Source organism: Arthrobacter sp. MYb229 (genome assembly GCF_002975405.1).
In the GTDB taxonomy this organism is placed as follows: domain Bacteria; phylum Actinomycetota; class Actinomycetes; order Actinomycetales; family Micrococcaceae; genus Glutamicibacter.
Map to the genome: position 1 here is coordinate 972,754 of NZ_PCPS01000001.1, position 230,686 is coordinate 1,203,439.

Genomic DNA, 230,686 nt, shown 5'->3' on the forward strand with positions numbered 1-230,686 from the left:
GCGGCTACGTGCTGCGCCGGCTGATCCGCCGCGCGGTGCGCGCCATGCGCCTGATGGGCGTGGACTCCGAGGTGCTCCCCGAGCTGCTGCCGGTCTCGCGTGACGCGATGAAGGGCGTCTACCCGATCGTCGAAGAGGACTTCGCCCGCATCGGGCGCATCGCCTACGCCGAGGAGCGCGCCTTCCGCCGCACCATCGCCTCGGGCACCACCCGGCTGGACGACGCGCTGAAGCAGGCCAAAACCGCGGGCCGCGAGCTGACCGGCGACGACGCCTTCGCGCTGCACGACACCTTCGGCTTCCCGATCGACCTGACCCTGGAGATCGCCGCCGAGGCGGGCCTGGCGGTGGACGAAAAGCGCTTCCGCGAACTGATGACCGAACAGCGCACCCGGGCGCAGAAGGACGCGAAGTCCAAGAAGGCCGGGCATGCGGACCTGTCGGTGTTCACCAAGCTCGCCGAGGCGGGCAAGGTGGAGTTCACCGGCTACGACACGCTGGTGGGCGAATCGAAGATCCGCGGCATCGTCGCCGACGGCCAGGTGGTGAACTTCGCCGAACAGGGCCAGGAAATCGAGCTGGTGCTCGACGAGACCCCGTTCTACGCCGAGGCCGGCGGCCAGGCCGGCGACATCGGCCTGATCACCGGCGACGGCTTCGTGCTCGAGGTCACCGACGTGCAGGCCCCAATCAAGGGGCTGAACGTGCACAAGGTGATCGTGCGCGAAGGCGAACTTCCCGCCGAGGCGCTGGTGCGCACCCAGGTTGACGCGGCGCGCCGCCACTCCGGGGAGCAGGCCCACTCGGCCACGCACCTGGTGCACGCGGCCCTGCGCGAGCTGCTCGGGGACACCGCCACCCAGGCCGGTTCCTTCAACAAGGCCGGATACCTGCGTTTTGACTTCTCCTGGGCCGAGGCGCTTTCCGCACAGGCCCGCACCGAGGTCGAAGAGGTGGTGAACCTGGCGATCGCCTCGAACCACCAGGTGATCACCAGCGAGATGGCCATGGCCGAGGCGCAGAAGCTGGGCGCGATGAGCCTCTTCGGCGAAAAGTACGGCAACGCCGTGCGCGTGGTGGAGATGAACGGGGCCTGGTCGCGCGAGCTGTGCGGTGGCACCCACGTGCCGTCCACCTCCCGCATCGGGCAGCTGACCCTGCTCTCCGAGGCTTCGGTGGGTTCGGGCAACCGCCGCGTCGAAGCGCTGGTGGGCATGGAGGCGTTCCGCCACGGGGCCGCCGAGCGTGCGCTGGTTTCCGAGCTCTCGGGCCTGTTCCGCGTGCCGTCCAACCAGGTTTCCGAGCGCGTGAACGACACGGTGGCGAAGCTGAAGGCCGCCGAGAAGCAGATCGCGGAGCTCAAGAGCGCCGCGATGCTCGCCCAGTCGGCCAGCCTGCTGGAGCAGGTGCAGACCATCGGCAACACCCGGCTGCTGGCGCACAACGCCGGGCAGATCGATTCGGCCGACGCGCTGCGCACCATGGCCCTTGACCTGCGCGGCAAGCTCGGCGCGCAGGCCGCGGTGATCGTGCTGATCGGCGTGTCGAACTCCCGTCCGCTGGTGCTCGCAGTGACCAACGACGAGGCGCGCGCCAACGGCTTCAAGGCCGGCGCGCTGGTGCGCACCGCAACCGGGGTGCTCGGCGGTGGTGGCGGCGGCAAGGACGATATGGCCCAGGGCGGCGGCGCGGACGTATCGAAGATCGACGACGCGCTGGCCGCAATCCGGGCGGCCCTTGCCAATGGCTAAGCTAGCGTTCGGCGTCGACGTGGGCCTGGCCCGCGTCGGCGTCGCCGTCTCCGATCCGTCGGGAATCCTCGCCACCCCGGTGATGACCCTGCGCCGCGATGTGAAGAAGAACTCCGATCGCCGCCTGCTCTTGCGCATGATCGTTGACCGTGAGGTCTCCGAGGTGTTCATCGGGGAACCGAAATCCCTGGCCGGGAATTCCACGGAATCCACGAAAATGGCTCGTGACTACGCGATAGCCTTGGCCGAGGAGGCAAATGCGGCTAGCATCGAGGTTGAGATTTTCTTGGTTGACGAGCGTTTGAGCACGGTCAGCGCGCACCGCTCGTTGCACGCCTCGGGGCGCCGCATGCAAGACCATCGTCAGGTCGTTGACCAGGCGGCCGCCATTGAAATCCTGCAACAGGTGCTTGAAATGCGACGTAATGGTGTGCGCGTTCAAGCCAGCCGCATCGTGCTGAAGTAACAGCGCGCCGCGAGAATCCACAGGGAGAATTGATGCGAGAAGAAGCCCGCCGCGAACGGCAGCGTGAAACCTTTTCCGAGCTTTACGCGCGTTTTGCAGCCGGCGAGCCGAAAGGCCTCGCAACACCAACTACCCCGGAACTGACCGGTGAGCAGCTCTACGGCGGTGCAGATTCGGCCGCGGCCGAGCTGCACCGCGAGCCGGAACCGGCCGCGGCAGACGCCGAGGCGCAGCCGGCGCCCGAGTCCTTGCTCGGCACGGTGCCCGCCAGCGGCGCGGCGAAGGCGCGCAAGAAGCGCAGCAAACGCCGCCGCAACATGGTGATGCTCGCAACCTTCTTGATCTTCGCCGTCGTGGTCGCCGGGTCCTTCTATTTCATCCGTTCGCTGGTCAAGCAGTTCAACCCGGATGACTACCCGGGCCCGGGCGGCCAAGCGGTCGAATTCACCGTGGAGGACGGCTGGGGTCCGGCGCTGATCTCGCGCAAGCTCGAGGAACTCGACGTGGTGGCCAGCGACAAGCTGTTCATGGACGCGCTGGAGGACTCGAAGGCGGACAATGTGGTCATTCACCCCGGAACCTATCCGCTGAAGCTGCAGATGCCCGCCGCGGACGCGACCGAGGTGCTGGTCGATAATCGTCCGGACAAGGTCTTCTACATCGGGTTGAAGGCGAATCTGCGGCTGCAGGCCTCGCTGGCCGAAATCGCCAAGGGCTCCGGGCTCGACGAGAAGAAATTGGGCGAGCTGGCGAACCAGCCCGAGAAGTTCGGGCTGCCCGAGTCGGTGAAGAACCTCGAAGGCTGGCTGCACCCGGGCGAATACCGTTTTGCCCTGGATACCAGCGCCGAGAAGGTGCTCACCGAATTGGTGGATTCGACCAAGACCGCCTTGCAAGATGCCGGAGTCAATGACCTGGGCGAAGGCTACCGGGCGTTGAAGGTCGCCTCGATTCTGCAGGCCGAAGCCACCCCGAAGGACTATGCCACGGTGGCCGGAGCCATCGAAAACCGGTTGAACCCGAACAACGTGGAGACCCATGGCCTGCTGCAGACCGACTCCACGGTGATCTACGGGCTTGACCGGTACTCCTTGCAGTTCACCGCGACCGAGAAAAGGGACGCAGGCAACCAGTACAACACCTATGTGCACACCGGGCTGCCGCCGACCCCGATCGGTTCCCCGGCAACCTCCGCGATCGATGCGGCGGTCAACCCGGCGGATAACGGCTTCTACTACTGGGTGACGGTCAATACGCAGAGCGGCGAGACGAAATTCGCCTCGAACTATGCCGAGCACCAAGTGAACCAGAACGAATTCCGCGCCTGGTGCGCGGCGAATGCGGAGGTCTGCAAGTAATGCGCGCCGCCGTCTTGGGCCAACCCATCAAGCATTCCAAATCCCCGGTGCTGCATCGGGCGGCCTATGAGCTGCTCGGCGCCGACATCGACTATCGGGCCATCGAGCTGGACCCGTCCCAGGCCCCGGAGCAGGCGGCCAAAATGCGTGCCGGCGGGTGGGCCGGATGTTCGGTGACCATGCCTTTGAAGGATGTCTTCGTTCCGCTGATGGATGAGGTTTCACCGCGCGTGGCGCGCCTGGGCGCGCTGAACACCATCGTGGTGCGCCCCGACGGCGCCCTCTTTGGGCAGAATACCGACGTGGACGGGATCGTGCTGGCGCTGGCCGATGCGCGGCTGCGCCAAGCATCGAGGGCCACCGTGCTGGGCGCCGGCAATACGGCCTTGGCGGCCATCGAAGCGGCCGCGGAACTTGGCGTCGAGGAACTCAAGCTGGTGGTGCGCGACGCCACCCGTGCGCAGCGGGCCACCGCACTGGCCGGCCAGCTGGGCCTGCGCGTGCAGCTGGTGCAGGTGCAGGATCTGGGTGCCGGCGGCATCGCCGCGGACCACCTGGTGATCAGCACGCTGCCGCCGCGCGCCGCCGACAGCTGGGTGCCGCATCTGGGCCGCGGCCAGGGGCTGCTGCTGGATGTCGCCTATGACCCGTGGCCGAGCAAACTGGCCGAGTCCTGGGCCGGCACGGTGATCTCCGGGCTTCATATGCTGGTGCACCAGGCGGTGGAGCAGGCCCGTTATTTCAGCGCCGCAGACTTCGACACGCACACCCGCGAAAACGTCACAAATGCGATGTATCGCTCACTGGGGCTTCATCGACGCGGTTAATGAGGCCATGTCATGGCAAAATAGAATCCATGTTGCGTTGGTTGACGGCGGGCGAATCACACGGCCCGGCACTAGTTGGAATTCTTGAAGGCCTACCCGCCGGAGTCTCGGTGGACAGCGAAGCGGTGCGCGATGCACTGGCTCGGCGGCGCCTGGGCTACGGCCGAGGCGCGCGCATGAAGTTTGAAAAGGACCAGGTCACCTTCCTCGGTGGCGTGCGCCACGGAAAGACCCAGGGCGGACCGGTAGCCATCGAAATCGGGAACACCGAATGGCCCAAATGGGAACGCGTGATGAACTCGGACCCGGTTGACCTGGACGAACTGGCCTCGATGGCGCGCAACGCGCCGCTGACCCGCCCGCGTCCGGGGCACGCGGACTTCACCGGCATGCAGAAGTACGGTTTCGACGATGCCCGTCCGGTGCTCGAGCGCGCCAGCGCCCGCGAAACCGCGGCCCGGGTGGCCCTCGGCTCGGTAGCCCAGGCCTTTCTGGCCGATCTGGGCATCGAACTCGTCTCGCATACCACCGCCATCGGCGCCGTCGCGGCGCCCCTCGACGCACCGCTGCCCACCCTGGGGGACGTTGCGGCGTTGGACGCGGATCCACTGCGCTGCTTCCACGGGGAAACCTCGGCCGCCATGGTCGCCGAGGTCGATGACGCGCACAAGGCGGGGGAGACCCTGGGCGGCGTCGTGGAGGTGCTGGCCTACAACCTGCCTCCGGGCATCGGCTCCTACGTGCATTGGGACCGCCGGCTGGACTCCCGGCTGGCCGGCGCGCTGATGGGCATTCAGGCCATCAAGGGTGTTGAGGTCGGCGACGGCTTCCTCACCGCTGCCCGACGCGGTTCGGCCGCCCACGACGCGATCGTGCCGGCCACCGCGGGCGGAATCAAGCGCGAAACCAATCGAGCCGGCGGCATCGAGGGCGGCATGAGCATCGGCGAGGTGCTGCGCGTGCGTGCGGCGATGAAACCGATCGCCACCGTGCCGCGCGCCCTGGCCACCATCGACACGGCCACCGGCGAGGAAACCACCGCCCACCACCAGCGTTCGGATGTGTGCGCGGTGCCCGCCGCCGGCGTTGTCGCCGAGGCGATGGTCGCGCTGGTCCTGGCCCAGTCGCTGCTGGAGAAGTTCGGCGGAGACTCGGTCACCGAAACCAAGCGCAATATCCAAAGCTACCTGGCCAGCATTCCCGCCAATCTAGGGTCGACCGGAGTCTAACCGGCAGATGATTTACCTCATTGGGCCGATGGCCAGCGGCAAGTCAACTGTGGGCAAGGCGCTGGCCAAGGCGCTGGGCACCGATTTCGCCGATTCCGACGCGCACATCGTCGCCGCCCATGGTTCGATTCCGCAGATCTTTGCCGAACACGACGAAGCCTACTTCCGTGATCTGGAGGTCGCCGCGCTGGCCGAACTGCGGGCCGGGGTGATCGCCACCGGCGGCGGGGCCGTGCTGCGCGAAGAGAACCAGGCGGTGCTGCGCGGCGGGACCGTGATCTACTTGGCGATGACCCTCGCCACGGCCAAGCGCCGCCTGGCCGGGGATACAAACCGCCCGCTGCTGGCCGGTGACCAAAGCCTCACCACCTGGACCAGGCTCTACGAAGCCCGCCACGATATTTATGAAACCCTTGCTGATCTGACCTTACAGGTAGACAATCTGAGCGTTGCGCAGCTTGTCGAAGCCATCGAGAGCCATGTGATTCACAGCACGAGATAGCGAATCCCGGTACGCTCCCGCGTAGGCTTTACAGATCAGCACCATCAGGAGGATCTTCTCGGATGCCACTAGCACCCACCACACTTCAAGTCACCGGAACCACCCCCGCGGAGTCTTACCCGGTTCTGGTCGGCAACGGACTATTGGGACACCTGCCCGAACTGCTGGGCTCGGCGGTTAAGAAGGTCCTGGTGATCCACCCGCGGGCCTTGCGCGCCACCGGAGACGTGGTCCGCGACGATCTGGAAAAGGCCGGTTTCACCTCGCTGACCGCGGAAATCCCGGATGCCGAAGAGGGCAAGCACATTCAGGTTGCCGGGTTCTGCTGGGAAGTCCTGGGCAAGAACGACTTCACCCGCACCGACGCCGTGGTTGCCGTGGGCGGCGGAGCCGTCACCGACGTGGCAGGCTTCGTGGCGGCCACCTGGCTGCGCGGGGTCAAGGTCATCCACATTCCCACCTCGCTTCTGGGCATGGTCGACGCGGCCGTGGGCGGCAAGACCGGCATCAACACCGCCGAGGGCAAGAACCTGGTCGGTGCCTTCCACCCACCGGCCGGCGTGCTCGCGGATCTCGACGCTTTGGCAACGCTGCCGAAGAACGAATTGGTCACCGGGCTGGCCGAAGCGGTCAAGTGCGGGTTCATCGCCGACGAGCGCATTCTGGAACTGATCGAAGAGGATCCAGAAGACGCCATTCGCCCCGACAGCGCACGGCTGCGCGAAATCATCGAACGCACCATCGCGGTGAAGGTCGAGGTGGTCTCCAAGGACCTGAAGGAATCGGGTCCGCGCGAATTCTTGAACTACGGCCACACCCTGGGCCACGCGATCGAGCTTTCCGAGCGCTATGCGATGCGCCACGGGGCCGCGGTCTCCATCGGGCTGTGCTTTGCCGCGGAACTAGGCCGTTCGGTGGGCTACACCTCCGATGCGGTGACCGATCGGCACTTCAGCATCCTGAAGTCCCTGGGCTTGCCCACCAGCTACCGCAACGACAAGTGGATGGCCTTGCTGGACGGCATGAAGCGCGACAAGAAAACCCGTGGCGACCAGCTGCGCTTCGTGGTACTCGAAGCCATCGGCAAGCCGCGTATCTACGAGGTGCCGGATAACTCGCTGTTATTCGCCGCCTACCAAGAAATCGGAGAGTAAGCATGAGCGAATTCACCGCATACGCCATCGACGTCGCATCGGTGAACCACGACGGCGTGGGCACCTCCATCGACGGAGTATTGATCGACCCGAGCAACCTGCGGCCATTCATCACCGATGAACAAGCCGCGGACCGTTCGATGCGCTCTGGCACCCCGACCGACCAGGTGGTGATCCACATGGCCCGCGGGGAACTGGCCCAGGCCGGCAACCTGATCGCCGAGTCGCGGTTAAGCGACCCGACCAACGCGCACCTGCGCGTGCTGGATACCGAATTGACCCGCCTGCAAGGTGATTTCGATCGCGCGATCAATCGCCTGCGCAAGCTGGTGGACGAATTCTCCGGCACCTACTACGAGCCGCTGATGCAGCACCACCTGGCGATGTCCTTCTTCGAAAAGGGCGACTACAAGGCCGCGGCTACCCGCTTCCGTGCGGCCCTGGAGCAGCGCCAGCAGATGGGTTCGGCCGAGCACCTGGTCAACGCGTCGGCCGCATGCCTGGCGCTTGCCGAGGAACGCGCGCGAAATTAGCTCTCACCGCGGTTTGCTATAGTAATAAATGGATTTTTGATAATGCCAGTGCACGCTGGCGAAAATAGAGGATTTGAGGACCCGTGGCGGATACAACTGACATCAAGAATGGTCAGGTCATTAAGATCGATGGCCAACTGTGGACCATCATCGACTTCCAGCACGTCAAGCCGGGCAAGGGCGGCGCATTCGTGCGCACCAAGATGCGCAATGTGCTCTCGGGCAAGGTTCTGGACAAGACCTACAATGCTGGCACCAAGATCGAGCTGGCCAACGTTGACCGCCGCGACTACCAGTACCTCTACCAGGACGGCGAAGACTACGTCTTCATGAACCTGGAAGACTACGACCAGATCACCGTTCCCGGCCAGACCGTGGGCGACTCGGCCGGATTCCTGTTGGAAAATCAGGAACTGACCATTGCCATGTATGACGGCAGCCCACTGTACCTGGAGCTTCCGGCCTCGGTCATCCTGGAAATCACCTACACGGAACCGGGCCTTCAGGGCGACCGCTCCTCGGCAGGCACCAAGTCGGCAACCCTGGAAACCGGCAAGGAAATCCAGGTTCCGCTGTTCGTCGATCAGAACACCAAGGTGAAGGTTGATACCCGCACCGGCGATTACCTGGGACGTGTCTCCTAGTGAGGGCCCGCGCCAAGGCGCGTCGTCGTGCACTTGAGTTTCTTTTCGAAGCCGAGGCCCGCGACGTCGATGCGCTCAGCGTAGCCATCGCGCGCCGCGAAAATTCTGACATCGTGCTCAACGAGTATTCGTTGACGATCCTCGAGGGCGTCACCGCCCACCTGGACCGCATCGACGAGGTGCTCGAAAGCTATGTCAAGGGCTGGACCATCGAGCGGATGCCCGCCGTGGACCGCATGGCGCTGCGCATCGGGGTGTGGGAGCTGCTGTACAACGACGAGGTTCCGGACGCGGTTGCCGTGGCCGAAGCCGTCGTGAATGTGCGCGAGCTGTCCACCGACGAGTCGCCCGAGTTCGTCAACGGCGTGCTCGGACGCATTCAAAGCGTCAAGGACACCCTGGTCGACTAATCCTCGATTCTCCTGAACTACCGCAAGCCGGAACCTGCTGGGTTCCGGCTTGCGGTATTTAACCCGCAGGGTCCCGGCCCCGCGCGTTGCCCCGGAGGCAGCACCCGCCCAAGCCTAGGCGATTCTGCGCCGCGAGCGGTTGCCACGTGAAAAACTCAACATTATTTCATCGACGTTTCCGACGACCCGCTGTGGCGAAGCCAACATTCCAGGCCCCTCGAACCTCGGGCGCTGCGGTACTTTCCCGCCAATAGCGGGGCTGGCCGCGCGAGCCCGCATGACGCCGTGAGAGAGATCACCGCCCATTCAGTGTCATGCATAGCTTTCCGCTAGGGAATGGCGGCCGGATCGTGATAATTTGAACTAGCAATATTCCTTTAAATCCCGTCCCGTGAGGCGGAGAAGGGAGAGGTGCACAGGATGAATGAAAATTCACAGCCCGATGTGGCTCGCACGGTATTGACCGGCGAGGATATCGAACGTGTACTGACCCGTGTGGCCTTCGAGATTATCGAAGCCAACAAGGGCACCGAAGATCTGGTGCTATTAGGCATTCCAAGCCGCGGATATCCGCTGGCCCAACGCCTCGCACGGCGCATCGCCGCTTCCGCGCCGACCCAGCTTGACCCCGCGTCGCTGGTCGGACAGCTGGACATCACCATGTACCGCGACGACCTGCGGCACACCACCACCCGCACCCCGGCGCCAACCCGCCTGCCGGCAGGCGGCATCGACGGCAAGGTCGTCGTGCTGGTGGACGACGTGCTCTACTCCGGACGCACCATCCGCGCAGCCCTGGATGCACTCTCCGATTGGGGACGCCCGCGCATCGTGCGGCTGGCGGTCCTGGTGGACCGCGGGCACCGCGAACTTCCCATCCGCGCGGACCACGTGGGCAAGAACCTGCCCACGGCAAAAAGCGAAAAGGTGCGCGTGCACCTGGCCGAAGTCGATTCAAGCAACGAAGTAGTCATCGAGGCCAGCGCATGAAGCACCTGCTCTCCACCGCGGATCTAAGCCGCGCCGAAGCCATTGCCATCCTCGATATCGCCGAGGAAATGCGCGAAACCGGCACCCGTGAGGTCAAGAAGCTTCCGGCCTTGCGCGGACGCACCGTGGTGAACCTGTTCTTCGAGGACTCCACCCGCACGCGCATCTCCTTCGAGGCCGCCGCCAAGCGGCTGAGCGCGGACGTGATCAACTTCTCCGCCAAGGGCTCGAGCGTGTCCAAGGGCGAATCGCTGAAGGACACCGCCCAGACGCTGCTGGCCATCGGCGCCGACGCGGTAGTCATCCGCCACCCGGACTCCGGGGCGCCGGCCCGGCTGGCGGCCACCGACTGGATCGGGCTGCCGATCGTGAACGCCGGAGACGGCACCCACGAGCACCCCACCCAGGCGCTGCTCGACGCCTTCACCCTGCGCCGCCAGCTGGCCCTGCGCGAGGGAGTCAGCCCGGCCGGCCGCGGACTGGACGGATTGAAGGTCGCGATCGTGGGAGACGTCCTGCATAGCCGCGTGGCCCGTTCGAACCTCTGGCTGCTGAACACCCTGGGCGCCTCGGTGACCATGGTCGCCCCGCCGACCCTGCTGCCGGTGGGCGCGAGCGCCTGGCCGTGCACCATCAGCTACAACCTCGACGAGGTCATCGCCTCCGGGGTGGACGCGGTGATGATGCTGCGCGTGCAGGGCGAACGCATGCGAGACGCCTTCTTCCCGAACCCGCGCGAATACTCGCGCTACTGGGGACTGGACGACACCCGGCTGAAGGCCCTGGAAGCCAACGGGGACGAAACCCTCATCCTGCACCCGGGCCCGATGAACCGCGGCCTGGAAATTTCTTCGGCTGCCGCCGACTCGCCGCGTTCGATGGTCCTGGAACAGGTCACCAACGGCGTCGCGGTGCGCATGGCAAGCCTGTATATGCTCCTCTCCGGCGACCTGATCTAAGGAACTGATTATGACGTATTTGATTCGACAGGCCTCCGTGCTCGGTGGCGAACGCGCCGACGTGCTGATCAGTGACGGCAAGATCGCCGAGATCGGCACCATCCCCGCGGCCGAGGGCGCCACGGTGATCGACGCCGCCGGCATGGTGCTGCTGCCGGGCCTCGTGGACCCGCACACCCACCTGCGCGAACCGGGCCGCGAAGACGCCGAAACGGTGGAGACCGGGTCGAAGGCCGCCGCCAAGGGCGGCTACACCGCGGTGCACGCGATGGCCAATTCCACCCCGGTGGCCGATACCGCCGGCGTCGTGGAGCAGGTCTACGAACTGGGCCGCAAGGCCGGCTGGGTGGACGTCCGCCCGGTGGGTGCGGTCACCGTGGGCCTCGGCGGCGCGCAGCTGAGCGAAATCGGCGCGATGGCCGACTCGCGCGCCAAGGTACGCATGTTCTCCGATGACGGCATCTGCGTCTCGGACCCGCTGCTGATGCGCCGCGCGCTGGAATATGTGAAGGCCTTCGACGGGGTGATCGCCCAGCACGCCCAGGAGCCACGGCTCACCGAGGGTGCGCAGATGAACGAGGGAGAGGTCTCCGCGGTGCTCGGCATGGCCGGCTGGCCGGCGGTGGCCGAAGAGTCGATTATCGCCCGCGACGTGCTGCTGGCCGAGCATGTCGGCGCGCGCCTGCACGTGTGCCACGTCTCCACCGCCGGCTCGGTGGAGATCATCCGCTGGGCCAAGGCCCGCGGCATCCAGGTCACCGCCGAGGTCACCCCGCACCACCTGTTGCTGACCGATGAGTTGGTCAAGACCTTCGACCCGGTGTTCAAGGTCAACCCGCCGCTGCGCCGCGAAGAGGACGTGCTGGCGCTGCGCGCCGGCGTCGCCGACGGCACCATCGACGTGATCGGCACCGACCACGCACCGCACCCCTCCGAGGCCAAGGACTGCGAATGGGGAGCGGCCGCGATGGGCATGACGGGGCTGGAGACCGCCCTGTCGATCGTGCAGCACACGCTGGTGGAGACCGGCCTGCTTTCCTGGGCCGACGTCGCCCGGATCACCTCGCAGACCCCGGCGAAGATCGGCAGCCTGAGCGATCAGGGCCGGCCTATCGCCGTGGGGGAGCCGGCCAACCTGACCCTGGTCGATCCGGCAGCGCGCTGGATCGTCGACCCTTATGCAATGGCCACCAAGGGGCGCAACTCGCCGTTCGCCGGCATGGAGCTGCCCGGGGCCGTGCATGCCACCTTCTACCACGGCCACGCCACGGTGCTCGATGGCGCGCTGGCCAGCCCGCGGGTAGCCAATGACTAGCGGCGAACTCACCTCGGCGCTGGTCACCCTCGGGATCGTCGTACTGTTCTGTGCGCTGATCCTGATCGGCTGGCGCAATATGAAACGCCGGCAGTCCGGCATCCCGGCGCCCTACGCCGGGTTCGCGGACCGGCGCGAGCACAGCTTCGAGGGCATGTACGTGGCCACCACCCGGTTCGAGGACTGGCTTGACCGGATCGCCGTGCACCAGCTCGGGGTCCGCGCCAACGCCAGCCTGGAGCTCGGCGAGGCCGGCATCCACCTGATGCGCCCGGGCACCAGCGATGTGCACATTCCCTGGACCGCCTACGTGAAGGTGACCCGCTCCTCGGGCATGGTCGGAAAGTTCGTCGAAAAAGACGGGCTGATCGTGATCACCTGGGTGAAGGATGATTTCACCTTCGACACCGGATTCCGTCCTCGCTACCACGAGGACACCGCCAAGATTTATCAGTTGCTGGCGTCGCACCAAGCCGACGCGGCCGAGCAGGAGACAAACTAAGTGAATTCCCTGAGCAACCTACCAGCAGTGTTGGTACTCGAAGATGGCCGCATCTTCCGTGGACGCAGCTACGGCGCCGTGGGCACGACCCTCGGCGAAGCAGTGTTCACCACCGGAATGACCGGGTACCAGGAAACCCTGACCGACCCGTCCTACGCGCACCAGATCGTCGTCCAGACCTTCCCGCACGTGGGCAACACCGGCGTGAACAGCGAAGACCCGGAGTCCAAGCGCATGTGGCCCTCGGGCTATGTGGTCCGCGACGCGGCCCGCCGTCCGAGCAACTGGCGCAGCGAGCGCACCCTGGACGAGGACCTGGTCGGCTACGGCATCGTGGGCATCCGCAACGTGGACACCCGGGCGCTGACCCGCCACCTGCGCGACGCGGGCGCCATGAAGTCCGGCATCTTCTCCGGCGAGGAGGCCAACCGCTCCGACGCGGAGCTCGTCGCGCTGGTCAAGGCGCAGCCGGCAATGGCCGGGCGGAACATCTCCGCGGAGGTCTCCGTGGACAAGGCCTACACCGTGGAACCTGCCGAGCACGGCTTCACCGGCGAACCGCTGCACACCGTCGCCGCCGTGGACCTGGGCATGAAGTCGATGACCCCGCGCCGCCTGGCCGAGCGCGGACTGCGCGTGCACGTGCTGCCGCACGATGCGACCTTGGAGGATATCAAGGCCACCGGCGCCACCGGCGTGTTCTTCTCCAACGGCCCCGGCGACCCGGCCACCGCCACCAAGCAGGTGGAATTGGTCCGCTCCGTGCTGGACGTCGGCATGCCGTACTTCGGCATCTGCTTCGGCAACCAGATCCTGGGCCGCGCGCTGGGCTTCGACACCTACAAGCTGCGCTTCGGGCACCGCGGGATCAACCAGCCGGTGATGGACAAAGCCACCGGGCGGGTGGAGATCACCAGCCAGAACCACGGCTTCGCCGTCGACGCGCCGTTGGAGGGAGCCGTCACCGCACCGGTGGCCCGCTTCGGCCAGGTGGAGGTCTCGCACTTCTCGCTGAACGACCGCGTGGTCGAGGGCCTGTCCTGCCTGGACATCCCGGCGTTCTCCGTGCAGTACCACCCGGAGGCAGCATCCGGCCCCCACGATGCCGCCTACCTATTCGACCGTTTCGTTTCCGCGATGAATTCCGCCGCAGATAAGGACAGCAAGTAATGCCTAAGCGCACCGATCTCAACTCAGTACTCGTCATCGGTTCGGGTCCGATCGTCATCGGCCAGGCGGCCGAATTCGACTACTCCGGCACCCAGGCCCTGCGCGTGCTCAAGGAGGAGGGCCTGCGGGTCATCCTGGTCAACTCCAACCCGGCCACCATCATGACCGACCCGGAATTCGCCGACGCCACCTACGTGGAGCCGATCACCCCGGAGGTCGTGGAGAAGATCATCGCCAAGGAACGCCCGGACGCGATCCTTCCCACCCTGGGCGGCCAGACCGCGCTGAACACCGCCATCGCGCTGGACAAGTCCGGCGCCCTGGAAAAGTACAACGTCGAGCTGATCGGCGCGAATATCGAAGCCATCGAGCTGGGCGAGGACCGCGAGAAGTTCAAGGGCGTTGTCGAGCGCTGCGGCGCCGAGTCCGCCAAGTCGGTCATCGTGCACACCCTGGAGGAGGCCTTCGCCGCCGTCGAGATCCTGAACTACCCGGTGGTGGTGCGTCCTTCGTTCACCATGGGCGGGCTGGGCTCGGGCATGGCCTACAACGCCGAGGACCTGCGCCGCATCGCCGGCGCCGGGCTGCAGTACTCGCCGACCACCGAGGTGCTCCTGGAGGAGTCCATCCTGGGCTGGAAGGAATACGAGCTGGAGATGATGCGCGACAAGAACGACAACGTCGTGGTCGTCTGCTCCATCGAGAACTTCGATCCGGTCGGCGTGCACACCGGCGACTCGATCACCGTCGCACCGGCGATGACGCTGACCGACCGCGAATACCAGAACCTGCGCGACATCTCCATCGCGGTCATCCGCGAGGTGGGCGTGGACACCGGCGGCTGCAACATCCAGTTCGCCATCGAGCCGGACACCGGCCGCGTGGTGGTCATCGAGATGAACCCGCGCGTCTCGCGTTCCTCCGCGCTGGCCTCCAAGGCCACCGGCTTCGCGATCGCCAAGATCGCCACCAAGCTGGCCGTGGGCTACACCCTGGATGAGATCCCGAACGACATCACGAAGAAGACCCCTGCCTCCTTCGAGCCGGCCCTGGACTACGTGGTCGTCAAGGTCCCGCGCTTCGCCTTCGAGAAGTTCCCGGCCGCCGACAAGACGCTGACCACCACGATGAAGTCCGTCGGCGAGGCGATGGCCCTGGGCCGCAACTTCACCGAGGCGCTGCAGAAGGCCCTGCGCTCGCTGGAGCAGAAGGGCTCCGAGCTGTCCTTCGAGCCGATCCCGGAAGCGGAGCACGAGGCCGTGCTGGCCTCGATCGTCAAGGGCTCGACCGAGCGCCTGTCGCTGGTCCAGCGCCTGCTGTTCTCCGGGGTATCCATCGAGAAGCTGTTCGAAACCACCGCCATCGATCCGTGGTACCTGGATCAGCTGGCGCTGATCAACGAGACCGCGCAGCTGATCGCCGCGAACAAGGACCTGTCCGAGGAGCTGCTGCGCGAGGCCAAGCGCCACGGCTTCTCCGACGCGCAGATCGCGGCCTTGACCGGCAAGTCCGAGGCGGTCATCCGCGGGATCCGCCACGCGCTGGGCGTGCGCCCGGTCTACAAGACCGTGGACACCTGCGCGGCCGAGTTCGAGGCGTTCACCCCGTACATGTACTCGACCTATGACGAGGAAACCGAGGTGCTCGAGCATCAGAAGCCTTCGGTGATCATCCTCGGCTCCGGGCCGAACCGCATCGGCCAGGGCATCGAATTCGACTACTCCTGCGTGCACGCGGTGATGGCATTGCGCGCCGCCGGGCACGACACCGTGATGATCAACTGCAACCCGGAAACCGTGTCCACCGACTACGACATCTCCGACCGCCTGTACTTCGAGCCGCTGACCCTGGAAGATGTGCTGGAAATCATCCACGCCGAGGAGCAGTCCGGCGGGGTGCTCGGCGTCTTCGTGCAGCTGGGCGGGCAGACCCCGCTGAAGCTCGCCGCCGAGCTGAAGGCCGCCGGCGTGCCGATCCTGGGCACCTCCCCGGAGGCCATCGACCTGGCCGAGCACCGCGGCGCCTTCCAGCAGGTGCTGGACAACGCCGGGCTGATCGCCCCGAAGAACGGCACCGCGGTGTCATTCTCCGATGCGAAGACCATCGCGGACTCCATCGGCTACCCGGTGCTGGTGCGCCCGAGCTACGTGCTCGGCGGACGCGGCATGGAAATCGTGTATGACGAGGCGCATCTGGAGCGCTACATCGCCAACGCCACCGAGATCACCGTGGACCACCCGGTGCTGGTGGACCGCTTCCTGGAAGACGCCATCGAGATCGACGTGGACGCCCTGTTCGACGGCACCGACCTGTACATCGGCGGCATCATGGAGCACATCGAAGAGGCCGGCATCCACTCCGGCGACTCTTCGTGCACCCTGCCTCCGATCACCTTGGGCCCGGATGTGCGCGACCGCGTGGCGGCAGCCACCCGGGCCATCGCCGAGGGCGTGGGCGTGCGCGGGCTGATCAACATCCAGTTCGCGCTGGCAAGCGACATCCTCTACGTGATCGAGGCGAACCCGCGTGCCTCGCGCACCGTGCCGTTCACCTCGAAGGCCACCGGCGTGCAGCTGGCCAAGGTCGCCGCCCTGATCGGCGTCGGGCACAGCATCGCCGAACTGCGCGGCACCTCGCTGCCGGCCACCGGCGACGGCACCCACCTGCCGGATTCGGCACCGATCGCGGTGAAGGAAGCGGTGCTTCCGTTCGCTCGCTTCCGCACCCCGGAGGGCAAGGTCGTCGACTCGCTGCTGGGCCCTGAGATGCGCTCCACCGGCGAGGTGATGGGCATCGACAAGTACTTCGACACCGCCTTCGCCAAGTCCCAGGCGGCGGCGAACAACCCGCTGCCAACCGGCGGCAAGGTCTTCGTCTCGGTCGCCAACCGCGACAAGCGCTCCATCGTGATCCCGGTCAAGCACCTGGCCGACATCGGGTTCGAGATCCTGTCCACCGGCGGCACCGCCGAGGTGCTGCGCCGCAACGGCATCCCGACCCAGGTGGTGGGCAAGGTCCACGAGGGCGGCGAGTCGATCGTGGACTTGATCAACGCCGGCCAGATCGGCCTGATCCTGAACACCCCGACGGGCTCCGAGGCCCGCGGGGACGGCTACGAGATCCGTGCCGCCGCCGTGTCTGTGGGCACCCCGATCATCACCACCGTGGCCGAATTCGGCGCCTGCGTGCAGGCCATCGACGCGCTGCGCGAATACGAGTGGGACGTCACCAGCCTGCAGGAGCACGACAAGAACCTGCGCGGGGCCCGCAATGCCTAACTTCGGAACCCGCCTTCGGGCGGCGATGGAGGCCTCGGGGCCCCTGTGTGTGGGCATCGACCCGCACCCGGGGCTGCTTCAGGCGTGGGGGCTGGAAAACAGCGCCGCCGGAGTGCGATCTTTCTCACTGACCGTGGTGGAAGCCATGGTCGGGGTGGCCGCAATTCTCAAGCCGCAGGTCGCTTTGTATGAGCGATTTGGCTCGGCCGGATTCGCCGCCCTGGAAGAAACTCTGCGCGCAGCAAAATCCGCGGGAATTTTAACCCTCGCGGATGCCAAGCGTGGCGACATCGGATCGACCATGGCGGCCTATGCGACCGCGTGGCTGGACGATGCCTCGCCACTGGCCAGCGACGCGGTGACGCTGAGCCCATACCTGGGCTACGAGTCCCTGCGCCCGGCCATAGACCTGGCCGCGCAGACCGGTCGTGGAGTGTTCGTCTTGGGGCTGACTTCGAACCCGGAGGGGCCCTCAGTGCAGCATGTAGGCGGGGGAAAGTCGGTTGCAAAATCGATTATTGACCAAGTCAGTGCCGAAAATGCGGGTGCTGAAGATATGGGCCACGTGGGCCTGGTGGTCGGCGCAACGATTGGCGATGCCCCCAAGAAATTGGGCATCGACCTGAGCCTGACCAAGGCTCCCTTGCTCACCCCGGGCCTCGGTGCCCAGGGGGCTACGGCACAGGATATCGCCACCGCTTTCGCCGGCAGCTACCGCCAGGTGCTGGGCACGAGCAGCCGCGACATCCTCCAGGCGGGGCCTAGTGTAAACGCATTGCGTGCAAAAGCATCGCAAGTACGCGATGAATTATTGGCCGCAGGCTAAATAACTAGCAGAATCGCGTTGTGGCTATTACAGTTTCTGGTAGCCACAACGCGATTACTCTTGCAATAACCGCGTTTGATCGCTATGTTCACAACATAGCCATAGTCCACTACACATTAAGGATGGCTGAACGATGGTACTGCGAGAACTCTCAGACGAAGACCGCATCCGGGCTCGCGCCAAGGCATTGGCCGCCCGCACCCGCCGTGCGGAAATTAAAGCCCAGTTCAGTGCCGGCAAAATCTCCATCACGGAGGTACTAGACTTGGTATACGAAGATGAGGCTGTGGGACGCATGCGTGTCATGGACCTCTTGGAGTCGGTGCCGGGTGTCGGTGAAGTGCGCGCAGCGAACCTGCTGGAGCGTCTTGGCATTTCCCCTTCGCGTCGCTTGCGCGGATTGGGACGCAAACAGCGCACGGCAATCACCGAACACTTCAAACAATCTCCGCCAAAAACGAAAGTGTAGTCAATGACCGCTGCGTCGGTAACCGTTCTAGCCGGCCCTACGGCCGTAGGCAAGGGCACCGTCTCTACCTACATCCGTGACAATTATCCTGATGTCTGGCTCTCGGTGTCGGCAACGACACGAGAGCCTCGGCCGGGGGAACAAGACGGAGTCCACTACTTCTTTGTGGGCCCAGAAAAGTTCCATCAGCTGGTGGACAACGACGACATGCTGGAATGGGCGGTGGTGCACGGGCGCAATAGCTACGGCACCATTCGCTCTACGGTTAATGACGCGGTGGCCAACGGCAAGAAAGTACTGCTGGAAATAGATTTGCAGGGCGCGAGGCAGGTTAAAGAGACGCTGCCCGACGCGAAGTTCGTCTTTTTGGCCCCGCCATCCTGGGACGAATTGGTGCGCCGGCTGATCGGGCGCGGTACCGAAACCGCCGATGAGCAGCAGCGCCGGCTAGAAACCGCTAAACTGGAACTTGCGGCCGAATCAGAATTCGATGTAACCATCGTCAATGATGATGTTCCACGTGCCGCCGAAGAGCTTGTTGCCCTCATGGGGCTGAAGAATGACTAAAGGGAGTCCTGTGTCCAATCTAGAGGGAATCATTAACCCATCGATCGACTCGTTGCTTGAGACCAACGACTCGAAGTACGCGCTGGTGCTGAATTCGGCCAAGCGCGCACGCCAGATCAACGCCTACTACGCGCAGCTGAACGAAGGCCTGTTCGAGTATGTTGGTCCATTGGTTGAGACCAAGTTGAATGAAAAGCCATTGACCATCGCACTTCGCGAACTGGACAATCAGCTGCTCAAGGTCTCGCGGGCCGAGGTCACCGAAGACTAATAGCAAAGATGGCGTCCCGAGCGGACGCCATCTTTTTCTTTAACCACCAGGTTATAAATCACCAAGGATGAACTGCGTGAAGCGTATCGTTTTGGGCGTCTCGGCCGGGATCGCCGCCTATAAGTCAGTGTTGTTGCTTCGCCTGCTGCGCGAGGCCGGACATCATGTGGACGTAATTCCCACCGAGAATGTGGCCAACTTCGTAGGCTACGCCACCTGGGAGGCCCTTTCCGGCAACCCGGTGACCTCCAAGGTCTTCGACGCCGTCGAATCGGTTAACCACGTGCGCCTAGGCCAGCAGGCAGATCTGGTGCTCGTCGTCCCGGCTACCGCGGACATCATGGCCAAGGCCGCGGCCGGGATCGCCGATGATCTGTTGACCGGCACGCTGCTTGCCACCCGCGCCCCGGTGGTAATGGCCCCGGCCATGCATACCGAAATGTGGCAGCACCCGGCCACACGCGCAAATGTCGACACGCTGCGCGGCCGCGGGGTGACGGTTGTCGAACCGGCCAGCGGGCGCCTGACCGGCAAGGACACCGGCCCCGGAAGGCTTCCGGAGCCCGAAGAGATCTTCGCCGAGATCGCACCCTTGCTGAGCACCCCGATGCTTGCCGGACAGCGCGTCCTGATTACCGCCGGGGGCACGCGCGAGCCGCTGGACCCGGTGCGCTTCCTGGGCAACCGCTCCTCGGGCCGCCAAGGCGTGGCACTGGCGCAGGCCGCCCGTGACGCCGGCGCGCAGGTGACACTGCTCGCGACGCATCTTGAGGTCCCGGCCCCGCACGGGGTCCGCCTGGTCCACGCTTCCAGCGCACTGGAACTTCGTGCGGCCGTTTTTGCCGAAGCGCCGGGAAACGACGTGCTGATCATGAACGCGGCCGTCGCCGACTTCCGCCCGGCCTCCATCGAGAATTCGAAGATCAAGAAACGCGACGAGCACTCCGCCCCGGTGATCACCCTGGTGCGCAATCCGGACATCCTCGCCGAGGTGGTCCAGGCGCGTTCCGCGGACGCCACGCTGCCCGGGCTGATCGTTGGCTTCGCCGCCGAGACGGGCGATGAGCACGGCAGCGTGCTGGACTACGGCCGTTCCAAGCTCGAACGCAAGGGCTGCGAAATGCTGGTGGTCAACGAGGTCGGCGCGCAGCTGACCTTCGGGGAAGACACCAATAGCGTTCAGGTGCTTTTCGCCTCGAAGGCGCCCAGCGTGCAGGCTAAGGGAAGCAAGCTTGACGTGGCACGGGTCGTCATAGAGCAGATCGCCGACGCAATAATCGGACATTCACGCGTCACAAAGTGAGCCGCGCCATATAGCGCTTGGTCACGTAACGTCGCAACTAAAAACAATCGGTCGGTCAGACCAGATAGAGTAAAAAGGTGACTTCAACTAGCCCCGAACTTCGTCTTTTCACCTCGGAATCCGTCACCGAGGGACACCCAGACAAGATTTGCGACCAGATCTCGGATGCAATCCTCGACGCCATGCTGGCGCAGGATCCGAACTCCAAGGTTGCTGTCGAAACGCTGACCACCACCGGACTGGTGCATGTGGCCGGCGAGGTAACCACCAACGGTTATGTCGAGATCCCCGAGATCGTGCGCAGCACCATTCTGGATATCGGATATGACTCCTCGGCCAACGGCTTCGACGGCGCCCGCTGCGGCGTGTCGGTCTCCATCGGCCAGCAGTCCCAGGAAATCCACGACGGCGTGTTCAACTCGCTGGAATCCCGTGAGGGAACCGCCGAAGGCCCGCGCGACCTGCAGGGCGCCGGCGACCAGGGCCTGATGTTCGGCTACGCCTCGGATGAAACCGACTCGCTGATGCCAACCCCGATCTTCCTCGCCCACCGCCTCTCCGAGCGGTTGACCCAGGTGCGCAAGAACGGACGCATGCCGTTGCTGCGCCCGGACGGCAAGACCCAGGTGACCATCGGCTACGACGGGGATACCCCGGTCTCGGTGGATACCGTGGTGGTTTCCAGCCAGCACGCCGCCGAGTACGAGCTGGAGACCCTGAAAGCCGATCTCGCCGAAGAGGTGGTTGCGCCGATTCTGGAGCGCGCCAATCTGGATACCTCGAATGTGAAAATCATTCTGAACCCTTCGGGCCCGTTCGTCATCGGCGGTCCGGTGGGCGACGCCGGGTTGACCGGCCGCAAGATCATCGTGGACACCTACGGCGGTTTCGCTCGCCACGGCGGCGGCGCGTTCTCCGGCAAGGACCCCTCGAAGGTCGACCGTTCGGCGGCCTACGCGATGCGCTGGGTAGCCAAGAACGTCGTCGCAGCGGGCCTGGCCCGCCGCGCCGAGGTGCAGGTGGCCTACGCGATCGGCGTGGCACGTCCGGTGGGGCTCTACGTGGAGACCTTCGGCAGCGAAACCGTTGACCCGGCCAAGATCACCCACGCCATCAACGAGATCTTCGACCTGCGCCCGCTGGGCATTATCGAAGACCTGGACCTGTTGCGTCCGATCTACCGCAAGACCGCCGCGCACGGCCACTTCGGCCGCGACGACAACGATTTCACTTGGGAGCGTCTGGACCGCGTGGACGCGTTGCGCAACTGGTTCAACGCCTAGGAACCATGTGCAGCAGGATGCCCTGATCTCAGCACCCGAGCCGGCCCGCATCAAACGGGTTGCTCGGGTGCTGATTGATTCTTCGGTCCCGCACCTGGACCGGCTCTTCGACTACGAGATCCCGCCCTCGATGGTCCAATGCGCGATGGTGGGTGCTCGCGTCAAGGTGCCCTTCGGCCCGCAGCAGCTGCCCGGATTCATCACCGAAATCCTCGAAGACCATCCCTCGCCTATCAAGCTGAAGGCGCTGGCGAAACTGGTCAGCGACCAGGTCGTATTGCACCGTGCGGTCTTCGAGGTCGCCGAGCTGGTGGCCAACCGCTATGCCGGCACCGTGTGGGATGTGGTGCGCCTAGCGGTGCCGCCGCGCGCGGCGAAGGTGGAAAAAGAAGAGCTGCTCGACCAGCTGCCCACCCTGCCCGAATCACCGAATCAGCTGGAGCACTACGAGCAGGGCGCCCAAGCGCTGCAAGCCTGGGCCAACGGGGACACGCTGCGGGCGGTGGCCACCTGGGTGCCGAACTTCTTTGGCTCCTGGCCAGGATTCCTGCTTGATGCCTGCCGCCCGGTGCTGGCGCGCAAGGAACGGGTCCTGCTCTTGGTGCCCGACGCCAGCGACCTGGAACGCCTAGCCGAGCATCTGGACGAGCACTATGGCAAGGACTGCTATGCGCGTCTGCAGGCCGATGACGGGCCCACTCCGCGCTACCGGAATTTCTTGCGCGCCATCGGCGGCCACGTGCACATCGTGATCGGCACGCGTTCGGCTGCCCAATGCCATGTGCCCGATCTTGGGCTGATCGTGTTGTGGCAGGACTCGGACCAATCCCATCGCGAGCAACGCGCGCCCTACCAGCATGCGCGCGAGGTGGCACTGCTGCGCAGCACGCATGGCAACTGCTCGTTGCTGATCGCGTCGCCGTCACGTTCGGTGGAGGCCCAACGCCTGGTCGCCACCGGCTGGGCCATCGAGTTGAAGATGCCGCGCGAGATTTTGCGCGCACACACCGCCCGCGTGGTGGCGACCACCAACGATTTTGAACTGGAACGAGATCCGGTGCTGGCCCGGGCGCGGATCCCGTCCCTTGCCTGGCGTGAGGCCACCAAGGCCCTGGAAAGCGGACCGGTGCTGGTCCAGGTGGCCCGCACCGGGTTCATGCCCGCCTTGGCCTGCCAGGACTGCCGCACGCTCGCGCGCTGCCCGCAATGCCAAGGTCCGCTGCAACTGGGCGGCTCCGGTCATCATGTGGCCTGCAAATGGTGCGGAGAGCAGTATCGCGAGTACCGGTGCGCAGAGTGCAATTCACCGCGCATCCGAGCCGCCAGCATCGGCGCCGACCGCACCGCCGACGAGTTGGGTCTCGCCTTCCCGAAGGTGCCGGTGATTTCCTCCACCGGCGCGAAGCCGGTGCGCCGGCTGAGCGACAAGCCGGCGCTTGTCGTCGCCACACCGGGGGTCGAACCCTTCGTGGAAGCCGGATACCGCGCGGTGCTCCTCTTGGACGCCGACAAGATGATGGCCCATGACTCCTTGCGCAACACCGAAGAGGTGCTCAGCCGGTGGTTCACCGCAGCCTCCCTGGCCAGCAGCTCCGGGGTCGTGGTGCTCACCGGGACGCCGAGCCCGGCCGGGGCCGCGCTGGTCCGGTACGACCCGGCGAGCTTTGCCGAGCGGGAGCTGGGGGAGCGGCGTGAACTTGGCCTGCCCCCAGCGGTGCGCAGCGCCGTGATCTCCGGCCCCGGGGCCGAACGGTTGATCGCCGCGCTGGACCCGGCAATGCGCGAACGGCTTCAGATCCATGGGCCGACCATTATCGACGGGCCACCGATCGAACACCGCTATGTGGTCTTCTACTCCTACGCCGAGGGCGCGGCAGTGACCTCGACCCTGCGCGCCCTGCGCGCGCGGATGTCCGCGGCCAAGGACCCGGTGGTCAATATCGCGGTGGATCCCGACGAGGTGCTCTGATCGACGCCTAGGCGTCGATCCGGGCCAGGAACTTGGTGATCGCCGCGGCGGTCTCGGGTGCTTTTTCGTAGTGGATCAGGTGCCCGACGTCTTCGAGCATCACCAGTTCGGCTTGGGTGAAGCTCGTCCGCAAGGCTTCCTGGGTTTGCGCAGTGCCCAGCTCATCGAGCATGCCGCCAACCAGCAACGCCGGGATGCCGATGGCCCGGGCGTACCCGCCCACCGTGCAGCTGATCGATGCCTGGTAGGACTGGGCCAGGGTGTCGCGCGAATGGAAGCCGCCGAAGTAGGCGCGGTGCTGCTCGCGCACGTACGCGCGCATCGCCGGATCCTTGCTTTTGGTCATGACCAGGCTCATCGCATCGGAGAAGAGCCTCGAGCGGAGCACCGCCTCGCCTAGGGGCGCAGGGAGTTTGGCGCACAGCGTGTAGTAGCAGCCGGTGAGCTTGGCGATGAAGGCTTGGGAGGATTCGAGGGCCAACTCGGAGATGGGATTGAGCAGCAGCAAGGCGGAAAAGTTGCGCTGCGTGGCGAGTTTGGCAGCGACCAGCGAGCCGAAGGAATGCCCGAGCAAGATGCTGTGCGCAGGCAGCCGAAGTTCGTCGGCCAGGTCGTTGAGCGCCAGGGCATAGCCGTCGACGTCGTGGGCCAGCTGCATCGAGGTGGATTCGCCGAACCCCGGCAGATCCGGCACGATGATCGTATATTGCGGCAGCTGCTCGATGATCCGGGTCAGTCCGTGATGATCCCCGCGGAATCCATGGATCGCAAAGATGACCCCGGCGCTGCTTGCGGTGCTGGCCGGATAGCTGAAGACCCTGGTTCTCGAGCCGTGCAGGGCGTGGGTGGTAACCAATTCGGTGCGTGGGCTCATAATTTCAAGCCTACCCGTCCAAGAGGGCCATGGCGGTGCCCTCGTCTATGACCAGTTCGGTGATCAGCCCGCCATTGAGTGCGCCGCGAACGGCGTTGATCTTGCCTCGGCCGGCCACCACGCAGAAGCGCCGTGGCACCTGGCGCAGCGCGGCGAGGGTGGGGCCGGTAGCGCGGGCATTGATCTCGATTTCCGCGTCATTTCCATGCTTGTCGAAGAACACGGTGGCGACGTCACCCACCACGCCCTTCTCTCGCAGTTGCTTTGTTTCGGCTTCGCTCAGGTAGCCGCCGCGGTACACCTGGGAGGCGAGTTTTGAGTCGGCCGCGCCGAGCGAGAAGACTGCCAGATTCATTTCCTCCTGAATATTCAGCACGCGTCGCACGGAAGTTTCCTGCCACATCGCCTCCCGCGTGCTGGCCTTGTCGAAGAAGGCCGGGACCGGGAACTGTTCGGTGCGCGCGGTGAAGGCCTGGCCGAAGCGGGTGAGGATTTCGCTTGCATAGCGCACCCCGCTGGACACCGGGTTGGCGGCCCCATTCAATTGGACGACCACCGAATCATGGGTGGGGTGGCTGTTCAACGCGGCGGAAACCGCTTGCATGGTTTGCCCCCAGGCCACACCAACGGTCATCGATGAGGAGACCATGGTGCCCAGCAGGTAGGCCGCGTGCGCCGAAACGCGTTGGAGGAGTTCGGTATCATCCATCGAACCGTCGGTAGGCACCAAATGCACGCTGATCCCGTATTGCTCGGTAAGCTGATTGCCGAGCAGCGCGGACATATTTGCGGAAGGGTTGATCTTCACCGACACCATGCCGGTGCGTTTGGCGTGGGCGAGCAGGCGGGAGACCGTGGAGCGCGAAACCCCGAGCTCACGGGCGATCACCTCCATTTTGATGTCCTGCAGGTAATACAGCTGGGCCGCACGCAGCGCATCCTTCGCCTTGGGGCTGGCTTGCACGGATGTGCCAGGATTTGGCAGTTTGTACGGACCGGAGCTGGGGGATATCTGCATCAATGGGACCATTTCTGCACGTTTGTGCATTTCGTTTGACCGTTTCGTTCCATGGTGACCAGACTAACTGTTGACACGTACCAATCGTCAATAAAGGGGCATGTAATCGTGAATCGGGACCAGCTAGAGCAACTACGTGCACGGCCAAAGGCGCGCGTGCTCGTTGTCGGCGGCGGCATTAATGGCGTAGCAACTTTCCGCTACCTGGCGATGCAGGGAATCGATGTGGCGCTCGTGGAACGCGGGGACTACTGCCAGGGCGCCTCGGGCGCCAGCTCGCATATGATCCACGGTGGCATCCGCTACCTGGAAAACGGAGAGTTCCGTCTGGTCCACGAATCGGTGCAGGAACGCAACTCCCTCCTGGAAATCGCACCGCACTATGTGAAACCGCTGCAGACCACGATCCCGATCTTCTCCACCTTCTCCGGCATGCTCAGCGCTCCGATGCGCTTCTTGAGCCACAAGTCGGGAAAGCCTACCGAACGAGGTGCGGCGCTCATCAAGGCCGGCCTGATCATGTATGACGTCTTCGCCGGCATCGGCGGACGCAATACCCCATGGCACAACTTCAAGGGAGCCAAGGCCGCCCGCAAGGATCTGCCCGCTTTGCGCGACGATGTGAAGTACACCGCCACCTACTTCGATGCCTCGGTGCACAACCCCGAGCGGCTCACCCTGGACGTCTTGCGCGACGGCCTGAAGGCCAGCGACCAAGCGCGCGCCTCGAACTACGTGGAGCTTGCCGGAGTTGAATCGGGAACCGCGAAATTGCGCGATGTGCTCACCGGCGCGGAATTCGATTTCGACGCCGAGGTCATCATCAATGCCACCGGCGCTTGGGTCGACCTGACCAACGCGGAGCTTGGCAAGGAAACCAAGTGGACCGGTGGCACCAAGGGCTCGCACATCGTGCTGGACCACCCGGAACTGCTTGCCGCCACCGGCGGGCGTGAGATCTTCTTCGAAAACGAAGACGGCCGCATCGTGCTGATCTACCCGATGCTCGGCCGCGTCCTGGTGGGCACCACCGACTTGGAACACGATATGCGTGATCCTGCGGTGTGCACCGAGGAGGAAGTGGACTACTTCTTCGACCTGATCCAGCAGGTCTTCCCGCGGATCGCCGTGGCTAAGGAAGATATCGTCTACAAATTCTCCGGCGTGCGTCCGCTGCCAAATCACGACGATACCGCTCCTGGCTTCGTCTCGCGCGATTACCAGGTGAAGGAAACCCGCCTGACCGATAGCACGACGATGCTCTCGCTGATCGGCGGCAAGTGGACCACCTTCCGCGCGCTGGCCGAGAACCTCGGGGGCAAGGCGCTGGATTTCCTGGGCGAAAGCGCGAAAGTCAGCACCGAAGGTGTGGCCATCGGCGGCGGCAAGAACTTCCCGAAGAACGACGGCGAGCTTGCCGCCTGGTATGCCGCCCGCGAGCAACGTGCACCGCATTCACGCCTGCGCGTGTTGCTTGAGCGCTACGGCACCGGGGCAGACAACGTGCTGGAGCAGCTCGGTCAGCACGAGCAGCTCCTGGAGCACAGCAGTGAACTGTCCGTGGAAGAACTTGCCTACCTGGTTGAGCATGAGCAGGTGGGCCGCCTGATTGACGTGTTCATCCGGCGCACCAACCTCGCCTTCCGCGGGTTAGTCACCAAAAATTTGGTCATCGAGGTCGCCTCGCACCTCGTGACACCAATGGGCTGGGATCAGTCCCAGACCGAAGCCGAGATCGACCATTCGCTCTCGGTACTTGCAGATAGCCATGGGGTCATCCTCGCGTAACCTGCACCGGCCGGCGGCAGGTTGCCGTCGGCCTACGAAATCACTAAGAGGTCAACGTTGTCCACTCACGTGTTTCTTGCCGAACTAGCCGGCACATTCATTCTCCTACTCATGGGCGGCGGTGTCTGCGCCAACGTCGCGTTGAAAGGCACCCTCGGTAGCGCCGCCGGATGGCTTGCCATCAGCTTCGGCTGGGGCCTAGGCGTCTACTGCGGTGTCTGGATCGCCGGTATTTCAGGTGCTCACCTGAACCCTGCGGTGACCCTGGGCTTGATGATCAACCCAGATATCACCGAATACGCACCGGGCGTCGCAATCACCTTCGCCAACACCATGCTCTACTTCCTGGCGCAGCTCGTTGGTGCCTTCCTTGGCGCCGTTGGCGTCTGGCTGGCCTACAAAAAGCACCTCGATGACAAGCAGAACGCCGGCAATCAGCTTGGCGTCTTCGCCACCGGTCCGGCGATCCGCTCCTATGGCTGGAACGTCGTCACCGAGGTATTCGGCACGTTTGTGCTCGTCTTCGTCATCGCCGGTCTGGGAAAGACCCCGCACCAGCTCGGCCCGCTAGCGGTCGCACTGCTCGTGGTGGCCATCGGCCTGTCCCTCGGTGGAGCTACCGGCTACGCCATCAACCCAACCCGAGACCTCGGTCCGCGACTGGCACACGCTATCCTTCCTATCAAGGGCAAGGGATCTTCCGACTGGGCCTACTCCTGGGTGCCCATCACCGGTCCGGTCATCGGTGGTCTACTCGGCGGCGTCGCTGCCGGCCTGCTGTTCTAGAAAGAGAGATGTGAATCATGAGTGAAAAATATGTCATCGCCATTGACCAGGGAACGACCAGTTCCCGAGCCATCGTCTTCGATCATGCAGGCGAGGTTGTCTCGGTAGGCCAGCTGGAGCACGAACAGATTTTCCCGGCCGCAGGTTGGGTTGAGCACGACGCAGCGGAAATCTGGAACAACACCCGCGAGGTCATCGGCCAGGCCCTGTCCAAGCAAAACCTGACCCGCCACGACATCGAAGTTGTCGGCATCACCAACCAGCGCGAAACCGCTGTGGTCTGGGACAAGAACACCGGCAAGCCGGTGTACAACGCGATTGTCTGGCAAGACACCCGCACCCAGGACATCGTCGACGAGTTGGCCAAGGATGGGGGAATCGACCGCTACAAGGACCGCGTCGGCTTGCCACTGGCCACGTATTTCTCCGGAACCAAGATCAAGTGGATCCTGGACAACGTCGAAGGCGCGCGGGAGCGTGCCGAAGCCGGCGACCTGCTCTTCGGCACCACCGATTCGTGGGTGCTGTGGAACCTGACCGGCGGCGTGGACGGCGGCGTGCACGTCACCGACGTGACTAACGCTTCGCGCACCCTGTTCATGGATCTGAAGACCCTGACCTGGGATGAGCAGATTTTGGCGGACTTCGGTGTGCCAGCTTCGATGATGCCCGAGATCCGCTCCTCTTCCGAGGTTTATGGCACCGTGGCAGGCAATCAGCTGCTGCGCGAAGTACCCGTGGCCGGCATCCTGGGCGACCAGCAGGCAGCTACCTTCGGCCAGGCCGCCTTCACCGCCGGTACTGCGAAGAACACCTACGGCACCGGTTGCTTCTTGATCTTCAACACCGGCACCGAGATCGTGCATTCCTCCAACGGCTTGCTCACCACCATGGCCTATAAGCTGGGCGATGCCGCACCGGTCTATGCTTTGGAAGGCTCGATTGCCGTGGCCGGTTCGCTGGTGCAGTGGTTGCGTGACAATATCGGCATGATCGCCACGGCTCCGGAGATTGAAGAGCTGGCGGCCAAGGTGGAGGACAACGGCGGGGTCTACATCGTCCCGGCGTTCTCCGGCCTGTTCGCCCCGTACTGGCGTGCCGAGGCTCGAGGCGCCATTGTGGGTCTGACCCGCTTCGCGAATAAGAACCATATTGCCCGCGCGGCGCTGGAGGCCACCGCCTTCCAGACCCGCGAGGTGCTTGATGCGGTCAACGCCGATGCCGAGGTGCCTCTGACCGAACTGAAGGTCGACGGTGGCATGGTTGCCAACGAGAGCCTGATGCAGTTCCAGGCGGACATCCTAGGTGTTCCGGTGGTCCGTCCAAAGGTTACCGAAACCACCGCATTGGGCGCCGCATATGCCGCAGGCCTGGCCGTGGGCTTCTGGAAGGGCCTGGGCGAACTGGAAACCAACTGGTCCGAGGACAAGCGTTGGGAACCGGCCATGGGTGAAGAAGAGCGCGAGCGCAGCCTGCGCCTTTGGAAGAAGGCAGTGACTCGCACCTTCGATTGGGTGGATGAGGACACGAAGGCCTAACTCGGCCGCGCCGCCCTCGACCTTGTCGATGGGCCGATAGCAGCGGACCCCGAATCAACTGATGATCGTTGATTCGGGGTCCGCTGTCGTTAACCCTCGGCGCCGGGACATCACTCGTCGTTCTCCGGTGGCTCCGGACCGGCTACATCGGGGTCGGGCGCATCACCGAGCTGCAGCGCGTCCCAATAGGTGTTGCGCCGCGGTTTCTGCTCCGGGTCCAGATGCGCAGGCAGGATGACGTGCGGCAAGCCGTCGACGTCCACGATCTTAAGCTGCCCGAGATGGCGGCTATGGTGGCTATCGGGGCAGACCGCCGCCCCGGATTTAACACTTGTGGTGCCACCCTCGGCCCAGGGCAGCTTATAGTGATCGATCTCCACGTGATCGGGAGCCGTGGTGCAGCCGGGCACAATGCATCCGCGATCTCGCGCCAGCACACCCATCCGCACGTAGCCCTCGTGGTAGCGTCTGGATCTTCCCATGTCCAGGGGTTGGCTGTTGCCGCCGAGCACCACGGGGATCACGTTGGCATTGGCGAGAGCCCGTCTGAGCTCGCCGGGAGGGAGCCGAACGCCGTTGGAAGTAGTCCCATAAGCGCGGTCCAGATTCTGCAGATCGCTGAGCCACATGTAGACAATGAATCGCGGGATGACCGCCTTGGCCTTGCCGCCTGCGGGGGTGGCGAGAATCGCCATGAGCGCGTTGAGCCGGCGCAGTGCGACGCTGACCTCCTCGCGGTCGGCGGCAACTTCTGCGTTGGCCGGGATGTTCTTCCCGGGCGTTGCTTCAGCATCGTCCGCTGGCAGCTCGGGTTTGGCTCCGGAGGGTTCTTCCGCTGCGCGGGCCCAGGCGGGCATGGGGTTTTCGGTGCGCAACCATGTTGGTGCTCCGGCTGTTGGCTCCTCGGCGGTGCCGGACCGGTCGATAGATTCGGCGGATTCCGCCGCCCGGGCAGCCGTTGGCTCGGTGGCGGGCTGATCGGCTGCTTCGGTGCTGCCATCGGGCTGCACGGGGGTCCGGGCTGCCTGGCCGGCCTTGGTGCGCGGGGCGCTGGCCTGCACGGCGATCGAACGGATCAGCTGGGCCTGCGTGGCTAGGGTGCGAAGAGTGAATTCGTGCACGCCTTGGACCACCGGGCCGATGAACAGCCCGAGCTTCGGTGGGAGCTTGTCGCCTTTGAGCTGCTTGTAGAGACTGATCCGGGAGCTGATGTCTTTGCGTGCTTCATCTGGCCCCAGGCTCCGCAGTGACTCGGCGGCATGCTCCTCCAGGAAGCGGCCGTCGGTGCCGCGCGCCTTCAGCTCGGTGGGCACGCCGTCGAAGGTGGTGTCGGTGGCTTCGAGCTTCTCCAGGCGACGTGCGGTGGCTGCGATGCTGCGGCGGTCGGCGCCGCCCTTGGCATAGACCTCGGCCAGCTGGGCGAAGCGCGGCTCGCAGATCGTGCCCTGCGGCGTACGGCGGCCGATGAGCAGGTGGGCATCGTCGATACGGCGTTGGGCCTCGAAGTAGTTCAGTCCGAGCCAGGCAGCGAGCAGATCGCCGGTGCTCTGATAGCAGGTGCGTCCGGCGGCTAGTTCGGGCTGCGCCTCGAAGCTGCAGGTGCCGTCGCGCAGCCCGTCGTAGGTTTCCAGACTGAGCGCGTGCGCGCCGCTGGCCTCTGCATCCAGTGCGGTGGTGAGCTGGGCGAGGTGGACCTGTTGGGAGAACTTCTCGACCAGATCCGCATGGGCCAGGACCAGGCGCGGGTCGCGGGTCTGGTGGACCAGCTGGCCGATGGCGGTGAACAAGGCCAGACAGAGGATCCCCAGGCGCACGAGCATGGCACCGGTGAGGTGCGCCCCGAGCTGAAGCGGGGCCCTGCACAGGGTGTGCAGCGCTGAGATGAGTGCTGGCGTGTTCATGCCTCCATGATTGCGCCAGATCGGCCCTGCGCCGCGGCTTCGTCCGCGGGTTGTGGATAGCCTGGCGGAATATTTCTTGCGCCGGCCTTGGGCGCGATGGAAAACCCCGGCATTTCGAATCCAGCGGGGAGCGCCTGGGCCGGAGGCATGCGGGAAGTTGAGCTGGCCGGCGGGAATGCAAGCGGGAGTGTGGTCCGCGTGGGGCGCACGGTTCGCAAACCTGCGGGGCCTTCGGCGGACTCGGTCCTCCGGTATTTACGGCATCTGCAGGGACACGGAATTGCGCTGCCCGAACATTTGGGTTTCGACGAGCGCGGGCGTCAAGTCCTCGAATTCGTCCCGGGTCCACTCGCGATGAAGCAGCCAAAGCCCGGCCCGGAGCAGTTGGCCCGCATCGGTGGCATGGTCCGGGCCATTCACGATGCGAGCGGTGACTTCGCGCCCCGGCGCGGCGAGGTCTTCGACAGCCCGATCGCGGCTCCGGGAGCCGATCTGGTGTGCCACAACGATCTGGCCCCGTGGAATCTGGTGATGGGGGAGCGCTGGGTGCTCATCGACCGGGATGCTGGCGCGCCGAGTACCAGATTGGGGGACTTGGCCTATGCCGCGCAGGCTTTTCGCGCAATGACCCGGCGGATCTCAGCGCGTTCCTCGACGGCTACCAGGCCGCTGCCCGCCATGATCGAACGGGTTGGCGCCATGCACGGGCTGCTGGAATCGTCGAATATCCGCGGCATCGAACCGTGGGGATCCATGTATGCCGACGGGCATGGGGATCATTGGGCTGCGGTGCGCGCATATTTGCAACGCCACCGGCTGGCCCTCTCCGCGGCGCTCGAGCGGCACTACGCCTAGCGCGGCACGGCTCGACGCGGTGCCGGCCGGCGGCCGGGGAAGCGGTCATGGGGCATGCCGTTTTTGCCGTGGCGCAGCTGGCGCTTCATCGATGCACCTCTGCGGCGGGAACTGCGATAGAATCGCTGTATGCATTTTCAGCGCGACCTAGTCTAAGAGCGGCCTGCGGCCGTACCCCCGAGTGGATATTTGGGGGCTTTTGTTGTGTCTGGAGACAATACCAAGTTTTTCCGTCAGGAAATTTTTCCGCAAGTTTGTGAGACGAGCTCAGTGACATCATCGACGAACGAGACCAGAACCTACGACTTCAAGGACCTCGAGTCCAAGTGGCTACCGGTTTGGGATGAACTAGAAGTGTTCAAGCCCGCCGACGATGGCACCCGTGAACGTCGCTACGTGCTGGATATGTTCCCCTACCCCTCCGGAGACCTGCACATGGGCCACGCGGAGGCCTTTGCCATGGGCGATGTTGTCGCACGCTACTGGCGCCTGCGTGGCTTTGACGTCATGCACCCGATCGGCTGGGACTCCTTCGGCCTGCCGGCGGAGAACGCCGCGATCAAGCGCAATGCGCACCCGGCCGAGTGGACCTACAAGAACATCGACACCCAGGCCGAGAGCTTCAAGCGCTACGCCATCTCCGCGGACTGGGACCGCCGGCTGCACACCTCGGATCCGGAGTACTACCGCTGGACCCAGTGGCTGTTCAACAAGTTCTACGAAAAGGGCTTGGCCTACCGCAAGGACCACCCGGTCAACTGGTGCCCGAAGGACCAGACCGTGCTGGCCAACGAGCAGGTAGTCAACGGCGCCTGCGAACGCTGCGGCACCGCCGTGACCAAGAAGTCGCTGAACCAGTGGTACTTCAAGATCACCGAGTACGCCGACCGCCTGCTCGAGGACATGGATGCGCTCAAGGGCCACTGGCCAGAGCGCGTGCTGCTGATGCAGAAGAACTGGATCGGCCGTTCCGAAGGCGCCCAGGTCACCTTCCAGATCGAAGCCCACGAGCAACTGGCCGGGGTGCAGATCCCGGTCTTCACCACCCGCCCGGACACCCTCTACGGGGCGACCTTCATGGTGGTCGCCGCGGATGCCGCGCTGGCCAACGAGCTGGTCACCGAGCAGCACCGCGAAGCGCTGGAAGCCTACCAGGAGCAGGTCAAGACGCTTTCGGAGATCGAACGCCAGTCCAGCGAGCGCGAGAAGACCGGGGTGTTCACCGGCCGCTACGCGATCAACCCGCTCTCGGGCGAGAAGCTGCCGGTCTGGGCCGCGGACTACGTGCTGGCCGACTACGGCACCGGCGCGATCATGGCCGTGCCCGCACACGACCAGCGCGACCTGGACTTCGCCCGCACCTTCGACCTGCCGGTGCGCGTGGTCGTGGAGACCGGCGAAGAGGACCCGGCCGTGTCGGGAACCGCCACCGCCGGCGAGGGCAAGCTGGTCAACTCCGGCGAGCTGACCGGGCTGGACAAGACCGAGGCGGTCGCCAAGGCGATCGAGATCGTGGAAGCCGCCGGCACCGGCGAACACACGATCAACTACCGGCTGCGCGACTGGCTGCTGAGCCGCCAGCGCTTCTGGGGCACCCCGATCCCGATCATCCACTGCGCCGAATGCGGCGAGGTCCCGGTCCCCGATGACCAGCTGCCGGTGCGCCTGCCGGATAACCTGCGCGGCGAACAGCTGGCACCGAAGGGCACCAGCCCACTGGCCGCCGTCGCGGAATGGGTCAACGTGCCCTGCCCGAAGTGCGGGGCGGACGCCAAGCGCGACACCGACACCATGGACACCTTCGTGGACTCCTCCTGGTACTTCCTGCGCTTCGTCTCCCCGAACTACACCGAGGGCCCCTTCGACCCGCAGGCGGTCCGCGACTGGATGCCGGTAGGCCAGTATGTGGGCGGGGTCGAGCATGCGATCCTGCACCTGCTGTACTCGCGCTTCTTCACCAAAGTCATCCACGACCTGGGCCTGATCGACGCGACCGAGCCGTTCAGCGCGCTGCTGAACCAGGGCCAGGTGCTCAACGGCGGCAAGGCCATGAGCAAGTCCCTGGGCAACGGCGTGGACCTCGGCGAGCAGCTGGACAAGTTCGGCGTCGACGCGGTGCGGCTGACCATGATCTTCGCCTCCCCTCCGGAGGACGACGTGGACTGGGCGGACGTGTCCCCAAGCGGTTCGCAGAAGTTCCTGGCCCGCGCCTGGCGCATCGCCCAGGACGTCACCAGCGCACAGGACGTGGACTACACCACCGGCGAGAAGGCGCTGCGCCAGATCACCCACCGCACCGTGCACGAGGCAGCCCAGCTGCTGGATTCGGGCAAGTTCAACGTGGTGATCGCCAAGACCATGGAATTGGTCAACGCGGCGCGCAAGACCATCGATTCGGGAGCCGGCGCCGCCGACCCGGCCGTCCGCGAGGCGGCCACCGTCACCGCCCAGCTGCTGAGCATGTTCGCCCCCTACACCGCCGAGGACATGTGGGCCGAGCTCGGCTACGCCCCGAGCGTCGTGAACAGCGCCTGGCCGGAGGTCGATCAGTCGCTGCTGGTCGACGATACGGTCACCGCCGTGGTCCAGATCAAGGGCAAGGTCCGCGCACGCCTGGACGTTCCGATCGACATTTCCGAGGATGACCTGCGCGAGCAGGCCTTGGCCCATGAGACGGTGATTCGCATGCTCGACGGCAAGGAGCCGTTGAAGGTCATCGTCCGTGCGCCGAAGCTCGTGAATGTGGTTCCGGCACCGTAAGCTCAAGGCATGAACGAACGCACCAAGGGCCCACGCGCGGGCTGGCTGCCTAAATGGCTGGCCCCGCGTGGGCTTGCGCGTACCCGAATCGGCGTGGTCACCGACTCCGCCGCCTGCCTGCCAGCACAATTGCTGGACAGCGAAGACTTCGCCTGCCTGGGAATCCCGATCATCGTGGACAACCACGTGCACGGCGAAGATCTGAACGCCCTGATGATGGGCCTGGCCATGGGAAAATCCGTCAAGACCTCGCGTCCGGCGCCCGGAGAATTCGCCCGGGCCTACCGGGAGCTGGCCGCCGCCGGTTGCGAGTCGATCATCTCCATTCACCTCTCCGGGCAGCTTTCCGGGACGGTGGAGGCAGCGCGCCTAGCCGCCGCCGACATCAAAATCCCGGTGCAGGTCATCGATTCGCGCACCGTCGCGATGCCCCAGGGCTTTGCGGTCACCGACGTGCTGGCCGCGCGCGATGCCGGAGCCCCGCTGGAAATGCTCGAGCAGATCGCCCGCGGCGCGGCGCGGAATTCCGTCTACTTCGCCGTGCCGAGCCTGGAGCAGCTGCGCCGCGGGGGACGGATCAGCACCATCTCTTCGGTGCTGGGCAACCTGCTGAACGTCAAACCGATCCTGAGCATCGAAGCGGGTGTGATCCAGCCCATCGAAAAGCCGCGCTCCTTCGCCCGGGCCCAGGCGCGGCTGGTGGCGCTTGGCGCCCAGGCTGCTACCGCGGCCCAGGGGCCGGTACGCATCGGCGTCATGCACTTCGGCGCGGCCGAACTTGCCACCGAGATCGCCAACGAGCTCGCTCCGCTCAGCGCGCAGCAGGTGCTGATCGAATCCCTGCCGGCGGTGCTCGCGGCGCATACCGGCATCGGGGTGCTCGCCGTGGCCGTGGGGCCGCTGAATCCACAATCCGAGCCGGAGGACACCCTCCCTTCGTAGTAGTGGCGCAAACTATCGGCCATGGGGCGCCACGACTTCTTCAGTAAATTTGCGCCACGGCCGACCAGGTTGCGCTTCGCCGTGTCGCGGGTCGCTGCCCTCGTGCTGGTCCTCGTGGTCCTGGCCTGGGTGGCCTTTTCGATCATCTTCTCGCCGCCGCCGGCGGCCGAAGAGCTGGATTCCATTCCGCTGGTGGCCGACCCCGAACACCCGGCCGCCACCGAACCGCTGGCTACGCTCACCGTGCATGTGGTCGGGGCCGTGAAAAAGCCCGGCGTCTACGAGCTTCCCGATGGTTCGCGGATCACCGATGCGATCGAAGCAGCCGGCGGGATGAGCAAAAAAGCCCGCCCGGAGCTATTGAATTTGGCGGCCAAACTCGCCGACGGGCAGCAGATCATCCTGCCCGGAACTAGTGATGCCTCGGCAACTCCGGGCGCCCCGCAAGCCCAAGGGCCAAACGCGAAGATCTCGCTGAACCAGGCCGATGCGCAGACCCTGCAGACCCTGCCGGGCATCGGCCCGGCACTAGCCAAACGCATTATCGACTTCCGGGACAAAAATGGCCCGTTCACCAGCGTCGCGGAACTCGACGCTGTCTCTGGAATAGGCCCGGTGCTCTTGGGGGAGCTCTCGGAATTGGTGATCCCATGAAGACGGACTTCCGCGGGCTTTGGATCTTGGCCGGGGCCTGGGTGACCGCATACCTGCAACCGCCGCTGCTGGTCACCATCATCGTGCTGCTGCTCTTCCTCGTGGGCTTCGCGCTGCTGCTGCGCCGGCGCCACGATGCTCCCTCCTCGGCTCCCTGGTTCAGCGGACCGCTGCTGCTGCTCCTGGCCTCGATCAGCATCAGCTTCGCCGCCCTGGGGCAGAACGACTGCCGGCTGCCCGAGGGAGCAGAACAGCAGCGGCGGGTCATCGTGGCCTTTAACGATCCGCCGCGCCTCGGCGAAGACGGAACGAACAAGGGCATTGCGCAGATCGGAGAATATTGGCACCAGGAGCAGTGGGTTGCTTGCCCCATTCCGATATATCTGAGCCTGCCCTACCCGCTGGAAACCGGCGCGGATAGTTTCGAAACAATTCTGGACCTGCAATCCACCGGGGCAAAAGGTGCATTCCACTGGTGGGCTCGGGCACAGAGCGAACCGGTGGTGAAGACCTGGCAGGAACCGACACCGGCAGATCACTTGAAAACCAGATTCGCGTCGAGCCTGAAAGAACTACCCGACGAGGCCCGCGGGCTCCTTCCGGGCATGCTCTACGGGGACCGCTCGGGGCAGGGCGAAGAACTCTCCGCGGCAATGAAAGACAGCGGGCTGAGCCACCTCACCGCCGTCAGCGGGTCAAACGTGGCGTTGCTCGGTGCCATGGTGCTGGTGATCCTCAGGCTTTGCGCCGTGCCCAGGGTGCTGGCCGCGCTGCTGGGCATCGGCTTCCTGGCCTTATTCATCTGGTTCGTGGGCCCTGACCCGAGTGTGCTCCGCGCCGGATTAATGGGAATCATCGCAACAATCTCGCTCATGCTGGGCCGCGGGCGCGGGTCCTTGGGCATCTTGAGCCTGTCGGGGACCATTTTGCTGCTGATCGATCCGTCGCTAGCAGTGGAACCGGCCTTCGCCTTATCCGTACTGGCCACCTTGGGCATCATCGTACTGACACCGGCCCTCACCGACATCCTTTCACGCCTCTTCCCGTCGTGGTTTGCGCAATTGACGGCAATTTGCTGCGCCGCGCAATTCACCTGTCTGCCGGTGATCATCGCCTTGAACTCAAATTTCAGCCTGTACTCGCTGCCGGCCAACCTCTTGGTCGCACCATTGCTGCCCCTGATCACCAGCATGGGGGTGATCAGCCTGCTGTGCTGTACTCCATTGCCGGCGGTCACCGACATCTTGTTATGGGTGCCTGGCCTTCCGGCGGGATGGATTGGAAAGCTCGCGCTCTGGGTAGTCGAGCTGCCCGGTGCCGCACGTTCATGGCCTCCTGGGATTGCCGGCATCTCGCTCGCAGTGGGATTCTCGGTGGTGTTCGCCGTCCTGCTGCTGAGCACCTATGAAAGCGAGCACGCGAGTATTCATCGGCTGGCCGGCGCCGGATTGGCGGTGCTCGTGGTGCTCCTCGTGTCGCTGGTGCTCCCGGCGACCCTGTTCTACCGTCCGGCGATCCCGGTGACCTGGAATATCGCGATGTGCGATGTCGGCCAGGGTGACGCGTTCGTGATTCGTAGTGGTCCCGCTGAGGGGTGGCTCTTGGACGCCGGACCCACGGATGGGGGCGTGGCTGGCTGCCTGGATCAGCTGGGGATCAAAAAGTTATCCAAGGTCTTCATCACGCATGAACACGCCGATCATCTTGGCGGGATCGCCGACGTGGAAGCGGCCGGAATTCAAATCGATCAGCGTCTGGTTTCCACCGGCTTCGACCCTAGCCGCTGGTCCGAGACCGCAGTGCTCAAACCGGGGGATAGCGGTGGCACGGACGCCGTGCACTACCGGGTGATCGGGCCAAATGAAATCCGTGCGCGCTATGCCGAACCCAATGACACATCCTTGGTGATCGTTTTCGACTTTCTTGTCCACGGTCAGGTGCTGAGTTTCTTTACCGCCGGGGACCTGGAGGAAGCAGCGATGCATCAGCTGCTGGCCGAACTGCCGCAACCTCCGGTCCAGGTGCTCAAGGCCTCGCATCACGGCGCGCGAAATGGCGGCACGGAAATCATTGAAAAATTGCGGCCGCAGGTCCTTTTGATATCTGCGGGTGAAGACAATTCCTATGGTCATCCGCACCAAGAAATTCTCGACGCGGCGCAGCGAACCGGAGCGCGCGTGATCAGATCCGACCTCGAGGGTACGGTTCTGCTCACATTCGAACCGGACAAGGTGCTCGCCACAGCGATCGGGCCTGCAGTTCGGTAGGATCGAGTTAACGCACGACGCATGAAGGAGCTCGATGGCACGCGCGCAAGCATCTCCGGGAATTTCTTGGCGGGATTTAACACCCCAACCCTTGATTCTGCTGACCGGATCCGAACAATATCTGGCTTCGCGCGCCTTCGAGCTGTTGCGCAGCCAAGCTGCTACGCGCGAGGACATCCAGCATACTCGGCTCAACGCGGCCAGCTACGAGCCAGGCGAACTGTTGCTGGCCACGAGCTCCTCGTTGTTTTCCAGCGCGAACCTCGTCGAGGTACACGACCTGGCATCAATGAACGAGTACTTCCTCAAAGATGCCTTGAATTATCTGAAGGATCAGGCACCGGAGAATGTGCTGATCATGCACCACTCCGGGGGTACCCGCGGCAAGAAATTACTGGATGCCATAAAGGCCGCCGGCGCGTTGCTCGTCAATTGCCAGCCGATTAAACGCGACGCCGAGAAAATCGACTTTGTGCAGGCCGAATTCAAGTCAGCCAAGCGCCGGATCACCAATGATGCGGTGAAGTCACTAGTCGCCGCGGTTGGCAATTCCTTGGCAGAGCTTGGATCCAGCTGTCACCAGCTGATTCAGGACACCACCGGAACCATCGATCAAGAGGTGGTCGATCGGTACTATGGTGGCCGTATCGAAGCGACGGCCTTCAAAGTGGCGGACGCCGCCTTGGCCGGAAATGCGCAATTGGCCTTGACCACGTTGCGCCACTCCCTGGATACCGGAACAGATCCAATTCCCATCGTCGCGACCTTGGCGATGAAGATCCGTCAGTTGGCGAAGGTGCTCGGAGTCAACGAGCCGGCGGCGTCCTTGGCCTCCGAGCTGGGCATGGCGCCGTGGCAGGTTCAGGCAGCGCAGCAGCAAGCACGCGGTTGGAAACGCGCTGATGTCGCGCAATGCATTGAGAACATCGCCCAAACAGATCGCATGGTCAAAGGCGGCGGGCGGTCACCAGGCTATGCCTTGGAACGTGCGATCTTATTTATTGCTTCCAAAGCACCGCAGCGATAGCTCGGCTTGCCTGGCACCTAGCTTTCGTTCCGCTTGGGATCGGTGGAACGGGCCAGTTCTTCGTAGAGCGTCCAAAAATCCACCATGGCGCGCGGCTTGCCGGCGAGCAGATCTTCCAGATACCGCAGATGAGTATGCCAACCGATCAGGTAGTCGGCGGCCTTATCCGCTAACCCCCGGTGTTCGAGGTGCAACCCGGTGCTGGATTCTCGCCCGGTAAGTTCGATCCGCAACTCCGAGGGCTCTTCGTCGGGGAACTTCCAGGACATGGCCAAGAGCTTGAGCGGATCAATTCCTCGCACCTGTGAGGTGCAGGGGTAATTCGGTGCGTGTTCGACCGTGACTACTTCACCGGAGCGAAAGGTCCCAGAGACCAGCGTCCCGAGCCACCCCGACAACGGCGCGGACTCGGTCAGCGCGTGCCACACCTGGTCTGCCGTGGCTGGCATTTCCCAATGGTGCAGGACACGTCCTGCGAAAATATTTACTGATCTACCGACTAATGGCATAGCTGAACACTAGCGCAGTGCCGCAGGGCAGAGAAGCGGTGCTTAAAGCACAAGATCCCCGAAACCCAAGGGCTTCGAGGATCTTGCTGAAGTTTAGCGTTGCTTAGAGGGCGTTAACCTTCTTGGCAATGGCCGACTTACGGTTAGCAGCATTCTTCTTGTGAAGAACACCCTTGCTAACAGCCTTGTCGAGCTTCTTGCCAGCCAGACGCAATGCGTCAGTTGCCTTATCCTTGTCACCGGCGGCAATTGCGTCGTTGACGTTACGGACCACGGTCTTAACTTCCGAGCGGACTGCTACGTTACGCAGACGAGCCTTTTCGTTGGTAAGATTACGCTTCTTCTGGGACTTGATGTTTGCCACTTTAATAAACTCTCTCGTTTATTGCGAAATACGGTCGGTAGAGGGTTCATCCTTCGGGCCATCGACTGAGCGGTGTGGGGCACCTATGGCGACCCAAAGGGGGCGTGTCACCCAACCTGCGTGACACACAAGAATTAACTCTAGCAGAACGCCGCGGCAACGACCAACGCCTAGCGGCCGTTATTTAGGGCGTTCACCACATTGCCGAAACGCTGCTCGTCGAGAATGGCCCCTTCGCGACGTACTGCACTTTGCGACAGGCGGATGATTCGGTCGAGCTTGACCTCGCTGGGACGGCGCTCGCGGTCCCAGGCGCCGGTTCCGATGTCCATGTAGTCCGGATTGCTGTGACCGCCATTGTTCTTGTCTTTGCTCGTCAGCATCAGGCCAAGCAACCAGCTGTCATCGCGGCCGATAATCAGCACCGGGCGGTCCTTTCCCTGGCTGTGGTCTTCCTCGTAGGGAACCCAGCCCCAAACCACTTCGCCGGGATCGGCCTCGCCGTCGAGGCTCGGGTTGTATTCATAGTGGACGGTGCCGCGGAAATCGCCCGGGTAGGCCGATTCGCGGAGGTTATTCCCGCCATTGCTGCTGCCATGCCGCTGCTGAGCCCGGCTCGGAGCATTGCTCGGCCGGCGGGTAGTGGGGGAGGTGTTTGACCCATTGGCGCGAGTGGAGTTGAAAACCTTAACTGCACGCACAACGAGGGAAAGAATCTTCTGCACATTCAAAGCCATGATCGACAAACTATCAGGGCGCGCGGTACCAAATAGGTAGTGACGCGTAAATCATGACAGAATGGAGCCTAATTCCGCGTCTATTCTTAGTTTGCAAATGAGGTCTGTTTAGGTGTCTCCATTGGCCCGCACCGCCCAGGTGCCAGCCGCGACCGATCCGTCGCTCATCCGTAACTTCTGCATCATTGCCCATATCGACCACGGTAAATCCACCTTGGCCGACCGCATGCTGCAATCCACCGGCGTGGTCTCCGCACGCGACATGAAGGCCCAGTACCTGGACCGCATGGATATCGAACGTGAACGCGGTATCACCATCAAGTCCCAGGCTGTCCGTATGCCTTGGGAAGTCGATGGCGTGACCTACGCGCTGAACATGATCGACACGCCTGGCCACGTCGACTTCACCTATGAGGTTTCCCGTTCCCTGGCGGCCTGTGAAGGCGCGGTCCTGCTCGTTGACGCAGCACAGGGCATCGAAGCACAGACCCTGGCGAACCTCTACCTGGCCATCGAGAGCGATCTGAACATCATTCCGGTGCTCAACAAGATCGATCTGCCAAACGCGCAGCCGGAGAAGTATGCCGAAGAGCTGGCAAACCTCATCGGTTGCGATCCCGATGACGTCTTGAAGGTTTCAGGTAAGACCGGCCAAGGCGTTGAGGCTCTCCTGGATGAGGTCATCAAGCAGCTTCCGCCGCCCGTTGGCGTGGCCGATGCTCCTGCACGGGCCATGATCTTCGACTCCGTCTATGACACCTACCGCGGTGTGGTCACCTACGTTCGTGTCGTCGACGGCATGTTGCGTCCGCGCGAACGCGTCCAGATGATGTCCACCGGCAGCACGCACGAACTGCTCGAAATTGGCGTCTCCGCCCCCAACCCGGTTCCAAGTAAGGGACTGGGCGTGGGTGAGGTCGGCTACCTGATCACCGGTGTGAAGGATGTACGCCAGTCCAAGGTCGGAGACACTGTCACCAATAGCCTGAAGCCTGCCGCTGAGTCCCTCGGCGGATACGAAGATCCGAAGCCGATGGTGTTCTCGGGACTTTACCCGATGGACGGTACTGATTACCCGGCGCTGCGCGATGCTTTGGATAAGCTTCAGCTCAACGACGCCGCCCTGGTGTACGAGCCAGAGACTTCCGTCGCTTTGGGCTTCGGGTTCCGCGTTGGCTTCTTGGGGCTCTTGCACCTGGAAATCACCCGTGAGCGTTTGGAGGCCGAGTTCAACCTCGACCTGATTTCTACCGCTCCGAACGTGGTCTATGAGGTCATGGGCGAAGACAAGCAGTTGACCACCGTGACCAACCCCTCGGAGTTCCCCGAAGGCAAGATCCTCGAGGTTCACGAACCACTGGTCTCGGCAACTATTCTCGCTCCATCCGAATTCATCGGCTCGGTCATGGAATTGTGCCAGGGACGTCGCGGCACCTTGCGCGGTATGGATTACCTCAGCGAAGAACGCGTAGAAATGCGCTACACGCTGCCGCTGGCCGAGATCGTTTTCGATTTCTTCGACCATCTGAAGTCACGTACGCGTGGTTACGCATCCTTGGACTGGAAGGCCGACGGAAGTCAGGTTGCAGACCTGGTCAAGGTCGATATTCTACTGCAGGGTGAGCAGGTGGACGCGTTTAGCGCGATCACCCACCGCGACAAGGCGTACTCATACGGCGTGATGATGACCGGCAAGCTGCGTGAACTGATTCCACGCCAGCAGTTCGAGGTGCCGATTCAGGCTGCCATCGGTTCGCGCATCATCGCCCGCGAGTCCATTCGCGCCATCCGCAAGGATGTGCTGGCCAAGTGCTATGGCGGCGATATCAGCCGCAAGCGCAAGCTGCTGGAAAAGCAGAAGGCCGGTAAGAAGCGAATGAAGATGGTCGGCCGCGTGGAGGTTCCCCAGGAAGCCTTCATCGCCGCGTTGTCCACCGGCGAAGAGAAAAAGAAGTAAATGCCCTCAGTTTTGCCTGATGGCGATCCGGCTCCGGCCGATGGTCTGCTCCCCGCATTGTGTTCACACAATGCGCAGGAGCGGACCATGTCCTTTTATGTACATATTCCGTTCTGCACGGTGCGCTGCGGATACTGCGACTTCAACACCTACACCGCAAAGGAACTTGGTTCCGGGGCGAGCCAAGCCAGCTATGCGGCCACCGTCAGCCAGGAAATCAGCTTCGCTCGGCAAGTGATGGACAAATCTGGCTTGCCGCATCGTGAAATCGAGACCGTGTTCTTCGGTGGCGGCACCCCGACCCTACTGCCAGCCAGCGACCTGGTGTCGGTTTTGGCACGCATCAACAGCGAATTCGGGCTGAAGCCCGGCGCCGAGGTCACTACCGAGGCGAACCCGGATTCGGTGACCCGTGAAAGCCTGCAAGAGCTCAAGGACGGCGGGTTCACCCGCGTGTCCTTTGGCATGCAGTCGGCGGTGCCACATGTGCTGGCGGTGCTGGAGCGAACCCACGATCCCAAGGGCGTGCCGCAGGTGGTCCGCTGGGCTCGCGAAGTGGGTCTCCAGGTGAGCGTCGATCTGATCTATGGGACTCCGGGGGAGTCCTTGGAGGATTGGCGCACCAGCGTGGAAGCGGCTTTGAGCTATGAACCGGATCACATTTCGGCCTACGCGCTGATTATTGAAGAGGGCACCAAGCTTGCGGCGCAGATTCGCCGCGGACAGGTACCGAACATCGACGATGACGATCATGCCGAAAAGTATCAGCTGGCCGATGAAATGTTCGCGGCCGCGGGCTTCCGCTGGTATGAAGTTAGCAACTGGGCCAAGGGCGAAGGGCATGCTTGCCGGCATAACGTTGCCTACTGGCAAGGCGGAGACTGGTGGGGCGCCGGACCGGGTGCCCATTCGCATGTTGGTGGCCTGCGCTGGTGGAATGTGAAGCATCCTTCGGCCTACCAGCAGCGGATCGACGGCGGGATTTCCCCGGGCCACGGCCGCGAGTTCCCCGATGCCGAGGCAGTCAAACTGGAGCGCACGATGCTGCTGACCCGGTTGGGCAGCGGCATGCCGATCGCCGAATTGGATGAGCATGGCCGTCGGGCAGTTGCCGGACTCATTGCCGACGAGCTGATCGAACCGCAGTCGGCCTTTGCCGGAACTATCGTGTTAACGCAACGAGGTCGGCTCCTGGCCGACCTTGTAGTGCGGGAACTGTTGGACTTCTAAAGTTTCAGCAAGGATTGTTACTTCATTAGCCGCAGGTTGAATGCGTAGCGGTATGGGCGTCCCCTGTTAGCCTGGATGGCTGCACGGGCGCCCATCAGCGTCATATAGACCCAAAGCGCCACGGTGGCTACCGCGAACGCCCAGCCAAACCCGGGAACCAGGGTGAGCACGTTCAGCACGATGGCCAAAATGGTCAGCGGAAACGTGAAGTTGAAGGCTTCTTTCGACTCCTGCGAGGTAAAAGGTCCACGGTCGCGGTACACGGCGAAGATGATGGCCGCGGGAATGCATCCCAGTACCGCGCCGAAATGCGACATCATGGCCCATTGGCGATCCTCGGAAGGAGTCAAGGGCAAAGCCGAGACCTTGGAACCTTCGAAACGTGAATTTTCCGGCGGTACGGTCTTGCGTGCAGTCACGTGGCGCTTCCTTGTTTAGCAGTGGGTGGTCGATCTGATTCTATCGAGGATCTAGCGACGCAGAGTACAACCCGCCCTAAAAATCCAACTATTAGTCAATCGTTAGGAAACCGTAATCTTCGCTGGTTAGAAAATCGATGAGCTCCTCGACCTTACCCAGCAGCTGCGGTTCAAGCTGTGCGTAGTGGTCAACTCGGGAAAGGATGCGCTGCCAACCCAGCCCGATGTCCTCGGCAGTTGAATGCGGCCAGCCGAACGCGCGTAATATTCCGGTTTTCCAATCCGTTCCACGGGGGATCACCGGCCACTTCTCAATATTAAGTGCTGCCGGTTTCACCGCCTGCCACACGTCGACATACGGATGACCAAGAATCAGGACATGATTCGCCGCACCGGGAACCGCCATCGCTTCCTTCACGATACGTTCTTCCTTGGTGCCCGCAATCAGGTGGTCAACCAAGATCCCCAGACGCCGTTCGGGCGAGGGATTGAAAGCGCGAATGGCGCCGGCAAGATCGTCGACGCCATGCAGAGGCTCAACGACGATGCCTTCCACGCGCAGGTCATGGCCCCAGACTTTCTCCACTAGTTCGGCATCGTGCTTGCCTTCGACCCAGATCCGGCTGGCGCGTGCCTCGCGGGCCTTCAAACCGGTGACCGCCCGGGAACCGGAAGCTGAAACCATGGTCTTTGGCGCCAATGCCTTGGCTTGTGGCTCAACGATCTCCACCGGCTCGCCTTCGAGCAGGAAGCCGAAGCCCGCTTGGAAAGAGCGGGTCTTGCCCCGCCGGTCTTCCAAAACGATCACCCGCATTCCTCCGGACTTCTCGGTACGCACCACTTCGCCGACCCAACCGCTGTCCACGTCTTCGAGTAAAAGCCCCATTGAAACCGGAACTTGACGCAGTTTTTTCGGTGCAGGTGCACTGAGGTCGTGGGCTCCCCAGGAGTAATTGGTCACGTACTGCCTTTCGCTGTGATCGAATACGCTCGAAATCCAATGCTAGCAACCGATGTAGGTATTAGACTTGGCACTTGATAGGTTAGAGTGCCAAATCCTTGCCGGAGTTCATAGGAGGTGTTGACGTGAGCGAGTTTCGACGTCTGGACGTTTTACGCGCCATTGTGGAGGACTACGTCCAGTCGCATGAACCGGTAGGTTCAAAGGCTTTGCTTGATCGGCATAACCTAGGAGTTTCTGCTGCCACGATTCGCAATGATATGGCCTTGCTGGAAGAAGAGGGGCTCATCGCTGCCCCGCACACCTCCTCGGGAAGAATACCCACGGAAAAAGGCTATCGCCGATTCGTTGACCAGATCGGCGAGCTTAAGCCGTTGTCTCGGGCGGAGCGCGAGGCCATCAACAAAATCTTGGATAATTCCCAGGATTTAGATGAAGTCTTGCATAGCACCGTGCGCTTGCTGGCACGTTTGACGAATCAGGTGGCGTTGATCCAGGTGCCGCACTATGACACCGCATCGCTGCGCAATCTGGACCTAGTCGGACTTGGCTCATCCCAGGTATTGATGGTCATGATTGCCTCCAATGGCACCGTCGACCAGCGGATGATCGGCACTTCCAGGGCGTATAGCGACGACGAACTGCAGGGTATGAAGCAAGGCGTGCTCAAGGCCTTTGGCGGTCGGCAGTTGGCAGATCTCGTAGGTTCGCTGACCACCGAATCAATTCCGCTCCAGCTTCTGGAAGATACGCTGTTCATGACGGTGCTCGGTTCCTTGCAGGAGATGGCACGTGCGGCTAACACCCAGCGCATCGTGATGGCGGGGACCGCGAACCTTGCCCGTTCGGTGGGAGATTTCCCGCTGACGCTCACCCCGGTGCTCGAAGCGCTTGAAGAGCAGGTGGTGCTGCTGAAGCTGTTCTCCGAGTTGGAAGCGGACTCTCGGGGCGTGGCGGTAGCCATTGGCACCGAGCACCATTACGGGCAGCTTTCCGACGCAACGGTCATCGCGACAACCTATGGCTCGGACACCAGGAACAAGCTTGGAGTGCTCGGTCCGACGCGGATGAATTATCCAACCTCCATGTCTTCGGTCCGGGCGGTTGCCCGTTACCTGTCAAAGATTTTGACGAACTAGTTTCGTCAGCAACAACGTTTTATATTTTTACGAAAGGACACGGCGAATATCGTGAGCTCGCATTACGAGACGCTGGGTGTTGCCCAGGACGCGACCCCGCAGGAAATCAAGAGCGCCTACCGCAAGCTGGCGCGCAAGCTGCACCCCGATGTCAACCCAGGCGAGGGGGCAGCCGAGCAGTTCAAGCTCGTCACACGAGCCTACGAAGTCCTTTCCGACGAAAAGAAGCGCGCCAACTTCGACGCCACCGGCGACCTGAACGGCAACGGCCAGCAGGGATTCGGCGGCGGAGGCCAGAACTTCGGTGGCTTCGGCGACATCTTCGAACAGTTCTTCGGCGGCGGGCAAGCCCAAGGGCCGGCCTCGCGCACGCAGGCCGGCCGCGACGCGCTGATCACCATCACCATCGATTTGGTCGACGCTGTCAAGGGCACCGTATACCCGCTCGAGATGGAAACGGCCGTCACCTGCAAGGTCTGTGAAGGCTCTTGCTGCCGGCCCGGCACCAGCCCGGTTACCTGCGAAACCTGCCGCGGTGCGGGCCAGATCCAGCGTCCGGTGCGTTCCTTCCTCGGCCAGATGATGACCGTGGAAACTTGCCCGGCCTGCCGTGGCTTTGGCACGACCATTCCGGATCCATGCAATGAATGCAATGGCGAGGGACGCGTGCGCGAGCACGTCTCGAAGTCGCTGAACATTCCGGCCGGTGTCGATGCCGGCACTCGTATCCAGCTGCGCGGACAGGGCGAAGCCGGTCCCGGCGGTGGCCCGAACGGAAACCTCTTCGTCGAAATCGACGTACGCCGCCACAAGGTCTTCGAACGCGCGCAGACCGACTTGCACGCGAAGATGGCCATCCCAATGACCGGCGCCGCCCTCGGTTGCGAGCTGAAGCTGGAAACCTTCGATGGTGAACAGCAGATCACCGTGGAATCGGGCGCCCAGGACGGGGACACCATCACTCTGCCAGGGCTGGGTGTGCCGCGCCTGCGCGGTGGCAAGCGTGGCGACATCGTGGTGCACCTGCAGGTGGAGACTCCGACGAAGCTGGACGCCGCACAGCGTGAGCTGCTCGAGCAGCTGGCGGCATTGCGTGGCGAAGAGATGACCGCCGGCCGCGTCGAACAGTCCGGTGGAATGTTCTCGCGACTGCGTGACAAGTTGAACCAACGCTGAGCATGAGCAATCACAGCTTCGTGATCGACGCTCAGCAAGCAGCTGAGGCCATGGTGGGGGACAGCTTGGAGCTCACCGGGCCCGAGGCCCACCATGCGGTTGCGGTCAAGCGTGTGGCGCCCGGCGAGGAGCTGGACTTGCTCGACGGCACCGGGCTCCGGTTGCGAGTCAAGGTCAGTGCCGCGGCCAAGGACCTGCTCAGCGTGACCGTGGTGGAACGCATCGAAGAAGCGCCGCCGGTCCACCCGGTCGGCCTGGTGCAGGCGCTGGCCAAGGGCGACCGGGATCTACAGGCCGTGGAATCGGCGGTGGAACTGGGAATTTTCACGGTCCGCCCCTGGCAGGCCGATCGATCGATTGTGCGTTGGAATGGGCCGAAGGCCGAAAAGGCCTTAGCTAAATGGCGTTCGCAGGTGCGTTCGGCACAGAAGCAGTCACGCCGCGCCTTCGAACCAAAGGTCTTGGACCCGCTCGGGTCCAAGGCTCTGGCCGGACAGATCGCGCAGCTTGCTGCCCAGGGCGAGCTGGTTCTGATCCTGCATGAATCAGCTAAATGCTCGGTGGCCGAGGAAACCCGGTCGTGGCTCGATTCGGCCCCGGCACATGCGGGGGTGACGTTGGTAGTGGGCCCCGAAGGCGGGATCAGCGACGCGGAGCTCGATCAGTTTGTCGGCGCTGGTGCCAAGGCCGCGCTCTTAGGCGAGCACGTGCTACGCGCTTCGACGGCCGGGCCGGCAGCCCTCGTTCTGGTTCGGCATCTGCTCGGAGAACTGTAGCCGCCGAAAGGTTCAGCAATTAAGAAGTTCCGCAGGCCGACGGCCTGCGGAACTTTTTAATTGGTAGCGAATATTCGCAGCCTATTTAATGGTGAACTCGCTGGATACCGAGGCGATCTTTTCTTCGGATCCGGATTCCCTGCCCCAGAAGGTGAGTTTGTAGGCGCCTACGCTCAGCTGCTTGGTGAAATCAAAGGAGCCATCGGGATTGACCTTATCTTCCGGGATTGGCTCCTCGGCGGTGAGCACGGTGAGCTTTCCCGACTTGTCCTTGCTCTCCAAGCTGTAATAGATGCCGTCGCTGAACTTCGAGGCGCGAGCATTGAACTGGATCTGACCGGCCTTGCGGGTCGACCCGTATTGCGGGTCGATAATCCAAATCGGGGCCATGAATGAGGCATCGCGGTCGTAGGAGTCCGCCAGTCGCAAGTCGCCGAAGACCGTGGCGTTGGCCCGGCCGTCAACCAGAATTCTCACTTTCGGTGGCAGCGAGCCAACGAGGAGGCCTGCATTGGACGCGGCGGCGGTGGCGGTGAACACCAGCTGCTGAATTGTGCGTTCGGAAAGGCCACGATCAAGCTTTGCACCGAAGACCTTCTCCGGTAGGTCCAGGGTGATCACATTGTCCTGGTTCATGGACACGCCAACTTCACCCGAAGGCTTCAGATGCGTGTACCACTCGGCATTGGCCGGCTTTTCGTTGAGCAGGTAGGAGATTGAATCGCCGATCGGCTCGCCAGTGGCGTTTTTTGTGGCGTACTCGCGGTAGAGGAAAACCCCGAGGTCCATATTTTCAAGCCAGTAGATCGGGAGCCTGTCGATCGGGGAATGGTGCTCCACCGAATCGTTGGCAGGAGGCAGTCCCACGGTACCCGCGGCAGTACTGATCGGCATTTCGTGGGATTCTTCGCGCGAGGCAAGACCGCAGCCAGCTGCTACGACGAGAGTTAAACAGACTCCGGTGACGGTTACCCGCTTGGAGATCAACCTCGTAATTCTTCCTTGCACTACTTACCAATCCGTTGATTATTCACTTGACACCTTGCTGTAAACCAGCTCTGGCGCTCAAATAGTTTGGCACATGATGGCGCCCGGGATCGCCAAAAAGGAGTCTAACGAAGGATTCGTAACCAAATCTATACCTTTACCACCACAGATGCTTTAGAATCACTTCAGATTTTTGTGCTCTAGCTACCTGCGAAATTATCCCCTAAGCGTGCTGAACTAGATAGACTGTAGGGGACAAGAACAATAATCATTGCCAAGCTCAGCAAAGGGGCACTAAGCACTGCATGCAGGTTGAACAGAACAAGATGCCGGTCGAATCCGGCCCCGCGTCATTGACGATCACCTTCGACACTCCCGAACTCATGGTTGCCACGCTGGGTCCAAGCGATGAATTGTTGCGCATTCTGACCGGCGCCTACCCGCTGGTGCAGTTTCGCCCCAATGGCGCTTCCTTGACCCTGGTTGGCGAGCCCGTGCAGGTGCGCAAGGCTCAGCGTGTGACCGAAGAGGCCCGTGCACTTGCCGGCCGCGGCTCCCGGATGAGCGCAGACACCATTGAGCAGATCATCAAGATGCTCTCCGCCGGTGGCGCCGACGCGCCCACCGACGTCCTCGGGCTGAAGATTCTCTCCGGACGGGGACGCGCGATCCGGCCGAAAACGCTGAATCAGAAAAGCTATGTCGACGCCATCGAAGACAACACGGTGACCTTCGGCGTGGGTCCTGCCGGTACCGGCAAAACTTTCCTGGCCATGGCTATGGCCGTGGCAGCCTTGCAGGCGAAAGAAGTCAGCCGCATCATCTTGACTCGTCCCGCCGTAGAAGCCGGGGAGAAACTGGGCTTTTTGCCCGGAAGCCTCACGGAGAAAATCGATCCCTATCTGCGTCCGCTCTATGATGCGCTGCACGACATGATCGACCCGGAGACCATTCCACGGTTGCTGGAGGCAGGCACCATCGAGGTCGCTCCCTTGGCGTACATGCGCGGGCGCACCTTGAACGATGCCTTCGTGATTCTCGACGAAGCGCAGAACACCACCAGCGAACAAATGAAAATGTTCCTCACTCGTTTGGGCTTCGGCTCCAAGATGGTCATCACCGGCGATGTCACTCAGGTGGATCTGCCCGGTAACTCGGTCTCCGGGCTTCGCATGGTGATCGACGTGTTGGCGGGTATCGACGACATCGCCCTGTGCCGGCTGGATGCCGGCGACGTGGTGCGCCACCGCCTCATTGCAGATATCGTCACGGCGTACGATCGCTGGGACACCCAACAGCGCAAAGCACAATCCCGGGGACGGCACAAGTCATGAGCGTCGAAGTAAATAACGAAACAGACTACGAAGTGGATCTGCAGGACGTGCAGAAACTCGCTGACTCGATCACCCAGGCGATGTTCATTCACCCGGAAACGGAAGTTTCCGTCGTCTTCATCGACGAAGAGGCCATGAGCGAATTGCATGTGGAGTGGATGGACCTGGAAGGTCCCACCGATGTGATGAGCTTCCCGATGGACGAGTTGCGTCCGGGGTCGGAGAAGGCCCCGTCGGAAAGCGGCATCCTCGGGGATATCGTGATCTGCCCCACCGTCGCCGAGGCCCAGGCCAAGGCCGGTGGGCACCCGGTCCACGATGAGATCTTGCTGCTCACCACCCACGGCATGCTGCATTTGATGGGCTTCGACCACGATGAGCCTGCCGAAAAGGCCGAAATGTTCGGTCTGCAGCGCCGTCTGCTCGAGAGCTACACCGGGCGCCCGGCGCCGAAGGAAACGGTGGAATAGCCGGTGGGCATAGTCCTATTAGTCGTGGCGTTGGCCTTCATGGCCAGTGCCGCAATTCTCACCGCCGCCGATTCCGCCTTTTACGCCTTGTCCCGCAATGCGGCCGAACGGTTGCGGATCGAGTCGAATTCCAAAGCGATAAGCCATATCCTGGACGACAGCGAATCGCACGCCCAGGCGATCCGCTTCTGGCGTATCTGGTTCGAGACGGCCTCCGCGGTGGCCGTCGCGCTGCTGGTGGCCCGTTGGATTGATAATATCTGGATGGTCGGCTTGGTGGCGACTATGGTTATGGCGGCCCTCGGATTCGTCCTGGTCAGTGTCTCCCCGCGGCGCTATGGCCGCTCCAATGCGCGCAATGTCGTGCGCGCAACCGCACCGATGGTCCGGCTCTTGCGGGTGCTGCTCGGCCCGATCACCAACTGGCTGGCGAGCATCGGCACCGCGATGAGCCCGGGGCCCGGAAACGATGAAGACGGCTACCTCGGCAAGGAGCGCCTGCGCGACATAGTGGACCGTGCCAGCGAGGGAGAGGACCTGGACGAAGAGTCCGCGGAATTGATCTCCTCGGTGATGGATCTGGAGGAAACCAACGTCCGTGCGGTCATGGTGCCGCGCACAGACATGGTGGTGCTCACCGGCGAACATACGATCAACGGCGCGCTGGAACTGTTCATGGCTTCAGGCTATTCGAGGATCCCGCTGATCGGCGAAGACACCGATGACATCCAGGGCATCATCTACCTCAAGGATGTGATCTCCGAGATCCACGGCCTGCAGCAGGCCGAGCGCCTCGAGGACCTCTCCCGTCCGGTGCGTTTCGTCCCCGAGTCGAAAAACGCTGCAGAACTCCTGCAGGAACTGCAGCAAGAGGCAATTCACCTGGCGGTGGTCATCGACGAGTACGGTGGCACCGCGGGCCTGATCACCCTGGAGGACCTGCTCGAGGAGATCGTCGGCGAGATCGACGACGAGTATGACCGCTCGCGCACCGAGCTGATCGAAAACCCCGATGGCTCGCTCTTCGCAATGGCCTCGGTATCCATCGATGACGTCGCAGATCATTTTGATGTGTTCATCGATGATGAAGATGTAGACACCGTCGGTGGCCTGCTCTCCAAGGCGTTGGAATCCGTGCCCGTGCTCGGATCCACCGCCGATGTCTACGGTCTGCGCCTGACCGTGGTGGCCCTGGCCGGCCGCCGCAACCGCATCGGCAAAATCCATGTAGAGCGTCTGGAAACGGACGCATCCGATCATAAAGAGAACGACGAGGAATCCTCAGATGAGCGATAAAGACAAATTGCTGGCCACCAGCGGCTGGCCCGAGAACTACCGTTCGGGTTTCACCTCCTTCGTGGGGCGCCCGAATGCTGGCAAATCCACGCTGACCAACGCGCTGGTGGGCCAGAAGGTGGCCATCACCTCGGCCAAGCCGCAGACCACCCGGCACACCATCCGCGGGATCGTGCACCGTGATGACGCGCAGCTGATCCTGGTCGACACCCCGGGCCTGCACCGCCCGCGCACCCTCTTGGGGCAGCGGTTGAACGACCTCGTCGCGCAGACCCTTTCCGAGGTCGATGCCATCGGTTTCTGCTTGCCGGCCAATGAGAAGATCGGCCCCGGCGACCGTTTCATCGCCTCCCAGCTGGCCCAGCTGCAGCGCAAGCCGATCGTCGCCCTGGTGACCAAGGCCGATCTGGTCGACCGCGAACAGCTCGCCGCGCAATTGATGTCCGTCGCTGAACTGGGTGTGGAGAGCTTCGGCGAAGACGGCTTCGCAGCGATCATTCCGGTGTCCGCGGTGAAGGAATTCCAGGTCGAAGAGGTTGCCAACGTACTGGTCCAGCACCTGCCCAAGGGACCGCCGCTCTACCCGGATGGCGAACTTACCGACGAGCCCGAGCTGAAGATGGTCGCCGAACTGATCCGTGAGGCCGCCTTGGAAGGCGTGCACGATGAGCTGCCGCACTCCCTGGCCGTGGTCGTCGAGGAGATGATCCCACGCGAGGGACGCAGCGAAGGCAACCAGCTGGTGGACATCCACGTCTCGCTCTTCGTGGAGCGCTCGAGCCAGAAAGCCATCATCATCGGCAAGGGCGGCTCACGCCTGCGCGAGGTGGGGTCCAACGCCCGTCAGGGCATCGAGAAGCTGCTGGGCACCAAGGTCTTCTTGGACCTGCACGTGAAGGTTGCCAAGGACTGGCAGCGCGACCCGAAGCAGCTCGGCCGCTTGGGCTTCTAAGCCCGGCCCGGTAGATTACCCCACCCCCGGATTGCCTTTCCTCGAGAGGCGGTCCGGGGGTTTGCATTTAACCGTGTTGGCTTTTAGCCGGCTTAGGAGCCTGCTCTAGACGATTCGGCTCGCCAAGGAACCGGTTAACCCCACGCCGTGGCCCGAGCTCATCTAAAAGTTGAATAGTCGCGCGGCATAGTTGACCTAGGATTTCCTTGGGTTTAACGACGTCATCGGAAGGGTCGGGAGAGCTGAGCCCCCGTCTTCTACCGTCCTCAACGAGCAGCAATGTCTTAGCGGCCGGGAACCAAATTAGTAGTGAGTCTGCAAACGATGCGCAGTTTCCGCCTGGTGGATCCTCCACCTAGCATTTACGAGGTGTAGATTTGGGATTCTTATTCCGGGCAGCTCGTTAACGTAGCGGGCAGCGAGGCCCATACCGCTCACAATTACCTGGGGCCTGGCAATTACGCTGGGCGCCGGCCGCCACGTTGCTTCGTTTTGAAGAATTCATGCTGACACCCACAAATGGCACTGCCTTGGCGACGTGGTTAGCGGATACCTCGAAACGGGTGCCTACGTACTACATGGGACTCTCAGGATCCGCCACAAGTTGGTGGTCCAGATTGAGCGTATCTGACAACTAATCCAATATTCGCTTCCTCCGTCCATACAAATTTACGCAATGCTTCGATTTTGACCCTGCGCCATGAAGGAACGGAATACCAACACCAGATGAAGAGCTGATTATCGGAGGGAGCCCGTATATTCTTTGTCAAGAGTTGGTGTCACCGCTAACTGAATACAGACCCCTGAACGACTTTCGAAAATTGACCCCACCGGGGCCATTCAACAGTCATTCTGAGGGAGCGATTACTGTGGAACAGTGGGCAGAGATCCGTCGGCTGCATCGCGCTGAAGGCGTGCCAATGAAGGAGATCTCGCGTCGTCTTGTCATCGCACGAAACACCATCCGTACAGCGCTGGTGTCAGCAGAACCGCCAAAGTACCAGCGCACGGGTCGATCGTCGATTCCTACGAACCGGAAATCCGTAAGCTGTTGTGTGAATACCCGCGCATGCCAGCAACGGTCATCGCAGAACGTATCGGGTGGCAGAACTCAATCTCCACGCTGAATAACCTAAACGCTCAGAACCGGCCGGAATCCACCAGCGTGGACCCAGTAGATCGCCTGGTGCACGATCTGGGACAAGCAGCGCACATGGATCTGTGGTTCCCCGAGCCACGGATCTCCGTTGGATACGGCCAAGCTCTGATGCTGCCGGTGCTGGTGCTGACCTTATCGTATTCGAGGGTGTTCAAAGCGCTGATGATTCCCACCCGGCAAGGACCGGATCTGACCGCAGGGACGTGGCAGCTATTCAACGATGTTGGCGCGATGCCCGAGACCATGATCTGGGATCGTGAATCGGCGATCGGTGGCAAGGGCAAAGTCACCGAACTAGCTGCAGCTTTCACAGGTACTTTGGCCACCAGGATCGTTTTGACGCCGCCGAGGGATCGAAGAATTCAAAGGGCAGACTGAACGCAATAACCAGTATCTGGAAACCTCGTTCCTGCCCGGGCGTAAGTTCACCTCGCCAGCGGATTTCAATGAACCACCGACGCAGCGGCTGCCCCGGGCAAACACACGCACGGTCCGTTCCATCCAGGGCCGGCCAATAGACAGGCCGTGTCAAGTCCCGGGTTTTGTTGAGGGCAATCGGGTAAAAATCTAAGCGGCTAAAGCCGTGTCGCGCACGCCAGCGTAATAAGCGTCCTCCACCTCGGACGGAGACCGGTAATCGAGCATGCTGTGCACCCGGTCCGTGTTGAACCAATGCACCCATTCAGCGGTGGCCCGCTCAACGTCATGATGCCCCTCCCACGGGCCATCCAAATGGATCAGCTCGGCCTTATAGAGGCTGTTCAGCGCCTCGGCCATTGCGTTATCGTAACTATCACCCTTGGACCCGACCGACGCGACCGCACCGGCCTGCTCCAAGGTTTCCGCGTACCGGATCGCCCGATACTGCACCCCGCGATCTGAGTGGTGCTTGAGATCCCTCAGGTCAGAGCCTTGTTGACCGCGGCGATGCAGTCCCATGCGCAACGCGTCCAGCGCCAGGTCGGTATACATGCGCGTCGAGGCCTGCCACCCGACGATCATCCGGGAGAACACGTCCAGCACGAACGCGACGTAGACCCACCCGGACGCGGTTTTCACGTAGGTTAGATCCGCGACCCAGAGCCTATCGGGGGCTGGTACGGTGAAGTCGCGATTCACCAGGTCCAGCGGCCGCCCGGTTTCCGGTGCTGGTTTCGTAGTGCGGGGATATTTTCCGCGCACCACTCCTCTCACCCCGAGCTGCCGGCAGAGCCGTTCGATCGTGCATCTGGCCACGGCGGGCTCTCCTCGGAGGGCCCGGTGCTTGTTCAGGTGCGCGTGGATTTTCCGGATGCCGTAGACCCTCCGGCGAGGGTGGGTGTGAATGGCCATGATCTGTTCCTTCAGGACCGCGTCGGTCAGGCTGCGGGCCGACGGGGCACGGTTGAGGTGGGCGTAGTAGGTCTGTGGGGCGATCTTGGCACCGAACCCTTCACTCAGGGTTCGGCAGATCGGTTCGATACCCCACCGATGCTTATGTTCGTCGATAAACCGGACGATCAGCGCTGTGGGCGGTCGAACTCCGCGGCGAAAAAAGCCGCCGCGGACTTCAGGATCTCGTTGGAGCGGCGTAGTTCCCGATTTTCCTTCTCCAGCTGCCGGATCCGTGCCGAGGAGTCTTCCGGTTCGACCGGGAGTTCTTGTTCTTCGGCTTTCTTCACCCAGGAACGCAGGGCCTCTTTATGCACGTTCGTTTGCTCGGCGACCCGTGCGATCGCGCCAGCGCGGGTCTCGGGGTCCTTGCGGGCTTCAACGCAGAGCCGGGTCGCCCGTTCGCGGAGTTCTTGAGGGTATTTCGAGTTCGCCATGATGTTCTTAGGGTAATCCTTTCGGGATATCTGGCTTATCCTCTATCAAACACGGGACGCTTCACCGCCGGTGGATTTGCAGGCGATGACCCAGTTGCCGCCGATTCCACCGGCAACCGGCTTCACTCATCGGGTGCAGATCAGCAGGGATTACTACGTGCGTTTGGACCGCAACGATTATTCCGTGCATCCATCGATGATTTGGGGGTCATGTTGACTTCACGCTCACGTTGGACCGTGTGCTCGGTGTCTGCGACCAACGAATCGTCGCTGATCATCCACGCTGCTGGGCTAAGCATCAAGTCACTACCGATCCAGAGCCTGTTCAGGTTGCCGCAACTTTGCGTTCCGTGTTCAACAAGATCCGGCGCACGGCCTTTACTGGTGGGTTACAGGATCCTGTGGTGGCCTCGCGGGAACTATCTGAATACAACAAGATCTTCGGCCTTGATGGCCAAGACTTTATAGGAGATAAGCAATGAGTTCTTTGGAAGCGACGATCGAGCACTTGGCCAGGGCAATGAAGATGCCGACGGTGCGTCAGACCTGGCAGCAACTAGCGAACCAAGCCAGGGATGAGGGCTGGTCGCAAGAAGAATACATTGCTGCTGTTTTGCAACGGCAAGTTGCTGACCGGGAGGCCAGCAGAACAACGTTGCGTATTGCCGGCGCTCATTTTCCTTCGATGAAAACGATTGAGGACTTCAACTGCGAATTCCAGCCCTCGCTCAGGCGGGACGTGTTGGCCAATTTGGCCACGACAACATTCATCCCCAAGGCGGAGAATGTGATCCTCTTAGGTCCGCCGGACGTAGGGAAAACTCATTTGGGGATTGCCTTGGGGGTCAAGGCCTGCCAGCAGGGGTATCCGACGTTGTTTGATACCGCGGCCGGTTGGATGCAGCGACTGACATCAGCTCATCAGTCAGAGAATCTGATCAGCGAGTTGCGTAGGCTCAAGCGCTATAAGTTGCTGAACATCGATGAGGTTGGGTATTTGCCGTTTGGGCGGTGGGGCGAGTTGTGCGGTGATGATGTAGTTGCTTCGGCCATGCTTGACCGGTTGGTTTATCATGCCGAGGTTTTGACTTTGGCCGGTGATTCGTACCGGGTGAAGAATCGTCAGGACCTGCTGAAAAACGTTGATCAGGTTTAGGAATTTGGGTTTGGAGGGGTCAATTTTCGTTTGTCGGTAGGGGAGAATTTTCAGCTAGTGTTGACAGTTGGACGACGAGAGTCTCCGCTGGTTTTGCGACTGCCATACCCGCTACGGGAACTTTAGCCAGCAGCCCCATGTTTCTTCCGACTCATGATTCAGAGGTCGCTGTCAGATAGTCGTTGAGGGTACCAAAAGTCCACGTATCGCACATAGCCGTGAAATTGGTCGTCCTCGAAGTGACGAGATCACACACCGGTTACGTGGAATTCTGGTAACGAAAGTGACTAGCTGACAGCTCACCATCTGAGTTTCTTGAACGTCAGCAGTCGGTCGCAGATCTTAAAGGCTTGCTCAAGTACATCGTTGAAACTTTCGTGTTCTAGGCCTAGTTTAAGGGCGAGCTTGTCGATGTTAGTCGGATTCCTAAGCTCGTGACTCCAACTGTTCATTTCCCGGGGAATAGAAATCGTTGTGGCTCGCGCCGGTCGTGCGACGTTATGAGCGGCAGCTTCGATTGTGCGACAGATTGATACTTGACGGCTTCTGGCGCATGGCCCCCAAATTCGGTTTAAGGTGCTTCCTGCGATTACGCTGATGCGATCGAGCACTACGCTCGCCCAGTTTGCCATGCCATGATGATTGTCGCGGCGCTCTCATGAGAATTATCAGGGTGGAGTTGACTGTCGATAAAGACTGGACAGTTGTATCATCGCCATGCTGGGCTCGCGGAGGCAAAAGCACCACTGCACTCGAGTTTCGAAAGTTGACGGCCAGCGGGTCACTAGAAGCGGAGCGGGAGTTCAGACAGATCTATACCCACCAAGCTTCATGATGCCGAGCCGACTCGGCTAGTAACTGGGAATGGCAGGGATTGGTTGTATCTACCATTGTTTACTTGTCTTCCGGCAGTTACGGCACGTATTACGAATTCGCTCCAGATTCTTGGTCACGGGGTTTCCTTCATCAAGCCGCTTCACGCGTGCATACCTAGTTGCGATTCGAAATCAGCCCGGCAAGAACTTTCGAAAAGTAGCTTGGCAGTCTTGCGACTATTTCTGTGACTTCGTCCGCGTGAGTGAACATTGACTCAAGGAAATCCTCGCCTTCGAATCCGGATAATCTTAATTGATCTCGAAGTAAAAGGGCTACCGCCCTATCTGCGAATCCACTCTCATACGCAGATATCGAGAGTGTATCTGGAACACCGTATTTTAATGCTTTCAAGAAGGTGCCTAGAGGAGTACTTTCTCCTCCTTCGTCAGCTCCGAGGAACTGGCCGACAGCTGCAACGATCAGAGAGGCATCGAATGCAAGTGTTGAGTTCAATAATTTGAATAAGTCGGATTCACCAAGTTTTCGCCTTTTGGAGCCGAATGGTTTGGTGAAGTTATGCTCCAAGGCAAGGTCAAATATCTGCTTGTAACTTGAGCCGTTTAGCCACGCGCTTGTGAGAGCGAAAACCGCGCCGGACGGTTCGATAGACAAAGCCATTTTGTTCTCAAAAGTCTGTTCCAGTATTGGCCATAGGACTGAAAGTAACATCTCATTGGTCGTAGCTTCGAGTAGTTCATTCCGATTATTCTGCACCCATCTGAATACGAGAATCGCCCTCTCAGCGCTCAGAAGTGTACGGCCAAATTCAACCTGTCGTTCCGGTTCGGGAACGAATGTACTAATAGAATCGGATAGCCGACTGAACAATTGGCGGAGCGCGATCCGTTCTTGGTCAGAAGCAATTGCGAAAGCAAATGTCTGTTCACACAATTCCACAGCCTCGGTGCTGAACTCATCCAAAGACAAGGCATCGCGATTTGCCATCAGGAAGCTCTCGACGGCTTCTAACAGGTCACGCCTGCGCTTGATATCACTAACAAGGCTAGCGTCGCCGTTCGCCCGATCGAGTTGTGAGTCCTCGCCTATAAATAGCAATTCCGTGATCTCCAATGGAGACAACTCTGCAAACGTGCTGGCCGAACTAAACGGCAATATGGCACTCAGAATCGAGCTAGTCGTTTCTTCCGAATTATCTAGGTCCAGAAGCACCGTAGATTGCTCGTACCTCCATGCGTCTTGACGATTCCTACGACGGTCAAATGTTCTGGGATCGGCAAAAATAACTAAGCCCTCTGTGTGCATGCCAGCCCGCCCTGCACGTCCGAGCAGGTTCTGGAAGTCGCGTACGCTAATGTTGTATCGGCCCTGCTGTGTGCCAGCGACGATGAGGTAGCGTATGGGAAGATTCACACCCTGGGCAAGGGTAGACGTGCAGATCACAAAACGAATGAGTTCGTTCTGCATTGCATGCTCGATAGTGAGCCTGAGCCCGTTAGGTGTATTTCCGTGGTGAACGAAAATTCCAAGTTGAGCGGCGCGCGACTGTAGGCTGTCTACTCCGAAGTGCAATTGAACCAGCTCATTGAGGCCTGCCAGTTCTTTTGGATTAGCCTCCGCAGACGGACGGGGGAGCGAAACGTCTCGGTCAAATACGTCGACAGCGCGAGCGAGTATCTTGTTTGCAGTCGCTTTGGTTCCAGCGAAAACAGCCACGGCCCCTTCGGGCGCTAAACGAAGCCCAAGGTACAGAGACACATCGGTAGCGACTGTGGCGTTACTTTGGTCAGGGAATACACGGTCGACTCGCTCGAGATGACGCCGCGCAAGCGTTTGACTTTCGATAGAGCGAGGGACAAAATAGTCAGGCTGAATATCGTAGTTCGAGGTCTCAAAAAATTGGAGTTGGCCACGCCGCTCCATCCAAGTTGCAAAGGCTACGGCACGAGCGGTTGGAGACAGTCCGCTCCCATCGACAACGGTTCCATCATCGCCGAGTAACCACGATCTTAGGCTTTCTGCATTTCTGATCACGGCGGATATTGCCACTACTTGTGAACTTATTGGCAATCCAGCTCGCAGCTCAGTAACAAGTAACTCGTATGTCACACCCCTTGTGCCAGAATCGAATTGATGTGCTTCGTCGTAGACAAGGAGATCAATATGCCCAACAAGTTCTTGTTCCTGTCGTAGCACGAATTGAAGTTTTTCGGGAGTAAGCACAAGAATCCCAGGGGGCGAATCTACCCTCAAATCGACTCCGAACAGTTTGGAAAATTCTGAGGAAAAGTCGTGCTGGAGCGCATCGGACAATTCGTTAACCTGCACGTCATCATCGGCAAACGCGAGGTTAAGAGAAGTAGCGATCTCGTGGCTTAAAGCTCTGAAAGGTGCGACAACAACTGCGAGATTTACCCGTTCAGACAAGAACCCAGAACGGAGGATCATCTCAATCGAGCGAGTCTTTCCTGCACTTGTTGGCATCTGTACGATCCCCGAGGTACCTGCGAATAGTCCGGATCTACCGATTTCCATTTGCGCCGGCCAAAGTTCTTTCGGGAAGTTCGGATTCCGGATTGGGGTCCGCCACCGCTCTAGAGCCACTCCGCTGTACTTAGGCAGCATAACCCAAGATGATGATTGAAACTTGAGACGGAGAATCGCGACTATTAGGTCCGCGAACAGGAGATCCCGCGCAGATGGACTCGCGTAGGCCAATGCGCGGAGACGCATTGCTGCAGCCATCGCATCGGCAGCATCGGTCCCTTCAAGAAAATGCATTGCGACTAAACTAGCAATATCGGAAGCTAGACGCAGGTGAGCCCCTTCTACGATTGTAGGCAGCTCGTAATTATTATGTAGGATCCAGATTAAGAGACTTTCAGCCGACGATTCGGCAGCACCAGATATAAGTTTGTCAGCCATAACTCGACTGCTCCCCGGACGCCCCGACAAGTAATACGCTGAGGATGCGAGCAGTGTAGTGTCGCTATCTAAATCCGGGGAAAGATTTGAACTCAAGAGTGCATCGAAATAGCTAGCCGCAAAATCTAGTTCTTCATGCTCACTTGGCGAGATCGAGTCACCGTCGTTCAGCTGAGCAGCGGTATCCCCGAGAGTCGCAATTGCCAACAGCAAAAGTGACTCCGGTTCGTCATTTGCGCGGAGTCGCAATTTTTGATGTTCTGCAGGCAACCCAAGTTCGAGCATCTTCCCCTTGGCTCGTGTCACCCCATAAAGTCGGAGACTGTCCGCTTCAGGCTTCATCGGCGGCCCTCAAATATAAACCATGGGCTAATTTCATGAGTTGATTGCCATGAATGACTAGCAATTGAAGGTCCTTTTGATGGGGGTGATTATTCGAAGTCGAGGCGTGAAGCATGCTCGAGTCGTAGTTTGTGTCATTGACGACTGCGCCGGCTCCAAATCGGAGGTCGAAGGGATGATCTACCTTGTTCTGGAATCTGGCAACGCTGGCCACCCCGATCGTATTCTGACGAGCCCTCAAAAGTCGCTTCGCTTTGTTTAACGTATAGCCGAGTCTCGCGTAATCGGTACCTGAATCGTCAATAGCGTCTTGTAGTCGATTTCCGCTCCCTGCCGCAGACAAACGAGCCTTTACTTCGAATGCAAGTAATGAATCGCTCGCTTGGGCTTTTGTTGCATCAAGCTGCCAGAAGCCCACCACGTCTACTCCCTTTACCGATTCGTTGGGATTCGCCTTGTCTGCGTATTTCCACCTAGGGACCCAAAAACCCAGGATGTGCTCGACATAATCTGAAATAACTAGCTCTGCGAAGTCACCAGCGCGAATCGCAGGACCCGCACCGCTTTTTTCTGCCGGAAATACAAAATTCAAGAGATAATCCCGCCGGGAGAGGCCCGTACCATCCCGGAGTTCGTCAATCTCCTCGTCAAGGCAGTATGCCTGTCGGAAAGCCGACGCCCAATCACTGAGTACTGATGGGTCATCTGGCACCTTCAACGCACAGACTTCGATGGGTTCACCACTCGAACTGGCAAGCGCCGGAAGCTGCACAAGGTGTTCGGAAAGGTAGTCGGGCTTCTGCGAAAAAAAAGATGAGAGGGCGTTAGATCTACTTGATCGGACAGATTCGCTCACTTTCGAGGCCCGTCCATTACTGGTCGTTTAGTCAATTCACCAGATAACTTCCGGATCACGTTACCCCTAGTAACTTCAAAGAAAAATTTTTGCGACATTCTCATACTCTAAACCTTTCTACGGTTGGGCCTCTGAACCGCCGTAATAGCCACGTTGCTGATAGTCTCTTTCATCAACAAAATGCCACTCCGCGTCAGACTTCATCGTCAGGTTTGCAGCTCGTTCTTGGCGCATATCTGTATGTTTGTCCTCGCGCCGAAGTTTAGGCGCGAGTTGAAGATTCCTATAGACAGTGATAGTTGCGCGCGATTGGTTAGAGTGAATACAGAATGGCGTGCGGCGCACCGATACTGGGTTTTAGAGTGCGATTTTTGACGCGGCTGCGGAACGAGGATATTAGCCATATTGTCTTCTTTATAGAGGCTGGCCCATGCTGCTGACAGATCATTGCGCTACGACTAAGCGTGTTTAAGGTGGTTCAATACAGGAAAATCGGCAGCCAGTCACGGTTGTGCGCGTGCACCAGCGCGAGGAACAGTACGAAGTCGAAGATCAAATGCACCGAGACGACGTAGGTCAGCGACTTGGTCAGCTTGAAGGTATAGCCCTGCAGCAGGGCGAAGGGGAACGTGAGAAGCGGACCCCAAGCCTGGTAGCCGATCTCCCAGAGGAAGGAAGAGAAGATCACCGCCTGCAGGATATTGGCGAGCCAGTCAGGGAAGTGGCGTCGCAGCAGCGTGAAGGTGGTGCAGATGAAGAACAGCTCATCCCAGATGCCCACGGCGTTCACTCCGAGGAAGAGCCGCCAGAAGATGGTGGGATCCGAGGCGTCCGGCCAGTTCTGGAAGACCCCCGTGCTGATCAGGTACACCGGCAGAATGAGGAAGCCCAGCGCTACCACGCCGAGCAGATACAGTTTGGCGGCCAACGGCCATTTACGTCCGGTGTTCACCGGAAATTTGATGATCTCCTCGCGGTAGGCAAACCGTGAGACCAGCCAGGGCACCAGCACGGCCATGCCGAGCGCACCACCCATCTGGAGCATGTGCCCGATGCTCAAATCGGCATTGAGCGGAACGAAGCTGATGAGCGCCAGCCCCGCCGCGATCAGTCCCAGGTGGCGGGCGAGCTGGCGATCGATAAATGCTGCCGTGAGCACGCTGAGCACGAGCGTAGTGTAGCCCGCCGGGTCATTGGCTACGGCGAAGAGCAGCACGCCGGAGAGCGAGAGCAGTACCGCCGGCAGCAATTTCCAGCTGAGCGCGGTGCGGGGCGGATCATCTAGGGTGAGCTTCACACCACCAGCATGCCACCTCCGCCCGCGGCGCAAAAGGGTTCAGTGCAGCAGCGTGCCGAGCGAGGCGACGAAGCCGCCGAGCAGAAAAGCGCCGACGCCGATGGCCAGCGGCCGGTTGTCCATGCCCGCGCCTCCGCCCAGTGCCTGGTGGGTTACCGCGTGCCCCTTGCCGCGGCGCAGCTGGGCCCGGTTCACCGGCCAGGCGATGAAGAAGGCGACGGTCAGGGCGAGGGCCATGGCAACCCAGAAAACGGGGTTGAGGACCCCGGAGTCCATGGCTCCGGGAATGAGCAGCATGACGAGGTTATCCACGATCTCCATCGTCACGATGGACAGGGTATCGGCGGCGAGGACCAGGCCCAGGGCGGCGGACAGGGCGATGCCGCCGCGCACCAGCGGGATGGCCGACAGTGCGTAGCCGAAGAGGAAGGCCAACGAGATGGACAGCGCCACCGTCGGCAGGTTTGCCCATCCGGCCGCGGTGCCCACCAGCAGCCCGATGATTTCCCCGATGGCGCAACCGGTCAGGCAGTGCAGCGTTGCGCCCACCGCCATCGACGACATGTCATGCCCGGCGCCGTGCCCGCCGTGCCCACCGTTCGTATCGTGTTCCATGGATCTCCTTCCGGGTGCTTTCAGGAATCGGCTAGCCTTCCGCGGTTGTTCAGCATCATACCGCCTGCGCCGTGGCCGGCTACGTGCCCACGCTATGTGGCGATGCGCTTGAGGATCTGCTTGGCCACCAGCCGGTCTGCTCCGGGCAGATGGGTTGCCCGAACGATCCAACGGCGCACCAGCAGCTGCAGCTTGTTCTTCGGCAGGAAAGTATTCGCCGCACGCCGCCCCGAGGCCTGCGCGGTGGCGATGACCGGACGCATGGCCCGTTCATAGCCGGCCAGCGCGTTCGGCAGCTGCGCCGGCTCGGTGACTGCGGCCAAGGCCTCGCCGAGGGCTGCGGCGCCGGCAATGGCCATGGAGCCGCCCTGACCGGCAAGCAGCGATACCGCGGCCGCCGCATCTCCGAGCAGCACCACCGGACCGCGGTGCCAGCCGGACATGACCACCTGGGCTACGGCATCGTCGTAGGGATGCTCCGGGCATAGCCGAAGCAGCCGATCCACCCGTCCATCAACTCCGGCGAAGGCCTTGCGCAGCCGCTGCCGGGGATCGCTGGGCGTCGCGTCTTCCGGTTGGCGATACACCAGGAAGGCGGCAACCTCGGTGGAACGCAGCCCGTAGATCCCGGCGGTGCGGTTGACAGTATCGCTGAGCACCAAACGGTTCTTGAACTCCCGATTCAGCTCTGGCTCTTCAACAATGAAGGCCGCCGCCCGCATCCCCAAGGGCCGCAGGTAGTCTTCTTCGGGCCCGAAGACCGCGTCCCGGACCTTGGAATGGATCCCGTCGGCGCCCACCAAGAGCTCCGCGATTTCCCGATGCTCTTGGCCCGCTAGCTGCACCTGTACCCGAGCATCCGCCGTTTCGATCCGCTCAACCCGGGCGCCGTAGCGGATGCCAACTCGGCCCGGGGCAACATCCTGCAAGGCCTTGCGCGCCGCACCTTCCATATCCGGGCGCAAGAGCGTAAGCACTCGCCCGCCTGCCAGGTCCGAGAACTTCTGGTAATCCAGGCTTGCGGTGCGCCGGCCCTTCGCGTCAACGTATTCGGCGGCCTGCACCCGGTAGGCAACCTCTGCCAGATAGGGGTAGAGCCCGATGCGTTCGGCGGCGCGCAGGCCGGGGCCGAAGAAGTCCATCATGTAGCCATCTGGGCGCGGCTCGGCGGAGCGTTCAAGCACCAGCACCTGCCAGCCGGCCAACCCGAGCTGGCGCGCCGCCACAAGCCCGGCAATTCCCGCTCCGATGATGATCGCCTTCATCCGTAGCCCTTCCCTCAGCTCCACCGCCCGGGCCCGCGTGCAACCGGGCCTGAAATCCCATTGTTCGCACGTTTGCCCCGAGCTGTCCATGGCCATCGAGCCGATCCCGAAGATCGCTTCCACCGGCCGATGTCCACTATTTGACACAATTGAGTAGCAAATCCCGTCGCAGTTCAATGCGGTGTTATGCTCAAAAAGTGCATTTCGAGCTTCTACTTCTAATCTGCCGCTGCGAGGATCCAAGAGACCGTTAGTGGTCTATTCGGCCGACCTTCTCGCCGCGGAGTAGCTCTTGTCTGGCCCCACACAACTAAGCACCAACATTGTCTAGGGGATACACCGAAATGCAGAACATGCAAAAATCTTCGAACATGCCAATCCACAAGTATGTTCCCTTCCAGGACCAGATCGAAGTCAACCTGCCCGATCGCACCTGGCCAGATAAGTACATCACCACCGCCCCGCGCTGGTGCGCGGTCGACCTGCGTGATGGCAACCAGGCACTGATCGACCCGATGAGCCCCGAGCGCAAGCACAAGATGTTCGACCTGCTGGTCGAAATGGGCTTCAAGGAAATCGAGGTGGGCTTCCCTTCCGCCTCGCAGACCGACTTCGACTTCGTCCGCCAGCTCATCGAGCGCGGCATCCCCGATGACGTCACCATCCAGGTGCTCACGCAGTCCCGCGAGCACCTGATCGAGCGCACCTATGAGGCGCTGGAAGGCGCCAAGCAGGCCATCGTCCACCTGTACAACTCCACCTCGGTGCTGCAGCGCGAAGTCGTCTTCCGCCAGGACGAGGACGGCATCGTGGACATCGCGGTGCAGGGCGCGCGGATGTGCAAGAAGTACGAAGAACAGCTGACCGGCACCAAGATCACCTACGAGTACTCGCCAGAGTCCTACACCGGCACCGAGCTGGCCTTCGCCAAGCGCATTTCCGAGGCCGTGGCCGAGATGCTGGAGGCGACTCCGGAAAACAAGATGATCTTGAACCTGCCTGCCACCGTCGAAATGGCCACCCCCAACGTCTATGCGGACTCCATCGAGTGGATGCACCGCAACCTGGCAAACCGCGATTCGATCATCCTCTCGCTGCACCCGCACAACGACCGCGGCACCGGTGTCGCGGCCGCCGAGCTGGGCTACCTGGCCGGCGCGGACCGCATCGAAGGCTGCCTGTTCGGCAATGGCGAACGCACCGGCAACGTCGACCTGGTGACCTTGGGCATGAACATGTTCGGCCAGGGCATCGACCCGCAGATCGACTTCTCGGACATGGACCACATCCGCCGCACCGTCGAGTACTGCAACCAGCTGCCAGTGGCAGAACGCAGCCCGTACGGCGGCGACCTGGTCTTCACCGCCTTCTCCGGATCGCACCAGGACGCGATCAAGAAGGGCCTGGAAGCCATGGAGGTCAAGGCCTCGGCTGCCGGCAAGGAACTGAACGATATGGTTTGGGCGGTTCCGTACCTGCCGATCGATCCGAAGGACATCGGCCGCTCCTACGAAGCGGTGATCCGCGTGAATTCGCAGTCCGGCAAGGGCGGAGTGGCCTACCTGCTGAAGAACGACTACAACTTGGATCTGCCACGCCGTGCGCAGATCGAGTTCTCCGGGGTTATCCAGAAGAAGACCGAAACCGAAGGCGGCGAGGTTTCCTCGTCCACCATCTGGAACGTCTTCCAGGATGAGTACCTGCCGGTCAGCGAGGACTCCGGGCTGAATGCCTGGGGCTACTACGAGATCGCCTCGGCGACCGCGGCCTCCGCCGAAGACGGCAGCTTCCAGCTGGACGTCAAGCTGATCGTCGACGGCGTGGCCCACGAGCGCAGCGCCCAGGGCAACGGTCCGCTGTCGGCCTTGGTGAAGCTGCTCAACGATGAAGGAGTGGACCTGCGCGTGCTGGACTACAGCGAACACGCCATGAGCGAAGGCGGCAACGCCCGCGCCGCGGCATTCGTCGAATGCGCCGTGGGAGATCGCATCCTCTGGGGGATCGGTTTGGACACCAACACCAACATCGCCGCGCTGAAGGCGGTCATTTCGGCAGTCAACCGGGCAATCCGCGACGCCGCCTAACCGCTGGAAGATGCTGAACGCCACGGGGCACAACTTCGGTTGCGCCCCGTGGCGTTTTTAGTCTTGCGCGGTTGAGGTGGGAGAATTGGGGATGTGTCACGTTCCGGATTCGCCTCGCGCAGCTACCGCACCCGCGGTCTGGTGTTGCGCACCCATAAACTTGGCGAAGCGGACCGCATCATTACGCTGATCACCCCCACGGGCTTGGTCCGCGCCGTCGCCAAAGGCGTACGGCGCACCTCTTCGCGCCTCGGCGCCACGCTCGAGCCGTTTATGGAGGTTGATGCGCTGATCGTGATGGGACGAAATCTCGACGTCGTCTCCCAGGCACAGCTGCGCACCCCCTACGGCCAGCAGCTGGTCACCGACTATGCGAGCTACACGGTAGCCACCGCCATGGTTGAAATTGCCGAGAAGCTGCTTGAAGCAGATGCCGATTCGACCAATAAGCAGTATCTGTTATTGCATGGTGCGATCGCGTTGCTCTCCAAGCATCGGGTTGATGCCGGAGCCGTGCTGGATTCCTATATTCTTCGCGCTCTGTCCATTGCCGGCTGGGCCCCCTCGTTCACCGATTGCGTGCGCTGCGGTGCAGCGGGGCCGCATGAGGCACTGAATGTGCACCTGGGCGGGGTGGTTTGCCCCGCCTGCCGGCCAGCGGGATCGCTCGCCCCGCATCCGATCACCATCGGGTACCTGCAAGCCCTGCTGACCGGCGACTGGGACACGGTCGCCCAGGGGGGACCTCGAGCGAAAAAGCAGGCAGCGGACATCGTTGCCAGTTACCTGCAATGGCACCTGGAACGTGCCGTGAAGTCATTAAGACACGTGGAGAGAACATGAGCAAGCTTCGCCCCATCACCGGCCGTCCAGGTCCGGTCACGCCATACCCGCACCCGGATAACCCGGTGATGCCCAGCATTCCGGCGGCGCTGATCCCCGAGCATATCGCGATCGTCATGGACGGCAACGGGCGCTGGGCGAACCAGCGCGGCCTGCCGCGTACCGAAGGGCACCGGGCCGGGGAGGCCGCGTTGCTCGATGTCATGGCCGGCGCCGTGCAGCTGGGCATCAAGCACGTCTCCGTCTACGCGTTCTCCACGGAAAACTGGAAACGCAGCCCGGAAGAGGTGCGCTTCCTCATGGGGTTCTCCCGCGATGTGCTGCGCCGCCAGCGCGATACCTTGAATTCTTGGGGTGTGCGGATCCGCTGGTCCGGACGTGAACCGCGCCTGTGGAAGTCTGTGGTCAACGAGCTTCGTGCGGCCGAGGAGCTAACCGAAGCTAATCTCGGTTGCCAGCTGACCATGTGCGTGAACTACGGCGGCCGCGCCGAAATTGGCGACGCGCTGTCCGCGATTGCCAAGGACGTCGCAGCCGGGAAGCTGAAGGCCTCGGCGGTGGGGGAGAAAACTCTCGGCAAATACCTCTACGCCCCAGAGCTTCCGGACGTTGATCTTTTCCTGCGTACCAGCGGCGAGCAGCGCACCAGCAACTTCCTGTTGTGGCAGTCGGCCTACGCGGAAATGGTCTTCCTCGATCAGCTTTGGCCAGATGTGGACCGCAGGACGTTATTCACCGCCGTCGAGCAATTTGCGCAACGCGATCGACGTTACGGCGGGGCAGTGGATAAGCCGAAGAATTAGCGCGGCCGGTCGAGGAGCCGAAGCCACAGCGCCAGATCCCGGTAGGCGGCGGCCCTGGCAGGTTCTGCTGAGGTGAAGACGTCATGCATGGCCCCGTGGATTTGCGCGAGCGTCACGAAACTTCCCAACTTCAAGGCACGCAATCGGATCTGGTGTATGTCAATCACCGAGTCGGTGCTCTGCATTGCCGGCGAATAGCTGGTGCTGAAATGCGAAGCGTCAGAACTGATCACAAAAATAGGTTGCGTCAGGTTCAGTCCCTTGGCGACGGTGGCGTGTCCGTCGAGAATGGTTTTCATCCAAGCGGTAGTCGGCTGGAATGCCAGCCGCGGCCGCCATAGCCGATGGATGTCCCATTCCCCGACGCCTTGATCGCTCAAAGAATTCCAATAGTGGTCAAATTCCGGCAGTGCCAATTTACGCCGGCCATTGGTGCGGCCGATCGCTTCGAGAATTCCATGCATCGGAACGCGCAAAAATGCGGTGCCTTGAAATTCGAGCCACGGCGCATTGAGCACCAGGGCCTGGATGCGCGGGCCGGTGCGTGCCACCCACAGGCTAAGGATCAGTCCGCCTTGCGAGTGCCCCTGCCCGATGATCGGCAGGTCGGGATGGGCCGTGCCGAGCAGGTCCATGGCGGCTTCTAGTTCCTGGTCATATACCGCGAGGTCATCGACGTAGCCTGGAATTTCGTGTTCTGCCCGAAGACTGCGCCCGTAGCGCCGCAGATCCAAAGCGTAGAAATGGTATCCACGCTGATGCCAGAATTCGGCAAGTTCGCGGTTGAAGAAGTAGTCGCTCCACCCGTGGACGCTGAGCACCACCCCGTTGAACTTTCTCAGTAGGCGGTTGCGCCAACCGGCGGGCTTGTAGCGCACGAGCGTGCCCACTGCCGGCCCCTCGGAATCGGTACCGAAGTCCAAGGTCGTATATTCGAAGCCTTCGCCTAGCGGATCTGCCACCCATTGCCCTGGGTTGGTCGTGGTGGTGAAGTCCGGCCACTGCCCGCTAGGTAAATTCGATGAGACCTTCATATGTTGAAGCATACCGACCGCAAGTTGTCGGAATCGGGAACTTCACGAGAAACTAGTAACCATGCGCATTTATCCCCTGGTCTTCAAGCATGTTTTCACCAAGATGGATCCTGAAAAGGCCCATTACTTCGCCTTTGACGCCATCAAGCTCATGCAACGTGTGGGATTGACCAAGGCAGCCCGAAAGTTTTTTGCCCCCGATCCGAAACTCCAGCGAACCGTGATGGGGATAGATTTTCCATCACCATTCGGCCTGGCAGCCGGGTTTGATAAGGGGGCCACCGGTATTTTGGCGTTGAGCGACATCGGTTTCGGCCATGTCGAAATCGGTACCGTGACCGGTCAGGCGCAGCCGGGCAACCCCTTGCCACGGCTTTTCCGTCTTGTTGATGACCGTGCGGTGATCAACCGCATGGGCTTCAACAATGAAGGAGCCGAGGTCGTCGCCGCCCGCGTCGCCACCGCACGCCAGCGGCTCAAGTCCGACTATGCCGGCACCCGCCCGGTCATCGGAGTGAACATTGGCAAGACCAAGTTGGTCGAACTAGACGATGCGGTGGGCGATTACCTGCAGTCCACGCGTCAGCTGGCCAACCATGCGGATTATTTGGTGGTCAATGTTTCCAGCCCGAACACTCCGGGCCTGCGCCTGTTGCAAAGCGTTGAGTCGCTGCGACCGCTGCTCAGCGAAGTCGGGCAGTTGGCCGATCAGGTCTCCGGCCGCCACATCCCGCTATTGGTGAAGATCGCACCGGATTTGAGCGATGAAGATCTCGCCGATGTCGCGACGTTGGCTACCGAGCTAGGCCTGGATGGGATTATCGCCACCAATACGACGATTGGACGCGAAGACTTGTCCAGCGATGCCGCCAAGGTCGAAGAAATCGGCGCCGGCGGCTTGTCCGGTGCTCCGTTGAAAGAACGCTCGCTGGAAGTGCTTCGCCAGCTACGTGAATTGGTCCCCTCGAAGATGGCCATCATTTCCGTCGGCGGCGTGGAGAACGTCGCCGACGTCGAGACACGGCTCGCTGCGGGCGCCGATCTCGTTCAGGGGTACACCGCGTTCCTCTATGAGGGTCCGTTCTGGGCACGCGCCATCAACAAGGAACTAGCTAGCCGCCGGTAATCTGCTGTCGAAGGATCGGTCTGAAGCTCCCGAAATACCGTTTCGGGAGCTTCGCTGTCTCTGGGTGCCATTTCCCGCGTGAAAAACCGCCCAACGCTGGGGGAGAAGCTGGCCAGCCCAATGCGGCCGTGCTCATCGGCACCATCTGTTACCAAATCCAAACCTTGTGGATACTCGCAAAGAGCTGGTAAACCCGTTTACAAGGGCAAATGTGATGCAGCAGTGGCGGCACAGGCTTTTGAGTTTTATAACCTTGTAAAGCGATTCACAAGGTTTCTACGTTGTGAATGGCCTCGCTTTATGCGGGGCTGAACGACATAAAAGAAGGGCGGATTCCATAAGGAATCCGCCCTAGAAGATTTGGACAATGAAACTAGTCGATGTCGGCGCCGCGCTTAATCTGCGGCTTCGGCAGGCGCAGCTTGCGGAACTGCATGCCGCGCATCGCCGCGTACATGCGGATTCCACGATCCATGGAGCCGAATTTAGCGACCAAGCGGCGCTTGAGCAGCACCGTAGTGACGATCAATTCGATGATCACCAGGGCGATGACAACCCACAGGGCACCCTGCACGTACATCTGTACCGAGAGGTTCTGATTGAACGTCAACGACAAGATCAGGAATGCGAAGATTACGAACATCATGAATTCGCTGAACATCCAGCGCGAGTCGATGAAGTTACGGGCATAGCGCTTCTGCGGACCCTTGTCGCGAGGCATCAGGTAGCGTTCGTCACCGGTCTCATTGGCGATGCGCAAGCGGTTCTGGGCTTCGATGCGTCGTTGACGATCGGCTTCCTTGGCTGCCTTGCGATCGGTAGGCACTAGTGGGCGCTGGCGGCTGGCTTGCTGCGCGCTGCGCTTAGGGGTCGGGCCAGTCTTGCGGCCGTCAGTTGATTCGGGAGCCAGTGCAGTCGGCTCCTCATTTGCGGGGGATTGAGAGTCATCTTTTTTACGTCCAAACACGCCCCTATCCTACCGGGTTGTTTGCGGCACAGTGACATTAGCAACCTAGGTCATTGCTAGGCTGAAGTCATGACAAATAATTCTTCAGTCGTCGCCTCGAACCATGGCGTCGATGTCACTGCCCTGAAAAGTCATATCGAGAAGAACTTTGAGAAGATCCTCAAAGAGCTCGGTTCGCTGGTAGCCATCCCTGGCGTCGCTTGGGAATCCTTCGATCCGGCCAATCTGGAAGAAAGCGCTCAGGCCGTGGCCGCGCTGGCGCGTGACGCTGGCATGGAGAGCGTTGAGATTCTGCGCGAGCCAGCCGAGGATGGCGTCATGGGCGCACCGGCGGTGGTGGCTCGCCGCATGGCCCAGCCTGGCAAGCCAACCGTCCTGCTCTACGCGCATCACGATGTCCAGCCTCCTGGCAACGAAGAAGACTGGAACACTCCGGCCTTTGAAGCCACGAAGGTGGGGGAGCGGCTCTATGGCCGCGGTGCCGCGGACGATAAAGCGGGCATCATGGTGCACATTGCTTCCCTGTGCGCGGTGCTGGATTCCGTGGCGGATTTTGGTGTCGGCGTCACCTACTTCTTCGAGGGTGAAGAAGAGGCTGGTTCGCCATCCTTCAGGAACTTCCTGGAGGCGCATCAGGACAAGCTCGCGGCCGACGTTATCGTAGTGGCCGACTCCTCTAACTGGGCCGTGGGAACTCCCGCCCTGACCAGCTCGCTGCGCGGCATGGCGGCCGCGGAAATCACCGTGCGCTCGCTGGGGCACGCAGTTCACTCGGGCATGTTTGGCGGCCCGGTGCTCGACGCACCGGTTCTTGCAGCGAAACTCATTGCGTCATTCCATGATGAAAATGGTTCGGTTGCCGTGCCCGGTTTGGTGGCGAACGATATCGCCGAGGTTGACTTCGATGAGTCCGAGTTCCGCCGCGACAGCTCGGTGCTTGAATCCGTTCAACTGGCAGGCACGGGCAAGATCACGGACCGCTTGTGGAATAAACCAGCGCTCAGTGTCATTGGAATGGATATGCCCAGTGTTGATCGCTCGTCCAATACCCTGATCCCGCAAACGCGCTTCAAGGTATCGATGCGTTTGGCTCCAGGACAGGAACCAAGCCAGGCCTTGGCCTCGCTGGAAGCTCATGTGAACTCCGTGGACCTGCGTGGTGCCGAGGTGCAGTTTGTGGCTACCGAAGCAGGTAGCGCCTATCAGGCGGATCTTGAAGCTTCGGCTAATGGCACCGCACGCTGGGCCCTGGAGCAGTCGTGGGGAGTTGAGCCGGTCAGCATGGGCCTGGGTGGATCGATTCCGTTCATTGCAGATCTGCTCGACGTATTCCCGCAGGCCCAGATCCTGGTGACCGGCGTGGAAGACCCCGACTCGCGGGCGCACTCGGCTAATGAGTCGCTTCACATTGGGGACTTCCAGAAGGCGATTGTCGCAGAAGCCCTGCTGTTGGCGCGGATTAATTCCGAAGGCCTGTGAACCGCGTCATACAAGGAGAAGTTCTGAGAGCATTTTCAGCGACCGCGACGTAGTATTGAATCAAGAAAAGGCGCCATATAACCTGAAGATATTCGGGCCGACGGTGTCACACCAAGCAGTATGGGAGGAAAATCATGACTGCAGCAGTTGACCAGACCAAGGGTGACTCAACCGAGCTACCAACCCACGAGGTAGAAATTTCCGACGTGGCTGCGCAGAAGGTGCGTTCACTTCTGGAGCAGGAAGGCCGTGACGACCTTCGTTTGCGTATCGCCGTTCAGCCTGGCGGCTGCTCGGGCCTGATTTACCAGCTCTACTTTGACGAGCGCATGCTCGAAGGTGACGCACTGCGTGACTTCGACGGCGTAGAGGTCATCGTCGACAAGATGAGCGTGCCGTATCTCTCCGGCGCTTCGATCGATTTCGAAGACACAATTTCAAAGCAGGGCTTCACCATTGATAACCCTGCAGCCTCCGGCTCCTGCGCCTGTGGAGATTCCTTCCACTAGGCCTTAGGGAACTAACGCCGCCGTTCAAACGTTGAAGAAATTTCTCGTTAGAACGGCGGCGTTTTTCGGTATTCTGGGGTCGAAGAGGGTAAGCTCTACATTAAGTAGTAAAACTATGTTTCCCTTCGTGAGCCACCTCACCGTGCAACTCGTTTAGCCGCGAGGTGACTTATGAAGACCACATTCTGCACCAACAAAGAGGAAGGGCCGTCTGTGAGTTCGCAACACCGAACCGGCAGTCTCGGATCCGCCAAGGCAAAAGTTATTGCCTTGGTTGGCGCCGGCGCATTGCTGCTGACGGGATGTACAGCGGAGGCTAAACGCGGTTGGCTCCCAAATGTGGAGCGCGATACCACGAACCACACTGGAGCAATCCAGGATCTATGGGTTCACTCTTGGATCGCCGTGATCATTATCGGAATTCTGACCTGGGGTCTGATGCTTTGGTGCGTCGTGGCTTACCGTCGCCGTAAGACCGATACTGGTTACCCACGTCAGCTGAGCTACAACCTGCCATTGGAGATCTTCTACACGGCCATTCCTTTGGTCCTTGTTTTGGTCTTCTTTAGCTTCAATAACACTGTTGAGAAGTCAATCAACGCACCTGTGGATTCCGAGGTCGTCGTAGACGTCCGCGCGAAGCAGTGGTCGTGGGACTTCAACTACAGCTACCAGGGCCAGGAGAAGTACTTCGCTGGCGAACAGGCTCACCTGAACAAGGACGGCTCGGCTGGCGTGAAGGAATCACTGCCTACCTTGTACCTGCCTGCAGGTAAGTCGGTAACGCTCGAGCTTAACAGCCGCGATGTTATCCACTCGTTCTGGGTTCCAGCATTCCTTCAGAAGCTGGACATGATTCCAGGCAAGACCAACTACATCTACCTGACCCCACAGGTTGAGGGTAACTTCGATGGCAAGTGCGCCGAGCTTTGCGGCGAGTACCACTCGGAGATGCTCTTCAACGTTGCGGTCGTTAGCGACGCAGAGTTCAAGGCTGAACTTGCCAAGCTGGAAGATGGCCACATTGGTGAGGAATACGACCGTCAGCCTAACAAGGTCAACTCCATCGTTGTGGAGCACGGTCACGCAGAGGAAGGAGAGTAATCGCTATGACTACGTTTGAGTATGCTACCGACGACGTCAAGTCGATTGCCCCATCCGTCGTGCCGAAGTCAAAGGGTCGACTCTTTGTCGACTACATTACTTCGACCGACCACAAGAAGATCGGGTACATGTACCTGATCACCTCGTTCATCATGTTCTGCATCGGTGGCGTCATGGCGCTGCTGATTCGTGCGGAACTGTTCGAGCCAGGTATGCAGATCCTGCAGACCAAGGAACAGTACAACCAGCTGTTCACCATGCACGGCACCGTCATGCTTCTGATGTTCGCAACCCCGCTCTTCGCAGGTTTTGCCAACGTGATGATGCCACTGCAGATCGGTTCCCCGGATGTGGCCTTCCCACGTCTGAACGCATTGGCCTTCTGGTTCTTCTCCTTGGGCTCGACTATCGCCCTGGCTGGCTACCTCACCCCTCAGGGTGCCGCTAGCTTCGGTTGGTTCGCTTACGCACCATTGTCGAACACCACCTTCTCGCCAGGCATCGGTGGAGACCTTTGGGTCTTCGGCCTTGCACTGTCGGGCTTCGGTACCATCCTTGGCGCCGTCAACTTCATCACCACCATCATCTGCTTGCGTGCTCCTGGCATGACCATGTGGCGCATGTCGATCTTCGCGTGGAATACCTTGATCACCTCGATCTTGGTCCTGATGGCCTTCCCACCGCTGGCAGCTGCGCTGTTCGCCTTGGGTGCAGATCGCCGCTTCGGGGCACATATCTTCGACCCGGATAATGGTGGAGCCGTTCTCTGGCAGCACCTGTTCTGGTTCTTCGGTCACCCAGAGGTTTACATTATTGCGTTGCCGTTCTTCGGTATCGTTTCGGAGATCTTCCCGGTCTTCAGCCGCAAGCCGATCTTCGGCTACAAGGGCCTGGTTTTCGCGACCATCTCCATTGCAGCTCTTTCGGTCTCCGTTTGGGCTCACCACATGTACGTGACCGGTTCCGTGATGCTGCCGTTCTTCGGCTTCATGACGATGCTGATCGCGGTGCCGACCGGCGTGAAGTTCTTCAACTGGATCGGCACCCTGTGGCGAGGTTCGATTACCTTCGAAACTCCAATGCTGTGGAGCATCGGCTTCCTGATCACCTTCTTGTTCGGTGGACTGACCGGTATCATCCTTTCCGCTCCATCGCTGGACTTCCACGTTTCGGATACCTACTTCGTGGTGGCACACTTCCACTACGTGGTCTTCGGCACCGTGGTGTTCGCAATGTTCGCCGGCTTCTACTTCTGGTGGCCAAAGTGGACCGGCAAGATGCTCAACGAGCGCCTTGGCAAGATCCACTTCTGGCTGCTGTTCATCGGCTTCCACGGCACCTTCCTGATCCAGCACTGGCTGGGCGTTATGGGTATGCCACGTCGTTACGCTGACTACATGCCAGAAGATGGCTTCACCGCCATGAACCAGGTTTCGACCGTGTTCGCCTTCATCCTGGGCATGTCGATGATTCCGTTCTTCTGGAATGTGTGGGTCACTCACCGCAATGGCAAGAAGGTTGAAGTTGACGATCCATGGGGCTTCGGCGCATCGCTGGAGTGGGCAACCTCTTGCCCTCCACCACGTCACAACTTCCACTCGATCCCACGAATCCGCTCCGAGCGCCCTGCGCTGGATCTGCACCACCCAGAACTGAGTGGTCGTTCCACTCCTACTGCTGGTGCCGCAAAGATCTTCGGACCGGCTGACCAGAAGGACCTGTAAAGATGAAAGTTGAATCCTGGCTTTTCCTGGGTGGAATCTTCTTCTTCACCCCAGTGGCAATTGTCTATGGCTACATGACCAACTGGAACGAATGGGTAGGCCTGCTGGCTCTGCTCATGCTCACCGGTTTGTCGGCCATGGTCGGCGGTTACCTGTTCTTCACCGCCAAGCGTGTTGGTGCTCGTCCAGAGGACCGCATTGATGGCGAAATCCACGAGAACGCCGGAGACCTCGGTCTGTTCTCGCCATGGAGCTGGTGGCCACTGGTACTTGCCGGTGCCGCAGCAATTGGCTTCCTCGGCTTGGCCGTTGGATGGTGGGTCTTCTACATTGGAGCAGGCCTATCGGTAGTCGCACTTGTTGGCTGGGTTTACGAATACAGCCGCGGCGATCACGCCCACTAAGTAGTTCTCTTAACGGGGTGACAAGTTTTTACTTGTCACCCCGTTAGTATTTTAAGCAGCACCGCCTTGTCAAAGGAGATCCTCGTGCGTTACTCGCCGACGCCAGCCGTTACCGCCACACTCGATGCACAGAGCAAGACGAGCAAGTATCGCCAGATCCGTGACATTCTGAAGACGCATGCCCGGGAGGCCTGCAAGCCAGGTTATAAGCTTCCACCCGAGCGTGAGCTGGCCGCTCACTTTGGCGTGGCGCGAAAGACCATCCGCCAGGCAATTGATGCCTTGGTCGATGAGCAGGTACTCAAACGCGTGGTCGGCATCGGCACCTTCGTGGTCCCGGAAAAAATGGATCTCCGCGTACGGCTGCACTCGTACTCCGAAGATATGATGCGCCGCGGCATGGTGCCCGACGCACGCGTGCTGGAGTTCGACGAACTCAAGGCCTCGGCCTACCTCAGCGCGCAGCTCATGGTTGACGAGGGCACGGCGGTGATCCGCTTCAAGCGTCTGCTGCTTGCGGACGGCACCCCCATGAGCCTGGATGAGAACTACATGCCCGCGGACCTGGTGCCAGGCTTCACCGACGGACCGCCGCCATCCAAGCTCTATCAGGCGCTCCACGAGCGCTACGGGATCTTGCTGGAGTGGGGCGAAGACCAGGTTGAAAGCACCGCCGCAAGCAGCGCGCAAGCGCTACTGCTCGGTGTTGAACCTGGCTTCCCACTTCTGCAGATCACCCGATATGCCTACATTGGCGAGCGGCTTGCCGACTATTCGGTCTCGCTGTATCGCTCAGACCGGTACAAGCTCTTTGTGCCGCTGCAACGGCTCGGAACGCGCACACCTCGCTATACGGAGAATTTCTAGGCTTAGAATCGCGTACAGCGGCTCTGGCGAGTGTTCCACCATTGCCTAATTGCTTCCGACCGCCCTCAGCGCCGTAGCTCTCCTGCGCTGACTACCGAATCAAAAATCATGCATTCGCTCCTGCTTTATTGTTCTGCGAGATTGGGGTCTGAGGAAGATCGGTACGGAAATTCACGCTAAAGAGTCTGAGGCCTGTTGAATGGGTTCCATGGCGGTCGATTTTCTAAGTGATGAGCAGGCAGCAGGGTTCGGCGGATTCCCCGACGAGGTATCGGCGGAGGACCTGGAACGTTTCTGTTGGTTGGACGATGCAGACCTGTCGGTAGTTGGTCGCCGTCGGGGAATGCACAATCGCCTGGGATTTGCTGTCCAACTGATCACGGTGCGGGTGGCAGGACGGTTCCTGACGGATCCATTGGCTGTTCCGTGGCCGGTGGTGGAATTCCTGGCCGGGCAGTTGGATATTGCGGATGCTTCCGTGCTCAAGCTGTATGCGCAGCGGGGACAGACCGGGTATGAGCATGCCGCGGAAATTTCCATCGTGTACGGGTATGCGGATTTCTCCGATTCGGCCAGCCACGCGGAGCTGAGGCTGTTCCTGGAGGCCCGGGCCTGGACGTCGTCGGAGGGACCGGTGCGTCTGTTTGAACGGACGGTGCTCTGGCTGCGTGAACGCAAGGTCCTTCTCCCCGGCGTCTCTACGTTGACACGACTGGTTATAGAGGTCCGTGCCGGAGCAAATGACCGCCTCCATTCCATGCTGGTTGACGCGGCCGGCCCCGCCTTGATCCTGGAATTGGAAGGCCTGCTTCGCGTTGGGGAGGGATCACGGCTGACCGCGTGGGAAAGATTGCGGACCGGGCCCTCGAGGGTATCGGTGCCAGAGTTGTTGCGGCAGTTGGAGCGGCTGGGTCGCTTGCGGGCACTGGGTGCCGGGTCCATCGATGTGGAGATGATCCCCGAGGGTCGGATGAATGCCCTAGCCCGCTACGGGTTGGCGGGCAAGACCTCATCGCTTCGAGAACTATCAGACCAGCGGCGGGGTGCGACACTGCTCTGTGCCGTGCGCGCCTTGACGTCAGAAGTTGCCGATGATTTGTGTGATGCCTTGGACGCCATTGTCACCGAACGCGTTCTTCGCAAGGCAGCCAGGGAATCCAGTGCCGCCCGGTTGAAATCCCTGCCACGCTTGTCCAAGGCCTCACTGCAATTGGCGAAGGCCGCGAAAACACTGGTCGAGGTGTTGGACAACACGGAGTATTCCGGCGCAGAGGCCGCCTCGGTGCTGGCCGATCAGGTTTCCTTGCCCGAGATACGCGCCGCGCTGGAGGTGGTGAACGAAGTGGTGAATCCCGACGGAACCGGGGCGGACACTGCAACCGAGATGATGCGCCGGTTCGCCACCGTGCGCTCGTTCCTGCCGGCGTTGGCCGCGGCGGCACCCTTCGGGGCCACCGCGGGCGGGACGCCAACGTTGGCGGCGCTGACGGCGCTGCCGGAAGTTCTGGACGGCCGCAAAAAGGACCCGGCCGAGGTTGATCTGTCCGTGCTCTCGCCGGCTTGGCAGCGTCTTGTCACGGTTGCGGAGGAGATCGACCGCAAGGCCTATACGGTGGCGGTGATGGAGGCCGTCCATAAGGCGCTGCGGCGTAGGGACATTTTCGTGGTGGGTGGGCGTCGCTGGGGAGATCCCCGGGCGCGGTTGCTCACCGATCCGGCGTGGCAGAAAACCAAGACTGAGACCTTGAGGGCGCTCCAGCTGCCGGAAGAGCCAGCGGACCACCTGGCCGATGTTCGCCACCGCCTTGATGCCCGTTATCTTGCGGCGGCCGAGCAACTGGCCGACAATCCCGCGATACGCATTGATGATTCCGGCAAAGTCCACCTCTCACCTTTGGAGGCCAAGACGATACCGGAGTCACTGACGCAGTTGCGGAGGTTGGTCTCCGGGATGCTGCCGCGGGTGGACCTGCCCGATGTGCTGCTGGAAGTGCATTCCTGGACGGGGTTCCTCTCGGAATTCAGCCACGTCTCGGAGGCCTCCGCAAGGATGGGCCAGCTCAGCGTTTCGGTCGCCGCCATCCTGGTTGCCGAGGCATGCAACGTCGGCCTGACACCGGTGGTCAAGGAAGGCCACCCCGCACTGACTCGGGGACGCCTGACGCACGTAGATCAAAACTATGTACGCGCCGATACGCTTCGCGCGGCCAACGCCCGTCTAATCCAGGCCCAGTCCGGTCTGGGACTCGCGCAACGCTGGGGCACAGGCTTGTTGGCGTCAGTCGACGGAATGCGGTTCGTGGTGCCGGTGGCCACCGTCAATTCCGGGGCAAATCCCCGGTACTTTGGCCACGGTCGTGGATTGACTTGGCTGAACTATCTCAACGACCAGGTCTCCGGGCTGGGTGCCGTCGTGGTCCCGGGAACGGTCCGCGATTCCCTGCATATTTTGGATGGGCTGCTCGATCTTGATGGCGGCCAACGCCCCGAAATGGTCGCCACCGATACGGCCTCCTACTCGGACCAGGTTTTCGGGCTCTTCACCCTGCTCGGATACCGGTTCTCACCCCGCCTGGCAGGGTTACCGGACCAACGGTTCTGGCGCGTCGACGCCACGGCGGACTATGGGAAGCTGAACGCGGTGGCCGGCCGCAACCGAATCAACATGGAGCTCATTACGGCGAACTGGCCGGACATGCTTCGCCTTGCCGGGTCCTTGACCGCCGGGACGGTGCGCGCCTCGGAAATCCTGCGGGTCACCCAGGGCGGTGGGACACCAACTCTGCTCGGAAAGGCGTTGGCGGAGTACGGCAGAATAGCCAAGACCGAGCATCTGCTGGACTTCATCGATGCCGACGAGGGTTATCGTCGGCAAATCCACACCCAGTTGACTGTGCAGGAATCCAGACATGCGCTGGCCAGACTCGTCTTTCATGGCAGGAGAGGCCAGATACGCCAGTCCTACCGGGAGGGCCAGGAAGACCAACTTGGCTCACTCGGTCTGGTGCTGAACGCGGTCATCTTGTGGAACACCCGCTACCTGGACGCCGCGCTCACCGAACTCCGCGACCGCGGCGTCCCCGTTGCCGACGAGGACGTACAACGACTGTCGCCGCTGGTCTCGGAACACATCAACATGCTGGGTCGCTACTCTTTCGCCGCGGACTCCACCGGCACGCAACTTCGACCTTTCAGGAACCCCGACGAGGACCGGGAAGCCTGAACGAAGCAATACAGCGCTGACATCTACCGGCCCGCGAGGGGAACCCTCTACGGGACACCTCCCGAACGCACGGATAAGATTCGGTGCAACATGTTCACAGAGCTGAAAGCCAGGCATTACAGTGGTTGCGAAATCAGACAACACGAACGCGTCAACTAATCGCCGTCATGCGCCCCACTTAAGCGAACGAGTAGCTAAAACGGATCAACGACTTACAGGCTCTCGCAGAGTGGTGGCAGTGAACCGCGCATGCGATTGCTGAACCAGAAGTACAACGATGCATAGACCAATGAGCAGCAACGATTCACGCAGCACAATCGCTAACGGAAACAATACCGGCGTATTGAGACTGAAAAGCACGTCACCAAGGTTTGGTCCTGTCGCAACAAGAATTAGCCCACTAGCAAGGCAAAAATTCCGAACTCGCAACCCGCCACGGCCCCAGAGCACCATTAGCCCTGGCAACAGATACACCCAATGGTGCATCCAACTTACGGGAGACACCATGCACGCGGTCAGGCCAATGACGATCGCCGCTTGGATATTGCCACCCCGACGAAAAACCCTCGCCGCAGCATAAAGACCAAGTGCGGCAGCGATCAGAGTCAGCGCTACCGCTGGAATGGCAGTCCAATCCCCTAATGCCGCAAAAGCTCCTTGGATGGAGTTGTTTCCCGATGTGGAGAATAGCCCATCGAGGGAGACCCGATCAGATAAATTCCAGAGCACTCTAGTAGCAAAATCAATGCTCATGGATGGATAAGCGAATGCCGCAACAACTGTCACAGCAAGAGCAGCCATGGAGCTGGTCAAGGCAGCCCGTTTCTGCCCAGTAATGACGAAGTAAACAATGAAAAGAGCTGGCGTAAGTTTCACGGCCGCTGCGATTCCCACAAGTACCCCTCTGGGAATGAACCGCAGAATTCGATTTTCAGAATTACGCCCTATGTCAATCAGCACCAGGGCCATAAGGAATACATTGATTTGGCCGAAGATGATGTGGCTGGCCATAACGATACTGCAAGACGCAATGAATCCGACTATGCCGACAACTGCAGGCTGGTTACGATGCTTCAACGGCAGCAAGCTGCGCAGAACGAGCCCCATCGTCAGCGCTGAAGCGATAGACCAAAGGAAGTAGGCAGTTTTAGCTGTAAGGATGTTCAAGGGAAGGAAGGCTAAAGCAGCAAAGGGAGTGTAGGTAAACGGCAATCCCTCGGTCGGCATGTCGGTTCCATGGATGTTGCCGGCGTAGATGTTCTCACCCGCTGCCGCCAGTCCCGCCCCATAGTGGTAGACATAGAAATCGACGGGGTTGACCTGACTTACGAGTCCAGCCAGGAAGCAGACGCTGATAAGCGCAGAAAAGAAGAGCGCGACTATGCTCATCCAGCGTGATTGGCAGGCCCAAGCTCGTCGGATGATTCCATTCCGGATCTTGCTCGCGGTCGGAACTTGGGGTTTAACCTGCAGCACATCATCAGGATTGCAATCGAGCTTAGAACAAAGTACTGCCAGCGTGGATAACTTGATGCCCGTAGCATCACCGATGCACAATTTGTGCAGATCCTCGACCGGTACGCCGGTACGTTGAGCGGCCTGGTCGAGACTGATGTTACGCAGTCGGAGCGTGTTCTCCAGGACGCTGATGGTTTGCGTTCCGGTAATCTTCGCTTCACGCATTAATGCTTGCACCGGTGTTTCTCCTTAGCTCCGGTAAACGGTGAGGAGGTCACCGACATCGCATTCAAGGACATGGCAGATGGCTCTCAAAGTCGTGAAACGGATGGCTTTGGCATGCCCGTTTTTGAGTAAGGACAGATTGACGATGCTGACTTCCACTCTTTTGCTGAGCTCTGTCAATGTCATTTCTGCATTTATAAGCAGTTCGTCCAAGTGGCAAACGATCAGTGCTTCTTCGGCCTGCTTGCGAGTCTTGGCCACTAGACGAGTCCTTTTGCATCGCGGTTCAGCGCATCGCCACTCCGAAATACAGCGGCTAACAATAAGGCGATCAATCCCACGTACACAGGCATCAGATTGAAGCTTGAGCTGGCGTAATACACGAGATCACCAACGCCTAAGGGGCTGATTCCCGAATCAATTCCGGACAGCTGTGAAACCGTGGCCTTCTTTGCTGCTCCTTCAAGAAATGGCCCCAGTGCTCCGGCTACTATTGCTGTGAATCCCGAGATCGCTACTGGCCACGCGAACCCGCCGGCGAAAGGTGTTCCTCTGATCAGTCGGTAACACAGGAACACGACGGTAACCGTGGCGAATAGAACGGCTGCCGCAGTAAGCGTTGCCGAAGAGATAAAGAGGGTTTGTATTGATGAGTCGATGGTGGTTACCTGCACGCGGAGCGTTTCGACTTGAAGCGAGACTACATTTGAGTCGAGGCTTCCTGCATCAATGTGCTGGAAAGAAGGGACGGAGAAATTCAGCTTGCCGGCTTGGATTTGGAAAATCCGTAGCCATGCCTGGTATCCGACGTAGCAACCGATAGCCAGGGTCAGCATCGCGACGATAGCAAGTGATCCTAAAGTTACGCCACGTCGAGTTCCAGTGAGAAGTTTGTGCATCATCTACCGCCTTTACGATATTCGTTATTAACGTTTATCGTAATGCATGATTGTTGTCGCGTCTATCGGCCCAGGATTCACTACGCCCTTCGGTGCCACCTTCAGGGGGTTACTCGGTTTGGCTGTTGCGGTTCAGGAGGAGGGTGTGAATGGCATCCAGTCAAGGTTTCTTCGCGGCACTTCGGGGAACGCTGCGGGCCCGCACGGGATACTCCCGTGATGCTGCCCGCCGGATTTGAAGCTAGGGGCCACCAGTGCTTGTAGCGCTGGAATCTCTTTCTCGGACACCCATCGATGGATTCGAAAATGTTCCGCAAGCCGAACCTTCACCGGGACGCACTCACTTCTCCCGAATCTTGCCTGTTTCTAGGCTTTAAAAGTTGCGCGACTGAGGCCTTGAAGTTGATATTTCGCGCGTTGAGCACTTAATCAAAACCATAACTCGATTGGTTATCTGTTAACCTTGAATTTTTGCCGGACCATCTATGCGACCCATGACTCGGGTGCATCAAGGAGTTTTTTCGTGAGTACCTCGAACGGTTCATCTTCTATCCCGACTGGGGCGCAGGGAGCCGGCGTCGTTTCTGTAGCTCGCGCCGGATCTTGGATCTGGTTGTTGCTCATTGGTGTGGCTGTGTTCGCCGTAGTGATGGTTGTAGTTGTCAAGGATCCGGTCACGACCTGGACTATGGGGCCAACGGCTGTTTTCTCATTGTTTGCAGGATGGTGCTTCAGCCGTGGAAAAGTCGTCGTAGACGATTCAGGAGTACGAGTTTACGGCGGCGGAGTCGTCAAGATGCTCGGCGTGAAGGCTGAAGACGTCACCTCGGCAGAAGCGAAAGACATCAGCCCCGCAGAATACGGTGGCTGGGGCCTACGCGTGTCCGGGGCCGGAACGGCATTCATCCTCAAGGAAGGTCCGGGTCTGGTGGTGGAGCGGAAGCACGGTGCGCCTCGTATCTACTCGGTAGCGACCGAAACAGATGGACAGCAAATGGCTAAGACGCTGAATCAGATTGCAGCAAAAAACGCGGGCTAGTTCACCGCGTCGGGGGGTTCTGGGCAGAACAAAAGGGAACCCCTGAACCAGCAAAAGCACTGTCAGTCCATGCGATCGTTCAATGGACAGACAGTGCTTTTGCTGTCTTAAGTGCCCAGATTCTTGTTATCCACTGCTCCGAATTTCCTGGAGATGAAAAGTGTCCCGCAAGCCGGTCCTCCACCGGACACGCCAACCGCTGACCTGCTGCTTTGCTAATGGTGACCTATGAAGTGTCCGTATAGGGTGTACGGTGAACTGTCCGGTGAAGGATCCCTATGTGACACACTGATCTACATGTCTAAGATCATGGTCGGTTACGCACGCGTGTCCACGGAGGAGCAAGACCTCACCGCCCAGCGTGATGCCCTGGCATCCCTCGGCGTTGAACCCGAACGCGTCTATGTTGATCATGGCTTTACCGGCAGGAACAAGAATCGCGCAGGACTTCACGAAGCCCTCGCCGCCTGCCGGGCCGGAGATACCTTCGTCGTTACCAAACTCGACCGCCTGGCCCGGTCCGTCCGAGACGCCCACGAGATAGCCGACGACCTCGCCAGACGCGAAATTAGACTCAGCATCGGTGGTTCCGTCCACGACCCCACCGACCCAATGGGCAAACTGCTGTTCAACGTCCTGGCGATGATCGCTGAGTTCGAAGCCGACCTCATCAGCATGCGCACCCGCGAAGGAATGAAGGTTGCCAAGGCCAACGGCCGACTCCGGGGAAAACAGCCAAAACTCACCGTGAAACAAGAAACACACCTCCTCGAACTGCACGATGCCGGCAAACACACCATGACCGAAATGGCAGAACTATTCTCCATCAGCCGATCCACCATCTACCGGGCCGTTGAACGCGACCAACGCAAGAAAACCGGCACAATCACTCCGTGACCTCTTCCTGCCACCACCGAAAGATGACGTGCGGCTCTCATCCGTTGCCCCACACTGCGAAAGCTTTGCGTCGGGCATTTCGCTTTTTCGCGAGCCCTATCCACGCCAGGATCGACACCGGGATGTCGTTAGCGTGAATTTCCGTACCGATCTTCCTCAGACCCCGACTTCAGGGAAAAAGAGTCTGAGGTCGTGCTCTATAAGCTGTCCCTCTACATTTATCCCGCGATGGTCTCGGCAATGCTGGTCAGACCGCTTGTGCAGGCAACCGTGGGCTCGGTGTACCGGGTTCCTTATTACTCAAAAAAGCTGATGGCGATCGGCTTTGCCTTCGGCGTGATCTCGCCTATGGGACATTTGGTGGAGCTATCGAACCGGCAGCTGGACTGGCTCACTGATTTGATTGTCTATCCGGCGATGCTGTTCGTGTTGGCAGGTGTGACATTGGGTTGGATCTCCACCACGCTGCACCGCCATAAAGTCCCCTTCTCCCCTCGTTTACACCACCAAAAGGTCTCCTAAACTCACCAGAACGCCGATGAGAGTTCCCGCCATGACTTGTGTGGGAGTGTGATGGCCGCTGCGGATTCTCGCCCATCCCACCAGAGCGATAATCACTACCGCGATCTGCGCTCCTGCAGGCAAGGCCAGCAGACAGTGCAGGGCTGCGAAGGTGGCCAGCGCCGCGTGGATGGAAAGCTTCCAAGCGAGGTTCACGATCCCGACGATGACCAATCCGGCAAGCATGAAAAGCACTTCGGCAATGATCTGGCCTGGCGCCGAAACCGCCAGCAGCACGGCGATTCCGCCAAGGATTGATATCAGGGTGATCAGCAGGATCGGCCAACGTTGCTGGCGTTGGGTGACGTGCACGTCGGTGACCTGTCCGCGCAGTCTCATCCAGATCAGCGCCGCCCAGGGAATCAGTCCGACGAAGAGCGTGGCCACCAAGGTTGGTGGCCACGCGACGTGGGCATGTCTTAGAGGAGTGCTCAGGAGTACGAGAGTGACTAGTGCAGGCGGTGAAGCAATGTTGCTGATGAATCTGGCGTATTTTTCCACCGCTTGAGCCTAGCAATCTGATCCCTCGGAACGATAATCTCATACGGGAGAGGGCTAGGAGCCCCCTGTGCCACTTTCACTACTGCTTCTCGCACTTCCTCGCAACGTTCCAATCACCTGATATACGCCAAGGCAGAAAGCCAGTGCCAGCACAAGATGAAGGGAAGACTCATTACTGGCCTTTAGCAACCACCCTTCCCATCCCTCAAGTTCTCCAGTAGCTATGCTTTGCATCGGGTTGCCTCGTTCAATAAACGCATAGCTGTACACGACAAGGGCCACGCTTGTGGAAAAGAAACCTATGGTCAAGGCAAGCTGATTGCTCGTCGGCAGACGCCGAGGCGCGTACCAAACAGCATAAGCCGCAAGCAGCCCAACCCCCATTACAGCAACTATCTGTAAGTACGGAACACTTGGATCTTGCACACCTACAAGTTCATTATTTAGGTTTAGAACCGCCCCTCCGCGCAACCCTATTGCTTGAGCGGTCAACACCCCAAGAGTGAGGACATAAATCAACGCTATCGCCACACCTGAAACAACAAATTTCACAGTCTTGGCGTAATTTTTAATCAACATCAGATCACTCCCTTTATTCCTAGGCGTCCTGATCTCATTTCACCCAGCAATCAAGCTTCGCGTCTCCACCGATTCCATGAAATGACCAGTAGCACTCACTTGACGCGTTTTCTTTCGCAACATGAACGATGTTGTTTATCAGCCCTGCCTCGGAAGTATTGGCGCTAACTACACGATAGCCAGGATGGGAGTAGTAAGTCTTGATCGTGTGCGTTCCGATGCCTAGCTGAACCGTGGAACTCCCGCCATACACCACTGCCCTGGGACCAGAATGCCTTCGAACGTTTTCTGGTGTACTAATGTTCTTTGCGTATTGGAAAGAAGCCGCATGGGCGGAAGTTACAGAAATCGACACTGCCACAAAGGCCATGATGGCGACTACAATTATGGCCAACCACCGCTTAGCTGACAATTCGATCGGCATCATTTGCCCTCACTGCTAGGACCATACTCGAGTGGAGTGAACTGGAAACTCTCACCGGATGAACGTTCGATTGTCTCGCCGGACAATTTGTCACTTGCTGCTGTATCGACAACAAGCAGGTCACTTTCTAGTTTTTTGGTCGCCTGACTAGACAACTTCACATCGCGATAGGCTCCGGTCTCGGCAATTTGCTCAGGACTAATATCCGATGGGAGTAAGTACGCTTCAATGATGTCCTCGGGAACTTCATACGATTGCCCAGTTGCCATGCCTATGCCTGATCTATGGAACCTCGGAAAATCCGCGCATGAAGAGGATGTTGACCAGCTGGTGTGGATCACAAGACACACATTGGATGGTTCGTCCTGCGCTACCCAATAGCTCGCTTTATCGTCTTCACCGAGGAACCGTGTCGAATCAGGATTCAAACCTCCTAACTCATCCAACACATCAAGGGGCAAACCTCTGTCTAATTCAGCCTGCGGCTCCGCCAACGCTGGGACTAGATCTTGGACCGCCATGTACGACTGGTCCGCTGCTGACACTGGCGCTGCTACTGCGACAAGGGCTAGAGCCATGACTCCCAACGCAGAAAATGCTTCTATCCTTCGCATTGCTCTCTCCTAACTTAGTACTTCACTTTGCAAGTTATCCTCAGTTGCCCAATATCTCCGGGCCTGTGAGGGAAATTCCAGAAGCACCTCTGATGCACGTCATATGCTCTTGTGAAGATCTGATTGATGGATGCTGCGGTGGTAAAACTTATTAGCTCATATGGAGCAGGTCGGTAGGTTTCTTGCGACACAGAAGCTGATGCTCCGTCCGCGCTAAAAGGCTGCAAGTTCACTACGGCACCGTTTATTGATGCTCTATACCCACTGCTTCGAGTTTGTAATTTCGATATCAGGGTGTCGTTTGCGTATGTGTATTGAGCCGCCTGAGCGGATCCAGTGGCAATTGCTACCAGAACCGTGGCGACTAATGCCGTTAGAACTGCAGCCACTAGTGCTGTTCTAACTCTTTTTGGGAGTGCCCAATGCATCCTTGACCACCATGGATAATTTGTCGTTTTGGGAATACCCTTTCCTTTTTCTGAAGATTCCCTGGCAGTCACGCTAGCATCTACAACATTTAAATCAAGGGTTGTATATAAAAACGAGATGCTGTACATGGTTTGAGAAATTATTAGACCACCCATAGGAAACCAAAGCCACGATCTCCAACCTTGGCGTCATCAGTAGTAAAATAGTCCTGGATACTGACCCTTCTATGCTTTCTGTCAATCCTTAGGCAGGGATTTTCACACTTTTTTCTTTAAGGAATGCCACGGGATTTATAATTTTCTTGCCGAGCCACACCTCAAAGTGGAGGTGATACCCGGTGGAGTTGCCATTGGTTCCGACTTTGCCAATGCGCTCCCCTGCTTCCATTTCGTCTCCGACGTTGGCGAGCACACCATTTTCGAACATATGCACGTAGAGTGTGCTGACCCGTTGCCCACCGATTTGTCCGTGGTCGATCTGAATCTGGCATGGGGATCGGCCAACCACCAGGTTGGAGCAGCTAGCCCGGATAACCTGGCCATCGGCTGCAGCATAGATCGGCGTGTCTTTCGGTGAGCTGAAGTCTTCACCTGCGTGCGGCCATTGACCCCGATTTTCACCATAGTTGTATTGGATTCTTGAAATGTTCTCCACGGGGAAGACCCATCCGGAATCGCTGGTGGGCCCATCATAGGGGTCGCCCGAGTCTGGTTTTCTGGTGTCGCCTCCGTCCTTGCATTGCGCGTAGGATTCGTCGTCTTCAGAGACTTCCACGGTGGCACCTTGCAGCGCGGCGTAGAGCAGTTCCGCGTCGGCACGCTGGCGCGCATAATTATCAGGCAGTCCCGACACTTGGACTTTTTCCGCGGCCAGCTCGTAAGGCAGCGATTCCCAGTCGGGCACCTTCTTCAGACGGCTGAAAAACGTGCCGGCTGCATAGGAAGGGTCCATGATCTGCTCAACGGTGCCCCATCCTGCACTCGGCCGTTGCTGCATGAGACTTAGCGCATCCCACGCGTGCCCGACTCCTTCATGAGGAAGATCCAGGGACTTCACCACAGTTTGACGTGCCTGTGCCCATTCGGGTTTCGTCATGATGCGGGAGCCTTCCTGGTACTCCCAGGACCCGTCGTTGGCGAGTATTTTCAGGGAGCTTTCTTGGATGGCGGTCATCAGGCCAATGATCGCGCCTTGCTGTTTGACTCCCGCTGTTTTTGCTTCGTTGATGATGATCGCAGCGTTGGTCAGTTGCTGTTTGTTGTAGGATCCAACGTCGGTGGTGGGCAGGTTTTTGACGTTGACTTCTTTCGGCACAGCCCCCTCTGGTGAACAGTCAGTTTCAATGTCGGCCTCGCTGCGGGGGCTGTCACCGAGGATAATAATTCCGCCAAAGACCAGCCCGAAGATCAGCACAGTAATCAAGCCCAAGACACCGAGGATTCCAGGGCGCTTCACGAAGGATCGCTCGTAATTTTCTCGACAATCCACTGTCCGTCTGCGCGGCTGAGCAGAAATTTCAACGAGTCAGCGTTTGTCTGCACGCTCACGGTGGCGATGGCCGGCGAGGAACCTTGAACCGGTTCTTGAACCTTCGCCACTTTCGTTGCCGTGATGTTGATGTTAGAGGTCTGTTGGAAAGTCTTCCGCGCGTTCTCTGAGAGGTAAGGCGCCAGTCCTTTGAACCACACGGCCTGCGAGAGATCCGGGCGGATTCTGACGGTCACGCGTGGGAGGAAAAAGCCGATCAGCGGACCGACGCAGAGAGCAATCACGACGGTGCCAACGCCAACCATGCCGCCCATGAACCACCCTGCAACCGCAACAGTGATTTCGATAGCCGTTCTGACCTTCCAGACCGGCTGACCCGAAATGCGCATCAAGCCCGTCATCAGTCCGTCTCGAGGGCCGGATCCAAACTGCGCGCCAAGATAGAGGGCGTCGAAGAAACTGTAGAGGATGATGCCGGTCGCGAAGTAGACGATCTGCATGGTGAGATTATCCGGAACGGGAAGTACGAGACCCATTGCGTCGGCAGCGAATCCAACGATGAAGACGTTCAGGAAAGTTCCCAGCCCCGGAAGCTCCTTGATTGGTATCCAAGCAAGCAACACCAGTACCGCAATGATATTGGTTGCCCACCCGAACGAGATGCTGAACGTATTTGCTACTCCTTCAGCTAAGACATTCCAGCTTGCTGCGCCTAGTCCGGACTGCACAAGGAGCATTACTGAAGCGCCATAGCCGGCCAGCCCCAAGAGCAGTTGCGGAATTCTGCGCAGCTTCCTGCCAGCTGAGAACTGCTGAAATGCATTCATCCGTACAAGGGTGGCAGGATTGTCACTTGCACTTTTCTTCTTCACAAAAACTACTTTCGATTAAAAACACTGCTCTAGCGGGGCTGAGAATTGAACCACCGTGGTTTGTCGGCTGAATCAGTGTGAGCGAGGAGCGTTGCAGTCCAAATCGCGGAGATCTGATCATTCCGAACTCACTACACCGACTGACTAACCATCGCTGACCTGATGTTATGCCCAAGTGGTTCGCATGACAAAACGTTAGGCCATACGTGGATAGACAGGTTTCAGGGTTCAGAGGGTCTGTGCGGCCCTCTCGCCGCCGAGTATCCGCGCATACCAGCACGTGCTCGCAGGCGGCGCTCCGGAGCGCCTCACAGGCCACTAAGCGGGTTGGCTGCCTCGTATGCGCGTGGTTCCAGTACTGCGGGCCTGGGGAAGCGGTCCAATGCTTGGGCGAGACGCTTCACGACAGCCGATGTGCTCAATGATCAGTTGGGAACGCCGCCACGTTCAACTGAATGCCCGGAGATGGTGGAGCTGCCCGCGAGGAAAGCCGGTTGCGGGGGAGCAGAGCGCAGCAATGCGCTGTTAAACCTAGAAGAGGGACACACCAACTGGTGTGCCCCTCTTCTTGTGACTAATGCGAGTCGAGCTTACTTCTCGATCGAGTCTTGCTTTTCACCCTCAACCTCATGGTGGCCGTGGGCTGCGTGTGCAGCTTCAAGCTCCGCTGGGGTAACTGGGGCAACACGATCTTCGAAGAAGAACTTCGAGATCGCCGCACGGCGCTTCTCCGAACCGGAGACGTGCCCTGCTGCATCCGGCTGTGCCGGAATGTACTTGTTGTCGTTGAAGTTGGTGAGGAGGTAACGCTTGTACACGTCGACTTCCTCGTGCTTCTCCGAGAAGCCACCCTCAGGGGACATCTGGATAATGCCAGCTTCACGACCGTGCAGTACGATCTCACGATCCTTGCGCTGCAGCGACAAGCAGATACGACGCGTCAACCAGAAGGCGAAGATTGGGCCCAGGAAGAACAGCGTACGCAACCAGTAGGTGACGTCATTCAGCGATATGTGGAAGTGAGTTGCGATCAAGTCAGACGAGGCAGCTGCCCACATCACGCAGTAGAAGACCACGCCAGCGGCACCCACCGCGGTACGGAATGGAGCGTTGCGCGGGCGGTCCAACAGGTGGTGCTCGCGGTTGTCCTTGGTGATCCAACGTTCGATCCATGGCCAGGCGAACATCACTGCGAACAGTGCGCCGGCAGGAACCAATGCAGGAAGCAGAACACTCAAGATCAAAGTGTTGTCGCCCCAAGGGAATGGAATAACCCATTCCAAGCTGAAGTTACCGAGGTAACCAGGCATCAAACGCAAGGCGCCATCGACGAAGCCGATGTACCAGTCGGGCTGGGTACCAGCAGAAACCGGCGATGGGTCATACGGACCGTAGTTCCAGACCGGGTTGATCTGGAAGAGCGCCGAAATGAATGCCACGATACCGAAGACGATGAAGAAGAAGCCACCGGCCTTCGCTGCGTATACCGGACCAACTGGGAAGCCAACAACGTTGTCGTTGGTGCGGCCTGGGCCAGGATACTGGGTGTGCTTGTGGGTCACAACCATGAACAGGTGGATCACCAGGAGCAAGATGATCACCGCAGGCACGATCATGATGTGCAGCGAGTACAAGCGGGGAATGACGTGCAAGCCCGGGAACTCTCCACCGAAGAAGAACATCGACAGGTAGGTACCAACGATAGGCAGTGCCTTCATCACACCATCGATAATGCGCAGACCGTTGCCGGAAAGCAGATCATCTGGGAGGGAGTAGCCGGTGAAACCAGCTGCAAGACCCATGATCAGCAGCACGCCGCCGACAACCCAGTTCAATTCACGTGGGCGACGGAAGGCGCCGGTGAAGAATACGCGCAGCATGTGCACGGACAGGGAAGCTACGAAGAGCAGTGCGGACCAGTGGTGAACCTGGCGCATGAACAAGCCGCCGCGAACATCAAAGGAGATGTCCAGGGTGGAAGCCATGGCGGTCGACATTCCAATGCCCTTCAGCGGCACGTACGAACCGTTGTAGGTCACGTGCGTCATCGAAGGATCGAAGAAGAAGGTTAGGAACGTGCCGGAGAGCAGCAACAGTACGAAGGTGTACAGCGCCACTTCACCAAACATGAAGGACCAGTGGTCAGGGAAGATCTTGCGACCGAATTCCTTGACCATGCCCGAAGCGCCAACGCGGGAATCGACGAAGTTCGCGATCCGTCCGGTAGCGGTCGAGGGGGTGTATTCATTAGGCGATGCCATGATTAACCACGCTCCCAGTAGCTTGGGCCTACAGGTTCGTGGAAATCGCTCTGGGCTACCAGGTAGCCGTCAGCGTCCACGGTAATAGGCAACTGCGGAAGTGCGTGTCCAGCCGGACCGAAGACTACCTTGCACTCGTTGGCAAGGTCGAAGGTCGACTGGTGGCAGGGGCACAGCAGGTGATGGGTGTGCTGCTCGTACAATGCGATCGGGCAACCCACGTGGGTGCAGATCTTCGAGTAGGCAACAATGCCATCTACATGCCAGTCTTCGCGGCCCTCGGAGATGTTCATCTCCTGCGGGTCCATGCGCATGAGCAGCACAACGGCCTTGGCCTTTTCGTTGAGCATGTTCTCTGCTTCTTCCAGACCCTCAGGGATCACGTGGAAAGCGGAGCCAAGCTGCACGTCCGAGGCCTTGATCGGGGTACCCGATGGATCGCGAGTCAGACGAACGCCGGTGTCCCACAGAGTGTGACGCATGGAATCGATCATCTCGTGCGCGGTCTTACCGGTACGGTCCAGGTCGCGGAACATGAAGATTGCGGGGATCGGAGCCAAGGCAATGGCACCGATCAAGGTGTTGCGGATCAGCGGACGGCGCTTGATACCACTCTCATCGATGACCGTGTCGATGATATCGACTGCATCCTGGCGATCTGCTTCGGAGCTGATCTCGTGACGTGATTCAACGAGTTCGTGGTCCGGCATCAGAGTCTTGGCCCAGTGAACAATACCTACACCGATACCGAGCATCGCGAATGCGGTGCCCAGGCCCAGTGCAGCGTTCTGCACACGCAGTTCAGCGAAGGTCATTTCACCCAGGTGGCCCAGGACGAAGTAAGCCACGAAGAAGAACAGCGTGCCAATGATGGAGATGGTAAATAGCAGCGCAACTTGGCGCTCGTGTCGCTTGGCTGCGCGCGGATCGCGATCTGCGAGACGCGGACGATGTGGGGGGAGTCCTGGATCGGCAAACCGGTCCTGAGCTACATCGTCAGCCTTAGCAACGGTGCCCGATTCTTCGGGACTGCCGTGACTATGGTCGCCCATGTTTCTCTCTCATCCTTCTGTTAGGAATATATGTACGTAGTGATGTTTGCGGTTTTCACCGCGAAAGCCTTAGGAAGGACGCGAGGTCAACCAAATGGTGAAGGCGATAATGATGCCCAAACCGGCGGTCCATACGAAGAGGCCTTCAGCCACTGGACCCAGGGATCCAAGCGCAGCGCCACCGGCAGAGCCATTAGCTTCGATGGTCTTCAGGAAGGTGACAACGTCACGCTTCTCGTCCGGGGTGATGTTCGAGTCGTTGAACACTGGCATGTTCTGCGGACCGGTAGCCATCGCTTCGTAAATGTGCTTCTCTGAGACGCCGGCCAGCGTCGGTGCGAACTTGCCGCGGGTCAACGCGCCACCTGCGGCAGCAGCGTTGTGGCACATTGCGCAGTTCACGCGGAATACGGTGCCACCGTGGGCTGCGTCGCCCTTGGTGGTGTCCAAATATTCTTCGTCCGGAATAGCTGGACCTGCGCCTAGGCTCGCAACATAGGCCGACATCTGCGAGATCTGGTCTTCGTCAAACTGAACTGGCTTAACCTGGGCCTGCGGGCCCTGCATCTGCATTGGCATACGGCCGGTGCCTACCTGGAAGTCAACCGCTGCGGCGCCGACGCCGATCAGCGAGGGGCCTTCCTCGGAGCCTTCGGCGTTCATGCCGTGGCAGGTGGCGCAGTTGGCTACGAAAAGCTTCTGGCCTTCCTCTACATCGGCTGCCGATGCAGAAGTGGTTTCCGCTGCCTTCGCTTCGCTTACGCTACCGGCTGCAGTGTAAAGACTGCCGGTGACCAGCAATCCGAACAACAGCAGGGCCACAGCGGCGAGCGGGTGGCGGCGCTTTTTCGAAAGAGCCTTCACTTGCTGGTTCCTCACTTAGTTTCTTGGTGTGGTGTTGCCATACTTCTGTGGAGGCAACTGATGGATATTAGTTGCCTACTGCAAGAAGTAGATGATCGCAAAGAGCGCGATCCACACAACGTCAACGAAGTGCCAGTAGTAAGACACAACGATGGCGCCGGTCGCTTCAAAGTGACCAAACTTCTTAGCTAGCATTCCTCGACCAATAATTAGCAAGAATGCTATTAGGCCACCGAGCACGTGAATGCCGTGGAAGCCAGTGGTGATGTAGAACGAGGAAGCGTACGAGTTCGAGTTCAGTGCTACGCCTTCGCTTACCAGCACGGCGTATTCGTAAGCCTGAACAGAGACGAAGATCGCGCCGAGAATGAAGGTAAGGATGAACCATTCGATCATTCCCCATTCCTTGAACTTGAAAAGTCCACCGGAACGGCGAGGCTTGAATTCTTCGGCTTTGAACACGCCAATCTGGCACGAGAACGAGCTGGACACCAGAATCAAGGTGTTAATCAGCGCGAACGGTACGTTCAGCTTTGCGGTTTCGGTCGCCCAAAGCTCGGGCGCGGCAGCCCGGAGGCTGAAGTACATGGCGAAGAGGGCGGCGAAGAACATGAGCTCGCTGGAGAGCCACACCATCGTTCCCACCGACACCATGTTTGGGCGGTTCGGCGCATGTGGCGCCGTCGTATTTGGGGCATGAGTCGCAGTTGTCACACTGTCATTATGTCTCTAAACAGGCCTCAGATACCAATGCAAACCATGGTTGAATGAGGTTTTCTACGACACACTTAGAGAACAACCGCGGAAACACGCGGAAGTAGCCGACAAACTCTTTCTACAATTCGTAGAGCTTGATCCGGCGCGCCGCACGAAACAATCGTTTATGAAACATAAACGTGCCCTAATTAGGGGTATTTTCGGCGATAAGTTCGCTGTCTTGCGGCACATCACGCAACGACACGAAGTAGCAGCGGGGGAGCAGCATCGATAGGCTTACGTACGTGTCAACGAGCCTTGCAAACGAAAAGTTCCCAACGTGGCCAGATCTTTTGGCTTCCCTGATTAGCGGAGAGAACCTAAGCCGCGAACAAGCGGCCTGGGCGATGAACGAAATCATGACCGGAGAAGCTAGCGACGTCCAGATCGCCGGCTTCCTTGTTGCGCTCCGCGCCAAGGGCGAGACCGTGGCGGAATTGACCGGTCTGGTCGACTCCATGGTGGCCAACGCGCGCGAGCTGACCATCGATGCACAAACGCTAGACATTGTTGGCACCGGTGGCGATCGCCAGAACACGGTGAACATCTCGACCATGTCTACCTTGGTGTGCGCCGGCGCCGGGGTGAAGATCGTAAAGCACGGAAATCGCGCTTCCTCTTCCTCTTCGGGTTCTGCCGATGTGCTCGAGGCGCTCGACGTGCATCTCGATGTACCGATCGAACGCCTGGTCGACGTTTATGACGAGGTGGGCATCGCATTCTGCTTTGCCAATATTTTCCACCCTTCGATGCGCCATGTTGCCGGTGCGCGTCGCGGGCTGCGGGTGCCTACCGCCTTCAACTTCATGGGACCGCTAACTAACCCGGCGCTTCCCAGCGCTTCGGCCATTGGCTGCTCGGACTTGCGCATGGCACCGATCATGGCAGGGGTTCTCGCTAGCCGAGGGTCGCGCGGATTGGTCTTCCGCGGCGATGATGGCCTGGATGAGCTCACCACCACCGCGCCCAATATGGTGTGGGAGGTGCGCGAGGGCAAGGTGGAAGAGTTCGCTTTTGACGCACAAGACCTGGGCATTGCGCGCGCGACGCTGGATGACCTGCGCGGGGCAGATGCCGCCTTTAATGCGGGAGTGGTCCGCGATATCGTCTCCGGTGCAACCGGTCCGGTGCGAGATGCCGTGGTGCTGAACTCCGCCGCGGGCATGGTCGCCTTTGCGCAGGATGCCCAGGGAAGTTTTCAGGACCGGATGCGCGCGGCAATGCTCCGCGCGGAGCATTCGCTCGATTCGGGCGCCGCCGCGAAGGCCTTGAATACCTGGTCGGCAACAACTTCCAAGATCGTCGGAAAGTAGAACGATCGTACAAGAAAGGGAGCTTGTCTCGGATGCCTGGCAATCCGAGACAAGCTCCCTTTCTTGTGGGAACAGACTCTTAGTCGTCTAGACCCAGCGAGAAGGCCGCCTCTAGATCGTGTGCCGAGTAGGCACGGAAGGCAATGTGCGTCTGCGTCTGGCGGATGCCAGGAATCTTCGACAGTCGATTGGCAATTACCTCGGCCAAGTCCTCGTGCTTGTGGACGCGTGCCACGGCGATGAGATCCCAGTCGCCGGCGACGGAATACACCTCGCTAATTCCTTCGATTTCCGAGATCTGCTTCGCCGACTCAGGAATACTGTCGGTTGCCGTCTGAATCATGACGAATGCGGTAACCATGAAAACCTCTCAACGTTAGAATTTTCCCCGCTTTTGGGGTTTTGCTTCATGAAATAACTCTAGTGCACTGCGCAGAGGAGTCCCATGTGTGAGTCAAGCCTATGCGTGGCATTAAACAATCTTTAACTTTTGTAAAAAATAATACAAGGTATTAGGATTGTAGGTATGATCGTATTAACTATCGACCAGCGTCGATCGCGTCAAGGCGAGGACAAGGTTGAAGCGCTAATAGAGCAGGCCAACTCCACGGTCTCGCACATTAGGCCGTTCCAGCGTACGGCGGGCGATGAAGTCCAAGCCGTCTTCGATGACGCAATGGAAGCAATCCATCTCGCCGTTATGATGGCCGCTTCGGGGGATTGGAGCGTTGGCCTTGGCTTTGGCCAAGTAGAACTCCCGCTGCCCAAAGAAACTCGTGCCGGCAGGGGACCGGCGTTCGTATTCGCCAGAGATGCGGTGGAACGAGCCAAGAACACGAACGCACACGTGGCTGTCGAAGGACCCACGGAAGAAGCGACTCGACTGGAAGCAGAACTCCAGCTCACCGCTTGCATCATTTCCAAACGGCGGGCGACGGCTTGGGAAGCCGGAACGTTAGCCGATCAGGGGCTGACCCAACAACAAATTGCCGCGCGCCTGGGCATCACCCAGCAGGCCGTCTCATCTAGGCTTTCAGCAGCACTATGGTTCGAAGCGAATCGCATGATGGAGGAAGCCACCAAATCTTTGTCCAAGCAACTGCGACAGATAGGGGAGTGACCATGCTCTGGGTTGCCTGGTCCGTACTTGTATTGGCCGTAGTGATCGCCGTGGCCGCCAGCTTCCTCGGCGGGGCACAGGGCGCTAAGGCGAAGTTCCGCAATGTACTCACGGTCATTGCCGCAATGGCTGCCGTAGTGACGTTAATCCTGGGACTTGCCGCCCGCCCGGACGAAGGCCCAGCCGCCGTTCCCGAAGTACTGATCATCGCGGTCAGCGTGCTTTTTGCCGTAAGCTTCGGCGGACCGCTCACCGAATTGATTTTCCAGTTGGCCTCGCGCCAGGACCAGGTGGAAGAAAGCCCAAAGACCGATGCCTCGCCACTGCGTGGCGGCTTGTGGATCGGACTGCTGGAGCGCTCTGCGGTAGTTGCGACGCTCTGGGCACATTGGCCGGAAGGCATCGCGGTCGTACTTGCGGTTAAGGGCCTTGGCCGTTTCTCCGAACTGAAAAACCATCAGGCAGCCGAGCAGTTCATCTTGGGAACGTTTTCAAGTTGCCTAGTCGCCGCCGCCGGCTATGGCCTAGGCATACTACTTCTTCACTGAGCGAAGAGCCACGAGCTTGCAGACGAGACGTCGCCCCATCAAGAAGAGTCCAAGCGCCAAAACCGTCACGATGATAAACGGCAGGGCAGCTGTCGAATTCATCGCCACCCGCAAGGCAAGTCCAAGAGCCACGGTGCCTAGCCAGACGAGAACACCGGTTGGCCATAGTCGGTTGATGGTCACCCACGGCCGGGAAATCAGCGTCATGATCAGGTAGGCGATCAGGAATGGTAGGGCCGTCATCAATATTCCACTGATTGACAGCGCGTGCTCATGTTCGCGTCGCCCCAGAAGCGCAAAGAGAACAATGAGCACAAGATCGATGCCGGCCCACAACGGCCATTTGCGAATATTTTCAGACATGATTCCATCTTAGGCAATGGCCTGAACGGATTGTGTTCCGATCAGCATCGAGCCCCGTCGCCTTCGCCACAAAAGCGCTGCGCTGCTGGCGGGCTCCGCAGATCGTTAGACTGAGAGGCATGAGAAGCTGGCCTGGTGAAGTTTGGATGGAACGGCACCAGATTGTTCTCTATTTAGCTGCGATACTCGGCGGCTGCCTGCTCGGACTGTGGTTGCCCGCGGGCAAACCCGTTCTGGAAATCACGATCAATCCACTGATTGGGCTCTTGCTTTATGCCACGTTCTTGGCCTTGCCGCTAGGAAAACTCGGCTCTGCGTTCAAAGACCTGAAGTTTCTCGGTGCGCTGGTACTCGTGAATTTCCTCTTGGTTCCCCTCGTCGTCTTTGGCCTATCGCGCTTCGTGCAAAACGATCAGGCACTCCTGGTTGGCGTCCTGCTGGTGCTGTTGGCTCCCTGCGTGGACTATGTCATTGTGTTCACGAACATTGCCGGGGGAGCAGGCCATCGGCTGCTGGCCGCAACACCGTTGCTGATGATATTGCAGATGCTTCTGATACCAGCGTTTATCTTCTTGGTAATGGGCCCAAAAGCAGTGGAACTGTTCGCGCCAGGAAAGTTTCTGGGCGCCTTTCTGGGGCTCATCGTTCTCCCTCTGGTTGCGGCTACGCTGACCAGGTTTTTAGCCCAACGATCACCCCAAGCCGGTACCCTTATCTCGGCCGCCCAGTGGTTAATGGTGCCTCTCATGATGGCGACTCTTGCCGCGGTCGTAGGATCGCAGATCGCCCTCGTGGCGACGGAGCTGCAGCAAGTGCTACGTGTCCTGCCGATATTTGTGGCTTTCGCGATCATCATGGCTGCCGCCGGAACGCTTGTCGCCAAATTATCGAATTCCGATGTTGCTGCGGGTCGCGCATTGGTCTTCAGCGGAATCACCCGAAACTCGTTAGTCGTTTTGCCCTTGGCTCTGGCCTTGCCGGCAAAATACGAACTGGCACCCACGGTTGTGGTCACCCAGACGCTGGTAGAACTGCTGTGCATGTTGATACTCATACGTTTGGTTCCGAAAATTCTCCGGCAGACAAATCCTGTCCGGAACTAGGTGAGCACTCGGCTCCACGCCAGCCGAATTTGGCTCAACGCGCAAACCCGTCGACGATCTGCTCCAGCACCTGCACGCCGACGCCGAGGCCGTCTTCGGCTCGAATTGCCGCGCCTAGCCCGGCGGCGCGGATCGCGTAGGAGTCCGTGCGGACAAGGTCGCCGAGACGATCGTTCAGGCCGGTAACCAAGTTCCTGGCCGGTAGCGGAGCCGGCCCGACCCCCAGCGCGTGCAATCGCGCGCCCCAGAACGGCTGGTCTCCAAGGAACGGGACAACTAGTGTCGGCCGCCCCGACCGCAGCCCGGCCGCTGTCGAGCCGGCACCGCCGTGGTGCACTACCGCCGAGACGCGCGGGAAGAGCCATTGGTGGGCAGCGCCCTCCATGACGAGGACATCGTCCGTCCCGGACTCGCCCGCGGTGATCCCGCCCCACCCGGTCGCAACGATCCCGCGCAAACCGTTAATCCGCAGCGCGGCCAAAATCGCCTGCCGGCGTTCGTTTGCCCCCTTGCCAAAGCCCATGGAACCGAACCCGACATACACCGGAGGGGATCCATTCGCGAGAAAGTCCACCAGCTGTGCCGGTGGCTCCCAATTGGAGTCATCACCTTGATCCAGGAACCAGTATCCAGTGACGTGGGCCGAGGATGGGTAGTCGCGGGGGATTGGCAGCACGTGTTTGCTGTATGGGTACAGGACGTGGACCGGGCTCCCGTCGGGATTCTTGAGCGGGTCCGCGAGGCGTGCAACGCGGCCCAGACCGACCTCGCGCCGGAAATCATTGATCATGGCGCCGTAGAGGATCCCAGTCATCCGCCTGAATTCAAAAGTCGCACGGTTACCCCACGCCCCGAAGGAGGCGCCGCCGAGGAAAGGCACCGGATGCGCACGCGTCGGGGTGAAAAACGGGAGCGGGAGGGAAAGCACGCCGGGCACACCCAGCGCCTGCGCGATGTGCTGCCCGGCCAAGCACTTGGGGTGGTACACCACGATGTCCGGGCGCAAGGACTGCGCGGCAGCCCAGCATTCCGAGTTCAGCTCGCGCATCGCGGAGGTCATGATTCCCAGGGTCTTCAGCGCGTCGCGCGGACCGCGCAGCTCGGGCAAGACCTCGCGCAGCAGACGCAGCATCTCGGAACCGCAGGGGTAGTGCGTGACGCTTCCGGCTCCGCCCTGCGGTACCAGATCCGCGAACCGCTCGGGGACTGCAAAGGTGACGTCGTGCCCGGAACGTGCCAGCTCACCGGCCAGGGCGGCATAGGGCTGGATGTCGCCGCGAGTACCGAACGACATGATCAAGACGCGCATGGCTAGTTCCTTCCCGACGGGACCACCTGGCGAGCAGGCTTCCCGGCACACCGCCAATGCTACTCCTGCCGGAATTCCAGGGACCGCCGTAGAATCCGGAGAAACAGCGCGTGACCAACCGGCCCTGGTAATGCGTAGCTGAACAGGGACTTGCTGGCGGCAGCGATTCGCTGCGGAAGGCAGATCATTGGTGAGGGAACTGAAGACGATGCGGTTGTTTGTGAAGCTCCGCGCTCGGTGGCGGCGCCTCGCGATCGAGGGGTGCCGCGCCCCACATTTCGTTTACCGATCGGTGCCGGGCTGTTGAATCGCTGCCATGTCGGCGGTTTCTGCAAGTAAGAAGGCCGGGACCGGAGGCTAGTAGCCCGCGCCCCGTTCAGCAGGGAAGCACGTCTGGACTTGGGACGGGCGTTCGCCGTGGGCAACAAGCAGAAAGCGCTATTCCTCTCAGCCTGCCTTCTTCTGTGTCGTTGCGAACTCTTGTCCGGCCTTGGTGCCGCCATCGACCAGAATATCGATCCCGGTCAGGTAGCCAGGTGCTTCACTGGCGCAGAACGCGATAACAGCCGCGACTTCCTCGGGCTTGCCGAATCGCTTGATTGCTGCCGACTTGATGAGGTCGCCGGCCCCGTGGTTCTCCTCCAGACGCCCCATTGCGGTGTCGAAGCTCCCCGGGGAGACCGAAACGACCCGTGCTCCCAACTCGCCGAACCGCGCCGCAACGAAACGGCTGTACCAGTGGACGAAGTTCTTGCTGATCGCGTAGGCCAGACCAGCTTTCAGCTTTGGGCCGACGAGCCTCGCTCGCTTAACGATCGCTTGCTCAAAGGCGTCGGGCTGTTGCTCGGCGCGTCGGAAAGCACGCGACGGAATCAGCAGCTTGGGAATGCTATGCCCGGCGGTTGATGCCACATTGACCAGTGCGTCGCCGGTGGCCGCCCTGGAGAGAAACGCCTGCGCAATGTTGACTGTGCCAGTTGCATTTATGCGGGCGATGCGTTCAGCCGTACCCATTTGCGGACTGATGCCAGCGGCGTGGACCACCGCGCGAACGTGGCTTCCCTCAGAGACCGCGCACTGAAAAAGGTGCTCGACGGACGCTTTCTCGGCAATATCGCACACTATGCCCGTTGCATCGATTCCGGCCATATCCAGCTCGCGCACTGCATCATCGAGGCGCGTCTGGTCGAGGTCTGCCAGTACGATTCGGTGGTCGCGCCCCATGAGTCTTGCCGTTGCTATTCCCATGCCGCCGGTCCCACCAGTGATGATTACTGTCGGTAGTTCAATTGACATGGCGGTCCTCTTCATTTGGGAAGGCAGGGGATTGTGCCCTAGTTGGTAGACAGCTGGAAATTCGGGTTGAGTACAGAGCTGCAATATCGCTGGTTCCTAGCCGTAGCCATCGTTTGACTGATGGCTGCGGATGTCCCGGGTGCCGGGCCAGCGGATCAGCTGTGTTGCTGCGTTCCACGTCGAGGTCTGGCTGATCAGGATTCTAGCGTAATCTTCTTGGATCGTCGCGGGCCGGTTCCATGCCTAATAGTCTAAGCACCACTAGGACTAATTCCGTCTGGAAGGTTCTGAGTCATCTGAACCGAGGCGGGGGAGCGCGGAGCCGATCCCGGACATCGACCCGATTGACCCGCGTTTGGTAGAACGCTTCCAAGTGTTCGGGACTAGTGGTTGTCGCGGGTGTAGCAAAACAACCTCGCACCAAAATGCATTGGGCAGCCGGGCCGACACATCCATGGTCTATTGCAGGGTGCTAGCCGCGTCCGCCCGGAGGGCCAAGGACCAGCATGGTCGAGAAAATCCCGACTACCGCAAGCAACAGGATCGCTCCGGTCAGCACCGGACGGCCCACCATCCAACGCATGGCTGCATCGGTCCATTTTCTGTCATCAGGATGGTCGCTCGCAGTTGTGCGCCATGCGCCAACGAGCTTTCCCTTGTTCTCCAGCCACTTATCAAAGGGGATAGTGAGGTAAGGAATGATCGAGGTAGCCGCGGCGCCGATAATGAGACGTTTGCTCCAGCGCTGGTTCATGCCTACGAGAACCGACATGACCACGTAGGACAGGAAGACAAACCCATGGATAAAACCGGCAATGGATACGGGCCAATCGCCGACCTTTACCCCGTATTTTAGGATCATTGCGATGATGAGCATAGTCCAGGTGACGGCTTCGGCTCTGGCAACGGTGCGATAGAGGGCGCTTGGAGACATGGGCTGATTTCAGTCCTTGAGTGGTGGGGGAGAACAACTTCGAGATTATCTCTGCCTATAGACTATCGGCTCAGACTACGTGTGTTTAATTCGCGCATTCCGTTCAATCTGACAGCGCGTGAGCTGGCGCATTTTGCTTCCGCAGAAATGAGTTCCGCCATCTGTATGCCTTGCTTCTAAAAACAGTTGCCAACAGTCGCTATTTGGCAATCGATTCCCGCATCCGTGAAACCGATATCCTTGCCGTCCGGAGAGAATTATCCGCCCATATTGAACTGGATCTGCCTCAACTAAAATGAGACAGAAATTTGAATGCCCCCAACTGCAATTAGCCGGGGCAAATGCCATGAGCAAGACCGCCATGGGGAGTGCCAGATTTCCGTTACTTTACATAATGTAGATTATCGGCTCTATAGGCAAGGGTTGAGTAGGGGCGATTACTAGCTGCTTGGCGCAGGATTGATTCGGGCAATGCACCGCCGTGACTCGGCGTCGCCTAGATGGCCGGCTCGTCTTCATTGCTGATGCGAAGTCGGTATTCGGCGAAGTCCAATGTCTGCCCGATGAATTTCTTGAGTCGCTCGTCTTGCATCGAGTAGATGACGTGCCGACCGGATTTGCGCGTCTGCAGCACTCCGGTGGTCCGAAGCCTCGCAAGCAGCTGGCCAGCAACAGTTGGGCTGACTCCAACGAATTGCGAAAGCTCCGATAAGGAATGCTCTGCCTTGGTCAGCGCCCAAAGCATTTGCAGCCTGGCTGGATCCGACAAGGTCTTGAGGATCGTCATGGACATGTCGAGCAGATCATTGGATATGATGTCCTCGCGTGTTGGCAACCCAGCGTATTCACTGGTCATGATCCTCACTCCTCGACTAGGCGCTTGGCCGGAGTTTGTGATGCCAACGACTCGCCGCACAAAGAGGCCTCGGTGCAACCATTATGGTCACGAGAACGAATAAAGCGATAGCCAAGTCATGACTTTATGATTGCCTTGATCATAGGCGCGTCGAATGAGCGAGCCACTCCCCTAATAATACTTGAAGCTTAAATTACTGTAAATAGCTTGCTGACATGGTGCATTGCATACATTGCCGAATTTCTGTCAAGGTCACCTTACCTGCTTGGTCCCTCGTGCTCGCTGACATCGGCGTGAAGAAAATTGGCAGTCGCTAGAGCTAATGGGAAGATTTAGTCATGCCTTCACTTCTGCCTGCTAGATTGCTGCGCACCCGTCGAGTCGCGCAACGTAGGCGGCGTGTAATTTCGGCTCTGCAACGCCAGAGCTTCAGCCTCGATCAGCGTCAGCGAGATCTCGTCCAACTGCTGAGTCAAAAGTTTGCAAACCCGTCGGCTCAAGCCACACGTGGCGTCTACGTTTATGGTCCGCCGGGACGTGGCAAGTCGATGCTGCTAGACGCTTTCTGCGCGGATCTGGATCAGACCGTCACCGCGCGCTACCACTTCCATGAGTTCTTCCGGGCGATCAACAAGCCAGGCGAGCATGCCGAGAAGCAGAGCCTTGGCTCGGTTTTTGCGCAGGGGTTGGAGCGTGAACTGACCGGCATCAAAATATTGCTGTTCGATGAGTTCCATTGCGTTGAACCAGGTGATGCCATGTTCATGGCCAAACTCGTCAGCTACTGCCAAGAACATGAAATTTTCCTGGTTACGACCTCGAATTACGAGCCAGAGAAGCTTCTGGATGACGAGTACTTCCACCATCTCGCGGAGCCCACCATTGAGCTAATTCGTTCAACTTTTGATGTCTTCGAGCTGGATGCAGCCGTGGATTACCGCACGCTAGCGGCACCGGCTGGAATGCGTCGCGAAGGCTACCGCGCTGGCACGCTCAACCCGGGGTACTCCCCTATTGACGAATCAGATTTTGATGTGCACATTGAGGTTGGCTACGACAAAATCGGCCCCGCTAGATACCGCGGAGCAACCATTGAAATTTCTTTTGACCAGCTCTGCCGCACCCGCCGGAATACCGCGGACTACCTCGCCCTCGCCTCCCGATTCAGCTGCTGGCACATCACCTCGGTACCCTCAAGCCAGGCCATGCCAATGGACGAGGAACGGCGTTTCGCCAACCTCATAGACGTGTTCTATGACCGGGACCTGGAGGTGCACCTTTACACCCAAGATCGATTAGAACATCTGGGACACAGGCTGCACGACACAGAACGCGCCCGGCTCGAGTCGCGTTTGGCGCAATTGCAATATTCAGAAGAAGCGACTGATCGGATCACCCAGTGAATGACCGCAAAGTTCTAGATGCCAAAGACCTCACCGATCTGGTGGTGGGGATCTTGGCAGAGTCCAAGGATCAAGTAGTCCCGATAGTCCAGCTGGGGCACCCGGTACTGCGCCAACAAGCTCAGCACTACGCGGGTCAGCTGCCCGCAGAGCTTCTCAACGAACTGCTGGCGGTCATGCGAGCGACCATGTACGCCGCTCCCGGGGTTGGGCTCGCAGCGCCGCAGATCGGCATCCCCTTGCAGATTGCGGTGCTCGAAGACTTGTACCCGATCGACGAGGAATCTGCTGCGCTACGCGAACGCACTCCCTTGGAATATCTGGAAATCTTCAATCCCAGCTATCGTGCAGCCGGTAAGCGCGAGGCGGTCTTCTATGAGGGCTGCCTGTCTTTCGAAGGATTCCAAGCTGTAGTTCATCGCCCCGCAGAGATCATCTCTAGTTACAGTGACCGCGAGGGATCAATGGTCACCCGTGAATTCTCTGGTTGGCAAGCACGAATTGTGCAACATGAAACGGATCACCTAGCGGGCACCGTCTACATCGACAAGGCGCTCACGCGTTCACTGATCGGCGAAACCGAACTGTACCGCTACCCAGGACTTGATCTGGGCCAGGCCCGAGAAGAGCTGAAATTCTAATGTCGAATAGCACCACGGTCCTGTGCCCGGTCTGCGATCAGTCCCTGGTCCTATCCACCGAGCCGCGACGCAGCCTGAACTGCCCGGACGGACACCGTTTTGATGCGGCTAGGCAAGGGTATTTCAACTTCTTAACTGGCCGCGGGACAAACTTCATCGAAGATACTGGGCCAATGGTCAACGCCCGCGAGAACTTCCAGAACCAAGGGCACTACGCGCCCTTGGCGAAGGAGCTCAGTGCTTCCATTGCCGGACACCATCCAGAGAACAAGCTTGACGTGCTCGACGCCGGCGCCGGAACTGGCTACTACCTGGGCGAAATGATCGCTTCGGCATCCGCAGCCGAGGTTGACGCGCTGGCCTTGGACATTTCACGCTATGCCATGCGGAGGGCGGCGAAACTGCCACATACGCTGGCCATGGTGTGGGATGTCTGGCGTCGCCTACCGTCGGCAGATCAATCGCGGGACGTGGTCCTGAACTGCTTTGCCCCACATAATCCAGCAGAGTTTCAGCGCGTCCTACGCAAACGCGGTGTCTGCTTGGTGGTCACCGCGGCGCAGGACCATCTGCAAGAGATCCGTGAGTCATTGGGAATGCTTGGGATCGCAGAAAACAAAGAGGCATCATTAATCGAAAAGTTCGGTGCCGCGGGATTGCGGCACCAGCAGTCGACAAACTTGAGCTATGCGATGGACCTGCAGACCAGCGACCTGTTCAACTTGGCCTTCATGGGACCGGCAGGACATCACCTCTCCCCCGAGGATTTACGCGCTAAGACCGAATCCCTCGGAGCGCAAAGAGTCAACGCATCCTTTGGAGTACATATATTCGTCCGCGAAGGCTAGAAAATACCCCAAAATGACTACCGCTTTTCTTGTCTCATTACGGCAGAATGGAGCAAAGGCCACTCGCAATTGGCCCTTGCTCTTTTGAACAAAGGTGGATGCCATGACAACGGCAGAATGGATTATCAGCAATGCCTGGGTCATTTGGCTCGCGCTATTCCTGCTGTTGGCCATAATTGAAATGATCTCGCTGGATCTTTACTTCGTCATGCTTGGCGTAGGCGCGTTGGGCGGTGTCGCCGTAGCGCTTTTCGACGGACCTATCTGGTTGCAAGTAGTCGTTTTCTGTTTAATGTCGCTGTTGATGATCTTCTTGGTCAGGCCGGTTGCCATTAAGCACCTGAAGAAATCGCCCGAAGGCTTCCGAACGAATATTGAGCGCTTGATCGGACAGGATGCGCTGATTCTGGAACCTACATCGCGTCTGTCCGGATCTGCAAAAATTGCCGGTGAAATCTGGACCGCCCGAGCCGAAGCGAATGCGGCGACCATGTCGCCAGGTTCCTACGCGGTAGTCAGCCGCATCCAGGGCGCCACCGCGTACCTCAACCCCGCGCCGAAAGACGAAGCCTAGCTTCGCCACGGTTTAACCCCTCCATTACTACGCACTAGGAAAGAGAGTACACACCATGCAAAATGGATTTGGCACGACAATTGTACTTGTCGTCCTGGCGATCTTCGTGATCGTTGTTCTGTTGCGCAGTGTTCGTATCGTGCCGCAAGCACGCGCTGGCATTGTGGAACGTCTCGGCAAATACAATCGAACCCTCAACCCGGGGCTGACGCTACTGATCCCATTCGTGGATCGACTGCTGCCAATGCTTGATCTGCGTGAGCAGGTTGTTTCCTTCCCACCGCAGCCGGTGATTACCGAAGACAACCTCGTGGTCTCGATCGATACCGTGATCTACTACCAGATCACCGAACCACGCGCCGCCACCTACGAAATCGCTAATTACATTCAGGCGGTAGAGCAGCTCACCACCACCACGCTTCGTAACGTCGTCGGTGGCTTGAACCTGGAAGAGGCTTTGACCAGCCGCGACCAGATCAACGGCCAGCTGCGTGGTGTCTTGGACGAAGCTACCGGCAAATGGGGCATTCGTGTCTCTCGCGTCGAGCTGAAGGCCATCGATCCACCCATCTCGATCCAGGATTCGATGGAGAAGCAGATGCGCGCGGATCGAGATCGCCGTGCGGCGATCCTGACCGCCGAAGGCGTCAAGCAGTCCTCGATCCTGACCGCCGAAGGCCAGCGCCAGTCTTCGATCCTGAAGGCCGAAGGTGATGCCCAGGCATCGATCTTGCGCGCAGATGGCGAATCCCAAGCCATTCAGAAGGTCTTCGATGCAATTCACGCCGGTAAGCCGGATTCCGAATTGCTCGCGTACCAGTACCTGCAGACCTTGCCGAAACTGGCCGAGGGTACGAGCAACACGCTCTGGGTTATCCCTAGCGAGCTGACCGAGGCCTTGAAGGGTATTGGCGGCGCGTTCAGCAACAGCCAGAACCCGGGCGAAGGACCGGTAGAGCCGCCAAAAAACAACTCGGGAATCTAATTTCAGAGCATGTAGGGTGAAATATCATCAGTTCGATGGCGGGGTGCGCATGACGTACCCCGCCATCGACGCGTATAATGGATGTTTTGGTGTCGCGAATATTCCCTGGGAATTATTTAGTGAGACCAATCGTTGGTACGTGTAGCGAATTCTTTAAAACACCGCGGAGGGAAATCATGAGCGATCGCAGCCTACGAGGCATGCGCCTGGGTGCACAGAGCATGGAATCTGAGGCAGGTGTGGAGCCGGCTGCCCGTCAGCGTGTGGAGTACCGTACCGAAGAGGGCGAAGGTATTTTCATCGTCTTCGCAGCCGAAGCCGAAATTCCTGCCACTTGGCTCACCAAGAGCGGCAAAGAGGCAAAGCTGGTCCACGGCGAGGCCAACGCCCCTGAAGCAGCGAACGAAAAGCCGGTACGTACCCACTGGGACATGCTGCTAGAGCGTCGCAGCACGGAAGAACTTGAGAAGATCTTGGGCGACCGCCTGACCCACCTGCGCGTTTCGCGAGGCGAATCAGCGTAGTTTTCGAAGCTTCTGCAGAAAAGGGAGGCGGTTTCCAACTCATCGAGTTGGAAACCGCCTCCCTTTTTCTATGCTCTTGGCGCTACTTCTTGGAAGTCAGTTTCTTCCAACGCGCGCCTAGTCCCCAACGGGTCACGTTCCACATTGCTTCGAACACGATGTTTCCGCTCATCTTCGAATCGCCAAGTTCACGTTCCACGAAAGTTACCGGAACCTCGACGATCTTCTTGCGCAGCATCGCCACACGGAAGGTCATGTCGACCTGGAATCCGTAGCCGCGGGACTCTACTGCGTCGAAATCGATCGCTTCGAGGGTGGTGCGCTTGAAGGCGCGGTATCCGGCGGTAATGTCGCGCAGCGGCAGGCCGAGCATGGTGCGAGCGTAGAAGCTGCCACCGCGGGAGATCAGCTTGCGGTGCAGCGGCCAGTTGACGACCTCGCCGCCCTTGACCCAGCGTGAGCCGATGACGAGGTCGGCGCCGGCGGCGCTGGCCTCCAGCAGGCGTGGAAGCTGCTCAGGCATGTGCGAGCCATCGGCGTCCATTTCCACCAGCACGTCGTAGTCGCGTTCCAGCGCCCAGCGGAAGCCAGCGATGTAGGCCGCGCCCAGGCCTTCCTTGCCGGTCCGGTGAAGTACGTGGACCGATGAGTCCTCGGCCGCGAACTTATCGGCAAGTTCACCGGTGCCGTCCGGGGAGTTATCGTCCACGATCAAAACATCCGAATCCGGAACGGCCTGTCGAAGACGCCCCACCGTCAGTGGGAGCGACTCCAATTCGTTATAAGTCGGAATGATCGTAATGACGCGCACGCGGCGGCACCTTTCTAGATATACAACAGAAGTTCCAACCTGCGGACAGGGCGGAGAGTAAAGCCAAATTCAAAGTATAGTCACCCGGAAACCCGCAGCACTATTAGACACAGCAATCCCCGGTGACTTCGGCCCAATCTCACATGCGCGAAGCGTGCGAAATGTTATCTAAGGTCACCGGGGATCGCTATCGTACTGCGTCGTTTCGAACGCAATGCAGTGCATTACGATGAGGCGCTGTCCCCCAGCCTAGTCGTTCCCCTACCCCGGCTGTCAACCATATGGTGACTACAATCTTCACTAAATCTATACTTGTCAAAGGCTAGATTTGTGATATTGAAGAACTTGCGGCAGTGGGGATTATGCTCAGGGCTAATTCCGCTAATCCAACCGGTCGAAGATCGTTACACCGGCACGCACGGTTCGCAAGCACAGCGGAATCTCTTCATCAACCACCGGAAGCATCGGCGTTCCCGCACGAGCATCGGTACTCCAGGAACTAATTCGCTCATCCGGGGTCTGAATCGCCAATTCGGACGCGCTCCACACAGCGAACGTGGCCGGAGCGCCGATGACCAGCTGCCCGGCAAACGGGTTCAGCTCGCCCATCGCACGATAGGTCGAGCGGGTTTGGCCCATGAATCCGGCGCGAGCCGAAATACTTGCCTCCGGGTTGCTCATGGACATGGCCGCGCGCACCACGGCCCAGCCACCGACCTCGGTGACCGGGGCGTCCGAGCCAAGCACCAGCGGAACGCCGCTGGAGAGCATGGCAGAAAGATTATTCATCGTTGCCGAGCGCTCGCCCAGGCGTTGCTCGTACATGCCCTCAGGGCCGCCCCAGAGCGCGTCGAAGCCCGGCTGCATGGAGACGGTGATCGAGTAGGAAAGCAAGCGTGCACGAGTTGGCTCATCTACCATTTCCACATGTTCCAAGCGGTGCCGCGCCGACTGCAGCTTGGCGATGCCGATCCGCTGCGCCGCAGCATCAAAGCCCTCGAGCAGCAAGTCCAGGGCCGCATCGCCGATCACGTGGAAAGCCGCCTGGATCCCCTGCTCCGAGCAGGCAATCAGGTGTCCGGAGATCTGCTCGACGCTCAGATAGGCCTGGCCGCGGTGGCCGGGCTGATCGCTGTAGTCTTCACGCAAGAAGGCAGAGCGGCTGCCGAGGGAGCCGTCCACGCTCAGGTCTCCACCGAGGCCAAGCACCCGGCCCTGCGGGAAGGAACGCATCAGTTCATCGGCCTGTTCGGCGCTGTCCACCAGCTCGCCCCAGTATGCGTAGACCTGCGGCAAAGCCGAGAGGTCCGCGGCCAGCAGCTGGTCCAGCGCCGCACGGCCCTCGAGCTGCGGGGCGGCCATCTCCACGACCGTGGCAAAGCCACGCGAGGCGTAGTGTTCCAAGGCCAGCTGCTGGAATTGTTCCACCGCTGGGCCTTGGGTCAGCAACGCCCGGCGTACCTCGTCGTGCTCGGCGCCGCGGACAAGGCCGGAGTCGATGGAGCCCAGACCTAGCCGGTCCAGCAGCTCCCGGTTCACCAGGGCGCTGTGCACGTCGCGCCTGGACAGGTAATATGGCCGGCCAGCGGCGGCCGAGGTCAGATCGGTTTCGTTCGGAAGCGAAGGGTCGGACCACGCAGTTTCATCCCAGCCCTGGCCGACCACCACATCTTCAGCGGTTTTGGCGCGCTGCGCCAGCAGGCCCAGCAGTGCCGTGGCCGAGCCGGCGCCGGTCAGGTCCGCTCCCCCGAGGCTGCGGCCGAGGGCCGCCAAATGGGCATGGGACTCCACAAACGCCGGGGTCACCAAGGCGCCTTGAAGATCTATCACCCGATCGGCCTTCGCAGCATAACGGTCGGCGGCCTCTTCACCGCCCAGCCAGGCGACGGTATCCCCGTCGATGACCAGAGCCGTTGCGAAAGGATCGGCCGCGGAATAGATGGATCCATTGCGGTACAAGGTTAGTGCCACGAGTTATTTTCCTTTGCTCTCAAACCGGCTGCGATTAATCAAGGACGTTCGAATAGGCGATGACCCCACGCTTGACCAGGTCAACTGCCTGACGCGCGGACCTGACCAGCTCCACCGGCAGGTCGGTGTTCTTGGCGAACTGGTCCAAGGTGTCGATCACCTGCTTGGCCCAGCGCACAAAGTCGCCCGGGGCCATATCTCCCCCGCGCAGTGCGCTATTGAGCGAAGCGCCGCGCGACCACTTGTACATGGGCCAGATCAGTCCGGCCTCGGGCGGTGCGGTGGGGTTCAACCCCAGTGCCTCCTCGGCGTCCGACAGCGTGCCCCAGATATTGATCGTCTGGGTCCAGATATCGCCGACCCGGTCGGTGGGCATCTTCGGATCGGGCCTGTCGTAGTCACGGCGCCCCTGGTAGACCAGCGCCGCAACCACCGCGCAGAGCTCTTCGGGGTGCAGCCCGTTGAGCTTGCCGGTTTCCAGGACTTGGCTGGTCAACAGGTCGCGTTCGCCATAGATGCGACGCAGCCGACGGCCCGAGGCGGTAATTTCGTAGTCTTCGCCGTCATTGCTGGGAATCAGGTAGTCGAACCGCTCGAGGACCTTGCAGACCTTGTCGAACTCGGTGGCGATCGTATTGGTGCGCCCGCGGATCGCGCGACGTGCCTTGTCCGTGTCCTTCTTCAGCTTCCAGTACCTATCGGCCCAGCGCATATGCGCATCCCGGTCGGAGCAGGCATGGCAGGGGTGGTCCTTCATGGCCAGGCGCAGCTTGTCGCTCTCGCGCTCGAAGGAGTCCGCTCCGTCGAAATTGAAGCTCTGGGCGTCCTGACGCGGAGGGCGTTCATCGGCGATCGCATTGCGCAAGGCGGTGGCCAGATCCCGGCGTTCCTTCGGGCTCTTTCCGGTGAACCCCTTGGGGATCCGGATGCGGGAGATGATCTCTATCGGACCGTTGAGGTCATCGACGGAGAGCCGGCGCAGTTGGCCTTCTTCGGTCAGTACCGTGTGGCGCGGGTTGTACAGCGACTCGTCCAGGGCGACGATGACCGCCCGCCCGAATCGTCGTCCGCCGGGCAGATCGACGACATCGCCGCGGATCACCGACTGCAGGGAATTTTCTGCGGCCGAGCGGCGGAGGTTCTTGCGGTTCTTGGCCGCCCGCTTCTCGGCTTCGGAAAGGTCGCGTTGGAGTTTCAGATATTCGCGGAAGTCCCCCAGATGGCATTCCATGGACTTCTCGTAGCCGGCCAACGACTCCTCACGCGAACGCACCTGCCGCGCCATGCCGACCACCGAACGGTCCGCCTGATACTGCGCGAAAGACGACTCCAGGATCTGGCGGGTCTGTTCGCGTCCGAACTGCGCCAGCAGGTTGGTGGACATGTTGTAGGTCGGACGGAAGGAGGAATTCAGCGGGTAGGTACGCCGGGAGGCCAACCCGGCCAAGGCTTCCGGTTCGATATCCGGATTCCACAGCACGATCGAGTGGCCCTCGACATCGATGCCGCGGCGACCTGCGCGCCCGGTGAGCTGGGTGTACTCCCCCGAGGAGATCTGCACATGGGACTCACCGTTGAATTTCACCAGCTTTTCCAGTACCACCGAACGGGCCGGCATATTAACGCCCAAGGCCAACGTTTCGGTCGCGAAGACCACCTTGATCAGATTTCGGGCGAAAAGGTCCTCCACAATCTCTTTGAAGATCGGCAGAAGGCCTGCATGGTGCGAGGCGATCCCGCGCAGCAGTCCGTCGCGCCAGGACCAGAATTCGAGCACATCGAGGTCCTCACCGGGGATCCGGTAGGCGACCTCATCCAGCACCTCGGCGATCTGCGCGGCTTCCTCGTTCCTAGTGAGCCGCAGATCTGCCGCAACGCACTGCTGCAGGGCCATATCGCAGCCCTTGCGGGAGAAGATGAAGAAGATCGCCGGCAGCAGTTCGGCCTTATCCAACCGGGAGATCACGTCGCGGCGGCTGACCCGGCGGCTCTGGCCCGGTCCTTGGGCACGGCCGCGTTGCGGACCGCGTCCGCCACGCTGGGGGCGTCCGGCCGGACGGTTGCTGCGAACCAGCTTGCGCAATTCGGGGTTGACGCTGATCTTGGCATCCTCGTCCGCCGCCCGGTCAAAGGCGACGTCTTCGGCAAAGAGATCCACAAGCTCAGGGCCGACCATCACGTGCTGAAAGAGCGGGACCGGGCGATGCTCGGAGACGATGATGTCGGTCTGCCCGCGCACGGTATCCAGCCAACCACCGAATTCCTCGGCGTTGGATACGGTCGCCGACAAGGAAATTGTCTGCACGTTCGAGGGCAGGTGGATGATGACTTCTTCCCACACCGCGCCACGGAACTTATCGGCGAGATAATGGACCTCATCCATGATCACGTAGCCCAGCCCATCCAGCGTGCGGGAGTCCGCATAGAGCATATTGCGCAGCACTTCGGTGGTCATGACCACCACCTGGGCTTCGCTGTTGATCGAGGTGTCACCGGTGAGCAGCCCGACCTGCTCCGGCCCGTAGCGTTTGACCAGTTCGGAATACTTCTGGTTGCTCAACGCCTTGATCGGGGTGGTGTAGAAAGCCTTGCGGTGCTCGTGAATCGCCTGATAGATAGCGAATTCACCGACTACCGTCTTGCCCGCACCGGTGGGCGCGGCCACCAGCACGCTATGGCCGTTGGCCACCGACTGGCAGGCTTGGGACTGGAATTCATCGAGGTTGAAGGACACGCTGGCACGGAAGTCGGGCAAATAGGTGCCGCTTTCGACCTGTCGTTCCTTGGAATTCGCGTATCGCTCCGCGGGTGAAGTCACTATCGGCCGTTCACTTTCTGGAACGGGATAGCCGTTCCGAAACACTTAGCTATTGGTGCTAGACCTCGGTACTTGGTTCATCGATCGATGAGGCGGTCCCGTCCGCCATATTCTCGTTTGCCGCATCTTGTGCCGCCTGCTTCTTGGCCCGCTTCTTGTCGTTCAGGAAGCAGAACAGCGTGGCCGCTGCGAAGGTCAGGAAGAGCGGTCCAGCTAGCGCGAACATGGTGATCGCGTCGCCGCCTGGTGCCGCCATGGCTGCCACGAGGGCGATGAGGAAGACGGTAATCCGCCAGTTCTTGAGAATGACCTTTGAATGCAGCACTCCGACCATGTTCAAACCCACCATCAAGACCGGTACCAGCATGGCCAGGCCGAAGGCGAGCAACAGGCGGAAGATAAATGGCAGGTAGGTATCGATGGTGAACAGAGTTTCGGAATTCTCCGGAGCCAGCCCGATAAAGAACTGCAATGCAAAAGGAAGCACGAAGTAGGCCATGGCCACGCCACCGAGGAACAAGGGTGCGGCTGCGGCGGCGAAGGAATAGCCCAGGCGGCGTTCCTTCTTTTTCAATCCGGGCACGATAAAGGCCCAGATCTGGTAGATCCAGACCGGGGAGGAAGCGACTATGCCAACGAAGATCGCGACCTTCAGCAGAATGTCGAAAGGAGACATTACCGCGGTGAAGTTCACCGATCCCCCGGCTGCCTTCACCGGTTCGATGAGCAGCGCGAGGAGTTCGTCGTAGAGGAAGAACCCTGCCACGGTACCGATCGCCAGGGCGATCAACGACTTGAAGAGCCGATTGCGCGCTTCGATCAGGTGGTCTTTGAGGGACATCCGCCCCTCGGCGTCTTTGGACCGCGTCTTTTTCTTGGACCGCGGTGCCTTATCTTTGCTATTTACCACTGAAAAGGTCTACGAGTTGTTCTTTTCGTCGGGATTCGGTTCATTCACGGTCCCGTCAACGGTTTCCGGCTTGTCATCGTCTTTCATCTGACGAACCTCAGACTTGAAAATACGCAGTGACTGACCCATTGAGCGCGCCAAACCCGGAAGCTTCGGCGCACCGAAGAGCAGCAATGCCAAAACGATAATGATGACCAAATGCCATCCCTGTAAACCACCAAACATGTTGGTTCCCTTCTCTCAAACTTAAGTCTACGTCAGAACAGATTCAGATCGCGCATGTTTTGCGCCTGTCCTCGATCACTGCGACGAGCCACGCGCTTAACACGTCGCGCCTCGATTCGTTCGGCTTTGCCCTTCAGCCTCTTCTTGGAGATCTTCTCTGGATCGCCATGAGTTGCATCGGTTCCGTGGGGGTACCGCCGCCCCACCGGCGCGTAGTCAACTACGCTGCCGGGCTTGGCGAATTCGCCGCTAATATGGTCAGCCGCGTCCGAGGCGCTGCCGAGCACGGCCATGCCGCGGCGGAACAAACGGAAGCCGGCAAACACCGCCAGGAGCAGCGTTGCAAGGACTAGGACGGTCCATAGGAGAACCCAAAACCACCAAGGAAGCATCTATCAATCCTCATACATTCTGATAGCGTCGTCCAACCACTTAGTCACGCGTTCGCGTGTAGCGTCAGGGGCGACTACAGCAATCTTACCGCCGTTGCGGGCCACCCAAGGGGCCGCAACGAGATGGTCCGATAGCTGCACTTTCGCGAGATGACCCGAGTCAACCTTGGATTGAGACCATGCTACCGGGTTGAACGCCTCGATCACCGGCAGAACGTCCTGATGCACGAAAAATTCAACTACTAGATCATCGCTGTTTGCCGAATAGCTGAAATCCAGCTTCTCGACATCCCGATGGCGCTCGGTGAGTTCAAAGCGCTCCCCGGTGAGCGTGACTTCGAGCACGCGGTCAACCCGGAAGGTGAGGATTGCCTCGCGGGTACGGCACCACGCACGCAGGTACTGGACCGGACCGTCTTCGATGATCCGCAAGGGTTCAATGACGCGCAACTGGTGGGTTTGCGAATTCGCCGAATAGTAGTCGATTTCCACGACCTCGGCGTTGCGCAGCGCCTGGATCAGCTGGCCCGGAATGTCATGCTCGCGGACCTGGGTCAAGGCAAAGCCCAACGCCCCATTCCACCCCTCGAAGCGTGCCACCGCGGCATTGATCTTCTCCAACGCGGTCTGCAGCACGTCGCGGTGTTCAAATTCCGGGATGCTGCCCAGGGCGTTCAAACCGCCCAGCACCGCCACGGCTTCCAGCGGGGCAAGCTTTTGCGGTTCGGCAAGCAGGGCCGCGTTGGAGATGGTGACTACGTCCGAATCCAGATCGCCATCGTTCACGTTGATCAGTTCATCGTGCTGGCCATTTGGCACACCGCACATCATGATCATCGCCAGCTCGTCGCGGACCTTCGCCTGCGTCAACGAGTAGCGTTCGCTCAACTCGCCGATGGTCGCCGAGCCCTGGGCGACCACGAACTGGATCATGTCGATATTCCGCATCACCTGCTGGGCGGTTGAGCTTCGTCCCATGGCGCGGTGCGGCGTGAACTTTGCGCTCTGCACCGCCGGGCGCGTGGGAATATCGGCCTGCGCCGCACGGGCCTGGCGGAGAATAGCGGCCACCTGGGAAACCAGTGGTGCTGGTTCCAGAACCCTGATGGACGCCCCGAAGCTGGCTAGCTCGGCCGCAAAGGAATGCCGGTCGGCGTATCCGATATTGAGCGTCGCGGAGCTGCGCGTCCCGTTGATCGCACGGGCCCGCAGCGGAGTGGCCCGCTCGTCGAGCAGTTCGATGACCGCAAGATGCCCGGGGTTGCGCAGGTCAAAATCCTGGAGCACCCGAGTCATCGAAAAATCTTCTGGGCGTGCCCGGTAATCCCCGCTGGAGGCACCGTCGCGGCGTACCTGGGTGGCAAAGTTTCCCTGCACGCGGTTGAGCCTGAAAACGCGCTGCGCGGCGCGCGAGTGGTCCCAGCCGGTGAAGTACCAGTTGCCGAATCGTTGGCCGATCCCCCACATATCCACGACGCGCTTGGTCGTGTTTCCCTGGGCGTCCTGGTAGTCGAACTTCAGCGTTTTCCTGTTGAAAACCGCCAGCGCGCAGCTCTTGAAATTTGGGTCGTCCATGGACAGCCGCGGGAGCATCGCCGCGGCATAAGGGGCGATGCTCAGCTCGGTGCTCTGCTTGCCGGTGATGCGCGCGGCGGCGCTGAGCGCGAGAGCTTGGAGTTTCGAATCCTTCCAGAGGCTCGCCGCGAGGGCGATCATCCCGGTTTCGGCGACGGTGAAGTCCACTGCGGGCAAGAACCAGTCGCTGGTATCGATCCGGTAGTACGCCGTCCCGTCGACGCTTTCGGAGATCAGCCGCAGCCCGAACTCGTTGCGGATCTCGTCCTTCAACCGTTCGATGGCCTTTTCACGGGCCTCCGGGTTGCCACCGGGGTTCAGATAGTCTCCGATGCGTTCGGCATTGAACTTCCGTTCGGTAGTCGCCAACGCGTAGATGAGACTTGTCAGGCGTTCCGCCTTGCTGGGTCCGTCACTCTGCTTTGTGCTCACGTGCCTACCCTAACGAACTTCCACGCCGATCTAAGACTTTGAAGACGAGGAAAGCCCCAAGAATTGCGAAAATGTACGCAACTCTTGGGGCTTTCTTCAATGAATTATTTGGTTCCCATCAGGTCAACCACGAAGATCAAGGCTTCGTTCGGCGCGATGGCACCCGGTGCGCCGCGTTCGCCGTAGGCCAACTCGGAAGGGATCTCCAGACGGCGGCGACCGCCGACCTTCATGCCCAACAGGCCCTGGTCCCAACCCTGGATGACCATGCCGACGCCCACTGGGAAGTCGAGGGTCGAACCACGGTTCCAGGACGCGTCGAACTCTTCGCCCGTGGACCAGGAAACGCCTACATAGTGCGCCTGGACGGTGGTGCCCGGGGTGACCTCGGCGCCGTCGCCCTCGATCAGGTCGGTGATGACCAGCTCGGTGGGCGCGTCGGTACCTGGAAAGTCGATTTCAGGCTTGGTGCGGTCGTAATTACGTTCTCCAAAGGACATGTTTACGGCCTTTCTGTTACTTGCTTTCGGTTACCTTGTCTAATTCTACGTAGAACACCAGCGGTCCGGTTGGACGTCCGGAGGAAACGTCGTCACCGTAGGCCATATTCGACGGGATGGTCAGCAAGACCTTGCTGCCTTCCTTCAGGCCCTTCAGGCCTTCGAGCCAGCCCTCGATCACGCCGCCGGACATCTTCATGTCAAAGCCCTTGTCGTCGCCGAAGTTTCCGTCGAACTTCTTGCCGTCTTCCCAACGCACGCCATGGTAGTGGACGTTGGCGCTGGCGGTTTCGGTGGCTTCCGGACCGGTGCCCTCTTCGAGGACATCCACTACGAGGCCCTCGGGTGCCTCGGTGTCCTTAGGGATGGTGATGATCGGGTCGCCCTTGCCGGTCTTTACGGTTGGCAGTTTCCCGTCGTCCTTCAGCTTCTTGACCTCGTCCTGGGTCAGCGGCTTGCTGGCACCGACGGAGTCGGCGATCTTGATGACGATCAGGCGTTCGGCGCGAGCGCCCTCGGCAGGCTCGGCGATGCTGCCGTCGGGCTGCTGCACTCCGTCGATGGCCGCGTAGGCGATCCAGTCCCCGACCTGCGAGGTCAGCAGGGTCTCATAGAGTTCAGGCATCTGCTCTTTAAGCGTGGCGTCCACCGGCATCTGCGTGGTGGCGCCAGTGAAGTTTTCGTTGGTCAGCTGCCCATCGATGGTCTTGTAGAGGCCCGACTGGATGTCGATGGTGTCGCCATCTTTGATATCGGGACCATCACCCTCGACGACGGTGACTGCCTCTTCCTTCTCGGTAAGCAGCGGAGCCTTGAAATTGACCTCGGGCGCGGTCTGCTCGTCTGCGGCTGGCTTCACCTCGACCTTGCTCACGGAGCTGGAGCCCGAACCACAGGAGACGAGGGCCAAGACGGACGCGGTTGCACATACTGCCAAAACTTTTCGCACGAATCTTCTTTCCGATAAGAATTATTTGTTCTGCTGACGCATCTTGCCGAAGCAAGGGCGCGCGACGATCTGCATCTAGCTTAGGGGTATTTACTGTGAAAATACTTGTTTTCAGCTGGTCATACGGGGCGGCGCATCACTTCAATGAGCTCATCAACCGACGAATTAGAGGTGGCAAAGGGATCCTTGCACAACACGACCCCGCCCTCGCCTTCCTCATACTTCATATGGACCCAGTCGGTTGAGTAGCGCCGGCCGGTGGCGCGCGCGGCGCGAATGAATTTGCTGCGCAGAGCCGCACGGGTGGTGGCCGGCGGGTTCTCCACCGCGTCGTGGATCATCGCCGGATCAAGCACCGAACTGGCCAGTCCGCGGCGGCGCAACAGATGGAAGAGCCCGCGGTTCGGGTCGATGTCGTGATAGGTCAGGTTCAGCTGCGCGATCCGAGGCGAATCCAGTGCCAAGTCGTTCTTCTTCGCATATCCGGTGATCAGCTTGTGCTTGATCGCCCAGTCGATATCCTGGTCGATCGGCGAGAAGTCCTGGCTTTCGATGGCGACGAGCACCCGCTCCCACAATTCGAGAACCCGTTCGACCTGGTCGTGGTGTGCCCCATGGCGGGCCACAAACGCCTTGACCAGTTCCAGGATCTTCCACTGCAATTGCAAGGCCGTCGGCTCGTCGCCGGACATCAAACGCACCACCGTTTGGCCGGTGAATTCATGGGAGATGCTGCGGATCGAGCGGATCGGATTTTCCAGGCGCAGATCATGGTAGATCTCCCCCGACTCGATCAGCCGCAAGACCAGGTCGGTGGCCCCGATCTTCAGCAGCTGCGTGGTTTCGCTCATCGAGGAATCCCCCACGATGACATGCAGGCGGCGATGGTATTCGGCATCGGCATGCGGTTCGTCGCGGGTGTTGATAATCGGCCTCGAACGGGTGGTCGCCGAGGAGACGCCCTCCCACATATGGTCCGCACGCTGGGAGAACACAAATTTGGTTTGGTCCTGAACCTGCACCAGATGCCCGGCACCGCAGAGCAGCTGGCGGGTGACCAAGAATGGAATGAGCATGTCGGCGAGCCGCTTGAACTCGATTTTGCGTGGAATCAAGTAGTTCTCGTGGCAGCCGTAGGAGTTGCCGGCCGAGTCCACGTTGTTCTTGAACAGGAACAAACGGCCCTCGTGGCCTTCTTCGAGCAGCTGCTCCTCGGCCTGCTCGACCAAATCGAGCATCACCGCCTCCCCCGCCCGGTCATGGGCGATCAGCTGCAGGAGCTGATCGCATTCGGCGGTGGCGTATTCCGGATGGGAACCGACGTCGAGATAGAGCCGCGAACCGTTGTTCAGGAACACGTTGGAGCTACGCCCCCAGGCGACGACCGGCCGGAAAAGGTGCCGTGCCGCGTCTTCCGGGGTGAGCCGCCGCCCGTCGGACGGCACGTAATTCAGCCCAAACTCGGTCTCCAGACCGAAGATTCTGCGATCCACCAGAAGTTACTTCCCCTCAATGATGTTGCCCATAGGCAACGGTTACCTGCTGCACCCGCGGGTTACTGGCCACCCTTTTGGACGAATCCACGCACGAACTCTTCGGCATTCGACTCGAGCACCGAGTCGATTTCATCGAGCAGGTCATCGACGCCTGCGCTGGTGCCGGTCGTGTTCGCCTGCACCTGCTCGGCTTCGAGCGCTTGCGCTTGGGTTTCGCGGCGAGCCGAGAAATTTTCCTGGGTCATGGTCTTCTCCTAAAGTCTGTCGAAACGCCACGTTTTTGCGCGCCTCTGGTTTTCATTCTGCGCCGTTTAGCGCCGTCGTGCCAACTGCTCGATGAACTCGGCGATTTCCAGTTCGGCGTCGAAGAGCTCCCCCACCTGCGCCCGGCTGCCGGCCAGCGGCTCGGGCATGTGGAATCGGCTGACCTTGCGGGCGCCGGGCACCGAGAAGGACAGCACGTCCCAGTTCGCGGCCACCACATATGGCGCATAGCGCTGCAGCGTCATGCCGCGCAGGTAGGCGCGGGTATCCTCGGGCGGATGATCCACCGCGGCGTTGATTTCGGCTTGGCTGAAGATGGTTTCGATCAGGCCCCGCGAAGCCATCCGGTAATACAGGCCCTTGTCCAGGCGAAGATCCGCCCATTGCAGATCCATCAGGGCCACCCGGGCATCATCGAAGCCCACCGAGTGCCGTTCGGTGAAGGACTTCATCAGCTTGTACTTCGCCACCCAATCGACCTGCGCGGCCGCTTCCAGCGGATCCCTTTCGAGCGTGTCCAGGATGTCGCGCCAGCGGCGAAGGATCTCGGTGGTATCCGGATCTTGCAGATCCCGCTGCGCGCAGAAGCTTTCGGCGGCCTCCAGATAGCTGCGCTGGATCTGAATTGCAGTGAGCCTGCGGCCGCCGCGCAGCGCCACAGTGGTGCGCAGCGAGGGGTCGTGGCTGATCTGCTGCAGCGCGGCCACCGGGTCCGCCAGCTCGAGCTTCGGGGACATTCCCGCTTCGATGAGGCTGAGCACCAGATTGGTGGTGCCCACGCGCAGCAGCGTGGAAATCTGTCCAAGGTTCGCGTCCCCGATGATCACGTGCAGCCGGCGGTACTTGTCCCAGTTGGCGTGCGGTTCGTCGCGGGTATTGATGATCGGGCGGTTGATCGTGGTTTCCAGGCCCACCTCGGCCTCGAAGAAGTCGGCGCGCTGGGAGATCTGGAACTCGGCCCCGCGTCCGAGCATGCCGCGGCCCACCCGTCCGGCGCCGCAGAAGATCTGCCGGGTCGCGAAGAAGGCGGTCAGCCCGCGCACCAGCGCGGAGAAGTCCACCTCGCGTGGCACCAGGTAGTTTTCGTGCGAACCATAGGAGACGGACTTGTTGTCCGTGTTGTTCTTGTAGAGCAGCAGTTCGCCGCTGCCCAGCGTTGCGGCGGTGGCAGCCGCCCGGCGCATCACCTCGTCGCCGGCATGGTCCCAGAGCACCGCGGCGCGCGGCGAGGTGACCTCGGGGCTGGAATATTCGGGGTGGGCGTGATCCACGTAAAGCCGCGCGCCATTGCCGAGCACCATGTTCATCACCACGTCGGTGGCGTCTTTTTCCTGGTACAGCGTGTCGCCCACGCGGGCGTCGTTGCCGTCCAGCGCGATCGATTCGGCCGTCCAGACCGCGCAGTCCCCCAGCGTGGGCTCGGAGTCGGTCAGCTGGCTCGGATGCGCAAGGGCGCGATCCACCGCATGCCCGCGCGCGTCGGCCAGCGGCGATTCATCGGAGTAGTCCCAGCGCGCGGCCCGGGCATCGGAGCCGGAGTCGCGCACCAGCTGGGCGTAGGCGTCGACGATCTGCGCCGAGAGCACCGTCGAGTTGGCTTGCGGCATCGCGGGTCGAATGATCCCGTATTCGGTTTCCAAGCCGACCAGGCGCCGGGCGCTCACAAGGCGTCCTTCGCCTTGACCAGCGAACGGATGTGGCTGATCCGCTCGCCCTTGCGCCCGGAGATCCGCGCCCAGTCATCCGGGTTGGTGGTATTTGGCATATCCTCGTGCTCGGCGAATTCCTCGCGCACCGCGCGCAGCAGGTATTCCATCTTCAGCCCGCGTTCCCCGCTGGTGATCAGCGCCTTGATCGCGTGCTTCTTGGCCCGGTCCACCACATTGTGGATGACCGCGCCGGAGGAGAAGTCCTTGAAGTAGAGCACCTCCACCTGGCCGTTGACGTAGGTGACCTCCAAGAATTCGTTGAACTGCTCGGTGGAGTACATGGCCGCTACGGTGCCGGCGATCATCCGGTCCACGGTCTCTTGGGCGTCCCCGGAGTCGGCGGCCACCTCGGATTCGTGCAGCGGCAGCTCGGTGGTCAGGTATTTGCCGAAGATTTCGCTGGCCCCTCGCGCGTCGGGGCGGCGGATCTTGATCTTCACATCCAAGCGTCCCGGGCGGAGGATCGCCGGGTCGATCATGTCCTCGCGGTTGGACGCGCCGATGACGATCACGTTATCCAGGCGTTCCACCCCGTCGATTTCGGCCAGCAGCTGCGGCACGATGGTGGTTTCCACATCCGAGGACAGCCCGGACCCGCGGGTGCGGAAGAGGGATTCCATCTCGTCGAAGAACACCACCACCGGGTCCCCGTGCAGCGCCTTCTCCCGGGCTCGGGCGAAAATCAGCCGGATATGCCGTTCGGTTTCGCCCACATACTTATCGAGCAGTTCCGGACCCTTGATATTCAGGAAGTAGCTTCTCGCCTGGCCGGTGCCCTTGCGGGCCGCGGCGCGCTGGGCCAGGGAATTGGCCACGGCCTTGGCGATCAGCGTCTTGCCGCAGCCCGGAGGGCCGTAGAGCAGGATGCCTTTCGGTGCGCTCAGCCCGTGTTCGCGGTAGAGCTCGGGGTGGGCAAAAGGCAGCTCCACCGAGTCTTGGATCGCTTCGATCTGCGAATTCAGGCCGCCGATATCGGAATAGTCGATATCCGGCACCTCTTCGAGCACCAGCGACTGCATATCGGTCAGCTGCACCCGGTTGACCGCCAGACCGGTGCGGGCATCGATGGTGAGCTGGTCCCCGACGCGCAGGTGTTCCCCGCGCAGCGGCTCGGCGAATTCGATGACTCGCTGGTCATCGCCGCGCGCCATCACCACCGCCTGGTGGTCTTCGAGGATTTCCTTGATCGTGACCAGGTCGCCGGACTGCTCGTAGCCCAGGCCCGCAACGACCACCAGCGCCTCGTTGAGCAGCACCTGCTGGCCAACGTGCAGCTTGGCGAAATCCAGCAGCGGGCTGATGGCCACACGCATCTTGCGTCCGGAGTGGATCACATCCACCGCCTGCGCGGCGGTGGTTTCGATGCCCAGGCCTGCTTCGGGATGCTTGCGTGGGTGCTTGGCCACGATGGTGCCGTGGCTGAACGGGGTATCGCCGTCTTTTTCCAGCGCGGATTTGAGGTTGATGATCTGTTCGCGAGTCTGCTCCAACAGGGCCACGAGGCGCTGGTTGTTTCCGCTGATCCCGGCAAGCTGCTTGTCCAGGTTGCGGTTCTTCTCGCGCAGCACGTTGACCTGGCGTTCGGTCATCTGAAGCCGTTCGGCGACGCGTTGCGCCTCGTTGTTTTCGCTCACGTTGTATTCTCCCAAACCTCGCCGTTCGCCACGCGTGGCCAGCTACTGGTGCTGGCTGTGCGGGTCGTTCTGAGTCCATCCTATGAACGTAAAGCCCCGGGATTGAATTTCCCGGGGCTTTAGTTCACATATTGAAACGCTAGTTCTCGGTATCTGAGACGTTTTCGCCTTCGCGGATCCGGTTCGGACGGTTGGCGTCCTTGGCGGCACGACGCAGCTTCTTCGGCGAAATACCGCGTTCGCCAAGCGCGGTTTCGGTCCACTGCTCCTTGTCATGCTCCCGTGTCCAGGCGTTCAGGTCCTCGGCCGAGTAGCCGTGCTCCTTGATGCGCTTGGCCTTCGGGATGCCGTCCTGGGCGTCGGCCAGGCGGCGGGCGGTGATCAAGAATGCGGTGTGCGCCACCATGCGGTGATCCGGGCGGACCGCCAGGCCATCGACGTGCCAGCCGCGCACCATGGTTTCGAAGCATTCGGGCTCGGTGAACTGACCCGAGGCGCGAATCGCCTCCACCACGCGGGACATCTGGGTCACGGTGGCCACATAGTTGGTCCACACCCCGCCCGGAGCCAGCACTGTCGCTACCGCGTCCAGGCATTCCCAAGGCGAAAGCATGTCCAGCACCACGCGGTCCACGCTGCCCGGTTCCTCCAGCTCGAGCACCTTCTCCTGGAAGTCGCCGATGGACAAATGCCAGGCCGGGTGCTCACCGCCGAAGACCGTGGAGATATTGCCGCGGGCGATATCCGCAAATTCTTCGCGGCGCTCATAGGAGTGCAGGTAGCCCTGGTCGCCGACCGCGCGCAACAGCGAGATCGACAGCGCTCCGGAACCCACACCGGCCTCCACCACGCGCGCACCGGGGAAGATGTCGCCGAACTGGATGATCTGCGCGGCATCCTTGGGGTAGACCACGGCCGCGCCGCGCGGCATGGACAGCACGAAGTCCTTCGCCAGCGGACGCAGCACCTGGTAGCGCACGCCTTCGACGTTTTCGATCACGCTGCCTTCCAGCGCCCCGATGATCGCGTCATGTCCCAGCACTCCCTGGTGGGTGTGGAATTCTCCGCCGTCCTCCAGGGTGATGGTGTTGATCCGGCGCTTCTGGTCGGTCAGCTGGACGCGGTCTCCGACGCGGAAGGGTCCGCGCCGGGCATTCGCGCCATGCGGCGCTGCGGTGTTCTGAGCACTCACTGAGTTTTCCTTTGTTGTAGAGCTTTTAGGCTTTGCGGCCGGTGACGGCCGCGATGATCTTGCGTTGGTGCAGCAGACCCACCACGGTGCCGCGCGCATCGATGACCGCGTACTCTGCGGTGCTCACGCTGGCCAGGTAGTCGATGAGCTGGCGGCCGTCGGAGTCCTGGGCTACGACGGCGCCGCGGCCCAGGGCGCGGGATACCGCCAGCGCGGACACCTGCGCGGCCGAGGCCGGGTCCACCCGGCTCAGCGCCTGCTCGTCGACCACGCCGCAGGGCATGCCCTGCGGGTCGACCAGGATGATCTGACCGCCGCGGTTCCGCCTGCGGGTGAGCACGTCGGCCACCGTGGCCACCGACATCATCGCGCTGGCCGGGGACATCAGGTCCCCGGCGATCACCTTGGGCAGGTTCAGCATCATCTTGGCGTGGTTGATCAGCGCCGTGGTCGCCTGCCACATGAAGACCGCCACCATCACCCCGACCACCATGGTCAGCAGCTGCGGTTGCTCGCCCTTGAGGAACGGCACCACGATGAACCAGGCCAGGACGCCGATGACGATGAAACGGCCCACCCAGGAGGCGGCGATCGTTCCCTTGAACTGGGAGCCGGTCAGCTTCCAGACCGCGGACTCCACCAGCCGGCCGCCGTCCAAGGGCAAGCCGGGCAGGGCGTTGAACGCGCCGAGCAGCAGGTTCGCGTAGACGAAGAAGTTCAGCAGCAAGCCCGGATACAACCCGAGGTTCGGCAGCTGCAGCGCCAACCAGGCGAGCCCGGCGAGCACAAAATTCGACAGCGGCCCGGCCATGGCCACCGCGAGTGAGGCCCCGGGCTTGGCCTTGAAGGAGCCGAATTGGGTGTGCCCGCCCATCAGGGTCAGCACAATATGCGCGTCGGGCCATTTGAAGGCGCGGGCGGTCAACGCGTGGGACACCTCGTGCACGAGCACGGCCAGCGCGATCACCACGGCGCAGGCAAAACCCAGCAGGTAGGCCACCAGCGGCGGGATCAGCGCATTATTCGACAGTTGCAGGCCGATGGCCACGGTGATCACCGCGGTGATGATGAACCAGGAATTCGACAGGTACACCGGCACCCCGCCGATGCGGCCAAGTTTCAGCCCCGGGGCTTTTTCAGTAGCTTCGCTCACGCGTTAACCTGCACCAGCCAATCGGTCATCGTCTTGAGATTTATGTCCACCAGCGTATCGATACGCCGCCAGTTCCCCACGCCGGGGTCCGTAGCGTTGGGGATCAGCACCGCGTGCAGTCCCGCCGCGGCGGCCGAGGTGATTCCGGGCTTGGAATCCTCGAAGCCGATGCAGCGTGCGGGGTCGAACCTGCGGCCGAGCCGCTCGCCGAGCAACGCCAATCCGCGCCGGTAGGGTTCGGGGTCCGGCTTGCCGTGGGTGACCTCTTCGCCGGTGACGCTGGCGGTGAAGATCCCTTCGGGCAGCGCCGCCATCAGCTCGTGAACGATGCTGCGCTCGCTCATGGTCACCAGCGCCTGCGGAATTCCCTCCCGATGCAGTGCGCTGAGCAGTTCAAGGGCGCCGGGCCGCCAGGGCACGTCACTGGTCAGGCCGGCGACAACCTGGCCCGAGAGGTGATCGATGATCTCCCGGACGCCCAGGTCCACCCCGGCCTCCTGGAGGATTTTCGCCCCGTTGGGCAGTGCCTGGCCGACCAGGTTGAACGCCTGCTCCTCGCTCCAGCTTCCGCCATGGGATTTGACCAGTTCCATCTCCGCGGCGATCCAATAGGGTTCGGTGTCGATGAGGGTACCGTCCATATCCCAGAGCACCGCGTGGGGGCCAGGGGATGGAACTTTTGCATCGAACGCTGATTTGGTGCTTGGCATGACTCCATTCTAGATGGAAGAGTGGGGCTAAACCGCTTCGTCGCGTCTGCCGGGGCGGTGCGCAGGCTGGAGAGGGGCAAGTCATGAGCGAGGAATACCACGCACCAACGCTGAACGGCTTCGTTGCGCAAACCGAACATGAGATGCGTCCCACCGTCCTGATTTCGGCCTTCGAGGGCTGGAACGACGCCGGTTCGGCCGCCAGCGACGCGGTGCGCCGCATCCTGAACAGCGGCGCCCCGAAGCATCTGGCCACCGTGGGCGAGGACGACTACTACGACTACCAGTTCACCCGGCCGCAGTCGCGGGTGACCGCGGAAGGCCGGATCATCGAGTGGCCGACCACCGAGCTCTACCGGTTGGACAATCCGCTCGCCCCGGCGGATCTGCTGCTCGTGGTCGGGGTGGAGCCGACCTTCCGGTGGCAGGGATTCTGCGCGCAGATCGTGAAGCACGCCAAGGCGGAAAACGTCCATGTGGTGCTCTCCCTGGGCGCCTTATTGGCCGATGTGCCGCACACCCGGCCGGTGCCCACGGTGCTGAACAGCGACCATCCGAAGTTGCAGGAGTACTTCAAGCTTTCGGCCTCCCGCTATGAGGGGCCCACCGGGATTCCTGCGGTGCTCGGGGCCGAATTCGAGAAACACGGCATTCCCACCATGTCGCTCTGGGCGCAGCTCTCGCACTATGTGGCCCAAGCGCCCAGCCCGCGGGTGGAACTGGCGATCGTGGAGATGATCGAGGAGCTGGTTCCGATGCAGGTTTCCTCGCAGAAGCTCCGCGAGGATGCCGGCGCCTGGACGCGCGGGGTGGACGAGCTCTCGGCCGCGGATCCGGAGGTCGCCAAATACGTGCAGCAGCTCGAGCAGGCCTCGGATGCCAGCGAACTTCCCGAGGCCAGCGGCGAATCCATCGCCCGCGAATTCGAACGCTACCTGCGCCGCCGGGGACGCGCCCGCGGCGAAGAGCACGGCCCGGACTTCGAGATCTGATTCTTCGGGCATAAAAAACTCCCCACAAGCCGGTGCCGAAGGTCTCGGACCGGTTTGTGGGGAGCCAGGTTGCCGCTAGAGTTTCAGCCCCAGCAGGGAATCGATTCCGCGGGCGAGCAGCTCGCTGCCTTCCCCGCTGCCTTCGGCCGCGGTGGCGGCCCACTGGTCGATGGCTTCCAAGGCCGCAGGGGCGTTGAGGTCATCGGCCATGCGCGAGCGGATCCGGGTCAGCAGCGCGGTGGCTTCGGCCAGCCCGGCCCCGGCGATCCGCTCCCGCCAGGTAGCCACGCGTTCCTGGGCTTGGGCGAGCAGCTGCTCGGTCCAGGACCAGTTCGTCCGGTAGTGCTGCGAGAGCAGCACCGCGCGGATGGCGACCGGTTCCACGCCGGCGGCGCGCAGCTTGGAGACGAGCACCAGGTTGCCCAGGGACTTGCTCATCTTCTCGCCGTCCAGGCCCACCATCCCGGTGTGCACATAGGCCTGGGCCAATGCGGTCTGGTCATCGGCTGCGGCGTGCGCCGCGGAGAATTCGTGGTGCGGGAAGATCAGATCCGATCCGCCGCCCTGCACGGTGAACGGGGCCGGAAGGGTCCTTCGCGCGATCACCGAACACTCGATATGCCAGCCCGGGCGCCCGGTGCCCAGCTCGCCGCCCGCCCAGGAAGGTTCGCCCTCGCGGGCCATGCGCCAGAGCAGCGGATCCAAGGGGTCGCGCTTGCCCGTGCGGTCCGGGTCCCCGCCGCGTTCGGCGAAGAAGCCGAGCATCGTCTCGCGGTCGTAGTTGGAGACCTGGCCAAGCTTCCAGGCACCGTTCTCCGAGCCCAGGGTATCGAAGTAGATATCCCCTTCCACCCCGTCGGCGTCCGCCGGCACCCGGTAGGCCAGGTCCGCGGCGAGCAGCCGCTCGACCACCGGAACCAGCCAGTGCACGGATTCGACCGCGCCGATGTAGTGCTGCGGCGGAATCACGTTCAGCGCTTCCATATCCTCGCGGAAGAGCTGAATCTGGTCTTCGGCGAGGTCCTGCCAGTCGACCCCGGTGGCGGTGGCGCGCTCGAGCAGCGGGTCATCCACGTCGGTGATGTTCTGTGTATAGGTGACCTCGCGGCCGTTATCCAGCCAGGTGCGGTGCAGCAAATCGAAGGTGACGTAGGTGGCGGCGTGTCCCATATGGGTGGCGTCGTACGGGGTGATCCCGCAGACATACATGCTTGCCGGGGCGTTGGCCTTATCGGCCGGAGCGGTGGCCTGCTTGGTTCCGCTGGAGGTGTCGAAGACCTCCAGAATAGGTGCGGAGCCAACTACATGCGGCACTTGCGGAGACTTCCACGCGAGCACTGAGTACATCCTTTCGCAGATGTATAGACGATCTTCCTTTAAGGGCAAGTCAACGAGCGCAAGGTTTATTCCCGCGCCGGCAAAGAGTTTTAGGCGCTGATCATTCCGAGGCTAAGGAATACGAACAATCCCAGGCCCAGCAGGATCCGGTACCAGACGAAGAGCCGGTAGGAGTGGGTGGAGACGTACTTCAGGAACCAGCCCACGATCAAGAAGCCGACGACGAAGGCGATCGCGGTGGCCAGCCCGGTCTGCGCCAGCGAGTAGACCCCGGGCTCGGAGAAGGATTTGGCCAGCTTGTACAGCCCGGAGGCGTATACCGCGGGGATGGCCAGCAGGAAGGAATAGCGGGCGGCGGCTTCACGGGTATAGCCCATGAGCAACCCGGCGGTGATCGTGCCGCCGGAGCGCGACACGCCGGGGATCAGCGCCATCGCCTGGGCTAGTCCGTAGAACACGCCGTGCTTGACGGTGAGCTTATCCAGCGTGCGTTCCTGCTTGCCGTAGTGGTCGGCGATGGCCAGGAACAGGCCGAAGAGCACCAGCATGGTCGCCACGATCCACAGCGAACGGAAGTTCGAGTCGATATAGTCTTCGAGCAGGAGCCCCAGGATGGCGATCGGCAGGGAACCGACGATAATCAGCCAACCCATTTTGGCGTCCGGGTCAGAGTGCGGGATCTTGCCGGTGATCGCCCGGAACCAGGCGCCGATAATCCGCACGATGTCACGCCAGAAGAAGACGACCACCGCGGTTTCGGTCCCCAATTGGGTGATCGCGGTAAAGGCCGCACCGGGATCTTGCGCGTTGGGCAAGAGCTCGCCCACGATGCGCAAGTGGGCCGATGAGGAGATGGGCAAGAACTCTGTCAGGCCCTGGATTAATCCGAGGAAAGCTGCTTCAAACCAATTCACCCCTTGACACTACGTCATTTCGAGGGGCTTATCGGTGATTACACGGCTTTCGCAAGGAAATTCAAACCGTGGCCGTACTCACTCGTCATCGTCGTCATCCGTAGGTATGGTGAACGGAAGAAGTTCGGAATATTGCTCGTAGAGTGCATCCTCATAGCTCTCGAACGCTTCGGCGAGCGAGCCGAAGGCGGCATCGACCGCGGCGTCGGCCGACCCGCGGCTCTGGGAAACTACCGTCAGGTGCTGCTCGAGGCGTGAGATCAGCAGTTGCAGGGCGTAGCTCGGTTCGGTGCTCATGAGTCACACGCTACAACCGAAATCATTCTTTCGATAGGGGTGTAATGCTTCAGGAATTAATCAAGGCTCCGCGGCACTTGGATAATGACGACCGTTACGAGTATCTGGTGATCACCGCGTTCCCTGCAGAATCCAAGCAGGTGGCGCGGGCTGCCTTGCGCGAGCATTCGGATAACGGCAAATGGGAGCTGATGCGCACCTTGCGCTACGAGGGCGGCGCGAGCAAATATTGGCTGCGCCGCAAGGTGATCCGGGTGGTCAGCACCTTGGATCGCTCAGGGCTCTAGGGGACCCACCAGCCAGCTGGCCACGGTATTCTCCGCCGAGGCGGCATTGGATGGGTGATACCAGCTGGCTTGCACGTCGCGGTAGAGCCGCTCGAATTCGCTGCCGCGGAAATATCCGCCGCCGCCGAGCAGCTGGCCGGCGGCCTCGACGTTGTCGCGTGCGCTCTGCCCGGCGAGGGTGCGCAGCGTGACCAGGCGCGGGAACCAGCCCGGCCCGTGATCTATCTGTCCTTCTAGATCCGCGGCGACGGTGCGCTGCAGGGCGTCCAGGCTGAGCAGGCGCATTCCGGCTTGGGCCAGCACTCCCCTGGCGCGCACGTCCTGGGTGTAGCTGCCCCCGTCCTGGTGCGTGCGTTTGCGCAGCGCCGCCTGCGAAAGCTCCACGGCGCGTTCGGCGATCCCGACATATACGCTCGCGGTGAGCGTGAGGAACGAGGCGAAGATTCCGAAGACCAGCGGGTCTGCGTTCGGTCCCACCTCGAGCCGGGTGTGCACCCAGCTGGCCGGGGCCACCGCGCCTTCCAATTTGGTGGTGTGCGACTGGCTGGCGCGCATGCCCAAGGTATCCCAGTCCTCCAGCGAGCGGACCCCGGCGCCGCGGGGGACGAACCCGTGCACCAGTTCCCCGCTGGCCTCGTCCTTGCCGAATACGCCAAGCCGGGTGAAAGCCGGGGACAGCGAGGTGAAGATCTTCGTGCCGGTGAAGCTGACGGACCCATCGGCCAGGGTTCTCGCCGCGGTGTTCGAATCGAAGAGCACCGAGTCGTTTCCGGGTTCGGAGATCCCGAAGGCCATTATCTCCCCGGCGGCGATCCACTCGGTGACCATCTGAAGGCGCGCGTCCCCCCGGGCGGCGAGCAGATAGGCGACGCCGGCCCAGACCTGGTGCATATTGATCGCCAGGGCGGTGCCCGGCGCGGCGGTGGCCAGCCGGCGTTGGGCCAGCACCAGCTGCTCGAAGCTCCAGCCCAAACCGCCGGAGGATTCGGGCACCAGGGCCTTGAGATAGCCCAGGGCCGCTAATTCCTCGAAGTCCTCCGTGGCAAAGGCATTGGCGGCATCATAGCCGCCGGCGCGTTCGCGGAAGCGGGACAGCAGCTCATCGCTGAGGATTTGTTCGATAGGCACGTTGGCTACTCCTAGTAGTTGCGCAATAGTCGGTCAAGGACGCGGGTTCCGAACTGCAGCGCCGAGATCGGCACCCGCTCGTCAACTCCGTGGAACATTCCGGTGAAATCAAGATCCTTGGGCAGCTGCAAGGGGGCAAAACCGTAGCCGGTGATCCCCAGCTTCGCCAGCGCCTTATTGTCGGTGCCGCCGGAGAGCATGTAGGGCAGGACCACCGCCTCGGGGTCCTCGGCCACCAGCGCCTGCACCATCGAATCCACCAGCTCGCCGCCAAAGGGCACCTCCAGCGACTGCTGGTCTTGGAGCAGCGTGAGCTCCACGTGCTCGCCGGCCAGCTCGCGCAGTTTCTCGATGGTGGATTCGTGCTCCATGGGCAGGGTGCGGCAATCGATCAGCGCCTCGGCATAGCCGGGCAGCACATTGTGCTTGTAGCCGGCCTTGAGCACCGAGGGGTTTGAGGTGTTCTGCAGGGTGGCGCCGACGAAGCGGCTGGTATCCCCCAAGGCCTGCAGCAGCGGTGCGGGGTTCGCTTCGTCGAATTCGGTGCCGCAGATGACCGCCAGCTCCTCGAAGAGCGCGCGGGTGGTTTTCGTGTAGGACAGTGGCCACTGGTATTCGCCGATCCGGGCCACCGCGGCGGCCAGGGCCGTCACCGCGTTGCGCGGATTGAGCTGCGAGCCGTGTCCGGCCACCCCGTGCGCGGCGAGCTTGATCCAGGCGATGCCCTTCTCCGCGGTTTGCACCAGGTAGGCGCGTTGCCCGGCGATCTCGGTGGAGAATCCGCCGACCTCGCTGATCGCTTCCCCGGCCCCGGCGAAGACCTCCGGATGCTGCTCCACCATCCACATCGAGCCCCAGTCGCTGCCGGCCTCCTCGTCGGCGAAGAAGGCGATGACCAGATCCCGGCGCGGGCTGATCCGCTCGCGCATCAGCCGCCGGATCACCGCGACGATCATCGCGTCCATGCCCTTCATGTCCACCGCCCCGCGGCCCCAGATCATGCCGTCGATGAGCTCGGCGCCGAAGGGGTCCACGGACCAGTCCGCGGCGATCGCCGGGACCACGTCCAGGTGCCCATGCACCACCAGCGCCGGCAGGCTCGGGTCGCTGCCGGGGATCCTGGCGATCAGGTTCGCGCGTCCCGGCGCGGATTCGTGGATTGTCGAGGCCAGGCCGACCTCGGCGAACAGCCCCGCGATGTAGTCGGCGGCCTCGCGTTCGCCGCGGCTGTTGTTCTCGCCGAAGTTGGTGGTGTCGATGCTGATCAGCTTGCGGCAGATCTGCACCACTTCTTCTTGCATGAGCTCATAGGCGTGCGTGCTCGGCATCTTTGGATCCTCTGTTCGCGGTGGCGGCCTCGGTTGCTATCCACCCTAGTTCCCCACGGCCCATGGCGCGTTGGCCGCGCTAGCCATGGAGCCTGCGGTAGGTGGTTGCGGCCGCCGGATGCAGCCGCTGCCCGCCGGTGGAGATCAGCGTATCGGGGGTGAGGTATTGGATGCCGGCGCTATTGCGCGGGATCAGTTCGCGCGCATGGTCCACCAAGAGCTCCACGATTCCCGCCGCCACCGGGGCCGGCAGCGCGGCGTTGGCCATCAGCAGGTTCGCCACTCCCACGGTGTCCACCTCGGCCACCCCCGGATAGGTATGACGCGGGATGATCACATGCTCGTAGAGCCGCGGATGCTCCGCGCGCAAGGCCGGCAGCACCCCCGCCAGATCGATCAGCCGGAGCTGCATAGTCCGCCCCAACGCCGTGATGGAGCTGACCGGGATGCCGCCGAAAAGCAGGAGCGCATCGATCTCCCCTGCTTCCAGGGCCTGCAGTCCGGCCACATAGCCCAGTTGGCGTTCTCTGGGCTGGGTTCCCTCCTCGTCCAGCCCGGCGGCGGACAGGATGCGCTGCCCGGTCACCCAGGTGCCCGACCCCGGCGCCCCGGTGCCCAGCCGCTGGCCGGAGAGGTCCGCCAGCGAGCGGATCCGGCTCCCGCGGCGCACGATGCAGTGGTAGTAGTTCTGGTAGACCCGGCCCAGCGCGACCAGCGAGGAATCCGCGGAGCGCTCGTGCTGGGCCACGGTGTCCGCCAGCGCCAGCGAGAGCCCGGCCTTCCCGTTCTCCAGCAGCTCGAGGTTTTCGACGCTCGCCTCGGTCACCAGGGCTTCCGAGTGCGCGGCGATGCCGTAGCGGACCAGGGCCGCGGCGAGCAGGTTGGCGAATTCAAAGTACATGCCCCCGCTTTCGCCGCCGGCCACATCCAGCCGCTCGATCAGCGCGCCCCTGGTGCAGGAGGCCAGCGCCGGCAGGCCCAGGGCGCCCAGCCCGGCCCAGCGCAGCACGCTGCGCCGGCTCGGGTTCCGGTGCTCAGCCAGCTTGGCCACCCCCGCTCGGCGCCTGGCCGCGTGGCATCAGCAGGCTGAAGCACAGCCCTCCGCCTTCGGCCGCCGCGATGCGCAGCTCTCCGGCGTTGGCGCGGGCCAGGCGCTCCACGATCGCCATGCCCAACCCGGTGCCGGGGGTCGCCCCGGCCGGGTCCGCGCGCCAGAACCGCTCGGACACCTGCGCTAGCTGTGCTTCGCTCAGCCCGGGGCCGTGGTCGCGGATGCTGATCTCGACGAGTTCAGGCGTGGCCCGCAGGGTGGTTTCGATCGGCGTCCCGGCGGCATATTTCAGGCAGTTCTCATAGAGTTCGGCGAGCATCTGCTGCAGCTCGAACTCGTTGCAGGCCAGCAGGACCTCCGGTTCGTTCCCGGATTCCAGCAGCAGCTCGGTGCCGCTTTGCCGGGCCGCCGAAGACTGCCGCTCGATTTCCTCGATCAGCAGTTCGCGCACCTTGACCGTTTCGACCTCCGCCGTGCGGGCAGCCGGGGTGCGGTCCGCCGCCTGCTCGGAGAGCCGATGATCCGCGCTGGCCAGCCGGAGCACCGCGTCCAGCAGCGACTCCACCCGGTGCAGTTCCTTCTCCACGGCCTGCACCGCCTGCGGATCCGCAGCCGCTGGGAGGCGCAGCTTCAGCAGATCCACCCGCAGGCGCAGCGCCGCCACGGGATTGCGCAGCTGGTGCGAGGTTTCGGCAATCAGCTCCCGCTGCTGGGCCAGGCTCGCGGTCATCGCATCGGACATCTTGCTGAAGGAATGCGCCAATTCGCGCAGCTCCGGAGGCCCGGCGGCTTCCAAGGGGGTCGAGGTCTTCGTCTTGGCCAGTTCCTTGGTCGCTTCATTGAGCCGGTGGATCGGCTTGAGCACCCAGGCGGTGACCCGGTCCGCGAGCAGCAGCAGCCCCGCCCCGGCCGCGATGCTCAACAGCACCACCCAGATCCATCGCTGCAGCACCAACCGGCGGGAGATGTCGAGGTTGACTTCCAGCAGCGCCGAGCCGAGCACCTGGGTGGAATTGCCGAAAGGGCGCGCGATCAGCGCATTGCCGGTGGCGAAGGGGTTGATCGCGGGGATGTCGGTATGCGCGAGGTTCAGCTCGGTATTCTCCAAGGCCCGCGCCACCTCCGGCCTGGTGGGATCGAGCTGGCCGGAGGTCAGCGTTTCGGTGCCCAGGCGCACCAGCAGAGCCTCGTCATAGAGCTTGGAATAGGTGTCCATTTCCAGCTGCAGCTTGCCGTGCTCGGCCTCGGCTTCGGCCTGGGCGCCCAACTGGATGAATCTATTCAGCGACGCTTCGCGGCTCAGCCGCAGCTCCTGGGCCGCATCCACGCTCGCGCTCTGCATCAGCACCGCGGAGACGATCACGACCAGCAGGGCCAGCAGCGATCCCAGAATGGCGATGACGCGCAATCTCATTGGAGGTTTGCCTCGAGGCGGTAGCCGACACCGCGGACGTTGATGATCATTCCGGGACGCTCGAGCTTGGCGCGCAATCCGGTCAGGTGCACGTCCAGCGAGCGGGAAACGGCTACGAAGGCATCTCCCCAGAGGGCATCAAGGATCTGCTCCCGGGTGACCACCGAGCCGGCATGCTTGGCCAGCAGCGCGAGCAGGTCGAATTCCTTGGCGGTCAGGTTCAGCGCCCGCGCCCCCAACCGGGCCTCGCGTTTGTCCAGGTCGATGCCCAGCTCCCCTACCTGCAGCAGGGCGCTGACCGGTGAGCTCATCCGCGACCGGCGGGCCACCGCCTCGATGCGCGCGAGCAGCACCGTCAACCCGATCGGCTTGACCAGATAGTCGTCGGCGCCTTGGCGCAACCCGCGCACCACGCTGCGTTCGTCGTTGCGGGCGCTGAGGATCACCACCGGGGTGGTGGTCACCAGGCGCAGCTTGCGCAGCACCTCCAGCCCATCCATATCCGGCAGGCCGAGGTCCAGCAGGATCATGTCCGCCTCGCGGTGCCGCAGCAACGCGTCCTCCCCGCGGGTGACGCATTCGGCGGTGTGCCCGGCAGCTGCGACGGCGTCGGCAAGGGCCGTGGAGACGGCGTCGTCATCCTCGACGATGAGCAGCTGCAAGGCCACGTCCTTTCAAATCTTGGTGCACCACGCACTGTGAAGCACTTTATCAGCTGGTTTCGGCGGCTTGCCGGCCCGCTGCTTTCCTAAGATTCACTTAAGAGTTGGCGCACGCCTTGGTTATGTCGCGCATCACCCATACATTAGATCTGTCTCTCTAGTGGCAGTGATGAAGATCAACGTCGATTCTTGCTCACACCCGCTGGTCCGAGGCATCCCGGTACTCGCACCGGATACGAGCAAAAACTTTAAGGACTTCATTCATGGCCGAACAGCATCAACCGGGCGCCGAGAGCGCGCCGGTGCACGCCGACCACGACGGCGGCAGAGCACCAAAATGGAAGATTGTCGGCCCCGGACTGGTTGTCGCGGCAACCGGTGTGGGCGCCGCCGATATGGTCGCGACCCTGGTGGCCGGCAGCCAGTACGGCTACGCCCTGCTGTGGGCGGTGATCCTGGGCGTCATCCTGAAGATCGTTCTGGTCGAAGGCGCCGGACGCTACACGCTGGCCACCGGCCGGACGATCTTCGAGGGCTGGAAGTCCCTGGGCCGCTGGACCACCTGGTACTTCGGTCCCTACATCATCCTCTGGGGCTTCGTTTACGGCGCCACCGCGATGAGCTCGGCGGCGATGCCGCTGGCGGCCCTCTTCCCCGCAGTGGACCTCAAGATATGGGCCGTGCTGATGGGCCTTGCCGGCTTCGCCATGGTCTGGTTCGGCCGCTACTCCTTCTTCGAGAAGGTCACCGCGGTCCTCGTGGGCATCATGTTCGTCACCGTCGTCGGCTTGGCGATCATCGCCGTGCCGAACGTGCCGGAAATGCTCAAGGGCCTGGTGCCGATGATCCCGTCCGGCGGCGTGGTCTACACCCTGGCTCTGGCCGGCGGCGTCGGCGGCACCATCACCCTGGCCGCCTATGGCTACTGGCTGCGTGAAAAGGGCTGGAACACCCCGAAGTGGATGCGCGTGATGCGCATCGACAACTCGATGGCCTACGTGATGACCGGCATCTTCGTGCTCGCCATGCTCGTGGTCGGCGCCGAGGTCGTTCGCTCGGCCGGGGTATCGATCTCCGCTGGCGACCGCGGCCTGCTGGACCTGGGCGAGGTGCTGAACGAGCGCTACGGAACGTTCGTCGGCACCGGATTCCTGGTGGGCTTCTGGGCCGCCTCGTTCTCCTCGATCATTGGCGTGTGGAACGGCGTATCGTTGATGTTCGCCGACTTCTGGGGCCACATGCGCAAGAAGCCCGCCGGCCACAAGGACACGCTGACCGGCGGCAAGTACTTCAAGTTCTACGTCCTCTGGCTGACCTTCCCGCCAATGGTGCTGTTCCTTTTGGACAAGCCCATCGCGCTGATTCTCGCCTACGGCGTGCTCGGCTCGCTGTTCATGCCGTTCCTGGCGATCACCCTGCTGGGCCTGCTCAACGGCAAGCGCATCCCCAAGGGATGGGCGAACCGCTGGCACACCAACACGGCGCTGGGCATTACCGCGCTGCTGTTCATCTCGCTGGGCCTCCAGCAGCTCTGGAAGAACATCGCTCCGCTCTTCGGCGGTTAGCCAATCTCCATCTAGGCCACCGGCCCGAGTTCCATACTCGGGCCGGTGGCCTTTTTCATGCGCCAACCCGGCAACTGCGGTTAGGCTTCAAGTACGAAGCTAGGAGGATCCATATGGGCCAGAGTCCACACCCAGCGGTGGCAGAAATTGAACGCATTGGCATCCTGGGTGCCGGCCGGGCGGGCACCGCCTTGGCTCGTGCGGCCGCGTCGGCCGGCATCGCGGTGAACATCGCCTCCTCACGGCCCGTGGGCCAGATGAAATACCATCTGGCCCAGTATGCTCCGCAGGCCCAGGCGGTGCCGGCCCAAGACATCGGTGCGGGCGTCGACCTCGTCGTCCTCATGGTCCCCCAGGAGGACCTGGACGAGGTGGCGCAGGACAGCCTGGCGGATCTGGTGCTGCTGGATGCGACAAACCGCTGGCAGGACGAGCCCTTGCCCGACTGGCTCGAACTCAGCCTGCGGGCCGGGCTATCCAGTTCCGAGGCCATCGCCGCGCATTTCCCGGAGTCCCGGGTCGTCAAGGCGCTGAACCACATCAGCCACTGGGATTTGGACTCCGACGGAGCGGCAAAGACCGAACAACGACGCGCGCTCGCGATCGCCACCGATGATCCCGAAGGCGCCGGGCTCGCCGCGGCTTTGATCAGCGCGCTGGGCTACGAGCCCGTTCGCCTGGCCGATCTTGCCGCCGGCCGCTGGATGGAACCGGAGGGCGAGATCTTCAATCAGGTACTTGGCGCCGAGCAGCTACGGGAGATCGTGCAGGCCTAAGCCGCATCCGGCAGAACAAACTGGACCACGGCGACAGGGTGGCGCAAACCTTCGCCAGAGCCCAGAAATCGGCCGTTTTGCTGTGACGCTCAACACTGATTCGGTGAAAATTAATGCGAAACTACTGATCAAACCCGAGTTTCCCGCATGATTCCGCGGATTTTGGAGCCCTGGTGGCCAATCCTGCCCGATTGGCAAACGCCGCCGGACGGTGGTAAAGTTTTACTTCGTTGCCAGCGATAACAACGCAGACAACGCATAACCTGCGCGGGTGGCGGAATAGGTAGACGCGCTAGCTTGAGGTGCTAGTCCTCGCAAGGGGGTAGGGGTTCAAGTCCCCTTTCGCGCACAGGTGAAATCCCCGGTTGACTTCGGTCAACCGGGGATTTTTTATAACTACTACCGTCGGCAATCTGAGGGTTAAGTCCCAACTAGGCGATCACCGAGGATTCATCTCAGCTCCGGCTCAGTTATTCAGGCGAAAACCCGCTCGTCTTAGTTGGATTAGCATCCCGGCGCCGGTAGAATAGTAGACACCAACACTTGCAGGAGCGCACATGTCTACACTTGAAATGCGATCTGGTTGGGTGGAAGAAGCCACTCACAGCGTATACCTTGAAGGTTTAACCGTCAGCTCGGAATATGCTGAAGAATCAAAAAATTACGTTGCGGGTGATATCACTGCAGATGAGCTAGTGAGGATTACCCGGGAACGATATGGCCTCAAGTAGTAGTATCGAGGATCCATATTTGACCAGCCCCGATGGAGTTCTGAGGAACTTAGTCGGGGCCGACTCGTATCAAGCGCTCGCTAAGGCTGAAGCCGACCTATTCCACGCACGTGTCGTTCAACTTCGCGACCATGAACTAGTGGAACCAACTCGAGATGCCTGGGAAATAAGAGGCCTCCACAGGCATCTATTTCAAGATGTTTACGATTGGGCCGGCGAGTACCGTACCATCAATATGCGGCGGGGTTCAGGGCAATTTTTTGCGCCCAGTTCTCACATTCCCTTTCTTATCGACAATGTCATGTCCGAGCTGGCGAATCGCAACCATCTCAAAGACTTGGAGAAAGAAGAATTCATTGATTCACTTGCGAAATTCTACGACGAGCTCAACCACATTCACCCGTTCCGTGAAGGAAATGGCAGAGTGCAACGAACTTACTGGTCGAGAATAGCGTTTTCCGCCGGTTGGTATTTGGTTTGGCAGCCTATACAAGGTAACGAATTGAACGAGACAAGTAGAATCGCAAGGGAAGATCTGAATCTAGAGCCTTTGCGTCGGGCTCTGGATAAATGTGTCACGGCCGTACCCCCGGTTTTAAGAACCTGAATTGTTCCACGTACCGTTGCACGGTGATTTATTTACCGCATCTGCTACTTTCATTGGCCCTGAGTCCCCGCCTTCGGTCTGCCCGTCGATGCGTAGGATCAGGTGAGCTAGCGGTTGCCAGCTGTCCAAGTAGGTCTTGCATGACTTCGCTGACTCCTCGGGAGGGCGACCACTGATCTACTCCGAGCACCGCAACGTCCGTGACCGTCGTGTAAGTTGTTTTAGCCATGGTGCAAGTATGGGAAACCCTGCTAGGCGTCTAGGAAGTCCAGGTAGCCCTCGAATAACTTTTTGCGGACTCCCGGCACGTTCGATTCAACGATAAGGTTCAGTTCGTCTGCGTGGTCATGGGCTCGGTGCGGGAAATAGCCGGCAGCGTCGCGTTCACGTTTCGGAAGTAGCTGCATAAATGCCACGGACGTCCACTTCAACAATCGCGGCTGGTCCCAAACATTCCGGTTCAGCACAAAAAGCCTTGTTACATTTGGTTCACGAGAGTTTTCATTTTCCACTGAAACCAATGCGGCAGGATGGCTCCAATCGCGCTGCAATAGTTCAGTTGCAAACCCTAAAAATTCACCGCGCTCATTTGGCCAATCCGTCCTTGTTTCACCTGCCCGCTAGGGTCATACTTTGGTCATGGAGATTGAAGTTCGGTACGTACACGCCGACGACATTTATGCGGTCAGCGTTCCCGACGTTGAAGGCGCTTTGACTCAGGCAAAAACCTGGGAGGAAGTGCCGTATATGGCACGTTCGGTGGTGGCCGACCTGACCGGCGTCGACATTGCGAGCGTGACCGTGGCAAGTGTTATCGAATTGGACGACGGCGACTAGCTTCCACGTTGGGCCCGAAGTTTGCACCATCCTTTGCACGGCCAGCCCAGTTGCTATGGCATGCCCGGCGCTGCCTAAACCATCAGCGCTTCGATATCGCGATCGAATTCGTACGGGGCATTCGTTTCATTTGACCGGACATACCGACCCTTGAATGCTGACCGAATCCAAGGTTAACTCTCCAGAACTCGCTAGGTGGGCACGCAGTTGAGCGAAAAGTTGCTGGAATCGGCTCATCGCCCTTCATTATCTAGTCGACCGGTAGCAGCCTTATACGCGTGGGCGTTCTGGTTGCACCGCCTGCCCGTCCACCAATCCGCTGCACGCCGAGCCAGGCCGAACCAACCCATCGCGGCTATTGGTAATATCGACTCGACCCTCATTTGTCCTACGGTCTTATCCCCGATCCGGCTGGAGCCTCTTTTCATGCGCATCGCCATGCTCTCCCTGCACACCTCCCCCATGCAGCAGCCCGGGTCCGGAGACGCCGGAGGCATGAACGTCTACATCCAGAATCTCTCCTATGCCCTCGGTGCGCTGGGGCACGAGGTGCATATGCTCACCCGCACCGCCGAGCCAAGCAGCAGCGCCGAAGTAACCCCGGGCGTGTGGATGCATCAGGTGCAGGTCGCCGCCGGCCAGGTGCTGAGCAAGGACGAACTGCCGGGTATCATCGATGCGGCCGCCGAGCGGATCGCCGCTCATTTGAGCGAGCTGAAGATCGACATCGTGCACGCGCACTATTGGCTTTCGGGCCTGGTCGGGCGGCAGCTTGCCGCAGCCTGGCAGGTGCCGCTGGTGCTCACCATGCACACCTCGGCGGCGGCCAAGGAGTTCGAGTCCGGACTACCCGAGCCGGAGCTGCGCAAGGAATCCGAGCGGGCATTGCTGGCCCAGGCCGACCGGGTGATCGCCAATACCCCCGTCGAGGCCGCCCAGCTCGAGCGCTTCTACCAGCTCGAACGCGAGCGGCTCGACGTGGTGCTCCCGGGGGTCGACCACCGCATTTTCCACCCGGAGCAGGACAAGCTTGCCCGCCCCCTGGGCGAGGATGACCTGCATCTGGTTTACGCCGGGCGCATGCAGCGGCTCAAGGGGGCGCACCTGCTCATCGAGGCGCTGGGCATTGCCCAGCGCAGCGCACCCGAGCTGCGCATTACCGCCTCGCTCTTCGGCGCGCTCTCCGGCGGCGGGGACTACGACCTGCCGGCCCTGGGCCGCCGCGAAGGCATCACCGAGCGCTTGAGCTTCTTCGGACCGCTGCAGCCGGCCGAACTGGCAGCGGTTTTCGCCAACGCCGATGTGGTCGCCGTGCCATCGCTTTCGGAGACCTTCGGGCTGGTCGCCGCCGAGGCGCAGGCCTGCGGCACTCCGGTGCTGGCCAATCGGGTCGGCGGATTGGGCTACGCGGTGGACGATGGGGTTTCGGGCTGGCTGATTCCCGAGCCCTCGGCACAACTGTGGGCGCAGCAGCTGATCGAACTGGCCCGCAATCCGGCGCGGGTGACCCGGGCCGGGCATGCGGCCCTGGAGCATTCGGGCGAATTCACCTGGGAGCGGGCCGCGGTGTCCACGCTGGCCAGCTACCGCATGTCCTGCCAATGCCGTTCCTAAGCGGTTCAGCTCCGCGGCTCGCCGGTGGACGCGGTGATCACCATGTCCTCGAGCTTGGGCAGCGCCGCGGCTAAACGGAGCTCGGCCTCGGCGGTGATCCCTTGGATCTGCGAGAGTGGCGCGTCGGCGACGAGGATCGTTGAGCTGCCCTGCAGCCGGTGCCCCACCCAACGCAATTGCAGCCGCGAGACTTCGAGCACCCCGGGAGCGCCTGCCAGCGCGGCCTGCGCGCGGGAAACCAGTTCGGGCTCGATGCCGTCCATCAGCCGCCGGCCGATGCTTTTGACCGTCCCGGCGAGCAGCACCAGGATCGCCGCGGAAATCAGCAGGCCGATGACCGGATCGGCCAGCGGGAAGCCGAGCATCACGCCCACCGCGCCGAAGACCACGGCCAGGGAGGTGAAGCCGTCGGTGCGCGCATGCACCCCGTCGGCCACCAGCGCGGCCGAGCCGATCTTCTGCCCGACCCGGATCCGGTAGACCGCCACCAGCTCATTGCCGGCGAAGCCGATCACCCCCGCGGCGAGCACCCACCACAGGTTCTGCAGCGGCTGCGGGTTGACCAGCCGCTCGATCGAATGCCAGGCGGCGAGCACCGCGGACAGCGCAATGACCAGCACGATGAACAGCCCAGCCAGGTCCTCGGCCCGCCCGTAGCCGTAGGTATAGCGCTTGCCCGCCGCCTTGCGGCCCAGAATGAACGCGATCCACAGCGGCACGGCGGTCAGCGCATCGGAGAAGTTGTGGATGGTGTCGGCCAGCAGCGCCACGGACCCGCTGAAGACCACCACGATCACCTGCAGCACCGTGGTGGCCAGCAGGATCACCATGCTCAGCTTCAGCGCGCGGATGCCCTCCCGGTTGGCCTCCATGGCGTCGTCGATGGAATCGGCGGCATCGTGGCTATGCGGCATGAACAGCTCGATCAGCCACCCCTTGAAACCGGTGCGGTGCGTGTGCACGTGGTCAGCGGTGGCGTTCACGGCGTAGCTCGCTCGCCGCGGTGGTGCGCGGGCACGCCGCCCAGGGCATGCTCGGCCTGGTAGATCGCGTCGGCCACCAGCTTCCTGGCATGCTCGTTCTCCAGCCGGTACAGCACCTTGGTGCCGTCCTGGCGGGTGGAAACCATCCGGGCCAGCCGCATCTTGGCCAGATGCTGGGAGACCGCAGCCGGGGATTTGCCCACGATGCCGGCCAGCGCGCCCACCGCCATTTCACCTTCGCGCAGGGCCAGGATGATCCGTACCCGGGTGGCGTCTGCGAGCATGGAGAAGACCTCTACCGCGAGTTCCACATACTGGCTGTCGACCTGCAGCGAACAAACTCTCTTATCTGCATTCATACGCACATTATGGCATTACAGGCCTTTCCCGGCTAGGGCCCGCCGCCAGCGGGCGCTAGACCTCGCGGGTCAGCCGCAGCTCGAAGTGCGGCTTGCCCCTGCGCGGATTCCAGCCCTGCACCGCGAACCCCGTGGCGCTGGGCGCAAAGGCCAAGTCCACGACGGCCGGCAGCACCACCGGAGTATGGAATTCGATCTCCCACTCGTAGTTCCCGCTGGCGGGCTCGATCGCCGCCAGCGCGCGGGCGGCCAGGTAGATGCCGTGCGCGATGGCCCCGGGCATGCCCAAGGCCTTGGCGCTCAGCGGGCTGAGGTGAATCGGGTTGTAGTCCCCCGCCACCGCGGCCCAGCGCCGTCCGGTGCCGCCGTCCAGTTTCCAGGCGGCGGTGCGTTGCGGCGGCACAAAGGGCTCATGGGCCTTAGCCGGAGTTTCTCCGCCCAGCCTGACGCCCTTGGCCAGAAAGGTGCTGCGCAGCGTGAGCCGGGTTTCCCCGGCGACCACGATCTTCACCACCAGATCGCAGCAGGCCCCCTTGGCGTGGGCCACCAGGTTCTCGGCATTCACCTCGACGTCGAAGACCTCCTCCTGGCCCAGCGGCTCGGTGACCGAGACCTGGTTGCCCAGGTGGATCATGCCCAGCAGCGGCAGCGGGAAGTCACCGCGCAGCATCAGCGACATCGCCAGCGGGAAGGCCAGCGAGTGCACATACAGGCTCGGAAGCTTGCCGTTGACCGGCGCGCTCACCGCCTGGCGGTAGGCGGTGAGTTTTTCTTGATCCGCTCGGGCACCTTGGAAGATCAGCGTCACCTCGGGCAGCACCGGATTTTTCGGCTTGCGCGTGAGGGTTTTCACCGCCCGGGCATAGACCGCGGCCATAGTCGGGATTTCGGTGACTAGCTCGGCGCCCATCTAGGCACCCACCAGCGACTGGCCGCAGACGCGCAAGGTCGAACCGTTCAGCCCGGCCGCCGCGTCGGAGCCGAGGAAGGCGATGGCCTCGGCCACGTCCACCGGCAATCCGCCCTGCATCAGCGAGGGCAGCACCAGGCGCGCCACCGTGCGGGTGCCCAGCGGGATCTTCGCGGTCATCTCGGTTTCGATGAACCCGGGGGCCACCGCGGCGATCGAGCCGCCGTGCTCGGCGAACAGCCCCGCGCTGGCGCGCACCATGCCGATCACCCCGGCCTTGCTCGCCGCATAGTTCGTCTGCCCGCGGTTGCCGGCGATCCCGGAGGTGGAGGCCAGCGAGACCACGCGCAGACCCGGCAGCTTCGCGGCGAGGAAGACCTCGTTCATGCGCAGCTGGGCGGTGATGTTCACCGCGATCACCGAGTCCCAGCGCCCGGCGTCCATATTCGCCAGCAGCTTGTCCCGGGTGATGCCGGCGTTGTGCACCACCAGATCCAGCCCGCCGTGGCGGGACAGGGCGTGATCCAGGATCCGCGCCCCGGCGTCCGTGGAGGTGACATCCAGTTGCAAGGTGGTGCCGCCGACCTCGTTGGCCACCTTGGCCAGCGCATCCCCGGCGGCCGGCATATCCACCAGCACCACCTGCGCCCCATCGCGGGCCAGCGTGCGGGCGATGTCCGCGCCGATGCCGCGGGCGGCGCCGGTGACCACCGCGACCTTGCCGCTCAGCGGTGCGCGGAAATCTGCCGGAAGCTCGCCCTGCGCGGTCCGCACGCCCAAGAATTGGCCGTGCACATAGGCGCTGCGCCCGGAGAAGAAGAAGCGCAGGGCGCCCAGCGCGCTCGGGCTGTCCAGCTGGGTTTCGTTTTCCAGCACGATGCCGTTGGCCGTGGCCCCGGCGCGCATTTCGCGTCCGAGCGAACGGATGACCCCATCGATGCCCTGGCGCACCGCGGCGACCGCGGGAGCATTCTCGGCCAGCGCGGGGCGGGAGAAGGAGACCAGGCGCGCCCCGGGGACCAGCTGGCGCAGCGCGGCGCCGGTGCTCAGCATCAGCTCCGAGAGCTGTTCGGGGTCGGTGAGCTCATCGAGCAGCAGCACGATCCCGCCGAGCTTGCTCTGCCCCGCGTCGTGCCGGCGTACGTCCAGCCCCCAGGAGACCAGGGTGTCGCACAGCTGTTGGGCGCGTGCGGAGGCGCCGAGCACCAGCACCGGGCCGGGCAGCAGCGCGGTGTCCGGGGTGTAGCGGCGCAGCCGCGGCGGACGGGGCAGCCCGAGCAGCTTGGCCAGCTTCTTGGTCATTCCGCTATTAACTAGTTCCAGGTACTTATCTGCCATTTAGCTTCGTGCCTCCAAGATTGCCACTACGCCCTGTCCGCCGGCGGCGCACACCGAAATCAGTGCGCGCCCCGAACCCTTTTCATGCAGCATTTTCGCGGTGCTGGCGATCAGCCGTCCGCCGGTGGCGGCGAACGGGTGCCCGGCGGCCAGCGAGGAGCCGTTGACGTTCAGCTTAGCCCGGTCGATGGAGCCCAGCGGCGCATCCAGCCCGAGCTTTTCGCGGCAGAACTCCGCCGATTCCCAGGCCTTCAGCGTGGCGAGCACGGTGCCGGCGAAGGCCTCGTGGATCTCGACGAAGTCGAAGTCGCCCAGCGTGAGGTTATTGCGCTCCAGCAGCCGGGCGGTGGCGTAGGCCGGGGCCATCAGCAGCCCCTCGGCGCCGTGCACGAAGTCCACCGCGGCGGCCTCGAAGTCCACGAAGTTCGCCAGCATCGGCAGGTCGTTGTCCGCCGCGAACTCTTCGCTGCCCAGCAGCACCGCGGAGGCGCCGTCGGTCAGCGGGGTGGAGTTCGCCGCGGTCATCGTCGCTTCCTCGCCCAGGGTTTTGCCGAAGGCCGGCTTGAGCTTGGCCAGCTTTTCCATGCTCGAGTCGGGACGCAGGTTATTGTCCCTGGCCAGGCCGTTGAACGCGGTGAGCAGGTCATCGAAGAAGCCGCGCTCGTAGGCGGCGGCCAGATTCTGGTGGCTGGCCAGCGCCAGCTCGTCCTGTTCCGCCCGGGTGACGCCCCAGGCGTGGGTGGTGATCGCCTGGTGCTCGCCCATGGACAGCCCGGTGCGCGGCTCGCCGGTGCCCGGAGCCGAGGGGGCCAGATGCGCCGGGCGCAGCTTGGACAGGGCGGTGAGCTTGGCCTTGGTGCTGCGCGCGCGGGAGAGTTCCAGCAGCACCGCGCGCAGCCCCTCGGAGACGACGATCGGCGCGTCACTGGTGGTGTCCACCCCGCCGCCGATGGCCGAGTCGAGCTGGCCGAGCTTGATCTTGTTGGCCAGCGAGCCGATGGCCTCCATGCCGGTGGCGCAGGCCATCTGCACGTCGTAGGCCGGGGTGGCGGCGTCCAGCGAGCTGCCGAGCACCGACTCGCGGACCAGGTTGAAGTCCTTGGAGTGCTTGAGCACCGCGCCGCCGGCCACGGCGCCCAGGCGCGCACCCTGCAGGCCGAAGCGGGCCACCAGGCCTTCCAGTGCTGCGGTGAACATGTCCTGGTTCGAGACGTTGACGTAGGCGGTGTTCGAACGGGCGAAGGGAATGCGGTTGCCACCGATGATGACTGCATTGCGCACTGGCTGGTCGGCCATGAAGGAACTCCTAGGGTTGTGAGAAGTATTACTGTAACCAAGAGTACATGATACTCTGGGTTACGTGAACAAGATCACCCCAGATATCGACTCGGCTACCGACGGGCGTTCGGCCCGCTGGCAGGCGCACCGCAGCCAACGCCACGAGGAGCTGCTCAAGCTCGCCCGTAAGGCGGTGCACAAGCTCGGCCCGCAGGTCTCCATGGAGGAGATCGCGGCGCACGCCAAAACCTCCAAGCCGGTGTACTACCGCTACTTCGGCGACAAGGAGGGCCTGCGCCAGGCGCTGGGCGCCGTGGTCATCTCCGACTTCCGCGACTCCATCATCGCCGCCGGGCTCGCCGAGGGAGACGAGGCCGGGGCGCTGCGCGCAATGGTCACCGCCTATTTGGAACTGGCCAAGGGCAGCCCGAACCTGTACTTCTTCGTCACCGCGCAGACCCCGGATGTGCTCACCGCCCCGGATCGCGCGGCCACCGGCTCCACCGGGGCGCTGAACGCCTTCTTCGACGAGGTCACCTCGCTGATGAACGAACGGCTCAGCGCGCACTTCGCCGCGCACACGCTCGCCCCCTCCAGCGCCACGGCGCTCTGGCCGCGCGCGGCGCTGGGCATGATCCGCTCCGCCGGGGAACTCTGGCTGCGCCAGCCCGAGGCGCCGGGCAAGCCGAGCCTGAACGAACTTGCCGAGGCGCTGAGCGGCTGGCTCACCCACGGCATCTCCACCAACTCCCGCTCCTAGCATTCGAAAGGCCCCACTTATGACCAGCATCAATGTCCAAGCCCTCGCCGAACAGCTGCTCGGCCCCTACGCCGAGATCCGCAAGGCCTCCCGGGCCCGCGCCGCGGACCCGAAGCTGCAGCGCGATCCCGCGTGGTCCATGGATGAGCACCGCGAGCAGGTGCTCGGCCAGCTGAAGATCCTCGTCGAGCAGCAGGCCGTGCAGCGCGCCTTCCCGAAGGAATTCGGCGGGCAGGATGACCACGGCGGATCCATCGCCGCCTTCGAGGAACTCGTCGCCGCGGACCCCTCGCTGCAGATCAAGGCCGGGGTGCAGTGGGGGTTGTTCGCCGGCGCCATCCTGCATCTGGGCACCGCGGAGCACCACGCCAAGTGGCTGCCCGGCGCGATGAACCTCCAGGTCCCGGGCGCCTTCGCGATGACCGAGATCGGCCACGGCTCGGACGTCGCCGCGGTGGCCACCACCGCCACCTATGATCCGGACAGCGAAGAATTCATCATCCACACCCCCTTCGCCGCGGCCTGGAAGGAATTTCTGGGCAACGCCGCGCTGCACGGCACCGCCGCCACCGTGTTCGCGCAGCTGATCACCAACGGCGTCAACCACGGGGTGCACTGCTTCTACGTGCCGATCCGCGATGCCAACGGCGAGTTCCTGGACGGCATCGGCGGCGAGGATGACGGGCTCAAGGGCGGGCTGAACGGCATCGACAACGGTCGGCTGCACTTCACCCAGGTGCGCATCCCGCGCGGCAACCTGCTCAACCGCTACGGCGACGTGGCCGCCGACGGCAGCTACAGCTCCCCGATCTCCTCCCCGGGCCGGCGCTTCTTCACGATGCTCGGCACCCTGGTCCAGGGCCGCGTCTCGCTGGACGGCGCGGCCACCGGCGCGGCGAAGATGGCCCTGCAGATCGCGGTGACCTACGGCAACCAGCGCCGCCAGTTCAACAGCGTCTCGGACACCGAGGAGACCACGCTGCTGGACTACCAGCGCCACCAGCGCCGGCTGCTGCCCCGGTTGGCACGCACCTACGCGGCCAGCTTCGCCCACGATGAGCTGCTGGACAAGTTCGACGCGGTCTTCTCCGGCCGCGAGGACACCGACGAGGACCGCCAGGACCTGGAAACCCTGGCCGCGGCGCTCAAGTCGCTGAGCACCTGGGATGCGCTGGACACCATCCAGGAGGCCCGCGAGGCCTGCGGCGGCGCCGGCTTCATCGCCAAGAACCGCTTCACCCAGCTGCGCGCGGACCTGGACGTCTACGTGACCTTCGAGGGCGATAACAACGTGCTGCTGCAGCTGGTGGGCAAGCGCCTGCTCACCGACTACGCCGCGGAATTCCGCAAGCTCGATACCGGGGCGATGGCCCGCTACGTGGCCAAGCAGGTGGGCACCACCGCGCTGCACCGCTCGGGGCTGCGCAGCGTCGGCCAGGCCTTCGTGGACATCTCCGATGAGCGCAAGAGCGCGAACTTCTTCAAGGATCCGGAGAACCAGCGCGAACTGCTCACCGACCGGATCAACGCGAAGGTGGCCGAGGTGGCCACCGCGCTGCGCGCCGCCGGCAAGGACAAGCTCAAGGCCGCCAACGCCTTCAACGAGAACCAGGAGCTGCTCATCGCCGCCGCCCGCGCGCACGGCGAGCTGCTGCGCTGGGAGGCGTTCACCGCCGCGCTGGAGAAGATCTCCGACGAGCCGACCCGCGAGGTGCTCACCTGGCTGCGCGACGTCTTCGCGCTGAGCGTGATCGAAGACGATCTGGGCTGGTTCCTGGGGCACGGCCGGCTGTCCATGCAGCGCGCACGCACCCTGCCGGGCTACATCAACCGGCTGCTCGCCCGCCTGCGCCCGCACGCCCAGGAGCTGGTCGACGCCTTCGGCTACACCCAGGAGCACCTGCGCGCGGAGATCTCCAGCGGCATCGAAGCCGAACGCCAGGATGAGGCGATGGCGTACTTCGCCAAGCTGCGCGCCAGCGGCCAGGCCCCGGTCAGCGAGAAATCACTGAAGAAGGCCAAGGCCTAGCTGCTCAAGCAGGCCCGCCGGCGGATTGCTCCGCCGGCGGGCTGCTGTGTTTAAATCGGCTGCGCGAGCGCAACCAGGATCCCCTCGGGCCCGCGCACGTAGGCCATCTGCCAGCTGTCCTGGTACTCGCCGATGCCGCCGACCAGCTCATACCCCTCGGCCTGCAGCCCGGCGACCATGCCGCGCAGGTCCTCCACCTCAAAGGCGACGTTGCGGATGCCCAGTTCGTTGGCCATCGCCTGCGGCTGTCCGGGCCCGTGCTCGGGCCGTTCGAAGCTGGACAGCTCGATCCCCGCGGCACCGTCCTCGGCCAGCAGCATCACCACATTGGTGCGCGATCCGGGGATCCCGCAGACGGTTTCCAGAAACTCGCCCTCCATCCCGTCCACGCGCCCGGCGACGTGCATCCCCAGGCTCACAAAGAATTTGGTCACCGCATCCAGATCGGCGACGGTGATTCCCACATGGTCGAACTTCTTGATCCGTGGCATGGCGCAATCCCTTCGGGTTTCGTATGGCGCAAGTCCACATGCTACGCCCGCCCGGCGCCGGGCACCACAGCTGCTCAGGTTTTCTGCTGAGCAGAAGTCATAGCCGCCCGATGATCGACGCGGTCGACTCGACCGAGGCGAACCCGCCGCCCGATAAGTTGGTGGCGCTCACCTGCGTGAGCTGTTCGGCGCTAATCTTCAAGCCATCGTCGCCTGCGAGATCGAAGGTATGGCAGGCATCGATGGCCACCTGCGTGTTGAAGCCCAGGTTTCCGGCCATCCGCGCCGTGGTCTCCACGCACATATTGGTTTGTATGCCGCACAGGACGATGTGGCTGATGTTCTGCCCGGTGAGCCAACTTGCCAGATCCGGGGTGCCGTAGAACGAAGAATTCACGGTTTTAGTGATCCTGACGCTCGGAACGACATGTGCCAGGAACGGCTTCAGCTTCGACGTTGCGTGCTGCGGGTGGAACGTTGAACCGATGAGCTTGGAAGTGTGGGTGACGATGACGATCGGCAAACCGCGCTCTTGCCAGCAGGCGAGCAGCCTTTGCATATTCATTTCGGCCTCGGGGTTGTTTCGCCTCCCCCAGTGCTCGGCACAGTCGAAAGTTTGTTGCACGTCGATCATTACCAGTGCAGGATGTGCCGATGGCGCGGATTGGTCGATGTTGATTTCATTCATGGTTACTACTTTGCCGCCGGAAAGGCGCATACCGTGAGCGGCAGTTTTGACACTGTTCGATGATTTACCGCCATATAATTGGGTGATGCTCACCGTAGCCCTTTTGCTCATGCCAGGATCTAGACTTTTTGACGTCGCCATCGTCTCCGAGACCTGGGCAACCGAACGAATCTCGTCGCCGCCCTTGGATCTGGAGCTTCGTCGATGCTCCGCTGAATCGGGGCTCGTAGAGCTGACCGACGGGGCTACCTGCGCCGCGAATGGATCCCTCGAGTGGGCAGCACACGCGGACGTGTTGCTGATCCCCGGGTTAGGCAACGCCCGCAGCATTCCAGATGCCAAATACCTGCGAACCATCAGCGAAGCGCACCAACGGGGGGCGACCGTCGCATCGCTCTGCTCGGGCGCCTTCGTCTTGGCGGAGGCCGGCCTGTTGGATGGACAGAGCGCAACCACGCACTGGGCCTTGGCCGATGAATTCGCCCAACGATTTCCGCAAGTCGAGGTGGACCCCTCGGCGCTCTTCGTCGGCGGCAATCGCGTCTGGACATCGGCCGGCGTGGCCGCGGGCATCGATTTGAGCATCCACTTGATCCGCCAGTTGTGCGGCGGAAAGATCGCCACAACGGTTTCTCGTTCCATGGTGATGGCACCGCACCGCGCCGGAGGGCAGGCACAATTCGTCCGCACTCCGGTAGCCCTCAAGGATGCCGATGGGCAAGCACTTCACGCCGTGCGCAGCCTGTTGCAAGAAGATCCAAGCCAATCCCGAACCGCCGCTGACTATGCCAGGCGCGCCTGCATGTCCGAACGGACCTTTCTTCGACGCTTCGCTGCGGAAACGGGAACCACACCGCAGCAATGGGTGATGCGGTGGCGCGTCGATGAGGCCAGCCAATTGCTGGAGGACAGCACCAACTCCATTGCCGAGATCGCACGGGCGGTCGGCTATGCGACACCCGTCTCCTTCCGCCAGAGATTCCGGGCGATCAAGGGAGTGGCCCCGGCGGAATACCGCAAGGCTTTCCAGCTGCGGGGCTAGAACGGAGCCCCTGGCTACCACCGGCCTGCCCGCGGAAAATCGAGACGTTCCAGCAGCAATTCTGCGCAACGCGAGCAGCGTGACGCTCTGCAAGAGCTTTTGAAATAGTCCAGGGCCCGCCTAGTTGCTGCTCTTCGCCGCTTCCAGCGCCCGGTAGGCATTGATCAGCGCGGCGGTTTCGATTGCAGTTTTGACGTCGGGCATGGAGATGACGTGCTGCTGGTGGTAGCCCATATCGATCAGCACCGCGGGACCATCGCCGGTGATGAATCCCCTATCCGAAATATCCGATCGGTATCCCCAGCCTCCGTAGTCCAACGCCTTGATGTCTTTGATATGAACGCCTTTGATGCCGGCATAGTCCAGCTTCATAACCTTCCAAAAGCCGGAGGCCACGAACCGGGTTCCCGCCGAATCAACCACAAAGGTCCCGGCGAAAAAGATCCAGCAGATGGCTCCCGCGACAATCGAGGAAAAGACGATGTAAAACTGATCCATATACCAGCCGACAAGCACCGCCAGCAGCGCAAACGCCACCAGCAGATAGCGCAGCGGCGTCACCCGCAACGGGATTTCGTGGACTACGCGGTGCGCAGCGCGCTCCTCCTGGGTTCTTGATGCCAAGGAATCCGGATCATTGGCTAGTTCATCGGCCCGAACAGCTTCCACGCTTTGCTCGCGCACGATCTCCTCGGGACGGTAGGCCATAGCGGTTGCAAATCCTGCCAGGACGGAAGCGACAATGGCTCCGGCAATCACCGGGCTGGAAAACGCAGCATGTTCTGCGGTCACGCGATCGATTTGGCCGGCTACGAGGGCGAGGAACAGACCGGCAACCATGGAACTCAAGGCTACGCCGAAGCCCAGTCCGATGCGTGCAAGCATGAGCGAATGCGCACGCAGCAAAATCGCCGACCAGCATATGGCAACGCCAACAAACACCGTCAGCAGCACGGTCGATATGGCCACATTGGCGAGCGTGGCAAACTCGTCGACCTCCCCCCTGCCGTTCCAATGAACCGCAAGCTTTGCAGGTAATCGGCCTTGCACGCTGTACATCCACCCGCAAGCACTCAGCGCCAAGACCAGCAACCCGACGATGCTTCCGATAGCCCAATTTCTGCTGTACGTCTTCTTCTGTTCCGCCACGGCGCCCTTTCGCCTACCAGACCCTAAAGCCCATTCATTAGAATGAACACTACCAAGTGAAATAGGAGTCTTACAATAATCTGAGGATCCCTTGTCGAGCACTGGAAGGACTTCAAGACGAGTGCCGAAAGTAACGCGGCAAGGGATCCGCTCGTAGCTCCCAAAGCCATGACGCTCGCCCCAGGATGAATCGAATCCGGCATTTAATGCCTTGATGGCAATCCGCTCCAACTCGGCGATGCTTGCTTCAGCAAATCCGGATGCGATCTCTTGCCGAGAGCAAACGCTTCTTCAGCGCCGGCATCAAATTCCGCGGCATCCCTTCCTGCGCCATAGGCTTGGCGCCTGCACGCTCCCCTGTCTCGAAGATCGGAAGGCTTTAATTACCCCCTACGCTCCAGCGGAAAGTTGCCCCTCTTCTTCTTGGCTGAGCTGCCATACGGAACCAAGCGGTTGCCGTTGAGCTCGGCGGTGCCGGCGGATGGGTTAGCTCTCAGCGTTACGGGACCAATGCTGCATGAGTCTTTGCTGGGCTTGCTGTTCGCTCAGTCCTGAAATCTCTTGTGCGGACAGATGAAGTTGTTCTATGAGCGCAGCTTCCATCCACTCGGGCAGGACAGATCCCCGTGCGGGTTCAGGTGTGGCTTCAACGGATTCGTAGAGCCGTCCCATCTGGACAATGACGTCTTTGAGCGATTGAATCTTCGGGTCATCGCCCATGCGTGCGACCCGTGAGGTGAGCTCATCGTAAACTTCGCCATCCGAACGGGCGCCAACAGCCCAGACCTCAGAAATATCAAGAATTAGGCGGCCGGATGCGTCTTCGGTAATGCGCCATACGATTCTCCAGTCGCGATCGCCAACGACCAACTTGCGGAAACCGACTAGCGCACCGAGCAAAGGCTCGCCAGCCTCAGGAGATTTTTCGAGCAGCAGCATCTTCTTGAACACGGATCGCACGATCTGCGGATCCTTGTTGTGAAGACGGTACAAATCAGATACTGCGTCATCAGTTAGCCGGACGATGCACAGGCGCTCTTGAGGCTGATTCACGAATTATCAGACTGGGCTTCTTCGGCATTTTCCGCCTCAAGCTCTGCGCGGTTCAAATCAAAGAATTCCATCGCTTGGTCAAGAGTCGTGCGTACGCCGCTATCGGTGGCAAAGCGTGCCATCACCAGCGCAGCATCGCGGAGGGTGTCACGGTCATGGCGCAGCTGAGCGATTTCCTTGGCGGAAACGACTTCGGCCACAACCTTGCCATGGCGCGACAAAGGGGTATCCCGGCCTTCTTCGGCGGCGGCGACAAGCGCAGAAAGTCCCGCGCGTGATGCTTCGGTGATACTCAAAGTAGTCATATGAAAACTATATAGATTTCTACCTAGATTTTCTAGTGGGCGCGTTGACTCGTAATAAACCTCCGTCAAAGTACCTCTTGCTTCTCGGACTCTGCGGGTATCTGCTCAGCAGCATGGGACTGACAATGAGCGCACTCAAACAAGTCACCAAACAACTCGCGAACAGCTACCGGCTCGGCGCTAAAGCCGGGAAAACTCGGATCCTGGATGAACTGGTCGAAATCACCGGCTGGCACCGCGCCTACGCCCGCTGCGCCCTGCGAGAAGCACTGAAGCCCGCCAAACCACGGATCATCAGAGCAGGCAGGAAACCGACCTACCCGGCCGACCTGCAACCCGGCCTGATCCCGTGCTGGGCCGTCCTGCGTGGCCCAGCGTCGAAACTGCTGACGGCTTCCATGCCGTTTCTGGTGCCGATGCTGCGCGCCGAGAAAGCCCTGGACGTCACTGACGATCAAGCCGCTCTGCTGATCAAGATGAGCGCGTCAACGATCGACCGGCGCCTGGCTAACGAACGCCGGAAGATGATCCTTCATGGCAGGTCCCATACCAAGCCTGGCTCGCTGCTCAAGTCCCAAATTCCCATTCGCACGTGGGCCGAATGGGATGACGCGGTACCCGGATTTGTCGAGATCGATTTGGTGGGCCATGAAGGCGGCAACAGCCAAGGCGAATTCTGCTCCACCCGCTCCCGCTCCCGGTCAGGGAACAAGAACGACGGGGCGCACGTGGAACAGAAGAACTGGCCTCGGGTTCGTGAGCTCGCGGGTTACCAGCGCTATGACAGTCCCGAAGAGCTGGTATTGCTGAATCAGATTTGGGAGCTGGACCGGACCTTCACAAACTATCTTCTGCCGCAGCAGAAGCTGCTGCACAAGACTCGCAAAGGGGCCAAGGGCATCAAGGTGCATGTCCGGCCGGCGACTGCTCACCAGCGTGCGGTAGCGCATCCGGAAGTGAAGAAGATGCCAGTGATTCGGATGAACGGGCAGTTCAAGAAGATACGGGTCATGGCGTTGTCGCAGCAGATCTTTGGGTTGACCGGCAGCCTTGAGCGATTGTCGATATCTAAGTCCGGGTCCTCGGCCCGGTAGGCGAGAAAGGCTTCATCATGAGAAACCTGTTTCCCGGACGTTTTCATCTGACGCAACGTATCAGAGTTCCCGGAGGTATTGACATGACGCAACAGGGCCATTACTCCGAAAATAGCCCGAAGACACACAATTTAAGAGACACCCAATCCGGTGCAACAAGGCGAAGGAACTGCCGGGATGGTATGAAAAAGTCGATCCGTGCCTGCCGCACTCCATCGTGATGGACACCGGAGACGGACGGACCTGCCGGTCCCTGGCTCCCCCCAGCGACCGGAGTAGTCCGAGATACAACACCACCGGTCATCCACCTGCCCAAGCATCAACGAGAGTAAGCAACTTGACTGAAGTAGTCCTGCCCGAAGCACAGCCACAGGCCGCTAAGTAACGCGCCTCAGCGCATTCACGAGCGTGCGCGAGAACTGTTGTGAGTTATGCGGTGTCGAGCTCTTCAAGGCGCCCTTTTGGAAGCGCTAGGACGTATACGGTGGCAAAGACGATAAAAACGAGCACAAACGACAATAGTCCGATACCCGCACTCTGGGCGTTGGAACCATTGGGTTCTTGTCCAAAGGTGCTCATAACTGACCCAAGCCCAACACCAAGCACTGCATAGGCGAATGATTCCGTGCACACGACGATCGATTTTTCAATCTGATACCAGTGTCCAGACACGAAGAATCCCCTCGCGGTGACACCTCCAACGATGAATGCCACCGTCGCGATGATGCAACAGGTCACGAACATGCGCAATGCTGATCCGTAGCCAACCCCGTCCGGTCCGACATGAATTGCCACATGGTCCGGAATCCACGGGCTGGCCAGCCAATAAGCCAGCAGCGTCAAAGCGATAGACAAACTAGGGGCGAGAATGAATAAAAATCGAGTTCCAGCAGGGCATGCGATATGAGATTTGTCGGTATCCACTAGGCTTTTAGTCATTTTCACCTCCCATCGGTATCGAGTGATCTTCCTGCTAAGATCAGCAGCAACACCTTTTAGCCTACCGGAATGAGAAAGACCATGCTAGCGCCAACGCTTATTTCATTATTTTTGGCGCTGGTATTTATTGGGACTTACCTCGGGGAACGCCAGGACCGGAAGCGAACCCATTCGAAAGAGGACAAGTTTTTTAGCAACTGGTCCATCATCGCATTCTGGATCGCACTGTTCTTCACGGTGGTATTTGCACTCGGGCTCTTCACGAGGCTGGCAAACTAGCTGTTTAATTAGTTGAATCACTAGTACGCTCAGCGGTTACGGCGTAGCCATGAAGCGGCAGGTAATCTCGCGATTGGTGAGTGAACCAAATTCTCCACGCGGACACTTAATTGCTCGAAGTTTGCCAGCGTCTCCCCTTCGGCTAGTTAGCCCCGTGGCCAACGAACTAAACACGCAGAGGCAGTGATTTCACATTAATTATAGGAATGCGCTCACACCAGTAAGCTACGTAATCGTTCGCGATAGGCATCGAGTTCTTCTGCAGCGCAGGCAGGGCACGGGCTATCTAGACGGCTACTGGTCAACCGCTGCCGCAGGTCATGTCGAAGCGGGTGAGTCGGCCATCCAAGCTGCGGTTCGTGAGACGCGTGAGGAACTCGGGATCGAGCTGGATGCCATGCAGCTCAAGCCGCTCACCACCGTCCACCGGCCGCAGTCCAGCAACGAAACCGCCGGTGGTCGAATCGATTTCTTCTTCGAATGCACCACGTGGACGGGTGTGCCGCAGATTATGGAGCCGCATAAAGCCTCGGCGCTTACCTGGTTCGACCTTTGCGAGCTGCCTGGCAAAGTTGTTCCGCACGAGCGCTACATCCTAGAGCGGCTGGGCAACGACCTTCCGGCCATAATTGCCGCCAACTCCCTCATGGCGCAGTAATTTACGCTGGATCCGCCGCCAAGGGTTGGGCACCTCCATGGGAGTGGAATGCCTCAATATCTATCGTCGAAGTTGCGCCTCGGTCTCCGAGGCGGCACGCGGATGTGCGCGTGCCCTCCGGTCCAAGGATTACGCGCGCTTCGCCGCGGCGATAGGGCTAGTTCTCTGGCTCCGAAAGGTCCTTGGCCGGAAGGCTGTCCTGTTATGCGCGCAGCGCCGCGTCGAACCATCCGGTGATGCTCGCCGGGTGGGTGATCGCGGTACCGACCACGACGCAGAATGCTCCGGCATCCAGCGCGGCACGGGCTTGCGCCGGGGTGTGGATGCGTCCCTCGGCGACCAGCGGCCGGTCGAGCCCCGCGGAGGCAATCGAGGCGAGGAGCTCCAAGTCCGGGCCCTCGGTTTTGGCGCGTTCGCCGGTGTACCCGGCCAGTGTGGTGCCGATCAGATCGGCGCCGGCCGCGGCGGCCTCCAACGCGTCGTCGAGCGACCCGCAGTCGGCCATCACCAGTGCACCGGTTTGTTCGTGCACCGCGGTGATGGTTTGTTTCAGGGACTTGCCATCGGGGCGTTCGCGGCGTGTGCCGTCCAGCGCCACGATGTGCGCACCGGCCTGGGCCACGGCCACGGCATGGTGGATCGTCGGGGTGATGAACACGCCCTCATGGCCATCCTTGAATAAGCCGATTACCGGCACCTCGACCGCCGCACGGGTGAATTGGATATCCGCGATTCCCTGCACGCGGACGGCGGCCGCCCCACCGATCACCGCGGACGCGGCGACCTGCGCCATGGTCTGCGGGTTGCGCATGGGTTCGCCCGGATAGGCCTGCGCCGAGACGATCAAACCTCCGCGCAGGGCTTCTTGCTGTGACTTGCTGAGCAGCATGTCGCTACTTCCTCTCGTTGGCCGGCCAGAATAAGCTGGCCGCCCCGTAAAATGCTGCGTCGTTGCCCAGTTGGGCGGGCACAATTGCGGTGTGCGCCAGCGGGTCGATGGCCGAGGCGGCATAGCCGGCACGCAGCGCCTGCCACCAAAGGTCTCCGGCGCCAGCCATCCCGCCGGAGACGATGATCAGCTCCGGATCCAGCACGTTGCCCAGCGAGGCCAGCGCCATGCCGGCGGCCAGGGCCCCGGTCTGCAGCGCACGGCGGGCGAGCTCATCGCCTTGCCCCGCGCGAGCCGTCAGCTCGCGGGTGTCCAAGACGCCTTCATCTCCGCCGAGGCGGAGGTAGTGGCGGTGGATTGCCGGACCCGAGGCGATGGCTTCGACATGTCCGGTGCGGCCGCAGGAGCAGGGCAGCCCGGCCGCCAGCGGCGAGTCGACGTGCCCCATATGCCCTGCGACATGGTGCGCGCCGGAGAGCAATTGACCGTTGACCAGGTGCGCTCCGCCGATGCCGGTGCCGACCGCGAACAGCAAGACCTGCTTCGCCGCGCGTCCGGCGCCAGCGCGGGCCTCGCCAAGCCCGTGGGCGTGCACGTCGTTGACCGCGCGGACCGGCAGCCCGGTGCGGGCCAGCAGCTCGGTGCGCAAATCCGTTCCAGCCCACCCCGCGATGGTATCGGTGGCGGAGGCGACCTGCGCGTTCGCCGGGTCGATGACTCCGGCCGCGCCCAGGCCGAGGCCCAGAATTTCCTCGCTCGCCTTCCCGCGCAGCTGCGTCACGAGCCCGGCCATCGCGTCGAGCACCGCCGGCGCTCCAGCGCTCGCGGGGGTAGGCACCTGGCCGGTGGCGATGATCTGCCGGCGGGAATCCAGCACGGCGCCGGCGATTTTGGTGCCGCCCACATCCAGGGCGAGCACCGCGCCGGCGCCGAAGCGGAGTTCGCTCATGCTTAGCTGGCCGCCGCGGTGAGCAGTCCGGTTTCGTTCAGGATGGCGCGGATGGCGGTGGCCTCCTGCGCGTTCAGCGCTTCCATCGGCACGCTCATGGTGTTCGCCGCGATCACGCCGAGCTCGACCAGCGCGGTCTTGAAGGCGCCCAAGCCTGCGGCTCCGCCGGAGACACGGGCCGAATCCGGGGTGTAGACGATGTTGAACAGGGAGGAAAGGCGGTCCTGTTCGGCGGCGGCTCCGGCCCAATCGCCGGCCACTGCCAAGTCGAACAGGCGGCGGTAGCCAGCCGGGTCCACGTTGCCCAGACCCGGCACGACGCCGTGGGCGCCGCCGAGCAGCGCGCCGTCCACGACGACCTCGTGGCCGGTGAAGACCGAGAAGCCTTCGATCTCGCGGGTGGCCAGCAGCAGCTGGCGGAAGGACACGTCGTCTCCCGAGGAATCCTTCACGCCCACGATGACTCCATCGTTGGCCAGGCGGATTGCCACGTCCAGCGGCAGCTTGTGGTGGGTGCGCACCGGCACGTCATAGGCGAAGATGTCCACGTTCAGCGCGGCCTTGATCGCGCGGAAGTGCGCCTCGATTTCCGCGGCGTTGCTCAACGCGTAGAAGGGGGTGGTGACCACCAGCGCGTCGGCGCCGAGGGCCAGCAGCCGCGCCCCTTCCTCGATGGTGCGCACGGTGGTCTGCTCGCTGGCGCCTGCCAGGATCGGCACGCGTCCGGCGTTGGCGGCCACGATGGCGCGCATCACCTGCTCGCGTTCGGCGTTGGACAGGTAGGGCACCTCGCCCGAGGAGCCGAGCACGAACAGCCCGGAGACTCCCCCGGCGATCAGGTGTTCGACCACGCGCTGCAGGGATGGGATGTCGAGCTGGCCGTCGGCCGAGCGCGGGGTGACTACCGGTGGGATGACGCCGGTGTACTTCGGGTTATTAAGAAATGCCACGTAACTGATCCTTCTACTTGTGGCCCAATTCTTCGGGCCCTGAAATTGTGGGTGCCTAGAGCTGGAGCAGCGAGGGCGCTGCGCCCAGCAGGGTGCGGGTGTATTCGTTGGTCGGCGCGTCGAAAACCTGCGCGGCGCTGCCTTCCTCGACCAGCTCGCCGGAGTTCATCACGCAGATGCGGTCCGAAACGTAGCGCACGGTCTGAATGTCGTGGGAGATGAACACCATGCCGAGGTTCAGCTGCGCCTTCAGGTCGGTGAGCAGGTTGAGCACCTGGGCGCGCACCGAGACGTCCAGCGCGCTGGTGGGCTCGTCCGCGACGATCACTTCCGGCTCCAGGGCCAGTGCCCGGGCGATGGCCACGCGCTGGCGCTGCCCGCCGGAGACCTGGCTGGGCAGGGCGGTGGCGGCCGAGGCCGGCAGGCCGACCACGGAGAGCAGCTCCAGGGCGCGGGCGGTGCGCGAGGCGGCGTTGCCGATGCCGTGCACGCGCAACGGGTCGGTGAGTGTGTCCATAATGCTCATGCGCGGGTTCAGCGCGGTGGCCGGGTCTTGGAAGACCACTCCGACGGCCCGGCCGAAGGCCTTGCGCCCGGCGGCGTTGCGTTTGCCCACCGGCTTTCCGGCGAAGAGCACCTGCCCGCTGGTGGGTTCCTGCAGGCCGACCAGCACCGAGGCGAGGGTTGACTTGCCGCAGCCCGATTCGCCGACGATGCCCACCGTTTCGCCGCGGGCCACGGAGAAGTCCACCCCGTTGACCGCCTTGATCAGCCGCGGGGAGAACAGCTTGCCGCCGCGGATCTTGTGGTGCACGTGGATGCCGCGCAGCTCGATCACTGCCGTGTTGTCGGTGCTCATCGGTTAACTCCTGCATTCTCATGGCTGGCCCAGCGGTGTTCGGGATTCTCGGGCACCGGAACGAAGCTGGTGGCCCGGTGCGGGTCCGCGTCGGCACGCTGGCTGCGTTCGGCGAAGCGGTCCCCGGGCACGAAGTCGTACGGGCTGGGCACGGTGCCCGGAATCTGGTGCAGGCGCTCGGCCTGCGATTCGATGGAGAGCACCGCGCCGAGCAGGCCGCGGGTGTATTCATGCTGCGGGTTGGCCAGCACCGCGCGGATCGGGCCGGCCTCGATCACCTGCCCGGCGTACATCACGGTGACCCGGTGGGCCAGCGAGGCCACCAGGGCCAGATCGTGGCTGACGAAGACCATCGCAAAGCCGAGCTGCTCGCGCAGCTCGTTGAGCAGGTCCACCACCTGCTTCTGCACGGTGACGTCCAGCGCGGTGGTCGGCTCGTCGCAGACCACCAGTTTTGGGCGGCGCGAGAGGGCCATGGCGATCAGCACGCGTTGGCGCTGCCCGCCGGAGAGCTCATGCGGGTAGGAGCGCATGGTGCGCCGCGGATCCAGTTTCACCAGCGCCAGCAGCTCTTCGGGGCTCTTGCGCCCGCCGCGGCGGGTGAGCTGGCGCAGCTGCTCGCCGATGAGCATCGAGGGGTTCAGGCTGGAGAGCGCGTCCTGGTAGACCATCGCGATCGACTCGCCGCGCAATCCCTTGTAGACCTTGTCGTCCCCGGCCAGCGTGCCGCCGTCGGCGGTGGCCGGCAGCAGTTCCCTGCCTTCGAAGCTGATCGACCCGGACAGCTGCGCGCCGGGGCCGAGCAGGCCCATGATCGCCAGCGAGGTGATCGACTTGCCGCAGCCGGACTCGCCGACCAGCGCCATGGTTTCGCCTTCGCGCACGGTGAAGGACACGTCCTGCACGATCTGCGTATCCCCGTAACGGTCCGGGAAGCGGATCGAGAGGTTCTTGACCTCCAGGATGGTGCGCGGATCCGCCTCATCCAAGACGAGCCGGTCGGTGCGCTGGGATTCGGTGCGCGCCAGCAGGTCCAGTTCGCGGCGCAGCCGTTCGTGGGCGTGCTCGTCGGTGGCCGCCTTGGCCACGGCCGAGCGCTCTGCGCTCTTGGCGCGCGGCTTGCCCGCGCCCTTCACGTTGACCAGCGCGTCGGTCATGCCCTCGGCCAGGATATTCAGCGCCAGCACGGTGAGCAGGATGGTCAGGCCGGCGAAGGTGGTGGCCCACCAGGCGCCGTTGAGCACCAGGGTGCGGCCGTAGGAGATCACATTGCCCCAGCTCGGGGCCGGGTCCTGGATGCCCGCGCCGAGGAAGGAGAGCGAGGCTTCGAGGATGATCGCGTCGGCGACCATCACGGTGGCGAAGACCATCACCGGGGCGGCGCAGTTGCGCAGCACATGGGTGCCGAGGATGAAGAAGCGTCCGGCGCCGATCACGCGTTCGGCGCGCACATAGTCCTCGCCCCATTGGGCGAGCACGTTGGCGCGGACCACGCGGGCGATCTGCGGGGTGTAGATGATCGCGATCGACAGGATGATCACCGGCAGCGAGTTGCCCAGCGAGGCCAGCAGCGCGGCGGCCAGGGCGATGCCCGGGAAGGCCATCAGCATGTCCATGATGCGCATGATCGTCTCGTTGGCCCACTTGCTGCTGGTGGCGGCCAGGGCGCCGAGCAGCCCGCCGAGCACCAGGGCCAGCGCCACCGAGCCGAGGCCCACCAGCAGCGAGGCCTGCGCGCCGTGCAGCAGCCGGGAGAGGATATCGCGGCCCAGGCGGTCGGTGCCGAAGAGGTGTTCGGCCCCCGGGGCTTGGGCCGGGGTGCCGGTGGCTAGCGGATCGTGCGGGGCGAGCACCGGGGCCAGCAGCGCGAGCAGGCCCACCAGGACCAGGAAAGCCAAGGAGATCTTGGAGCCCAGGGTCAGCGCGCGGAAGCGGCTGCCGCCCGCGCTGAGGCGTTGCACCAGATTGTTGCGTGGGGCCATGATGGTCATCGCTACACCGTCCTAATACGTGGGTTGATCAGCAGGTACAACAGGTCGACGGCGATGTTCACCAGCACGAAGGTCATCGCGATGGTCAGCACCACGCCCTGGACCAGGTTCGTGTCCTGATTGGTGATGCCGTTCATGATCAGCTGTCCCATGCCGGGCAGCGAGAAGATCATCTCGATGACCACCGCGCCGCCGAGCAGGTAGCCGATGCGCAGCCCCAGCACGGTCACCGGGGTGACCAGTGCGTTGCGCAGCACGTTGCGGCTGACCACCTCATTGCGGGGCACGCCGTTGCCGATGGCGGTGCGCACGTAGTCGCGGTCCAGCTCCTCGACCATGGAGGTGCGCACCACGCGAGTCAGCGAGGCGGAGACCGGGATGGCCAGGGCCAGCGCGGGCAGGGCCATATGGCTCAGCCAGGAGCCGAAGCCGCCGCCAGCCGGGGCGGCGCCGCCGGAGGGGAAGAGCGGGTTCGCGCCCAGGGCGAACCACTGGATGAGCAGGATGCCCAGCCAGAAGGATGGGGTGGCGATCGCGGCGATGGAGAAGATGCGCACCAGCTGGTCCGGCCACTTGTCGCGGTAGAGCGCGCCGAGCACACCGAAGACCAGCGAGATCACCACGGCGATGACCACCCCGAGGAAGGTCAGCTGCAAGGTCAGCGGGAAGGCGCCCTGGATCATGGTGCTCACCGACTGGGCCGGCGGCGTGGTGCTGCCGAAGTCCAGCCGGATCAGCCGGGCGAGGAAGGCGAAGTACTGGATGAAGATCGGATCGTTGAGTCCGCGTTCTTCCCGGTAGGCTTCCTTGGCGGCCGCCGAGGCACCTTCGCCCAGGGCGCTGGTTGCCTCGTCGCCGGGGGCGAGTTTGAGGATGATGAAGACCAGCAGCGAGATGCCCAGAATCATCACGGGCAGTGCCGCGAGGCGGCGTAGCAGCAGGTTGAGGAAATTTCCCACGCAAGGACTCCGTTGGGTTGGGAAGTGAATGTGGCTCGTCTCTGGCCGGGCTCCGCCCGCGAAGGCGGTGCCCGGCCAGGCGGTGCGGCTAGGCCTTAGGCGATACGCCGACGAAGGACACCCCGGTGGTCGGCAGCGGCGCGAAGCCCTCGACCGCATCGGGGTTCCAGGCGGTGGGCAGCTGGCGGTGCAGCACCGGGTAGAGCGGCACCTCGGCGGCGATCAGGTTGATGGCCTTGCCCCACGCTTCCTTGGCCTTGGCCGCATCTTCGGCCTTGACCGCCTGGTCGAGCAGCGTCTGCAGGTCCTTGTATTCCTTGGTTCCGCTCCAGCGGAAGCGGGACTTAGGCCAGACATCTCCGCGGTAGAACCAGGACAGCAGCAGGTCCAGGTCGTTGCCGAATACCGATGGGTCGCCCGGGGCGGCGACCACGGTGAACTTCCCGGAGTCCACATTGTCTGCGTACAGGGCACCGGACTGCAGGTTCTGCATGGTCACCGAGACGCCCGGGATCTTGTTCCAGGATTCGAGGATCAGCGGGGCGATGTCCTTCACCCAGGAGGTGTCAGTGGTCTTCAGCTCGAAGCTCAGGTTGCCCACTCCGGCTTCCTTCAGCAACGCTTCGGCCTTGGCCGGATCGTAGTTGTAGACGGTGTCCGCCTTGAGGTACTCCGGGTGGGTGTCCTGCACATAGGAGGTCGCGGCCTTGGCATTGCCCAGCAGCGCGGTCTGGATGATGGATTCGGTGTCCAGCCCGTAGTGCAGGGCCTGGCGGACCTTGGCATCGTCGAAGGGTTTCTCGGCGCAGTTGAACATCAAGAAGAGCAGGCCGAAGGACTGCACCGATTCCACGCTGGCCTTTGCCTTCAGGCGCTCCATATCCAGGTAGGGCACGTCTTCGATGGCCTGGACGCGGCCCGATTCCATGGCGGTTACCCGGGCGGCCGCATCGGAGAGCAGGAACCAGGTCATCTTTTCGGCCGTGGCCACCTGGCTGCCGTTGTAGCCCGCGTGCTTGGCGAATTCGATCTTGTCGTCCTTGGTGGCGGAAACGAACTTGTACGGGCCCGAGCCGATCGGGGTGGCGTCGAAGGCCAGCTGGTCCTTGGAGGCGATGGCCTTCGGGACGACCTTGACCACCGAGATCCGGGTGGGGAACAGCGGGAAGGCGTAGTTCAGGGTGAAGGAAACGGTGTTTGCATCCTTGGCCTTGACCGACTTGATGAACGGGATGAACTGCGCGAACAGCGAGGCATTCTTGGTGTCCAGCACGCGTTCGAAGGAGTACACCACATCCTCGACGGTGACCGGCTTGTCATCGTGGAAGGTCGCGTCCTGGCGCAGCGCCACTTCCCAGGTGGTGTCGTCGACCTGGACCGGCTGGGCGGCGGCCAGCGCCAGATACGGTTCGCGGGTGGCCGGGTGCAGATCGACCAGGCCTTCGAAAATGTGCATGTTCGCCGCGTAGGGCGTGGCCCCCGAGGAGGTCATCGGGTCAAACCCGGTGGACAGGGCATAGGAAATGCCGGCGGTGAGCAGGCCTGCGGCGGCAGCTGACCCGGATCCGCCGGATCCTTCGGCGCTGCTGCCCGATGAGCAAGCGGCGAGGCTGGCGGAGAATGCCGCGGCCGCGCCGACCATGCCGGTAATCTTCAAAAAGTCTCGACGAGCATAGGGCTTACTTGCCACTTCGTTAAGTGCCATCGATGCCACCTCCAAGGAAATAAAGTCAGTTCATCGGACGTAGGATGTCCGATCTATAGCCTAGACTGTAATGGTAATCACTAGCGGTGGTCAACTAGCTCACAACCGCGAATTGGAAAATTGGAGAAGTTCATGACAACTAACGGGCCACGCCGCACCGATGCAAAGTCACGCCTGCGGGCGCTGACCTCCGATATCACCGCGTTGATCCTGGAACGGAATCTGCTTCCCGGAGACCCGTTGCCCACCGAACAGGATTTGATGGCCGAGCTGGGCGTGGGGCGCAATTCGCTGCGCGAAGCGGTGAAGGTGCTCCAGGCGCTGGGCATCATCGACACCCGGCACGGTTTTGGCATGTTCGTCGCGGAGAATACGCTCAGCGCGCTGCACGATTCGCTCTCCTTCCGCGGGCAGATGTCGCTGCGCCACCGCGGCCACGAGGCCGGCGAGCTGGTCGATGTGCGCCAGGCCCTGGAGACCGGGCTGATCGACCAGGCCATCCGCGCGGTGACCGAAGAACACCTGCTTGCGCTGGAGGCCAGCGTGGTGAGCATGGAGCAATCGGCGGTCGATGGCGACATGTTCACCGACGCGGACCGGGACTTCCATCGAATCCTCTTCGAGCCGCTGAATAACACCCTGCTCAGCAATCTGCTTGGCGTGTTCTGGGAGGTCTACCATTCGATCCACGACGTGATCGGCCAGGCCGAGCCGGATAAGCCGACGCTGCTGGAGACCGCGGCGGCCCACCGCGCGATTCTCGAGGCGGTTCGCGCCAAGGACATCGAGCAGGCCCGCCTGCTGCTGGCCGAGCATTTCCAGGGAATTCGCCAACTGCTAGCCCGAATGCACGCCGCGGCGAAATAACTGCCATCCCCCGAGGCATTATCAAACATTTATTTCACAGCTAAGCTGTAAGGGTGGACACATTAGAACGCTATGCACCCAATGAGAACCTGCGACGCGACGAGGCAGCTTGGCGCGCGGCCAACATCAGTTGGCACTTCGCAGAAGTCGAGCTTGACCTGAGCAATGCCACCGCCGGAGCGGAAACGTCCTTCGCCGCGGTGACGACGCTGAACTTCACCTCGGCCTCCGGCGAAACCTTCATCGACTACATACACGAGTCGATCCAGAGCATTGTGCTCAACGGGTCCGAAATCCCGGTGGCCGATGCGGTGCTCGACGCCCGCATCTATCTGCGCGGATTGCGCACCGACGCACCGAACACCGTGCGGATCGCCGGACGCTCGAGCTATTCCCGCTCCGGCGAGGGCTTGCACCGCTTCGTGGATCCGCAAGATGGGCAGACCTACCTCTACACGCAGTTCGAGCCCTCCGAGGCGCGCCGCGTCTTCGCCTGCTTCGAGCAGCCGGATCTGAAGACTAGCTACCGCTTCACGCTCACCGGCCCGGAAGGCTGGCATCTGGCCAGCAACCAGCAGATCCTCGACGAGGTCAACAACGGCGACGGCAGCAAAACCGTTTCCTGCGCGCCGACCGCGCCGATCTCCAGCTACATCACCGCGGTGCTCGCCGGCCCCTACCACGTCGTGCGCGGAACGCACCTGCAGAAATTGGCCGACGGCGAAGAGCTGAGCATCGAGATGGCGGCCACCTGCCGGGCCTCGCTGGCCGAGCACTTCGACGGCGAAGAGATCCTGAAGCTGACCAGCCAGGGCCTGGATTACTTCCACGAACTCTTCGACTTCCCCTACCCCTGGGGCAAATACGATTCGGCCTTCGTCCCCGAATACAACCTCGGCGCCATGGAAAACCCCGGACTGGTGACCTTCACCGAACGCTATGTATTCACCTCGCAGGCCACCGAGGCCCAGCACGAGCAACGCGCCAACACCCTGATGCACGAGATGGCGCATATGTGGTTCGGCGACCTGGTCACCATGAGATGGTGGGATGATCTGTGGCTCAAGGAGTCCTTCGCGGACTACATCGGCACCCTGGCCAATGACGAGGCCACCGACTTCTCCACCGCCTGGACCACCTTCGCGGCCCGCCGCAAGGCCTGGGCCTATGTGGCGGACCAGATGCCTAGCACCCACCCGATCGTGGCGGATATTCCGGATCTGCTGGCCGCAGACCAGAACTTCGACGGCATCACCTACGCCAAGGGCGCGTCCGTGCTCAAGCAGCTGGCCGCCTTCGTCGGCGCCGAGGCGTTCCGCGACGCGGCGCGCGCCTACTTCCGCGAGCACGCGTACGCCAACACCACACTGGAAGACTTCCTGCAGGCCCTGGAAAAGGCCAGCGGGCGCGATATGCGCGGTTGGGCCGATGCCTGGCTGAAGACCAGCGGGGTGCCGAAGCTCGCGGCGCACTACACGGTGGACGAATCGGGCCTGATCACCACCGCGCAATTGGAGCAGCGCGGGACCGACCCGATCAGCGGCGAGCCGATCATCCGCCCCCACGTGCTGAGCGTGGCCGCCTACACGCTGCGCGCCGGCATCTTGGAGCGCAGCGAATCCCAACGCGTGGAACTTGTGGGAGCCAGCGTCGACCTGGATTTCCTGGTTGGCCAGCGCGCCCCGGACCTGTTGCTGCCCAACGACGGGGATGAAACCTACGCGTTGATCGAATTCGACCAGCGCTCGCTGCAGACCCTGCTGGAGCACCTGGGCGCGCTGCGCGATTCCTTGCCGCGTGCCACCTGCTGGGCCTCGCTCTGGGATGCGGTCCGCCAGGGAAAACTCGATGCGCAAAGCTATGTGGCGGCGATTTTGGAGCACGCCCACACCATCGAGGACTCGGGGGTGTTCTCGGTGCTGCTGGACCAGCTGGCCACCTCGATCTCCAAGTATGTCGCCCCGGAACTTCGCGCGGCACTGCGCGAGCAGGCGGCTCGGGTGCTCACCGGTTGGCTCACGGATTTCGCTTCCGGCAGCGACCAGCAAACCACCACCGCGCGCATGCTGGCCCGTCTGGCGCGCTCCGGAGTGGCGCCGGAGATCATCGATTCCTTCCTCGCCGAGGAACCGAATCCCTATCGAGTCACCGTCGACGAGCAGCTGCGCTGGGCCAGCTATATTGCCCTCGCGGCCTCCGGCCGGTTGGACTCCGCCGCCCAGGAGCGGATGCATGAGGCGGCGAAGGCCAACCCGACCAGCGTCGCGCAGAACTCGGTGCGCACCGCCTTGGCCGCCCGCCCGGATGCCGCGGTCAAAGAAGCCGCCTTCGACACGGTGCTGATGGGCCACGACGACAACGGTTCGCTGTCCAACGACGCGCTCTCGGCGATCGCCCAAGGTTTCGCCATGGGATCTCCCAGCCTCCTGGCCGACTGCCAGCGGCGCTACTGGGCGGCCATCCTGCCGGTCTTCGAAACGATGAGCATGGAATTCGCCACGCGCGTGATCGAGGGGCTCTATCCGGGCATCCAGGATCTGACCGGCGACCCGGAGCAGAACCCGACACTGCTTGCGGCTAACGCCTGGCTGGAGGCCAACCAGTCGGCGCCGGCCGCCCTGCAACGCATCCTCATCGAGGAACGTGCAGAGCTTCAGCGCAGCCTGCAGGCGCAGTCCTTCAGCCGGATCAGCCGCTAGATTACCCCGGCTCTACGGAACGCGAGCCGTCCAGGCCTCGGTGTCGAATTTCGATTCGGCCAGGTCCTGGGCGGCCTTTCGCGTCTGCGCATCGAGCTGCGCCCGGGTGGCGCCGGTGCGCTTGGCGAAGGTGTCCATCATCGTGGTGATGAGCTGGGAGCGGTCCTGGCTGGTTTGCGACTTGAGCGGATCCACGCGCTTGACCGCCGAGGTGATGCCCTTGTCGGAGATCTTTTCGCGGCCGATGCGCAGCACCTGGACCATCTTCTGCGCATCGATGTCATAGCTCATCGTCACGTGGTGCAGCAGCGCGCCGTTGGCCAGGCGTTTTTGCGCCGCGCCGCCGATCTTCCCGCTGGGCGTGGCAATGTCGTTGAGCGGCTTGTAGTACGCCTTGATGCCCACTGATTCCAGGGCCTGCATTACCCAGTCGTCGAGGAACGGGTAGGAGTCTGCGAAGCTCATCCCATCGACCAGGGAGTCCGGGGCGTACAGCGAATAGGTGATGCAGTTGCCAGCCTCCATGAACATCGCGCCGCCGCCGGATATGCGGCGGACCACCTTGATGCCGTGGTGCTTGGCCTGTTCCATGTCCACCTCGTTCTTTAGGGACTGGAAGGAACCGATAACCACCGCGGATTCGTCCCAATCCCAGAAGCGGATGGTGGGTTTGCGTTCCCCGGCGGCGATTTGCCGGGTGAGCACCTCATCCAGTGCTACCTGTTCGGCTACCGGGATGATCTGCGGGCCGAGGATTTCCCACTGGTGGTCCTCCCATTTGGTCGCGTGGCCCAGGCTCCGGCGTACCGCACGAGCCACCGCGTCGGCGTCGAAGCCGAACAGCACCGCACCTTCGCGCAGATTCGCGTTGACCGCGTCGCGGATGGTGCCGTGGCTGGCTTCGGTGGGCAGCCCGTCGAGAGCCGTATTGAGGTCTTCGAGGGCTTCGTCCGGTTCCAGGAAGAAGTCGCCATTCACCGAAGCATTGGCGATCACCCCGTTGCTGCTTTCGAGATCTACGACGACTAATTTGCCGCCGACTACCTTGTATTCGCCATGATGCTTCATGGGACGATTCTATCGTCTGAGGCTGGAGGGGAGTTAAAGCGCAAAGGGCGCGAGGGGTGACTAGTTGCTCCTTGCCGGCGGCGATCACCGCGGCTATTCAGCGGCTAGCGCTCCAGCCGGGTCTCCGCCTCCACGCGGCCGAGCTTGTCCGGATTCCGCATGGCGAAAATCCGTGCGACCCTGCCTTCCTCCACCACCAGGCTTATGAGTGAGGGACCGCCTGCTTCATCGTCGATGCGGATGCCCAGGGCCCCGTTGAGCCAGAGAAGCACGATCTTCGGGTTTTGCGCGGCCTCCGGGAAGAGCCGCAGCAGATTGGTCACCTTCTTCGCACCGTACACCGGCACCCGAACGGCCTGGGCGACGCCGCCGCCGTCGGCGATGAGTATGACCTCGGGGGCCAGCACGTCCATCAGCCCCTGCACATCCCCGGTGGTGACCGCCGCCAGGAAGCTTTCCACGACTTCCCGCTGCTCGCTGCGATCCACGCGCATGCGGGGGCGCCGGGCGGCCACATGAGAGCGTGCACGGCTGACGATCTGGCGCACGGCGGCCGCCGACTTGCCCACGGACTCGGCAATTTCCGCGTAAGGCACGTCGAAGACTTCGCGCAGCACGAATACCGCACGCTCCACGGGGGCGAGCGATTCGAGGATGGTGAGCATGGCGATCGAGACGCTTTCGGCCAGCTCCACGTCCTCGGCGACATCCGGCACGGTGAGCAGGGGCTCGGGCAGCCATTGCCCGACGTAGTCCTCCCGCCGCCTGGACAGCGTGCGCAGGCGGTTGAGCGCCTGGCGGCTGACGGTGCGCACGAGGTAGGCCCGCGGGTCGCGGACGGCCGCGCGGACGCCGGGGTCCAGTTCAGCCCAACGGAGCCAGGCTTCCTGCACCACGTCCTCGGCATCCGCCGCGGAGCCGAGCATCTCGTAGGCGACGGTGAAGAGCAGGCCGCGGTGCACGAGGAACGGATCCTGCAGGTCAGCGGCGCCGAGGTTGCTCATGCCGCCTATGCTACTCCGCGGCCGCCGCGCTCCGCGAGCGGTTTCAGCCCGCAGGAATCGGCGAATCCCTCGGATTCGATGCCGAGGGCGACGTTGCTGCGGGTGGTGAGGTTGGCGAAGCCGATGACGCTGGTCAGTTCGACTAGCGCCGGCGCGCCCAATTGCTCGAGCAGCCGTGCCGAGAGTTCGTCGGTCACCGAGACGGGCGTGGCGCTCATGGCCTCTGCATACTCCAGGACGTCGCGCTCCAGCGGGGTGAAGACCTCGGACTCGCGCCAGCACGGGATCTGCCGGGCCTTGTCCAGGTCCAGGCCGTGGTTGTGCGCCATGAAGTAATTGTAGTCCAGGCACCACGTGCAGCCGATGAAAGAGGCCACGGCCATATGGGCGTAAGACTTCAGCGACTCATCGCAGCTGTCCCACTTCTGCACCTTCTGCCCGATGCCCATGGATGCCTTGAGCACGGGCTTGTTGTGCCACATCACGCCCAGGGATTCCGGGACTTTGCCGAACATCTTCGCGCTGAATTTCTTGATGAGTGCACCGTAGAGACCGGTGATTTCTGTGGCCGGATTCTGCTGGTCATGACTCCTCCTGCGGGTCGGTTCTGGGTCCTATGACATGAAGACACCGCCCGCGCCCGATCTGTGACACCTCGGTTGCGCAGGCCAATCGACCGGCGGTGTGCTGCCGGTTAAAAAGCAAACGGCGCGATTCCAGTCAAACTGGAATCGCGCCGTTTTAAGCTTGCGAGGGGCGAAGAATTACTTCTTGCCGCCGAAGCCCTTGAAGCGGGCGTTGAAGCGCTCGACACGGCCAGCGGTGTCCATGATGCGCTGCTTACCGGTGTAGAACGGGTGCGATGCAGCCGAAATTTCGACGTCGATCACTGGGTAGGTGTTGCCATCTGCCCACTCGATGGTCTTGTCCGACGAACGGGTCGAACGGGTCAGGAACTGCTCGCCGGAAGCCAGGTCGTTGAAGACAACTGGACCGTACTGTGGATGAATATCAGCCTTCATAGCTATACACCTTTTGGTTTATGGCCACTGGATTTTGCCAGCAGCTACTTGCTCGGAAAATTAGCCTGCGACCTCGACCAGGGTCGATACACAGACATTCCATCCTATCCCACAAAACCAAGTTCTGCGAAACTCAATCGCGTGGCGCGGAGCACAGGTGCCAGAAGGCAATGGCGCTGGCCGCGCCGACGTTCAGCGAGGAGACTTCGCGGCGCATCGGGATCATCACCGCCTGGTCAACCAAGGCCAGGGTCTGCTCTGCCACTCCCCTGCCTTCGTTGCCCAGGATCATCGCAAATTTCTTTCCTTCGGTCATCTCGACCTCGTTGAGCGCCACCGCGTCCTCGGTCAGTTCCATGGCCAGCATCGTGTAGCCATGGTCCTTGAGGATCGCGATATCCTCTGGCCAGGAGTTCAGCCGCACCCAGGGCAGGTCGAAGACGGTGCCCATGGACACGCGCGCGCTGCGCCGATACCAGGGGTCTACGCATTTCGGGGTGATCAGCACCGCGTCGACGCCCAGTCCGGAGGCCGATCGCAGGATCGCGCCGAGATTGGTGTGGTCGGCGATGTCTTCGAGGATCGCGATCCGCGAGCTAGCGGTGAGCACCTGGCCCAGGTCCAGCGGTGCCGGACGGTTCATCGAGGCCATCGCGCCGCGGTGCAGGTGGAAGCCGACCAGGTCCTGCAGCTGCCGGTCGTTGCCGATGAAGATCGGCACCTCGGGGAAGCGTTCGAACTCTTCGGCCAGCTGGTCCAGGTGCTTTTCGGCCAGCAGGAAGCTGCGCGGCACGTGGCCGGCGTTGATGGCGCGGGTGACCACCGTGGTGCTTTCGGCGATGTACAGGCCGTTTTCCACGTCGGTGCGCATGCGCAGATGGGCTTCGGAAAGGCGCAGGTATTCGTCCAAACGCGCATCCTCATGCAGATCCTCGACCCGCAGGATGCGTTCGGGGTTGGTGATGTCAGGCACCGGCTACCAGCTTGTAGAGCATATTCGCCAAGGCGACGACGCCGAGGATGACGATGACCAGGCGCAGCCATCCCGGGGAGAGCTTGCGTCCCACCTTCGCGCCGATGAACCCGCCGATCAGCGAGCCGACGGCGATCAGCAGGACGATCAGCCAGTGGATGCGTTCCGGTGCGATCAGCAGGTAAATCCCGGCCGCGACCAGGTTGACGAGCAGCGAAAGGATCACCTTGATGGCGTTGGACTGCTGCAGGGAAGCTTGCAGGAAGACGCCGAAGACCGCCATGAGCAGCACGCCCTGGGCGGCGGTGAAGTATCCGCCGTAGACGCCGATGACAAAGACCAGCACGTAGAGGATCAACGGGATCTTCGCGCGGTCCGCGTCGTCCGGGTCGCTTCCGCCGCGCTGCGCTTGCCGGGTTTTGGCCCAGGCGGCGAGCTTCGGCTGGTAGATGACCAGCACCAAGGCGCAGAGCAGCAGCACCGGGGCGACCACACCGAACACCGATTCGGGCAGGTTCAGCAGCAGCAGCGAACCGATCAGTCCGCCGATCAGGGAGACCGGCACCAGTTTCAGCAGGGTCTTCTTCACGCTGGCCGCTTCGCGGCGGTAGCCCCAGGCGCCGGAGAAGCCTCCGGCGATCAGGCCCATGGCGTTGGAGACCACCGCGTTGACCGGGGTGATTCCCAATGCGACCAGGATGGGGAAGGTCACCAGCGTGCCCGACCCCACCACCGTGTTGATGGTTCCCGCCCACAGGCCGCCGAGCAGGATTAACGCTTCACGCCAAAATTCGATCACAGTTCAGCGCGTCCTTAGCCTTGGCGGCGCGCGACGGCGGAGTAGCGGCCGGCGTCTTCGCGCATGCTCAGCTCCATCCCGTAGGTTGCCTTGAGGTTTTCCTCGGTCAGGGTGGAGGCGATTTCGCCCGAGGCGACCACTTCGCCGTCCTTGAGCATCAAGATGTGGGTGAAGCCAGGCGGTATTTCCTCGAGGTGGTGGGTCACCAGCACCAGGGCCGGGGAGTCTTCATCGGCGGCCAGCTCGGTGAGCTTGGTCACCAGTTCTTCGCGCCCGGCAAGATCCAGGCCTGCGGCTGGTTCGTCGAGAATCAGCAGTTCCGGGTCGGTCATCAGCGCACGGGCGATGAGTACGCGCTTGCGCTCGCCTTCGGATAGCTTGCCGAATGGCTGGTTCATGAAGGTGGACATGCCCCACTGGTGGAGCATCGAGAAGGCCCGGCGTTCGTCGAGGCGTTCGTACTTCTCGCGCCAACGCCCGGTCATCCCGTACGCGGCGGTGAGGACCACATTCAGCGCTGTCTCGTTGCCGGGAATAGCGTTGGCGACCAGTGCCGAGCTCAAGCCGATCAGCGGCCGCAGTTCGAAAACGTCGACCTTGCCCATGGTTTCGCCCAAAATGCCCGCGGTGCCGCGGGAGGGATGCAGACGGGTGGCTGCAATGTTCATCAGGGTTGACTTGCCGGCGCCATTGGGGCCCAGCACAATCCACCGCTGGCCTTCTGTGACTTCCCAGGACACGTCGTTGAGCAGGTCTTTACCCCCGCGCACCACGCTGACATCGTTGAAAGTTAGCACTTCGCTCATGGTTTTTAAGCCTAGACTTTCGTTCTCTGATTCACTAATTGAAAACACCGCTGCAGCTGTGCAATATGACTCCACAGCCCGTGGTGGACCGGCCGAGCGCCGAATAGCAGTCTAGCCGTGGCGGGTACCCCGCTCGCCAAGGAGGCGGATCACCGGCAGGCTTCCCGCTGAGTGCGCGGCGAGAAGCTAACCCGGCACCGGGCAGTTTCTCGCTTTCGGCATCGGTGAGCCGAATCCTGCTGCGGAAATCCTCTCTCGCTCGGTGGTCAAGGACAAGAAACCAGACTCACCCGAGCAGGTGGTGCGCGCCGAGCTGGGTAATCCCGGCAACGGATCGCTCGCGTCCATCAGGCCTGCTGGCACATTGGCCATCCGAAACTCATTGAACCAACGTGTACAAGTGCATTGGCTCTACCGCCAGCGGAAAGGAACCGATCGTCATGTTTGGTCGTACTTGGCTCCAGAGACGAAAATAGTTTCATGGCTTCAACTTTGACCCTCGTCTCCCGACCGGCACTACCCCGCGAAACTTTCGATTCGCTCATCGACCATGTGGGCAAGGCCCTGCCCCTCGCCGCCGACGCCGCATTGAGCGTGCAGCATTCAGCCGAGCGCATGGTGGCTAGGGTGCGCATCGAGAATGCTGATTCGACCGCATTGCGAATCGCGGCGCAAGAGGCCTTTGACGCCTACGTCGCAACCGGTGCGCTTGCTGCTGCGGACGCATGCGTGACCGTGGTGGATTCCGCGCTGACCGATGCGCCGCGCATGCTGCTGCTGATGGATGTCGATTCAACCCTGATCAAGCAGGAAGTCATCGAATTGCTTGCGGCCCATGCCGGGCGCGAGGAGGAGGTCGCCGCGGTCACCGAAGCTGCGATGCGCGGGGAATTGGACTTCGCCCAATCGCTGGTTCAGCGTGTGGCCACACTCAAAGACCTGCCGGAAACCGTCTTGAGCGAAGTCATTGCGCGCGTGGTCTACTCCGACGGCGCACGCGAACTGGTGCAGCGCTTCCATGCAGCCGGGCACCTGGTCGGCGTGGTCTCCGGCGGATTCCAGCAGATCCTGGACCCCTTGGCGGCAGAGCTCAAGCTGGATCACGCGCTGGCAAATACCCTGGGCATCACCGCGGGTCTGCTCGACGGCACCGTGCATGGCCAGATCGTGGATCGCGCCATGAAGGAAAAGATGCTGCGCGCCTGGGCGGCCGAACACGGCATCGGCATGGAGGCAACCATCGCCGCCGGGGACGGTGCCAACGATTTGGACATGGTCAACGCCGCAGGACTGGGTGTAGCCTTCAACGCGAAGCCGGCGCTGCGTGAGCAAGCGGGCGCGCGCATCGATTTTGGCCGCCTGGATGTGATCGCCGACCTAGTATTGGATGACCTGGCGGCCTGAAATCCAACAACTCGATAACAATTCAGGCGATTGCTCACACAACACCGCGTGTCGGTTGCTCCACCCGTTAGTATTTCTTTTGGTGCATTGCCGTACTTGGAAGTAATAATTCACGTACCGTGCCCGACCCCAATCGCTTTTCGAAAGAGCTAACAGACAAGTGCAGACTCCCTCCCCGGACAGTTCATCCTCACCCTCCGCTCGCAACGGTTCCAAGGGCAAGGCCAAGAGCAAGGCCAAGCCCTGGATCATTACCGGTTCGTGCGTGGTGGCTGCGGCGGCGCTCTATTTCGGCGGTGCAGCCTTCGTGAGCGCCCAGATCCCGGCTAATACGAGCATCGCCGGGGTGAACATCGGTTCGATGAGCCAGGACGAAGCACGAGCTGCCCTGAGTGAATCCGTGGCGCCCTTGGCGGCGGAGCCCTTCGAGGTCCTGGTAAATGCCCAGAGCTACAAAATTGATCCGGCCAAGGCGGGGCTGACGCTCAACATCGATGACACGGTCGCGGACCTGACCGGATACGAAGCAAACCCGGCCGATCTGCTCGATCGCTTAACCGGCAAATACACCGCCACCGCGAGCATCGACGTAGCCAACGACAAGCTCAACACCGAACTTCAGGCGCTGGCCAAGAAGGCAAACGCCGAGGTCGCCGAGGGAGATATCACCTTCGCCGAGGGCAAGGCAACGCTCGTCGCGCCCGTTGTTGGCGTCGTGTTGAAGCAAGATGAGGCCGCCAGCTTGCTGAGCGAAGAATGGCGCATCGGCGCAGCCGGGATTGAGCTGCCCAGCGAGGTCACCAAGCCGGAGATTTCCCCCGATGCCTTGCAGTCCTTCTATGACGACCAGGTGAAGTCCTTGCTCAAGGACAAGGTCACCTTGACCTCAGATCAGAAGAAGGTCGACATTTCGACCGCTTCGATCGCCGCCGCGGCCAGCTACACGCCGAAGGACGGCGCCCCGGCCATCACCCTGGACGACAAGAAGCTTTTCAACGCGGCGACCAAGAATTCCGAGCTGAGCAGCACGGCCAAGAACGCCCGCATCACGCTGGCAAACGGCAAGCCCACCATCAAGAAATCGGTGCCCGGTGTCGCGCTCGAGACCAAGGGCCTCGGTGCCAAGGTACTGGCCGCGACCGAAACCAAGGAACGCACCGCAAAGGTGGTGCTGAGTGCTTCGGAAGCCGACTTCACCACCGAAGACGCCAAGAAGCTGGGCATCAAGGAAGAGATCGTCGAATTCTCGACCCCCTACCCGGCCAATGACACGGTCCGCACCAAGAACCTGCGTGCGGGCTCGGCACGCATCAACGGAACCGTGATCGAGCCCGGGGAGAACTTCTCGCTGCTCGAGGCCCTGGGCCCAATCACCGTGGCCAACGGCTACTTCGGTTCCGGTGTGGTGGTCGACGGCTTCTCCACTGAAGCAGTTGGCGGCGGCCTGTCGCAGATCTCTACCCAGTTGTACAACGTCGGCTTCCTTGCCGGCTACGACGACGTCACCCACAAGCCGCACTCCCGCTGGTTCGAACGCTACCCGGCCGGGCGCGAAGCCACCCTGTGGGAAGGCTCGGTCGACATGATCTGGAAGAACAACTCCCCCTATGGTGTGATGATCCAGGCCTGGGTATCCGGGGACCGGGTGCACACTCGGCTGTGGAGCACCGATTATTGGAAGGTCTCGCAGAAGAGCTCGGGCAAGTACAACCAGACGAACCCGGAGACCAAGTACAACACCGCCAAGGAATGTGTTTCCGAAAGCGGCGGGCAGAAGGGCTTCACCATCGACATCACGCGCAATCGCACGACGGTTGACGGTTCGAAAACCCTGCCACCGGATGTCAAGAGCTGGACCTACCAGCCATGGCACAAGGTGGTCTGCGGCGAGAAGCCGTAACCGCACAACTTCCCAGGGCGCCTTCTGATTATTCAGGAGGCGCCCTTTTGATCCATCCGGCAGGCGGGAACCAACCATGGGCACAGCATTGGCCGCAGAATTTCTTGGTTTATACGACGAGCAGCTTCGCACCGATGCAGAAACGCCGAGCGCGCTCAACGTGGCACGGCTCGGTCCACTGCGCCTGGTGAGCTTCGCGGAGGGCCGAGGGTTCATCACCTACCCGCACGTTGACCGGGCCAGCGGGATTGATCTTTCCAGCCTAGTTGGCGAGGCATTGGCCCACTACGAACTAGCGCCCGAGATCACCCGGGTTGAGTGGAAGACGCGCGGTCACGATCATGCACCCGGACTGCACGACGAGTTGCTAGCCCATGGATTCGTTGCCGAAGAATCCGAGTCCATCATGATTGGGCCGGCAGCGGATCTCGCGGTGGACGTCGAGTTGCCGGCAGGCGTTCGGCTGCGCCAAGTTTCAACCGCGACAGAAGTGCGCGCGATGTGTGCGATGCAGGATGAGGCCTTCGGCGATCCGGTGTCGGAGCATCACGCCGAGGCGGTGTTGCAGCGCCTGGCCACCGATGACGGGATGGAACTCTGGGTTGCCGAAGCCAATGGGCAGATCGTCAGTGCCGGAAGGCTTGAACCCGTTCCCGGAACGCAATTTGCAGGCATCTGGGGCGGCGGAACCCTTGAGCAATGGCGCGGAAGCGGGATCTACCGTGCGCTGACGGCTGCTCGGGCCCGCTCCGCGCTGAAGTTGGGCAAAACGCTGATCCATAGCGACTCTACCGAGTACTCCCGTCCCATCCTCGAACGCTATGGTCTGCTGAAGGTCTCCGCAACCACCCCCTATCAGTGGACACGCTAACCTCAGCGGATTCTTCGCAGGCCAGCCCCGACGGCACGCCCCTCGATCGGATGCTTAAAAAGCCTGTTGCCCGCCCCCAACTCTGGGGGCGGGCAACAGGCTTTGGAGTTGATCAGCTGATCAGCAGGTAGTTACTGGCCTGCCTGCTTCAGGAAGTCCTCGGCGCCGCCAACGTACTCGGTGTGACCGGTTTCCACCTCGGCGAAGACCATCTTGGCAACCTCGGCGCCGAACTCCTCGACGGAGTACAGCTTGCCGGCGGCCTCGCGGCGGGCCTCGATGGCGCCTGGTTCTACGCGGTTGAGCAAGGTCGCGGTGATGGTGCCCTCGATCATGTCGCCGGAGACGACAACGAAGTCGATATTCTTCTCGGCCAGCTTCGGGATGAACTCGCGCAAGGCGTCTTCACCCGCACGCTTGGACTGCGCGACCTGGTCGTAGGCATCCATGGTGGAGACCTGCTTGATGAAGTGCGCCTGGTGGCTGGTCACGAAGACCACGCGGCCGCCCTCGCTCAGCTTTGGCAGGGCCGCCTCGAGCATTGCGACCTGCGCGTCACGGTTCAAGCGCAGCGCGTAGTTCTCCCCCATGGAGGTTTCCATGCCGCCGGAGGCGTTCAGCACCAGCACGTCGAGGGAACCGAAGTTTTCGACCGCTGCGTCGACCAGGGCCTGCGGGCCCTCGACGGTGGTGAGGTCCGAGCCGACGGCGACAGCCTTGCCGCCCTTTTCCTCGATGGTGCTCACGATCTTGTTGGCTCGTGGCGCCTTAGCGCGGTAGTTGATCACCACGCCGACACCCTGTTCTGCGAGGATCTGTGCGGTGACAGCGCCGATGCCGCGGGAAGAACCGGTGACAATTGCACCCTTGTATTCGCTCAACTTTTCTTACTCCTTAGGATGATTGAAGATTGGGGGTAGTTCTAGTGGCCCATGCCCAAGCCGCCATCGACCGGGATCACGGCACCGGAGATGTAGGCCGCTTCGTCGCTGGCAACCCAGCGGACCACGTTGGCAACCTCTTCGGGTTCGGCGAAGCGGTTGGCCGGGATGGACTGCAGGTACGACTTCTGGGTTTCTTCCGGAAGCACGGCGGTCATTTCGGTATTGATGAAGCCCGGGGCGACCACGTTGGCGGTGATATTGCGCGAACCCAGCTCGCGGGTCAGCGAACGGGCGATACCCACCAGCCCGGCCTTGGACGCGGCGTAGTTGATCTGGCCCGGCGAGCCGTAGAGCCCCACCACCGAGGAGATGAGCACTATGCGCCCACGCTTCAGGCGCAGCATGCCCTTGGTTGCGCGTTTGATCACACGGAAGGCGCCGGTCAGGTTCGTATCGATCACCGAGGTGAAGTCGTCTTCGCTCATGCGCAACAGGAGGGTGTCTTTGGTAACACCGGCGTTTGCGACGAGCACCTCGACCGGGCCGTGAGCCGCTTCGACCTCTTTGAAGGCCGCGTCGATCGACTCCGCGTCGGTGACATCCGCCTTCACGCCCAGCAGCCCGGCAGGCACCTCGCCACTGCGGTAGGTGATCGCTACCTTGTCGCCGTTAGCTTCGAAAGAACGCGCAATGGCTAGGCCGATTCCGCGGTTTCCGCCGGTGACCAGTACGCTGCGGCCGTTGGTGGTATCCGTGCTCAATGTTTTCTCCATCCATGCATCTCCTGCACGCCGTCGATTTGCGGGCGAAGGATCAGGCACTTTGCTTAGGTCAGTAGCTACTCCGAGAACAATCCTATTAGCTACCACGCAGTATTACCGCTTCGACGGCATGTAGAAATTCGGTTCTCACAGGCTCAAGTGAGAGAATAGGGGCAGAAATAACCCCGTTGAGCGAAGTTCGAAAGCCATGTCACACCAGCACTCGAACCCCGGTCCCAAGGACCAGCCGGTTCATCGCATTACCGAAGCGCACGAGTCCCATAGCTCCGAGCGCGATCTGCGTGTGCGCAAATACACGATATCCATGACCGTGCGCATGGTGTGCTTCATCTTGGCTTTCTTTTTTGAAGGCTGGATACGCTGGGTCATGCTGGCCGGCGCGATCGTTCTTCCCTATATCGCGGTAGTCATCGCCAACGGAGGTGCCGATCTGACCAAGCGAGAGCCGCCGGCGGAGTTCTACACGGGCACCGAACCGGAACAGCTTGAAAACAAGGTCCAGGCCACCGGGGCCGAGGAACCAGAGGTGGTCATCATCGATGGCACACTCGTAGAGCCGGCCCCGCCAACCGAGACTCCGAAGGAGCAGTAAATGGATCTGTTAGGTTCGCTTGGCGGCGCAAATTCCGCCCCGGCCCCGGTGCAGTGCTCCCGCAAGGGATGCCGCCAGCCCGCCGAATACCAGCTTTTGTGGAACAACCCCAAAATCCACACCCCGGAACGACGCAAGATCTGGTTGGCCTGCCAAGAGCATCGCGAATGGCTGGAGACCTACCTCAAGGAACGCTTGCTCTATAAGGAAACCCTGCCAATGGGCGAAGGAGCCAATCAGTAAATGTACCGTTTTTTGGCCAGCACCCGCTGGGTGGGCTGGTTGCTGCTCGTCGTGATCTTCGCCGCAGCCTGCACGGGTCTTGGCAAATGGCAGGCAGATCGCCGCGCCGAGGTGCTCACCGCGATCACCCACGTGAACAACAACTACGATGCCGAACCGGTCTCCGGGAACGCGGCCCTGTCCAAGTTCGACGCGCTGCCCGAAGAAGATACCTGGATGACGGTGAAGCTCACCGGCCAGTACCTCGCCGAGGACACACGTATCGTGCGCAACCGCATCAAGGCGGCCCGTCCGGGCTATGAGGTGCTGGTGCCTTTCCGCACCGAGTCCGGCGCCACGGTCATTATCGACCGCGGCTACCTGCCCATCGGCAACTCCGAAAACGGTCGCCCCGATGAGGTCCCGGCTCCCCCAACGGGCACCGTCACGCTGGAGGCTCGGCTGAAGCCAACCGAAGTCAAACTGGATCGTGGTGCCCCCGAGGGCCAGCTAGCTTCCATCTTCCTGCCGGGCTATGCCGCGGATCTTGGCTACCCAATCGCCGAAGGCGCCTACGGCATCATGTACGCGGAAGATCCGGCGCCGGCCACGACGCCGCTTGCGCTGGACAAGCCAGACACCGATGAAGGTCCGCACCTGTCCTACTCCTACCAGTGGTACGCCTTCGGCGTGCTTGCCTTCGTCGGCTTCTGGTACGCAGTGAAGCAACAGCGAAAGATCAACGCCGAAGACGCCGCCGAGCTGGCCGAGGCGAAGGCACTGGGCTTCGACGAACCGGTGCACCGGGTGCGCAAGCTGCGCGCAAAGCAGGAGAAGAAGTTCAGGCGCGACGGCACGCTGACCGACGAGGCCTACGAGGACGCGATGCTCGATGAACCGCGCGACGCCAGCTCCTCCAGCGAATCGCGCTGAGTACAGCAAAACTTCAGACCCTAACCGGAGCTCGGTTAGGGTCAGTTGTTTCAGCTGAGAATCTGCCCCCAAGCGAGGTGCGTCGGCATATTGGATCAGTCCCCCGGGTTGCTGCTTGCGTCCATGGATCGCCTCCACATCGCAGGCTGGTATCCGAGCTCCAACGAGACATCTCAGTGCCCTAGCCATTTCGCCAGTGATTTAGCGACCCGGAATATCTTGGAAAATTTTGCCCGGGATTGCGTAAGGCTACCGATAATTTACAAAACGTTGGTTCGGCGGCCGGTTCAAGTCAGTTGAATCTGTTGAATCGCAGGAAGGCGCGGAGCGCTGTGTGCGGAACCAGTCGTTCCGGCAGCTTGCGCTGTCCTATCTTGAGCGGATTGAACCGTACTGCGGTGAGACCAATCTATACCCCCCTGCATTAATTTGCGGTTGGGGCGATTGGGTAACCATCAGAACAGGTTCAAAATTGTGAAGCTACTCCAAATCCAGTGGCTAGAGATTCTGAACAACGAATCAGCTACCGTGATGGTCGCATCTGATCAACTGACGTTCTTACAATTGGTGAAAACTGTATGCGATTCCGAGAGTGCGGCACGCCAGACGAGTTAGATTGTGAACCTGCTGGAACCGAACAATTTTATAACGGACGATCCACTGCTGCTGAATTAGCTCAGATCTTCGCCGTGCCCAGCTGCAATTTCTTGAAGCGCTGCGAGATGACGCCTAAATGCGGCAGTTCCTGCCGGAGTCGCACGCACCCAAGTACGTGGTTTATTTGCGACATACCCTTTTCGCGGCACAACATAGCCAGTTTTTTGCAGGTAGCTGATTGCTTTGCTAAGGGTTGAATCTTCTGTTTCAATCATGTCCCGCAATGTTGCAAAATCGAATTCTGCGTCTTCTCGCACCGCGGCCATGAGCGAAAACCGAACTGGTGTGAGCAAAGCATCATCCAGTTGGTGTCGTGGATGCTGTTTCTCATTCTCTCCGCCGCTCATGATCGTTGCTTGCTAAGTAACGCGCCGAGAGCCATGGGAAGCGCAACAACGATCGCGCTTACGACTCCAACTACAGGAGAGTCCCATGTCGTGCGTATAGCGACCAGCATGGACAACTGGTACAAGAAAAACGACAATCCGAAAGCGAACCACTCTTGATCTCTCCAGTGGGCACCGAGTTTGACCAATCCTCTGTTGGAGGCACCTAAAATGACCAGCGCCAACATTAACATGCTCATTACGAACTGGGCGAGAGCGAACCAGGAAAAATAGAGCGAGAAAATCGCGATTCCTAAGTAGAGGGCCGCTGCGAGAGTGCCAAGCCGAGTACGGAGGTTCAGCGGCGCGAGATTCCATGCTCTGCGACTCTGCTGCACCTGGTTCCCGGTGCGCCGGCGCCCGGCCAACGTGCTCGCAGCCATCGGTAAGACTATGAGCGCTGCTGTTACAAGACACATCCACCACGGTATGGCGATTCCCAACATACTTGCAGTCGGCAATGCCGCAAATAAAAGGACGGCGAATAAGACACTAACCAACTTGCGACCTTTCAACACAATAACTGCTGAGGCCGATTCCCGATGATTAGCACCCTGAATCAATAACGTGTACATAAGCATGGGCAGGATTAGCAATGTCGCACATAGCCGCCCGGCGTATGCATCCGAAATGCCAAGATGCCCTAGAGGTCCGGTAAATACCAACAGAAAAGTTGCTATATATGTAAAGAACACCGCCGGTTTCCATTTGCTACGGGCGGACTGGAGGTTCTGGGCCACTAGTTCCTGTGTGCGAGCATCTACCCGTTTGGCCTCCTCCAGCATTCGAGCGGCAGTCTTCGGGTCGGGGTGCGGCCACCCATCAAGACCATCGTCAGCAGGTGAACTATCCATACTTCCAAGATAGCAGGAACTTTCTCCTTGGAAAGTGGATATGGATCAGCACTTCAACCGGCTACTTCGAGCCAGAACCTGTTAATTCCGATAGTTTTAGCCAGGTGCTCAAGTTCCCGGAAGCGTGCACCGCCTCCGGATTTTCTAATATCCCCGTCTTTGGACGAATTTTCACGAGCCGACGGCAGACAGTGCAGACTTAACCTCACGGCTGGATATAACACCGCGGGCCGGCACACTGTGCAAGTGTGCCGGCCCGCGGTGAATGTGCAGTCGCTGATTTAGGTCAGTGAGACCAATTCCAGGTAGCCGTCGTTGAACAGGTCTTCGTCGCCATCGGGCAAGATGACCACGCGTTCAGGCTTCAGGGCCGACACCGCGCCCTCATCGTGGCTGACCATGACCACGGCACCCGGGAACGTGGACAGCGCGCCAAGCACCTCTCCGCGCGAGGCGGGGTCGAGGTTGTTAGTCGGCTCATCGAGCAAGAGCACATTCGCGCTGGAAGCCACGATGGTCGCCAGGGCCAGACGGGTCTTCTCGCCGCCGGAGAGCACCCCGGCGGACTTGGACACATCGTCGCCGACGAACATGAACGAGCCGAGGATCGAACGCACGTCTGCATCGTTGAGGTGATCGGGCGCGTTGCGGCGCATGTTCTCCAGCACGGTGGCTTCGGTATCCAGCGTGTCGTGCTCCTGGGCGAAGTAGCCGATCTTCAGGCCGTGGCCCGGAACGATCTCACCGGTGTCTGGTTCGGAGACACCGGCCAGCATGCGCAGCAAGGTGGTCTTACCGGCACCGTTCAGGCCCAGGATGACTACCTTGGAACCGCGGTCGATTGCCAAGGACACGTCGGTGAAGATCTCCAGCGAACCATAGGCCTTCGACAGGCCCTCGGCCATCAGCGGGGTCTTGCCGCAAGGGGCAGGATCCGGGAAGCGCAGCGCCGCGACACGATCGTTGGCACGCACATCTTCGAGTCCCGAGAGCATGCGGTCCACACGTTTGAGCATCGACTGGGCGGCGGAGGCACCGGAGGCACGGGCCTTCATCTTGTTGGCCTGCGCCGTCAAGACCGAGGCCTTCTTCTCGATGTTGCCGCGCTCGCGCTTGCGGGCGCGCTCGTCGGTTTCGCGCTGGACCTGGTAGCGCTTCCAGTTCATGTTGTAGACATCCACCGTGGCGCGGTTGGCGTCCAGGAAGAGCACCTTGTTCACGGTGGCGTCCAGCAGGCCGGTATCGTGGCTGATCATCAGCACGCCGCCGGCATAATTCTTGATGAAGTCGCGCAGCCAGGTGATGGAGTCGGCGTCCAAGTGGTTGGTCGGCTCGTCAAGCAGCAGCGTTTCGGCGTCCGAGTAGAGGATGCGGGCAAGCTCCACACGGCGGCGCTGACCACCGGAGAGCGTGCTCAACGGCTGGTCCAGGATGCGTTCTGGCAGATCCAGATTCGAACAGATCGCGGCGGCTTCGGATTCTGCGGCATAACCGCCGGCGGCCATGAACTCGGCTTCAAGGCGGTCGTAGCGGCGCATGGCCTTGGCGGAGATGCTGGCGTCTTCGCTGGCCATCTCCTCGCGGTTCTTGGCCAGCTTGTTCAGCACGATATCCAGCCCGCGGGCCGCCAGGATGCGGTCGCGCGCGAGCTGCTCCATGTCCGGAGTCTTCGGGTCCTGCGGCAGGTAGCCGATGGAGCCCTTGTTTGACACGTCGCCGCCGGTTGGCTGGGTTTCCCCGGCCAGAACCTTGGTCATGGTGGTCTTACCGGCACCGTTACGACCCACCAGTCCGATCTTGTCGCCCTTGTCAATCCGGAAGTTTACTTCGTCCATCAGCAAGCGGGCGCCGACGCGTAGCTCAAGGTTGGCTACGGAAATCATATGGTGTGGCCCTTTCGAAACGGGGTAAGGAAAATCTATTGGCCCTATCAAGGGCAACTTTACTATCCTACCGGTCGCCCAGCTGGGTTATGCCTTACTGTGTGCGAATCGACATCGGAAGCAAAAAGCCGCCGCCCGCCACCGGGTCTTGGTGGCGGGCGGAGGCAGGTAGCTTAGCCGCGCTGCGTGGAGCGGAAGTCCTTCATCTGAATCAGCCGGCGGCGCAGCGACGCCTCGCGGCGCAGATCCGAGCCGCTGGTCTTTTCGATATGCTCCTTGCCGAAGCGCCACAGCAGCACGTCGTCGAGCAGCCGGTCCGGCCCCGGAGAATACCGGTGGTCCAGCGCCGCGCGGACCTCGGTGACCACATTCGCGTCCAGGAGCTCGGCCAGCTGCCAGGTCGCGTCGATGCCGTGCGCGCCGAGCAGTTCGGCAGCCCAAGACCAGTCGTCATCGCGTTTGCGGTCCACATGGGGCAGCAGGGTCTGCCAGATTTCGCCGATCTTCTCCCCCGAGAGCTTCTCGGCGCCCAGCCCCTGCCGGTCGTGATAGCCATTCATCCGGTGGTAGAGATCGTCGATGTCGGTGAAGTAGTTCTCCACGGTTTCGAGCATCGCGGAGGTCGCGGTGAAATGCCGGTCGATCTGCGGGTTCCAGGCCGCCTCGCCGGGATGCTTAAAGCGAATATCGTGCTCCATCTCGCTCCAGGCGTGCTGGAGCACCGTGCGGATTTGCACCTCGAAGACGAAGTTGCCGCTGGGAACCACCGGCTTGCCCAGGGCCTCCTGGAATTTGGAAACGCTCGGTTCATTGCGGGTTTTGAGCAGCAGGTGGCGTGAGGAGTAGCCGTAGGTTCCGGATTCCACCGAACCGATGTCCTTCTCCCGGTCGCTGCGGCAATCGAAGTCCTCGCGGTGGGCCTTGATCAGCGTAGCGACCTGCTGGATTTCGTGGGGCAGCATCACGATGATGCGCAGCCCCACCATGTCGTGGATTTCGCGCAACGGGTTGGGGAATTCGAGCACCGGGTTTGTTTCCGGGGTTTCCTGCAGCTGGCGCGAGGCCTTGGACCGGAAGGACTCCGGAGTCTTCACCCTTCCGGTCACGAACAAGGGTTGGACTTCACTGCCGTGGAACAACGAACGGATCTTGGTTTTCATCGCGCTGAGCACCTCGTCGAGCTCGGCACCGACCGCTTCGAAACGAGTAACTGCCTCGTCGATCTGGTCGCTGAACTGTGCCGGTTCGGTGCTGCTGGTCGATTGATCCATAGTCTTGCCTCCTAGTGCGGTGAAATGCAATAAGTCCTTCGTATGCTGCTAAACGGGTGGAAGCCTTAGGCCTGCGGACGCGAAAGCCGTTTGGCCATATCCTCGTACAATGGCGCCTTGTCATCGTTCTTCGGCTTGGCCGCGGTGGCTGGTGCGCTGGCCGCCGGAGCCTGCTTCAGCGGGGTGACCTTTTCGGCACGCGACTGGGCAATCGCCTCGGCACGGGCCCGAGCGATGGCATCCTGGTGATCCTGCTCCAGCTGGGCTACGCGTTCGGCTTCGGCCTGCTGCGAGTCGGTCAGCGCGGCGTTGTAACCGTCATCGTAGGCGACGCCGTACTTCTCGGCGTTGGCCGCATCTTCATCGTATTCGTATTCGGCGCGAAGCTTCGAGGCTTCGGACTTCTTCTGGTACATGTGTACGGTCAGGTGGGTGATGGCCAGCAGCACGATTGGCGGCATGGCGGCGACAAGCGCCGAGACCAGCGGTGGCACGCCGTTGACGATCGAGTCCACGGTAAGGATCGCGTGGGTGGAGTTGGCCGCCGTGGACACGATGGCGCCGAAGAACAGCAGCGACCACGGGTAAATCATTGCCTTGCGGTTGAACCCGTTCAGTGCCACGATCGCAACCGTAGCGGCCACGATCATACCGTCGATGATAATTGGCCAGATCCAGGCCAGGCTTGAGTCGATGCCGGAGCGTTCGGCGAGGTCGGTCAGGGCCGCAAAAGATAGGACGAATGCACCGATCGCGATCAAGACCGTGGCACCCACGGCGGTTCCTAGGACGGCGCGGTGAGGCTCGCGCGGAATTTCTGGCTTGTTATCCATGCTGCGGGGCAGACCTTACTTTCGAGAAATGAATAGGAACGTCAACAAAGCGAATGTAGTTACCAGCGGTATCGGGCACCGGCTCCGGAACTATTTTAGCCTCATCGGCTGGGCGTTGTGCGGTGCGCGCTTAGCGCATTCGGCGATCGACAAATCTGGTGCCGGTGATCCGCCCGGCCAAACCCTGGCCGGAACGATCAAAGAGCAAGAAGAGCGAGCTGAGCACCACGTAGCCCAGGACTAGCAAACTCAGCCAGGCCCAGGGGCTGACCGCCCAGATGCTGTCGGCGATTTGGAAGGCGAAGGAAATTCCGCCGAGCCCCAAAAGGCTGCGCAGCAAGGCTTGCCACGCGGAGGCTTCGCGCCGCTGCTTTCCGGCGATACGGATCCAGGCGCAACGCTGACCCAGGCTTGCGCGTCCCGGCGCGAGGGTGGGGAGCAGGAAGACCAGCAGCACGGAGATGGAAGGAATCCACCGCTCGGTCAGGTTGTAGGAGGCCTGCGGTGCGCCCAGTTTTTCGGCGATTTCCAGGACAAAGGTGGTGAGCATGACCAGCGCCAGCACAAAAGCTATATCGAAGGCGTTGGCCATAAAACGGCGCAGCCGGGTGACCTCGCGCGGCGCGGCATTCGCAGCGCTCGATTCGCGGGGTCCGGTCAGCCAGCTGAAGATAGGCAGGTATGCCACGATCGAACCGATCAGGGCGCCGAGGGTGTTGGTCAGCACATCGTCCACGTCCGCCACGCGGTAGGCGCAGGTGTAGAGTCCCCAGATGCCGGTGTACTGGGTCAGCTCGATTGCTAGGCTCGCGGTGAGTCCGATGAACGTGCCGAGGAAGATGTTGCCGCGCAGCCAGCGAACCGCCAGAATACCTAAGGGCATGAACAAGATCACATTGAATAAGACCTGCCACAGCGTGAAACTCGTCAAAAAGTGACGCATGCCCAGTTCGTAGGACAGCGCGAAGTCGTTGAGAAAGTTCAATGGATTTAGTTGCGGGATGGCCACCCCGGGCCGGCAGAATGCGGTACGTGTTTCGGGCAGCGGAAGCATGGTGTAGCTGAATAATCCAAAACCATAAATCACCGCGGCGCCGGTGGTCAGCGTGCGCCGCCACGATAAGCGACCGTGGCGGTGGTACTGGATTGCGAGCAGGAAGATACCGGCGGCGCCAAGGAACAGAGCAGCGCCGAGCATGGCTATCGTTGCGGGCCAGAACATCGTTTGCATATTTCTATCTAAGCGGAGAAAGATACCAAGAAGCTGGGATGCCAGGTGTGAGCTTCGTTAACGCCCGGTGGGAGATTCCGGGATGGTGGCAGGACCGGTGTTTCCGCTGAGCACGGTGCGCGTCTTTGGATCGAATCGGAAAAGCCCGGCGATCAGTCCCACCGCGATCACCGCCGCCAGGACCCGCATCAGCCAGACGATATGCCACTGTTCGATGGATAGCTGGTCGACGAATACCACCAGCAGGATCAAGCTGGACAGGTAGATCATGAGCTTCTCCGAAGACCACGAGACTCGGTGCGAGATCGCGAAAAGGGCGATCATCCACAAGATGTACCAGGGCTGGATGATCGGGGCGAGCAAAACCACCGCGGACAGCGCCCAGGCGGCCAAGCGGACGGGCCGAGAAATATCCTTCGCCAAGGCGAGCCGGGCGACGATCAGCAGGGAGAAGGCCTGAAAGAGTGTCACCACGATCGACTGAGTCAGCGCTACCGGTCCACCGAGGAGCCCTACGAGATTGCCGAAGGACCAGCCGATCAGTCCCACCGGGGCGTAGGGGAATGCCGCGTCGCCGGCGGTGAACATCGCCGGAAGCCAGCCGAACCAGAGGTTGGTCACCGCGCCGATCACCGAAAGCCAGGCGAGGCAATAGCAGGAAACCTTCAGCCAGACGACGCAGCGCGCACGCAGCCGGTGGTTCTGACCGAGCAGGATCAGCCCGATGAAGGGCAGGACCAGCAGCACGATTGGTTTGACGGAAACCGCGATGGCCAGCGCAAAGGTCGATGCGATGGCGCGGCGGTCATAGGCCAGGGCGAAGGCGCTGAACACTCCGGCGATCATCAACGCATCGTTGTGCGCGCCACCGATCATGGTCAGCAAAAACAGTGGGTTGCCCACGATGGCCCAGTTGGACCAGTTCGGGTTCTGCCCCATTTTTTGGGCGAGTTTCGCGGTGAAATGGAAACAGCCAATGACCCCGAGCAGCGCGACGACGCGCAGCAAACCCACACCGATCTCCGGCACGCCGTTGGAGACGAAGTAGATGATGCGCGATAAGACCAGGAAAAAGGGCCCATATGGCGAGGGCGACTGAGCCCAGAGCCCATCGGATCCGCCATCGAACCAGCCAGGAAGTGCAGAAATACCCTCATGGTAGGGCGATTTGTCCGCGTGCAGCATCCGCCCTTGGGCCAAATATGAATAGACATCACGGCTGAGGATGGGAAAGCTGAACATCAGCGGCGCGGACCACATGGCGATCAACTTGCCCAACTGCCTTGGGTGGATCGTATCTGCGGTTTCGACTAGCGGCCGAGCCAAGATCCAAGATCGAGTCAGCCACGCCAGCCCCAGCGCCATCAGGATAATGCAGCTAATCACGCCCCATACTTCGGTGCGGAATTCGATAAAGAAGCCGCTGCGTGCCAGCGGGGAGAGCTGGCTGCGGGGAAACCAGCCGATCCCCCACGAAGCCACGGTGATCAACGCCGAGGCGGCGAATCCCTGCCACCCCAGGGTTCTCAGCGGCGTGGCATGCCGCTCATAATTTCGCACTTGCACGCTCACTAGGCTTTCTTTTTCTTCTTCAGCCAGTTGGTGGAGCTAAGCAATTCGGGGCAGATCGTTTTAGTCTTCGGATCAAGGAAGACCAGGTACAAGGCGCAGATAATCGAAATGCTCCAAGAGATCAGTTGAACTCGGGGCACCAGGCTCTCTTGCAGGAACTGCCAGACGAAAATCTGGTCCGCGGCCTGATAAGCCAAGAAGAAGATCGTGGTCAGATGCAGCCAGAGCATCTGCCAGTCGTCACGCAGTCCCGTGACGGCGAAGAACGGCAGCAACCACAGCAGGTACCACGGTTGGATCACCGGGGATAGCACGACGATCCCCGCATAGGCGATGCCCATGCGCTGGACCAGATGCGAGTATTTGCCACGGAACATCAGCATGATGGCCAGGCCCACGGCGAGCAGCTGGCCGCCGGTCTTCACCACGGGAAGCACCCAGCCCGATTCCAGGCCGAAGGAATTGAAGATGCCAGAAAGTCCGACGGTGAGCATGCCCAGTGGCGCGATGATGGACACACCGACGCCCTTGTAGTTCAACAGCACGTCGAGCCAGCCGAACCAATAGCCGTTCATCCAACCAACGAGCGTCATGAGCGCCAGGAAAATCGATCCGGAGTAGGCCCAGTACAAAATACGCCGGGGCCAGCTGGCCATCGGCCCAGCCCAGAGCAAGCCTATAAATGGCAGCAGCACCAGGGTGATTGGCTTGACGCCGATGGAGGCGGCGAGCACCACGATGGCCCAGAATCCGTGGCGCTTGCAGGCGAGGTAGACGGCCCAGACCGACAGTCCGGTCATCAGCGCATCGTTGTGCGCGCTGGCCACAAAGTTCACCAGGAACAACGGATTGGCCACCGTCATCCAGGCCGCCTTGGCACCCGAGACGGAATGCAATTCGGCCAGTTTGGGAACGTAGCGCAGGCAGAGCAGTACGCCGATGAGCGCAATCCCGCGGAAGGCGAGAACTGCCGCATCGGTGGATCCACCCACGATGTTGACCACGATGTATTCAATGGTCAGAAAGAGCGGGCCGTAGGGAGTGCCGTCCTGTGCCCACATCGTGTCGGCTCCCAGCTGGAACCAATTGTTCAAGCTGGAGATGCCGTCGACGTAGGGGTCCTGCCCCGCGTCGACGAGTCTGCCTTGGCCAATATATGCGAAGACGTCGCGACTCATAATCGGCAACGCGATGAGCATCGGAATGCTCCACAGCCAGACCGCGCGGCGCACGATCTTCAGCGAACCCGCGTCCCAGCCCTTGAGCTTCTGCCCCAACCGCCACCAGGCTCGAAACAGCAGCCAGCAACCGAGCGCCAGCAAGATCACGCTGATGGTCACACCGGTGGCTTCGGTGCGGACCATGATGAAGAACGGATCACGGTTAAGCGGTGAAACGCTGGCAAGCCAGCCCGTTCCGAAGGACCCGAAGAGGATCATGGACGAACCGACGATGCCGCTGAGCAACGTCTTATTGACACCAGGGTACGGCTGGGATTCCAGCACTTCTGGTTTGCTAGCGGACACCATGACACCTCGTGCTGGATCGGACAAAAAGTTCGTTTAAAAAAATCGACGCCAAGTCCGGGAAATCATTGGAGAGCCCATAATTCAACGTCCGGAAATCTCAGATGATTTTAGCATTGAGCAAGACCGGGGTTCAGGTGTGACACCAGCATCCACCAAGCTTTCGCCCCGTGCGCTCCCCCACACCGCGCACAACGGGTAGATTGGTCACGTGTCTAGTAACTCAGAAAAAATTGTATGGATCGACTGCGAGATGACCGGCTTGGACCTGGCCAACGATGCGTTGATCGAAGTAGCTGTGCTGATCACCGATTCGGAACTGAATATCGCCGATGAGGGCATCCAGGTGGTCATCAAGCCAGCGGATGCCGCCCTGGCCCAGATGGATGACTTCGTGCGCAATATGCATCAGGTCTCCGGACTCCTGGAAGAGCTCGATGGCGGAATGCAGATGGATCAAGCCCAACGCCTGGTCATGGACTACATCCGTAAGCATGTTCCAGAACCCAACAAGGCTTTATTGGGCGGTAACTCGGTCGGGACCGATAAGAACTTCTTGGCACGCGATATGCCAGAAATTATCGAGCACCTGCATTACCGAATCATTGATGTATCCACCTTGAAGGAACTGAGCAGGCGTTGGTACACCAAGGCTCATTACGCAGCTCCGGCCAAAACCGGCAACCATCGCGCACTGGGTGACATTCAGGACTCGATCGATGAACTGCGCTATTACCGGGCTGCGATCATGGTCCCCGCACCGGGGCCGAGCACCGATCAAGCGCGCAAGATCGCTTCACAACTCTCCCCGGCAGCCGAAAAGTAACGACTAGTCAGGGCCCTAAAAAGCGGGTGATGCACAACACAGCACAATAGGGCCCTCTCGAGTTGGCACTCACCCCCCGGGTGCGTGTATAGTATTTCTCGTTGCCAGATACGAAGTCGGGACGCAAAAGCGAACTGACTAGTAACGAAGCAATTATGGTGGGTATAGCTCAGTTGGTAGAGCGTCTGGTTGTGGTCCAGAAGGTCGCGGGTTCAAGCCCCGTTACTCACCCCAGATTATCGGTCTGATCCAAAACGAAAGTTACGGATCAGGCCGATTTTTCGTAATCGCTGGACTCCCCCGCTCAAACTATCCTCCGATTGTAATTTTCGGACCGGATGCGTGTATAGTATTTCTCGTTGCTTGAAATCAGTTCGAGCGTCTCTGACGTTCCGACTAGTAGCTAAGTAAACATGGTGGGTATAGCTCAGTTGGTAGAGCGTCTGGTTGTGGTCCAGAAGGTCGCGGGTTCAAGCCCCGTTACTCACCCCTGATTATCGGTCTGATCCAAAACGAAAGTTACGGATCAGGCCGATTTTGTTTTTCTTTTTAAACTGCTGCACGCCGCTCGCGGCACCGCTTGCAAATTTCCCCATAATTCCACACGCAAAGTTTAATATCCACTGGAATTAGCCCTGGTCCACTGCAATAGTAAATTGATGCGAGCAACGCATGCATAGAGTATTCCAGTCAAGCGCCTGCTGTACAGCGCGATCTCTACCTGTATTAGGAACTTCGCTACTTGACCGGCCACGGAGCGAAGTACACACTGGTGCCTATGGCTGGTCTCCGCAGCGCACTACCGACGGTGCTTCCCTCGCTCCAAAGTAGTTTTCGGGAAGCCCGCTCGGCAACAGCGCAAGGAGCCGCGATATTTGTGGTTGGCCAGCAGGGAACCGGGCGTACGACGCTTGCCCGTCAAATCCTCTTGGGTACCGAGGAGAAGTTGTATTGGCTCACCGCGGCGAAGGCTCTTGAGCTTGTTCCTTTCGCACTGCTAACAACTCTCTGCGCGCAGCTGCCGTTGAAGAACGCCGGTTCTACACCGGGTGAAATGATCTCTTCGCTGGTTCAATACACCACGAATGAAAAACTGTGCATTCTTCTGGATCAAGCCGAATTCGCCGATGAACAAAGCGCAGCGGTACTGGCCCATCTGTCGGTGACCCGAAGCATCCAATTGGTCATGGCAACCACTGCCGTCCATGAACTGCCACAGCCGCTGCGGGGCCTCCGCTCCGATTCTCATTCAAAGCGCATCGGGCTCTCCGCACTGACCTTCGAAGACACCGAAGCCATTCTCAAGCATGTGCTCGGCGGCCAGGTCAATTCCGCCACCGTTGAGATGCTGCTAGAGTTTTCCGGCGGCAACGCGCTGCATCTGCGCGAGCTCACCCTTGATGCGCGAACTGCGCGAGCGCTGACGCTGAAGGGCTGCTACTGGACCCTCGACCGGCAATGGAATCCCCAAGGTTCGCGAATTACCGACCTCATTTCGTCGCGACTCAAAGACCAGCCAGAAGAAATCCGCGAGGCCGTAGAACTGCTGTCGGTCACCGGAAGGCTGCCTTATCCGCTGGCACAGCGTTTATTCGGCGACTTGCTATCGAACCTCTTGGACTCCCGGCTGGCCAAACTCATTGTGCTTTCCCTGGATGAGGCTACCGGCGAGCGCGACCTAGCGGTTGAGCTGAGTGCGGGGCTATCCGCGCAAAGCGTCTTGAGCACCTTGTCCCCAACGAAGCTTCGCGGTTATCTGCAGCGCGCCGACAGCGCTTTTCCCCGCGAGGTGTTGACTTCGCAAGCGCGCGCACGATTCACCACTCACCGCGTGCAGCTGGGGATCGAGGTTCCGGCGTCCGAGTTGTTCGAAGACGTTGTGGGGTCGGCCGATGCGCGCCGTTTCGCGCAGGTGGTCGCATTGACGGATTCCGTGAGGCACGAATCCTTCACGGACAAGCGGATGCTGGAGAAGCTCTTGGTGCTTCGGGCAGATGCCCTGTATGAACTAGCGAAGTCAGAGGCCGCCCTAGCGGTACTCAAGCCCCTGCTCCGGACCGGCAGTGCCGAGGTACGAGGCGTGGCAGCCAGGATTGCTTTTTCCGGTCTGGCGCGTCCTGACCTAGCTCTGGAAATCATTGAATCGGGACCGCAGGATCCGGTCGAGAGCCGCGCTTTCGGATTGATCCTCCGCGCCCGGGCGCAGCAAATTGTGGACTCCTCCAAGCTTCGTGAATATGCGCGTGATGAGAGGATCTCGCCCGAACTGCGCACCGCTTGCCTAGCTCATGCGATTATCGAAGATTGCTATGCCGGCAGACCGGTTGACGCGCTCGAAGAAGTTTTGGACGTGGTCGCGGACGGCTTCTGGAAAAGCGCCACCCCTGCGGTGCAGTCGGAGATAGTTTTTGCCCTACCGGCCTTGATGTCGGCCTTGGGCGGCGGCGGTGAGGCGCTGGCTTCAATATTGGGCGACATTGATTTCACGACTCTGGCCTTGAACCCGTCAAATTATTTGACCGGCATCGGCATTGAGTTCTTGGAACAGGGACTGGCCGTTGAGGCCCTTGGGTCTTTTGAGCAGGCGCTCGCCCTCATTTCGGTGTCCGATCCCTATCTGGTTGCCGGGTTTACCTCCTCATTCGCGGCGGCGGCCGCGGTAATGATTGGAGATATCCCCAGGGCTCGTCTCCACTACGATATGGCTCGTTCGGCCCCCGACGTGGCTGGGCAGATCATGCGCCCGCTGGCCCAACGCTACCTACTGCCGGTGATCCTTGAGCTCGAAGGCCGGCAGGCCGCGCTGGAGCATCTGCAGCGGTGCTTGGCCCATGCGGACAAGTTCGGCCGCAAGCTGCTGAGGATGCGCTTGCTTCATGACGCATGGCGACTGGAGCTTTCCGAGGACGAGGCACAGCTCCAAGCTGCCGCTGAACAGGTCCAGGGACCCCTGGCACGGGCAATCGCCGGATACGCGGGGGTTCTGGACTCGCTGAACGAGGAGGGCATTGAGCGGCTTTGCGAAGTGCATGCCTCAGCCGGCCGCCCGCTCTATGCGGCGGAATTTGCTCATCGCACCTCTTCGCGGGCGCGGAATCTTGGTCGGCGAGCGCTCGCGACGCGGTTGCTCGGGCTCTGCGTGGAACTGGCTGCCCCGCTGGCAGCAGTCAACACTCCCTCGCTGGGGCGCGGGCGTATCGTCCGCTCCCTGTTAACCGAACGCGAATACGCAGTCTGCGTGATGGCCGCGCGTGGTAGCAGCAATCAAGAAATCGCCGAGGAGCTATTCCTCTCCCCGCGTACGGTGGAAGGCCACCTACAGCGGTCCTACGCTAAATTAGGCATCACCGATCGTCGCCAGCTGCTTCCGGTCAGTGATTCGGGGGCGGTCTTTGATGAAATCCTCGATGAGGACTTCAAAACGATACCTGTATCCGGGCCAAAGACTACCTAGTGTCCGGTTTGCACTGCTCAACATGGGTTTGCCGCCCTAGACTAGGGCGCGTGGGGATCGAATTATGCATGAGGAATCTTGGGGGATTCAAAATTCGATTCATTGGGGACAAAGCTTTTAGACACTCGCATCAGCAAGAGCGCCTAACAAGCTCTGCGGGAGGCTAGCGCCATGGGGGCGCTAGCCTTTCCCGCTTAACTGCGTTCATTCACACCGCTTTGCTCGAACCAAAAGCATTCGAATATACATTCGAACCCATGTTCGAAACACCTGCTCAGCTTCCGGCGCTTCACGGTCACACCTGTATCCACAGCCGCTTAGCACCTCCTCTATCGCACTGAGGCGCATATCACCTGCGCCCGGTGCGCTACCTGGATTTCACCTTGCGGAGGCATGCCCAGGTACCACCGTGGTGCCGCAACTACGGATATTGACTAGTAAATCAGCGGAAATCCCGCGGAACCGCCCTCCGGCACGAGGGCAGCAGCGCCCGGCGGGCTCCCCGCCAAGGCCACGGGTGAGAAGTTTTGCTGAACCTACGCAGTGGCACAACGCCAATCAGCCGTGAAACTATTGGACAAGCACCCTAAGCACTTTCGAAAGGAACCGATCACGTGCCCATTCGGCAGATCACCGTTTATGGAGAACCCGTACTGCATCAGCGCGCCGCTGAAGTCACCGAGTTTAATGACGAGCTTCGTCAACTCGTTGCCGACATGCATGCCACCATGGACGCGGCGCACGGGGTTGGCCTGGCAGCGCCACAGATCGGCGTTGGCCTGCGCATCTTCACCTACATCTATGCCGATCAGAACAGCGCGCCGGAACGCGGCGTACTGATCAACCCCGTACTGACCCTCTCAAAGGTGTCCCAGGCGAACCCGGATCCGGACGAAGAAGCCGAAGGCTGCCTTTCCGTACCGGGATTGAACTTCCCGCTCAAGCGCGCCGATTACGCCAAGGTTGAAGGCGTGGATGAATTCGGCAAGCCGATCTCCTTCGAAGCCGATGGCTGGTTCGCCCGCATCATGCAGCACGAATTCGATCATCTTGACGGATTCCTGTACGTGGACAAGCTCGTGCCACGCTGGGATAAGCGCTGGCTGAAGGCGAAGAAGGCGCTGGGCTGGGGCGTTCCGGGCGCTACCTGGCTACCTGGGACCGACGAAGACCCTTTCGGACACTAATCCTTCGCCGGTTGCCGGATGGTCCTGAACTCTAGATACCGCTGATGCAGCGCCGCACCGATGGGATCGGACGGCGCTGCTTTGGCGTTCCAGACCTCTTTTGCTCGCACTTGTTCGAGCCAGAACGGCAAGAACATTCCGTTCTTTCCGGGAGCGATCTGCCGCTGCATCGCTTCGTCAGCAATCGGTCTCCTGTTGGCATAGGACAGGTAGTACTCATCGAATCCACCCAGCAGCCGCAGTGGAAGGCCGAGGAGGCCTGGTGCTTCCAGGCTTTGCTCGGCACGGGAGCCGGTCACTACCCAATAAGCATCTCCATGCTCGTCGACGCCTACCTGCACAAGGCTCGTGCCGAGCTCGCTTGCCGTGCGTTTCATGGTGGTGAGCGTTTGGCCCGTATACCAAGCGGCGTCGCGCAGGGTCGCCGGACCGTGGGAGCCCAGGTAGCGCAGCAATAGCTCATGCAGCGGATTCTCCGGCTCTTGATGCTCGGTAACCCAGCGCTCTAGCAGCACAAAATCCTGGGCGGCCAGCTTTGCATCGGCCGGAATCGGGCCTAGGCAGATCAGCCCGTGTTGCACCAGCACCATCAGCAAGTGGATCCCGCGCTGCCCGGCGGTGGGCATACCGTGCGAATTCAATTCGGCGAACAGGGCGTCACGGCTGGCGCGACCGTGATCTGCCAGATAGCTGGCAACGACCCCGGCGGCCTGCTCAATGGCGTTGGCATCAATTAGCAATTCGCGCAGCCGTGGCGCGTTCGAGCGCAGAGTGCGTTCCTTGGTGCTTTCCATAAGCCACTTGAGGTCTTGCGGCAAGCAGATGTGCAGGGTGCCGCGCATGGTCCAGGAACGTACCAGCTTGCCGGAGTTGAACAGTTCGTCCACCTGCGCCCTGGTCACGCCGATCCCCGCGCGCTGAGCCAGCGCGTAGCGACCGGCAGTGAAATCCTGGGACTGGACAGCCAGCATATGCCCAGCGGCGCTTAGAATCGATTCTGCCGGCTCCAGCAGCAGCTGGCTGGCCATCCTTGCGGGCAATAATAGCTCTGGTCGCATGGTCGCAGTCCCCCCGGTCTTGGTGCGTTGAGCGTAGCAGAACTCAATCTGAGTCCTTCGCCCCTAAACCGAAAAACAGCATTAGAACATAGTTTCGAATGAGCCGATTGATGTTATTTCTCCGCAGGCGCCTGCACGAAAAACGCCTCACCCTGCGGCTGGCATGCGGACACCGCCTCGCGCTCGGCCGAATCCAACTTGCGGTACCCGCCGCTGAACAGCACGTCGTTGCCCACCAAATATTGTTCGTCGGCGAGCGCCAGGCCCGGCCAGCCATCGGTGAGCACCTGGGTTGCTTCCGGGAACACCAGCAGTGCCGGTGCACCGTCATCGCCATCGAGCGCAAAGCATCCGCCCGGACCGACCAGCAACTCCCCCTCTCCTTCGCCGGCCGGCGCTCCCTGCGCATCCGCGCTCTGCCCATCAACCACCGCACGGGGGGTGCCGGAGGTCAGGCTCAGGGAACTGGCCCCTTCGCTAGAGCTGCACGCGCACAAGGTGATTTGCGCGGCGGCCAGCAGTGCGCCGGCACGTAAGAAGTTAGATCGACCACCGGTCCGGATTCTTGAATGCATGCACCGAACAATAGCAACTCAACTTCGGCAGCCGCATTAAAGGGCGAAGCCCCGATCCTTATCCAAGGATCGGGGCTTCGCCCTGCGCGCTGGAGGCTTAGGCGTTAGCTGCCTGCGCCTGCACTGCTGGAACTGCTACCGGGTGGGTGCCTGCGATTGATTCAATCACGCGGACAACCTGGCAGGAGTAGCCGAATTCGTTGTCGTACCAAACGTAGACGATGGCGTTCTTGTCCGAAACGATGGTGGCCAAACCATCAACGATGCCCGCGCGGCGTGAGCCGACGAAGTCCGAGGAAACAACCTCAGGGGAATCGATGTAGTCGATCTGGCGGTGCAGACTGGAGGTCAGCGAGGCTTCACGCAGGTAAGCGTTCAGCTCCTCCTTGGTGGTCCCGTTCTCCAAGTTCAGGTTCAGGATCGCCATGGAAACATCTGGGGTCGGTACGCGGATGGCGTTACCGGTCAGCTTGCCTTCCAGCTCCGGGAGGGCCTTGGCCACTGCCTTGGCGGCGCCGGTCTCGGTGATGACCATGTTCAAGGCCGCCGAACGGCCGCGACGCTCGCCCTTGTGGAAGTTGTCGATCAGGTTCTGGTCGTTGGTGAACGAGTGAACGGTTTCGACGTGCCCGTGGATGACGCCGAACTTGTCGTTCAGGGCCTTGAGCACCGGGGTGATCGCGTTGGTGGTGCACGAAGCGGCGGTGACGATCTTGTCCTCGGCGGTGATCCAGGAATCGTTGATGCCGTGCACGATGTTCTTCAGATCGCCCTTGCCCGGTGCGGTGAGCAGGACCCGGGCGACGCCCTTGGCCTGCAGGTGCTGGGACAGGCCAGCCTCGTCGCGCCAACGACCGGTGTTGTCCACCACGATGGCATTGTTGATGCCGTACTCGGTGTAGTCAACGGTGGTTGGGTCGTTCGAGTAGATGACCTTGATCAGCGTTCCGTTGGCCTGGATGGTGCTATTGGCTTCGTCAACGGTGATCGAACCGTCGAAACGGCCGTGCACCGAGTCGCGGCGCAGCAGCGAGGCGCGCTTGATGATGTCATCATCCGAGCCCTTGCGCACCACGATGGCCCGCAGGCGCAGGCCGTAGCCGCCGCGCTCGATGAGAATGCGGGCCAGCAGGCGGCCGATGCGCCCGAAGCCGTAGAGCACTACGTCCTGTGGCTCAACGTCCGAAGCGCCGGCCTGGCCGACCTTGTCGCCGAGCTCTGCGGTCAAGAATGCGTTCAGGTCCTGCGAACCAGATTCGATGAACTTCTTGTTCAGGCGCCCCAAGTCAACGGAAACCGAACCGAGGTTCAAGGTCTCAATTGCTTCAAGGAGGGGCATGGTGGTCGTCAAGGCCAGTTCCTTGCCATCGATCCGGCGCACGACGCGGTGGGCCTTGATGATGTCAATTGCGGACTGGTTGATCAACTTGCGCCCGTAGATGGAGGTCACCACATTGTTCTTGCGGTAAAGACGTCCGATCAGCGGAATCATGGCCTCGGCGAGCTCTTCGCGCCCGCTCCATTCTTCCTGGGCAACGACAGACTGCTGGGTCACAGAAAATCCTTCCAATTCAGCCGACTTACAGATCCATAAAGTCGGTTGGCACCGTGAGAAGCACCATTGCTTTTGCGGTGGCGCGGGGTAACAGGATCATCCCCGCAAGTACGTATCCATTCTAGACGGTGCGCCCCGGTTGCGGGGCTGGACGCCTGTGAATCATCTCACCCGAGGTGAGCGGATGGTGAATGGGATGACCGATACGCCGGGTTCTGTCCGCTTGCGCGGTGACGATCATCTATCTACGACTGCCGTTGCCGACAGCCTCTAGCGGTCCACCCGACTGCATGGGGCGAACAGCCCTCATAACGCAGTCTGTCTGACCTTGCTCCGAGTGGGGTTTACCAAGCCGTCCCGGTCACCCGGGACGCTGGTGGTCTCTTACACCACCGTTTCACCCTTACCAGGAAGCCTGGCGGTCTATTTTCTGTGGCACTAGCCTGCGGGTTGCCCCGAGTGGGCGTTACCCACCACCCTGTTCTGTGGAGCCCGGACGTTCCTCGGGCCGTTTGCACGGCACGCGATCGCCTAGTCATCCCATTCGTTAACCATTCTAGCCCCGCGAGTTTGCGCGCGCCGACATCGGTTATGAGCCGCTGGCCACAGTGATGGCCGGATAGTGGTACTCCTCCAGCAGCCGCAGCCAGATTTCGCTCACGGTCGGGTAGGCCGGGACCGCATGCCATAACCGGTTCATGCTCACCTCACCGATGATCGCGATCGTTGCCGCATGCAGCAGCTCGGAGACATCCTGCCCGACAAAGGTCGCACCGATGACCACCTGGCGCGTCTGCTCGACGACCAGATTCGCCCGCCCCGCGGAGGCGTCCGCGTGCAGGCTGGCTCCCGCCACGGCGCCCAGATCCAGCTCGACCACCCGGATATCCAGCCCCTTGCCGCGCGCCTCGTGTTCGGTCAGCCCGACGGCCGCAACTTCCGGGTCGCTGAAAACCACGCGCGGCACCGCCGCATGATCGGCCGTCGCGGCATGCTTCGCCCAGGGTTCGCCCGAAACCGGTGCGCCCTCCAGCCGCGCGGCGATCGCCTCGGCCGCGGCCCGCGCCTGGTATTTCCCTTGATGGGTCAGCAGCGAACGCGAATTTACGTCGCCCACGGCGTACAGCCAATCGGTGCCGGCCACGCGCATCGTGTCATCGACGCTCAACGCACCGTGCGGGTCCAGGCCCAGCGCTTCCAAGCCTAGGCCTTTCGTGTTCGGCCGCCTGCCGGTTGATACCAGCAGCTCCTCGGCCCGAAGCTGGGTGCCGTCTTCCAAGTGGACGCTCACGATTCCTTGCCCGTCTCGCGCCACGCGCACCGGCGTGTCGCCGAAGCGCACCTGCACGCCTTCGCCGCTCAGGGCCGCCGAGACCAGCTCACCGGCGAAGGGCTCTTCGCGGCTCAATAAGGCCCCGCGGGAGAGCATCGTGACCTCGGAGCCGAGGCTGGAGAAGGCGAAGGCAAGCTCGGTGCCCGCCACGCCTCCGCCGATGATGATCAAACGCGGCGGCACCTGCGCCGTTGCCGTCGCTTCCCGGGTGCCCCACGGATTGGCTTCGGCCAACCCGGGTATAGCGGGCAGCACCGGGACGGATCCGGTGGCCAGGGCGACGGCACTAGCCGAGTACTGCCGGTCCCCGACCTGCACGAGGCCGGGGGCGGCCAGAGAACCGTGGCCGCGGATCAGCTCGATCCCCGCCGAGGCCAGCCAGTCGACCTGACCCGCGTCGCTCCAATTGCTGGTGAATGAATCGCGTCGGGCGAGGACCGCTTCGGCATCGAGGCCGCCGGTGATCGCCTCGCGGGCCCCGGGCAGCCGGCGTGCCGCACGCAGCGCGTGTCCGCTGCGCAGCAGGGCCTTGGACGGCATGCACGCCCAATAGGAGCATTCTCCGCCGACCAGTTCGGCTTCGACGATGGCCACGCGCAATCCGCGTTTGGTTGCGTAGTCGGCGACGTTCTCGCCGGCCGGTCCGGCGCCGAGCACGATCAAGTCATAGTCCCGCTCGGCGCTAGCAGGCATTGCGGTTTCCGGAGATTCGGACATGCTCTTTCCTCACTGTGGTGGCTGCTTGCAGGCTTGTGGTCCCAGCGTAGCCAGCGGTGCCCGTTTGGTACATGCCCCGGATTCGCCCGGCGCCGGCGCCCCTGAAAGAAACGGAGGTTGATCTCCGATAGGCTGGAAGGCGTGCTTATTCTGTTGCCGCCTTCCGAAGGTAAGACCGCCCACGCCGAAGGCGCTGTGTTTGAAATCGAAGACCTCTCCTTCCCGGAGCTCGTCGCCGAACGCGGTCAGGTCCTGTCGGCTCTCGCGGAAGTGTCGGCTCGCGAAGATGCCATGGAAGTTCTTGGCGTGGGAGCGTCGCTGGCCAAAGAGGTAGCCCGCAATATTAATCTGCATACCGAACCTTCCGCCCGGGCGCACGACATCTACTCGGGTGTGCTCTTCGAAGCCTTGAATTATGCTTCGCTGGATGAATCCTCGCAGCGGCGCGCCGACGAATCGATCATCGTGGTATCCGCCCTCTGGGGTGCCGTAGGCTTTGCGGACCGGATCCCGCCCTACCGGTTGTCCATGTCGGCGAAGCTCGAACCGCTGGGCAAGCTGGCCAGCTGGTGGAAGAAGCGGCTGACGCCGGTGCTTGACGAGGTCGCCGCCGGGCAGCTGATCGTGGATGCACGCTCCAGCACCTACGCCGCCGCGTACAAACCGAGCAATGGCAATTGCGTTGCGGTGAATGTGTTCCAGCTGCGCAATGGCGTCCCGAAGGTGGTTTCGCATTTCGCCAAGCACACCCGTGGCGAGGTCGCGCGCTTCTTGGTGGAGCAGCCCGTTGCCCCGCAGAACCCGGAGGAACTGCTCGCCCTGGCCAAGACCAAATGGGAAGCGAGCCTGGTCGAAGACAAAAAGGGCCTCGCGCTGAACATCCTGCTTTCCGCAGATCACCAGTTCACCACCGCAAAATAGGTCACTGAGCTGGACCCGCCGGCGCCGATTGCGCCCGGCTTTTTCCACGAGATTCCGCCTCGCGCATCGGCACAACTCGGAATAATCCTTTTCAGGCGCGTTCTGCCACTGCGCATCTCTTCGGAGAAATAGATATCGGGTAACTCGGCTCCGCAGGCGGACACCAGATGGGGGAATCCGACCTGAAATCCCACCCGGCCGCATCTTCTGGCACGCCGCTCAACAGCATGCGATATGAAACAGCCCAGTCGAAATGAGCTCCAAACCAGACTGAGGCCCGTCGCGCCGGGTTGAATGCAGCTGCGCAAAGAATTCCAAACGCTTAGCGCCAGCCTTTGCGCGCCCAAATCGACGAGGGTTTCCCGCCACGGGATCTGCCTAGCGGCCTCTCGCTCGAGAATTATTGCACTGCACCCTTACAAGCGTGATGCAATTCACATAGGCTTCATGTGTGACGTCCTACGTCATACGTCCAACTTGTTTCACGGACTCCCCCCCATTCTCGAGAGGAAGCTAGCCCGTGCGGATTTACTCCAAGAATCACCGCAGCAAGACCCTGGCGGCAGCATTCGCCGCAGCCCTGATATTGCCCCTCGCTTGGGCGCCTGGCGCGCAAGCAGCATCAACGGTCGCTGAAGCCGATCCCCAAACTCCCCCCGGCAGCTACTCCGAGCTTAATCTCGGTGCGGATCGGACAGCGGAGAACTTTTTCTACCGCATCCCCGCCTTGGCGCACCTTGGAAACGGAGTTGTCATCTCTTCGTGGGACGCCCGTCCAGGCAGCGCCGCCGATGCCCCCAATGCCAACAGCATTGTCCAGCGGCGAAGTACGGACAACGGCGCCACCTGGGGCCCGCTCAGCACTATTGCCGCGGGATTCTCCGGCTCGGCAGCAGATGGCAAATACGGCTATTCGGATCCAAGCTACGTAGTGGACCGAGAGAGCGGAAAGGTCTTCGCTTTCTTCGTGTATTCCAAAGACCAGGGCTTCCACGGAAGCACCTGGGGCAATGACGACTCCAATCGCAACGTCTTGAGCGCAGCCGTGGTTCATTCGACGGATGCCGGGCTAACTTGGAGCGAACCACGGTTGATCACCGACGTAGTCAAACCGGGAGATAGTGCGGTCCCGGGGGCAGTCCGTGGGACTTTCGCGACATCCGGAGCGGGAATTCAAGTCGCACGCGGGCCATACGCCGGACGTCTGATCCAGCAGTACGCAGGCGACGTCATGCAGCCGGACGGTTCACGATCCATCCAGGCGTATTCGATCTACTCCGATGACCACGGAAAAACCTGGCAGCGCGGCGAATTCACCGGGCATTCGATGGATGAAAATAAAGTTGTCGAGCTTTCCGATGGGCGTATCATGCTCAACTCCCGCGATTCAGCAGGTGGCGGCTACCGAAAAGTTGCCATCTCACACGACGGAGGGCATAGCTATTCGAAGGTCGAACAGGACAAGAACCTTCCAGATCCAACAAACAACGCTCATGTGACGCAAATGCACCCGAACGCCGAAGCAAATAGCGCAGAGGCAAAGAAATTGCTCTACACCGGTTCCAATTCCCAAACCGCCCGTGAGAATGTTTCGGCCCGAGTCTCCTGCGACGACGGCAAGACCTGGCCCGGTCTGCGCACCATCCGCCGCGGCTTCTCCGCCTACTCGGTGGCTACCGCCTTAGACAAGGGACAGTTCGGTGTCTTCTTTGAGGCTAGCTATACCAACAACATGCAGTTCGCTTCCTTCGATGAACAGTGGCTGAACTACGTCTGTGCACCACTGTCCGCCGATGGCTTCAGCGCCGCGGCCGGAAGCACCCAGGATGTTGAAGTGACCATCACCAACCAGGAAAGCGAGCCGCTATCCGGTTCGGTGCAGCTTGCTTCCTCCGATAACTTCTCCGCGGCACCGGTGGAAGTAGAGAACCTGCCAGCAGGCGAAACCACCACGGTGGCGCTGCCGGTGGATATCGCCGCCGTGGCCAACGGCCGGCAAAACCTTCAACTGCAGTTCACCACCGCCTCGGGCAAGACCTCGCAGGCTGTTGTCGAAACCGCCATCGCAGGCAGGGAAGTCACGGGCATCGAGGTCACAGGAAAACGTGGCGATGCCGAACGTGATCCAGCAGCGGATCCTTATCAGGTCGGGGAGAAACTTCCCTATCATTTCCTGGTGAAAAACACGGGGAACATCAACCAGTGGGTCGTTCCCACGGAAGGCAACTTTTCACCTTTTGCGGCCAAACCGGTGGGTGAGCCCAGCCCTTCGGGGAACTGCCGCTATTCGAACCTCGCCGCCGGCAAGTCTTATGCCTGCACTACCCCTGCTCACGAGGTAACCGCTGACGATCTGGCCGACGGATTCTTCGTCCCCGCAACTCATTGGACCTCGGGACGCTTGAATGAGTTCGATGCGATTGTTGACGACTACCAGATCACCGGGGACGAAGTGGACCTCCTTGAACGCAATCCCGGGCTCAGCATCTCGGTAGCCGAACCAGAATTCGTCGACAAGGACGATGATGGCTACGCCTCCCTTGGTGACGTCGTTGCCTACGAACTCACAGTTTCCAACGAAGGCAACGTTCGGCTCAAGGACCTGCAGTGGGCCGGAAATGATCTTTCCGCGCTGGAAGCCGGGCAATCCCAGACGGCGAGCGCCACGCGAAAGCTTTCCGCGTCGGATATCGAAGCCGGTACCCTCGACGCCTCCACTGAGGTTTCGACGGCAAAGAATGGCTTGCGTCAGGTCGAAGCGCAGTACACTTTGGCCGCCACGCAGCTTCCGCAAGCGCCCCAGGACTCAGAGACCAGCCAGCCGGCGCGTGCGGTGCTTTCGCACGATAACGGACATGACACTGGCCTGAAGGACGGTGACTACACCGTCAGCATGAACCTGTGGTGGGGCGCCAATGCTTCACGATTCGTGCTGCTGGAGGACGGCGTGGAGATCTCCCGCCAAGAGCTCGAATCAAATTCGCCTGCGGCCCAGCAAGCGACGGTGGACGTTGCCGGCAAGCCCAACGGGGTGTACGTCTACCAAGCCATGCTCACCAATGCTGCCGGAACCACGAGGACCGAAGAGCTGGAGGTGGAGGTTACGGACACCAACCCAACGACGGGCGTGCTCAGCGGATCCGCCGCGAAGACCGGCGGGAGGGTTAACCTTGAAACCAACATGTGGTGGGGCACCAACGCCAGCGGCTATCGCCTCTACGAGAATGGTGTGCTCGTCGACGAACAGGAGCTGACGGTCGCTACCCCCGCAGCGCAAAAAGCCGTCACCACGTTGAGCCAGCGAGCACCCGGCACTTACCAGTACCAGGCGGTGCTGGGCAACAAGGTCGGAGAAACCAAGACCAAGATCATTCAGGTCAAGGTGCGCTAGCGACGAAAGGCAATTTCTGGCGGTGACCCGGTACCCGATCCACCGGGTCGCCGCCAGCTGCTGTTGCGCTATCGGTGGGCAACCAGCTCGACCTCAAAACCGGCGGCGTCCGCCAGGTACGCGGCGTAGTGCTCGGCTCCCCCAGCGTGCGGATGCTCCGCGGGGAACAGCAGAGTGAAGCCGTGCTCGAGCGCCTCGGCGGTCAGCTCATCGACCTGCGCGCGGCTTCCGGCATGGAACGCCAGATGGTTCATTCCCGGGGCGCACCGTTGATGCGGCGCATCGATCACGTCCGGCCCGGATTCGAGCACGATGTAGAAGTCCTGCTGTCGATAGCTGACGCCGCTGGCCCACGTGGACTCGACGTCGAATCCCAGGCGCAGCAACAGCCAGCCCAATGAGCTGGTGCTGGCACGCAGGTCGGCCACCCAGAGTTCGAGATGATGCAGCATCGCTACGGGGTGAGCACGAAGTCCCAAGGGTCGGAGTTTATCTGCGACACCTCGATCTCCACCTCGTGGCCCAGATCCTGCAAGACGTTCTGCAGCGCCCGGGCCCCGGCCGAAAGCCAGACCCATTCGGAGGCAAAATGCGACACATCGATGAGGAAAGGGTGTCCCCCATCGGCAGATTCACGGGCTTCGCTGGCCGGGTGGTGGCGCAAATCCGCGGTGACATAGACATCGGCCTTGTGCGCGCGCACCGCGTCGAAGAGGGAATCTCCGGCCCCGCCGCACAGGGCGACCTTGCGGACGATGCCCAGACGCTCACCGGCGACGCGGACGCCACCGGCTACCGCTGGCAGCACGGTATACACGCGTTCGGCGAAGTCCTCGAGCTTCATCGGCTTGTCGAGGTAGCCAACTCGTCCCAGGCCCTCTTCGGGCAGGCCGTCCTTGGTTTCGACCAGCGGCACGCAGTCTGTGAGGCCGAAGGCGTCGGCCAGGGCATCATTCACGCCACCGATCGCATTGTCGGCGTTGGTGTGGGCGGTCAACAAGGCGGTGCCTGTTTCGATCAGCCGGTGAATTGCCTCGCCCTTGAAGCTGGTGCCCGCCACCTGGGTCACTCCGCGCAATAACAGCGGGTGGTGGGTGATCAGCAGATCGGCGTCGCGTGCAATCGCATCGTTGATGACTTCCAAGGTAGGGTCCACCGCTAGGACGATCTTCGTCACCTTGGCGGTGGTGCGGCCGGTGACCAGGCCTACGGCATCCCAATCTTCGGCCAGCGACTGCGGCCACAGCTCTTCCGCGGCCTCAAGCACTTCGCCCAGGGTCGTGGCACCGGTTCTCGCGTCGGCCTCGACGTTCTCTGCCGCTTCATCGCTCACGGAAGACAGGTTGGCGGACGGCGAAGCCGGGTTCTTCTGCTCCGGATCCTGCGGGGTATTAGCCTTGCTCTGCATGCTTCCACCCTACGCGGTGCAGCCCGCTCAGGAACATAATGCAACGCCGCGACGTTATGGACTCTGTGAGTATTCTCAGATTAGACACGCCCCATCGCTTCTCTGCCCGAATGACCGTGGCGGACACCGAACTGACGACCTTTGTCCTTGCCGGAGGCTGCTTTTGGTGCCTCGACGCCGTGTACCAGCGCACCCGTGGTGTGCACGCGGTGCTCTCCGGGTACCAGGGCGGACATACCAGCAATCCGGATTACCGGCAGGTGTGTTCCGGCACCTCCGGCCACGCCGAGGTGGTTGCGGTCATCTTTGATGCACAGGTGGTTCCCGCCGAAGTCATCCTGGACATGTTCTTCACCGTGCACGACCCGACGACGCTCAACCGCCAAGGCTATGACGTGGGCACGCAGTATCGTTCGGCGATGTTCCCGTTGGATGAAAGCCAGCGCGAGGTCTTCGAGGCGAGCATGCAAAAGTACGCGGCACTCTACCCGGACCCGATCGTGACGACTATCGAGGAGTCGAAAGATTTCTACCCGGCCGAGCAAGTGCACCAAGATTACTACTCGGAGAACCAAGAAGTCGGGTATTGCCGAGTCATTATTGACCCGAAGCTCGCAAAAGTCAGGAAATATTACGCCCAATGGCTTAACGAGAGCTAAGCGGCGAGCGAGCCGATTAGGGTTAGCAGTGAAACTTTAAGGACGAAACGCCGTATTCACGGCGTTCTCCAACCACCCTCGCCGGGCATCAGCGGCCTGCATCGAGTCACGTAAGGATTGCGTATACATGGGCAAGATCTACAACAATGTCACCGAGATCATCGGCAACACCCCCCTGGTGAAGCTCAACCGCTTAGGTGAAGGGCTGCCAGGCAGCGTCGCAGTGAAGCTGGAGTTCTACAACCCAGCCAACTCGGTCAAGGACCGCATCGGCGTGGCCATCGTCGATGCCGCCGAAAAGTCTGGTGATTTGAAGCCAGGCGGCACCATCGTCGAAGGCACCAGCGGCAACACCGGCATCGCCCTGGCCATGGTCGGCGCGGCCCGCGGCTACAAGGTCATCCTGACCATGCCGGAGACCATGTCCACCGAGCGCCGCGTGATGCTGCGCGCCTACGGTGCCGAGATCGTGCTGACCCCGGGTGCCGACGGCATGCGCGGTGCGGTCGAGAAGGCCAAGGAAATCGTGGCCACCTCGGACAACGCCATCTGGGCCCAGCAGTTCGCGAACACCGCGAACCCGCAGGTGCACGCGGACACCACCGGCCCGGAGATCTGGGCCGATACCGATGGCAAGATCGACGTGCTCGTGGCCGGCATCGGTACCGGTGGCACCATCACCGGTGCGGGCCGCTACCTGAAGGAAAAGAACCCCAACCTGAAGATCGTTGCGGTCGAGCCCAAGGATTCACCGATCCTCAACGGCGGCAAGCCAGGCCCGCACAAGATCCAGGGTCTGGGCGCGAACTTCATCCCCGAGGTGCTCGACACCGACCTGTATGACGAGGTGCTCGACGCGTCGATCGAGGATTCGGTCTCGGTGGCACGCGACCTGGGCGTGAAGGAAGGCATCCTCGGCGGCATCTCCGCCGGTGCAGCCGTCTGGGGCGCCCTGCAGATCGCGGCCCGCGAAGAGAACGCCGGCAAGCAGATCGTCACCGTGATCCCCGACTTCGGTGAGCGCTACATCTCCACCCTGCTCTTCGATGACATCCGCGGCTAGGAAATAGTTTCCTTCTACGCGAATAAATCGGCGTGACCCGTCGTTGGATCTTAATAGGTCCGCGGTGCGGTTTGCGCCGATTTGTCATGTGCCCGATTCAGCGGCACCTCAGCATGCTGCACGCACTAAGGTTGTTTATATGAGTTTTTTCTCCCGGTTACGTGAAGACCTCGCCAATGCCCGCTCCCATGACCCGGCAGCACGCAGCGATACCGAGAACTTCTTCGTGTATTCAGGATTGCATGCCATCTGGATTCACCGGTTGGCGCATAAGATGTGGCAGAACCCCTCGCTGCGCTGGCCGGCCAGGCTGCTCTCGCAGGCGAACCGTGCAATCACCGGCATCGAGATCCACCCCGGCGCCACCATTGGGCGGCGCTTCTTCATCGACCACGGCATGGGCATCGTCATCGGCGAAACCGCCGAGATCGGCGACGACGTGATGCTTTACCACGGGGTGACCCTGGGCGGCCGGTCGCTGGCCAAGACCAAACGCCACCCGACCATCGAGGACCGCGTGGTCATCGGTGCCGGCGCGAAGATCCTGGGCCCGATCACCATCGGCGCCGACTCGGCCGTTGGCGCGAACGCGGTGGTGGTCAAGGACGCACCGGCCGGTTCGATCGTCACCGGCATTCCGGCGCAGAACCGTCCGCGCAAGCCAGAAGAGCATAAGCCCGCGGTGGATCCGGCGGAGTACATCGACCCGGCGATGTGGATCTGATCCCCCGCTGAGCCGCCCGCGGTGGCCCGGTGCCTTGGCACAGCAATTGCTGCGCCAAGGCACCGGGCCACCGGCATTTAATCTGCTCTGCAATTAGGCGCCGGCAAGTTATGGCAACCAGTGGACTGCCCGATCTGGCCACTGAGATGCTGACGATCAGGGGTGCGCAGCTGCATCCCGATCATCAACTTGCCCCACGAAAGAGTGGACCGTGCCTCATCAATCCAGAAACCGGCGATACCGAAAGCTCTTGGCAGCGTCCTGCCTCGGCGCCCTTGGCCTGGGCCTGCTCGCCTCCCCGGCGGGCGCGGCCCCGGCCAAGCATCCGCATTCCGGCAGCAGCACGCTCGAAGCCGTCCCCGAGGTGCTCGGGCCGATCGAAGCCACCGGGGATAGCTATCCCTGGTCCTCCCTGAGCCACGCTCGGGTGCCGGCGGATGTGTCGGAGCTGGGCTACGTGGAGGAAGAGTTCTTCCTGCGCGGTGAAGCGAACGTCTACGGCAATCCCGAGGGCGAACTGCAGGTTGTCACGGAAAACGTGCCGTATACCAACCACCTGCTGGTGCGCCGCCCGGCCAAGAAGGCGGACTCCTCTGGCGTGGTGCTCGTGGACATCCTCAACGCCTCCAACGGCTTTCCCGGCGAGGACCACCTGCGGCGCATGTGGGACTGGGCCGTAGAAGAAGGCCACACGATCATCGGCGTGACGTCCAAGCCCATCCAGGTCGACGCGTTGAAGAACTTCGACCCCGAACGCTATGCGCCGCTGAGCTGGGATACCGCGGACGCTGAGCGCGAACCGATCATCGCCGACCGCGATGACCCCTCGTCCTTCGACCCGTTCATGGTGGTGCCCGGAGCCGAAGAAGGGCTCGCCTGGGACATCATCACCCAGGTGGGCACGCTGCTGGAGAGCAGGCAAGGCCGCGCGCTGCTTGGCGGCCAGCAGGCGAAAACCGTGCTGCTCATGGGCCAATCCCAGTCGGGACTCTACCTGAACACCTATGCCTCGAACTTCCACGAGCCCGTCACCGAGGCCAACCGCGGACCGGTCTTCGACGGGTACCTGAACACCGTCGGAGCCGTCCTCGAGCGTCCTCTGGCCCAGCCGCAGGCCGGCGGGCTGGCGACGGTGCCCGGGTCCGAGCCGGCGCTGGATGTCCCGTTCATCACGGTCACCTCCGAGGGCGATGCAGGCCTGTTCGGGGCCGCCACCCTGGCCGAGAAGGAACTGACGGAGAATCGACGTCACTGGCAGGTGCCGGGCACGCCGCACACCGATCTGCTGTCGCCGGTCGTCCCGGCGGATGCCGAAATCTACCGTTCCGGACGACTGCCGAATACCGCGGTGCACGACGAGGCATTCCGCAGCACGCTGAACACCTTTCCGCTGGAACCTGCGGTCGTTGCGGCCACCGAGTCGCTGATCAACTGGTCCAAGCGAAATCGCGAAGCCGCGCCTTCTCAGTGGTTGGAGCAGTCGGCGGGCCAATTGGTACGCGGCGCGGACGGCAATGCCGCCGGCGGACTGCGCTACGGGCTGCTGGAGCACCCGTTGGGCCAGTTCCACGGGGCAGCGCATCCGGGGGCGGTATACGGCTCGATGGAGCTGATCTCCGCGGAAGAATTTGCGCTGAACTACGGGACCCGGTCCGCTTATCTGGAGCTGGTCGGCAAGGTCGACGCGAAGCTGATCGAGCAGGGCTACCTCACCGAATGGGGGCAGCGGTACTTCGCCGAAGTGGCCAACGATCTCCTGGATCGCATCGGCGTGCCAGCCGGCACGAAGTAGCTTCCGAACAACGGTTGAGCGCAAAAGCACCTGGGACCAACGCATCAGCGTTGGTCCCAGGTGCTTTTGGCGGTGCGCACGGTCTCCGACGGCTGCTGGAAGCGCAGTCGCCCCAACTGCGCGATTACCCCGGCTTGAGCGGCCATGGCGGGATATCCCGGATCGGCCTGCCTGCCTCGCGAACTGCGCAAGGTTTACCCGGCTTGAGCGGCCATCCGGGTTTCGCCGAAGCGTAGAGGTGATGCCCGCGGATGTCTCTCCATACCCACAATCGCCTGGGTCATAGCTCAGACTCGCAGCGTCCGGGTCTGGCAATGAAGCCCGAGGCACGAGCCGCATCCGTCCACATCCATACTTTGCCTATGGTTCAAAGAGGGACATCCATGAATGGAATCGAGGTCTCGGCGCCAGAAGTTCCGGTGGTGGATCGGCGTACGGGATCGGAGCAGCAATACCCGAAGAGAATCCACGCCGGTAGCGCTAGGCTGGCCAAATGATGAGGATTGTTTCAGCTCCGGCAGATCTTGTTGTCGCAACCAATGATGGCGTAGACGTACGGTTTGCCGGCATCGAAGCGATGGCCGATGTACCGATCGTTTCCGACGAATGGCTGGGACGCGAGGGCGTCAGGATCTACTTTCAAGGCATTCGCAGCCACGAGACGTGGCAGCGCGACGTTCGCTACGAAGAGCAATTGGCGCAATGGGCCGAGCTGAGGAACCGTGATGGGGAGGAAGCCGCGGGAGACCCGCCATCAATGCCCGGCCAGCTCGTTCTTGGTCCGGTTGGAGCGGTCATCTCCGACGACGCGGGGACCACTTACCGGTTGAGCGCCGGACAAGTCGCCGGGAGCGCGGCGGGGTGGGAGGCCTCTTGGGTGTATCTTCCCGAGCCTCCGAAGACAGCTCGGCTCTTAACGCTTGAATTCACTCTTGATAGTCAGCTAACCGGCAAGACATGCCAAGTGCGATTGGACTGAGTCGGGAAAGTGCCGGTTTTGGGTTCGGTCGGCGGTCCAGGGGGTATGACGAGAGCCGGCTTTTGGCCTCTGCCAGTGCTGGGAACGGAGGATTGCCATCTTCAAGGCCGCGAGGTCCAGAGCGGAATTCGGGTCAAGATGTGAACCATATGGCGCGTAGGATACGGATCGTTTCATCTAGCTCAACGGCTTCGCTTTTGCTCGTTTTGACAAGGTGCGTAGCCGCTGAGAGAACAGCGCCAGGGGTGGCCGAGCCATTTGCGCTGACGCGTGTACCACTTCCGATCCGGGTGACGAGGAAGCCTTCGCCCTCAAGGGCCGTATAGGCTTTGGCAACTGTGCCGGGCGCTATGCCTAAGTCATTGGCCAGTTGCCGGACGGAGGGCAGCTTCTGGCCGGCGGATAACAAACCGGAGGTAATGAGCCCGAGAATTTGGTCCCGAATCTGATCGACAATCGGGGCGCCTGATTCGGTGAGGGTGATGATCATGGCCGCGCTGCCTTGCTGGTTTCATGTGTACGCGTGGCGAGTGATCCGATCAAGACTGACCACCACAACACCATGCCGACGATAGATGCAAGGAGCGCAGCCACCTGCAGCACTGGCCCAAGTGCCGCAAAGGAGGTTCCGAACTCCGACCATCCCGTTTGAGAATAGCTGAGCGAGGCCGTGCCTGAGAGGGTTTGCAGGGTGACGCTGAGGTGGAGAAGCACCCCTCCAGTGGCGACAGAGAAGATCTTGCTGCTGCGTACAGCCCTTTGGCCTGCATCGCGTTGTGATTCGCTGGCTAGTGCTGGACGTGAAATCGAGCCAACACCGATCAGTACAGTCATGCAAATGATCGCGATCAAGATCAAACAAGGCGTCGAAAACCACCATCCGTAGATATTCGTGCTCGCGCTGACGCCTTCGGCGGGGTGCATCGTGAACATCACATATCTGCCGCGTTCGTCAGGGTTTGAAGCCAGTCCAGCGAAAAGCGCGATGGCGAACGCCGCAGCCACCACAGCGGCCAGGCAAGCTAGCCAGGCACGAGAAGTGAAAGTCAGGAGAGTACGTGGGGCCAGCGCGGCGGAACCGCTCGGGCCGGATGCAGGCGCGGGAACCACCATGAAGATCAAGGCAACAACGGTCAAGACCAGTGGGGCCAGATAACGGACAAGCTGCACTACCAGGACTGGGTCTTCACCGAGGTTTGCCAGCCTCCACAAGTACAGGGGCCAGGCGGCCAATGCGATGACGCCTCCAAGCGCGAGGACCATTCCGAGGAGAGTGGATCGACGTACGGCTTTGGGCAGGACCAAGTGCGCTCGCCGGCCGAAAAGCGCCATAGCTAACGCAATGAGCAGTGCAACAACAGTTGGGCCTGCCATGTACAGAATCATGATCATTGAATTTGCCTCCCGAAAGTGTACTAGTGGTATGGCACATAAGTGTGCCATAGCATTAGTACACTTTCTAGGGCTAGCACCATTTGATCCGGGCATCACCCTGCGCCGAGCGCTGGGACACGGAGGAAAATAATGCCCCTCAATGAGAATTCGCTTCAGCTCGAAGTGAAGCCCTGATCAAACTATCGGGCACGGTCTTAGCGCTGGTCGGCCACCGTCACGACGGTGATCGAATATGGGATCATCGAACTCGCGTCAGTCACTGCCATGACTGCAATTCCAGCCACGATCCAGCCTTATGCATTTCAAGGCTGCCGACCATTGTCCGCATCGGAACACGAGTCGTCAATCGGGGATACAGGCTGGGAAACGCTTGGGTTAATCACCGTCAACGCCGGCCGACCCTTGCGTGGGAATGGCTATGATATTCTCCGCGCCCGGGTGCGGCCGGCCACTTTCTTGCCGTGCGGACGAACCTCAATTGGTTCCGGCTACTGCCCATCCTCGGCGCGTTGGGCGGCAGTCGATTGGTGGAACCTTTCCCAAGCCGACTGGCGCGACATCCCCAAGGATTCTCCGATGCTGGCCCAGCTCAACTTCCGCACCCTGGCGGCAGAGACCCAGTTGCGAAGGTGGCCCTCGACGTCGTCTCGCGCCTTGGCCACACGGGGAAGCTGCCGGAGCAGGTCCGCGTCATTCAAGATGTCCCATGGGGCACGCGCAATCGAGTGCGCCTCGGGATCCGCTTTGTGAAAAAGCCCTAGGGCAGCCTCCGCGCATTGACGGCAGATACCCACCGCTGGCGCTCCCACCAGAACGCCCGTTTCTTCACGCGATCGGAGGCAGAACGAACACATGAACGGTTGGTCGGCACTGGCAATGTCCTTGACGCCGCCGATTTCATTTCCCATGAAACCAGTCTAGGCGAACTTCTTGTTTTGTCAGCCAGTACCTGACAAGGTGTAAGGAGATACCTGACACGAAGTTTGGGAGCCCATGACCTTGCACGATCCGACCGCGCTAGCCGAGCAAACACCGGCAAGGCTCCCCCGCGCCTTCACCTTTCTGATGTCGACCAGCGCCGCGGAGGGTTGTGGCGACGTGCTGGCCCGGACGCTCCTGCCCATCCTGGCGGTCTCCATCTTGGGCTTCGGTACGGGATTTGTGGGGATCCTCAACTCGATCGGACTGGCCTCGTTCCTGCTGCTCGGGGTGCCCATTGGCATGCTCATTGACCGGTTGAGAAACCGACATCGGGCCATGCGCGTGGCCACCGGTGCCCGGTGCCTAGTACTGCTGGGCCTTTTCGCATCGCTCTATGCCGGTTGGCTTTCGGGCGCCGTGGTCATCGGCGCCGCGGTGGTCATCGGACTCGCAGATGTCGTGTTCACCACCGCCCAAAGCACTGTCATTCCGCGGCTGGTCCAGACCGAACGCTTGAAACACGCGTACTCACGCCTGGCCATCGTCAATCAGACAGCATCCACCGCTGCTGCGGCCACCGGCAGCCTTACCTTGGGATTGCTCGGTATGCCCGGCATGATCTGGGCGGCAATATGCTCCTACGCGGGGTCTGTCCTGTTCCAGCGCGGCATCAAGTTAGATTCAGCCCCTGCCCAGCGAAGTCCGGCACGCCGGGGAAAAGGGAGTTTCGCGACGGATTCCAGACCTTGCACCGAGTACCTGCCCTATGGGCCTTGACCCAGTCCGGAGCACTGATGAACGCCGGGGTCATGCTGGGCAACACCGTGCTGCCGGTCTTCCTGTTGCGGGACCTCGGCGTTGCACCTGCAGCGTTCGCCGCCCTGGGAATCGTCTCCGCGATCGGCGCCATCCTCGGAGCAGGCCTTTCGCCGCGACTTTCGGCGAAATTCGGGCTGAGAACGCTTCGAATCGCGGCAGCGTTCCTTTCGGTTCCCGCTGTAGCCATGGCTATCGCCTGCCAGCAATTGCCCGGCCACGAACTCATCTGGCTATCGGCCCAATCCCTCACATGGAGTTTTCTGGTGTCGATATCCGCAGTTGCCGGGGCGGAAGTCCTGCCACGTAGTGTTCCGGCCGAGGAACTGGCCACCGTGGGCTCGGCCCAACGGACCATCACCCTGGGCATCATGCCTATTGCTGCACTACTGGGCGGAGCAATCGCGGCATTAACCGGGCCCGTCCCGCTGCTGTGCGTCTGGGCGGTGTTGGCGGGAGCCGCCGCGCTACCGATCCTCCGCGATCAGTCCCTGAAGTCTTTTCTCTAGCAGGCAGAGGATGCGGCGCATGCGACCACGCGTCTTCACGGACCGGGAGAGCAGACAGCAAACGAGCTGCCGCGCAGGTGCCTAGCTGATCAGTTCACGGCGAAGAGCGTCGACCAAGACACGTCGATCACGCATAGTCCATCGTCGGTTTCGCGATAAAAGACGTCTCCCGGGTAGTCGGTGCCGGGCACTGCCCCCTCGGGAAGACCTTCTAGATTGATGCTCCACTGAGGGTCGAGCGCCGCTTGATCAACCCAATGCCCGGCGAAGAACTCCTCCGGCTCGCCGGCGGAACGCCCCGACCAGTCGCTGGGCGATCCGAGATCCGCAACGAAATCCTCGCAGACAGTGTCTGGCGTTTCGCCCGAAGCCATATCACTCACAAACTGCTCGGTCGTTTGAATCACCTGGGCACCATCGTTTCCCCAGATGAGGCTGTCAAATGCGCATCCAGCCAACAGCACAGCGAGCGTACCTACCCAAAGTCCGTATACGGCTCTGCGAATCCGTGCCATGCTTCAAACCTACCGCCTTGCCTGCCCGTCCTTCGCATGGAAGCCAAACAAAGAACGCTATGCCCGGCAGCACTTCCCCCATCGGGCAGGAACTAGGACGAACCGACCCCTTGGGGTCAAGAAAACATCAGCCGCGGGACCTGAAACCTGTGCTGAGGTAGCCTTTCATTAACGTCCACCCGGAAGGTTCGAAAATGCGTATGCGTAGGATTTCTGTAGCAGTCATTGGCATCGGTGGGGTGCTGGCCCTCACCGCGTGTTCCGGGCATAGCGGGATTCCGGCTCTGGATGAGCAATTCGCTTCCGAGGATGCCTTGCCCGCAGCGGTTGATTTGGGAGACGCCATTGACCGGGAAAGTTCAAGGCTCTTGATTACCCACGAACAGGTCCGGTATTTCGTTGCCGAGTCCCCTGATTCCTCGCTAGGCTGCATCATCGTTGTTCCCCCAGGCGCAGATCCCCATTGGTTTTCCGGCTGCAGTTCGCTGGGAGCAACCGACGTGATAGTGACCGCGTCGGCTCCACCCAGCGGCCTTGCGGCTTCCCTAGTCAGGGATGACGCTGATACCCGCGAGCTGGAATCCGAAGGATGGATCAGGATTCACGACAATGTCCTCGTCCCCGGCCCGTAGCCACGTTCCTTGAACTTCTGCGGCCCCACCGCGACAAGCACACCGGTTGAGCGCTTAAAGCACCTGGGACCAACGCTTATGCGTTGGTCCCAGGTGTTTTTTGGTGGTGCGAAGAGCTAGTCGGCCAGGGTGTGCGACTCTTTGCCGCTGCCCGCGATGACCTCGACCTGCTCATCGGCAGGATCCTGTGCCTGCGCGCCGAGCTTGCCGCGGGTGAGCTTGTGCATGATCAACGCGATGGCGCCGTCGCCGGTCACGTTGGTGGCGGTGCCGAAGCTGTCCAGCGCGATGTAGGCGGCGAACATCAGGCCAACCTCGACCTCGCCGAAGCCGAGCATCTGCGCCAGCAGGCCAGCGGCAGCCGCGATGGCACCGCCGGGAACGCCAGGAGCGGCGATCATCATGACACCGAGCATCAGGATGAATGGCAGGAATGCGCCGAAGGAGACATTGCCGCCGGTGAGCAGCAGCACGGCCAGGGAGAAGCAGGTGATTTTGACCATCGAGCCGGAGAGGTGGATGGTTGCACCCAGTGGCACCACAAAGCCTGCCACCGAATCGGAGACGCCGTTCTTCTTCGCCGAGGCGAGGGTCACCGGAATGGTGGCCGCCGAAGAGGAGGTACCCAGGGCGGTGAAGTATGCGTCACGCATATTCCACAGCGCCTTCAGCGGGTTCTGCCCGGTCATCGAACCGGCCACCGTGTACTGGACCAGCAGCACCACAAGGGTCAGCGCGAAGGAGACCACGGCCACGAGCAGGAACTTGGTCACCACGGTCACGGCCGAGCCGCTGGCCGAGAGGTCAAGGAAGATTCCGAAGATGAACAGCGGCAGTGCCGGGACGATAATGCGGCGGATTACCATCTCGATGATGGTGCGGAATTCGACGGCACCGCGGAAGAGCACGGTGCTGCGGAATGCGGTCAGGCCGATGCCGATCACGAACGCGAGGATCAACGCGCTCATCACACCGATGACTGGTTCCAAGACGATCTCGGTGGCCCCGTCGCCGGCGGATGTCACCAGCGAGATGTAGGCCTCGAACCCGGACCCGGAGTCCTCGCCGAGGGTTTCCACGCCGCCGCCGCTGAGCGAGGCGGTGAACAGCCAGCGGCCCACGAAGTAGGCGAGCAGGCCGGCCAGAACGGTGGAGGAGTAAGCGATCAGCGCCGTCACGCCGAGCCACTTACCGGCACCCTTGCCCAGCTCGGCGATCGCGGGCATCACCAGGCCCAAGATGATCAGCGGCACGATGAAGCTCAGGAATCCCGAGAAGATCGAGTTGTAGGTGAGGAAAGCGCTGCCCAGCCACACCGGCATCACCGGCCCAAGCAGAATACCCAGGACGATAGCAACAAGGATCCACCCAAGCAGTGGGATCTTTTTCAACAGGTTCATGTGCTTCTTTCATGGTGACGAATGATGTGTGACGAGCTGAGGGGCGTCGAGACCACGGGTTTTGTGGCGCACGACATGCATCCACCATGTTATGGCCTGCACTCGGTTCTTAGAAACCATGAGCCAGGTCATATGGATGAGACGTGGCTCAATGCCGCCAACTCTCGCCTTTTGTCCAGAGAATCCCGCGCTTTGGCGAATCCACGCAGCGTTCCGTCTCCGAACAACGGTTAAACGCTAGCGCTCCAGCCCGTGGAGGGACACCAAGTTACCTGCACCGCGTCATATTCTGCCACGGCGCTACCCCCGGCTTTAATGAGAGACACCATCCTATCCGCCCATGACTTGGAGCACCTCGATATGTTTTCCGGGCTCAGCGCCTTCCCGCTCACTCCCCTGGTCGAGGACAGCCTCGACGAGCCACGCTTCACCGCGCTCATCGAGCGGCTATCTGGCAGCGGCGTCGACTCGATCACCGTGCTCGGTTCCACCGGCATGTACGCCTATCTCGATCCCGGCGAGCGCGCCCGGGCAGCCGAGCTGGCGGTGCCTGCCGCCAACGGAACGCCGGTGTACGTGGGCGTCGGTGCGCTGCGCACCTCGCAGGTCTTGGCGAATGTGCGTTCGGCCGAGCTGGCCGGGGCCCAAGGACTGCTCCTGGCGCCGGTCAGCTATCAGCCGCTGACCGAAGATGAGGTGTTCGCCCTATTTGCCGCGGTCTGCGCGGCGAGCACCCTGCCGGTAATCCTCTATGACAACCCGGGCACCACCCACTTCAGCTTCAGCCTGGAGCTCTACGCGCGCATTGGCGCCCTGCCAAATGTCGCGTCGATCAAGATCCCGCCGCTGCCGGCTAACCCGCAAGCGGCACGCGAGCACGTCGCAGCCATCCGTTCGGTGATCCCGGCGGACGTCACGCTGGGGATTTCGGGAGATGCCGTCGCCGCCGCGGGCCTGGCCGCCGGGTGCGACGGGTGGTACAGCGTGCTCGCCGGAGCCCTGCCGGAGCTGGCGCTGCGGATCTCCAAGCCGGCCAGCGAGTCAGACCATGAGCGTGCGCTCGCCGAATCGGGGCAGCTTGCCAGCCTGTGGGAGTTCTACACCGCCTGCGGCGGCAGCGCCCGCGCCATCGCGGGACTGGCCCGGGAACTCGGCATGGTCTCGGACTCCGCCCTGCCGGCCCCGTTGCACAATCTGAGCGAGGAACTGCGCACCCGGGCCAGGGAGCTGCTGCGGGAACTGGGTAGGATTTAGCTCATGACCCAGCATCCTGCAGATACCCACGACCTGATCCGCGTCCGCCAAGCACGGGAGAACAATCTGCAGGGGGTGGATGCGGACATCCCCAAGCGCCGCATCACCGCTTTTACCGGAGTCTCCGGCTCGGGCAAGTCTTCGCTGGTCTTCGGCACCATTGCCGCGGAGTCGCAGCGGCTGATCAACGAAACCTACACCTCCTTCGTTCAGTCCTTCATGCCCTCGATGCCGCGGCCCGATGTCGAGGTGCTGGAAAACCTGTCGGCGGCGATCGTGGTGGATCAAGAGCGCATGGGGGCGAACTCGCGCTCCACCGTGGGCACCGCCACCGACGCGTACTCGCTGCTGCGCGTGCTCTACTCGCGCTATTCCACGCCGAGCGCCGGTGGGGCCGGAGCGTACTCGTTCAACCTTGGCGAGGGGGCCTGCGCGACCTGCGAGGGATTTGGCACGGAGGCGAGCATCGACCTGGACGAACTGCTCGACTGGGATAAAACGCTGGCCGAGGGCGCCATCACGGCCCCGAACTTCGCCCCGGATTCCTGGCTCTGGCAGACGTTGACCGCGGGCACCGAGCCGGACCTGCAGGTGAAGCTCAAGGACATGCCCAAGGACATGCTGGAGCGGATGCTCTACGCGGAGCCGGGCAAGGTCAAGCTCAACGGGGCGAATATGAGCTACTCCGGGCTGATCACCCGGATCAAGTCCAATTACATCCACTCGGGCCGGGAGATCAAGCAGGCGCATATCCGGGATTGGATCGAGCGGATTTCCACCACCGCACCCTGCGCGGCCTGCAACGGTTCGCGATTGAGCGAGAAGGCGCGCGCCTCGAAGATTGCGGGCCTGGGCATCGCCCAGATGACCGCCATGCAGGTTACCGACCTGCATGCGGAGCTCGTGAAGCTGGTGATCGAGGACGCCGCTCCGCTGCTGGCCAATCTGCGCGCGATTCTCGCCTCCATGATCCAGATCGGCTTGGGCTACATTTCCCTGGACCGCCCGGCCGGCACCCTCTCCGGAGGCGAGTCGCAGCGCGTGAAGATGATCCGCCATCTGGGCAGCGCGCTTTCCGATGTCACCTACGTCTTCGACGAACCCACGGTGGGATTGCACCCGCACGATATCCAGCGCATGAACCACCTGCTGCGCGACCTGCGCGACAAGGGCAATACGGTGCTGGTCGTCGAGCACAAGCCCGAGGTCATCAAGATCGCCGACCATGTGATCGACCTCGGCCCCGGCGCCGGGCTGCACGGCGGCAATATCAGCTACGCGGGCAACCTCGAAGGCCTGCTGGCCAGCGACACGGTGACCGGCAGGCACTTCTCCGCCCGGGTGCCAATGAAGCAAAATGTGCGCAGCGGCAAGGATCCGCTGCAGATCCGCGCGGCCAGCACGCACAACCTGAAGAATATCGACGTGGACATCCCGCGCGGCGTGCTGTGCGCGATCACCGGGGTGGCCGGCTCCGGAAAGTCCACGCTCATCCACAGCACCATCTCCAAGCGCGAGGACGTCGCGGTGGTGGACCAGTCCGCCATTCGCGGCTCCCGGCGCAGCAACCCGGCAACCTACACCTCGATCCTGGATCCGATCCGCGCGGCCTTCGCCAAGGCCAATTCCGTCAAGCCGGCGCTGTTCAGCGCCAATTCGGAAGGGGCCTGCCCGAACTGCAACGGGGTGGGCTTCACCTACACCGATCTGGCCACCATGGCCGGAGTGCAACTGCGCTGCGAGGTCTGCGAAGGCAAGCGCTACACCGCGAAGGTCCTCGAATACCGCTTGGACGGGCTGAACATCGCCGAGGTGCTCAACCTGAGCATCGAACAAGCGTTCGAACAGCTCAAGGTCCCCAAGGCCAAGGCCATGCTCGAACGGCTGAACCAGGTGGGCCTGGGCTACATCAAGCTCGGCCAACCGCTGAACACCCTCTCCGGCGGCGAACGCCAGCGCCTGAAGCTGGCGATCAACCTGGGCAAGGGGCAGGGAACCTACATCCTGGACGAACCCACCACCGGCCTGCACATGGCGGACGTGGATCGGCTGCTGGGATTGCTCGATGAAATGGTGGACGAAGGCAATACGGTGATCGTGATCGAACACCATCTGGCCGTGGTCGCCCACGCGGACTGGGTAATCGATCTGGGCCCGGGCGCCGGCCACGACGGCGGCAGCATCGTCTTCGAAGGGACCCCGGCGCAGCTGGCCGGCTCCGGCACGCTCACCGGCCAGCACCTGGCCGAATACACCGCCGGCTAGCCCATGGACTACACCCTGCGCGCCCCCGAACCGGCGGACGTCGAGGCGCTTGCCCAGCTGCATACCCGCTGCTGGAAGCAAAGCTACGCCAACCAGCTGCCGGCCGATTACTTCACCCCGGAGCAGCTGGAGTCACGGCGCACCCTCTGGGGGCGCCTGCTCGCCGACCAGAACCCCAAGCTGCGCCGGGTCGTGGCCGAGTCGCAAGGAGAACTGGTCGGTTTCGCGCTCGCCGGGCCGGGACTGGATGGCGAAGACCGGCTGCAGCTGTACAGCCTGTACTTGCTGGCCCAATGCCATGGAAGCGGCATCGGGCAGGGGCTCTTGGACGCGGCGCTGGGAGACGAGCCGGCGGTGCTGTGGGTGGCCCAGGGCAATCCACGGGCCACGGCGTTTTATCGGCGCAACGGATTCGCATTCGACGGGGCCGAAAAGACGGATCCAGGGCTGCCGCAAATGATCGAATTGCGCATGCTTCGCTGAGCGAATCCGCACGGGCCTACAATGAAGTTCGGTGGGTTGCCCGCCAGTTCGAGTTCTTTGCGTGAGGTGAACTGCGATGGAGGAGAATAAGTCCCGGATCGTTAGGGGCTACCGGCAGGATGCGCAAAACCTGCGGCGCTTGCTGCGCACCGCTAGCCGGGCCGACCTGCGCCGAAGCAGCAACGGCACCGGCTGGAGCAATGAGCAGCTGCTCTTCCACATGGTCTTCGGCTACATGGTAGTCCGCGCGCTGATCCCGCTGGTCCACGTCCTGGTGCGCTGCCCCGCCGGCGTTCAGTCGGGATTCTCCCGGCTGCTGAACGCCACAACCCCGCTGTTTCATCCCGTCAACTACGCCGGCTCCTGCGCGGCGGCGCTGGTATTCAACCACCGGCGCATGGAGCGCCGGCTGCGGCTGAGCATCAATGCCCTGGAGCGGAAGCTGGATCGGGAGGGCCCCGCCGCGCTCTTGCGGCGGGCGAATTTCCCGGAGCGCTGGGATCCGTTTTTCTCCCGGGCAATGACGCTGGCCGAGATCTATGCCTACCCCAGCCGGCATTTCGCATTCCATGCCCGGCAGCTGAGCCTTCGGCCATAGTTATTCGCTGGTGAAGATCTTCAGGATCTCCGGGTCGCTGTCGCGCCCCAGTTTCTGGTCGATCCGGAGCGCCAGCTGGGCTTGGCGCATCATGGTCTCGTGCTCGGGACGCAGCTCCGGATTCAGGCGTATTCCCATCGAGCTAAAGCGCCGCGATTTGCTCAGCGCCAGATCCTTGACCATATCGTGGATCATCGCCAGATCCTCGGGCTGCACCTTCCAGCGCAATTTGCTCAGCCGTTCCCATTCGCGGCGCTGCTCCTCGTCCAGGCCCTCGGGCATCTCGCCCTGGCCCTGGAGGTGCGCGAGCATGGTGGTGCCCAAATTCTGCTCAACCGTGCTGTCGGCCAGGCAATGGTTGACGGCGTTTTCCACGCGCACCCACCATTGCTCGGCGCTTTTGATTTTAGTCCGGAAGCGCAGGGCCCTGAGCGCCACAAAAGCACCCGCCGCGGCCACCAGGACGGTGAGCAGCGGGGCGAGCAGCAGCAGTCCCGCGACCGGCCCGGAGGTCGAATCCAATCCATACATGATCCGATCCTAACCCGGTGGGCACTTCTTGTGGCTGGCCAGGTCGATTAAATGCGGATCATGATCCGCCAGGGCCCATCAGACCGGCGAGGCTTGGAGCACGGTGCTCAGGCGCTGTTCATTTCAGGGATTCGGCGTACCGCGGCCGACGGCCGAGGTGAAGTAGAAGTCCAGCATCTCGTTCAATGGCTGGGCATTTCCCCGAAGCCGGCTGCGCAACGCGGCGCCTTCCCAGCAATCCACCAAGAGGGTGGCCATGATTCGGGGGTCGGCCCCGGCCGCAACCTCGCCGCGTTCGATAGCCAGCTGAAGGCAGGCCGCGATCCGTTCGGCGATCTGGGTCAGGCATCCGTCGATCTTTTGCCGGAACACCTCGCTGACCCCAGAGAGTTCCTGGCCCAGGCCTCCCAGGAGACAGCCCAGATAGCCCTCCTCCCGGTAGCTCTGCTGGGTCAGCTCGAAGAAGGCCCGCACCCGGTCCAGCGGAGCAAGATGCTCATCGGTCAGGCATGTATCGAGACCGTCGTGAACCCCGCGCATGTACTGCCCGATGACTTGGAGCGCAAAATCTTCCTTGTCCCGGAAGTGATGGTAGAAGGACCCCTTCGGGGTGCCGGTGGCCGCGAGCAGTGCCTGGATTCCCAGATCGTTGTATCCCTGTTTCAGCAGCATCGGCATCCCCGCATCGAGCAGGAGCTGCTTGGTCGGATGGTGCATTTGAGCAGACGGTGCGGCCACGAGGGGTTAGCCACCGACTTTCTTGATCATATGGTCGATAACCTCGCTGTGCGGCTGCTCCGGACTGAACATGACGATTTGGGCATCTGCATCGACGCGCACGTTGTGGCCCGACGGCCAGTAGAAGAGATCATGGGCGGCGACCGTTTCCTGAGCGCCCAGGGAATCCGTCGTGGTGATCCGGCCTTGCAGCACGTAGCCCCAATGCGGGCATTGGCACAGATCGCCTTCCAGTCCCTCGAACAACGCGGTGGTGTCCACGCCCGCGGCGAGGGTGAAGTATTCACCACTGATGGACTCGAATCCGCTCCCGTCGCCGAATCCCTTGCGCTGACGGATTACCGCGCCGGGAATTT

General features: G+C 61.5%; 214 protein-coding genes, 3 tRNA genes, 1 other RNA gene and 3 pseudogenes (2 of these 221 running past the window's edge). 111 read left to right on the forward strand and 110 right to left on the reverse strand.

What is annotated here, in order from left to right; genetic code table 11:
* The 23 genes from alaS to CQ019_RS04705 all read left to right on the forward strand — a co-directional run.
* Positions 1–1,751, forward strand: the 3' portion of a protein-coding gene (gene alaS / locus CQ019_RS04595) for an alanine--tRNA ligase (protein WP_105552164.1). The gene continues 940 nt to the left of window position 1, outside the view; only the last 1,751 of its 2,691 coding nucleotides appear in the window; its start codon lies off the left edge, out of view; it ends in the stop codon at positions 1,749–1,751.
* Positions 1,744–2,217 (forward strand): Holliday junction resolvase RuvX, encoded by a 474-nt coding sequence (gene ruvX, locus CQ019_RS04600; protein WP_105552163.1) that lies wholly within the window; start codon positions 1,744–1,746, stop codon positions 2,215–2,217. Before alaS ends, ruvX begins: the two co-directional genes overlap by 8 nt.
* A gap of 32 nt (positions 2,218–2,249) precedes the next feature.
* Positions 2,250–3,575: an endolytic transglycosylase MltG gene (mltG, locus tag CQ019_RS04605; protein WP_105552162.1), complete on the forward strand. Its 1,326-nt coding sequence runs from the start codon at positions 2,250–2,252 to the stop codon at positions 3,573–3,575.
* Positions 3,575–4,402: a shikimate dehydrogenase gene (locus tag CQ019_RS04610; RefSeq protein WP_105552161.1), complete on the forward strand. Its 828-nt coding sequence runs from the start codon at positions 3,575–3,577 to the stop codon at positions 4,400–4,402. Before mltG ends, CQ019_RS04610 begins: the two co-directional genes overlap by 1 nt.
* Before the next feature lie 29 nt (positions 4,403–4,431).
* Complete coding sequence (gene aroC / locus CQ019_RS04615) at positions 4,432–5,631, forward strand: chorismate synthase (protein ID WP_096284798.1); 1,200 nt, start codon at positions 4,432–4,434, stop codon at positions 5,629–5,631.
* 7 nt (positions 5,632–5,638) lie between these two features.
* Positions 5,639–6,133, forward strand: coding sequence for a shikimate kinase (locus CQ019_RS04620; RefSeq protein ID WP_096284796.1), 495 nt, complete (start codon positions 5,639–5,641; stop codon positions 6,131–6,133).
* A 62-nt stretch (positions 6,134–6,195) separates the two neighbouring features.
* On the forward strand, positions 6,196–7,287 hold the full coding sequence (aroB, locus tag CQ019_RS04625; protein ID WP_096284794.1) for a 3-dehydroquinate synthase: 1,092 nt from the start codon (positions 6,196–6,198) through the stop codon (positions 7,285–7,287).
* 2 nt (positions 7,288–7,289) lie between these two features.
* Positions 7,290–7,820 carry a tol-pal system YbgF family protein gene (locus CQ019_RS04630; RefSeq protein WP_105552159.1) on the forward strand — a complete coding sequence of 177 codons (531 nt, stop codon included), beginning with the start codon at positions 7,290–7,292 and terminating at the stop codon, positions 7,818–7,820.
* Between the two features lie 83 nt (positions 7,821–7,903).
* A complete protein-coding gene (efp, locus tag CQ019_RS04635; protein ID WP_105552158.1) occupies positions 7,904–8,464 on the forward strand; it encodes an elongation factor P in 561 nt (186 codons plus the stop codon).
* The gene (gene nusB, locus CQ019_RS04640) at positions 8,464–8,874 is read left to right on the forward strand and encodes a transcription antitermination factor NusB (protein WP_096284788.1); all 411 of its coding nucleotides are present in this window, start codon (positions 8,464–8,466) and stop codon (positions 8,872–8,874) included. Before efp ends, nusB begins: the two co-directional genes overlap by 1 nt.
* A 420-nt stretch (positions 8,875–9,294) precedes the next feature.
* The gene (gene pyrR / locus CQ019_RS04645; protein WP_105552157.1) at positions 9,295–9,864 is read left to right on the forward strand and encodes a bifunctional pyr operon transcriptional regulator/uracil phosphoribosyltransferase PyrR; all 570 of its coding nucleotides are present in this window, start codon (positions 9,295–9,297) and stop codon (positions 9,862–9,864) included.
* On the forward strand, positions 9,861–10,823 hold the full coding sequence (locus CQ019_RS04650) for an aspartate carbamoyltransferase catalytic subunit (RefSeq protein WP_105552156.1): 963 nt from the start codon (positions 9,861–9,863) through the stop codon (positions 10,821–10,823). The genes pyrR and CQ019_RS04650 overlap by 4 nt, the downstream gene beginning before the upstream one ends.
* 10 nt (positions 10,824–10,833) lie before the next feature.
* The gene (locus CQ019_RS04655) at positions 10,834–12,138 is read left to right on the forward strand and encodes a dihydroorotase (protein ID WP_105552155.1); all 1,305 of its coding nucleotides are present in this window, start codon (positions 10,834–10,836) and stop codon (positions 12,136–12,138) included.
* Positions 12,131–12,640, forward strand: a complete 510-nt coding sequence (locus CQ019_RS04660; protein ID WP_105552154.1) for a hypothetical protein — start codon at positions 12,131–12,133, stop codon at positions 12,638–12,640. The genes CQ019_RS04655 and CQ019_RS04660 overlap by 8 nt, the downstream gene beginning before the upstream one ends.
* Positions 12,641–13,810 carry a glutamine-hydrolyzing carbamoyl-phosphate synthase small subunit gene (carA, locus tag CQ019_RS04665; protein WP_105552153.1) on the forward strand — a complete coding sequence of 390 codons (1,170 nt, stop codon included), beginning with the start codon at positions 12,641–12,643 and terminating at the stop codon, positions 13,808–13,810.
* Positions 13,810–17,088: a carbamoyl-phosphate synthase large subunit gene (carB, locus tag CQ019_RS04670; protein WP_105552152.1), complete on the forward strand. Its 3,279-nt coding sequence runs from the start codon at positions 13,810–13,812 to the stop codon at positions 17,086–17,088. Before carA ends, carB begins: the two co-directional genes overlap by 1 nt.
* Positions 17,081–17,914, forward strand: a complete 834-nt coding sequence (gene pyrF, locus CQ019_RS04675; RefSeq protein WP_105552151.1) for an orotidine-5'-phosphate decarboxylase — start codon at positions 17,081–17,083, stop codon at positions 17,912–17,914. Before carB ends, pyrF begins: the two co-directional genes overlap by 8 nt.
* A gap of 133 nt (positions 17,915–18,047) precedes the next feature.
* Complete coding sequence (gene mihF / locus CQ019_RS04680) at positions 18,048–18,383, forward strand: integration host factor, actinobacterial type (RefSeq protein ID WP_047119171.1); 336 nt, start codon at positions 18,048–18,050, stop codon at positions 18,381–18,383.
* 3 nt (positions 18,384–18,386) lie between these two features.
* Entirely contained in the window at positions 18,387–18,950 is a 564-nt protein-coding gene (gmk, locus tag CQ019_RS04685; RefSeq protein ID WP_105552150.1) for a guanylate kinase, read from the forward strand.
* Positions 18,943–19,221, forward strand: a complete 279-nt coding sequence (gene rpoZ, locus CQ019_RS04690) for a DNA-directed RNA polymerase subunit omega (protein ID WP_105552149.1) — start codon at positions 18,943–18,945, stop codon at positions 19,219–19,221. The genes gmk and rpoZ overlap by 8 nt, the downstream gene beginning before the upstream one ends.
* A gap of 67 nt (positions 19,222–19,288) precedes the next feature.
* Positions 19,289–20,524, forward strand: a complete 1,236-nt coding sequence (gene coaBC, locus CQ019_RS04695) for a bifunctional phosphopantothenoylcysteine decarboxylase/phosphopantothenate--cysteine ligase CoaBC (RefSeq protein ID WP_105552148.1) — start codon at positions 19,289–19,291, stop codon at positions 20,522–20,524.
* A gap of 77 nt (positions 20,525–20,601) precedes the next feature.
* A complete protein-coding gene (metK, locus tag CQ019_RS04700; RefSeq protein WP_105552147.1) occupies positions 20,602–21,807 on the forward strand; it encodes a methionine adenosyltransferase in 1,206 nt (401 codons plus the stop codon).
* Between the two features lie 7 nt (positions 21,808–21,814).
* Complete coding sequence (locus CQ019_RS04705) at positions 21,815–23,776, forward strand: primosomal protein PriA (protein ID WP_105569041.1); 1,962 nt, start codon at positions 21,815–21,817, stop codon at positions 23,774–23,776.
* Between the two features lie 7 nt (positions 23,777–23,783).
* Here CQ019_RS04705 and CQ019_RS04710 read toward each other — a convergent pair whose 3' ends face one another.
* Positions 23,784–24,650, reverse strand: coding sequence for an alpha/beta fold hydrolase (locus tag CQ019_RS04710; protein WP_105552145.1), 867 nt, complete (start codon positions 24,648–24,650; stop codon positions 23,784–23,786).
* A 10-nt stretch (positions 24,651–24,660) separates the two neighbouring features.
* Positions 24,661–25,698, reverse strand: a complete 1,038-nt coding sequence (locus CQ019_RS04715; RefSeq protein WP_258137250.1) for a sugar-binding transcriptional regulator — start codon at positions 25,696–25,698, stop codon at positions 24,661–24,663.
* Between the two features lie 78 nt (positions 25,699–25,776).
* Here CQ019_RS04715 and CQ019_RS04720 point away from each other — a divergent pair, with 78 nt between their 5' ends.
* The 3 genes from CQ019_RS04720 to glpK are packed head-to-tail and all read left to right on the forward strand — an operon-like array spanning position 25,777 to position 29,780.
* Positions 25,777–27,456, forward strand: coding sequence for a glycerol-3-phosphate dehydrogenase/oxidase (locus CQ019_RS04720; protein WP_258133445.1), 1,680 nt, complete (start codon positions 25,777–25,779; stop codon positions 27,454–27,456).
* A 57-nt stretch (positions 27,457–27,513) separates the two neighbouring features.
* Complete coding sequence (locus tag CQ019_RS04725; RefSeq protein WP_105552143.1) at positions 27,514–28,242, forward strand: MIP/aquaporin family protein; 729 nt, start codon at positions 27,514–27,516, stop codon at positions 28,240–28,242.
* A gap of 17 nt (positions 28,243–28,259) precedes the next feature.
* Entirely contained in the window at positions 28,260–29,780 is a 1,521-nt protein-coding gene (gene glpK / locus CQ019_RS04730; RefSeq protein WP_105569042.1) for a glycerol kinase GlpK, read from the forward strand.
* A 110-nt stretch (positions 29,781–29,890) separates the two neighbouring features.
* Here the strand turns inward: glpK and CQ019_RS04735 are convergent, their stop codons facing one another.
* Entirely contained in the window at positions 29,891–31,681 is a 1,791-nt protein-coding gene (locus tag CQ019_RS04735) for an HNH endonuclease signature motif containing protein (RefSeq protein ID WP_105569043.1), read from the reverse strand.
* Between the two features lie 198 nt (positions 31,682–31,879).
* Between CQ019_RS04735 and CQ019_RS04740 the strand changes: the two genes are divergently transcribed.
* The 6 genes from CQ019_RS04740 to holA all read left to right on the forward strand — a co-directional run bounded on the left by CQ019_RS04740 (position 31,880) and on the right by holA (position 40,186).
* Positions 31,880–32,536, forward strand: coding sequence for an aminoglycoside phosphotransferase (locus CQ019_RS04740; RefSeq protein ID WP_308727234.1), 657 nt, complete (start codon positions 31,880–31,882; stop codon positions 32,534–32,536).
* Positions 32,537–32,776: 240 nt separating this feature from the next.
* Positions 32,777–35,296, forward strand: a complete 2,520-nt coding sequence (leuS, locus tag CQ019_RS04745) for a leucine--tRNA ligase (RefSeq protein WP_105569269.1) — start codon at positions 32,777–32,779, stop codon at positions 35,294–35,296.
* A gap of 9 nt (positions 35,297–35,305) precedes the next feature.
* Entirely contained in the window at positions 35,306–36,238 is a 933-nt protein-coding gene (locus CQ019_RS04750; protein WP_105569044.1) for a DegV family protein, read from the forward strand.
* 21 nt (positions 36,239–36,259) lie between these two features.
* Positions 36,260–36,892 (forward strand): ComEA family DNA-binding protein, encoded by a 633-nt coding sequence (locus tag CQ019_RS04755; protein WP_105569045.1) that lies wholly within the window; start codon positions 36,260–36,262, stop codon positions 36,890–36,892.
* Positions 36,889–39,159 (forward strand): ComEC/Rec2 family competence protein, encoded by a 2,271-nt coding sequence (locus tag CQ019_RS04760; RefSeq protein WP_105569046.1) that lies wholly within the window; start codon positions 36,889–36,891, stop codon positions 39,157–39,159. Before CQ019_RS04755 ends, CQ019_RS04760 begins: the two co-directional genes overlap by 4 nt.
* A 34-nt stretch (positions 39,160–39,193) precedes the next feature.
* The gene (holA, locus tag CQ019_RS04765) at positions 39,194–40,186 is read left to right on the forward strand and encodes a DNA polymerase III subunit delta (RefSeq protein WP_105552138.1); all 993 of its coding nucleotides are present in this window, start codon (positions 39,194–39,196) and stop codon (positions 40,184–40,186) included.
* A gap of 17 nt (positions 40,187–40,203) precedes the next feature.
* Here holA and CQ019_RS04770 read toward each other — a convergent pair whose 3' ends face one another.
* The 3 genes from CQ019_RS04770 to CQ019_RS04780 all read right to left on the reverse strand — a co-directional run bounded on the left by CQ019_RS04770 (position 40,204) and on the right by CQ019_RS04780 (position 41,796).
* Complete coding sequence (locus tag CQ019_RS04770; RefSeq protein ID WP_181148245.1) at positions 40,204–40,635, reverse strand: SRPBCC domain-containing protein; 432 nt, start codon at positions 40,633–40,635, stop codon at positions 40,204–40,206.
* A 163-nt stretch (positions 40,636–40,798) separates the two neighbouring features.
* Positions 40,799–41,059 (reverse strand): 30S ribosomal protein S20, encoded by a 261-nt coding sequence (gene rpsT / locus CQ019_RS04775; protein WP_096284742.1) that lies wholly within the window; start codon positions 41,057–41,059, stop codon positions 40,799–40,801.
* Positions 41,060–41,229: 170 nt separating this feature from the next.
* Entirely contained in the window at positions 41,230–41,796 is a 567-nt protein-coding gene (locus CQ019_RS04780) for a type II toxin-antitoxin system PemK/MazF family toxin (RefSeq protein ID WP_096284740.1), read from the reverse strand.
* 112 nt (positions 41,797–41,908) lie between these two features.
* Here CQ019_RS04780 and lepA point away from each other — a divergent pair, with 112 nt between their 5' ends.
* Both lepA and hemW read left to right on the forward strand, forming a co-directional pair.
* Positions 41,909–43,753 (forward strand): translation elongation factor 4, encoded by a 1,845-nt coding sequence (gene lepA / locus CQ019_RS04785; protein WP_096284738.1) that lies wholly within the window; start codon positions 41,909–41,911, stop codon positions 43,751–43,753.
* Positions 43,754–44,983 carry a radical SAM family heme chaperone HemW gene (gene hemW / locus CQ019_RS04790; RefSeq protein WP_096284736.1) on the forward strand — a complete coding sequence of 410 codons (1,230 nt, stop codon included), beginning with the start codon at positions 43,754–43,756 and terminating at the stop codon, positions 44,981–44,983.
* A gap of 17 nt (positions 44,984–45,000) precedes the next feature.
* Here hemW and CQ019_RS04795 read toward each other — a convergent pair whose 3' ends face one another.
* Together CQ019_RS04795 and CQ019_RS04800 are read right to left on the reverse strand one after the other, a co-directional pair.
* Entirely contained in the window at positions 45,001–45,402 is a 402-nt protein-coding gene (locus CQ019_RS04795; RefSeq protein WP_105569047.1) for a DUF4870 domain-containing protein, read from the reverse strand.
* Between the two features lie 91 nt (positions 45,403–45,493).
* Positions 45,494–46,363 (reverse strand): DUF3097 domain-containing protein, encoded by an 870-nt coding sequence (locus CQ019_RS04800; RefSeq protein ID WP_105569048.1) that lies wholly within the window; start codon positions 46,361–46,363, stop codon positions 45,494–45,496.
* A gap of 125 nt (positions 46,364–46,488) precedes the next feature.
* Between CQ019_RS04800 and hrcA the strand changes: the two genes are divergently transcribed.
* Genes hrcA through CQ019_RS04815 form a run of 3 tightly spaced genes read left to right on the forward strand, consistent with a single transcriptional unit; the run spans position 46,489 to position 49,454 of the window.
* Complete coding sequence (hrcA, locus tag CQ019_RS04805) at positions 46,489–47,502, forward strand: heat-inducible transcriptional repressor HrcA (RefSeq protein WP_096284730.1); 1,014 nt, start codon at positions 46,489–46,491, stop codon at positions 47,500–47,502.
* 51 nt (positions 47,503–47,553) lie between these two features.
* A complete protein-coding gene (dnaJ, locus tag CQ019_RS04810; RefSeq protein WP_096284728.1) occupies positions 47,554–48,678 on the forward strand; it encodes a molecular chaperone DnaJ in 1,125 nt (374 codons plus the stop codon).
* A gap of 2 nt (positions 48,679–48,680) precedes the next feature.
* Positions 48,681–49,454 carry a 16S rRNA (uracil(1498)-N(3))-methyltransferase gene (locus CQ019_RS04815; RefSeq protein ID WP_096284726.1) on the forward strand — a complete coding sequence of 258 codons (774 nt, stop codon included), beginning with the start codon at positions 48,681–48,683 and terminating at the stop codon, positions 49,452–49,454.
* An 81-nt stretch (positions 49,455–49,535) separates the two neighbouring features.
* On the opposite strand, the gene CQ019_RS04820 is transcribed toward CQ019_RS04815, so the two are convergent.
* Positions 49,536–50,348: a GerMN domain-containing protein gene (locus CQ019_RS04820; protein WP_105569049.1), complete on the reverse strand. Its 813-nt coding sequence runs from the start codon at positions 50,346–50,348 to the stop codon at positions 49,536–49,538.
* Between the two features lie 398 nt (positions 50,349–50,746).
* On the opposite strand from CQ019_RS04820, the gene CQ019_RS04825 reads away from it, so the two are divergent.
* The 5 genes and pseudogenes from CQ019_RS04825 to CQ019_RS18680 all read left to right on the forward strand — a co-directional run.
* The gene (locus CQ019_RS04825) at positions 50,747–51,775 is read left to right on the forward strand and encodes a PhoH family protein (RefSeq protein ID WP_105569050.1); all 1,029 of its coding nucleotides are present in this window, start codon (positions 50,747–50,749) and stop codon (positions 51,773–51,775) included.
* Positions 51,772–52,245, forward strand: a complete 474-nt coding sequence (ybeY, locus tag CQ019_RS04830; protein ID WP_096284720.1) for an rRNA maturation RNase YbeY — start codon at positions 51,772–51,774, stop codon at positions 52,243–52,245. Before CQ019_RS04825 ends, ybeY begins: the two co-directional genes overlap by 4 nt.
* Before the next feature lie 3 nt (positions 52,246–52,248).
* The gene (locus CQ019_RS04835; RefSeq protein ID WP_096284718.1) at positions 52,249–53,541 is read left to right on the forward strand and encodes a hemolysin family protein; all 1,293 of its coding nucleotides are present in this window, start codon (positions 52,249–52,251) and stop codon (positions 53,539–53,541) included.
* Positions 53,531–54,493, forward strand: coding sequence for a GTPase Era (gene era / locus CQ019_RS04840; RefSeq protein WP_096284716.1), 963 nt, complete (start codon positions 53,531–53,533; stop codon positions 54,491–54,493). Before CQ019_RS04835 ends, era begins: the two co-directional genes overlap by 11 nt.
* Positions 54,494–55,413: 920 nt before the next feature.
* A pseudogene (locus CQ019_RS18680) lies at positions 55,414–56,172 on the forward strand (IS21 family transposase); the annotation flags it as partial.
* A gap of 47 nt (positions 56,173–56,219) precedes the next feature.
* On the opposite strand, the pseudogene CQ019_RS18435 reads toward CQ019_RS18680, so the two are convergent.
* A pseudogene (locus CQ019_RS18435) lies at positions 56,220–57,460 on the reverse strand (IS3 family transposase).
* An 85-nt stretch (positions 57,461–57,545) separates the two neighbouring features.
* Between CQ019_RS18435 and CQ019_RS18920 the strand changes: the two are divergent.
* The 3 genes and pseudogenes from CQ019_RS18920 to CQ019_RS04860 all read left to right on the forward strand — a co-directional run bounded on the left by CQ019_RS18920 (position 57,546) and on the right by CQ019_RS04860 (position 58,616).
* Positions 57,546–57,677 carry a hypothetical protein gene (locus CQ019_RS18920; protein WP_374954784.1) on the forward strand — a complete coding sequence of 44 codons (132 nt, stop codon included), beginning with the start codon at positions 57,546–57,548 and terminating at the stop codon, positions 57,675–57,677.
* Between the two features lies 1 nt (position 57,678).
* A pseudogene (locus CQ019_RS18925) lies at positions 57,679–57,942 on the forward strand (hypothetical protein); the annotation flags it as partial.
* Complete coding sequence (locus tag CQ019_RS04860) at positions 57,939–58,616, forward strand: ATP-binding protein (RefSeq protein ID WP_105569054.1); 678 nt, start codon at positions 57,939–57,941, stop codon at positions 58,614–58,616. The pseudogene CQ019_RS18925 and the gene CQ019_RS04860, both read left to right, overlap by 4 nt.
* Positions 58,617–59,606: 990 nt before the next feature.
* On the opposite strand, the gene CQ019_RS04865 is transcribed toward CQ019_RS04860, so the two are convergent.
* The 5 genes from CQ019_RS04865 to CQ019_RS04885 form a co-directional block, all read right to left on the reverse strand.
* Positions 59,607–62,717 carry a DEAD/DEAH box helicase gene (locus CQ019_RS04865; protein ID WP_105569055.1) on the reverse strand — a complete coding sequence of 1,037 codons (3,111 nt, stop codon included), beginning with the start codon at positions 62,715–62,717 and terminating at the stop codon, positions 59,607–59,609.
* Positions 62,707–63,573, reverse strand: a complete 867-nt coding sequence (locus tag CQ019_RS04870; RefSeq protein ID WP_146113316.1) for a virulence associated protein — start codon at positions 63,571–63,573, stop codon at positions 62,707–62,709. The genes CQ019_RS04865 and CQ019_RS04870 overlap by 11 nt, the downstream gene beginning before the upstream one ends.
* Before the next feature lie 478 nt (positions 63,574–64,051).
* Complete coding sequence (locus CQ019_RS04875; protein WP_105569057.1) at positions 64,052–64,870, reverse strand: type II CAAX endopeptidase family protein; 819 nt, start codon at positions 64,868–64,870, stop codon at positions 64,052–64,054.
* A gap of 39 nt (positions 64,871–64,909) precedes the next feature.
* Positions 64,910–65,485 (reverse strand): DUF4396 domain-containing protein, encoded by a 576-nt coding sequence (locus tag CQ019_RS04880; RefSeq protein WP_258133852.1) that lies wholly within the window; start codon positions 65,483–65,485, stop codon positions 64,910–64,912.
* Positions 65,486–65,577: 92 nt separating this feature from the next.
* Positions 65,578–66,750, reverse strand: a complete 1,173-nt coding sequence (locus tag CQ019_RS04885) for an FAD-dependent monooxygenase (RefSeq protein ID WP_105569058.1) — start codon at positions 66,748–66,750, stop codon at positions 65,578–65,580.
* A gap of 344 nt (positions 66,751–67,094) precedes the next feature.
* On the opposite strand from CQ019_RS04885, the gene leuA reads away from it, so the two are divergent.
* The 3 genes from leuA (at position 67,095) to CQ019_RS04900 (ending at position 70,480) form a co-directional block, all read left to right on the forward strand.
* Entirely contained in the window at positions 67,095–68,834 is a 1,740-nt protein-coding gene (leuA, locus tag CQ019_RS04890; RefSeq protein ID WP_105569059.1) for a 2-isopropylmalate synthase, read from the forward strand.
* 93 nt (positions 68,835–68,927) lie between these two features.
* Complete coding sequence (gene recO / locus CQ019_RS04895; protein ID WP_105569060.1) at positions 68,928–69,677, forward strand: DNA repair protein RecO; 750 nt, start codon at positions 68,928–68,930, stop codon at positions 69,675–69,677.
* Entirely contained in the window at positions 69,674–70,480 is an 807-nt protein-coding gene (locus CQ019_RS04900; RefSeq protein WP_105552129.1) for an isoprenyl transferase, read from the forward strand. The genes recO and CQ019_RS04900 overlap by 4 nt, the downstream gene beginning before the upstream one ends.
* Here the strand turns inward: CQ019_RS04900 and CQ019_RS04905 are convergent.
* Complete coding sequence (locus tag CQ019_RS04905) at positions 70,477–71,514, reverse strand: alpha/beta hydrolase (protein ID WP_181148247.1); 1,038 nt, start codon at positions 71,512–71,514, stop codon at positions 70,477–70,479. The two genes, CQ019_RS04900 and CQ019_RS04905, sit on opposite strands and share 4 nt — an antisense overlap.
* 61 nt (positions 71,515–71,575) lie before the next feature.
* On the opposite strand from CQ019_RS04905, the gene CQ019_RS04910 reads away from it, so the two are divergent.
* On the forward strand, positions 71,576–72,640 hold the full coding sequence (locus CQ019_RS04910) for a quinone-dependent dihydroorotate dehydrogenase (protein ID WP_105552127.1): 1,065 nt from the start codon (positions 71,576–71,578) through the stop codon (positions 72,638–72,640).
* A gap of 373 nt (positions 72,641–73,013) precedes the next feature.
* On the opposite strand, the gene CQ019_RS04915 is transcribed toward CQ019_RS04910, so the two are convergent.
* A complete protein-coding gene (locus tag CQ019_RS04915; protein ID WP_096284698.1) occupies positions 73,014–73,607 on the reverse strand; it encodes a DUF3043 domain-containing protein in 594 nt (197 codons plus the stop codon).
* Positions 73,608–73,676: 69 nt separating this feature from the next.
* Between CQ019_RS04915 and CQ019_RS04920 the strand changes: the two genes are divergently transcribed.
* The 7 genes from CQ019_RS04920 to CQ019_RS04950 all read left to right on the forward strand — a co-directional run bounded on the left by CQ019_RS04920 (position 73,677) and on the right by CQ019_RS04950 (position 82,917).
* Positions 73,677–75,086 (forward strand): dipeptidase, encoded by a 1,410-nt coding sequence (locus CQ019_RS04920; protein WP_105552126.1) that lies wholly within the window; start codon positions 73,677–73,679, stop codon positions 75,084–75,086.
* Between the two features lie 134 nt (positions 75,087–75,220).
* The gene (locus CQ019_RS04925; RefSeq protein ID WP_096284694.1) at positions 75,221–75,595 is read left to right on the forward strand and encodes an iron-sulfur cluster assembly accessory protein; all 375 of its coding nucleotides are present in this window, start codon (positions 75,221–75,223) and stop codon (positions 75,593–75,595) included.
* 213 nt (positions 75,596–75,808) lie between these two features.
* Positions 75,809–76,699 carry a cytochrome c oxidase subunit II gene (coxB, locus tag CQ019_RS04930; protein ID WP_096284692.1) on the forward strand — a complete coding sequence of 297 codons (891 nt, stop codon included), beginning with the start codon at positions 75,809–75,811 and terminating at the stop codon, positions 76,697–76,699.
* Between the two features lie 5 nt (positions 76,700–76,704).
* On the forward strand, positions 76,705–78,423 hold the full coding sequence (gene ctaD / locus CQ019_RS04935) for a cytochrome c oxidase subunit I (protein ID WP_096284690.1): 1,719 nt from the start codon (positions 76,705–76,707) through the stop codon (positions 78,421–78,423).
* Positions 78,424–78,425: 2 nt separating this feature from the next.
* Positions 78,426–78,827 (forward strand): cytochrome c oxidase subunit 4, encoded by a 402-nt coding sequence (locus CQ019_RS04940; RefSeq protein WP_105552125.1) that lies wholly within the window; start codon positions 78,426–78,428, stop codon positions 78,825–78,827.
* 84 nt (positions 78,828–78,911) lie between these two features.
* Entirely contained in the window at positions 78,912–79,694 is a 783-nt protein-coding gene (locus tag CQ019_RS04945; protein ID WP_096284686.1) for a GntR family transcriptional regulator, read from the forward strand.
* Positions 79,695–79,902: 208 nt separating this feature from the next.
* A complete protein-coding gene (locus tag CQ019_RS04950) occupies positions 79,903–82,917 on the forward strand; it encodes a Tn3 family transposase (RefSeq protein WP_105569271.1) in 3,015 nt (1,004 codons plus the stop codon).
* A gap of 204 nt (positions 82,918–83,121) precedes the next feature.
* Here CQ019_RS04950 and CQ019_RS04955 read toward each other — a convergent pair whose 3' ends face one another.
* Genes CQ019_RS04955 through CQ019_RS04965 form a run of 3 tightly spaced genes read right to left on the reverse strand, consistent with a single transcriptional unit; the run spans position 83,122 to position 85,502 of the window.
* Entirely contained in the window at positions 83,122–84,612 is a 1,491-nt protein-coding gene (locus tag CQ019_RS04955; protein ID WP_146113317.1) for a glycosyltransferase 87 family protein, read from the reverse strand.
* 12 nt (positions 84,613–84,624) lie between these two features.
* Entirely contained in the window at positions 84,625–84,861 is a 237-nt protein-coding gene (locus CQ019_RS04960; RefSeq protein WP_256382728.1) for a helix-turn-helix transcriptional regulator, read from the reverse strand.
* Positions 84,861–85,502 (reverse strand): hypothetical protein, encoded by a 642-nt coding sequence (locus CQ019_RS04965; protein ID WP_146113318.1) that lies wholly within the window; start codon positions 85,500–85,502, stop codon positions 84,861–84,863. Before CQ019_RS04965 ends, CQ019_RS04960 begins: the two co-directional genes overlap by 1 nt.
* 520 nt (positions 85,503–86,022) lie before the next feature.
* On the opposite strand from CQ019_RS04965, the gene CQ019_RS18205 reads away from it, so the two are divergent.
* From CQ019_RS18205 to CQ019_RS04980, 3 genes are all read left to right on the forward strand, one after another.
* Positions 86,023–86,538, forward strand: a complete 516-nt coding sequence (locus CQ019_RS18205; protein WP_146113319.1) for a hypothetical protein — start codon at positions 86,023–86,025, stop codon at positions 86,536–86,538.
* Positions 86,539–86,835: 297 nt separating this feature from the next.
* Positions 86,836–87,435 (forward strand): recombinase family protein, encoded by a 600-nt coding sequence (locus tag CQ019_RS04975; protein WP_096253684.1) that lies wholly within the window; start codon positions 86,836–86,838, stop codon positions 87,433–87,435.
* Between the two features lie 192 nt (positions 87,436–87,627).
* Complete coding sequence (locus CQ019_RS04980; RefSeq protein WP_096284499.1) at positions 87,628–87,957, forward strand: hypothetical protein; 330 nt, start codon at positions 87,628–87,630, stop codon at positions 87,955–87,957.
* On the opposite strand, the gene CQ019_RS04985 is transcribed toward CQ019_RS04980, so the two are convergent.
* From CQ019_RS04985 to CQ019_RS05025, 9 genes are all read right to left on the reverse strand, one after another.
* Positions 87,934–88,497 (reverse strand): phosphatase PAP2 family protein, encoded by a 564-nt coding sequence (locus tag CQ019_RS04985; protein ID WP_141393495.1) that lies wholly within the window; start codon positions 88,495–88,497, stop codon positions 87,934–87,936. The two genes, CQ019_RS04980 and CQ019_RS04985, sit on opposite strands and share 24 nt — an antisense overlap.
* A gap of 54 nt (positions 88,498–88,551) precedes the next feature.
* Complete coding sequence (locus tag CQ019_RS04990) at positions 88,552–89,076, reverse strand: hypothetical protein (RefSeq protein ID WP_096284495.1); 525 nt, start codon at positions 89,074–89,076, stop codon at positions 88,552–88,554.
* A 423-nt stretch (positions 89,077–89,499) separates the two neighbouring features.
* Positions 89,500–90,114 (reverse strand): hypothetical protein, encoded by a 615-nt coding sequence (locus tag CQ019_RS04995; protein ID WP_096284493.1) that lies wholly within the window; start codon positions 90,112–90,114, stop codon positions 89,500–89,502.
* Positions 90,115–90,786: 672 nt separating this feature from the next.
* On the reverse strand, positions 90,787–91,971 hold the full coding sequence (locus CQ019_RS05000; protein ID WP_146113320.1) for a M23 family metallopeptidase: 1,185 nt from the start codon (positions 91,969–91,971) through the stop codon (positions 90,787–90,789).
* 23 nt (positions 91,972–91,994) lie between these two features.
* Positions 91,995–92,903 carry a YitT family protein gene (locus CQ019_RS05005; RefSeq protein WP_219843893.1) on the reverse strand — a complete coding sequence of 303 codons (909 nt, stop codon included), beginning with the start codon at positions 92,901–92,903 and terminating at the stop codon, positions 91,995–91,997.
* 590 nt (positions 92,904–93,493) lie between these two features.
* Positions 93,494–95,164, reverse strand: coding sequence for a ubiquinol-cytochrome c reductase cytochrome b subunit (locus CQ019_RS05010; protein ID WP_096284489.1), 1,671 nt, complete (start codon positions 95,162–95,164; stop codon positions 93,494–93,496).
* A 2-nt stretch (positions 95,165–95,166) separates the two neighbouring features.
* Positions 95,167–96,216: a ubiquinol-cytochrome c reductase iron-sulfur subunit gene (locus tag CQ019_RS05015; RefSeq protein ID WP_096284487.1), complete on the reverse strand. Its 1,050-nt coding sequence runs from the start codon at positions 96,214–96,216 to the stop codon at positions 95,167–95,169.
* A gap of 69 nt (positions 96,217–96,285) precedes the next feature.
* Positions 96,286–97,080 carry a c-type cytochrome gene (locus CQ019_RS05020; protein WP_096284485.1) on the reverse strand — a complete coding sequence of 265 codons (795 nt, stop codon included), beginning with the start codon at positions 97,078–97,080 and terminating at the stop codon, positions 96,286–96,288.
* A gap of 75 nt (positions 97,081–97,155) precedes the next feature.
* On the reverse strand, positions 97,156–97,794 hold the full coding sequence (locus tag CQ019_RS05025; protein WP_096284483.1) for a heme-copper oxidase subunit III: 639 nt from the start codon (positions 97,792–97,794) through the stop codon (positions 97,156–97,158).
* A 287-nt stretch (positions 97,795–98,081) separates the two neighbouring features.
* On the opposite strand from CQ019_RS05025, the gene trpD reads away from it, so the two are divergent.
* On the forward strand, positions 98,082–99,149 hold the full coding sequence (gene trpD / locus CQ019_RS05030; protein ID WP_096284481.1) for an anthranilate phosphoribosyltransferase: 1,068 nt from the start codon (positions 98,082–98,084) through the stop codon (positions 99,147–99,149).
* A 79-nt stretch (positions 99,150–99,228) separates the two neighbouring features.
* On the opposite strand, the gene CQ019_RS05035 is transcribed toward trpD, so the two are convergent.
* Positions 99,229–99,510, reverse strand: a complete 282-nt coding sequence (locus tag CQ019_RS05035) for an Lrp/AsnC family transcriptional regulator (RefSeq protein WP_096284479.1) — start codon at positions 99,508–99,510, stop codon at positions 99,229–99,231.
* A 165-nt stretch (positions 99,511–99,675) separates the two neighbouring features.
* Here CQ019_RS05035 and CQ019_RS05040 point away from each other — a divergent pair, with 165 nt between their 5' ends.
* Both CQ019_RS05040 and CQ019_RS18685 read left to right on the forward strand, forming a co-directional pair.
* A complete protein-coding gene (locus CQ019_RS05040; RefSeq protein ID WP_096284476.1) occupies positions 99,676–100,269 on the forward strand; it encodes a sigma factor-like helix-turn-helix DNA-binding protein in 594 nt (197 codons plus the stop codon).
* 2 nt (positions 100,270–100,271) lie between these two features.
* Entirely contained in the window at positions 100,272–100,817 is a 546-nt protein-coding gene (locus tag CQ019_RS18685) for a hypothetical protein (protein ID WP_096284474.1), read from the forward strand.
* On the opposite strand, the gene CQ019_RS05050 is transcribed toward CQ019_RS18685, so the two are convergent.
* Positions 100,803–101,180 carry a DUF3054 domain-containing protein gene (locus CQ019_RS05050; protein WP_096284472.1) on the reverse strand — a complete coding sequence of 126 codons (378 nt, stop codon included), beginning with the start codon at positions 101,178–101,180 and terminating at the stop codon, positions 100,803–100,805. The two genes, CQ019_RS18685 and CQ019_RS05050, sit on opposite strands and share 15 nt — an antisense overlap.
* A 119-nt stretch (positions 101,181–101,299) precedes the next feature.
* On the opposite strand from CQ019_RS05050, the gene CQ019_RS05055 reads away from it, so the two are divergent.
* Entirely contained in the window at positions 101,300–102,283 is a 984-nt protein-coding gene (locus CQ019_RS05055; protein WP_096284470.1) for an arsenic resistance protein, read from the forward strand.
* Positions 102,284–102,317: 34 nt separating this feature from the next.
* Here the strand turns inward: CQ019_RS05055 and CQ019_RS05060 are convergent, their stop codons facing one another.
* The 4 genes from CQ019_RS05060 to CQ019_RS05075 all read right to left on the reverse strand — a co-directional run bounded on the left by CQ019_RS05060 (position 102,318) and on the right by CQ019_RS05075 (position 106,678).
* Positions 102,318–103,592, reverse strand: coding sequence for a glycosyltransferase (locus tag CQ019_RS05060; RefSeq protein ID WP_105569065.1), 1,275 nt, complete (start codon positions 103,590–103,592; stop codon positions 102,318–102,320).
* Between the two features lie 447 nt (positions 103,593–104,039).
* Complete coding sequence (locus tag CQ019_RS05065; RefSeq protein WP_096284466.1) at positions 104,040–104,888, reverse strand: SDR family oxidoreductase; 849 nt, start codon at positions 104,886–104,888, stop codon at positions 104,040–104,042.
* 472 nt (positions 104,889–105,360) lie between these two features.
* The gene (locus CQ019_RS05070) at positions 105,361–105,822 is read right to left on the reverse strand and encodes a DUF3817 domain-containing protein (protein ID WP_096284464.1); all 462 of its coding nucleotides are present in this window, start codon (positions 105,820–105,822) and stop codon (positions 105,361–105,363) included.
* A gap of 496 nt (positions 105,823–106,318) precedes the next feature.
* On the reverse strand, positions 106,319–106,678 hold the full coding sequence (locus CQ019_RS05075) for a helix-turn-helix transcriptional regulator (protein ID WP_096284462.1): 360 nt from the start codon (positions 106,676–106,678) through the stop codon (positions 106,319–106,321).
* 338 nt (positions 106,679–107,016) lie between these two features.
* Between CQ019_RS05075 and zapE the strand changes: the two genes are divergently transcribed.
* From zapE to CQ019_RS05105, 6 genes are all read left to right on the forward strand, one after another.
* Positions 107,017–108,081: an AFG1/ZapE family ATPase gene (gene zapE / locus CQ019_RS05080; protein ID WP_096284460.1), complete on the forward strand. Its 1,065-nt coding sequence runs from the start codon at positions 107,017–107,019 to the stop codon at positions 108,079–108,081.
* Entirely contained in the window at positions 108,078–108,722 is a 645-nt protein-coding gene (locus tag CQ019_RS05085) for a peptide deformylase (RefSeq protein WP_105569066.1), read from the forward strand. The genes zapE and CQ019_RS05085 overlap by 4 nt, the downstream gene beginning before the upstream one ends.
* The gene (locus tag CQ019_RS05090) at positions 108,722–109,570 is read left to right on the forward strand and encodes a putative RNA methyltransferase (RefSeq protein ID WP_146113321.1); all 849 of its coding nucleotides are present in this window, start codon (positions 108,722–108,724) and stop codon (positions 109,568–109,570) included. Before CQ019_RS05085 ends, CQ019_RS05090 begins: the two co-directional genes overlap by 1 nt.
* A 103-nt stretch (positions 109,571–109,673) precedes the next feature.
* A complete protein-coding gene (locus CQ019_RS05095; RefSeq protein WP_105552117.1) occupies positions 109,674–110,144 on the forward strand; it encodes an NfeD family protein in 471 nt (156 codons plus the stop codon).
* Between the two features lie 55 nt (positions 110,145–110,199).
* Positions 110,200–111,129 carry an SPFH domain-containing protein gene (locus CQ019_RS05100; protein ID WP_258133442.1) on the forward strand — a complete coding sequence of 310 codons (930 nt, stop codon included), beginning with the start codon at positions 110,200–110,202 and terminating at the stop codon, positions 111,127–111,129.
* Between the two features lie 176 nt (positions 111,130–111,305).
* Positions 111,306–111,653, forward strand: coding sequence for an RNA polymerase-binding protein RbpA (locus tag CQ019_RS05105; protein WP_096284452.1), 348 nt, complete (start codon positions 111,306–111,308; stop codon positions 111,651–111,653).
* A gap of 82 nt (positions 111,654–111,735) precedes the next feature.
* On the opposite strand, the gene CQ019_RS05110 is transcribed toward CQ019_RS05105, so the two are convergent.
* From CQ019_RS05110 to CQ019_RS05185, 16 genes are all read right to left on the reverse strand, one after another.
* Complete coding sequence (locus CQ019_RS05110) at positions 111,736–112,464, reverse strand: polyprenol monophosphomannose synthase (protein WP_096284450.1); 729 nt, start codon at positions 112,462–112,464, stop codon at positions 111,736–111,738.
* A 381-nt stretch (positions 112,465–112,845) separates the two neighbouring features.
* Complete coding sequence (locus tag CQ019_RS05115; RefSeq protein ID WP_105569068.1) at positions 112,846–114,435, reverse strand: amidohydrolase; 1,590 nt, start codon at positions 114,433–114,435, stop codon at positions 112,846–112,848.
* 34 nt (positions 114,436–114,469) lie between these two features.
* Entirely contained in the window at positions 114,470–117,253 is a 2,784-nt protein-coding gene (locus CQ019_RS05120) for an RNA helicase (protein WP_105569069.1), read from the reverse strand.
* Between the two features lie 58 nt (positions 117,254–117,311).
* The gene (tatC, locus tag CQ019_RS05125) at positions 117,312–118,163 is read right to left on the reverse strand and encodes a twin-arginine translocase subunit TatC (RefSeq protein WP_105569070.1); all 852 of its coding nucleotides are present in this window, start codon (positions 118,161–118,163) and stop codon (positions 117,312–117,314) included.
* A 9-nt stretch (positions 118,164–118,172) separates the two neighbouring features.
* Positions 118,173–118,388 (reverse strand): Sec-independent protein translocase subunit TatA, encoded by a 216-nt coding sequence (gene tatA / locus CQ019_RS05130; protein WP_096284442.1) that lies wholly within the window; start codon positions 118,386–118,388, stop codon positions 118,173–118,175.
* Positions 118,389–118,420: 32 nt separating this feature from the next.
* Positions 118,421–118,780: a hypothetical protein gene (locus CQ019_RS05135; protein ID WP_096284441.1), complete on the reverse strand. Its 360-nt coding sequence runs from the start codon at positions 118,778–118,780 to the stop codon at positions 118,421–118,423.
* A 3-nt stretch (positions 118,781–118,783) separates the two neighbouring features.
* Complete coding sequence (locus CQ019_RS05140; RefSeq protein WP_105569071.1) at positions 118,784–120,787, reverse strand: YafY family protein; 2,004 nt, start codon at positions 120,785–120,787, stop codon at positions 118,784–118,786.
* Positions 120,788–120,891: 104 nt separating this feature from the next.
* A complete protein-coding gene (locus CQ019_RS05145; protein ID WP_096284437.1) occupies positions 120,892–121,287 on the reverse strand; it encodes an FKBP-type peptidyl-prolyl cis-trans isomerase in 396 nt (131 codons plus the stop codon).
* 16 nt (positions 121,288–121,303) lie between these two features.
* A complete protein-coding gene (locus CQ019_RS05150; RefSeq protein WP_146113322.1) occupies positions 121,304–122,161 on the reverse strand; it encodes an FKBP-type peptidyl-prolyl cis-trans isomerase in 858 nt (285 codons plus the stop codon).
* A gap of 194 nt (positions 122,162–122,355) precedes the next feature.
* Complete coding sequence (gene pafA / locus CQ019_RS05155) at positions 122,356–123,729, reverse strand: Pup--protein ligase (RefSeq protein ID WP_105569073.1); 1,374 nt, start codon at positions 123,727–123,729, stop codon at positions 122,356–122,358.
* Between the two features lie 62 nt (positions 123,730–123,791).
* A complete protein-coding gene (locus CQ019_RS05160) occupies positions 123,792–123,977 on the reverse strand; it encodes a ubiquitin-like protein Pup (RefSeq protein WP_096284431.1) in 186 nt (61 codons plus the stop codon).
* A 66-nt stretch (positions 123,978–124,043) separates the two neighbouring features.
* On the reverse strand, positions 124,044–125,660 hold the full coding sequence (dop, locus tag CQ019_RS05165; protein ID WP_105569074.1) for a depupylase/deamidase Dop: 1,617 nt from the start codon (positions 125,658–125,660) through the stop codon (positions 124,044–124,046).
* The gene (gene arc / locus CQ019_RS05170) at positions 125,657–127,294 is read right to left on the reverse strand and encodes a proteasome ATPase (RefSeq protein ID WP_105569272.1); all 1,638 of its coding nucleotides are present in this window, start codon (positions 127,292–127,294) and stop codon (positions 125,657–125,659) included. Before arc ends, dop begins: the two co-directional genes overlap by 4 nt.
* A gap of 184 nt (positions 127,295–127,478) precedes the next feature.
* The gene (locus CQ019_RS05175; protein ID WP_255248365.1) at positions 127,479–128,531 is read right to left on the reverse strand and encodes a tRNA (adenine-N1)-methyltransferase; all 1,053 of its coding nucleotides are present in this window, start codon (positions 128,529–128,531) and stop codon (positions 127,479–127,481) included.
* Positions 128,532–128,556: 25 nt separating this feature from the next.
* Positions 128,557–129,684 (reverse strand): site-2 protease family protein, encoded by a 1,128-nt coding sequence (locus tag CQ019_RS05180; protein ID WP_105552109.1) that lies wholly within the window; start codon positions 129,682–129,684, stop codon positions 128,557–128,559.
* Positions 129,681–130,394 (reverse strand): HAD family phosphatase, encoded by a 714-nt coding sequence (locus tag CQ019_RS05185; protein ID WP_105552108.1) that lies wholly within the window; start codon positions 130,392–130,394, stop codon positions 129,681–129,683. The genes CQ019_RS05180 and CQ019_RS05185 overlap by 4 nt, the downstream gene beginning before the upstream one ends.
* Positions 130,395–130,477: 83 nt before the next feature.
* On the opposite strand from CQ019_RS05185, the gene CQ019_RS05190 reads away from it, so the two are divergent.
* Positions 130,478–131,386, forward strand: a complete 909-nt coding sequence (locus tag CQ019_RS05190; RefSeq protein ID WP_096284418.1) for a proteasome assembly chaperone family protein — start codon at positions 130,478–130,480, stop codon at positions 131,384–131,386.
* Positions 131,387–131,461: 75 nt separating this feature from the next.
* Here CQ019_RS05190 and mshC read toward each other — a convergent pair whose 3' ends face one another.
* The 3 genes from mshC to CQ019_RS05205 all read right to left on the reverse strand — a co-directional run bounded on the left by mshC (position 131,462) and on the right by CQ019_RS05205 (position 133,935).
* Positions 131,462–132,724: a cysteine--1-D-myo-inosityl 2-amino-2-deoxy-alpha-D-glucopyranoside ligase gene (gene mshC / locus CQ019_RS05195; protein WP_181148248.1), complete on the reverse strand. Its 1,263-nt coding sequence runs from the start codon at positions 132,722–132,724 to the stop codon at positions 131,462–131,464.
* Between the two features lie 89 nt (positions 132,725–132,813).
* Positions 132,814–133,638, reverse strand: coding sequence for an undecaprenyl-diphosphate phosphatase (locus CQ019_RS05200; RefSeq protein ID WP_105569076.1), 825 nt, complete (start codon positions 133,636–133,638; stop codon positions 132,814–132,816).
* 78 nt (positions 133,639–133,716) lie between these two features.
* Entirely contained in the window at positions 133,717–133,935 is a 219-nt protein-coding gene (locus CQ019_RS05205) for a hypothetical protein (RefSeq protein WP_096284411.1), read from the reverse strand.
* Positions 133,936–133,979: 44 nt separating this feature from the next.
* Here CQ019_RS05205 and CQ019_RS05210 point away from each other — a divergent pair, with 44 nt between their 5' ends.
* Entirely contained in the window at positions 133,980–134,222 is a 243-nt protein-coding gene (locus tag CQ019_RS05210) for a DUF5703 family protein (RefSeq protein WP_105552105.1), read from the forward strand.
* On the opposite strand, the gene CQ019_RS05215 is transcribed toward CQ019_RS05210, so the two are convergent.
* The 5 genes from CQ019_RS05215 to CQ019_RS05235 form a co-directional block, all read right to left on the reverse strand.
* A complete protein-coding gene (locus CQ019_RS05215; RefSeq protein ID WP_105552104.1) occupies positions 134,211–135,350 on the reverse strand; it encodes an acyl-CoA dehydrogenase family protein in 1,140 nt (379 codons plus the stop codon). The two genes, CQ019_RS05210 and CQ019_RS05215, sit on opposite strands and share 12 nt — an antisense overlap.
* An 11-nt stretch (positions 135,351–135,361) precedes the next feature.
* Positions 135,362–136,678 (reverse strand): M20/M25/M40 family metallo-hydrolase, encoded by a 1,317-nt coding sequence (locus CQ019_RS05220; RefSeq protein WP_096284405.1) that lies wholly within the window; start codon positions 136,676–136,678, stop codon positions 135,362–135,364.
* A gap of 79 nt (positions 136,679–136,757) precedes the next feature.
* Entirely contained in the window at positions 136,758–137,729 is a 972-nt protein-coding gene (locus CQ019_RS05225; RefSeq protein WP_258133860.1) for a TAXI family TRAP transporter solute-binding subunit, read from the reverse strand.
* Complete coding sequence (locus CQ019_RS05230) at positions 137,713–139,143, reverse strand: HAMP domain-containing sensor histidine kinase (protein ID WP_105569077.1); 1,431 nt, start codon at positions 139,141–139,143, stop codon at positions 137,713–137,715. The genes CQ019_RS05225 and CQ019_RS05230 overlap by 17 nt, the downstream gene beginning before the upstream one ends.
* Positions 139,140–139,805, reverse strand: coding sequence for a response regulator transcription factor (locus tag CQ019_RS05235; RefSeq protein ID WP_105552482.1), 666 nt, complete (start codon positions 139,803–139,805; stop codon positions 139,140–139,142). The genes CQ019_RS05230 and CQ019_RS05235 overlap by 4 nt, the downstream gene beginning before the upstream one ends.
* 263 nt (positions 139,806–140,068) lie before the next feature.
* Between CQ019_RS05235 and CQ019_RS05240 the strand changes: the two genes are divergently transcribed.
* From CQ019_RS05240 to CQ019_RS05255, 5 genes are all read left to right on the forward strand, one after another.
* Entirely contained in the window at positions 140,069–141,370 is a 1,302-nt protein-coding gene (locus CQ019_RS05240; RefSeq protein WP_105552102.1) for an Nramp family divalent metal transporter, read from the forward strand.
* Between the two features lie 113 nt (positions 141,371–141,483).
* Entirely contained in the window at positions 141,484–142,146 is a 663-nt protein-coding gene (locus tag CQ019_RS05245; RefSeq protein WP_105552101.1) for an NADPH-dependent F420 reductase, read from the forward strand.
* 265 nt (positions 142,147–142,411) lie between these two features.
* Positions 142,412–142,495, forward strand: a tRNA-Leu gene (locus tag CQ019_RS05250).
* 208 nt (positions 142,496–142,703) lie between these two features.
* Positions 142,704–142,877: an antitoxin VbhA family protein gene (locus tag CQ019_RS18440; protein ID WP_176484109.1), complete on the forward strand. Its 174-nt coding sequence runs from the start codon at positions 142,704–142,706 to the stop codon at positions 142,875–142,877.
* 19 nt (positions 142,878–142,896) lie between these two features.
* On the forward strand, positions 142,897–143,484 hold the full coding sequence (locus CQ019_RS05255; protein WP_181148249.1) for a Fic family protein: 588 nt from the start codon (positions 142,897–142,899) through the stop codon (positions 143,482–143,484).
* A gap of 251 nt (positions 143,485–143,735) precedes the next feature.
* Here the strand turns inward: CQ019_RS05255 and CQ019_RS18445 are convergent, their stop codons facing one another.
* Positions 143,736–143,900 carry a hypothetical protein gene (locus tag CQ019_RS18445; RefSeq protein WP_181148250.1) on the reverse strand — a complete coding sequence of 55 codons (165 nt, stop codon included), beginning with the start codon at positions 143,898–143,900 and terminating at the stop codon, positions 143,736–143,738.
* Positions 143,901–144,123: 223 nt separating this feature from the next.
* On the opposite strand from CQ019_RS18445, the gene CQ019_RS18210 reads away from it, so the two are divergent.
* Both CQ019_RS18210 and CQ019_RS05265 read left to right on the forward strand, forming a co-directional pair.
* A complete protein-coding gene (locus CQ019_RS18210; protein WP_105719010.1) occupies positions 144,124–144,321 on the forward strand; it encodes a type II toxin-antitoxin system HicB family antitoxin in 198 nt (65 codons plus the stop codon).
* 426 nt (positions 144,322–144,747) lie between these two features.
* The gene (locus CQ019_RS05265; RefSeq protein WP_105569078.1) at positions 144,748–145,935 is read left to right on the forward strand and encodes a glycosyltransferase; all 1,188 of its coding nucleotides are present in this window, start codon (positions 144,748–144,750) and stop codon (positions 145,933–145,935) included.
* A 5-nt stretch (positions 145,936–145,940) separates the two neighbouring features.
* On the opposite strand, the gene CQ019_RS05270 is transcribed toward CQ019_RS05265, so the two are convergent.
* The 5 genes from CQ019_RS05270 to CQ019_RS05290 are packed head-to-tail and all read right to left on the reverse strand — an operon-like array spanning position 145,941 to position 150,821.
* Complete coding sequence (locus CQ019_RS05270; RefSeq protein WP_308727235.1) at positions 145,941–146,918, reverse strand: cation diffusion facilitator family transporter; 978 nt, start codon at positions 146,916–146,918, stop codon at positions 145,941–145,943.
* Positions 146,915–147,277 (reverse strand): metalloregulator ArsR/SmtB family transcription factor, encoded by a 363-nt coding sequence (locus CQ019_RS05275; protein WP_105552097.1) that lies wholly within the window; start codon positions 147,275–147,277, stop codon positions 146,915–146,917. Before CQ019_RS05275 ends, CQ019_RS05270 begins: the two co-directional genes overlap by 4 nt.
* Before the next feature lie 55 nt (positions 147,278–147,332).
* Positions 147,333–148,187, reverse strand: a complete 855-nt coding sequence (locus CQ019_RS05280) for a MaoC/PaaZ C-terminal domain-containing protein (RefSeq protein WP_105552096.1) — start codon at positions 148,185–148,187, stop codon at positions 147,333–147,335.
* A complete protein-coding gene (locus tag CQ019_RS05285; RefSeq protein WP_105569079.1) occupies positions 148,188–149,525 on the reverse strand; it encodes a 3-oxoacyl-ACP reductase in 1,338 nt (445 codons plus the stop codon). It abuts the gene before it with no gap.
* Positions 149,526–150,821 (reverse strand): acetyl-CoA C-acetyltransferase, encoded by a 1,296-nt coding sequence (locus tag CQ019_RS05290; RefSeq protein WP_105569080.1) that lies wholly within the window; start codon positions 150,819–150,821, stop codon positions 149,526–149,528.
* A 64-nt stretch (positions 150,822–150,885) separates the two neighbouring features.
* Between CQ019_RS05290 and CQ019_RS05295 the strand changes: the two genes are divergently transcribed.
* Both CQ019_RS05295 and CQ019_RS05300 read left to right on the forward strand, forming a co-directional pair.
* Positions 150,886–151,563, forward strand: a complete 678-nt coding sequence (locus tag CQ019_RS05295; RefSeq protein WP_105552093.1) for a TetR/AcrR family transcriptional regulator — start codon at positions 150,886–150,888, stop codon at positions 151,561–151,563.
* A gap of 19 nt (positions 151,564–151,582) precedes the next feature.
* Entirely contained in the window at positions 151,583–153,592 is a 2,010-nt protein-coding gene (locus CQ019_RS05300) for an acyl-CoA dehydrogenase (protein ID WP_105569081.1), read from the forward strand.
* Positions 153,593–153,642: 50 nt separating this feature from the next.
* Here the strand turns inward: CQ019_RS05300 and CQ019_RS05305 are convergent, their stop codons facing one another.
* Together CQ019_RS05305 and CQ019_RS05310 are read right to left on the reverse strand one after the other, a co-directional pair.
* Positions 153,643–154,083, reverse strand: a complete 441-nt coding sequence (locus CQ019_RS05305) for a VOC family protein (protein ID WP_181148251.1) — start codon at positions 154,081–154,083, stop codon at positions 153,643–153,645.
* A gap of 97 nt (positions 154,084–154,180) precedes the next feature.
* Positions 154,181–154,864, reverse strand: coding sequence for an isochorismatase family protein (locus tag CQ019_RS05310; protein WP_258133861.1), 684 nt, complete (start codon positions 154,862–154,864; stop codon positions 154,181–154,183).
* Here CQ019_RS05310 and CQ019_RS05315 point away from each other — a divergent pair.
* Complete coding sequence (locus tag CQ019_RS05315; RefSeq protein WP_105569082.1) at positions 154,857–155,813, forward strand: GlxA family transcriptional regulator; 957 nt, start codon at positions 154,857–154,859, stop codon at positions 155,811–155,813. The two genes, CQ019_RS05310 and CQ019_RS05315, sit on opposite strands and share 8 nt — an antisense overlap.
* 120 nt (positions 155,814–155,933) lie before the next feature.
* On the opposite strand, the gene CQ019_RS05320 is transcribed toward CQ019_RS05315, so the two are convergent.
* The 3 genes from CQ019_RS05320 to CQ019_RS05330 all read right to left on the reverse strand — a co-directional run bounded on the left by CQ019_RS05320 (position 155,934) and on the right by CQ019_RS05330 (position 158,320).
* Entirely contained in the window at positions 155,934–157,193 is a 1,260-nt protein-coding gene (locus CQ019_RS05320) for a DUF1648 domain-containing protein (RefSeq protein WP_146113323.1), read from the reverse strand.
* Between the two features lie 255 nt (positions 157,194–157,448).
* Positions 157,449–158,015, reverse strand: coding sequence for a type II toxin-antitoxin system RelE/ParE family toxin (locus CQ019_RS05325; protein ID WP_219844237.1), 567 nt, complete (start codon positions 158,013–158,015; stop codon positions 157,449–157,451).
* Positions 158,012–158,320, reverse strand: a complete 309-nt coding sequence (locus tag CQ019_RS05330; protein ID WP_105552087.1) for a type II toxin-antitoxin system Phd/YefM family antitoxin — start codon at positions 158,318–158,320, stop codon at positions 158,012–158,014. Before CQ019_RS05330 ends, CQ019_RS05325 begins: the two co-directional genes overlap by 4 nt.
* A gap of 125 nt (positions 158,321–158,445) precedes the next feature.
* On the opposite strand from CQ019_RS05330, the gene CQ019_RS05335 reads away from it, so the two are divergent.
* On the forward strand, positions 158,446–159,414 hold the full coding sequence (locus CQ019_RS05335; protein ID WP_105569084.1) for an integrase: 969 nt from the start codon (positions 158,446–158,448) through the stop codon (positions 159,412–159,414).
* A 429-nt stretch (positions 159,415–159,843) separates the two neighbouring features.
* Here CQ019_RS05335 and CQ019_RS05340 read toward each other — a convergent pair whose 3' ends face one another.
* Complete coding sequence (locus CQ019_RS05340) at positions 159,844–160,353, reverse strand: hypothetical protein (protein WP_146112396.1); 510 nt, start codon at positions 160,351–160,353, stop codon at positions 159,844–159,846.
* A gap of 69 nt (positions 160,354–160,422) precedes the next feature.
* Between CQ019_RS05340 and CQ019_RS05345 the strand changes: the two genes are divergently transcribed.
* Both CQ019_RS05345 and CQ019_RS05350 read left to right on the forward strand, forming a co-directional pair.
* Entirely contained in the window at positions 160,423–160,632 is a 210-nt protein-coding gene (locus CQ019_RS05345) for a hypothetical protein (protein WP_146112395.1), read from the forward strand.
* A 232-nt stretch (positions 160,633–160,864) separates the two neighbouring features.
* Positions 160,865–161,290: an NUDIX domain-containing protein gene (locus CQ019_RS05350; protein WP_258133871.1), complete on the forward strand. Its 426-nt coding sequence runs from the start codon at positions 160,865–160,867 to the stop codon at positions 161,288–161,290.
* Positions 161,291–161,492: 202 nt separating this feature from the next.
* On the opposite strand, the gene CQ019_RS05355 is transcribed toward CQ019_RS05350, so the two are convergent.
* From CQ019_RS05355 to CQ019_RS05385, 7 genes are all read right to left on the reverse strand, one after another.
* Positions 161,493–162,179 (reverse strand): N-acetylmannosamine-6-phosphate 2-epimerase, encoded by a 687-nt coding sequence (locus CQ019_RS05355; protein WP_105569086.1) that lies wholly within the window; start codon positions 162,177–162,179, stop codon positions 161,493–161,495.
* Between the two features lie 4 nt (positions 162,180–162,183).
* Positions 162,184–163,128, reverse strand: a complete 945-nt coding sequence (locus tag CQ019_RS05360) for an ROK family protein (RefSeq protein ID WP_105569087.1) — start codon at positions 163,126–163,128, stop codon at positions 162,184–162,186.
* Between the two features lie 2 nt (positions 163,129–163,130).
* The gene (locus CQ019_RS05365) at positions 163,131–164,078 is read right to left on the reverse strand and encodes a dihydrodipicolinate synthase family protein (protein WP_105569088.1); all 948 of its coding nucleotides are present in this window, start codon (positions 164,076–164,078) and stop codon (positions 163,131–163,133) included.
* 55 nt (positions 164,079–164,133) lie between these two features.
* The gene (locus CQ019_RS05370) at positions 164,134–164,937 is read right to left on the reverse strand and encodes an ABC transporter ATP-binding protein (protein ID WP_105569089.1); all 804 of its coding nucleotides are present in this window, start codon (positions 164,935–164,937) and stop codon (positions 164,134–164,136) included.
* On the reverse strand, positions 164,934–166,928 hold the full coding sequence (locus CQ019_RS05375; RefSeq protein WP_374954776.1) for a dipeptide/oligopeptide/nickel ABC transporter permease/ATP-binding protein: 1,995 nt from the start codon (positions 166,926–166,928) through the stop codon (positions 164,934–164,936). Before CQ019_RS05375 ends, CQ019_RS05370 begins: the two co-directional genes overlap by 4 nt.
* A gap of 2 nt (positions 166,929–166,930) precedes the next feature.
* Complete coding sequence (locus CQ019_RS05380) at positions 166,931–167,887, reverse strand: ABC transporter permease (RefSeq protein WP_176484106.1); 957 nt, start codon at positions 167,885–167,887, stop codon at positions 166,931–166,933.
* An 88-nt stretch (positions 167,888–167,975) separates the two neighbouring features.
* Positions 167,976–169,592 carry an ABC transporter substrate-binding protein gene (locus CQ019_RS05385; RefSeq protein ID WP_105552079.1) on the reverse strand — a complete coding sequence of 539 codons (1,617 nt, stop codon included), beginning with the start codon at positions 169,590–169,592 and terminating at the stop codon, positions 167,976–167,978.
* A gap of 132 nt (positions 169,593–169,724) precedes the next feature.
* Here CQ019_RS05385 and CQ019_RS05390 point away from each other — a divergent pair, with 132 nt between their 5' ends.
* Together CQ019_RS05390 and pepN are read left to right on the forward strand one after the other, a co-directional pair.
* Positions 169,725–170,459, forward strand: coding sequence for a FadR/GntR family transcriptional regulator (locus CQ019_RS05390; RefSeq protein ID WP_105552078.1), 735 nt, complete (start codon positions 169,725–169,727; stop codon positions 170,457–170,459).
* Positions 170,460–170,512: 53 nt separating this feature from the next.
* Positions 170,513–173,158 carry an aminopeptidase N gene (gene pepN / locus CQ019_RS05395; RefSeq protein ID WP_105569090.1) on the forward strand — a complete coding sequence of 882 codons (2,646 nt, stop codon included), beginning with the start codon at positions 170,513–170,515 and terminating at the stop codon, positions 173,156–173,158.
* Between the two features lie 12 nt (positions 173,159–173,170).
* On the opposite strand, the gene CQ019_RS05400 is transcribed toward pepN, so the two are convergent.
* The 7 genes from CQ019_RS05400 to CQ019_RS05430 form a co-directional block, all read right to left on the reverse strand.
* Positions 173,171–174,226, reverse strand: coding sequence for a biotin/lipoate A/B protein ligase family protein (locus CQ019_RS05400; protein ID WP_105569091.1), 1,056 nt, complete (start codon positions 174,224–174,226; stop codon positions 173,171–173,173).
* Positions 174,227–174,330: 104 nt separating this feature from the next.
* The gene (locus CQ019_RS05405; RefSeq protein WP_181148252.1) at positions 174,331–175,230 is read right to left on the reverse strand and encodes an RNA polymerase sigma-70 factor; all 900 of its coding nucleotides are present in this window, start codon (positions 175,228–175,230) and stop codon (positions 174,331–174,333) included.
* 5 nt (positions 175,231–175,235) lie between these two features.
* Positions 175,236–175,745: a carboxymuconolactone decarboxylase family protein gene (locus CQ019_RS05410; RefSeq protein ID WP_146113324.1), complete on the reverse strand. Its 510-nt coding sequence runs from the start codon at positions 175,743–175,745 to the stop codon at positions 175,236–175,238.
* Between the two features lie 249 nt (positions 175,746–175,994).
* Complete coding sequence (locus CQ019_RS05415) at positions 175,995–176,252, reverse strand: type B 50S ribosomal protein L31 (protein ID WP_096284304.1); 258 nt, start codon at positions 176,250–176,252, stop codon at positions 175,995–175,997.
* Positions 176,253–176,385: 133 nt separating this feature from the next.
* Positions 176,386–177,225: an RNA methyltransferase gene (locus tag CQ019_RS05420; protein ID WP_258133862.1), complete on the reverse strand. Its 840-nt coding sequence runs from the start codon at positions 177,223–177,225 to the stop codon at positions 176,386–176,388.
* A complete protein-coding gene (locus tag CQ019_RS05425) occupies positions 177,218–178,024 on the reverse strand; it encodes a sulfite exporter TauE/SafE family protein (RefSeq protein ID WP_096284302.1) in 807 nt (268 codons plus the stop codon). The genes CQ019_RS05420 and CQ019_RS05425 overlap by 8 nt, the downstream gene beginning before the upstream one ends.
* 14 nt (positions 178,025–178,038) lie before the next feature.
* On the reverse strand, positions 178,039–178,830 hold the full coding sequence (locus tag CQ019_RS05430) for an ABC transporter ATP-binding protein (RefSeq protein ID WP_105552074.1): 792 nt from the start codon (positions 178,828–178,830) through the stop codon (positions 178,039–178,041).
* A gap of 480 nt (positions 178,831–179,310) precedes the next feature.
* Here CQ019_RS05430 and serB point away from each other — a divergent pair, with 480 nt between their 5' ends.
* From serB to CQ019_RS05445, 3 genes are all read left to right on the forward strand, one after another.
* On the forward strand, positions 179,311–180,234 hold the full coding sequence (gene serB / locus CQ019_RS05435; RefSeq protein ID WP_105552073.1) for a phosphoserine phosphatase SerB: 924 nt from the start codon (positions 179,311–179,313) through the stop codon (positions 180,232–180,234).
* Positions 180,235–180,394: 160 nt separating this feature from the next.
* Positions 180,395–182,134 carry a VanW family protein gene (locus CQ019_RS05440; protein WP_105569093.1) on the forward strand — a complete coding sequence of 580 codons (1,740 nt, stop codon included), beginning with the start codon at positions 180,395–180,397 and terminating at the stop codon, positions 182,132–182,134.
* Positions 182,135–182,210: 76 nt separating this feature from the next.
* A complete protein-coding gene (locus tag CQ019_RS05445; protein WP_105569094.1) occupies positions 182,211–183,005 on the forward strand; it encodes a GNAT family N-acetyltransferase in 795 nt (264 codons plus the stop codon).
* Positions 183,006–183,136: 131 nt separating this feature from the next.
* Here the strand turns inward: CQ019_RS05445 and CQ019_RS05450 are convergent, their stop codons facing one another.
* Together CQ019_RS05450 and CQ019_RS05455 are read right to left on the reverse strand one after the other, a co-directional pair.
* Positions 183,137–183,886 carry an SDR family oxidoreductase gene (locus CQ019_RS05450; protein WP_105552070.1) on the reverse strand — a complete coding sequence of 250 codons (750 nt, stop codon included), beginning with the start codon at positions 183,884–183,886 and terminating at the stop codon, positions 183,137–183,139.
* Positions 183,887–183,927: 41 nt separating this feature from the next.
* On the reverse strand, positions 183,928–184,662 hold the full coding sequence (locus CQ019_RS05455) for a beta-ketoacyl-ACP reductase (protein WP_181148253.1): 735 nt from the start codon (positions 184,660–184,662) through the stop codon (positions 183,928–183,930).
* A 196-nt stretch (positions 184,663–184,858) separates the two neighbouring features.
* On the opposite strand from CQ019_RS05455, the gene CQ019_RS05460 reads away from it, so the two are divergent.
* From CQ019_RS05460 to CQ019_RS05470, 3 genes are read left to right on the forward strand one after another with little or no spacing between them, the layout of a single operon-like run.
* On the forward strand, positions 184,859–185,263 hold the full coding sequence (locus CQ019_RS05460) for a DUF3099 domain-containing protein (RefSeq protein WP_105569095.1): 405 nt from the start codon (positions 184,859–184,861) through the stop codon (positions 185,261–185,263).
* On the forward strand, positions 185,264–185,506 hold the full coding sequence (locus CQ019_RS05465) for an acetone carboxylase (RefSeq protein WP_105552068.1): 243 nt from the start codon (positions 185,264–185,266) through the stop codon (positions 185,504–185,506).
* A complete protein-coding gene (locus CQ019_RS05470) occupies positions 185,507–186,418 on the forward strand; it encodes an SURF1 family protein (protein ID WP_105552067.1) in 912 nt (303 codons plus the stop codon).
* A 671-nt stretch (positions 186,419–187,089) separates the two neighbouring features.
* Here CQ019_RS05470 and CQ019_RS05475 read toward each other — a convergent pair.
* The 8 genes from CQ019_RS05475 to mptB (CQ019_RS05510) all read right to left on the reverse strand — a co-directional run bounded on the left by CQ019_RS05475 (position 187,090) and on the right by mptB (CQ019_RS05510) (position 196,634).
* Positions 187,090–187,422: a transcriptional regulator gene (locus tag CQ019_RS05475; protein ID WP_096288777.1), complete on the reverse strand. Its 333-nt coding sequence runs from the start codon at positions 187,420–187,422 to the stop codon at positions 187,090–187,092.
* A complete protein-coding gene (locus tag CQ019_RS05480) occupies positions 187,419–188,201 on the reverse strand; it encodes a hypothetical protein (RefSeq protein ID WP_146112394.1) in 783 nt (260 codons plus the stop codon). Before CQ019_RS05480 ends, CQ019_RS05475 begins: the two co-directional genes overlap by 4 nt.
* A gap of 395 nt (positions 188,202–188,596) precedes the next feature.
* On the reverse strand, positions 188,597–190,198 hold the full coding sequence (locus CQ019_RS05485; RefSeq protein ID WP_096288781.1) for an ABC-F family ATP-binding cassette domain-containing protein: 1,602 nt from the start codon (positions 190,196–190,198) through the stop codon (positions 188,597–188,599).
* Between the two features lie 173 nt (positions 190,199–190,371).
* The gene (locus CQ019_RS05490) at positions 190,372–191,469 is read right to left on the reverse strand and encodes a GTP pyrophosphokinase family protein (RefSeq protein WP_096288783.1); all 1,098 of its coding nucleotides are present in this window, start codon (positions 191,467–191,469) and stop codon (positions 190,372–190,374) included.
* A 65-nt stretch (positions 191,470–191,534) separates the two neighbouring features.
* Positions 191,535–192,302, reverse strand: coding sequence for a DUF2637 domain-containing protein (locus tag CQ019_RS05495; protein ID WP_096288785.1), 768 nt, complete (start codon positions 192,300–192,302; stop codon positions 191,535–191,537).
* 130 nt (positions 192,303–192,432) lie between these two features.
* A complete protein-coding gene (locus tag CQ019_RS05500) occupies positions 192,433–193,533 on the reverse strand; it encodes a VanZ family protein (protein WP_105569096.1) in 1,101 nt (366 codons plus the stop codon).
* A gap of 57 nt (positions 193,534–193,590) precedes the next feature.
* Entirely contained in the window at positions 193,591–195,105 is a 1,515-nt protein-coding gene (gene mptB / locus CQ019_RS05505; RefSeq protein ID WP_105552065.1) for a polyprenol phosphomannose-dependent alpha 1,6 mannosyltransferase MptB, read from the reverse strand.
* Positions 195,105–196,634 (reverse strand): polyprenol phosphomannose-dependent alpha 1,6 mannosyltransferase MptB, encoded by a 1,530-nt coding sequence (mptB, locus tag CQ019_RS05510; protein WP_255248528.1) that lies wholly within the window; start codon positions 196,632–196,634, stop codon positions 195,105–195,107. Before mptB (CQ019_RS05510) ends, mptB (CQ019_RS05505) begins: the two co-directional genes overlap by 1 nt.
* Positions 196,635–196,842: 208 nt before the next feature.
* On the opposite strand from mptB (CQ019_RS05510), the gene orn reads away from it, so the two are divergent.
* From orn to def, 5 genes are all read left to right on the forward strand, one after another.
* On the forward strand, positions 196,843–197,457 hold the full coding sequence (gene orn, locus CQ019_RS05515) for an oligoribonuclease (protein WP_096288791.1): 615 nt from the start codon (positions 196,843–196,845) through the stop codon (positions 197,455–197,457).
* A gap of 158 nt (positions 197,458–197,615) precedes the next feature.
* Positions 197,616–197,691 (forward strand) — tRNA-His (locus tag CQ019_RS05520).
* 182 nt (positions 197,692–197,873) lie between these two features.
* Positions 197,874–197,946: transfer RNA gene (locus CQ019_RS05525), tRNA-His, on the forward strand.
* Between the two features lie 388 nt (positions 197,947–198,334).
* Positions 198,335–200,911: a helix-turn-helix transcriptional regulator gene (locus tag CQ019_RS05530; RefSeq protein WP_181148254.1), complete on the forward strand. Its 2,577-nt coding sequence runs from the start codon at positions 198,335–198,337 to the stop codon at positions 200,909–200,911.
* Positions 200,912–201,525: 614 nt separating this feature from the next.
* On the forward strand, positions 201,526–202,098 hold the full coding sequence (gene def / locus CQ019_RS05535) for a peptide deformylase (protein WP_105552062.1): 573 nt from the start codon (positions 201,526–201,528) through the stop codon (positions 202,096–202,098).
* On the opposite strand, the gene CQ019_RS05540 is transcribed toward def, so the two are convergent.
* The 5 genes from CQ019_RS05540 to CQ019_RS05560 all read right to left on the reverse strand — a co-directional run bounded on the left by CQ019_RS05540 (position 202,095) and on the right by CQ019_RS05560 (position 207,336).
* On the reverse strand, positions 202,095–203,156 hold the full coding sequence (locus tag CQ019_RS05540) for a winged helix DNA-binding domain-containing protein (protein WP_105569097.1): 1,062 nt from the start codon (positions 203,154–203,156) through the stop codon (positions 202,095–202,097). The genes def and CQ019_RS05540 overlap by 4 nt on opposite strands.
* Before the next feature lie 113 nt (positions 203,157–203,269).
* Positions 203,270–203,731, reverse strand: coding sequence for a hypothetical protein (locus CQ019_RS05545; protein WP_096288799.1), 462 nt, complete (start codon positions 203,729–203,731; stop codon positions 203,270–203,272).
* A 97-nt stretch (positions 203,732–203,828) separates the two neighbouring features.
* Positions 203,829–205,286 carry a glyceraldehyde-3-phosphate dehydrogenase gene (locus CQ019_RS05550; RefSeq protein WP_096288801.1) on the reverse strand — a complete coding sequence of 486 codons (1,458 nt, stop codon included), beginning with the start codon at positions 205,284–205,286 and terminating at the stop codon, positions 203,829–203,831.
* A 188-nt stretch (positions 205,287–205,474) separates the two neighbouring features.
* Positions 205,475–205,829: RNase P RNA component class A (gene rnpB, locus CQ019_RS05555), an RNA gene on the reverse strand.
* Positions 205,830–205,875: 46 nt separating this feature from the next.
* Positions 205,876–207,336, reverse strand: a complete 1,461-nt coding sequence (locus CQ019_RS05560) for an NAD(P)/FAD-dependent oxidoreductase (RefSeq protein ID WP_258133863.1) — start codon at positions 207,334–207,336, stop codon at positions 205,876–205,878.
* A 141-nt stretch (positions 207,337–207,477) separates the two neighbouring features.
* On the opposite strand from CQ019_RS05560, the gene CQ019_RS05565 reads away from it, so the two are divergent.
* Complete coding sequence (locus CQ019_RS05565; RefSeq protein ID WP_105569280.1) at positions 207,478–208,257, forward strand: YaaA family protein; 780 nt, start codon at positions 207,478–207,480, stop codon at positions 208,255–208,257.
* Between the two features lie 520 nt (positions 208,258–208,777).
* A complete protein-coding gene (locus tag CQ019_RS05570) occupies positions 208,778–211,648 on the forward strand; it encodes an exo-alpha-sialidase (protein ID WP_105569098.1) in 2,871 nt (956 codons plus the stop codon).
* A 68-nt stretch (positions 211,649–211,716) separates the two neighbouring features.
* On the opposite strand, the gene CQ019_RS05575 is transcribed toward CQ019_RS05570, so the two are convergent.
* Together CQ019_RS05575 and CQ019_RS05580 are read right to left on the reverse strand one after the other, a co-directional pair.
* Positions 211,717–212,127 (reverse strand): VOC family protein, encoded by a 411-nt coding sequence (locus tag CQ019_RS05575; protein ID WP_258133864.1) that lies wholly within the window; start codon positions 212,125–212,127, stop codon positions 211,717–211,719.
* Positions 212,103–213,056 (reverse strand): Nif3-like dinuclear metal center hexameric protein, encoded by a 954-nt coding sequence (locus CQ019_RS05580; RefSeq protein WP_105569100.1) that lies wholly within the window; start codon positions 213,054–213,056, stop codon positions 212,103–212,105. Before CQ019_RS05580 ends, CQ019_RS05575 begins: the two co-directional genes overlap by 25 nt.
* Before the next feature lie 131 nt (positions 213,057–213,187).
* Here CQ019_RS05580 and msrA point away from each other — a divergent pair, with 131 nt between their 5' ends.
* The 5 genes from msrA (at position 213,188) to CQ019_RS05605 (ending at position 218,273) form a co-directional block, all read left to right on the forward strand.
* Positions 213,188–213,715, forward strand: coding sequence for a peptide-methionine (S)-S-oxide reductase MsrA (msrA, locus tag CQ019_RS05585; protein WP_096288819.1), 528 nt, complete (start codon positions 213,188–213,190; stop codon positions 213,713–213,715).
* A gap of 127 nt (positions 213,716–213,842) precedes the next feature.
* Complete coding sequence (gene cysK, locus CQ019_RS05590; RefSeq protein ID WP_105569101.1) at positions 213,843–214,778, forward strand: cysteine synthase A; 936 nt, start codon at positions 213,843–213,845, stop codon at positions 214,776–214,778.
* Between the two features lie 139 nt (positions 214,779–214,917).
* Positions 214,918–215,502, forward strand: a complete 585-nt coding sequence (gene epsC, locus CQ019_RS05595; RefSeq protein WP_105569102.1) for a serine O-acetyltransferase EpsC — start codon at positions 214,918–214,920, stop codon at positions 215,500–215,502.
* A gap of 211 nt (positions 215,503–215,713) precedes the next feature.
* On the forward strand, positions 215,714–217,294 hold the full coding sequence (locus CQ019_RS05600; RefSeq protein WP_146113325.1) for an alpha/beta hydrolase domain-containing protein: 1,581 nt from the start codon (positions 215,714–215,716) through the stop codon (positions 217,292–217,294).
* Between the two features lie 493 nt (positions 217,295–217,787).
* Positions 217,788–218,273, forward strand: coding sequence for a hypothetical protein (locus CQ019_RS05605; RefSeq protein WP_105569104.1), 486 nt, complete (start codon positions 217,788–217,790; stop codon positions 218,271–218,273).
* Positions 218,274–218,406: 133 nt separating this feature from the next.
* Here CQ019_RS05605 and CQ019_RS05610 read toward each other — a convergent pair whose 3' ends face one another.
* The 3 genes from CQ019_RS05610 to CQ019_RS05620 form a co-directional block, all read right to left on the reverse strand.
* Complete coding sequence (locus tag CQ019_RS05610) at positions 218,407–218,763, reverse strand: GntR family transcriptional regulator (protein ID WP_105569105.1); 357 nt, start codon at positions 218,761–218,763, stop codon at positions 218,407–218,409.
* Positions 218,760–219,647 (reverse strand): hypothetical protein, encoded by an 888-nt coding sequence (locus CQ019_RS05615; RefSeq protein WP_146113326.1) that lies wholly within the window; start codon positions 219,645–219,647, stop codon positions 218,760–218,762. Before CQ019_RS05615 ends, CQ019_RS05610 begins: the two co-directional genes overlap by 4 nt.
* Before the next feature lie 509 nt (positions 219,648–220,156).
* Positions 220,157–220,576, reverse strand: a complete 420-nt coding sequence (locus CQ019_RS05620) for a ClpX C4-type zinc finger protein (RefSeq protein ID WP_096287045.1) — start codon at positions 220,574–220,576, stop codon at positions 220,157–220,159.
* An 85-nt stretch (positions 220,577–220,661) separates the two neighbouring features.
* On the opposite strand from CQ019_RS05620, the gene CQ019_RS18690 reads away from it, so the two are divergent.
* Positions 220,662–221,366, forward strand: a complete 705-nt coding sequence (locus tag CQ019_RS18690; RefSeq protein ID WP_105569107.1) for an MFS transporter — start codon at positions 220,662–220,664, stop codon at positions 221,364–221,366.
* Positions 221,363–221,914 carry a hypothetical protein gene (locus CQ019_RS05630; protein WP_374954777.1) on the forward strand — a complete coding sequence of 184 codons (552 nt, stop codon included), beginning with the start codon at positions 221,363–221,365 and terminating at the stop codon, positions 221,912–221,914. Before CQ019_RS18690 ends, CQ019_RS05630 begins: the two co-directional genes overlap by 4 nt.
* A gap of 89 nt (positions 221,915–222,003) precedes the next feature.
* On the opposite strand, the gene CQ019_RS05635 is transcribed toward CQ019_RS05630, so the two are convergent.
* Positions 222,004–222,429, reverse strand: coding sequence for a hypothetical protein (locus CQ019_RS05635; RefSeq protein WP_105569109.1), 426 nt, complete (start codon positions 222,427–222,429; stop codon positions 222,004–222,006).
* Between the two features lie 200 nt (positions 222,430–222,629).
* Here CQ019_RS05635 and CQ019_RS05640 point away from each other — a divergent pair, with 200 nt between their 5' ends.
* Complete coding sequence (locus CQ019_RS05640) at positions 222,630–223,061, forward strand: hypothetical protein (RefSeq protein WP_105569110.1); 432 nt, start codon at positions 222,630–222,632, stop codon at positions 223,059–223,061.
* A 116-nt stretch (positions 223,062–223,177) separates the two neighbouring features.
* Here the strand turns inward: CQ019_RS05640 and CQ019_RS05645 are convergent, their stop codons facing one another.
* Positions 223,178–224,461 (reverse strand): dicarboxylate/amino acid:cation symporter, encoded by a 1,284-nt coding sequence (locus CQ019_RS05645; protein ID WP_105569111.1) that lies wholly within the window; start codon positions 224,459–224,461, stop codon positions 223,178–223,180.
* A 315-nt stretch (positions 224,462–224,776) separates the two neighbouring features.
* Here CQ019_RS05645 and CQ019_RS05650 point away from each other — a divergent pair, with 315 nt between their 5' ends.
* The 4 genes from CQ019_RS05650 to CQ019_RS05665 all read left to right on the forward strand — a co-directional run bounded on the left by CQ019_RS05650 (position 224,777) and on the right by CQ019_RS05665 (position 229,061).
* Positions 224,777–225,715, forward strand: coding sequence for a dihydrodipicolinate synthase family protein (locus CQ019_RS05650; protein ID WP_255248456.1), 939 nt, complete (start codon positions 224,777–224,779; stop codon positions 225,713–225,715).
* A gap of 3 nt (positions 225,716–225,718) precedes the next feature.
* A complete protein-coding gene (locus tag CQ019_RS05655; RefSeq protein WP_105569112.1) occupies positions 225,719–227,980 on the forward strand; it encodes an excinuclease ABC subunit UvrA in 2,262 nt (753 codons plus the stop codon).
* Between the two features lie 3 nt (positions 227,981–227,983).
* Positions 227,984–228,463: a GNAT family N-acetyltransferase gene (locus tag CQ019_RS05660; protein WP_105569113.1), complete on the forward strand. Its 480-nt coding sequence runs from the start codon at positions 227,984–227,986 to the stop codon at positions 228,461–228,463.
* A 76-nt stretch (positions 228,464–228,539) separates the two neighbouring features.
* A complete protein-coding gene (locus tag CQ019_RS05665) occupies positions 228,540–229,061 on the forward strand; it encodes a maleylpyruvate isomerase (RefSeq protein WP_105569114.1) in 522 nt (173 codons plus the stop codon).
* Here the strand turns inward: CQ019_RS05665 and CQ019_RS05670 are convergent, their stop codons facing one another.
* The 3 genes from CQ019_RS05670 to CQ019_RS05680 all read right to left on the reverse strand — a co-directional run.
* Complete coding sequence (locus CQ019_RS05670; protein ID WP_096286964.1) at positions 229,062–229,592, reverse strand: hypothetical protein; 531 nt, start codon at positions 229,590–229,592, stop codon at positions 229,062–229,064.
* A 123-nt stretch (positions 229,593–229,715) separates the two neighbouring features.
* On the reverse strand, positions 229,716–230,309 hold the full coding sequence (locus tag CQ019_RS05675; RefSeq protein ID WP_105569115.1) for a TetR/AcrR family transcriptional regulator: 594 nt from the start codon (positions 230,307–230,309) through the stop codon (positions 229,716–229,718).
* A gap of 27 nt (positions 230,310–230,336) precedes the next feature.
* Positions 230,337–230,686 carry the 3' portion of a hypothetical protein gene (locus CQ019_RS05680; RefSeq protein ID WP_219844238.1) on the reverse strand. 31 nt of this gene lie beyond the right edge of the window, so the window shows 350 of its 381 coding nt (coding positions 32–381); its start codon lies beyond the right edge, outside the window — the gene reads right to left on this strand; it ends in the stop codon at positions 230,337–230,339.

Excerpts from the sequence above, each read along its gene's own strand:
- ruvX (WP_105552163.1), top strand. The coding sequence starts at position 1,744 with ATGGCTAAGCTAGCGTTCGGCGTCGACGTGGGCCTGGCCCGCGTCGGC.
- mltG (WP_105552162.1), top strand. The coding sequence starts at position 2,250 with ATGCGAGAAGAAGCCCGCCGCGAACGGCAGCGTGAAACCTTTTCCGAG.
- CQ019_RS04610 (WP_105552161.1), top strand. The coding sequence starts at position 3,575 with ATGCGCGCCGCCGTCTTGGGCCAACCCATCAAGCATTCCAAATCCCCG.
- aroC (WP_096284798.1), top strand. The coding sequence starts at position 4,432 with ATGTTGCGTTGGTTGACGGCGGGCGAATCACACGGCCCGGCACTAGTT.
- CQ019_RS04620 (WP_096284796.1), top strand. The coding sequence starts at position 5,639 with ATGATTTACCTCATTGGGCCGATGGCCAGCGGCAAGTCAACTGTGGGC.
- aroB (WP_096284794.1), top strand. The coding sequence starts at position 6,196 with ATGCCACTAGCACCCACCACACTTCAAGTCACCGGAACCACCCCCGCG.
- CQ019_RS04630 (WP_105552159.1), top strand. The coding sequence starts at position 7,290 with ATGAGCGAATTCACCGCATACGCCATCGACGTCGCATCGGTGAACCAC.
- pyrR (WP_105552157.1), top strand. The coding sequence starts at position 9,295 with ATGAATGAAAATTCACAGCCCGATGTGGCTCGCACGGTATTGACCGGC.
- CQ019_RS04650 (WP_105552156.1), top strand. The coding sequence starts at position 9,861 with ATGAAGCACCTGCTCTCCACCGCGGATCTAAGCCGCGCCGAAGCCATT.
- CQ019_RS04655 (WP_105552155.1), top strand. The coding sequence starts at position 10,834 with ATGACGTATTTGATTCGACAGGCCTCCGTGCTCGGTGGCGAACGCGCC.
- CQ019_RS04660 (WP_105552154.1), top strand. The coding sequence starts at position 12,131 with ATGACTAGCGGCGAACTCACCTCGGCGCTGGTCACCCTCGGGATCGTC.
- carB (WP_105552152.1), top strand. The coding sequence starts at position 13,810 with ATGCCTAAGCGCACCGATCTCAACTCAGTACTCGTCATCGGTTCGGGT.
- pyrF (WP_105552151.1), top strand. The coding sequence starts at position 17,081 with ATGCCTAACTTCGGAACCCGCCTTCGGGCGGCGATGGAGGCCTCGGGG.
- mihF (WP_047119171.1), top strand. The coding sequence starts at position 18,048 with ATGGTACTGCGAGAACTCTCAGACGAAGACCGCATCCGGGCTCGCGCC.
- gmk (WP_105552150.1), top strand. The coding sequence starts at position 18,387 with ATGACCGCTGCGTCGGTAACCGTTCTAGCCGGCCCTACGGCCGTAGGC.
- rpoZ (WP_105552149.1), top strand. The coding sequence starts at position 18,943 with ATGACTAAAGGGAGTCCTGTGTCCAATCTAGAGGGAATCATTAACCCA.
- coaBC (WP_105552148.1), top strand. The coding sequence starts at position 19,289 with ATGAACTGCGTGAAGCGTATCGTTTTGGGCGTCTCGGCCGGGATCGCC.
- CQ019_RS04710 (WP_105552145.1), bottom strand. The coding sequence starts at position 24,650 with ATGAGCCCACGCACCGAATTGGTTACCACCCACGCCCTGCACGGCTCG.
- CQ019_RS04715 (WP_258137250.1), bottom strand. The coding sequence starts at position 25,698 with ATGCACAAACGTGCAGAAATGGTCCCATTGATGCAGATATCCCCCAGC.
- glpK (WP_105569042.1), top strand. The coding sequence starts at position 28,260 with ATGAGTGAAAAATATGTCATCGCCATTGACCAGGGAACGACCAGTTCC.
- CQ019_RS04735 (WP_105569043.1), bottom strand. The coding sequence starts at position 31,681 with ATGAACACGCCAGCACTCATCTCAGCGCTGCACACCCTGTGCAGGGCC.
- CQ019_RS04750 (WP_105569044.1), top strand. The coding sequence starts at position 35,306 with ATGAACGAACGCACCAAGGGCCCACGCGCGGGCTGGCTGCCTAAATGG.
- CQ019_RS04755 (WP_105569045.1), top strand. The coding sequence starts at position 36,260 with ATGGGGCGCCACGACTTCTTCAGTAAATTTGCGCCACGGCCGACCAGG.
- CQ019_RS04760 (WP_105569046.1), top strand. The coding sequence starts at position 36,889 with ATGAAGACGGACTTCCGCGGGCTTTGGATCTTGGCCGGGGCCTGGGTG.
- holA (WP_105552138.1), top strand. The coding sequence starts at position 39,194 with ATGGCACGCGCGCAAGCATCTCCGGGAATTTCTTGGCGGGATTTAACA.
- CQ019_RS04770 (WP_181148245.1), bottom strand. The coding sequence starts at position 40,635 with ATGCCAGCCACGGCAGACCAGGTGTGGCACGCGCTGACCGAGTCCGCG.
- CQ019_RS04780 (WP_096284740.1), bottom strand. The coding sequence starts at position 41,796 with ATGGCTTTGAATGTGCAGAAGATTCTTTCCCTCGTTGTGCGTGCAGTT.
- hemW (WP_096284736.1), top strand. The coding sequence starts at position 43,754 with ATGCCCTCAGTTTTGCCTGATGGCGATCCGGCTCCGGCCGATGGTCTG.
- CQ019_RS04815 (WP_096284726.1), top strand. The coding sequence starts at position 48,681 with ATGAGCAATCACAGCTTCGTGATCGACGCTCAGCAAGCAGCTGAGGCC.
- CQ019_RS04820 (WP_105569049.1), bottom strand. The coding sequence starts at position 50,348 with ATGCCGATCAGTACTGCCGCGGGTACCGTGGGACTGCCTCCTGCCAAC.
- CQ019_RS04825 (WP_105569050.1), top strand. The coding sequence starts at position 50,747 with ATGCAGGTTGAACAGAACAAGATGCCGGTCGAATCCGGCCCCGCGTCA.
- ybeY (WP_096284720.1), top strand. The coding sequence starts at position 51,772 with ATGAGCGTCGAAGTAAATAACGAAACAGACTACGAAGTGGATCTGCAG.
- era (WP_096284716.1), top strand. The coding sequence starts at position 53,531 with ATGAGCGATAAAGACAAATTGCTGGCCACCAGCGGCTGGCCCGAGAAC.
- CQ019_RS18920 (WP_374954784.1), top strand. The coding sequence starts at position 57,546 with ATGACCCAGTTGCCGCCGATTCCACCGGCAACCGGCTTCACTCATCGG.
- CQ019_RS04860 (WP_105569054.1), top strand. The coding sequence starts at position 57,939 with ATGAGTTCTTTGGAAGCGACGATCGAGCACTTGGCCAGGGCAATGAAG.
- CQ019_RS04865 (WP_105569055.1), bottom strand. The coding sequence starts at position 62,717 with ATGAAGCCTGAAGCGGACAGTCTCCGACTTTATGGGGTGACACGAGCC.
- CQ019_RS04880 (WP_258133852.1), bottom strand. The coding sequence starts at position 65,485 with ATGGAACACGATACGAACGGTGGGCACGGCGGGCACGGCGCCGGGCAT.
- CQ019_RS04885 (WP_105569058.1), bottom strand. The coding sequence starts at position 66,750 with ATGAAGGCGATCATCATCGGAGCGGGAATTGCCGGGCTTGTGGCGGCG.
- leuA (WP_105569059.1), top strand. The coding sequence starts at position 67,095 with ATGCAGAACATGCAAAAATCTTCGAACATGCCAATCCACAAGTATGTT.
- CQ019_RS04900 (WP_105552129.1), top strand. The coding sequence starts at position 69,674 with ATGAGCAAGCTTCGCCCCATCACCGGCCGTCCAGGTCCGGTCACGCCA.
- CQ019_RS04905 (WP_181148247.1), bottom strand. The coding sequence starts at position 71,514 with ATGAAGGTCTCATCGAATTTACCTAGCGGGCAGTGGCCGGACTTCACC.
- CQ019_RS04910 (WP_105552127.1), top strand. The coding sequence starts at position 71,576 with ATGCGCATTTATCCCCTGGTCTTCAAGCATGTTTTCACCAAGATGGAT.
- CQ019_RS04920 (WP_105552126.1), top strand. The coding sequence starts at position 73,677 with ATGACAAATAATTCTTCAGTCGTCGCCTCGAACCATGGCGTCGATGTC.
- CQ019_RS04925 (WP_096284694.1), top strand. The coding sequence starts at position 75,221 with ATGACTGCAGCAGTTGACCAGACCAAGGGTGACTCAACCGAGCTACCA.
- ctaD (WP_096284690.1), top strand. The coding sequence starts at position 76,705 with ATGACTACGTTTGAGTATGCTACCGACGACGTCAAGTCGATTGCCCCA.
- CQ019_RS04940 (WP_105552125.1), top strand. The coding sequence starts at position 78,426 with ATGAAAGTTGAATCCTGGCTTTTCCTGGGTGGAATCTTCTTCTTCACC.
- CQ019_RS04950 (WP_105569271.1), top strand. The coding sequence starts at position 79,903 with ATGGCGGTCGATTTTCTAAGTGATGAGCAGGCAGCAGGGTTCGGCGGA.
- CQ019_RS04965 (WP_146113318.1), bottom strand. The coding sequence starts at position 85,502 with ATGATGCACAAACTTCTCACTGGAACTCGACGTGGCGTAACTTTAGGA.
- CQ019_RS04975 (WP_096253684.1), top strand. The coding sequence starts at position 86,836 with ATGTCTAAGATCATGGTCGGTTACGCACGCGTGTCCACGGAGGAGCAA.
- CQ019_RS04990 (WP_096284495.1), bottom strand. The coding sequence starts at position 89,076 with ATGTTGATTAAAAATTACGCCAAGACTGTGAAATTTGTTGTTTCAGGT.
- CQ019_RS04995 (WP_096284493.1), bottom strand. The coding sequence starts at position 90,114 with ATGCGAAGGATAGAAGCATTTTCTGCGTTGGGAGTCATGGCTCTAGCC.
- CQ019_RS05010 (WP_096284489.1), bottom strand. The coding sequence starts at position 95,164 with ATGGCATCGCCTAATGAATACACCCCCTCGACCGCTACCGGACGGATC.
- CQ019_RS05015 (WP_096284487.1), bottom strand. The coding sequence starts at position 96,216 with ATGGGCGACCATAGTCACGGCAGTCCCGAAGAATCGGGCACCGTTGCT.
- CQ019_RS05035 (WP_096284479.1), bottom strand. The coding sequence starts at position 99,510 with ATGGTTACCGCATTCGTCATGATTCAGACGGCAACCGACAGTATTCCT.
- CQ019_RS05040 (WP_096284476.1), top strand. The coding sequence starts at position 99,676 with ATGATCGTATTAACTATCGACCAGCGTCGATCGCGTCAAGGCGAGGAC.
- CQ019_RS18685 (WP_096284474.1), top strand. The coding sequence starts at position 100,272 with ATGCTCTGGGTTGCCTGGTCCGTACTTGTATTGGCCGTAGTGATCGCC.
- CQ019_RS05050 (WP_096284472.1), bottom strand. The coding sequence starts at position 101,180 with ATGTCTGAAAATATTCGCAAATGGCCGTTGTGGGCCGGCATCGATCTT.
- CQ019_RS05055 (WP_096284470.1), top strand. The coding sequence starts at position 101,300 with ATGAGAAGCTGGCCTGGTGAAGTTTGGATGGAACGGCACCAGATTGTT.
- CQ019_RS05060 (WP_105569065.1), bottom strand. The coding sequence starts at position 103,592 with ATGCGCGTCTTGATCATGTCGTTCGGTACTCGCGGCGACATCCAGCCC.
- CQ019_RS05065 (WP_096284466.1), bottom strand. The coding sequence starts at position 104,888 with ATGTCAATTGAACTACCGACAGTAATCATCACTGGTGGGACCGGCGGC.
- CQ019_RS05070 (WP_096284464.1), bottom strand. The coding sequence starts at position 105,822 with ATGTCTCCAAGCGCCCTCTATCGCACCGTTGCCAGAGCCGAAGCCGTC.
- CQ019_RS05075 (WP_096284462.1), bottom strand. The coding sequence starts at position 106,678 with ATGACCAGTGAATACGCTGGGTTGCCAACACGCGAGGACATCATATCC.
- zapE (WP_096284460.1), top strand. The coding sequence starts at position 107,017 with ATGCCTTCACTTCTGCCTGCTAGATTGCTGCGCACCCGTCGAGTCGCG.
- CQ019_RS05090 (WP_146113321.1), top strand. The coding sequence starts at position 108,722 with ATGTCGAATAGCACCACGGTCCTGTGCCCGGTCTGCGATCAGTCCCTG.
- CQ019_RS05095 (WP_105552117.1), top strand. The coding sequence starts at position 109,674 with ATGACAACGGCAGAATGGATTATCAGCAATGCCTGGGTCATTTGGCTC.
- CQ019_RS05100 (WP_258133442.1), top strand. The coding sequence starts at position 110,200 with ATGCAAAATGGATTTGGCACGACAATTGTACTTGTCGTCCTGGCGATC.
- CQ019_RS05105 (WP_096284452.1), top strand. The coding sequence starts at position 111,306 with ATGAGCGATCGCAGCCTACGAGGCATGCGCCTGGGTGCACAGAGCATG.
- tatA (WP_096284442.1), bottom strand. The coding sequence starts at position 118,388 with ATGTTTGGTGGTTTACAGGGATGGCATTTGGTCATCATTATCGTTTTG.
- CQ019_RS05135 (WP_096284441.1), bottom strand. The coding sequence starts at position 118,780 with ATGCTTCCTTGGTGGTTTTGGGTTCTCCTATGGACCGTCCTAGTCCTT.
- CQ019_RS05145 (WP_096284437.1), bottom strand. The coding sequence starts at position 121,287 with ATGTCCTTTGGAGAACGTAATTACGACCGCACCAAGCCTGAAATCGAC.
- CQ019_RS05160 (WP_096284431.1), bottom strand. The coding sequence starts at position 123,977 with ATGACCCAGGAAAATTTCTCGGCTCGCCGCGAAACCCAAGCGCAAGCG.
- arc (WP_105569272.1), bottom strand. The coding sequence starts at position 127,294 with ATGACCGAACGCCAGGTCAACGTGCTGCGCGAGAAGAACCGCAACCTG.
- CQ019_RS05185 (WP_105552108.1), bottom strand. The coding sequence starts at position 130,394 with ATGCCAAGCACCAAATCAGCGTTCGATGCAAAAGTTCCATCCCCTGGC.
- CQ019_RS05190 (WP_096284418.1), top strand. The coding sequence starts at position 130,478 with ATGAGCGAGGAATACCACGCACCAACGCTGAACGGCTTCGTTGCGCAA.
- CQ019_RS05205 (WP_096284411.1), bottom strand. The coding sequence starts at position 133,935 with ATGAGCACCGAACCGAGCTACGCCCTGCAACTGCTGATCTCACGCCTC.
- CQ019_RS05210 (WP_105552105.1), top strand. The coding sequence starts at position 133,980 with ATGCTTCAGGAATTAATCAAGGCTCCGCGGCACTTGGATAATGACGAC.
- CQ019_RS05220 (WP_096284405.1), bottom strand. The coding sequence starts at position 136,678 with ATGCCGAGCACGCACGCCTATGAGCTCATGCAAGAAGAAGTGGTGCAG.
- CQ019_RS05230 (WP_105569077.1), bottom strand. The coding sequence starts at position 139,143 with ATGAGATTGCGCGTCATCGCCATTCTGGGATCGCTGCTGGCCCTGCTG.
- CQ019_RS05240 (WP_105552102.1), top strand. The coding sequence starts at position 140,069 with ATGGCCGAACAGCATCAACCGGGCGCCGAGAGCGCGCCGGTGCACGCC.
- CQ019_RS05245 (WP_105552101.1), top strand. The coding sequence starts at position 141,484 with ATGGGCCAGAGTCCACACCCAGCGGTGGCAGAAATTGAACGCATTGGC.
- CQ019_RS18440 (WP_176484109.1), top strand. The coding sequence starts at position 142,704 with ATGTCTACACTTGAAATGCGATCTGGTTGGGTGGAAGAAGCCACTCAC.
- CQ019_RS18210 (WP_105719010.1), top strand. The coding sequence starts at position 144,124 with ATGGAGATTGAAGTTCGGTACGTACACGCCGACGACATTTATGCGGTC.
- CQ019_RS05265 (WP_105569078.1), top strand. The coding sequence starts at position 144,748 with ATGCGCATCGCCATGCTCTCCCTGCACACCTCCCCCATGCAGCAGCCC.
- CQ019_RS05275 (WP_105552097.1), bottom strand. The coding sequence starts at position 147,277 with ATGAATGCAGATAAGAGAGTTTGTTCGCTGCAGGTCGACAGCCAGTAT.
- CQ019_RS05280 (WP_105552096.1), bottom strand. The coding sequence starts at position 148,187 with ATGGGCGCCGAGCTAGTCACCGAAATCCCGACTATGGCCGCGGTCTAT.
- CQ019_RS05285 (WP_105569079.1), bottom strand. The coding sequence starts at position 149,525 with ATGGCAGATAAGTACCTGGAACTAGTTAATAGCGGAATGACCAAGAAG.
- CQ019_RS05290 (WP_105569080.1), bottom strand. The coding sequence starts at position 150,821 with ATGGCCGACCAGCCAGTGCGCAATGCAGTCATCATCGGTGGCAACCGC.
- CQ019_RS05300 (WP_105569081.1), top strand. The coding sequence starts at position 151,583 with ATGACCAGCATCAATGTCCAAGCCCTCGCCGAACAGCTGCTCGGCCCC.
- CQ019_RS05305 (WP_181148251.1), bottom strand. The coding sequence starts at position 154,083 with ATGCCACGGATCAAGAAGTTCGACCATGTGGGAATCACCGTCGCCGAT.
- CQ019_RS05315 (WP_105569082.1), top strand. The coding sequence starts at position 154,857 with ATGCTCACCGTAGCCCTTTTGCTCATGCCAGGATCTAGACTTTTTGAC.
- CQ019_RS05330 (WP_105552087.1), bottom strand. The coding sequence starts at position 158,320 with ATGACTACTTTGAGTATCACCGAAGCATCACGCGCGGGACTTTCTGCG.
- CQ019_RS05335 (WP_105569084.1), top strand. The coding sequence starts at position 158,446 with ATGAGCGCACTCAAACAAGTCACCAAACAACTCGCGAACAGCTACCGG.
- CQ019_RS05340 (WP_146112396.1), bottom strand. The coding sequence starts at position 160,353 with ATGACTAAAAGCCTAGTGGATACCGACAAATCTCATATCGCATGCCCT.
- CQ019_RS05345 (WP_146112395.1), top strand. The coding sequence starts at position 160,423 with ATGAGAAAGACCATGCTAGCGCCAACGCTTATTTCATTATTTTTGGCG.
- CQ019_RS05355 (WP_105569086.1), bottom strand. The coding sequence starts at position 162,179 with ATGCTGCTCAGCAAGTCACAGCAAGAAGCCCTGCGCGGAGGTTTGATC.
- CQ019_RS05360 (WP_105569087.1), bottom strand. The coding sequence starts at position 163,128 with ATGAGCGAACTCCGCTTCGGCGCCGGCGCGGTGCTCGCCCTGGATGTG.
- CQ019_RS05370 (WP_105569089.1), bottom strand. The coding sequence starts at position 164,937 with ATGAGCACCGACAACACGGCAGTGATCGAGCTGCGCGGCATCCACGTG.
- CQ019_RS05375 (WP_374954776.1), bottom strand. The coding sequence starts at position 166,928 with ATGACCATCATGGCCCCACGCAACAATCTGGTGCAACGCCTCAGCGCG.
- CQ019_RS05385 (WP_105552079.1), bottom strand. The coding sequence starts at position 169,592 with ATGGCACTTAACGAAGTGGCAAGTAAGCCCTATGCTCGTCGAGACTTT.
- CQ019_RS05390 (WP_105552078.1), top strand. The coding sequence starts at position 169,725 with ATGACAACTAACGGGCCACGCCGCACCGATGCAAAGTCACGCCTGCGG.
- CQ019_RS05400 (WP_105569091.1), bottom strand. The coding sequence starts at position 174,226 with ATGAAGCATCATGGCGAATACAAGGTAGTCGGCGGCAAATTAGTCGTC.
- CQ019_RS05405 (WP_181148252.1), bottom strand. The coding sequence starts at position 175,230 with ATGAGCAACCTCGGCGCCGCTGACCTGCAGGATCCGTTCCTCGTGCAC.
- CQ019_RS05410 (WP_146113324.1), bottom strand. The coding sequence starts at position 175,745 with ATGTTCGGCAAAGTCCCGGAATCCCTGGGCGTGATGTGGCACAACAAG.
- CQ019_RS05415 (WP_096284304.1), bottom strand. The coding sequence starts at position 176,252 with ATGAAGGCTGATATTCATCCACAGTACGGTCCAGTTGTCTTCAACGAC.
- CQ019_RS05430 (WP_105552074.1), bottom strand. The coding sequence starts at position 178,830 with ATGAGCGAAGTGCTAACTTTCAACGATGTCAGCGTGGTGCGCGGGGGT.
- serB (WP_105552073.1), top strand. The coding sequence starts at position 179,311 with ATGGCTTCAACTTTGACCCTCGTCTCCCGACCGGCACTACCCCGCGAA.
- CQ019_RS05445 (WP_105569094.1), top strand. The coding sequence starts at position 182,211 with ATGGGCACAGCATTGGCCGCAGAATTTCTTGGTTTATACGACGAGCAG.
- CQ019_RS05455 (WP_181148253.1), bottom strand. The coding sequence starts at position 184,662 with ATGGAGAAAACATTGAGCACGGATACCACCAACGGCCGCAGCGTACTG.
- CQ019_RS05460 (WP_105569095.1), top strand. The coding sequence starts at position 184,859 with ATGTCACACCAGCACTCGAACCCCGGTCCCAAGGACCAGCCGGTTCAT.
- CQ019_RS05465 (WP_105552068.1), top strand. The coding sequence starts at position 185,264 with ATGGATCTGTTAGGTTCGCTTGGCGGCGCAAATTCCGCCCCGGCCCCG.
- CQ019_RS05470 (WP_105552067.1), top strand. The coding sequence starts at position 185,507 with ATGTACCGTTTTTTGGCCAGCACCCGCTGGGTGGGCTGGTTGCTGCTC.
- CQ019_RS05475 (WP_096288777.1), bottom strand. The coding sequence starts at position 187,422 with ATGAGCGGCGGAGAGAATGAGAAACAGCATCCACGACACCAACTGGAT.
- CQ019_RS05485 (WP_096288781.1), bottom strand. The coding sequence starts at position 190,198 with ATGATTTCCGTAGCCAACCTTGAGCTACGCGTCGGCGCCCGCTTGCTG.
- CQ019_RS05490 (WP_096288783.1), bottom strand. The coding sequence starts at position 191,469 with ATGGATCAATCGACCAGCAGCACCGAACCGGCACAGTTCAGCGACCAG.
- CQ019_RS05495 (WP_096288785.1), bottom strand. The coding sequence starts at position 192,302 with ATGGATAACAAGCCAGAAATTCCGCGCGAGCCTCACCGCGCCGTCCTA.
- CQ019_RS05500 (WP_105569096.1), bottom strand. The coding sequence starts at position 193,533 with ATGCAAACGATGTTCTGGCCCGCAACGATAGCCATGCTCGGCGCTGCT.
- mptB (WP_255248528.1), bottom strand. The coding sequence starts at position 196,634 with ATGGTGTCCGCTAGCAAACCAGAAGTGCTGGAATCCCAGCCGTACCCT.
- CQ019_RS05540 (WP_105569097.1), bottom strand. The coding sequence starts at position 203,156 with ATGCGACCAGAGCTATTATTGCCCGCAAGGATGGCCAGCCAGCTGCTG.
- CQ019_RS05545 (WP_096288799.1), bottom strand. The coding sequence starts at position 203,731 with ATGCATTCAAGAATCCGGACCGGTGGTCGATCTAACTTCTTACGTGCC.
- CQ019_RS05560 (WP_258133863.1), bottom strand. The coding sequence starts at position 207,336 with ATGTCCGAATCTCCGGAAACCGCAATGCCTGCTAGCGCCGAGCGGGAC.
- CQ019_RS05580 (WP_105569100.1), bottom strand. The coding sequence starts at position 213,056 with ATGCAGAGCAAGGCTAATACCCCGCAGGATCCGGAGCAGAAGAACCCG.
- cysK (WP_105569101.1), top strand. The coding sequence starts at position 213,843 with ATGGGCAAGATCTACAACAATGTCACCGAGATCATCGGCAACACCCCC.
- epsC (WP_105569102.1), top strand. The coding sequence starts at position 214,918 with ATGAGTTTTTTCTCCCGGTTACGTGAAGACCTCGCCAATGCCCGCTCC.
- CQ019_RS05605 (WP_105569104.1), top strand. The coding sequence starts at position 217,788 with ATGATGAGGATTGTTTCAGCTCCGGCAGATCTTGTTGTCGCAACCAAT.
- CQ019_RS05610 (WP_105569105.1), bottom strand. The coding sequence starts at position 218,763 with ATGATCATCACCCTCACCGAATCAGGCGCCCCGATTGTCGATCAGATT.
- CQ019_RS05615 (WP_146113326.1), bottom strand. The coding sequence starts at position 219,647 with ATGGCAGGCCCAACTGTTGTTGCACTGCTCATTGCGTTAGCTATGGCG.
- CQ019_RS05620 (WP_096287045.1), bottom strand. The coding sequence starts at position 220,576 with ATGGGAAATGAAATCGGCGGCGTCAAGGACATTGCCAGTGCCGACCAA.
- CQ019_RS18690 (WP_105569107.1), top strand. The coding sequence starts at position 220,662 with ATGACCTTGCACGATCCGACCGCGCTAGCCGAGCAAACACCGGCAAGG.
- CQ019_RS05635 (WP_105569109.1), bottom strand. The coding sequence starts at position 222,429 with ATGGCACGGATTCGCAGAGCCGTATACGGACTTTGGGTAGGTACGCTC.
- CQ019_RS05640 (WP_105569110.1), top strand. The coding sequence starts at position 222,630 with ATGCGTAGGATTTCTGTAGCAGTCATTGGCATCGGTGGGGTGCTGGCC.
- CQ019_RS05645 (WP_105569111.1), bottom strand. The coding sequence starts at position 224,461 with ATGAACCTGTTGAAAAAGATCCCACTGCTTGGGTGGATCCTTGTTGCT.
- CQ019_RS05650 (WP_255248456.1), top strand. The coding sequence starts at position 224,777 with ATGAGAGACACCATCCTATCCGCCCATGACTTGGAGCACCTCGATATG.
- CQ019_RS05655 (WP_105569112.1), top strand. The coding sequence starts at position 225,719 with ATGACCCAGCATCCTGCAGATACCCACGACCTGATCCGCGTCCGCCAA.
- CQ019_RS05660 (WP_105569113.1), top strand. The coding sequence starts at position 227,984 with ATGGACTACACCCTGCGCGCCCCCGAACCGGCGGACGTCGAGGCGCTT.
- CQ019_RS05665 (WP_105569114.1), top strand. The coding sequence starts at position 228,540 with ATGGAGGAGAATAAGTCCCGGATCGTTAGGGGCTACCGGCAGGATGCG.
- CQ019_RS05670 (WP_096286964.1), bottom strand. The coding sequence starts at position 229,592 with ATGTATGGATTGGATTCGACCTCCGGGCCGGTCGCGGGACTGCTGCTG.
- CQ019_RS05675 (WP_105569115.1), bottom strand. The coding sequence starts at position 230,309 with ATGCACCATCCGACCAAGCAGCTCCTGCTCGATGCGGGGATGCCGATG.